General features: G+C 58.4%; 228 protein-coding genes, 2 tRNA genes and 1 pseudogene (2 of these 231 cut by a window edge). 113 read left to right on the forward strand and 118 right to left on the reverse strand.

The annotated features are described in order from the left end of the window. On the reverse strand, nt 1-479 hold the 5' portion of the coding sequence (locus AABB31_RS07845; RefSeq protein WP_342078668.1) for a riboflavin synthase. 121 nt of this gene lie to the left of the window's left edge; 479 of the gene's 600 nt are visible here — the first part of the coding sequence; the start codon lies at nt 477-479; its stop codon lies beyond the left edge, outside the window. 126 nt (nt 480-605) lie between these two features. Between AABB31_RS07845 and AABB31_RS07850 the strand changes: the two genes are divergently transcribed. Both AABB31_RS07850 and AABB31_RS07855 read left to right on the forward strand, forming a co-directional pair. Then, nucleotides 606-1,889, forward strand: coding sequence for a capsule biosynthesis protein (locus AABB31_RS07850; RefSeq protein ID WP_373635604.1), 1,284 nt, complete (start codon nt 606-608; stop codon nt 1,887-1,889). A gap of 38 nt (nt 1,890-1,927) precedes the next feature. Beyond that, a complete protein-coding gene (locus tag AABB31_RS07855) occupies nt 1,928-3,946 on the forward strand; it encodes a capsular polysaccharide biosynthesis protein (RefSeq protein WP_342078667.1) in 2,019 nt (672 codons plus the stop codon). Here AABB31_RS07855 and ribD read toward each other — a convergent pair. From ribD to AABB31_RS07895, 8 genes are all read right to left on the reverse strand, one after another. Next, nucleotides 3,913-5,040: a bifunctional diaminohydroxyphosphoribosylaminopyrimidine deaminase/5-amino-6-(5-phosphoribosylamino)uracil reductase RibD gene (gene ribD / locus AABB31_RS07860; protein ID WP_342078666.1), complete on the reverse strand. Its 1,128-nt coding sequence runs from the start codon at nt 5,038-5,040 to the stop codon at nt 3,913-3,915. The two genes, AABB31_RS07855 and ribD, sit on opposite strands and share 34 nt — an antisense overlap. After that, complete coding sequence (nrdR, locus tag AABB31_RS07865) at nt 5,037-5,504, reverse strand: transcriptional regulator NrdR (protein WP_342078665.1); 468 nt, start codon at nt 5,502-5,504, stop codon at nt 5,037-5,039. The genes ribD and nrdR overlap by 4 nt, the downstream gene beginning before the upstream one ends. 159 nt (nt 5,505-5,663) lie before the next feature. Beyond that, the gene (locus AABB31_RS07870; RefSeq protein ID WP_342078664.1) at nt 5,664-6,074 is read right to left on the reverse strand and encodes a secondary thiamine-phosphate synthase enzyme YjbQ; all 411 of its coding nucleotides are present in this window, start codon (nt 6,072-6,074) and stop codon (nt 5,664-5,666) included. A 19-nt stretch (nt 6,075-6,093) separates the two neighbouring features. Continuing rightward, the gene (locus AABB31_RS07875) at nt 6,094-6,315 is read right to left on the reverse strand and encodes a hypothetical protein (protein WP_342078663.1); all 222 of its coding nucleotides are present in this window, start codon (nt 6,313-6,315) and stop codon (nt 6,094-6,096) included. A gap of 167 nt (nt 6,316-6,482) precedes the next feature. Continuing rightward, nucleotides 6,483-6,722: a hypothetical protein gene (locus AABB31_RS07880; protein WP_342078662.1), complete on the reverse strand. Its 240-nt coding sequence runs from the start codon at nt 6,720-6,722 to the stop codon at nt 6,483-6,485. 142 nt (nt 6,723-6,864) lie between these two features. Beyond that, nucleotides 6,865-8,847 carry an RNA polymerase sigma factor RpoD gene (gene rpoD, locus AABB31_RS07885; RefSeq protein ID WP_373635605.1) on the reverse strand — a complete coding sequence of 661 codons (1,983 nt, stop codon included), beginning with the start codon at nt 8,845-8,847 and terminating at the stop codon, nt 6,865-6,867. Between the two features lie 132 nt (nt 8,848-8,979). Continuing rightward, nucleotides 8,980-10,950, reverse strand: coding sequence for a DNA primase (dnaG, locus tag AABB31_RS07890; protein WP_373635606.1), 1,971 nt, complete (start codon nt 10,948-10,950; stop codon nt 8,980-8,982). A gap of 72 nt (nt 10,951-11,022) precedes the next feature. Beyond that, a complete protein-coding gene (locus tag AABB31_RS07895; protein WP_342078661.1) occupies nt 11,023-12,462 on the reverse strand; it encodes a Glu/Leu/Phe/Val dehydrogenase in 1,440 nt (479 codons plus the stop codon). Nucleotides 12,463-12,876: 414 nt separating this feature from the next. Here AABB31_RS07895 and AABB31_RS07900 point away from each other — a divergent pair, with 414 nt between their 5' ends. The 3 genes from AABB31_RS07900 to AABB31_RS07910 are packed head-to-tail and all read left to right on the forward strand — an operon-like array spanning nt 12,877 to nt 15,621. Beyond that, nucleotides 12,877-14,448, forward strand: a complete 1,572-nt coding sequence (locus AABB31_RS07900) for a pilus assembly protein TadG-related protein (RefSeq protein ID WP_342078660.1) — start codon at nt 12,877-12,879, stop codon at nt 14,446-14,448. Next, the gene (locus AABB31_RS07905; RefSeq protein ID WP_342078659.1) at nt 14,448-15,020 is read left to right on the forward strand and encodes a TadE/TadG family type IV pilus assembly protein; all 573 of its coding nucleotides are present in this window, start codon (nt 14,448-14,450) and stop codon (nt 15,018-15,020) included. The genes AABB31_RS07900 and AABB31_RS07905 overlap by 1 nt, the downstream gene beginning before the upstream one ends. A 10-nt stretch (nt 15,021-15,030) precedes the next feature. Then, nucleotides 15,031-15,621 carry a hypothetical protein gene (locus AABB31_RS07910; protein WP_342078658.1) on the forward strand — a complete coding sequence of 197 codons (591 nt, stop codon included), beginning with the start codon at nt 15,031-15,033 and terminating at the stop codon, nt 15,619-15,621. On the opposite strand, the gene AABB31_RS07915 is transcribed toward AABB31_RS07910, so the two are convergent. Both AABB31_RS07915 and AABB31_RS07920 read right to left on the reverse strand, forming a co-directional pair. Next, nucleotides 15,608-16,087, reverse strand: coding sequence for a hypothetical protein (locus tag AABB31_RS07915; RefSeq protein ID WP_342078657.1), 480 nt, complete (start codon nt 16,085-16,087; stop codon nt 15,608-15,610). The two genes, AABB31_RS07910 and AABB31_RS07915, sit on opposite strands and share 14 nt — an antisense overlap. Nucleotides 16,088-16,106: 19 nt before the next feature. Beyond that, the gene (locus AABB31_RS07920) at nt 16,107-16,703 is read right to left on the reverse strand and encodes a TetR/AcrR family transcriptional regulator (protein ID WP_342078656.1); all 597 of its coding nucleotides are present in this window, start codon (nt 16,701-16,703) and stop codon (nt 16,107-16,109) included. An 88-nt stretch (nt 16,704-16,791) separates the two neighbouring features. Here AABB31_RS07920 and AABB31_RS07925 point away from each other — a divergent pair, with 88 nt between their 5' ends. The 5 genes from AABB31_RS07925 (at nt 16,792) to AABB31_RS07945 (ending at nt 21,399) form a co-directional block, all read left to right on the forward strand. Then, nucleotides 16,792-17,028, forward strand: a complete 237-nt coding sequence (locus AABB31_RS07925) for a hypothetical protein (RefSeq protein WP_342078655.1) — start codon at nt 16,792-16,794, stop codon at nt 17,026-17,028. Between the two features lie 56 nt (nt 17,029-17,084). Then, nucleotides 17,085-18,371, forward strand: coding sequence for a homoserine dehydrogenase (locus AABB31_RS07930; protein WP_373635607.1), 1,287 nt, complete (start codon nt 17,085-17,087; stop codon nt 18,369-18,371). Between the two features lie 84 nt (nt 18,372-18,455). Continuing rightward, nucleotides 18,456-19,421 (forward strand): class II fructose-bisphosphatase, encoded by a 966-nt coding sequence (gene glpX / locus AABB31_RS07935; protein WP_342078654.1) that lies wholly within the window; start codon nt 18,456-18,458, stop codon nt 19,419-19,421. Nucleotides 19,422-19,490: 69 nt separating this feature from the next. Continuing rightward, nucleotides 19,491-21,251, forward strand: a complete 1,761-nt coding sequence (gene recJ / locus AABB31_RS07940) for a single-stranded-DNA-specific exonuclease RecJ (RefSeq protein WP_342078653.1) — start codon at nt 19,491-19,493, stop codon at nt 21,249-21,251. A 73-nt stretch (nt 21,252-21,324) separates the two neighbouring features. Beyond that, nucleotides 21,325-21,399 (forward strand) — tRNA-Glu (locus tag AABB31_RS07945). A gap of 83 nt (nt 21,400-21,482) precedes the next feature. Here the strand turns inward: AABB31_RS07945 and AABB31_RS07950 are convergent. The 4 genes from AABB31_RS07950 to AABB31_RS07965 all read right to left on the reverse strand — a co-directional run bounded on the left by AABB31_RS07950 (nt 21,483) and on the right by AABB31_RS07965 (nt 24,667). Then, nucleotides 21,483-22,448: a DNA topoisomerase IB gene (locus AABB31_RS07950; RefSeq protein ID WP_342078652.1), complete on the reverse strand. Its 966-nt coding sequence runs from the start codon at nt 22,446-22,448 to the stop codon at nt 21,483-21,485. Then, nucleotides 22,445-22,657 (reverse strand): DUF2945 domain-containing protein, encoded by a 213-nt coding sequence (locus AABB31_RS07955; RefSeq protein WP_342078651.1) that lies wholly within the window; start codon nt 22,655-22,657, stop codon nt 22,445-22,447. The genes AABB31_RS07950 and AABB31_RS07955 overlap by 4 nt, the downstream gene beginning before the upstream one ends. 51 nt (nt 22,658-22,708) lie before the next feature. Beyond that, nucleotides 22,709-23,938, reverse strand: a complete 1,230-nt coding sequence (locus AABB31_RS07960; protein WP_342078650.1) for a DUF2254 domain-containing protein — start codon at nt 23,936-23,938, stop codon at nt 22,709-22,711. A 258-nt stretch (nt 23,939-24,196) separates the two neighbouring features. Beyond that, nucleotides 24,197-24,667 (reverse strand): MarR family winged helix-turn-helix transcriptional regulator, encoded by a 471-nt coding sequence (locus AABB31_RS07965; RefSeq protein WP_342078649.1) that lies wholly within the window; start codon nt 24,665-24,667, stop codon nt 24,197-24,199. A 114-nt stretch (nt 24,668-24,781) separates the two neighbouring features. Here AABB31_RS07965 and AABB31_RS07970 point away from each other — a divergent pair, with 114 nt between their 5' ends. From AABB31_RS07970 to AABB31_RS07985, 4 genes are read left to right on the forward strand one after another with little or no spacing between them, the layout of a single operon-like run. Beyond that, the gene (locus AABB31_RS07970; protein WP_342078648.1) at nt 24,782-25,759 is read left to right on the forward strand and encodes a TRAP transporter substrate-binding protein; all 978 of its coding nucleotides are present in this window, start codon (nt 24,782-24,784) and stop codon (nt 25,757-25,759) included. A 2-nt stretch (nt 25,760-25,761) separates the two neighbouring features. Continuing rightward, on the forward strand, nt 25,762-26,295 hold the full coding sequence (locus tag AABB31_RS07975; protein ID WP_342078647.1) for a TRAP transporter small permease: 534 nt from the start codon (nt 25,762-25,764) through the stop codon (nt 26,293-26,295). Continuing rightward, nucleotides 26,295-27,599 carry a TRAP transporter large permease gene (locus AABB31_RS07980; RefSeq protein ID WP_342078646.1) on the forward strand — a complete coding sequence of 435 codons (1,305 nt, stop codon included), beginning with the start codon at nt 26,295-26,297 and terminating at the stop codon, nt 27,597-27,599. The genes AABB31_RS07975 and AABB31_RS07980 overlap by 1 nt, the downstream gene beginning before the upstream one ends. Before the next feature lie 16 nt (nt 27,600-27,615). Continuing rightward, nucleotides 27,616-30,828, forward strand: a complete 3,213-nt coding sequence (locus AABB31_RS07985) for a 2Fe-2S iron-sulfur cluster-binding protein (RefSeq protein ID WP_373635609.1) — start codon at nt 27,616-27,618, stop codon at nt 30,826-30,828. Here AABB31_RS07985 and AABB31_RS07990 read toward each other — a convergent pair. Continuing rightward, entirely contained in the window at nt 30,825-31,775 is a 951-nt protein-coding gene (locus AABB31_RS07990) for a helix-turn-helix domain-containing protein (RefSeq protein WP_342078645.1), read from the reverse strand. The two genes, AABB31_RS07985 and AABB31_RS07990, sit on opposite strands and share 4 nt — an antisense overlap. 209 nt (nt 31,776-31,984) lie before the next feature. On the opposite strand from AABB31_RS07990, the gene AABB31_RS07995 reads away from it, so the two are divergent. The 3 genes from AABB31_RS07995 to AABB31_RS08005 are packed head-to-tail and all read left to right on the forward strand — an operon-like array spanning nt 31,985 to nt 34,389. Then, a complete protein-coding gene (locus AABB31_RS07995; protein WP_342078644.1) occupies nt 31,985-33,025 on the forward strand; it encodes a carbon-nitrogen hydrolase family protein in 1,041 nt (346 codons plus the stop codon). A gap of 48 nt (nt 33,026-33,073) precedes the next feature. After that, nucleotides 33,074-33,673, forward strand: coding sequence for a pyridoxamine 5'-phosphate oxidase family protein (locus AABB31_RS08000; protein ID WP_342078643.1), 600 nt, complete (start codon nt 33,074-33,076; stop codon nt 33,671-33,673). Beyond that, on the forward strand, nt 33,670-34,389 hold the full coding sequence (locus tag AABB31_RS08005; protein ID WP_342078642.1) for an antibiotic biosynthesis monooxygenase: 720 nt from the start codon (nt 33,670-33,672) through the stop codon (nt 34,387-34,389). The genes AABB31_RS08000 and AABB31_RS08005 overlap by 4 nt, the downstream gene beginning before the upstream one ends. 8 nt (nt 34,390-34,397) lie before the next feature. Here the strand turns inward: AABB31_RS08005 and AABB31_RS08010 are convergent, their stop codons facing one another. Next, complete coding sequence (locus AABB31_RS08010; protein ID WP_342078641.1) at nt 34,398-35,360, reverse strand: helix-turn-helix domain-containing protein; 963 nt, start codon at nt 35,358-35,360, stop codon at nt 34,398-34,400. A 131-nt stretch (nt 35,361-35,491) separates the two neighbouring features. On the opposite strand from AABB31_RS08010, the gene AABB31_RS08015 reads away from it, so the two are divergent. The 7 genes from AABB31_RS08015 to AABB31_RS08045 all read left to right on the forward strand — a co-directional run bounded on the left by AABB31_RS08015 (nt 35,492) and on the right by AABB31_RS08045 (nt 41,848). Then, complete coding sequence (locus AABB31_RS08015; protein ID WP_373635610.1) at nt 35,492-36,508, forward strand: carbon-nitrogen hydrolase family protein; 1,017 nt, start codon at nt 35,492-35,494, stop codon at nt 36,506-36,508. A 54-nt stretch (nt 36,509-36,562) separates the two neighbouring features. Continuing rightward, nucleotides 36,563-37,228 carry a pyridoxamine 5'-phosphate oxidase family protein gene (locus AABB31_RS08020; RefSeq protein WP_342078639.1) on the forward strand — a complete coding sequence of 222 codons (666 nt, stop codon included), beginning with the start codon at nt 36,563-36,565 and terminating at the stop codon, nt 37,226-37,228. Between the two features lie 33 nt (nt 37,229-37,261). After that, entirely contained in the window at nt 37,262-38,527 is a 1,266-nt protein-coding gene (locus AABB31_RS08025) for an ABC transporter substrate-binding protein (RefSeq protein WP_342078638.1), read from the forward strand. Between the two features lie 69 nt (nt 38,528-38,596). After that, complete coding sequence (locus AABB31_RS08030) at nt 38,597-39,472, forward strand: branched-chain amino acid ABC transporter permease (protein WP_342078637.1); 876 nt, start codon at nt 38,597-38,599, stop codon at nt 39,470-39,472. A gap of 1 nt (nt 39,473) precedes the next feature. Next, nucleotides 39,474-40,424: a branched-chain amino acid ABC transporter permease gene (locus tag AABB31_RS08035; RefSeq protein WP_373635611.1), complete on the forward strand. Its 951-nt coding sequence runs from the start codon at nt 39,474-39,476 to the stop codon at nt 40,422-40,424. Further along, nucleotides 40,421-41,125 (forward strand): ATP-binding cassette domain-containing protein, encoded by a 705-nt coding sequence (locus tag AABB31_RS08040; RefSeq protein ID WP_342078633.1) that lies wholly within the window; start codon nt 40,421-40,423, stop codon nt 41,123-41,125. The genes AABB31_RS08035 and AABB31_RS08040 overlap by 4 nt, the downstream gene beginning before the upstream one ends. A gap of 18 nt (nt 41,126-41,143) precedes the next feature. Then, nucleotides 41,144-41,848 carry an ATP-binding cassette domain-containing protein gene (locus AABB31_RS08045; RefSeq protein ID WP_342078632.1) on the forward strand — a complete coding sequence of 235 codons (705 nt, stop codon included), beginning with the start codon at nt 41,144-41,146 and terminating at the stop codon, nt 41,846-41,848. On the opposite strand, the gene AABB31_RS08050 is transcribed toward AABB31_RS08045, so the two are convergent. Continuing rightward, nucleotides 41,845-42,303 carry a MarR family winged helix-turn-helix transcriptional regulator gene (locus tag AABB31_RS08050; protein WP_373635612.1) on the reverse strand — a complete coding sequence of 153 codons (459 nt, stop codon included), beginning with the start codon at nt 42,301-42,303 and terminating at the stop codon, nt 41,845-41,847. The two genes, AABB31_RS08045 and AABB31_RS08050, sit on opposite strands and share 4 nt — an antisense overlap. A 52-nt stretch (nt 42,304-42,355) precedes the next feature. On the opposite strand from AABB31_RS08050, the gene hmgA reads away from it, so the two are divergent. Genes hmgA through maiA form a run of 6 tightly spaced genes read left to right on the forward strand, consistent with a single transcriptional unit; the run spans nt 42,356 to nt 48,396 of the window. Continuing rightward, nucleotides 42,356-43,717 carry a homogentisate 1,2-dioxygenase gene (hmgA, locus tag AABB31_RS08055; RefSeq protein ID WP_342078630.1) on the forward strand — a complete coding sequence of 454 codons (1,362 nt, stop codon included), beginning with the start codon at nt 42,356-42,358 and terminating at the stop codon, nt 43,715-43,717. A gap of 13 nt (nt 43,718-43,730) precedes the next feature. Then, nucleotides 43,731-45,005: a fumarylacetoacetase gene (gene fahA, locus AABB31_RS08060; protein WP_342078629.1), complete on the forward strand. Its 1,275-nt coding sequence runs from the start codon at nt 43,731-43,733 to the stop codon at nt 45,003-45,005. A gap of 6 nt (nt 45,006-45,011) precedes the next feature. Continuing rightward, a complete protein-coding gene (locus AABB31_RS08065) occupies nt 45,012-45,962 on the forward strand; it encodes an MBL fold metallo-hydrolase (RefSeq protein ID WP_342078628.1) in 951 nt (316 codons plus the stop codon). A gap of 23 nt (nt 45,963-45,985) precedes the next feature. Next, complete coding sequence (locus AABB31_RS08070) at nt 45,986-47,599, forward strand: FAD-dependent oxidoreductase (RefSeq protein WP_373635613.1); 1,614 nt, start codon at nt 45,986-45,988, stop codon at nt 47,597-47,599. A gap of 3 nt (nt 47,600-47,602) precedes the next feature. Next, nucleotides 47,603-47,785, forward strand: a complete 183-nt coding sequence (locus AABB31_RS08075) for a DUF2783 domain-containing protein (RefSeq protein ID WP_342078627.1) — start codon at nt 47,603-47,605, stop codon at nt 47,783-47,785. Beyond that, a complete protein-coding gene (maiA, locus tag AABB31_RS08080; protein ID WP_342078626.1) occupies nt 47,782-48,396 on the forward strand; it encodes a maleylacetoacetate isomerase in 615 nt (204 codons plus the stop codon). The genes AABB31_RS08075 and maiA overlap by 4 nt, the downstream gene beginning before the upstream one ends. A gap of 43 nt (nt 48,397-48,439) precedes the next feature. Here maiA and AABB31_RS08085 read toward each other — a convergent pair whose 3' ends face one another. Continuing rightward, nucleotides 48,440-49,336: a sugar kinase gene (locus AABB31_RS08085; RefSeq protein ID WP_342078625.1), complete on the reverse strand. Its 897-nt coding sequence runs from the start codon at nt 49,334-49,336 to the stop codon at nt 48,440-48,442. A gap of 154 nt (nt 49,337-49,490) precedes the next feature. Between AABB31_RS08085 and AABB31_RS08090 the strand changes: the two genes are divergently transcribed. Genes AABB31_RS08090 through AABB31_RS08100 form a run of 3 tightly spaced genes read left to right on the forward strand, consistent with a single transcriptional unit; the run spans nt 49,491 to nt 51,339 of the window. Then, complete coding sequence (locus AABB31_RS08090) at nt 49,491-49,919, forward strand: VOC family protein (RefSeq protein ID WP_342078868.1); 429 nt, start codon at nt 49,491-49,493, stop codon at nt 49,917-49,919. After that, entirely contained in the window at nt 49,913-50,617 is a 705-nt protein-coding gene (locus AABB31_RS08095) for a DUF1194 domain-containing protein (RefSeq protein WP_342078624.1), read from the forward strand. Before AABB31_RS08090 ends, AABB31_RS08095 begins: the two co-directional genes overlap by 7 nt. After that, nucleotides 50,614-51,339, forward strand: a complete 726-nt coding sequence (locus tag AABB31_RS08100) for a DUF1194 domain-containing protein (RefSeq protein WP_342078623.1) — start codon at nt 50,614-50,616, stop codon at nt 51,337-51,339. Before AABB31_RS08095 ends, AABB31_RS08100 begins: the two co-directional genes overlap by 4 nt. Before the next feature lie 589 nt (nt 51,340-51,928). On the opposite strand, the gene AABB31_RS08105 is transcribed toward AABB31_RS08100, so the two are convergent. The 3 genes from AABB31_RS08105 to AABB31_RS08115 form a co-directional block, all read right to left on the reverse strand. After that, nucleotides 51,929-52,450, reverse strand: a complete 522-nt coding sequence (locus tag AABB31_RS08105; protein WP_342078622.1) for a MarR family transcriptional regulator — start codon at nt 52,448-52,450, stop codon at nt 51,929-51,931. Between the two features lie 93 nt (nt 52,451-52,543). After that, nucleotides 52,544-52,816, reverse strand: coding sequence for a succinate dehydrogenase assembly factor 2 (locus AABB31_RS08110; protein ID WP_342078621.1), 273 nt, complete (start codon nt 52,814-52,816; stop codon nt 52,544-52,546). After that, complete coding sequence (locus AABB31_RS08115) at nt 52,813-53,205, reverse strand: helix-turn-helix domain-containing protein (protein WP_342078620.1); 393 nt, start codon at nt 53,203-53,205, stop codon at nt 52,813-52,815. Before AABB31_RS08115 ends, AABB31_RS08110 begins: the two co-directional genes overlap by 4 nt. A gap of 74 nt (nt 53,206-53,279) precedes the next feature. Between AABB31_RS08115 and AABB31_RS08120 the strand changes: the two genes are divergently transcribed. Beyond that, complete coding sequence (locus AABB31_RS08120; RefSeq protein ID WP_342078619.1) at nt 53,280-54,485, forward strand: pyridoxal phosphate-dependent aminotransferase; 1,206 nt, start codon at nt 53,280-53,282, stop codon at nt 54,483-54,485. A gap of 16 nt (nt 54,486-54,501) precedes the next feature. Then, nucleotides 54,502-54,903: a hypothetical protein gene (locus tag AABB31_RS08125; protein ID WP_342078618.1), complete on the forward strand. Its 402-nt coding sequence runs from the start codon at nt 54,502-54,504 to the stop codon at nt 54,901-54,903. Nucleotides 54,904-54,909: 6 nt separating this feature from the next. On the opposite strand, the gene AABB31_RS08130 is transcribed toward AABB31_RS08125, so the two are convergent. From AABB31_RS08130 to mgtE, 11 genes are all read right to left on the reverse strand, one after another. After that, the gene (locus tag AABB31_RS08130; RefSeq protein ID WP_373635614.1) at nt 54,910-55,650 is read right to left on the reverse strand and encodes a leishmanolysin-related zinc metalloendopeptidase; all 741 of its coding nucleotides are present in this window, start codon (nt 55,648-55,650) and stop codon (nt 54,910-54,912) included. A gap of 115 nt (nt 55,651-55,765) precedes the next feature. After that, the gene (locus AABB31_RS08135; protein WP_342078616.1) at nt 55,766-56,713 is read right to left on the reverse strand and encodes a D-glycerate dehydrogenase; all 948 of its coding nucleotides are present in this window, start codon (nt 56,711-56,713) and stop codon (nt 55,766-55,768) included. Beyond that, nucleotides 56,710-57,048: a tRNA-binding protein gene (locus tag AABB31_RS08140; protein ID WP_342078615.1), complete on the reverse strand. Its 339-nt coding sequence runs from the start codon at nt 57,046-57,048 to the stop codon at nt 56,710-56,712. Before AABB31_RS08140 ends, AABB31_RS08135 begins: the two co-directional genes overlap by 4 nt. Beyond that, on the reverse strand, nt 57,041-57,856 hold the full coding sequence (gene proC / locus AABB31_RS08145) for a pyrroline-5-carboxylate reductase (RefSeq protein WP_342078614.1): 816 nt from the start codon (nt 57,854-57,856) through the stop codon (nt 57,041-57,043). Before proC ends, AABB31_RS08140 begins: the two co-directional genes overlap by 8 nt. Before the next feature lie 72 nt (nt 57,857-57,928). Then, nucleotides 57,929-58,432, reverse strand: a complete 504-nt coding sequence (locus AABB31_RS08150) for a YbjN domain-containing protein (protein ID WP_342078866.1) — start codon at nt 58,430-58,432, stop codon at nt 57,929-57,931. A 207-nt stretch (nt 58,433-58,639) separates the two neighbouring features. Then, complete coding sequence (locus AABB31_RS08155) at nt 58,640-59,542, reverse strand: DMT family transporter (protein ID WP_342078613.1); 903 nt, start codon at nt 59,540-59,542, stop codon at nt 58,640-58,642. A gap of 36 nt (nt 59,543-59,578) precedes the next feature. Continuing rightward, nucleotides 59,579-60,328 carry a YebC/PmpR family DNA-binding transcriptional regulator gene (locus AABB31_RS08160; RefSeq protein ID WP_342078612.1) on the reverse strand — a complete coding sequence of 250 codons (750 nt, stop codon included), beginning with the start codon at nt 60,326-60,328 and terminating at the stop codon, nt 59,579-59,581. 139 nt (nt 60,329-60,467) lie between these two features. Then, the gene (locus AABB31_RS08165) at nt 60,468-62,249 is read right to left on the reverse strand and encodes an SLC13 family permease (protein WP_342078611.1); all 1,782 of its coding nucleotides are present in this window, start codon (nt 62,247-62,249) and stop codon (nt 60,468-60,470) included. 59 nt (nt 62,250-62,308) lie between these two features. Beyond that, nucleotides 62,309-63,121, reverse strand: a complete 813-nt coding sequence (locus tag AABB31_RS08170) for a TIGR00282 family metallophosphoesterase (RefSeq protein WP_342078610.1) — start codon at nt 63,119-63,121, stop codon at nt 62,309-62,311. A gap of 64 nt (nt 63,122-63,185) precedes the next feature. Next, nucleotides 63,186-63,731 (reverse strand): 5-formyltetrahydrofolate cyclo-ligase, encoded by a 546-nt coding sequence (locus tag AABB31_RS08175; protein ID WP_342078609.1) that lies wholly within the window; start codon nt 63,729-63,731, stop codon nt 63,186-63,188. Further along, nucleotides 63,731-65,104: a magnesium transporter gene (gene mgtE / locus AABB31_RS08180; protein WP_342078608.1), complete on the reverse strand. Its 1,374-nt coding sequence runs from the start codon at nt 65,102-65,104 to the stop codon at nt 63,731-63,733. Before mgtE ends, AABB31_RS08175 begins: the two co-directional genes overlap by 1 nt. A 109-nt stretch (nt 65,105-65,213) precedes the next feature. On the opposite strand from mgtE, the gene guaD reads away from it, so the two are divergent. Further along, the gene (gene guaD, locus AABB31_RS08185; RefSeq protein ID WP_342078607.1) at nt 65,214-66,506 is read left to right on the forward strand and encodes a guanine deaminase; all 1,293 of its coding nucleotides are present in this window, start codon (nt 65,214-65,216) and stop codon (nt 66,504-66,506) included. A 10-nt stretch (nt 66,507-66,516) separates the two neighbouring features. Here the strand turns inward: guaD and AABB31_RS08190 are convergent, their stop codons facing one another. From AABB31_RS08190 to AABB31_RS08205, 4 genes are all read right to left on the reverse strand, one after another. Further along, nucleotides 66,517-66,963, reverse strand: a complete 447-nt coding sequence (locus AABB31_RS08190) for a CAP domain-containing protein (protein WP_342078606.1) — start codon at nt 66,961-66,963, stop codon at nt 66,517-66,519. A gap of 89 nt (nt 66,964-67,052) precedes the next feature. Beyond that, entirely contained in the window at nt 67,053-68,348 is a 1,296-nt protein-coding gene (locus tag AABB31_RS08195; RefSeq protein WP_373635793.1) for an 8-oxoguanine deaminase, read from the reverse strand. A 34-nt stretch (nt 68,349-68,382) separates the two neighbouring features. Next, complete coding sequence (hisN, locus tag AABB31_RS08200; RefSeq protein ID WP_342078604.1) at nt 68,383-69,192, reverse strand: histidinol-phosphatase; 810 nt, start codon at nt 69,190-69,192, stop codon at nt 68,383-68,385. 73 nt (nt 69,193-69,265) lie between these two features. Beyond that, on the reverse strand, nt 69,266-69,637 hold the full coding sequence (locus AABB31_RS08205) for a helix-turn-helix transcriptional regulator (RefSeq protein ID WP_342078603.1): 372 nt from the start codon (nt 69,635-69,637) through the stop codon (nt 69,266-69,268). A gap of 275 nt (nt 69,638-69,912) precedes the next feature. Here AABB31_RS08205 and AABB31_RS08210 point away from each other — a divergent pair, with 275 nt between their 5' ends. Next, entirely contained in the window at nt 69,913-70,872 is a 960-nt protein-coding gene (locus AABB31_RS08210; protein WP_342078602.1) for an NADPH:quinone oxidoreductase family protein, read from the forward strand. Here the strand turns inward: AABB31_RS08210 and AABB31_RS08215 are convergent. Further along, nucleotides 70,862-71,731, reverse strand: coding sequence for a LysR substrate-binding domain-containing protein (locus AABB31_RS08215; protein ID WP_342078601.1), 870 nt, complete (start codon nt 71,729-71,731; stop codon nt 70,862-70,864). The genes AABB31_RS08210 and AABB31_RS08215 overlap by 11 nt on opposite strands. A gap of 118 nt (nt 71,732-71,849) precedes the next feature. Here AABB31_RS08215 and AABB31_RS08220 point away from each other — a divergent pair, with 118 nt between their 5' ends. The 3 genes from AABB31_RS08220 (at nt 71,850) to AABB31_RS08230 (ending at nt 74,454) form a co-directional block, all read left to right on the forward strand. Beyond that, nucleotides 71,850-72,068 (forward strand): DUF1127 domain-containing protein, encoded by a 219-nt coding sequence (locus AABB31_RS08220; RefSeq protein ID WP_342078600.1) that lies wholly within the window; start codon nt 71,850-71,852, stop codon nt 72,066-72,068. A gap of 152 nt (nt 72,069-72,220) precedes the next feature. After that, a complete protein-coding gene (locus AABB31_RS08225; RefSeq protein WP_342078599.1) occupies nt 72,221-72,958 on the forward strand; it encodes a Bax inhibitor-1/YccA family protein in 738 nt (245 codons plus the stop codon). 812 nt (nt 72,959-73,770) lie between these two features. Then, nucleotides 73,771-74,454 carry a response regulator transcription factor gene (locus AABB31_RS08230; RefSeq protein ID WP_342078598.1) on the forward strand — a complete coding sequence of 228 codons (684 nt, stop codon included), beginning with the start codon at nt 73,771-73,773 and terminating at the stop codon, nt 74,452-74,454. A 129-nt stretch (nt 74,455-74,583) separates the two neighbouring features. On the opposite strand, the gene AABB31_RS08235 is transcribed toward AABB31_RS08230, so the two are convergent. The 10 genes from AABB31_RS08235 to AABB31_RS08280 form a co-directional block, all read right to left on the reverse strand. After that, on the reverse strand, nt 74,584-75,666 hold the full coding sequence (locus AABB31_RS08235; protein ID WP_342074941.1) for an IS481 family transposase: 1,083 nt from the start codon (nt 75,664-75,666) through the stop codon (nt 74,584-74,586). Between the two features lie 85 nt (nt 75,667-75,751). Then, entirely contained in the window at nt 75,752-76,960 is a 1,209-nt protein-coding gene (locus AABB31_RS08240) for a hypothetical protein (RefSeq protein WP_342078597.1), read from the reverse strand. A gap of 268 nt (nt 76,961-77,228) precedes the next feature. Further along, the gene (locus AABB31_RS08245; RefSeq protein WP_342078596.1) at nt 77,229-77,996 is read right to left on the reverse strand and encodes a hypothetical protein; all 768 of its coding nucleotides are present in this window, start codon (nt 77,994-77,996) and stop codon (nt 77,229-77,231) included. 25 nt (nt 77,997-78,021) lie between these two features. Further along, nucleotides 78,022-78,339, reverse strand: coding sequence for a helix-turn-helix transcriptional regulator (locus tag AABB31_RS08250; protein WP_373635615.1), 318 nt, complete (start codon nt 78,337-78,339; stop codon nt 78,022-78,024). Next, nucleotides 78,255-78,653 carry a response regulator transcription factor gene (locus AABB31_RS08255; protein WP_342078595.1) on the reverse strand — a complete coding sequence of 133 codons (399 nt, stop codon included), beginning with the start codon at nt 78,651-78,653 and terminating at the stop codon, nt 78,255-78,257. Before AABB31_RS08255 ends, AABB31_RS08250 begins: the two co-directional genes overlap by 85 nt. A gap of 82 nt (nt 78,654-78,735) precedes the next feature. Further along, nucleotides 78,736-78,966, reverse strand: a complete 231-nt coding sequence (locus AABB31_RS08260) for a hypothetical protein (RefSeq protein WP_373635616.1) — start codon at nt 78,964-78,966, stop codon at nt 78,736-78,738. A gap of 167 nt (nt 78,967-79,133) precedes the next feature. Beyond that, nucleotides 79,134-79,580 (reverse strand): hypothetical protein, encoded by a 447-nt coding sequence (locus tag AABB31_RS08265; protein WP_373635617.1) that lies wholly within the window; start codon nt 79,578-79,580, stop codon nt 79,134-79,136. A gap of 17 nt (nt 79,581-79,597) precedes the next feature. After that, the gene (locus AABB31_RS08270) at nt 79,598-80,584 is read right to left on the reverse strand and encodes a hypothetical protein (protein ID WP_342078592.1); all 987 of its coding nucleotides are present in this window, start codon (nt 80,582-80,584) and stop codon (nt 79,598-79,600) included. A gap of 22 nt (nt 80,585-80,606) precedes the next feature. Next, on the reverse strand, nt 80,607-81,032 hold the full coding sequence (locus AABB31_RS08275) for a hypothetical protein (RefSeq protein WP_373635618.1): 426 nt from the start codon (nt 81,030-81,032) through the stop codon (nt 80,607-80,609). Nucleotides 81,033-81,066: 34 nt separating this feature from the next. Next, complete coding sequence (locus AABB31_RS08280; protein WP_373635619.1) at nt 81,067-81,255, reverse strand: hypothetical protein; 189 nt, start codon at nt 81,253-81,255, stop codon at nt 81,067-81,069. A gap of 208 nt (nt 81,256-81,463) precedes the next feature. Here AABB31_RS08280 and AABB31_RS08285 point away from each other — a divergent pair, with 208 nt between their 5' ends. The 4 genes from AABB31_RS08285 (at nt 81,464) to AABB31_RS08300 (ending at nt 85,585) form a co-directional block, all read left to right on the forward strand. After that, nucleotides 81,464-82,090: a hypothetical protein gene (locus AABB31_RS08285; protein ID WP_342078590.1), complete on the forward strand. Its 627-nt coding sequence runs from the start codon at nt 81,464-81,466 to the stop codon at nt 82,088-82,090. A gap of 269 nt (nt 82,091-82,359) precedes the next feature. Then, nucleotides 82,360-82,548 carry a hypothetical protein gene (locus AABB31_RS08290; RefSeq protein WP_342078589.1) on the forward strand — a complete coding sequence of 63 codons (189 nt, stop codon included), beginning with the start codon at nt 82,360-82,362 and terminating at the stop codon, nt 82,546-82,548. A gap of 165 nt (nt 82,549-82,713) precedes the next feature. Then, nucleotides 82,714-84,744, forward strand: a complete 2,031-nt coding sequence (locus tag AABB31_RS08295) for an FHIPEP family type III secretion protein (protein WP_373635794.1) — start codon at nt 82,714-82,716, stop codon at nt 84,742-84,744. Nucleotides 84,745-84,835: 91 nt separating this feature from the next. After that, on the forward strand, nt 84,836-85,585 hold the full coding sequence (locus AABB31_RS08300; RefSeq protein ID WP_342078586.1) for a class I SAM-dependent methyltransferase: 750 nt from the start codon (nt 84,836-84,838) through the stop codon (nt 85,583-85,585). A 137-nt stretch (nt 85,586-85,722) separates the two neighbouring features. On the opposite strand, the gene AABB31_RS08305 is transcribed toward AABB31_RS08300, so the two are convergent. Next, on the reverse strand, nt 85,723-86,394 hold the full coding sequence (locus tag AABB31_RS08305; RefSeq protein ID WP_342078585.1) for a response regulator transcription factor: 672 nt from the start codon (nt 86,392-86,394) through the stop codon (nt 85,723-85,725). Between the two features lie 593 nt (nt 86,395-86,987). Here AABB31_RS08305 and AABB31_RS08310 point away from each other — a divergent pair. The 3 genes from AABB31_RS08310 to AABB31_RS08320 all read left to right on the forward strand — a co-directional run bounded on the left by AABB31_RS08310 (nt 86,988) and on the right by AABB31_RS08320 (nt 90,298). Then, nucleotides 86,988-88,940 carry an SdrD B-like domain-containing protein gene (locus AABB31_RS08310; protein WP_342078584.1) on the forward strand — a complete coding sequence of 651 codons (1,953 nt, stop codon included), beginning with the start codon at nt 86,988-86,990 and terminating at the stop codon, nt 88,938-88,940. A gap of 249 nt (nt 88,941-89,189) precedes the next feature. Further along, nucleotides 89,190-89,669, forward strand: a complete 480-nt coding sequence (locus AABB31_RS08315) for a twin-arginine translocation pathway signal (protein WP_342078583.1) — start codon at nt 89,190-89,192, stop codon at nt 89,667-89,669. Between the two features lie 5 nt (nt 89,670-89,674). Next, complete coding sequence (locus AABB31_RS08320; RefSeq protein WP_373635620.1) at nt 89,675-90,298, forward strand: ferric reductase-like transmembrane domain-containing protein; 624 nt, start codon at nt 89,675-89,677, stop codon at nt 90,296-90,298. 26 nt (nt 90,299-90,324) lie between these two features. On the opposite strand, the gene AABB31_RS08325 is transcribed toward AABB31_RS08320, so the two are convergent. Next, on the reverse strand, nt 90,325-91,182 hold the full coding sequence (locus AABB31_RS08325; protein ID WP_373635621.1) for a LysR family transcriptional regulator: 858 nt from the start codon (nt 91,180-91,182) through the stop codon (nt 90,325-90,327). A 104-nt stretch (nt 91,183-91,286) separates the two neighbouring features. Here AABB31_RS08325 and AABB31_RS08330 point away from each other — a divergent pair, with 104 nt between their 5' ends. The 3 genes from AABB31_RS08330 (at nt 91,287) to AABB31_RS08340 (ending at nt 93,485) form a co-directional block, all read left to right on the forward strand. After that, complete coding sequence (locus tag AABB31_RS08330; protein WP_342078579.1) at nt 91,287-91,760, forward strand: ester cyclase; 474 nt, start codon at nt 91,287-91,289, stop codon at nt 91,758-91,760. A 211-nt stretch (nt 91,761-91,971) separates the two neighbouring features. Further along, a complete protein-coding gene (locus AABB31_RS08335; protein WP_373635622.1) occupies nt 91,972-92,946 on the forward strand; it encodes a CheB methylesterase domain-containing protein in 975 nt (324 codons plus the stop codon). Next, nucleotides 92,943-93,485 carry a chemotaxis protein CheD gene (locus AABB31_RS08340; RefSeq protein WP_342078576.1) on the forward strand — a complete coding sequence of 181 codons (543 nt, stop codon included), beginning with the start codon at nt 92,943-92,945 and terminating at the stop codon, nt 93,483-93,485. Before AABB31_RS08335 ends, AABB31_RS08340 begins: the two co-directional genes overlap by 4 nt. 146 nt (nt 93,486-93,631) lie before the next feature. Here the strand turns inward: AABB31_RS08340 and AABB31_RS08345 are convergent, their stop codons facing one another. From AABB31_RS08345 to AABB31_RS08365, 5 genes are all read right to left on the reverse strand, one after another. Continuing rightward, nucleotides 93,632-94,504: an NAD(P)-dependent oxidoreductase gene (locus tag AABB31_RS08345; RefSeq protein WP_373635624.1), complete on the reverse strand. Its 873-nt coding sequence runs from the start codon at nt 94,502-94,504 to the stop codon at nt 93,632-93,634. A 29-nt stretch (nt 94,505-94,533) separates the two neighbouring features. Continuing rightward, nucleotides 94,534-96,420, reverse strand: a complete 1,887-nt coding sequence (locus AABB31_RS08350; protein ID WP_342078575.1) for an acyl-CoA synthetase — start codon at nt 96,418-96,420, stop codon at nt 94,534-94,536. A 131-nt stretch (nt 96,421-96,551) separates the two neighbouring features. After that, a complete protein-coding gene (locus AABB31_RS08355; protein ID WP_373635625.1) occupies nt 96,552-98,342 on the reverse strand; it encodes an ABC transporter transmembrane domain-containing protein in 1,791 nt (596 codons plus the stop codon). Between the two features lie 101 nt (nt 98,343-98,443). Beyond that, nucleotides 98,444-98,517 (reverse strand) — tRNA-Gly (locus AABB31_RS08360). A gap of 106 nt (nt 98,518-98,623) precedes the next feature. Further along, complete coding sequence (locus AABB31_RS08365; protein WP_373635626.1) at nt 98,624-100,180, reverse strand: bifunctional UDP-sugar hydrolase/5'-nucleotidase; 1,557 nt, start codon at nt 100,178-100,180, stop codon at nt 98,624-98,626. 164 nt (nt 100,181-100,344) lie between these two features. Between AABB31_RS08365 and AABB31_RS08370 the strand changes: the two genes are divergently transcribed. Together AABB31_RS08370 and AABB31_RS08375 are read left to right on the forward strand one after the other, a co-directional pair. Then, nucleotides 100,345-100,677, forward strand: coding sequence for a DUF952 domain-containing protein (locus tag AABB31_RS08370; protein WP_342078573.1), 333 nt, complete (start codon nt 100,345-100,347; stop codon nt 100,675-100,677). Continuing rightward, nucleotides 100,674-101,726: a quinone-dependent dihydroorotate dehydrogenase gene (locus AABB31_RS08375; RefSeq protein WP_342078572.1), complete on the forward strand. Its 1,053-nt coding sequence runs from the start codon at nt 100,674-100,676 to the stop codon at nt 101,724-101,726. The genes AABB31_RS08370 and AABB31_RS08375 overlap by 4 nt, the downstream gene beginning before the upstream one ends. Here the strand turns inward: AABB31_RS08375 and AABB31_RS08380 are convergent. From AABB31_RS08380 to AABB31_RS08390, 3 genes are read right to left on the reverse strand one after another with little or no spacing between them, the layout of a single operon-like run. Continuing rightward, nucleotides 101,703-103,028 carry an MATE family efflux transporter gene (locus AABB31_RS08380; protein WP_342078571.1) on the reverse strand — a complete coding sequence of 442 codons (1,326 nt, stop codon included), beginning with the start codon at nt 103,026-103,028 and terminating at the stop codon, nt 101,703-101,705. The genes AABB31_RS08375 and AABB31_RS08380 overlap by 24 nt on opposite strands. Continuing rightward, complete coding sequence (locus AABB31_RS08385; RefSeq protein WP_342078570.1) at nt 103,021-103,515, reverse strand: PaaI family thioesterase; 495 nt, start codon at nt 103,513-103,515, stop codon at nt 103,021-103,023. The genes AABB31_RS08380 and AABB31_RS08385 overlap by 8 nt, the downstream gene beginning before the upstream one ends. Next, nucleotides 103,512-103,952, reverse strand: a complete 441-nt coding sequence (locus AABB31_RS08390) for a PaaI family thioesterase (protein ID WP_342078569.1) — start codon at nt 103,950-103,952, stop codon at nt 103,512-103,514. Before AABB31_RS08390 ends, AABB31_RS08385 begins: the two co-directional genes overlap by 4 nt. Before the next feature lie 155 nt (nt 103,953-104,107). Here AABB31_RS08390 and AABB31_RS08395 point away from each other — a divergent pair, with 155 nt between their 5' ends. From AABB31_RS08395 to AABB31_RS08430, 8 genes are all read left to right on the forward strand, one after another. Further along, nucleotides 104,108-104,476: a MerR family DNA-binding transcriptional regulator gene (locus AABB31_RS08395; RefSeq protein ID WP_342078568.1), complete on the forward strand. Its 369-nt coding sequence runs from the start codon at nt 104,108-104,110 to the stop codon at nt 104,474-104,476. A 321-nt stretch (nt 104,477-104,797) separates the two neighbouring features. Continuing rightward, the gene (locus AABB31_RS08400; RefSeq protein WP_342078567.1) at nt 104,798-105,199 is read left to right on the forward strand and encodes a MerR family DNA-binding transcriptional regulator; all 402 of its coding nucleotides are present in this window, start codon (nt 104,798-104,800) and stop codon (nt 105,197-105,199) included. 39 nt (nt 105,200-105,238) lie between these two features. After that, nucleotides 105,239-107,017 carry an acyl-CoA dehydrogenase C-terminal domain-containing protein gene (locus AABB31_RS08405; RefSeq protein WP_342078566.1) on the forward strand — a complete coding sequence of 593 codons (1,779 nt, stop codon included), beginning with the start codon at nt 105,239-105,241 and terminating at the stop codon, nt 107,015-107,017. A gap of 85 nt (nt 107,018-107,102) precedes the next feature. Continuing rightward, entirely contained in the window at nt 107,103-107,732 is a 630-nt protein-coding gene (locus AABB31_RS08410) for a glutathione S-transferase family protein (protein WP_342078565.1), read from the forward strand. A gap of 11 nt (nt 107,733-107,743) precedes the next feature. Beyond that, entirely contained in the window at nt 107,744-108,955 is a 1,212-nt protein-coding gene (locus tag AABB31_RS08415; RefSeq protein WP_342078564.1) for an acetyl-CoA C-acetyltransferase, read from the forward strand. Between the two features lie 6 nt (nt 108,956-108,961). Then, a complete protein-coding gene (locus tag AABB31_RS08420) occupies nt 108,962-109,471 on the forward strand; it encodes a hypothetical protein (RefSeq protein ID WP_342078563.1) in 510 nt (169 codons plus the stop codon). Continuing rightward, entirely contained in the window at nt 109,464-111,659 is a 2,196-nt protein-coding gene (locus tag AABB31_RS08425; protein WP_342078562.1) for a 3-hydroxyacyl-CoA dehydrogenase NAD-binding domain-containing protein, read from the forward strand. The genes AABB31_RS08420 and AABB31_RS08425 overlap by 8 nt, the downstream gene beginning before the upstream one ends. A gap of 124 nt (nt 111,660-111,783) precedes the next feature. Beyond that, nucleotides 111,784-113,397, forward strand: coding sequence for an AMP-binding protein (locus AABB31_RS08430; RefSeq protein ID WP_342078561.1), 1,614 nt, complete (start codon nt 111,784-111,786; stop codon nt 113,395-113,397). A 12-nt stretch (nt 113,398-113,409) separates the two neighbouring features. Here the strand turns inward: AABB31_RS08430 and AABB31_RS08435 are convergent, their stop codons facing one another. Continuing rightward, nucleotides 113,410-115,455, reverse strand: coding sequence for an NADH:flavin oxidoreductase (locus AABB31_RS08435; protein ID WP_342078865.1), 2,046 nt, complete (start codon nt 115,453-115,455; stop codon nt 113,410-113,412). Between the two features lie 70 nt (nt 115,456-115,525). Here AABB31_RS08435 and AABB31_RS08440 point away from each other — a divergent pair, with 70 nt between their 5' ends. Continuing rightward, complete coding sequence (locus AABB31_RS08440; protein WP_373635627.1) at nt 115,526-116,578, forward strand: hypothetical protein; 1,053 nt, start codon at nt 115,526-115,528, stop codon at nt 116,576-116,578. A 1-nt stretch (nt 116,579) separates the two neighbouring features. Here AABB31_RS08440 and upp read toward each other — a convergent pair whose 3' ends face one another. The 6 genes from upp to AABB31_RS08470 form a co-directional block, all read right to left on the reverse strand. Beyond that, nucleotides 116,580-117,212 carry a uracil phosphoribosyltransferase gene (gene upp, locus AABB31_RS08445; RefSeq protein WP_342078558.1) on the reverse strand — a complete coding sequence of 211 codons (633 nt, stop codon included), beginning with the start codon at nt 117,210-117,212 and terminating at the stop codon, nt 116,580-116,582. After that, complete coding sequence (locus AABB31_RS08450; RefSeq protein ID WP_342078557.1) at nt 117,209-118,198, reverse strand: adenosine deaminase; 990 nt, start codon at nt 118,196-118,198, stop codon at nt 117,209-117,211. The genes upp and AABB31_RS08450 overlap by 4 nt, the downstream gene beginning before the upstream one ends. Next, nucleotides 118,195-119,370, reverse strand: coding sequence for a phosphopentomutase (locus tag AABB31_RS08455; RefSeq protein ID WP_373635628.1), 1,176 nt, complete (start codon nt 119,368-119,370; stop codon nt 118,195-118,197). The genes AABB31_RS08450 and AABB31_RS08455 overlap by 4 nt, the downstream gene beginning before the upstream one ends. Further along, entirely contained in the window at nt 119,371-120,669 is a 1,299-nt protein-coding gene (locus AABB31_RS08460; protein WP_342078555.1) for a thymidine phosphorylase, read from the reverse strand. Between the two features lie 2 nt (nt 120,670-120,671). Beyond that, a complete protein-coding gene (locus tag AABB31_RS08465; RefSeq protein WP_373635629.1) occupies nt 120,672-121,076 on the reverse strand; it encodes a cytidine deaminase in 405 nt (134 codons plus the stop codon). Between the two features lie 69 nt (nt 121,077-121,145). Next, the gene (locus tag AABB31_RS08470) at nt 121,146-122,240 is read right to left on the reverse strand and encodes a cupin domain-containing protein (protein WP_342078554.1); all 1,095 of its coding nucleotides are present in this window, start codon (nt 122,238-122,240) and stop codon (nt 121,146-121,148) included. 120 nt (nt 122,241-122,360) lie between these two features. Here AABB31_RS08470 and AABB31_RS08475 point away from each other — a divergent pair, with 120 nt between their 5' ends. From AABB31_RS08475 to AABB31_RS08495, 5 genes are all read left to right on the forward strand, one after another. After that, entirely contained in the window at nt 122,361-124,640 is a 2,280-nt protein-coding gene (locus tag AABB31_RS08475; protein WP_342078553.1) for an NADP-dependent malic enzyme, read from the forward strand. A 156-nt stretch (nt 124,641-124,796) separates the two neighbouring features. Further along, nucleotides 124,797-125,597, forward strand: a complete 801-nt coding sequence (locus AABB31_RS08480) for a putative nucleotide-diphospho-sugar transferase (RefSeq protein WP_342078552.1) — start codon at nt 124,797-124,799, stop codon at nt 125,595-125,597. Nucleotides 125,598-125,700: 103 nt separating this feature from the next. After that, nucleotides 125,701-127,593: a propionyl-CoA synthetase gene (locus tag AABB31_RS08485; RefSeq protein WP_342078551.1), complete on the forward strand. Its 1,893-nt coding sequence runs from the start codon at nt 125,701-125,703 to the stop codon at nt 127,591-127,593. A gap of 158 nt (nt 127,594-127,751) precedes the next feature. Next, nucleotides 127,752-128,777: an HWE histidine kinase domain-containing protein gene (locus AABB31_RS08490; RefSeq protein WP_342078550.1), complete on the forward strand. Its 1,026-nt coding sequence runs from the start codon at nt 127,752-127,754 to the stop codon at nt 128,775-128,777. Continuing rightward, nucleotides 128,774-129,142, forward strand: a complete 369-nt coding sequence (locus AABB31_RS08495; protein WP_342078549.1) for a response regulator — start codon at nt 128,774-128,776, stop codon at nt 129,140-129,142. Before AABB31_RS08490 ends, AABB31_RS08495 begins: the two co-directional genes overlap by 4 nt. 9 nt (nt 129,143-129,151) lie before the next feature. Here AABB31_RS08495 and AABB31_RS08500 read toward each other — a convergent pair whose 3' ends face one another. Continuing rightward, nucleotides 129,152-129,916 carry an NAD kinase gene (locus tag AABB31_RS08500; RefSeq protein ID WP_373635630.1) on the reverse strand — a complete coding sequence of 255 codons (765 nt, stop codon included), beginning with the start codon at nt 129,914-129,916 and terminating at the stop codon, nt 129,152-129,154. A gap of 185 nt (nt 129,917-130,101) precedes the next feature. On the opposite strand from AABB31_RS08500, the gene glyA reads away from it, so the two are divergent. Further along, nucleotides 130,102-131,397 carry a serine hydroxymethyltransferase gene (gene glyA / locus AABB31_RS08505; protein ID WP_342078548.1) on the forward strand — a complete coding sequence of 432 codons (1,296 nt, stop codon included), beginning with the start codon at nt 130,102-130,104 and terminating at the stop codon, nt 131,395-131,397. A gap of 74 nt (nt 131,398-131,471) precedes the next feature. Here the strand turns inward: glyA and AABB31_RS08510 are convergent, their stop codons facing one another. Together AABB31_RS08510 and AABB31_RS08515 are read right to left on the reverse strand one after the other, a co-directional pair. Beyond that, entirely contained in the window at nt 131,472-132,605 is a 1,134-nt protein-coding gene (locus AABB31_RS08510; protein WP_342078547.1) for an MFS transporter, read from the reverse strand. An 11-nt stretch (nt 132,606-132,616) separates the two neighbouring features. Further along, nucleotides 132,617-133,393 carry a DeoR/GlpR family DNA-binding transcription regulator gene (locus AABB31_RS08515; protein WP_373635631.1) on the reverse strand — a complete coding sequence of 259 codons (777 nt, stop codon included), beginning with the start codon at nt 133,391-133,393 and terminating at the stop codon, nt 132,617-132,619. Between the two features lie 143 nt (nt 133,394-133,536). Here AABB31_RS08515 and AABB31_RS08520 point away from each other — a divergent pair, with 143 nt between their 5' ends. Next, nucleotides 133,537-134,394, forward strand: a complete 858-nt coding sequence (locus AABB31_RS08520) for a DUF817 domain-containing protein (protein ID WP_342078543.1) — start codon at nt 133,537-133,539, stop codon at nt 134,392-134,394. On the opposite strand, the gene AABB31_RS08525 is transcribed toward AABB31_RS08520, so the two are convergent. Then, nucleotides 134,362-134,730 (reverse strand): hypothetical protein, encoded by a 369-nt coding sequence (locus AABB31_RS08525; protein WP_342078542.1) that lies wholly within the window; start codon nt 134,728-134,730, stop codon nt 134,362-134,364. The genes AABB31_RS08520 and AABB31_RS08525 overlap by 33 nt on opposite strands. 78 nt (nt 134,731-134,808) lie before the next feature. Here AABB31_RS08525 and AABB31_RS08530 point away from each other — a divergent pair, with 78 nt between their 5' ends. The 3 genes from AABB31_RS08530 to AABB31_RS08540 are packed head-to-tail and all read left to right on the forward strand — an operon-like array spanning nt 134,809 to nt 137,440. Further along, entirely contained in the window at nt 134,809-135,549 is a 741-nt protein-coding gene (locus AABB31_RS08530; RefSeq protein WP_342078541.1) for an alpha/beta fold hydrolase, read from the forward strand. Nucleotides 135,550-135,566: 17 nt separating this feature from the next. Beyond that, complete coding sequence (locus AABB31_RS08535; protein WP_342078540.1) at nt 135,567-136,598, forward strand: M20/M25/M40 family metallo-hydrolase; 1,032 nt, start codon at nt 135,567-135,569, stop codon at nt 136,596-136,598. Beyond that, nucleotides 136,595-137,440, forward strand: a complete 846-nt coding sequence (locus AABB31_RS08540; protein WP_373635632.1) for an aminoglycoside phosphotransferase family protein — start codon at nt 136,595-136,597, stop codon at nt 137,438-137,440. The genes AABB31_RS08535 and AABB31_RS08540 overlap by 4 nt, the downstream gene beginning before the upstream one ends. Here the strand turns inward: AABB31_RS08540 and AABB31_RS08545 are convergent. Continuing rightward, nucleotides 137,437-137,682 carry an accessory factor UbiK family protein gene (locus tag AABB31_RS08545; protein ID WP_342078538.1) on the reverse strand — a complete coding sequence of 82 codons (246 nt, stop codon included), beginning with the start codon at nt 137,680-137,682 and terminating at the stop codon, nt 137,437-137,439. The two genes, AABB31_RS08540 and AABB31_RS08545, sit on opposite strands and share 4 nt — an antisense overlap. A gap of 105 nt (nt 137,683-137,787) precedes the next feature. On the opposite strand from AABB31_RS08545, the gene lgt reads away from it, so the two are divergent. The 5 genes from lgt to AABB31_RS08570 all read left to right on the forward strand — a co-directional run bounded on the left by lgt (nt 137,788) and on the right by AABB31_RS08570 (nt 141,881). Beyond that, the gene (gene lgt, locus AABB31_RS08550; protein WP_342078537.1) at nt 137,788-138,666 is read left to right on the forward strand and encodes a prolipoprotein diacylglyceryl transferase; all 879 of its coding nucleotides are present in this window, start codon (nt 137,788-137,790) and stop codon (nt 138,664-138,666) included. Continuing rightward, nucleotides 138,663-139,721: an SAM-dependent methyltransferase gene (locus AABB31_RS08555; protein WP_342078536.1), complete on the forward strand. Its 1,059-nt coding sequence runs from the start codon at nt 138,663-138,665 to the stop codon at nt 139,719-139,721. The genes lgt and AABB31_RS08555 overlap by 4 nt, the downstream gene beginning before the upstream one ends. Then, the gene (gene pgeF / locus AABB31_RS08560) at nt 139,718-140,473 is read left to right on the forward strand and encodes a peptidoglycan editing factor PgeF (RefSeq protein WP_342078535.1); all 756 of its coding nucleotides are present in this window, start codon (nt 139,718-139,720) and stop codon (nt 140,471-140,473) included. Before AABB31_RS08555 ends, pgeF begins: the two co-directional genes overlap by 4 nt. A gap of 236 nt (nt 140,474-140,709) precedes the next feature. After that, entirely contained in the window at nt 140,710-140,874 is a 165-nt protein-coding gene (locus AABB31_RS08565) for a hypothetical protein (RefSeq protein WP_342078534.1), read from the forward strand. Nucleotides 140,875-141,197: 323 nt separating this feature from the next. Further along, a complete protein-coding gene (locus AABB31_RS08570; RefSeq protein ID WP_342078533.1) occupies nt 141,198-141,881 on the forward strand; it encodes a Hint domain-containing protein in 684 nt (227 codons plus the stop codon). A gap of 33 nt (nt 141,882-141,914) precedes the next feature. Here the strand turns inward: AABB31_RS08570 and AABB31_RS08575 are convergent, their stop codons facing one another. Next, entirely contained in the window at nt 141,915-143,285 is a 1,371-nt protein-coding gene (locus AABB31_RS08575) for an MATE family efflux transporter (RefSeq protein WP_342078532.1), read from the reverse strand. A 70-nt stretch (nt 143,286-143,355) separates the two neighbouring features. On the opposite strand from AABB31_RS08575, the gene AABB31_RS08580 reads away from it, so the two are divergent. Continuing rightward, nucleotides 143,356-144,003 carry a TIGR02453 family protein gene (locus AABB31_RS08580; RefSeq protein ID WP_342078531.1) on the forward strand — a complete coding sequence of 216 codons (648 nt, stop codon included), beginning with the start codon at nt 143,356-143,358 and terminating at the stop codon, nt 144,001-144,003. A gap of 16 nt (nt 144,004-144,019) precedes the next feature. On the opposite strand, the gene AABB31_RS08585 is transcribed toward AABB31_RS08580, so the two are convergent. From AABB31_RS08585 to AABB31_RS08605, 5 genes are all read right to left on the reverse strand, one after another. Further along, nucleotides 144,020-145,645, reverse strand: coding sequence for a DUF4166 domain-containing protein (locus tag AABB31_RS08585; protein ID WP_342078530.1), 1,626 nt, complete (start codon nt 145,643-145,645; stop codon nt 144,020-144,022). Beyond that, nucleotides 145,642-146,049: a DCC1-like thiol-disulfide oxidoreductase family protein gene (locus AABB31_RS08590; RefSeq protein WP_342078529.1), complete on the reverse strand. Its 408-nt coding sequence runs from the start codon at nt 146,047-146,049 to the stop codon at nt 145,642-145,644. The genes AABB31_RS08585 and AABB31_RS08590 overlap by 4 nt, the downstream gene beginning before the upstream one ends. A gap of 54 nt (nt 146,050-146,103) precedes the next feature. Beyond that, nucleotides 146,104-147,039: a 2OG-Fe(II) oxygenase family protein gene (locus tag AABB31_RS08595; protein WP_342078528.1), complete on the reverse strand. Its 936-nt coding sequence runs from the start codon at nt 147,037-147,039 to the stop codon at nt 146,104-146,106. Continuing rightward, the gene (locus AABB31_RS08600) at nt 147,036-147,920 is read right to left on the reverse strand and encodes an NAD(P)-dependent oxidoreductase (protein WP_342078527.1); all 885 of its coding nucleotides are present in this window, start codon (nt 147,918-147,920) and stop codon (nt 147,036-147,038) included. The genes AABB31_RS08595 and AABB31_RS08600 overlap by 4 nt, the downstream gene beginning before the upstream one ends. Before the next feature lie 121 nt (nt 147,921-148,041). Continuing rightward, on the reverse strand, nt 148,042-149,535 hold the full coding sequence (locus AABB31_RS08605; RefSeq protein ID WP_342078526.1) for a malonyl-CoA synthase: 1,494 nt from the start codon (nt 149,533-149,535) through the stop codon (nt 148,042-148,044). 373 nt (nt 149,536-149,908) lie between these two features. On the opposite strand from AABB31_RS08605, the gene yghX reads away from it, so the two are divergent. Further along, nucleotides 149,909-150,796 carry a YghX family hydrolase gene (yghX, locus tag AABB31_RS08610; protein ID WP_342078525.1) on the forward strand — a complete coding sequence of 296 codons (888 nt, stop codon included), beginning with the start codon at nt 149,909-149,911 and terminating at the stop codon, nt 150,794-150,796. A 99-nt stretch (nt 150,797-150,895) separates the two neighbouring features. Then, a complete protein-coding gene (locus tag AABB31_RS08615) occupies nt 150,896-152,179 on the forward strand; it encodes an alpha/beta hydrolase family protein (RefSeq protein ID WP_373635633.1) in 1,284 nt (427 codons plus the stop codon). Nucleotides 152,180-152,531: 352 nt separating this feature from the next. On the opposite strand, the gene AABB31_RS08620 is transcribed toward AABB31_RS08615, so the two are convergent. Both AABB31_RS08620 and parE read right to left on the reverse strand, forming a co-directional pair. Beyond that, the gene (locus AABB31_RS08620) at nt 152,532-153,539 is read right to left on the reverse strand and encodes a P63C domain-containing protein (protein ID WP_342078523.1); all 1,008 of its coding nucleotides are present in this window, start codon (nt 153,537-153,539) and stop codon (nt 152,532-152,534) included. Between the two features lie 104 nt (nt 153,540-153,643). Further along, entirely contained in the window at nt 153,644-155,602 is a 1,959-nt protein-coding gene (gene parE / locus AABB31_RS08625; RefSeq protein ID WP_342078522.1) for a DNA topoisomerase IV subunit B, read from the reverse strand. A gap of 143 nt (nt 155,603-155,745) precedes the next feature. On the opposite strand from parE, the gene AABB31_RS08630 reads away from it, so the two are divergent. Continuing rightward, nucleotides 155,746-156,447: a DUF1194 domain-containing protein gene (locus AABB31_RS08630; RefSeq protein ID WP_342078521.1), complete on the forward strand. Its 702-nt coding sequence runs from the start codon at nt 155,746-155,748 to the stop codon at nt 156,445-156,447. A 3-nt stretch (nt 156,448-156,450) separates the two neighbouring features. On the opposite strand, the gene AABB31_RS08635 is transcribed toward AABB31_RS08630, so the two are convergent. Both AABB31_RS08635 and AABB31_RS08640 read right to left on the reverse strand, forming a co-directional pair. Next, nucleotides 156,451-157,092 carry a DUF3047 domain-containing protein gene (locus AABB31_RS08635; RefSeq protein WP_342078520.1) on the reverse strand — a complete coding sequence of 214 codons (642 nt, stop codon included), beginning with the start codon at nt 157,090-157,092 and terminating at the stop codon, nt 156,451-156,453. Nucleotides 157,093-157,189: 97 nt separating this feature from the next. Beyond that, on the reverse strand, nt 157,190-157,573 hold the full coding sequence (locus AABB31_RS08640) for a c-type cytochrome (protein WP_342078519.1): 384 nt from the start codon (nt 157,571-157,573) through the stop codon (nt 157,190-157,192). A 106-nt stretch (nt 157,574-157,679) separates the two neighbouring features. Here AABB31_RS08640 and AABB31_RS08645 point away from each other — a divergent pair, with 106 nt between their 5' ends. After that, nucleotides 157,680-158,114, forward strand: a complete 435-nt coding sequence (locus AABB31_RS08645) for a DMT family transporter (protein ID WP_342078518.1) — start codon at nt 157,680-157,682, stop codon at nt 158,112-158,114. Here the strand turns inward: AABB31_RS08645 and AABB31_RS08650 are convergent. The 4 genes from AABB31_RS08650 to AABB31_RS08665 form a co-directional block, all read right to left on the reverse strand. After that, a complete protein-coding gene (locus AABB31_RS08650) occupies nt 158,098-159,072 on the reverse strand; it encodes an Ldh family oxidoreductase (protein WP_342078517.1) in 975 nt (324 codons plus the stop codon). The two genes, AABB31_RS08645 and AABB31_RS08650, sit on opposite strands and share 17 nt — an antisense overlap. Further along, on the reverse strand, nt 159,069-159,752 hold the full coding sequence (locus tag AABB31_RS08655; RefSeq protein ID WP_373635634.1) for an ABC transporter ATP-binding protein: 684 nt from the start codon (nt 159,750-159,752) through the stop codon (nt 159,069-159,071). Before AABB31_RS08655 ends, AABB31_RS08650 begins: the two co-directional genes overlap by 4 nt. Further along, nucleotides 159,745-160,998 (reverse strand): ABC transporter permease, encoded by a 1,254-nt coding sequence (locus AABB31_RS08660; RefSeq protein WP_342078516.1) that lies wholly within the window; start codon nt 160,996-160,998, stop codon nt 159,745-159,747. Before AABB31_RS08660 ends, AABB31_RS08655 begins: the two co-directional genes overlap by 8 nt. Nucleotides 160,999-161,306: 308 nt before the next feature. Further along, nucleotides 161,307-161,672 (reverse strand): MerR family transcriptional regulator, encoded by a 366-nt coding sequence (locus AABB31_RS08665; protein WP_342078515.1) that lies wholly within the window; start codon nt 161,670-161,672, stop codon nt 161,307-161,309. A 74-nt stretch (nt 161,673-161,746) separates the two neighbouring features. On the opposite strand from AABB31_RS08665, the gene AABB31_RS08670 reads away from it, so the two are divergent. Beyond that, entirely contained in the window at nt 161,747-162,157 is a 411-nt protein-coding gene (locus AABB31_RS08670) for a hypothetical protein (RefSeq protein WP_342078514.1), read from the forward strand. On the opposite strand, the gene AABB31_RS08675 is transcribed toward AABB31_RS08670, so the two are convergent. Next, a complete protein-coding gene (locus tag AABB31_RS08675) occupies nt 162,134-162,844 on the reverse strand; it encodes a ThuA domain-containing protein (protein ID WP_342078513.1) in 711 nt (236 codons plus the stop codon). The two genes, AABB31_RS08670 and AABB31_RS08675, sit on opposite strands and share 24 nt — an antisense overlap. Continuing rightward, a complete protein-coding gene (locus AABB31_RS08680) occupies nt 162,841-163,449 on the reverse strand; it encodes a DUF2937 family protein (RefSeq protein WP_342078512.1) in 609 nt (202 codons plus the stop codon). Before AABB31_RS08680 ends, AABB31_RS08675 begins: the two co-directional genes overlap by 4 nt. A 210-nt stretch (nt 163,450-163,659) precedes the next feature. On the opposite strand from AABB31_RS08680, the gene AABB31_RS08685 reads away from it, so the two are divergent. Continuing rightward, entirely contained in the window at nt 163,660-164,436 is a 777-nt protein-coding gene (locus tag AABB31_RS08685; RefSeq protein ID WP_342078511.1) for a hypothetical protein, read from the forward strand. A 175-nt stretch (nt 164,437-164,611) separates the two neighbouring features. Here AABB31_RS08685 and proS read toward each other — a convergent pair whose 3' ends face one another. Together proS and AABB31_RS08695 are read right to left on the reverse strand one after the other, a co-directional pair. Beyond that, a complete protein-coding gene (gene proS / locus AABB31_RS08690; protein ID WP_342078863.1) occupies nt 164,612-165,952 on the reverse strand; it encodes a proline--tRNA ligase in 1,341 nt (446 codons plus the stop codon). 174 nt (nt 165,953-166,126) lie between these two features. Beyond that, nucleotides 166,127-167,239 carry a porin gene (locus tag AABB31_RS08695; protein WP_342078510.1) on the reverse strand — a complete coding sequence of 371 codons (1,113 nt, stop codon included), beginning with the start codon at nt 167,237-167,239 and terminating at the stop codon, nt 166,127-166,129. An 89-nt stretch (nt 167,240-167,328) separates the two neighbouring features. On the opposite strand from AABB31_RS08695, the gene AABB31_RS08700 reads away from it, so the two are divergent. The 6 genes from AABB31_RS08700 to AABB31_RS08725 all read left to right on the forward strand — a co-directional run bounded on the left by AABB31_RS08700 (nt 167,329) and on the right by AABB31_RS08725 (nt 174,559). Beyond that, complete coding sequence (locus tag AABB31_RS08700; RefSeq protein ID WP_342078509.1) at nt 167,329-167,682, forward strand: hypothetical protein; 354 nt, start codon at nt 167,329-167,331, stop codon at nt 167,680-167,682. A 137-nt stretch (nt 167,683-167,819) separates the two neighbouring features. Next, nucleotides 167,820-168,881, forward strand: a complete 1,062-nt coding sequence (locus tag AABB31_RS08705; RefSeq protein WP_342078508.1) for an AI-2E family transporter — start codon at nt 167,820-167,822, stop codon at nt 168,879-168,881. Further along, complete coding sequence (locus tag AABB31_RS08710; RefSeq protein WP_373635635.1) at nt 168,882-169,541, forward strand: chromosomal replication initiator DnaA; 660 nt, start codon at nt 168,882-168,884, stop codon at nt 169,539-169,541. Nucleotides 169,542-169,592: 51 nt separating this feature from the next. After that, the gene (locus tag AABB31_RS08715; RefSeq protein WP_342078505.1) at nt 169,593-171,761 is read left to right on the forward strand and encodes an RNA degradosome polyphosphate kinase; all 2,169 of its coding nucleotides are present in this window, start codon (nt 169,593-169,595) and stop codon (nt 171,759-171,761) included. 35 nt (nt 171,762-171,796) lie between these two features. Further along, on the forward strand, nt 171,797-173,344 hold the full coding sequence (locus AABB31_RS08720) for a Ppx/GppA family phosphatase (protein ID WP_373635636.1): 1,548 nt from the start codon (nt 171,797-171,799) through the stop codon (nt 173,342-173,344). 225 nt (nt 173,345-173,569) lie between these two features. After that, a complete protein-coding gene (locus AABB31_RS08725; RefSeq protein ID WP_342078504.1) occupies nt 173,570-174,559 on the forward strand; it encodes a protein phosphatase 2C domain-containing protein in 990 nt (329 codons plus the stop codon). A gap of 27 nt (nt 174,560-174,586) precedes the next feature. On the opposite strand, the gene AABB31_RS08730 is transcribed toward AABB31_RS08725, so the two are convergent. From AABB31_RS08730 to scpA, 5 genes are read right to left on the reverse strand one after another with little or no spacing between them, the layout of a single operon-like run. Next, nucleotides 174,587-175,585, reverse strand: coding sequence for an endonuclease/exonuclease/phosphatase family protein (locus AABB31_RS08730; RefSeq protein WP_373635637.1), 999 nt, complete (start codon nt 175,583-175,585; stop codon nt 174,587-174,589). Beyond that, on the reverse strand, nt 175,582-176,262 hold the full coding sequence (locus AABB31_RS08735; protein ID WP_342078503.1) for a TerB family tellurite resistance protein: 681 nt from the start codon (nt 176,260-176,262) through the stop codon (nt 175,582-175,584). The genes AABB31_RS08730 and AABB31_RS08735 overlap by 4 nt, the downstream gene beginning before the upstream one ends. A gap of 26 nt (nt 176,263-176,288) precedes the next feature. Further along, nucleotides 176,289-176,762 (reverse strand): N-acetyltransferase family protein, encoded by a 474-nt coding sequence (locus tag AABB31_RS08740; RefSeq protein WP_342078502.1) that lies wholly within the window; start codon nt 176,760-176,762, stop codon nt 176,289-176,291. Next, entirely contained in the window at nt 176,759-177,346 is a 588-nt protein-coding gene (locus tag AABB31_RS08745) for a VOC family protein (protein WP_373635638.1), read from the reverse strand. Before AABB31_RS08745 ends, AABB31_RS08740 begins: the two co-directional genes overlap by 4 nt. After that, complete coding sequence (gene scpA, locus AABB31_RS08750) at nt 177,343-179,469, reverse strand: methylmalonyl-CoA mutase (RefSeq protein ID WP_373635639.1); 2,127 nt, start codon at nt 179,467-179,469, stop codon at nt 177,343-177,345. Before scpA ends, AABB31_RS08745 begins: the two co-directional genes overlap by 4 nt. Before the next feature lie 98 nt (nt 179,470-179,567). Between scpA and AABB31_RS08755 the strand changes: the two genes are divergently transcribed. Beyond that, a complete protein-coding gene (locus AABB31_RS08755; RefSeq protein WP_342078499.1) occupies nt 179,568-180,038 on the forward strand; it encodes a DUF4174 domain-containing protein in 471 nt (156 codons plus the stop codon). A 96-nt stretch (nt 180,039-180,134) separates the two neighbouring features. Here AABB31_RS08755 and AABB31_RS08760 read toward each other — a convergent pair whose 3' ends face one another. From AABB31_RS08760 to AABB31_RS08780, 5 genes are all read right to left on the reverse strand, one after another. Then, nucleotides 180,135-182,132: an acetyl/propionyl/methylcrotonyl-CoA carboxylase subunit alpha gene (locus AABB31_RS08760; RefSeq protein ID WP_342078498.1), complete on the reverse strand. Its 1,998-nt coding sequence runs from the start codon at nt 182,130-182,132 to the stop codon at nt 180,135-180,137. A gap of 96 nt (nt 182,133-182,228) precedes the next feature. Then, the gene (locus AABB31_RS08765) at nt 182,229-182,435 is read right to left on the reverse strand and encodes a hypothetical protein (RefSeq protein ID WP_342078497.1); all 207 of its coding nucleotides are present in this window, start codon (nt 182,433-182,435) and stop codon (nt 182,229-182,231) included. A 331-nt stretch (nt 182,436-182,766) separates the two neighbouring features. Further along, complete coding sequence (locus AABB31_RS08770) at nt 182,767-183,114, reverse strand: hypothetical protein (protein WP_342078862.1); 348 nt, start codon at nt 183,112-183,114, stop codon at nt 182,767-182,769. 92 nt (nt 183,115-183,206) lie between these two features. Next, nucleotides 183,207-183,332, reverse strand: coding sequence for a hypothetical protein (locus AABB31_RS08775; protein WP_342078496.1), 126 nt, complete (start codon nt 183,330-183,332; stop codon nt 183,207-183,209). Nucleotides 183,333-183,642: 310 nt separating this feature from the next. After that, complete coding sequence (locus AABB31_RS08780; protein ID WP_373635640.1) at nt 183,643-185,172, reverse strand: acyl-CoA carboxylase subunit beta; 1,530 nt, start codon at nt 185,170-185,172, stop codon at nt 183,643-183,645. 191 nt (nt 185,173-185,363) lie between these two features. Here AABB31_RS08780 and AABB31_RS08785 point away from each other — a divergent pair, with 191 nt between their 5' ends. Together AABB31_RS08785 and AABB31_RS08790 are read left to right on the forward strand one after the other, a co-directional pair. After that, complete coding sequence (locus tag AABB31_RS08785) at nt 185,364-186,575, forward strand: multidrug effflux MFS transporter (protein WP_342078494.1); 1,212 nt, start codon at nt 185,364-185,366, stop codon at nt 186,573-186,575. A 51-nt stretch (nt 186,576-186,626) separates the two neighbouring features. Further along, nucleotides 186,627-188,027 (forward strand): short-chain fatty acyl-CoA regulator family protein, encoded by a 1,401-nt coding sequence (locus tag AABB31_RS08790; RefSeq protein WP_342078493.1) that lies wholly within the window; start codon nt 186,627-186,629, stop codon nt 188,025-188,027. 83 nt (nt 188,028-188,110) lie between these two features. Here AABB31_RS08790 and AABB31_RS08795 read toward each other — a convergent pair whose 3' ends face one another. From AABB31_RS08795 to AABB31_RS08805, 3 genes are all read right to left on the reverse strand, one after another. Then, complete coding sequence (locus tag AABB31_RS08795; RefSeq protein ID WP_373635641.1) at nt 188,111-189,616, reverse strand: UxaA family hydrolase; 1,506 nt, start codon at nt 189,614-189,616, stop codon at nt 188,111-188,113. 215 nt (nt 189,617-189,831) lie between these two features. After that, nucleotides 189,832-190,257, reverse strand: a complete 426-nt coding sequence (locus tag AABB31_RS08800; protein ID WP_342078491.1) for a hypothetical protein — start codon at nt 190,255-190,257, stop codon at nt 189,832-189,834. A gap of 75 nt (nt 190,258-190,332) precedes the next feature. Further along, nucleotides 190,333-190,662, reverse strand: coding sequence for a hypothetical protein (locus tag AABB31_RS08805; protein WP_342078490.1), 330 nt, complete (start codon nt 190,660-190,662; stop codon nt 190,333-190,335). Between the two features lie 290 nt (nt 190,663-190,952). On the opposite strand from AABB31_RS08805, the gene AABB31_RS08810 reads away from it, so the two are divergent. Further along, nucleotides 190,953-191,405: an HD domain-containing protein gene (locus tag AABB31_RS08810; RefSeq protein ID WP_342078489.1), complete on the forward strand. Its 453-nt coding sequence runs from the start codon at nt 190,953-190,955 to the stop codon at nt 191,403-191,405. Nucleotides 191,406-191,711: 306 nt separating this feature from the next. On the opposite strand, the gene AABB31_RS08815 is transcribed toward AABB31_RS08810, so the two are convergent. Further along, a complete protein-coding gene (locus AABB31_RS08815) occupies nt 191,712-193,004 on the reverse strand; it encodes a hypothetical protein (protein WP_373635642.1) in 1,293 nt (430 codons plus the stop codon). A 47-nt stretch (nt 193,005-193,051) separates the two neighbouring features. Between AABB31_RS08815 and lepA the strand changes: the two genes are divergently transcribed. From lepA to AABB31_RS08840, 5 genes are all read left to right on the forward strand, one after another. Continuing rightward, nucleotides 193,052-194,851, forward strand: coding sequence for a translation elongation factor 4 (lepA, locus tag AABB31_RS08820; RefSeq protein ID WP_342078487.1), 1,800 nt, complete (start codon nt 193,052-193,054; stop codon nt 194,849-194,851). Nucleotides 194,852-195,113: 262 nt separating this feature from the next. After that, a complete protein-coding gene (gene rimO / locus AABB31_RS08825; RefSeq protein ID WP_373635644.1) occupies nt 195,114-196,502 on the forward strand; it encodes a 30S ribosomal protein S12 methylthiotransferase RimO in 1,389 nt (462 codons plus the stop codon). After that, nucleotides 196,499-196,885, forward strand: coding sequence for a hypothetical protein (locus tag AABB31_RS08830; RefSeq protein WP_342078485.1), 387 nt, complete (start codon nt 196,499-196,501; stop codon nt 196,883-196,885). Before rimO ends, AABB31_RS08830 begins: the two co-directional genes overlap by 4 nt. A 46-nt stretch (nt 196,886-196,931) precedes the next feature. After that, nucleotides 196,932-198,014 (forward strand): IS481 family transposase, encoded by a 1,083-nt coding sequence (locus AABB31_RS08835; protein WP_342074941.1) that lies wholly within the window; start codon nt 196,932-196,934, stop codon nt 198,012-198,014. A gap of 88 nt (nt 198,015-198,102) precedes the next feature. Next, the gene (locus AABB31_RS08840; RefSeq protein WP_373635645.1) at nt 198,103-198,438 is read left to right on the forward strand and encodes an abortive infection family protein; all 336 of its coding nucleotides are present in this window, start codon (nt 198,103-198,105) and stop codon (nt 198,436-198,438) included. Between the two features lie 449 nt (nt 198,439-198,887). Here AABB31_RS08840 and AABB31_RS08845 read toward each other — a convergent pair whose 3' ends face one another. The 5 genes from AABB31_RS08845 to betI all read right to left on the reverse strand — a co-directional run bounded on the left by AABB31_RS08845 (nt 198,888) and on the right by betI (nt 204,644). Beyond that, nucleotides 198,888-199,373, reverse strand: coding sequence for a thermonuclease family protein (locus AABB31_RS08845; RefSeq protein WP_373635646.1), 486 nt, complete (start codon nt 199,371-199,373; stop codon nt 198,888-198,890). Nucleotides 199,374-199,436: 63 nt separating this feature from the next. Beyond that, nucleotides 199,437-201,095: a choline dehydrogenase gene (gene betA, locus AABB31_RS08850; RefSeq protein ID WP_342078483.1), complete on the reverse strand. Its 1,659-nt coding sequence runs from the start codon at nt 201,093-201,095 to the stop codon at nt 199,437-199,439. Then, nucleotides 201,096-202,553 (reverse strand): betaine-aldehyde dehydrogenase, encoded by a 1,458-nt coding sequence (gene betB / locus AABB31_RS08855; protein ID WP_342078482.1) that lies wholly within the window; start codon nt 202,551-202,553, stop codon nt 201,096-201,098. Nucleotide 202,554: 1 nt separating this feature from the next. Continuing rightward, complete coding sequence (betC, locus tag AABB31_RS08860; protein WP_373635647.1) at nt 202,555-204,063, reverse strand: choline-sulfatase; 1,509 nt, start codon at nt 204,061-204,063, stop codon at nt 202,555-202,557. Next, on the reverse strand, nt 204,060-204,644 hold the full coding sequence (gene betI, locus AABB31_RS08865) for a transcriptional regulator BetI (RefSeq protein WP_373635795.1): 585 nt from the start codon (nt 204,642-204,644) through the stop codon (nt 204,060-204,062). The genes betC and betI overlap by 4 nt, the downstream gene beginning before the upstream one ends. An 88-nt stretch (nt 204,645-204,732) precedes the next feature. Between betI and choX the strand changes: the two genes are divergently transcribed. The 5 genes from choX (at nt 204,733) to AABB31_RS08890 (ending at nt 208,858) form a co-directional block, all read left to right on the forward strand. Continuing rightward, nucleotides 204,733-205,656 (forward strand): choline ABC transporter substrate-binding protein, encoded by a 924-nt coding sequence (gene choX, locus AABB31_RS08870; protein ID WP_342078481.1) that lies wholly within the window; start codon nt 204,733-204,735, stop codon nt 205,654-205,656. Nucleotides 205,657-205,713: 57 nt separating this feature from the next. Further along, complete coding sequence (gene choW / locus AABB31_RS08875; RefSeq protein WP_373635648.1) at nt 205,714-206,547, forward strand: choline ABC transporter permease subunit; 834 nt, start codon at nt 205,714-205,716, stop codon at nt 206,545-206,547. Then, nucleotides 206,544-207,557, forward strand: coding sequence for a choline ABC transporter ATP-binding protein (choV, locus tag AABB31_RS08880; RefSeq protein ID WP_342078861.1), 1,014 nt, complete (start codon nt 206,544-206,546; stop codon nt 207,555-207,557). Before choW ends, choV begins: the two co-directional genes overlap by 4 nt. An 81-nt stretch (nt 207,558-207,638) precedes the next feature. Then, on the forward strand, nt 207,639-207,995 hold the full coding sequence (locus AABB31_RS08885) for a hypothetical protein (RefSeq protein WP_373635649.1): 357 nt from the start codon (nt 207,639-207,641) through the stop codon (nt 207,993-207,995). 404 nt (nt 207,996-208,399) lie between these two features. Beyond that, entirely contained in the window at nt 208,400-208,858 is a 459-nt protein-coding gene (locus AABB31_RS08890; protein ID WP_342078479.1) for a transposase, read from the forward strand. Between the two features lie 77 nt (nt 208,859-208,935). On the opposite strand, the gene AABB31_RS08895 is transcribed toward AABB31_RS08890, so the two are convergent. Both AABB31_RS08895 and AABB31_RS08900 read right to left on the reverse strand, forming a co-directional pair. After that, nucleotides 208,936-210,018 carry an IS481 family transposase gene (locus tag AABB31_RS08895; RefSeq protein ID WP_342074941.1) on the reverse strand — a complete coding sequence of 361 codons (1,083 nt, stop codon included), beginning with the start codon at nt 210,016-210,018 and terminating at the stop codon, nt 208,936-208,938. 81 nt (nt 210,019-210,099) lie between these two features. After that, a pseudogene (locus AABB31_RS08900) lies at nt 210,100-210,413 on the reverse strand (elongation factor 4); the annotation flags it as partial. Nucleotides 210,414-210,541: 128 nt separating this feature from the next. Between AABB31_RS08900 and AABB31_RS08905 the strand changes: the two are divergent. Then, nucleotides 210,542-210,781: a CDGSH iron-sulfur domain-containing protein gene (locus AABB31_RS08905; protein ID WP_373635650.1), complete on the forward strand. Its 240-nt coding sequence runs from the start codon at nt 210,542-210,544 to the stop codon at nt 210,779-210,781. On the opposite strand, the gene AABB31_RS08910 is transcribed toward AABB31_RS08905, so the two are convergent. The 4 genes from AABB31_RS08910 to AABB31_RS08925 form a co-directional block, all read right to left on the reverse strand. Further along, a complete protein-coding gene (locus tag AABB31_RS08910) occupies nt 210,769-211,131 on the reverse strand; it encodes a YigZ family protein (protein WP_373635796.1) in 363 nt (120 codons plus the stop codon). The genes AABB31_RS08905 and AABB31_RS08910 overlap by 13 nt on opposite strands. Before the next feature lie 12 nt (nt 211,132-211,143). Continuing rightward, complete coding sequence (locus AABB31_RS08915) at nt 211,144-211,380, reverse strand: hypothetical protein (RefSeq protein ID WP_342078478.1); 237 nt, start codon at nt 211,378-211,380, stop codon at nt 211,144-211,146. Nucleotides 211,381-211,434: 54 nt separating this feature from the next. Further along, nucleotides 211,435-211,734: a DUF6455 family protein gene (locus AABB31_RS08920; protein WP_342078477.1), complete on the reverse strand. Its 300-nt coding sequence runs from the start codon at nt 211,732-211,734 to the stop codon at nt 211,435-211,437. A gap of 77 nt (nt 211,735-211,811) precedes the next feature. Continuing rightward, entirely contained in the window at nt 211,812-212,342 is a 531-nt protein-coding gene (locus tag AABB31_RS08925) for a hypothetical protein (protein ID WP_373635651.1), read from the reverse strand. 103 nt (nt 212,343-212,445) lie between these two features. Between AABB31_RS08925 and AABB31_RS08930 the strand changes: the two genes are divergently transcribed. Together AABB31_RS08930 and AABB31_RS08935 are read left to right on the forward strand one after the other, a co-directional pair. Further along, a complete protein-coding gene (locus AABB31_RS08930) occupies nt 212,446-213,285 on the forward strand; it encodes a DUF1444 family protein (RefSeq protein ID WP_373635652.1) in 840 nt (279 codons plus the stop codon). 84 nt (nt 213,286-213,369) lie between these two features. Further along, nucleotides 213,370-214,026 (forward strand): hemolysin III family protein, encoded by a 657-nt coding sequence (locus AABB31_RS08935; protein ID WP_342078473.1) that lies wholly within the window; start codon nt 213,370-213,372, stop codon nt 214,024-214,026. Between the two features lie 2 nt (nt 214,027-214,028). Here the strand turns inward: AABB31_RS08935 and AABB31_RS08940 are convergent, their stop codons facing one another. After that, the gene (locus tag AABB31_RS08940) at nt 214,029-214,325 is read right to left on the reverse strand and encodes a hypothetical protein (protein WP_342078472.1); all 297 of its coding nucleotides are present in this window, start codon (nt 214,323-214,325) and stop codon (nt 214,029-214,031) included. 345 nt (nt 214,326-214,670) lie between these two features. Between AABB31_RS08940 and AABB31_RS08945 the strand changes: the two genes are divergently transcribed. After that, nucleotides 214,671-214,991, forward strand: coding sequence for a hypothetical protein (locus AABB31_RS08945; protein ID WP_373635653.1), 321 nt, complete (start codon nt 214,671-214,673; stop codon nt 214,989-214,991). A 3-nt stretch (nt 214,992-214,994) separates the two neighbouring features. Here the strand turns inward: AABB31_RS08945 and AABB31_RS08950 are convergent, their stop codons facing one another. Beyond that, nucleotides 214,995-215,723, reverse strand: a complete 729-nt coding sequence (locus AABB31_RS08950) for a M48 family metallopeptidase (protein ID WP_342078470.1) — start codon at nt 215,721-215,723, stop codon at nt 214,995-214,997. A 102-nt stretch (nt 215,724-215,825) separates the two neighbouring features. Between AABB31_RS08950 and AABB31_RS08955 the strand changes: the two genes are divergently transcribed. From AABB31_RS08955 to AABB31_RS08970, 4 genes are all read left to right on the forward strand, one after another. After that, nucleotides 215,826-216,074: a hypothetical protein gene (locus AABB31_RS08955; RefSeq protein WP_342078860.1), complete on the forward strand. Its 249-nt coding sequence runs from the start codon at nt 215,826-215,828 to the stop codon at nt 216,072-216,074. After that, nucleotides 216,071-217,183, forward strand: a complete 1,113-nt coding sequence (locus AABB31_RS08960) for a class II histone deacetylase (RefSeq protein WP_373635654.1) — start codon at nt 216,071-216,073, stop codon at nt 217,181-217,183. The genes AABB31_RS08955 and AABB31_RS08960 overlap by 4 nt, the downstream gene beginning before the upstream one ends. 63 nt (nt 217,184-217,246) lie before the next feature. Next, on the forward strand, nt 217,247-217,825 hold the full coding sequence (locus AABB31_RS08965; RefSeq protein ID WP_342078469.1) for a nitroreductase: 579 nt from the start codon (nt 217,247-217,249) through the stop codon (nt 217,823-217,825). Further along, the gene (locus AABB31_RS08970) at nt 217,822-218,511 is read left to right on the forward strand and encodes an EI24 domain-containing protein (protein WP_342078859.1); all 690 of its coding nucleotides are present in this window, start codon (nt 217,822-217,824) and stop codon (nt 218,509-218,511) included. The genes AABB31_RS08965 and AABB31_RS08970 overlap by 4 nt, the downstream gene beginning before the upstream one ends. Here the strand turns inward: AABB31_RS08970 and AABB31_RS08975 are convergent. Continuing rightward, the gene (locus AABB31_RS08975; RefSeq protein ID WP_342078468.1) at nt 218,477-218,785 is read right to left on the reverse strand and encodes a DUF1467 family protein; all 309 of its coding nucleotides are present in this window, start codon (nt 218,783-218,785) and stop codon (nt 218,477-218,479) included. The two genes, AABB31_RS08970 and AABB31_RS08975, sit on opposite strands and share 35 nt — an antisense overlap. Before the next feature lie 85 nt (nt 218,786-218,870). Further along, nucleotides 218,871-219,275, reverse strand: coding sequence for a methylmalonyl-CoA epimerase (mce, locus tag AABB31_RS08980; protein WP_342078858.1), 405 nt, complete (start codon nt 219,273-219,275; stop codon nt 218,871-218,873). 128 nt (nt 219,276-219,403) lie between these two features. On the opposite strand from mce, the gene AABB31_RS08985 reads away from it, so the two are divergent. Next, nucleotides 219,404-220,120, forward strand: a complete 717-nt coding sequence (locus tag AABB31_RS08985; protein WP_342078467.1) for a response regulator — start codon at nt 219,404-219,406, stop codon at nt 220,118-220,120. Between the two features lie 26 nt (nt 220,121-220,146). Here the strand turns inward: AABB31_RS08985 and aspS are convergent, their stop codons facing one another. After that, complete coding sequence (gene aspS, locus AABB31_RS08990; protein ID WP_342078466.1) at nt 220,147-222,000, reverse strand: aspartate--tRNA ligase; 1,854 nt, start codon at nt 221,998-222,000, stop codon at nt 220,147-220,149. 189 nt (nt 222,001-222,189) lie between these two features. Here aspS and carB point away from each other — a divergent pair, with 189 nt between their 5' ends. Next, nucleotides 222,190-224,250, forward strand: partial view of a carbamoyl-phosphate synthase large subunit gene (carB, locus tag AABB31_RS08995; protein WP_342078465.1) — the 5' portion only. 1,257 nt of this gene lie beyond the right edge of the window; only the first 2,061 of its 3,318 coding nucleotides appear in the window; its start codon is at nt 222,190-222,192; the stop codon falls past the right edge of the window.

Below are 224,250 nucleotides of genomic sequence, written 5' to 3' on the forward strand. Positions count from 1 at the left end.
TTGACGCCGAATTCTGCACCTGAAACGGCATTCACCGTCAGCGACGTTCCGTTCAGGGCAACAGACCCTTTGGGCGCAATGAACCGCGCCAGATGTGCCGGGGCACGAAAGACAACGCGTGTGCTGTCGCCCTCATCATGAAGACCTGTCACCTCGGCCACACCATCAACATGGCCTGACACAATATGCCCGCCCAATTCGTCGCCGACTTTCAAAGCACGTTCCAGATTGACCCGCCGACCCGCCTGCCAGTGACCCAAATTGGTTGCGCCAACCGTCTCTGCCGAAATTTCGACGTCAAACCAGCCCTCGGGGTCCGCACCTTTGGCAACGACCGTCAGGCAAACACCATCGCACGCGATTGAAGCGCCCAGATCAATCCCGGATACCGTATAGCTGGTTGCGATCCGCGCGCGCAGGTCACCGCGCTGTTCCAACACCACGATGCGGCCGATATCTGTTACAATTCCCGTAAACATACCCGTCCTTAACCCAAACAGTCTATTTCCGGCATGACCTAGCGGGTTGCAGATGGGCAAGCAAGCATGCCGACTTGCAAGATCAACCCGTTCGCGGCACAACAAGGCACCCTGAAAGCGCGGTCCATGCCCCACGATCAACGCATTTTTCTATTCCTGCAAGGCCCTCACGGACCGTTCTTCAAGCAATTGGCGCGGATGTTACGCCAATCCGGCGCACGCGTCTGGCGGGTTGGTTTCAACGCAGGTGACGCCGCTTTTTGGGGACGTGATCAGGGCTATGTCCCGTTTCAGGACCCGCCCGCGGATTGGGCCGCCACATTGCGCAAGCTTCTGTCGGACAAGGGGATCACCGATCTGGTGCTCTACGGCGACACCCGCCCGGTTCATGCCGAGGCCGTGGCGCAAGCCAAGGCCGCCGGCGTCACAATACACATCTTCGAAGAAGGCTATATGCGGCCCTATTGGGTCACTTACGAGCGCGGCGGCAGCAATGGGCATTCGCGGTTGATGGATTTCACCGTCGCCTCGATGGAGGCGCGGCTGGCCCGCTCCGAAAACGATATGCAGACACCGCCCGCCCATTGGGGCGATATGCGTCAACATATCTTCTACGGGGCTTTGTATCACTGGTTTGTCCTGTTCCGAAACAAGGCCTATCCGCATTTTCAGACACATCGGGCGCAATCGGTCCTGCGCGAGGCGCTGAATTATTCACGCCGGCTGGTGCTGATGCCGTTTCTGGCCCAGCACAGACGTTGGGCAACGCGCCGGATCAAGGCGGGGGGCTATCCCTACCATCTGGTTCTTTTGCAGCTGGAACATGATGCCAGTTTTCTGGCCCATTCGCCTTTTGCCGATAACGCCGAATTCTTGCGGGTCGTCATCGGCGGTTTTGCAAAAGGCGCGCCCCCCCATCACCATCTTGTCTTCAAGGCACATCCATTGGAAAGCGGGCAGTCGCCATTGCACCGATTGATCCGCGACGCCGCTGCAGATCACAAAATCGCGGACCGTGTGCATTATGTGCGGGGTGGCAAGCTGGCGGCGTTGCTTGATCACGCAAGCAGCGCCGTGACAGTAAATTCCACCGCAGGCCAGCAGGTGCTATGGCGCGGTCTGCCGCTCAAGGTATTTGGGGCCGCGGTTTATGACAAACCACCTTTCGTGTCTGATCAGTCATTGCCGGATTTTTTTGCGGCACCCAAGTTGCCCGATGCGCGCGCCTATCGCAGCTATCGGCGGTTCTTGCTGTCGACCAGTCAGGTTCCGGGCGGGTTTTATTCCAGCGCTGGCCGGCGGCAGCTGCGGCGGCATCTTGTGGATATGATGCTGGCTGAAAACGATCCCTACGACGCCTTGCCGCGTCATGGTGATGACCGCACCCCAAAGCTAAAAGTCGTATCCTGATACTGGCAAATGTGAATGGGCTGGCCTAGCTTGCGCGCATGACCAAGCCGCACCGTCAAAACCTTTTTGTCTATAACGGCGGGTTTCTTACCCAGACCCGGGTGCGGCGCATTCTTGATCTGGCGGGCTTTGACATCAAGCTTGGTGCGCCCTCGGGTGATGACGCCGTTGGTGTGTGGGGGCAAAGTCCAACCGCACCAAGGGGCGAGAAGGTCGCCGATCGCCGCAATGCGCCCGTCATAAGGGTTGAGGATGCATTTTTGCGATCCGTCGGCCTGGGACGTGATGGCGATTTGCCGCTTGGCTTGCAGATCGACAGGCACGGCGTGCATTTTGACCCCGCACAGCCATCTGATCTGGAACTGCTGCTGACCGAAGACCCGCTTGACGACACCGCGCTTCTCAATCGGGCGCGGCACGGGATATCCGCGCTGCGATCGCTACATCTGTCAAAATACAATGCTTTTGATCCAGATCTGCCCACCCCAAAGCCAGGCTATGTTCTGGTCATTGACCAGACGCGCAAAGACGCCTCTGTCAAGGCCAGCGGCGCTGACAGCAACAGCTTTCGCGAGATGCTATACTACGCACAAACCGAACATCCCGGCGCCCCAATCCTGATCAAGACCCATCCGGAAACCACAGCTGGTCACCGCGAGGGGTATTTTGGCCCCGATGACGCAACCGCCCGGATCAGCCTGTCGGACGCGCCCCTATCCCCTTGGGCCCTTTTTGAAGGGGCTATCGCGGTTTACACGGTCAGCTCTCAGATGGGTTTTGAGGCTATTCTGGCGGGTCACAAACCAGTGGTCTTTGGCCAGCCATTCTATATTGGCTGGGGGCTGACGGATGATCGCAAGCCCCTGCAACGCCGCCAACGTCGATTGACGCGCGCGCAGTTATTTGCGGCGGCGATGATCCTGTACCCCACCTGGTACGACCCATATCACGACAGGCTTTGCAGCTTTGAAGAGGTGGTGGCGACGCTGGGTGCAATGGCCCGCGCGGCCCGAGATGACTATCGTGGCTGGGTCGCGTCGGATATAAGCCTTTGGAAACGCAAAACATTCCAAAAGGCCTTTGGAAAACCACGGCCGGTCCTGTTCGCAAAACCGGACGATGCGCAAGCCAAGGCGCAATCGCTTGACCGGCGGATCATGCAATGGGCCAGCAAGGCGGGCGCGGCATCGGCGGCGGATGTGCTGGTCGAGGATGGGTTTTTGCGGTCAAAGGGGCTGGGGGCGGATTTGATCGCGCCACTTAGCCTCGTGCTGGATAGACAGGGCATCTACTATGATGCGACACGGCCCAGTGATCTGGAAACGATGATCAAGGCCCGCGCTGACCTGGATGAGGGCGCACATGCACGCGCAACCGCGCTGATCGACCGGATCAGGCACGCCCGGCTTTCAAAATACAACCCGTCAGATAAGCAGACGCAAATCTCGCTGCCCCAAGGGCGGCGTATTCTTGTGCCGGGACAGGTCGAGGATGATGCCTCCATCCGGTTAGGCACCACCGATGTGACGACCAATGCCGAACTGTTGCAAACCGTCAGAGAGGCGAACCCGGCCGCCGTGGTGGTCTACAAACCACACCCGGATGTCGAGGCAGGGCTGCGCCCCGGCGCCGTGACGGACCCGTCCGAATGGGCCGACCATGTTCTTAGCAACGCCGATCCCATCGCAGCGATCGCAGCGGTTGATGAAATCTGGACAATGACATCCCTGCTTGGGTTCGAGGCGTTGATCCACGGCAAGCGCGTGACCTGTCTTGGCACGCCGTTCTATGCCGGTTGGGGACTGACCGATGACCGAAGCATGCCAGTCACCCGGCGCGACGTCCGCGTTGATCTGGCCGCATTGGTCCATGCAACACTGATCGACTATCCGCGCTATTTTGATCCGGTCACGGGGCTGCCCTGCCCCGTCGAAGTGATTGCCGACAGGCTGGAACATGGCGATTTGCCCCACCCCGGCCCATTCAATCGCAGCCTTGCCAAACTGCAAGGCGCATTGGCAAGCTACGCCTGGCTTTGGCGCCAGTCCAAGACCTGATCCAGATCAGGCCGGGTCCAGACATGCATGATGTCCGGGCCCATTTGCTGCACCCGGTCCAGACGGAACCGCGGGCTTCGTGCCAGTTGGTCCACCCCCATGGCGCCAAGGCCGGGGATCCCTTCCGCACCGATGATCATCCCGGCGTTGAAAACGACCAGTTCATCAACCAGCTCCGCTGCCAGCAGGGCCGCCCCCAACATACCACCGCCTTCGCAAAAGACCCTTGTGATACCTTGGGCGGCCAACGCCGCCAGGGCCGATGCCGGGTCCACCTGCCCTGCAGCAACATCGCATGGCAGGCTGACAGCACCCCGGGCGGTCCAGGCGCTGACATCGGCGCCGGCCTGATGGCACAGATAGACTGGCGGGGTCGCCCCATCACGCAGCATTTTTGCATTTTCAGGCAACCGGCCCTCGCGTGAAATGACAACCCGCGCTGGTTGCCGTGTGATCCCCAGATCGCGGACGGTCAGCGATGGGTCATCCGCCCGGACAGTACCCGCCCCAACCATCACGGCATCGTGCCGGGCGCGCATCATGTGGACTGCGCGGCGGGCCTGCGGGCCGGTAATCCACTGGCTTTCGCCTGCTGCAGTGGCAATTCGCCCGTCCAGACTACAGGCCAGTTTCAGCGTCACGAAGGGACGATCACGGGTCACACGCAACAAAAACCCGGCAAGATCACGGCGGGCGACCCGGTCATGCACGCCCCGCTCAACAGCGACACCTGCGGCACGCAACATCGCCTCGCCCTTGCCCGCAACGCGCGGGTCAGGATCGGCGGTAGCAATGACAACGCGTTTGACGCCTGCGGCAATCAACGCCTCCGCGCAGGGCGGGGTCTGACCATGATGCGCGCAAGGTTCGAGTGTGACATAGGCTGTCGACCCGGCGGCCGTCGTCCCGGCCTGCGCCAATGCGACAGTTTCTGCATGTGGGCGGCCACCATCCGCCGTGTGTCCGCGACCGACAATCCGGTCGTCCTTCACAATAACACAGCCAACCTGTGGATTGGGCCAGACGCGCCCCTGACCGCGCCGGCCCAGCGCCAGCGCCAGCGCCATATATCGCGCGTCAGACTGCGCGGTCACTCGTCAGCCGGCTGATCCGGGCGCAATTCACTGACAAATTTGTCAAAATCATCAGCAGCCTGGAAATTTTTGTAAACACTGGCAAAGCGGACATAGGCAACAGTGTCGATCCGGGCCAGGCTTTCCATAACGATTTCACCAATCGTGCCCGACGGAATATCTGTTTCGCCCATGCTTTCCAGACGGCGGACAATCCCACTGATCATCTGGTCCATACGCTCGGGTTCGACAGGGCGTTTTTGCAGGGCAATCCGGATAGAGCGTTCCAGCTTTGGCCGGTCGAAATCTTCGCGGCGTCCGTTGGACTTGATCACAACCAAATCACGCAGCTGGACCCGTTCATAAGTGGTGAAACGGCCGCCACAGGCCGGGCAGAACCGACGGCGCCTGATCGCCACATGATCCTCTGCGGGGCGCGAATCTTTTACCTGTGTGTCAACATTTCCGCAAAAAGGGCAACGCATGTCCGGTCCTTCATGTCTAGTTATGGGGTCTACGCCCCATTTATCCACAGGCACTATAGGAACCCCGACAGGTTTTGGGTAGAGGGCAAATCACATCGCAAGATAAGGGACCGAAAGAGCTGCCATCACCCTGCTGATCTGCCGGGCGGATGCCGTGCTTCAATCCGGCCGCATATGAGCCACAACCGACCGACGATGTGGCCTGTCCCGGTGTTCAAAAAGGTAGATGCCTTGCCAGGTGCCCAGCATCAAAGCGCCGTCTTGAACCGGAATGCTTAAATGCGTGGGCAGCAAAGCGGCCTTGATATGCGCGGGCATATCATCTGGACCTTCATAGGTATGCGTCAGGTACGCCATCGACGGATCGGTCGTTGGGGGCACCAGCCGGGCAAAGAAGTTCTGCAAATCGGTCTGGACCTCTGGATCCGCATTCTCTTGGATCAAAAGACTTGCCGAACTGTGCTGCACAAATAGCGTCAGCAAACCCGACCCTGTCGCCCATTCGGCGACGTCACCGGTGAAGGAATATAGGCCCGGGCCGTTTGTGGAGATTTCAAACCGCGTCTGCATGGCGCGGTTTTGCGGTGTTTCAGTTGCCAGAGCAACCCTGCATTGATGGATGCATCACCGGCAATCCGAACGTTGCTGCCATTTGTGGGCTTAACCGCGGCAAGCAGGCCTCGGCCACGCGCATGTCGGATGCCTGATTGGTGGTCACACTTTCAACAGTCGTCACCGCATAAGCGCTGGCTGTCTGCGCGGTCACGAGTGCCGCAGAAAATATAGTAGCTGAAAAAATAATCTTAAACATATCACGACCCTGAACAATCTACCGGCAAAAGCCTAGAACAACCAATGCGGAACTGAACTAAAGAATAGTCAATTTGTTCAGAGTTGACCCGCAAAAAGTTAACTCAGGGTTAATCAATCATGAAGCTGCTGGGACGTTCTGTGCCAAATGGCACAGTTGTGGAATGTTTATTCGGCGCAGGCCAGTGCCATGGCAGCCGGCTGCGACGCCGTGGCGGGTAGCGCCAGGATCGCGACGAGTTCTGGCGCAATCGGGCCATCACAAACCTCGGCCGCGTCGGCAATCTGGTTACCGGTCAGCACGATATCCGTCAGTTTTACCGCAGGTTCGGTGCTGTAAGCCTGCGCAGCGGGGGCGAGTGCGATGCTCAAAACAACGGATGCGAAGCTCATTGATAGACGGGTCATGGGTTTGTCCTTTCTGATGTAGAAGGACTTAGCCCTGTTTATTCACGTTTCCAATCTGCTGAAACGCGATGTCACATGATCGTAAACGCACATGAGCACGGCGTGATAAGGGCCGATACGGCCCTCAACACATGAAACAGCTCTATTGATCGAGGAACGACCGTAGCTTGCGCGACCGGCTGGGGTGCTTGAGCTTGCGCAGCGCCTTGGCCTCAATCTGGCGAATACGCTCACGCGTTACGCTGAACTGCTGACCCACTTCTTCAAGCGTATGATCGGTATTCATCCCGATCCCGAACCGCATCCGCAAAACCCGTTCCTCGCGCGGGGTCAACGATGCCAAGACGCGGGTTGTGGTCTCTTTCAGGTTCTCCTGGATCGCGCTGTCCAGCGGCAGGATCGCATTCTTGTCCTCGATGAAATCGCCAAGCTGGCTGTCTTCCTCGTCCCCGATCGGGGTTTCGAGCGAGATCGGCTCTTTCGCGATCTTCATGACCTTGCGGACTTTCTCCAAAGGCATTTGCAGCTTTTCTGCCAATTCCTCGGGCGTCGGTTCACGGCCGATTTCATGCAGCATCTGCCGACCGGTGCGCACCAGCTTGTTGATCGTTTCGATCATATGGACAGGAATACGGATCGTCCGCGCCTGATCGGCAATCGACCGGGTGATCGCCTGACGGATCCACCATGTCGCATAGGTGCTGAACTTGTAGCCGCGACGATATTCAAATTTGTCCACGGCCTTCATCAAGCCGATATTCCCTTCCTGGATCAAGTCAAGGAATTGCAGGCCACGGTTGGTATATTTCTTGGCGATGGAGATCACGAGCCGCAGGTTCGCTTCGACCATTTCCTTCTTGGCCTGACGGGCCTCTTTCTCGCCCTTTTGAACCTGCTGGACGATGCGACGGAATTCGGTGATATCAACGCCCACATATTGGCCGACCTGCGCCATGTCGCCGCGTAAATCCTCGATCTTGTCCGTCGATTTCTCGATCAGCATCTGCCAACCACGACCGGACTTTTCTGACATTTCCTCCAGCCAGTTTGGATCAAGTTCGCGACCGCGATAGGCGTCGATGAATTCACGACGGTTGATGCGGGCCTGATCGGCAAGCTTCACCATGGCGCTATCAATCGACATGATGCGGCGGTTGATGCCGTAAAGCTGGTCAATCAACGCCTCGATACGATTGTTATGCAGGTGAAGCGAATTCACCAACTCCACGATTTCGGCGCGCAGTTTCTGATATTTGCCTTCCGCCTTGTCAGAGAATGACGAATCCTCGTTCAGCGTCGCGGACATCCGCGCATCTTGCATGTCAGACAGCGTGGCAAAGTCGCGCGCGATGATTTCCAGTGTTTCCAGAACGCGTGGCTTTAGCGCGGCTTCCATGGCGGCGAGCGACATGTTGGCCTGATCATCGTCGTCGTCGTCGTCATCCTTGGTGATCGGATTGCCGTCGGCGTCCAGCTCTTGTGTTTCTTCTTTTTTCTCGGGGGTCTCGGTGGCGACAGGGGCGACAACGGTTTCCTCTTCACCATCCTCGCCCATCTGGTTACCGAACGTCGTCTCAAGGTCGATAACATCGCGCAGCAAAATGTCTTCGGACAACAATTCATCGCGCCAGATGGTGATCGCCTGGAATGTCAGCGGGCTTTCGCAAAGCCCAAGGATCATCGTATTGCGGCCAGCCTCGATCCGTTTGGCGATCGCAATTTCACCTTCACGCGACAAAAGCTCGACCGAGCCCATTTCGCGCAGATACATCCGAACCGGATCATCCGTCCGGTCAAGCTTCTCAGCTTCGGCGCCGCCGATTGCCACATCGCGCGAGCCCGAGACAGTGGCCACCTGCGTGTTGCCCTGCGGCTCTTCGCTTTCTTCGCTTTCTTCTTCTTCGGTGACCTGAATGCCCATTTCGGACAGCATCGACATGACGTCTTCGATCTGGTCAGACGATACCTGATCAGGCGGCAGCACCGCGTTCAGCTGATCGTAGGTGATGTAGCCGCGCTCGCGCGCCTCGGCGATCATCTTTTTGACAGCGGCCTGGCTCATATCCAGGCTCATATCACCGTCCTGGTCGCCGTCTTTCCGATCGTCGTTGTCTTTCGCAGCCATCCAGAAGGTCCCCTTAAAAACGGTCGTGTCGTACCCAATGTGATTCGGGTGATTCGATTTCAGACGAATCAATCCTGCATCGGGCTGATTCGCAAGCAGGTCGCCTTTATTTTCTAAGCGATGTTGCTTGATTTAAGATTTAGGGCGCTGCGCCCCTTTACCAAAGTTTATCTGTTCCAGCAGCGAATCCAGCGCATTGCGTTCGTCTTTCTTCATGCGCGCGCCGTTTGCGCCCAATTCGTATTCCGCCTTGTCTTCGTTGTCGCCGCGCCCCGCCTGATCCAGCAGTGCCGCCGCTTGCCGCAGACGGTGGGTCAAACCCTCATCAGGCACGCCACCAAGGTCCTCGACCGCATCTTCGATTTCGCGCGCATGCCCTTGCCGCGCCGTCAGTTTCGCAAATTCTTCTGCCAGGCACATGCGCACGACATCTGGCTCGCTTGCGCGACGCACACCCGGACTGATGCTGACATGGTTGTGTCCCATCACCCTTTCAAGGGGGTCTGGTCCCAATTCCTGAACAACCGCCGCAGACAGGTCCGTTGCGCCAAGATGCCGCAGTAATGCGCGCTGTATGTCCTGATGCGCCGGATCGCGGCATTCCATCCGCTCCAGCGCGCTTTCAAATTCGGGGGCGACCTGCGGGGCCGCGATCAATATCGCCAAAATGACAGCCTCGCGCAGGTGATCTTCTGCCGATGCCCCTGCCCCGAGGGCTGACGCCTTGCTTGTTGCAACCGGGCTGATTTCGCGTTTCCACGCCTCCATCCGACTGTTGGGTGCCCAACCGCCACCGCCGGATTTACGCGGTGCGGGTTTGCGCCCGCTGAACAGTTGCCAGCGCAGATCCTTGATCGCCTGTCCGTAATGGGAACGAATTGACGGATCCGCGATCAGCTTGATCTTGTCGCGCAGCGCCTTGTCCAGCGCGGCCTTGCGTTCGGGACTGTCAAAGGATTTGCCATCTGTTTCGCGCTGCCAGAGCAGTTGAACCATGGGAATGGCCCGATCCAGCAGCTTTTGCATCGCGCCCACCCCTTGCGCCTTGAGAACATCATCGGGGTCCATCCCTTCGGGCATCAAGGCAAATCGCAATGACTGCCCGGCCTCCAGCAAGGGCAGCGCGATGTCGATGACCCGCATGGCCGCACGCAAGCCCGCAGTGTCACCGTCAAGTGCGATGATCGGTTCCGGCGCGATACGCCACAGCAGGCGCAACTGATCTTCGGTAATCGCCGTGCCCAGCGGTGCAACTGCGGCGCCAAAACCTGCCTCGGACATGGCAATGACGTCCATGTACCCCTCGGCCACGACCAAGGGGTAGCCTTTGCCAGCCGCCTCGCGCGCGGGGCCGTGATTGAAAAGGCTGCGGCCTTTATCGAAAAGCGGGGTTTCCGGCGAGTTGTAGTATTTGGCCGGGTGGTTGGGGTCCATGGCCCGGCCACCAAAACCGATGGCCCGACCGCGGGCGTCCCGGATGGGGAACATGATCCGCCCCCGGAACCGGTCATAGGGTGGGCCACCACGGTCGCTTTCGGCGGCGATGCCCGCATCCATCACCAGCTTTTGATCAATGCCCTTGCCCGTCAGATGCGCGAGCGCGCCCCCATTTGCCGGGGCAAAGCCGATTTCCCACCGCGCCTGCGCCGCAGGATCAAGGCCGCGCCGGGCCAGATAGTCCCGTGCCTCGGCGGCGGCGGCAGTTTGCAGCTGCAACCGGTGAAATTGCACGGCCTGTTCCATCACCTCAATCAGCTGCGCACGCCGATCTGCCTTTTGCTGGGCTTGCGGGTCGCGTTCAGGCACGGGCATGCCCGCCTCACCAGCCAGAATTTTGACCGCTTCCATGAAATCCACGTTTTCCGTCTCGCGGACAAAGGAAATGGCATCCCCTTTGGCGTGGCAGCCAAAGCAGTAATAATAGCCCTTCCGGTCATCGACGTGAAAGCTGGCGGTCTTTTCCTGATGGAAAGGGCATGGCGCCCAAAGGTCGCCCTTGCCCTGATTTGATTTGCGGGTATCCCAGATCACCTTGCGGCCAACCACCTGCCCCAGGGACAGGCGGCCGCGCAATTCATCTAAAAATCCGGGTGGCAGGCTCATAGCGCGATATCATCTGATAAAAGGCGGGCGCCCACAACCGGCCCCCGCCGCTTCTTTGCAGATTATCCGCCGCTACAGGCCCTTTGCGCGGTAGCTATCGGCAACTTTCCTGATGGACACCAGGTAAGCGGCGGTGCGCAGATCCTGAACATCCGCGCGGCTGTGCCAAACCTCGCGCATTGCCTGATAGGCAGCACGCATCGTGTCGTCCAACCCCGAGCGGACCAGTTCCAGCTCGCCCGCGCCACGCAGATAGCGCTCTTTGAAATTGGGGCTAAGTTCCCAGCCAAGCTGCTTGTCAGCCGATAACCGTTCCAGCTCATCAACAACAAGCTGGTGGCGGCTTTCCTCGGCCCGGCGCTGCATGCGGCCAAACCGGATATGGGACAGGTTCTTGACCCACTCAAAATAGGACACCGTGACGCCGCCAGCATTGGCATACATGTCAGGAATGATGATGCATCCCTTTGCCCGCAATATGTCATCTGCCCCGGCAGTGACCGGGCCGTTGGCCGCCTCGATGATAAGCTTGGCCTTGATCCGGTCGGCATTGGACAGGTTGATCACCCCCTCAAGTGCGGCCGGGATCATGATGTCGCACTCTGCCTCCAGCAAGGTGGCCCCGTCCGTGTGGTGATTGGCATCGGGAAAGCCTGTGACGCCGCCATGCTTGACGATCCAGGCGCGGACGGCCTCAACATCCAGACCGTCCTCGTTATGCAGGGCCCCATCACGTTCGATGATGCCGGTGATGATGGCGCCATCTTCCTCTGACAGGAACTTGGCTGCATGGTAGCCGACATTGCCAAGGCCCTGAACAATAATACGTTTTCCGGCCAACTTGCCGCTTAGCCCCGCCTTGGCGATATCCTCGGGATAGCGAAAGAACTCCTGCAGCGCATATTGCACACCACGCCCGGTTGCCTCGACCCGGCCGGCGATGCCACCGGCATTTGGGGGCTTTCCCGTGACGCAGGCCGCACCATTGATATCGGTGGTGTTCATGCGCTTGTACTGATCGGCAATCCACGCCATTTCGCGTTCCCCGGTTCCCATATCCGGGGCCGGCACGTTCTGGGCCGGGTTGATCAGGTCGCGCTTGATCAGCTCATAGGCAAAGCGGCGGGTGATCAGCTCCATCTCATGCTCGTCCCAATCGCGCGGATCAATGCAAAGCCCGCCCTTGGAGCCGCCGAAAGGGGCCTCAACCAAGGCGCATTTATATGTCATCAAGGCGGCCAGCGCCTCGACCTCGTCCTGATGCACGTTGGGCGCAAAGCGAATGCCGCCCTTGACCGGTTCCATATGTTCGGAATGGACAGATCGGTACCCGGTGAAGGTATGGATCGCGCCGCGCAGCCGGACACCAAACCGCACGGTATAGGTCGCGTTACAGACCCGGATTTTCTCCTCCAGGCCCGGGCTAAGATCCATCAAGGCCACGGCCCGGTTGAACATCATATCCACAGATTCGCGGAAACTTGGCTCTTTGATGCTTTCAAGTGCAGTCATTATTGGGTCCCTCCCGGACGGACATACGCTAAACGGTTGTCAGGGCGCGCGCGCCCCTGTCATCACTTTAGCGGCGATTCGGTTAAACAGGCGAAAAACAATCAAAATGTCGCAAAAACGCCCGAAAACCGGTCGATGATGCCACCAAGAACATGCCGCAAGGTCAGCCCGTTGTTTCGAATGAGGGAACAGTAAGAGGTGCTTACGCCGAATGTGCCGCAGGTAGGCCAAATTGTAGAGAATGGGCAGCAGTTTCGCCCCAATTTCGCCACAGCAAGGTGATTAATCTTTTCCTCGGGGATGTGTGTGTGCCAAATCTTTGGTGCCACTAATCGCGTAATGACGCCACCGGAGATGTGACGAATGCCAAAATTGAAGGCCCTTGCGAAGAATTTTCAAGCGCGGAAAGCTGCCATGCGTTCCGAAATTTTGCGAAAATTTGGCCGTGAAGAAGACGGGAGCGTTATCGTTCTGACGATCGTGCTTCTGATCATCATGCTGGTGCTTGGTGGCATGGCCGTCGACTTCATGCGTTTTGAATCGCGCCGCGCCCTGCTGCAAAGTGTGTCCGACCGCGCGGTTCTGGCCGCTGCCGAACTTGACCAGCAGCTTGATGCGAAAGAGGTCGTCAAAGACTATTTCAAGAAAGCCGGTTTCGAAAACACGATTGTTGGCGAGCCAACTGTTGGCGGCGATGGCGTAAATTCGCGGTCTGTCGGTGTCGAAGCCAAATTGGACATCGAAACATTCTACCTGCGCTTCCTTGGTATTGGCGAATTGGCAGCCCCTGCAGTCTCGGGCGCGACCGAAGGTGTGGGCAACGTTGAAATCTCGCTGATCGTCGATGTATCCGGTTCGATGTACAGTGTTGTGACTGGCGAGAGCGTCCGCAAAATCGACCGGCTGCAAGAGGCCGCGACATCGTTCATCGACCAGCTGCTTGTTGATGAATATGACGGCCAGGTCTCGGTCTCGCTTGTGCCCTATTCAGAACATGTGAGCGTCGGCCCTGAAATCTTCTCGGCCATTGGTGCGTCCAAGGTGACGTACACTGACGATCCCGATCCCGCCACTGGCACGTCCGATTATTACACAGCTAATGACGTGTATTGCGTTGAGATCCCAAAGGATGAGTACTCTACAACGACATTCAATCCGGCCGCGTCTTACACGCAAGTTCGCACCTGGCAGTCAAACCAGTTCGGCTTTGGCGGTTGGGAAGGCACCCCCGGGACACGTGATTACACGAATGGCGTCCTTGATCAGCCACTTTGCCCCAATGACGTCAACGAGCGTATCATCGCGATCAGCGACAACAAAACCGATCTGACAACTGCAATCGCGGGGCTGCGTCCGCGCGGTGGTACGTCGATCTTCCTGGGTATGAAATGGGGTGTTACCCTGCTTGATCCGTCGTTCCGTACGCAAGCTGCCGGTTTGACCTCGGTACCAAGCGAGTTCAAGAATACCCGTCCGTCCAATTATCCGCAGGACGATCCGAATAGCAGCGTTGCGAAATATGTTGTGCTGATGACAGACGGTCAGAACAGCTCCAGCAGCCGTATTGCATCCGAGCATTATGACAATGCTGAATATGCTGAATTGTGGAACACCTATAACTTCCCATTCATGTGGTACAACGCCAACTACCTGACCACAGATCTTGGGAACCAACTGCGCGCCCTGGAAGGGCAACCGTTTAACGGCGGCTATGGAACGGTGCGCGATGGTTTGATTGACCCGCTGGTTGAATATACCGAGGATGAAGGCGACCGCCTGCTGCAGAATATCTGCACAAAGGCCCGCGAACAGAACATCATCGTCTTCACGATTGCCATGGACGCGCAGCAGCACGGCCGGGACGAGATGAAGGAATGTGCATCCAAGCCTTCCGAACTCTACTACTTCGAGACAAGCGGCAAAGAGCTGGTAGCGATCTTTGACAAGATCGCCGAGCAGATCACAGACCTGAGGTTGAACCTGTAATGCGTAGCCTGAAAGTTTTTCAAAACCGGATCCGGGCGTTCTGCCGGGACGAATCCGGGGTTGCCAGTGTACAGTTTGTGATGGTCTTTCCGATTTTCATGCTGTTCTTCGGCATGACCTTCGAAAACGGTATCGTCTCCTTGCGGCATGTGATGCTGGAACGCGGTGTCGACATTGCGGTGCGCGACGTGCGGATCGGCCGGATGCCAAACCCGACACGGGAACTTCTCCGCTCCCGCATTTGTGATGTGGCACTGCTTATCCCAGATTGCGAAAACGCGCTGGAACTTGAGATGATCACCCGCGATCCGCGCAGCTGGCAGGCGATCCCCGCCAACGTTGCCTGCGTCGACCGCGGCGATCCAAGCAAGCCGAAGGCCCAGTTTACGCAAGGCGGCAACAACCAGTTGGTGTTCCTGCGCGCATGTGCCCGATTTGACCCGGTCATGCCGACCACCGGCCTTGGTAAAGTGATTGTGGAAGAAAATAATAGTTCAGCAGCCGGTGGATCCTATGCGCATGTCGCAACCTCGGCCTTTGTAGTGGAGCCATTCAGAAGAGATGATGACTAAACTTAGCACCATGCTTCGCCGCTTCCGCGATGATGAGAGCGGGAATGCCGCGATCGAAATCCTTTTCTGCGTGCCCATCATGGTATGGGCGCTTTTGTCGACGATGGTGTATTTTGACGCCTATCACGACGAAGCCATCAGCACCCGCGCCGGTTTGACCATCGCGGACATGGTCAGCCGCGAGGACGCGCCGATCACCCCCAGTTATCTGAACGCAACGCGTCAGTTGCTGCGCAGCTTGACGGAAACAGAAAACAACCCGGATTTCCGGATCACCGTTTTTGAATATCGCGAACCACAGGACGATTACCGCGTCGTTTGGTCCCGTAACCGCGGCTGGGGCCAGAACTACAACGACGCGCGTCTGGCTTTGGTCAAGGACCGGTTGCCCATGATGGCCGATGCGACCAATGCGATCCTTGTCGAGACACGGACAACATATAACGCGCCATTCTCAGTCACGGTCGCGCCATTCATGGTGCAGAACCTCGAAGGGGTAGAGTTCAACTCTTTCACCGTGATCAGCCCGCGCTTTGCAAGCAGTATTTGTTGGCAGCAATCCGACGATTCAGAACCGGACTGTAATCTCAGCGATTTGTAAGACGCAGGGCGATCTGTTCGGCCATGAACTTGGATTGGCCTGCAGACGTGACCCCGCCAACACCAACGCGGCGTCCAACACGCCACCAAAGCCCCGGCGCCCAGCCCCGGGGCTTTTTTGTGTTCAGGACAAGGGTAAATCCATTTGATGGCTTGAAAGCAAACGCGCCTCTGTCGACACCTTTTACCTCATCCATCGTCGCCAGGACGAGGCCGGTGCTGTCGCGAATGTCAGTTTCGGTCAGCAATATCTCTGTCATTGTGGCGCGCCGCATCCGCTCGGCCACCCAAAGCACAAGAATCCCAAACCCGATCATGAAGATGGCCCAGATTACGGATGGCGGCTGCACCAGGGGCAGATAGATCAGCAAGGCACCCAGTGACAGCAGCAACGCATAGGCAATCAATCTGCGCCCGGCAGATGCGCCGACACGCGCATAGACCCCATCCTGATCCGGTTCAAACATCCCTGCCCTCTTTCCAATTTTATTCTGGTATGGCCGAGACGGACTTCCTGACCAGATCCCAGTACATTGCCTCGACCTCGTCCATCGCCAACAACCCGCCCTCGCGATACCAATGGCTGAGCCCGGTCAGCATGGCAATAAGCGCGCGGGTCGTAACGCGCGTGTCGTCAACGACAAACACCCCCTCGGCGACACCGGCCTGCAAAATTTCGGCCAGGGCGGTCTCATACTCGCGCCGCAAGCCCTCGATCGCATGAAAGTTCTCTTCCGACAGGTTGCGCAACTCCATATAGGACACAAAGACAGCGTCCGGACGGGGCAGGTGAAACCGGATGTGAAAACGGGTAAAGCCTTCCAGTCTCTGCAGGGCTGGTCCCTGCAGATCAGCGTCGGCAAGCGCGCTGAGCACCTCTTCCATATGGACGCGCATCAGATCGAACAGCAGGCTTTGTTTGTCGGGCGTGTAATTGTAAAGCGCCCCGGCCTGTACACCAACTTCGGCGGCGATCTGGCGCATCGAAACGGCCGCGTACCCGTGCTGGGCGATCAACCGCAATGCCGCATCCAGCACCTTCGGGCCGGTGATATCAGAATGAGAGCCTTGCTTGCGCGCCATATGCGCCATCTAACTGAACAAATGTTCATTTGCAAAGACCCGTTTTCGGGGTGTTGGTCTTTCTTGGGCAGTCAGTTAGGAATTTGGTATGCGCTACGTCATCATCCTGTTATTCGGTTTTGCGGCATGCACCAATGCGCCGGTGCTGGATGACGCAATTTCCGACGCGGCCCGCGCAGCCCCCTACCCTGCATTGAAACCTTTGCCACCACTTTTGGCGGGCAAACCCAGCACAATTGCAGACGATCCACTCACTGCCCGGATTGCCGCATTAAACGCCCGCGCCGCACGTTTGCGCGCGGCAGAGATCGGCGCGTTGCAGTGACCGGTTCTATTCGCTAGTACGCAGGTGAAACGCATCACAGTAACGGAATCTGCCCCATGACCGAACCACTGCGCCTTGGAATTGCCGGGCTTGGCACTGTTGGTGTGGGCATTGTGCGGATCATCCAAAAGCATGCGGCCCTGCTGGAACAACGCGCCGGGCGCCCGGTTGTGATCACCGGTGTTTCGGCCCGTACCAAAACAAAGAACCGCGATGTGGATTTGTCCGACTACGCATGGGAAGACGACCCGGTCACGCTGGCCCAACGCCCCGATATTGATGTTTTTGTCGAGGTCATGGGGGGATCGGAAGGGCCCGCAAAAGATGCAACCGAGGCCGCGATTGCTGCGGGCAAGGATGTGGTCAGCGCCAACAAGGCCTTGCTGGCCATTCACGGACAAGCCCTTGCCGAAAGCGCCGAGGCCGCAGGCCGCGTGATCCGGTTCGAGGCCGCCGTTGCGGGCGGTATCCCGGTCGTCAAAGCCCTGACAGAAGGGTTGGCCGGCAATGACATCACCCGAATCATGGGTGTGATGAATGGCAGCTGCAATTACATCCTGACCCGGATGGAAGATGCCGGACTAAGCTATGATGCGGTGTTCGAAGAAGCCAATCAGCTTGGCTATCTGGAAGCCGATCCCGAACTTGACGTTGGCGGGATTGATGCTGGACACAAGCTGGCGCTGCTGTCCTCCATCGCGTTCGGCACGCAGGTCGATTTTGACGCGGTCGAACTTGAAGGCATCGGCGCTGTCAGTATCGACGACATTCGACATGCCGCCGATATGGGGTTCAAGATCAAACTGCTGGGTGTCGCGCAACTGACCGGGCGCGGACTAGAACAACGGATGTCACCCTGCCTTGTGCCGGACAGCTCGCCGCTGGGCCAGCTTCAAGGGGGCACCAATATGGTTGTGCTGGAAGGCGACGCCGCCAGCCAGATTGTTCTGCGCGGCCCAGGCGCGGGCGAAGGCCCGACCGCAAGTGCGATCATGGGTGATGTGATGGATATCGCACGTGGCCTGCGCATTTCCACATTCGGGCAGCCTGCCACAGGTCTGCGCAAGGCGCGGGCCGCGCGGGCCGCTGTCCCTGCGCCGTACTATTTGCGGATGAAGCTGCTCGATAAACCCGGCGCCCTTGCCAAAATCGCGCATGCCCTTGGCGAGGCTGGCATATCAATCGACCGGATGCGCCAATACGAGCATGGCGATGCATCCGCACCGGTTCTGATCGTGACACATAAAACGACACGCACCGCCCTGGACGAAGCACTTGCCGCCTTCCCGGCAACAGGCGTGGTGGACAGCACCCCTGTTGCCATCCGGATCGAGGCGGTGTGACGACCCCACCTTTAGCGCAAACAGTCTTGTTGCAACCCGGCAGGTCGGTTTAGCTAGAACACTATATATTAAAGGATCATTTTTATGCCCAAAGCTGCCGACTTCAATGACCGCACCCTATCGCTGGGCCTTGCCCGCGTTTCAGAGGCGGCCGCCATCGCATGCACGCCCCTAATTGGGCGGGGCGATGAAAAAGCTGCCGATCAGGCCGCCGTCGATGCGATGCGCACACAGCTGAACAAGCTCGACATTGCCGGCGTTGTTGTGATCGGCGAAGGGGAACGGGATGAAGCCCCGATGCTGTTCATCGGCGAAGAGGTCGGGACCGGCAACGGGCCGGGCGTTGATATCGCTCTTGATCCGCTGGAAGGGACCACCCTGACCGCAAAGGACATGCCCAATGCGTTGGCGGTGATTGCGATGGGGCCCCGCGGGTCCATGTTGCATGCGCCTGATGTCTATATGGAAAAGCTGGCCATTGGGCCGGGATTTCGCCCCGGCGTCGTAACGCTTGATATGTCCCCGGCGGAACGTGTGTCTGCACTGGCGGCGGCCAAGGGATGCTCGACCAATGACATCACGGTTTGCGTGCTTGAACGCCCCCGTCACGAAGACATGATCGCCGAGTTGCGCGGCACCGGGGCGGCCATCCGGCTGATCACCGATGGTGATGTGGCCGGTGTCATGCACACGGCAGAGCCTGCCCAGACCGGTATCGACATGTATATGGGTTCCGGCGGCGCCCCCGAGGGCGTGCTGGCCGCTGCCGCGCTGAAATGCATGGGCGGACAGATCTTTGGCCGGTTGCTGTTCCGCAACGACGACGAACGGGGCCGCGCCACGAAGGCTGGGATCACGAATTTCGACCGGGTCTATACCCGCGACGACATGGTGACAGGCGACGTGATCTTTGCGGCAACGGGGGTCACTGACGGCTCACTTGTCCCGGGGATCAAACGCGAGGTGGGTTTTGTGACCGCCGAAACCATCCTGATGCGGTCCAAAACCGGTTCCGTCCGGCGCATGGTCTATCGCAACCCGGTCAGCTGACCATATAATTTACATGACTTCCTGGCAGGGCGTGGCAATGGCTGCGCCCTTGCTATATTGTGGGATCCTATGACAGTGACACAAGATAGCGGCTTTCTGGGCGTCAAATCCTCTCTGACAGGGCGGCGCTGGATCGGTCCCACCGGTGAAGAAGACCGCCTGGCCGAGGCAATGGCGCAGCAAACCGGCCGGCCCGGCCCATTATGCAGGCTTTTGGTGCGCCGCGGTGTCAACGCACAGGAGGCCGATGCGTTTCTGGCCCCAACCCTGCGGGCGCTGATGCCTGATCCGCGCACGCTGCGCGATATGGAAGCCGCCGCCGCCCGATTTCTGCACGCAGTCGGTAATGGGCAGCGCATTGCGATCTTTGCCGATTATGACGTGGATGGTGGTACGTCGGCGGCGTTGCTGATCACCTGGCTTCGGGCCCTGAACCTGACAGCAACACTTTACGTGCCGGACCGCATCGACGAAGGGTATGGCCCGAATGACGCGGCCATGGCCGGGCTTGCGGCGGACCATGACCTGATTGTCTGCGTTGATTGTGGCACCCTCTCCCACGGACCCATTGCAGCGGCGCAGGGGGCGGATGTCATCGTCCTTGACCACCATCTTGGCGCCGAGACATTGCCCGCCGCATTGGCTGTCGTGAACCCAAACCGGCAGGATGAAAGCGGGGATTTGGGGCATTTATGTGCGGCTGCAGTCGTTTTCCTGATGCTGGTCGAGGCAAACCGGCAAATGCGGGCGGCCGGGCAAACTGGCCCCGATCTTATGGGGCTTCTGGACCTTGTCGCGCTTGCAACGGTTGCCGATGTCGCACCGCTGACGGGGGTCAACAGGGCTTTTGTCCGGCAGGGGCTCAAGGTGATGGCCCGCAGAGATCGGATTGGCCTGACGGCACTGGCTGACATTGCCGGGTTGGATCAGGCCCCCACAAGTTACCATCTGGGGTTTCTACTCGGGCCGCGTGTGAATGCAGGCGGGCGGATCGGCGCCGCCGACCTCGGCGCCCGCCTCCTTGCGACCGCAGATAGACACGAGGCCGACGGGCTGGCGGCGCGGCTTGATGCACTTAACAGCGAAAGACGCGAAATCGAAACGCAGGTCCGCGACGCCGCACTTGAACAGGCCACGGCGCGGGGATTGGACGGCCCCTTGGTCTGGGCAGCGGGTGAAGGATGGCATCCGGGCGTGGTCGGTATCGTCGCGGCCCGCCTGAAAGAGGCGACCAACCGGCCTGCCATTGTCATCGGGCTTGATGGCGATCTGGGCAAAGGGTCCGGCCGCTCTGTCGCCGGTATTGATCTGGGTGCAGCCATTCAGCGGTTGTCCAATGATGGGGCGTTGATCAAGGGGGGCGGTCACAAGATGGCCGCCGGCCTGACCCTGCATCGCGACCAGCTTGAACCGGCGATGGAGCGCTTGGGCGCGCTTTTGGCCAAGCAGGGGGCAGGCGATATCGGGCCCGCCGATCTGCGGGTCGACAGCGTGCTGATGCCGGGGGCTGCCAGCCTTGATCTGATCGCGCAGATCGAACAGGCTGGCCCTTTCGGGGCAGGCGCACCGGCCCCCCGTTTTGCCTTCCCCGATTGCCAGATTCACTTTGCAAAACAGGTCGGTGCCAATCACCTGAAAATCAGCTTTGGCGACGGGCTGGGCGGGCGCATTGACGCAATCAGCTTTGGCGCAATGGATGGCCCCCTTGGCCCCGCACTAATCCAGCATAATGGCAGCCGGTTCCATCTGGCAGGACGGTTGGAGGTCAACAGCTGGCAAGGCCGCCAATCTGTTCAGCTGCGGCTGGAGGATGCGGCCCCGGCCCACTAGACGGACCCAAAAAAACCGCAAAAACCCTCTTGCGCGCTGCCCGCGCTTTCCCTAAAAGCAGCGCACCAAGTGCGGTCCCTTCGTCTATCGGTTAGGACGCCAGGTTTTCAACCTGGAAAGAGGGGTTCGATTCCCCTAGGGACTGCCATTGGTGACCAGCCTCCCGAACGCTTTAACCAGTGGCTTTCCAAGCCATTGCCCGCGCTTTGGCTTTTCCGGGTCCTTGACCCACTACGATTTCTCCAAAAAACCAAGAAGATGCTGCTCGTTCACCTTCAGCCCGTGTCGGTCTGCGGGTGTGACGCGCGGTGCGTCATCGCCGGCCAACGCAATGACCGCCGGGTGAATGTAGCTATTGCGCGCAATCGCAGGCGTATTGTGCAGAACCTCGGCGGCCGCGGTGGCCATGTCCTTGATAGAGGCGCCGCCCTGTGCGGCGACCTCAAAGGCCGCGCATGTCCCTGCCCATGTCCGGAACGTTTTGGCCGTGATGCCCGCCTGCCCTGCCGCGTCCGCGATATAGGCGTTCAGCGCCTCTGAACTGAGCGATTGCGGTGCGCCACCCGCATCCACCCATGTCAAAAGGTTGGCACCCGGTAGATCGCTGATCTTGTCCAGGATGCGCGCAAGCTTGGCATCGGTGATCGTTGTCCGCACCTTTTGGCCGCCCTTCGCGCGATAGTTCAGCGCGATATCTTTCCCCGAGAGCGCAATTTGCCGGTTGCGCAAGGTCAGCGCGCCATAGCTGTTGTTTTCTTCCACATATTGCGGACTGCCCACGCGCAGTGCCGTACGGTCAATCAATGTCACCGCCGCCGCGAGCGCAAATTCCCTTTCGCCCGCGTCCTCTTGCAGGTCTGTCTGAACCCGCCGTCTGATGCGTGGCAGGGCATGCCCAAAGGCCGGCAGATCGTCAAACTTCGATTGCGCCCGAAAGGCCGTCCAGTCCGGATGATACACATACTGCTTGCGCCCGCGTTCATCGCGCCCGGTTGCCAAGAGATGGCCGTTCTCAACAGGGCACATCCAGACACTTTCATAAGCCGGCGGGACGGCAAGGGCCGCAAGACGCTGCCTGACGGTGCGATCAGTGATCAACCGACCATCCGTATCAAGATATGAAAACCCCCTGCCCCGGCGTTTGCGGGCAAAGCCGGGCTTTGTGTCAGGGAAATAGATCAGACCGGCGGGCTTCACCTTTTGCGGACTTCCGACGCAAGTTTCAGCACCTTGGTGCCGTCGTCCTGCTTGATCTCCAAAGCCGGGTCCTCATCCGACCCGTTGCGCGTCACTTCGGTCCCCTTGATGGTGCGCGTGATGGATTTGGTGTGAGTACCGGCAACCTGACCTTCCGCTGTTCCCTGTCCCCAGTCCCATTCAACTTTATCGCCTTCTTGAAAGCTCATTTGTCTCTCCTTTTGTGCGCTGACAAACGTTTGGGGGCGGTGTTTCGTTCCTCAACGCTTGCCGGTCAGTCGAGCAATCTCTTCTTTGACGCAGGCTCTTTCCGCCGGTTTGGCAGTGTCCACCAAGTTTTTGAGCAACTTATGCGCATGATCCAGCACCAGCGCATCCGGCTGAATATATTGTCGGCACAGTGGAAAGGTCGCGGCAAAGAGGCGCTCGAAGGTCAGATGCTTGAATAAGACCCGCGCTTGCCCCGGTTCCTGCAGCCCGTCCTTGTACTGGCTCGCAACAGTCAGTGCGGCGGCCATACGGTTCAGACAATCCATGGCCGTGTACGGATCATTGACCCCGGGGGATAAGGCGCGCGCAACCATTTCAACCAATTGTTCTGCCAGAAAAGTCGGATTTTGATTTTCGGTCCGGCTGATCCCAACTGCAAAGCACCCCCGCACAGCATCCAGATCATCGCTGCCTGGTTCATCCTTGGCCCAGATGTGGAACACCGCCGTGTCGGTTGTCAAAAAATCCCCAATCGACGCCTCCAGTGCGATGACCCAGTCACGCTGATCTGCCAATTTTGACAGTTGGGTGAAATTGACGGTCTGAATATAGCCCGATCCCATGGGCCGGATAATTGCATCAGGTGCGCGATCTGGTTGTGTTCCGCCGTTGCCATCGCAGGCGGCACTGTCGCGGTCATCAATCAGGTCACGGATTTGTTGTTCCAGCGACGCGCCGATATTTGCCGAGATACGCGATACATTGATCGTCTCCGGCACGTGGTGAATGAAGTAGATCAACGTGAACACGCACAAAAGCGCCAGCAACAACGCGACGATCAGCGAATATTGCGGCACGTATTCAGCGACCCCACCATCAATACCGTCCTGCACCGTGCGCAGGACAACCAACGCGTAGACAAAGGTGGCGATGAGGATCCCAAGGCTCCACTGATTGCCACGGTCCCGCATGAAGTTCCCGATCAATCGTGGCCCAAAGTTGCCCGATGCAAAGGACACGGCGACAAGGGTCATGGAAAACATCACGCCAGTCACCCCAATGATGGATTGGGCAATCACCGCGAGGGTCGAGCGCGCACCGTCGGCTTGCGTGTCGATGAAGGTTTCGGGCAATTGCCACGGCAATTGGGCCGCCGCGCGGTCGATCCAGCCCATCATGCCAGCCAGCGCCAGACCAACGAACACCAATATAGTGGGCAGAAACCAGTAACTGGCCCGCACATCCTGCAAGATTTTCAGCAAGTAGGCCCGTTTGCCCATTGATAACGACTGATGGTGCTTCAAAGCGGCCCTTTCGGTTGCAGATGTCCATCTGCGTCAGGGATTAACGCCAACGCAACCAAATAGGTTCCCCGATTTATGAAGCAGCAAGGGCCGGCGCGTGTGCTTGGCGGCGTTGGCGCTTTGTACCAGAGTTCATCGGGCTTTCGCAGCCCTTCGGAGACGTTATTGGTCCTTCTACACAGTCGATACGCATCAGCGCGCCAATATCCGGCCAGTCGCCAAGCGCCACGCTGCTTATAGCGTATCCAACCGGTCTGATTCCCCTGCGCCCAGCACATCCAGTATCTGGTCCAGTTGCCTGCGCTCATCATCCGACAGTTTGTCAAGAAAATGCGTCTGGTTGCGCTCGACCATTGGCCAGCACTTGCGCAACTTTTCCATCCCCAGCGGCGTCACGTCGATCTCGCGCCCGCGCCCGTCATGGGTACTCAGCTTGCGCGCGATCAACCCGTCATCAATCATCACCTTCAGCAGCCGCGAAACGACCGGCCGGGTGACCCCGATATGATCGGCAAGATCGGATGGTGCCGTGTGCCCTTCAAATGCGACGCCTGACAGAACGCACCATTTCAGACGGGTCAATCCATGTTCGGCCAGGCCCGATTCGAGCCGCGCCTGCATCAGTTTCGAGATACGACTCATCCGAAAACCGAGCCTCTCGCGGAGTTGGTAATCCTTGGGCATATCGTCAAATTCTTCCTTCATCCTTGGAGCTTAGCAAGAATTTACACCCTGTGACACGGCGCAAATTCGCAACATGCTTGACTTTTAATTAGCATCTATAACTATATACATAATCAATTATATAGGGAGTCAATCATGTTCACCAGAATTCTCGCATGTTCCGCCTTCGCGGCATTTGCCGCCCCGGCAGCCGCAGACACGTTATCGCTTGCGTATTTCATGGGGCCCAATCACCCGATGAACGCAGCCTTCTTCACCCCGATGGGCGACATGATTGCGGAAAAGACCGAAGGCGCGCTGACCGTTCAGCAATTCCCGGGCGGTGCGCTGAACCAAAGCCCGCCTGCGCAATATTCGCTGCTGTTGGATGGTGTTGCGGATATGGCATTCATGCTGCCCAGCTTTACAAACACGCTCTTTCCCAAAACCGCCGTGATCGGCCTGCCGAATATCTGTTCTGACGCGGTCGATTGCACAAATGCCATCACCCGCGCACGTGCCGAACTGGAAACTGAATATAACGCCAAGATTATCGGGCTCTGGGCCAATTCGCCGCCCGTCCTGATCACCAGGGACAAAGCAGTGCGCGAAGTTGCAGACCTGCAAGGCATGACCATTCGCGTGGCTGACCCGACGAATATTCCCTTTATCGAGGCGCTTGGCGCGTCCCCTGTTGCGATGCCGGTCAGCGAAATCAACCAGGCGCTGGCCAACGGCGTGGTCGATGGGGTCATGATTGATCCTGCAGGGATCGGGTCATTCAAACTGAATGATGTGGGCAAATACATCACCACAGATATCCCCGGCGGTGCTGCATCCTTTGCGGTGGCCATGTCGCAGTCGGTCTATGCCGGGCTGAACGACGCTGATCGCGCGGCGATTGATGCGGTTGCCAGCTCTGATCTGTCGGCACAGGCAGGCGCGACCTATGCAAAGATCTCGGATATGGGGATCGCCTTGGCACAGGAAAGCGGCCTGGAAATCATAGACCTCGGGGACGATGAGCGGGCCAAGATGCAGTCTGCAATCGACGCGGTCATGCCGGACATCCTGAGCGCCCCTGCGGGTGACAAGACCGCCGGTGAAATCCTGTCGCTGATGACAGGGCAGTAGACATGAGCGCGCCAGCAACACCGCCGCGCCCGCACGCACAGCGTCTGCTTGATCAATTTGGACATCTGTTCGTACTGGTCGGCGCGATTGGCATTCTGGTCCTGCTGGCGCTGACGGCGATCGGGGTATTCTGGCGCTACGTCCTGAATGACCCGATCTTTGGGCTGCAGGACCTGGTGTCGATGACATCGGCGGTGGTTGTTGCGTGCGCGGTTGCCTATGGCGCAATCAGCAACACCCATATCACCGTCAATATCATGCCCGCCCATTTCGGCAGGCCCGTCCGGCGCGTGACTGATGTCGTGGCGCGCGGCATCGGTGTGACGGTTTTGGGCCTGTCCGCATTTGCGTTGGTCAAGAAAGCCGGTTGCGGGCTGGCCTGCGGCCAGATCACCGGCAACCTGAACATTGCGCATGGGCCATTCTACCTCACGCTCGCGGCAGCCATGGGGTTCTTTGCGCTCTATCAGCTCGTGCAGCTTTGGGCCGGTCTGATGCACTGGCGCGACGAAGATCCAAACGAGGCTATTTCCTGATGGATATGACAACACTCGCCATTGCAGGCTTTGTGATCCTGCTTCTGCTTTTGTACATTCGCACGCCGGTGGGGATCGCGATGCTGGCCGTCGGGGCGGCCGGGATCTGGTGGATCAGACCGCCGGCAGCCCTGCCCAAACTGGCCAGCGAAATCTTCAACGAAGCCACCAGTGTCCCGCTGACCATCATCCCGCTCTTCGTGCTGATGGGAAACCTCGCCGGTGTCGCAGGGCTCAGCCGGGATCTTTATACGGCGGCTCATAATTGGCTGAGTAATTTCAAGGGTGGTCTGGCCTCTGCAGCGGTGGTGGGCTGTGCGGGATTTTCCGCACTGTCCGGATCATCACTGGCCTCTGCCATGACGATGGGGCGGGTATCGCTGCCGGAAATGCGGCGCTTTGGCTATCATGACGGGTTGGCAACCGGATCCATTGCGGCTGGCGGGACATTAGGTATTCTGATCCCGCCCTCTGCCGGATTTGTGGTCTACGCCATCCTGACCGAGGAAAGCATCGGGCGGCTCTTTATGGCCGGGGTCATTCCGGGCCTGATGCTGACCCTGTTCTTCATCATCGCGATCTGGATCGTTGTCTGGCTGGACCCGACAAAGGCCCCATCCGTGTCAGCAGATGTATCGCGGGCCGAAAAGTGGCACTCATTGGCGCGCGCCAGCGTCATGATCGGGATCATCGCTGTCACAGTTGGCGGTATCTATGCAGGTGTTTTCTCGGCAACCGAGGCTGCGGGCATCGGCGCATTGCTGACCCTTGTCGTCACGATCCTGCGGGGCAAGCTGACATGGGAGAACGCCAAACAGGTGTTCCAATCCACCTTGCGGGCGACAGGCTCGGTCTATCTGATCCTGTTTGGCGCCTTTGTTTTCAAGACTTTCGTCGGCTTCACAGCGGTCACCTACAGCCTGTCGGCATGGGTGGATGCGCAAGGGTTTACCGGCACGCAGGTCGTCATCGCCTTTCTGATCATGTTCATCATCATGGGTATGTTTCTGGACGGGTTTGCGATGCTGGTTCTGACAATACCCGTGGTTCAACCCATTCTGGAGCCACTTGGCGTGGATTTGATCCTGTTCGGCGTGCTGGCTGTGATCGCCCTTGAAATGGGTCTGATTTCGCCACCCGTCGGGGTGAACGTATTCATTGTCAAAGGCATCGCGCCGGATGTACCCATGCAGACAATCTTTCGCGGTATCTGGCCGTTCTGGTTCGCCATGCTCGCCGCGATCCTGGCAATCCTGATGCTGCCTGATATCGCACTATTGCTGCCAAGAACCATGTTTGGATGAACAGGAGAATACAAAGATGAATATGCGTTTTTTCTCCGACAAGGATCGTCCGGTTCATATGGGGCCATACCCATCTGAACTGCTGGGACGGGCGTCAACGATGCCCGACCTGCAGACCGTCCCCCCGATGCAGCAAGTGTCGTTCAATCGGGCGAACGACCCGTTTTCCATCGTCAACGCCATGCGCGAGCATCAGGCGATGCTGGATGCAATACGGGATGGGCTGATCAACAAGGCTGTGGCCGACGCCCCGACCGATCCGCAAGAGCGGGCGGACCACCTGAAGGCGTTCGCATATTTTGCCGATGCGGCGGTTGCCGGAACATGCCTTTTACCCGACAGCGCCCTGCTGACGGCGCCGTTCCAGAACCCCGATGTTGACCGGCTGGCCCAAGATCTGCGGACCCGTCAAACCAAAACACTGGCATCCGGCATCGACCTGATCATGGCCGACCTCAAGGAATCCATGGAGGCACCTCCAACCGGTATCGACGCGCACACGCATGCGATGGTGCTTCTTTACGAAAATCCGCGTGATCCGGACGCAGGCGAGGCCGGCACTGGCTGGATCGCAGACGCCCAGGCCCATCGGGCCGGGCTGCTGGCGGCCGAAACCGCTATTGTTCTGGCAAATTACCTGCGGCTGCTGGGATATGACGCGCGGGGGCATACTGTCTCAAGCACTGATGTTGACCTTGGCAAGCTGGCGGTTGCCGCTGGTCTGGCCACGGTCGAGGATGGGGCGCTGACGCATCCCTATATCGGGCAGCGTTTCGGCCTCGCCGCGATCACGACGAATTTTGCGCTGGCACCCGATCAGCCACTGGCCCCGAAGGCGGCACAGCCGCGCAGCGCCTTTGGCATCGCATGGAAATTCGGCAAGGGGTTCGCTAAGAATGCGATGAACGCTGTCCCATTTGCCAAGCGGCGATTTGTCGACGGGGCGCATCCGTTTGAAACCCTCAAACGGGTCGATGATCCCACCACTTATATTGACGAGGCGCGTGTCGCCCGGGTTCCCAAACGGGCCGACATGTTCGCCCGCGCGCAATTCGGCGATATGGGCAAACATGTTCAGGAGGGTGCCAAGAACGGCCACTATGTCCGGCAGGCGGCGCCCTCAATGGCACAGCGGCGCGCACTTGGCGCATTTGTCCTGCTGCAGGATGGCGAATCTGCGCCCGATAAAGTCACGCTTGATCCCAAAGATGCCGCGGAACTCGTAAAAGCCACGACCTATTTTCTGGGCGTGGATGCGGTGGGAATTTCGCGCTGTCCCGACTGGACCTGGTACAGCCATGACGCGCGGGGCGAGGTCATTGACCCGCCGCATGATCAGGCAATCAGCATGATCATCGACCAGGGTTATGAAACCATGGAAGGCTCTTCCGGCGATGACTGGATCGCGGTTGCCCAGTCCATGCGCGCCTATTTGCGTTTCTCGCTTCTAGGCGGGGTGATTGCCAAGCAAATCCGCAATCTTGGCTACAAGGCCAAGGCGCATAGCGTGATGGATGGCGAGGTGCTGCAACCGCCGCTGCTTTTGCTGTCCGGCATGGGCGAGGTCAGCCGTATTGGCGAGGTCATCCTGAACCCGTTTCTGGGCCCGCGCCTGAAATCAGGGGTGGTGACCACTGACCTGCCGATGGCCCATGACAAGCCCATCGACTTTGGGCTGCAGAAATTCTGCGATGCTTGCAACAAATGCGCGCGCGAATGCCCATCGGGGGCCATCACTGCCGGCCCCAAACTGATGTTCAATGGATACGAGATCTGGAAATCCGACAGTCAGAAATGCGCCACCTACCGGATCACAACGCCCGGCGGCGCGATGTGCGGTAGATGCATGAAAACATGCCCCTGGAACCTTGAAGGTATCTTCAAGGAAAAGCCGTTTCGCTGGGCAGCGATGAATATTCCCAAAGCCGCGCCGATATTGGCCAAGCTTGACGACACCGTCGATAACGGCACCCTGAACCCGGTGAAAAAGTGGTGGTGGGACCTCGAAATTCAGGAAGATGGCGGCTATCGCCCGACCACCCAACCAGTCAATGCCCGCGCGCTGCAAAAAAGCCTTGATCTGAAATATGACGATCAGACGCTGGCGGTCTATCCGGCACCCTTGGCCCCGCATCCCTACCCCTACCCGTTCCCGATGGACCGCGAGGCAGGCATCACCGCCTATCAGACTATGGTCACCGCAGATGAATACAAACTGCGCAAGGCCGAAGGGCGGCTTGACGAGGTTGCCCATGTTTATGCGGCAGATGGCGAAAGCCCTGTGATGCAAGTGGTGATCAGCAAGGTCGAAAAGATGGCTGATGGGGTTACGAAATACGAATTTCGGGCGCTGGATGGGGGGCTGTTGCCGCCCTGGCAGGCTGGCGCGCATCTCGATATCGTGGTCGCCCCGGACTATCTGCGCCAATATTCGATGTCCGGCGATCCGGCCGACCGCAGCAAATATCAGGTTGGTGTCCTGCGCGAAGACGAAGGGCGCGGTGGTTCCAAGCTGCTACACCGGATCTTCACCGAAGGGCGGCGCATCTTTATTTCCAATCCGATCAATCACTTCCCCCTTGATCCGCAGGCGACCAAGTCGATCTTGATGGGTGGTGGCATAGGGATTACACCGATGCTGGCCATGGCGCATGAACTGCATGCGCAGGGGCGCGATTTCGAGCTGCATTATTCCGGCCGGTCCCGGGACACGATGGGTTTTCTGGATGATCTGCGGCACGTGCCATGGATCAACCAGCTTCGCCTGCATATCACCGAAGAAGATACGCGGGCGAATATGGATGCCATTCTGGGACGATATCAACCGGGTTGGCATGTCTACACCTGTGGCGCCGACCGCTATATGAGCAGCGTCATGGACGCGGCCACGCAGGCGGGTTTCCCCGAAGAGGCACGGCACCTGGAATATTTCTCGGTGCCTGAACAGCCCGACTATGAAAACCACGACTTCACGCTGAAGCTGGCCAAATCCAATCGCGAGCTTCATGTCCCCGCCGACAAGACCGCAGCAGATGTGCTGCTGGAAAACGGTGTGCATGTCGACGTCAAATGTGCGGATGGGATTTGCGGCGTGTGCAAATGCGGGTTGGTGTCAGGCGAGGTTGAACATCGGGACTTTGTGCTGTCAAATGCCCAGCGCGAAACCGGCATGATCCTGTGCCAATCCCGGGCCGCAGAGAAAGACGGCGTCGTGACGGTTGACCTTTAATGCAGCCGATATCTGTTGCGGTAGTCCCGGGGCGACATGCCATAGGTCTGCTTGAACAGCTTTGACAGGTGCTGAAAATTGGTCATGCCCCATTTGACCGCAATCTCGGAAATCGACGCTTGCAGCATGCGCGGGTCAACCAGATCATCGGCGATCGCTTCCAGCCGGGCCTGCCGGATATAGCTGGCGATGGAAATTCCTTCCTTTTCGAAGCACCGGGCAAGGTTCCGGGGCGACATGCCCATCAATTCGCCAACGAAATTGCGATCAAGCCGCATGTCCCGCAGATTTGCTCGGATCGTCGATTTTGCCCGTGATAACAACAACAACTTGGGGCGGCTCAGCTCGACCTGCCCATCGGGCAAGGTCGACAGACCAGTGGCAACCAGATCAACCATCATATCAGTCAAATGCTGCCGCACGGTCGGGGCCTGGGCACCAACTGTGCGTGCGCATTGCTGCAATTGCTGTGAAATCATGCTGCCCAACACATCCTGTCCGTCAATCCGCTGGCCGGTCAAAAGTTCGACATGCGGTACACGGGCCAGCAAGGTATCATAGGGGATCTGAAAAATCAGCTGATCGACCCGATCATCACACTTGATTTCGTAAGGTTCGGTGGTGCTGTAGATCGCAAAATCACCGGGTTGCAACAACGCGGTGCGCCCGCATTGGCTGACCTGACTGGTATGATCGCGCTGCAGGCTGACCATGAAATAGGCCTCGGCATTGCGGGCAATATCATTGCGGCGCCGGGCGATATGCTGCGGGCTTCCCCATACCTGCGAAATATCAAGCCCTGACAACCGTTCCAGCGCGATACGTCCATCAAACCGGTCACGATCAGGTGTCTCGCAATGGATCGGCAGATAGGCGTCGCAAATCACGTCTCGCCAAAAGGCGAATGCGGTCGGTCCGTCATACTTGTCCGTACTGTATTCGATCATTTCGGGTTCTCTGGAAAGGGTATGTTCTGGCCTTTGCTGCGATGTTGTTTCGATTGTAACTGACTGACCCGCGCAAAACCAGCATTTACAGCGTTTTGGCGGCTTTGTTGTCCCGAAATGACAAGTTTTTTGGCCAGCAGACAAAAGCATCAGCCTTTGGCAACGGCCATCCTACGGGACAAGAATCATAACCAACAGGAGTGTGAAACATGTCTGGACCCGGTCCCATCGGCCCCGTCGTAAAGGTTGCAGTTGTTCAAGCTGCGCCATGTCTGCTTGATCTTGATGCTGGCGTCGAAAAAGCCATCGGCCTGATCGACGAGGCAGGCAAGGCAGGCGCAAAGCTGATCAACTTTCCCGAAACATGGCTGCCCGGCTATCCATGGTGGATCTGGCTGAACCCACCCGCCATCAACATGCAATATGTGGCACCTTACGCTAAAAACGCGATGGTTGCCGGTAGTCCGCAAGATGACGCTTTGCGCGCGGCAGCGCGGCGCAACAATATTCAGGTGGTCATTGGCGTATCCGAAAAGTCCGGCGGTAGTTTGTACATGGCGCAATGGCATTATGGCCCCGAAGGCGAAGTCATTTCGCGCCGCCGCAAGCTGAAGCCGACCCATGTCGAACGCAGTGTGTTCGGCGAAGGTGACGGCAGCGACATGATCGTCAGCAAGACCGAAATCGGCAATGTCGGCGCCCTATGCTGCTGGGAAAACCTGCAGCCGCTTAGCAAATACGCGATGTTCTCGCAGGATGAAGAGATCCATTGCGCCGCCTGGCCCGCCTATAGCCTCTATGCCAAACTGTCCAAGGCGTTCAGCCCCGAGGTTAGTGTGAACGTCAATCAGGTCTACGCGGTCGAAGGGCAGTGTTTCGTTCTGGCCGCCTGTTCGACGATTGACCAGGCGATCTATGACATGCTGGTCCAGAACGACATGCACGCAAAATTCATGGAAATGGGCGGTGGCTATTCGCGCATCTTCGGCCCAAATGGCCAGTCCTTTGGCGACGTGCTGGAACCCGATCAGGAAGGCCTGCTGATCGCGGATCTTGATCTTGGATTGATTTCTCACTCCAAAACGGCAGCCGACCCCGCAGGCCATTATGCCCGGCCGGACGCGCTTGCGCTGATGCATAACAAGAATCCACGCCGTCCTGTGATCGGATTTGGTGATGCCACACGTGCACCCGAAGCCACCGAAGCCAAAGGCAGCGAGCCTGCGCCAGAGCTGCGTGCCGCAGAATAACAACAACGCCCGGCGCCTCGCGTGCCGGGCCCACAAGCGGAGATTGTGATGGATATGTACGGACAAGGCAGCCGCGCGCTGCAAGATCGCTATAACGCCCGCAAGGTTGCCGATCTGATCGAAAAGGCAACCACGGTAACAAGCTTTGACGACGACCAGTTCGGCTATAAGGACTTTATCGCCAACGCGACCTATTTTTTCCTTGCGACCTCATCGGGTGAGAATACCGATTGTTCGTTCAAGGGCGGCCCACAGGGTTTTGTGCGGATCACCGGGCCAAATAGTCTGGTCTTTCCCGATTATGACGGAAACCGCATGTACAAATCCCTCGGTAATATTATCGACAACCCCAATATCGGGTTGCTGTTTCTGCGCTTTGACGGCGAAGAGGGCAATCGGTATCTGCGCGTCCGCATCAACGGCAAGGCGACGGTGCATGATGACCACCCGCTTAAGGCTGAATTTCCCGGCGCCAAGCGCATCGTCGCGGTCGAGACAAAATACATCTACCTCAATTGCCCGCGCTATATCCCCGAAATGACGCTTGTCGAACAATCTGCCCATATTCCGGTGGAAGGACAGGAACAGCCCGTGCCGGGATGGAAAATGAAGCCCGGCATCAAGGAAGCCCTGGAAGGGTCGGAATGATGAACGCCATTCCGCTCAAGACAACGCCGCATCCAAGCGATTGGCCGGCACATACGCCCCGCCCCGAGATGAAGGGCAAGCATCTGGGTGTTCTGGCCCATACCTGGTTTCAACCCGACAAGGTCGATCAGATGGGTCCGGTGTTCCGGACCATCACGGATATCGCCATCGAAGAACCCACGGGCCTTGCCCTGGATGCCAATGTATCGTTGCAGGACCCCTTGCATAACATGATGTATGAAGAGTGGGAGGACTACGACGAGTTCTTTGCGGTCCAGCTCACCCGCCCTTACCGCATGGCGTTCCTGCGTTGGCTGATCCCTGTCATGTCCGCGCCAATCTCGGCCGAGTTTTATGAAATCATCGGGCGGGCGGGAAGGTTTGCATCCGGTGACCAAGGTGGGACAGGAACGCTGGTTCTAAGCATCAAACTTGATGCGGCGGTTGACGCAAAGGCCCGCGATCAGGCGACTGACTATCTGTCGACGATCAATGCCGATCCCGATTGCTGTGCCGCAACCGCGATGGTGTCACTGAATGATCCGGCACATCTGGTTGTGGTCGAGCGCTGGAAAACCGCCGATGCATTTGCAGCCGGCCCATCGGCCAATGCAACACGCGACGCGTTTGCGTCAGGCTTTGGACCATCAAGTGCTATCAGTGCCGAAACGTATCAGGTGCATTACAATCCCGGACGTTTTGAAATGCCGTCCTGATCTGTTGCTTACTGCGGGCAGCCCGGCTGCTTGCGATAGGCCCGCGGGCTGATCCCGAAATGCGACCGGAACGTGGTCGAGAAATTCTGCATGTTCGAATATCCCCAGCGGAACGCAATCTCGCTGATCGACAGGCAGGCGCTACGCGGATCGGTCAGGTCGTCGGCGATGCGGCGCAATCGGGCCTGCCGGATGAAAGCCGCAATCGACAGATCCTCTTTGGCGAAGATGTCATTCAGGCGGCGGACAGACATGCCCATCTCGGCAGCAACCATATTGCGGTCAAGGTTCGGGTCTTCAAGGTGATTGCGGATGAAGGATTTGACCCGCAACATGACATGTTGCTCGGGTGAGGATAGTTCCAACTTGCCGCTTTGCTCTGACGCGAGCCCGGTTGCGATCAGATCAATCAGCGTATCCTGCACAAGCGACTGTACGGTTGGGTCGGCGCTGCTGGCGTGCTGTGCAAATGCCAGAATATTCTCGCGCACCAGTTTTCCAATCCCGGTTTGCCCATCAATTGTCTTGGCGGTCAGCATCTCGGCATTCGGCAAACGGCTGATCAACTTGTCGGTCGGCAACTGCACCACTGTCTGGCTGAACTCATCCGACAGTTCCAATGTGTAGGGGTCGGAACTTGTATAAAGCGCCATGTCGCCCGGGCGCAAAATGGCGGTTTTTCCAAACTGGGTGATCCGCGACGACTGCGCCGTCTGCAGGCTGAGCAGGAAAAAGGAATCACTGGCACTGCGGATGTCACGCGGGCGCCGATCCACCTTGTGCGCCCGCCCTGCGACTTGCGAGATCGACAGCACCGGATGCCGCGCGATATCAATCAAGCCCCAGAAACCACTTCGTTTTTCGGCGTCGCATCCCAACTTCACATAGGTATCGCACACCGATTCACGCCAATATGCAAAGCGGTCACGCTCGGGCACATCGCTGGTGTCGTATCGTGTGTGGATGTCCATAAGAAGTAGTCCCAAAGTTAACTAACTATCGACGAACTGCTCAAAAAAGCAAGTTTTTCCGCCCAAAAGCAAAAGCCGGCCCAAACCCAATCATGCAAGGCTTGATCCATCTTATTTCTGGGAGAAAGCTGATGAGCCAACAATTCAAAGTCGCCGCGGTGCAGGCCGCACCTTCATTCCTCGATGTTGACACCGGCGTGAAACGCGCAGTGGCCTTTATCGAACAGGCCGCAAAAGAAGGTGCCAAACTGGTTGTCTTCCCCGAAACCTGGCTGCCCGGCTATCCGAACCACATCTGGCTTGGCCCCGTTGCCTGGCAGATGCAGTTCGTCGGCCGTTACTTCGAAAACTCCATCGAGGCCGGTTCCGATCATGACAAGGCCATCGCAAAGGCCGCACGCGACAACAACATTCAGGTATCGCTTGGCCTGTCAGAGCGGGCCGGCGGCAGCCTTTATATTGCGCAATGGCATTACGGCGAAGACGGTGAGATCATCAAGCGCCGCCGCAAGCTGAAGCCGACACATGTCGAACGCACAGTTTACGGCGAAGGCGACGGATCCGACCTGCATGTTGCGGAAACCTCCATCGGCCGTGTCGGCCAGCTGTCTTGCTGGGAGCATCTGCAGCCGTTGTCAAAATACGCGATGTATTCGCAAGACGAACAGATCCATTGCGCGGCCTGGCCGAACCTCAAGCTTTATGAGGGGGGGGCCTATGCGCTGGGTCATCAGGTCAATAATGCGGCGTCCATGCTGTACGCGGTTGAAGGCAGCTGTTTTGTGGTCGCGGCCTGTGCGCTGGTCAGCAAGGAACAGCAGGACATGCTGTGCGAAGGTGATCCGCAGCGCGAGGCGCTCTGCCCGGTGGGCGGTGGCTATACCAAGATCTATGCGCCCGACGGGCAAAGCATCGGCACTGAACTGGCCGATACCGAGGAAGGCATTGTCTATGCGGATGTCGATCTGTCGATGATCGCCTATGCAAAAGCCGCCGCCGATCCGGCGGGCCATTATTCACGCCCCGATGTCACGCGCCTTTTGCTGAACAGCAAACCACAACGTCCGGTCATGCAGTTTGACGATACCAGCGGGATTGAAGTTGTCGCAGACACGCCTGCCGCCGAAATCGTCGAAGCCGCAGAATAACTGGCGCGGCCCCGCCTGTCACAGGCGGGGTCCATCCGCTGAACGGAGATAAACATGCCAACCCCAGATCAATTCTATACCGATGCCCAGCGCACGCTGCAAAAAGAAGGCAAGCATGAAAAGCTGGCAGAGGTTGTCGTCCACGCAATCGTGCGCGACGAACTTGAAGAAATACACACCGATTACATCAACAGCCGCGACTACTTTTTTCTGTCGACCGTCAACGCACAGGGCGAGCCGACAGTGTCGTACAAAGGGGGCGATGTCGGCTTTGTCAAAGTCATGTCACCCACGCGGCTGCTGTTTCCAAACTATGACGGCAACGGGATGTGGCTTTCGATGGGCAACATTGATGAGGCCGCAAAGATCGGCATGCTGTTCATGGATATGGTCACACCGTGGCGCATCCGGGTTCAAGGCACCGCCAAGCTAAGCCGCGACCCAGAACTGCTGGCGCAGTTCCCCGGCAGCAACCTGGTCGTCGATGTCCATGTCGACGTCGTCTTTCAGAATTGCGCCCGCTACATCCACAAACACACCCGGGTGGAAAACTCACCCTACGTGCCAGATGCGGAAGGCAAACAGCCTTTCCCGGCCTGGAAACGGATCGAGCCGCTGCAGCCATTCCTGCACCCCGACGATCAGGGCCGTGCGGATGCGGAAGGCGGAACAATTTCCGAGGAAGAGTATCTCGAAAAGGTCACGCAAGGCACGTCCTGAGGCGCGACACCTAAAATACATTGGGAGGATAACATGAAATTTTCAGCAACCCTGTTTGCGGGGGCAGCGACGCTGTGCCTTGCAACAACAATCGGCAGCAGCGCTGCCGCAGACGGACACGCCCCATCCTGCGGGCTGAACACAGGCGAGGCCGCGACAGGCGAACCGATCACCGTGGGCGGGATCAACGGCAACGCCCCACCCGGCGACTTTTCGGGCGGCACGGATGCGGCAGCCGCATATTTTGCCTGCGTCAACGCCAATGGCGGGATCAATGGTCGCCCCATCAACTATCTGGTCGAAAATGACCAGTGGAACCCTGAGTTGGCCGGACAAGTTGCCACCAAACTGGTCAAGGATGAAGGTGTCGTGGCCCTGGTCGGCAATGGATCGGTCGTTGAGATGGCCGTCAATGCCCGTCTTTATGCCGATGAAGGCGTGATGGCGATGGCATCCGGCTGTGCCATTTCGGAATGCTACGAAAGTGCCAATATCGTGTCGACGAACCAGGGCCCGCTGCCATCAGGCATCGGCGCCCTGAAATACGCGGTCGAGGAACTTGGCACCGAACATGCAATCTGCATCGGGTTCAACATCCCCAATAACGGCGGCTGGGCCTGCGGCTGGATGGAAAACTACATGGCCAGCAAGGGCAAGGTCGGAACCTCCATTCTGATGGACCCCACGGCGGTCGACCTCAATTCAGTCTACCTGCAGGCGCTGACCGAAGGCGCGGATACGATCCTGCTGATGTTGCCTGCGGCACCGGCCATCGGTCTGCTGAAGGTCGCCGAGGAACAAGGCGGCCGCGATCTGTTCAAGTGGGTGTCCCCGACCCCGCTTTATGATCCGGGTGTTGCCGATATTCTGGGCGATTACTGGGCCGACAATCTCTATATCAATATCGAGCTGGCCCAGTTCGACAGCGCGGGTGCCGACAATCAAAACTGGATCAAGGTCATGGATGCCTACGGGCAGGCTGATGACCGCCGCGACACGTTCAGCCAATCGGGCTATGTTTCGGCCAAGTTCTTTGTCGATGCACTGCTGGCGCTGGATCCATCCACCATCGACCGGGACAGTGTCACCGCTGCGATCAAGGGCATTGTGGGCGCGGAATCCGATCTGCTTTGTGATCCGTATTATGTGGGTGATGCAGATCGGCACATGCCAAACCATTCGGGCCGCATGGTGAAATTCACCGGCACCGGTTTTGAAATGGTGCGGGATTGCTACGACATCGACACCGAATACCTCGAACCCATCCTGGCGCAGGAAGCCGCGCTGGGGCTGCGTTAAGGCCACTCCCTGAACTGTCGGGTCGCTTGTTATGGCGGCCCGGCCCTTTCCCGGCTCACGAGGATCATCATGCTTACTGTCTACGGTCTTTTTCTGGTTTCCGGACTTGCGGTTGGATCGCTTTATGCGCTCGGCGGTGTTGGTCTGGTGATCCTGCGCCGCTCGACCGGCGTTCTGAACTTTGCTTACGGCGCGATTGCGGCAGCAAGTGCGATGGTTGCCTGGCAGGTCGCTGACTGGGGACTGGCTGGTCCGGTCGCCTGGATATCCGCAATCGTGACCGGTGTTGTGCTGTCCGTCGCATACGGACGCTTGATTGCGCCCTCGCTGGCATGGCGCGAACCGGCGGTCAAGGCGATCGCGACCTTGGGTTACATGCTCATCCTGCTGGGCCTGATCGGGTTGTTGTGGGAAGACGCATTGCGCAAGATCGAATTGCCGACCGACAAGGCCGCTGTCACCATCGCGGGCGTGCGGATCACGGTCACCCGGCTTTTGGCCTTTGGCGCCAGCATCGCCGCCGTGATCGGCATGATATTTTATCTCGACCGCACAAGGACCGGTCTGCATATGCGGGCCCTTGCCGATAATCGCGATCACGCAGCCCTTTTGGGTATTCCGGTCACGAAGGTCGAAAGCCTGGCATGGGGTATCTCTGGCGGGTTGGCCGGCTTTACCGGTCTGCTGTTTGGCAGCCTGGTGCGGCTGGAACCCGCAGTCATCACATTCATGGTCATCCCGGCCATCGCGGCTGCGATCTGCGGCAAATTAAGCTCGCTGCAACTGACATTGCTGGGCGGGCTGGCCATCGGGGTCATCGAAGCCATGATGACGCTGTACAAACCCCTCGCACCACTTCGCACCATGACCCCATTCATTGTTGCCGGTCTCGCCATCCTCTGGATGCAGCGCGGGCAGCGACTGACCTTCGCGACGGAGACCTGATATGAACCGCGTTCTCTTTCCACTCCTGACGCTTATTCTTGCGCTGGCCGTGCTGCCGATTGTTTTGTCGGCGCTTTGGGTCAAGGTTGTGACCTCGGCTGCGATTTTCGCGCTGGCCGCCGCAGGCGTGTCGGTTGTTTTTGCCCAGCTGGGGCTGATCAACCTGTCGCAAATCGCGCTGGTCGGCGTGGGCGGCTGGATCGGGCTGCGCCTGAACTACGCCACCGAGCTGCCATTCACCTTCAATCTGGCCATTGCAGGGATGATCACGGCTGCGATCGGCGCAATACTGGCGCTGCCGGCGCTGCGGATGCGGGGGCTTTATCTGGCGCTTGTCACCTTGATGGCGGCTGGTGCCTTTCAGATCCTGTTCAACGCCTTTCAATTCCCCAATGGCGGGACCGGTTTCTGGGGGGTTGCCCAGCAATCAGCCGGCGAAGTCCGGCGCCCTGCCCTTGCGGGATCGGATGTAGGCTATCTGCGCTACACCATTGTCGTGGTTGCGGCCTCCTTCGGTCTTGTTGCGCTGCACCGGATCACCGCACCCGGCCGGGCCTGGGCAATGATCCGGCAATCCGAGGCAAACGCCATGGCCGCAGGGATCAACGTGACGTTCTACAAGTTCTGGGCCTTTGCGCTGTCAGGACTGCTGGCGGGGATCGCTGGTGCGCTGCTTGCGGGGGCATTGGGGCAGCTGGATGCGCGAACCTTTCTGGCATCCGACGGCATCCTTCTTTTTGCGCTGGCCGTTGTCGGGGGTGCATATTCCTGGGTCGGGGCGGTGATTGCGGGGCTGTTGTTCAAACTTCTGCCCGCCCTGTTCAATGATTTCGGCCTTAGCGCAGATATCGCCCTGGTGATCTTTGGTGCGGCCTTGCTGCACGCCATCATGACCGCGCCACGCGGTATCGCCGGACAATTGCAAAGCGCGTTCAGCCGGAGGCAGGCATGATTACCATCGACAAATTGACCGTGAAATTCGGGGGGGTTGTGGCGCTGGATGATCTCAGCCTCACGCTCAAGGAAGACGTCGTCGGGCTGATCGGGCCAAATGGCGCGGGCAAAACGACCCTGACCAACGCCATGTCCGGATTTGTGGCCATCGCGGGCGGGGGCATTCATGTGGATGGCGTTGATCTGATGACCCTGCCACCCAATCAACGGGCGCGGTGGGGGCTGGGCCGGTCGTTTCAGAAAGTACAGATCGTCGATGATCTGACGGTGACCGAACATCTGTTGACGGTGATGGATGCGACCGGCGTCAAACGGGCCGACAGACCATCCAAGATCAACCACATTCTGGATTTCACCGGTATCTCGGATCAGGCAAAAACGCGCGGGGCCGACTTGAACGTCTTTCAGCGCCGGATGACCGAAATCGCCAAATGCCTTGCCGGTGATCCGAAAATTCTGCTGCTGGACGAACCGGGTGGTGGGCTGTCGGAATCCGAGATGCAGCATTTGCGCGTCGTCATCACCGAAGCGAAAGACCGGTTCGGAACACAGATCATTCTGGTCGACCACGACGTCGATCTGATCCGCGACGTCTGCGAGACCACAGCCGTTTTGGATTTCGGAAAGTTGATTGCCTTTGGGCCAACCGCAGAGGTCTTGCAGGACGAAATCGTCAAGACCGCCTATCTCGGGCGCTAGGGTTAAGGAAGAAACGGCATGTTGAAAATCAGCAATCTGACACTCAAAACCGCCACCCGGACGGTGATCAATGACGTCTCACTTGAGGTGCCAGAGGGCAAGATCGTGGCCCTGCTTGGACCCAATGGCGCAGGCAAGTCAGAACTTGTCGCCGGGATCGCGGGCGTGATGCCCCTGACATCCGGTGCGGTTGCGGTGGGCGATACCTTTGTAAACGGCAAAGGCGTTCAGGCCATCCGCGCCGCCGGGATTGCCGGCGTGCCGGAGGGCCATCAGGTGCTGACAGGGCTGAACGTCCATGACAATTTGCGTGCCGCGGGGCCAATGCTATCCGATGCCGATCTGGCCGACGAGGTCGCCGCCGTCTACGCGACATTCCCCGAGCTGAAAAAGATCTCTGGCCGGATGGCCGGGGCGCTTTCAGGTGGTCAACAGCAGATGGTCGCCCTCGGTCAGGCGCTGGTCGCCCGCCCGAAATATCTGATGATAGATGAAATGTCGCTGGGCCTCGCGCCGGTCATCATCGAGCGTCTTATCGGAGTTCTGCACACTTTGCGGGACCGGGGCATCGGGATTTTGCTGATCGAGCAGTTCACTCATCTGGCCCTTGATGTGGCTGATTTCTGCTACGTCCTGTCCGGCGGTCAGGTCAGATTCTCGGGACTGCCGGCAGAGCTAAAGCAGGATCGGCGCATTTTGGAAAACGCCTATCTGGGCACCTAATCAGTCAACCGGGCGATCCGGGTCAGGCATTTTCGCAGGATGTCACGCTGGTGCTGCGAAAATTCTTCGACCAGGGCGTCATCAAACCGTTGTGCGGCCACCAGCAGATCGCGAAACGCAACCATACCGGGCCGCGTCAGCGACAGCTTTTCATGGCGGCGGTCATCGCTTTCCTGCTCGCGTTTCAGGAATCGCTTCTTTTCCAAGGCGGCGACGGCCCGACTGACTTTGGTTTTGTGAATACGTGCGCGGTTGCAGATCTCCTTGGCGTGCATCGGACCGTATTGACCGAGGTGAAAAACCACGCGCCATTCGGTGCGGAGCATCCCGTATTTTTCTTTATAATGCTTCTGAAAACCAAGGCTGGAGGCCTCGGCTGCAAGGTTCAGCAGATAGGGTGTGAAGTCTTTAAGATCGAAGTCGGAAAAATTAGTCATAAACGTAACTTTATCCATTGTTAGTTACAAAATCAACTAATAATGTACCCTGAAACCGAAAGGAAGGGTCATGAATCAGCAAACGTCGATATCTGGTCTGAAACGCGCCGCCACATATGCCGGAACCCACGAGGGCTATATGCCTGGCTTTGGCAATGATTTCGAGACCGAAGCCCTTCCCGGGGCTCTCCCACAGGGTATGAATAGCCCGCAGAAATGCAACTATGGTTTGTACGGCGAGCAATTATCCGGCACCGCCTTTACCGCGCCCTCCCACCAGAATGAGCGCACATGGTGTTACCGGATCAGGCCATCGGTCAAGCATACCCACCGTTTCAAGCGGATTGATCTGCCCTATTGGAAGACGGCGCCGCATATCAACGAGGATGTCACCTCGCTTGGTCAGTACCGCTGGGATCCCGTCGCGCATACGGATGAAAAGCTGAATTGGCTGACCGGCATGCGCTCGGTTACGACAGCGGGCGATGTGAACACACAGGTGGGCATGGCCAGCCACATCTATCTGGTGACCGAAAGCATGGTGGATGAATATTTCTATTCCGCCGATTCAGAGTTGCTGGTGGTCCCGCAAGACGGTCGCCTGCGCTTTGCGACCGAACTGGGTGTGATTGATCTTGAACCGCAAGAGATTGCGGTGATCCCGCGTGGTCTTGTCTACCGCGTCGAGGTGCTGGAAGGTCCCGCACGGGGTTTTGTCTGCGAGAATTATGGCCAGAAATTCGAACTGCCCGGCCGGGGCCCGATTGGCGCCAATTGCATGGCCAACCCGCGCGATTTCAAGACCCCTGTCGCCGCCTATGAGGATCGGGATGCGCCATCAACTGTCACGGTCAAATGGTGCGGCCAGTTCCATGAAACCAAGATTGACCACAGCCCATTGGATGTTGTCGCATGGCATGGCAACTACGCGCCGTGCAAATATGATCTGCGGACATATTGCCCGGTTGGCGCGATCCTGTTTGACCATCCTGATCCGTCGATCTTTACCGTTCTGACCGCCCCTTCAGGGGTCGAGGGCACCGCCAATATCGACTTTGTCCTGTTCCGGGACCGGTGGATGGTAGCCGAGGACACGTTCCGCCCACCATGGTACCACAAGAATGTCATGTCCGAATTGATGGGCAATATTCATGGCATCTATGACGCCAAGCCCAAAGGGTTTGTTCCGGGTGGGATGAGCCTGCACAATATGATGCTGCCACATGGCCCCGACAAGAACGCGTTCGAGGGGGCGTCCAACGACACGCTTGCGCCCGAATACCTTGCGAACACCATGTCATTCATGTTCGAAACCCGGTTTCCGCAGCACCTGACGGCCTTTGCCGCAAATGAAGCACCGCTGCAGGACGACTACATCGACTGCTGGACGTCGCTCGAAAAGAAATTCGACGGCACACCCGGCAAGAAATAACGAAAGAGACACTATGCCTTTGATGAAAAGCTGGGTCGCGTCGGCCAACAGCGCCGACACCCCATTCCCTTTGAACAACCTGCCTTACGGTGTCTTTTCCACCGCGGAAAAGTCACGGTCGCTTGGGGTCGCGATTGGCGACCAAATCCTTGATCTGCGCGGCTTGGCGGATGCTGGTATCTCCGCATTCGACGCCCTGATCGCGGGGGACGGACCGAACCCGTTTCAACAGACCACGTGGAACGCGTTTATGGCGCTGGGATCAGATGTTTGGACGGCGTTTCGCACCACAATGCAGCAACTGCTGGCAGAAGGTGCAACAGATGCGGGTAAGGTAAGCCCACATCTTGTGCCGCAAGCGGATGCGCAACTGCACATGCCATTTGACGTGACCGAATACACCGACTTCTACGCGGGCAAGAACCACGCGATGAATGTGGGGACCATGTTCCGCGGGCCGGAAAACGCATTGCCGCCCAACTGGCTGCACATTCCGATCGGGTATAACGGGCGGGCCTCCTCGGTTGTTGTTTCGGGCACTGACGTGCAACGCCCCTGGGGGCAGCTGAAAGGGCCGAATGACGATGCCCCACGCTGGGCGCCATCAGCCCGCTTTGATATCGAGCTGGAAATGGGCGCAATCGTCGGCGCACCCTCGACAGGCCCGATCAGCGTTAATCAGGCGGATGCCAACATCTTTGGCTATGTGCTTTTGAATGACTGGTCTGCCCGGGACATTCAGGCATGGGAATATCAGCCCTTGGGGCCATTTCAGGCCAAGGCAACGGCAACCACAATCTCGCCCTGGATCGTGACAGCTGCGGCATTGGCACCATTCCGCTGCGCAACCCCTGCACGCGAAAAAGAACTGCTGCCACATCTGCGCGATACCGGCCCGATGCTGTTCGACATTGATCTAGAAGTCACGCTGACACCTGCTGGCAGCACCCCCAGCACCATTGCGCGCACCAACTACAACGAGATGTACTATTCCGCAGCACAGCAGCTTGCCCATCATACGACGTCGGGCTGCCCAATGCGGGTCGGTGATCTGCTGGGATCAGGCACGATCTCGGGACCCGAAAAGGAAAATCGGGGCTCGCTTCTGGAACTCAGCTGGGGCGGGAAGGAACCGCTGACGCTGGAAACTGGCGAGACCCGCAGCTTTATCGAAGACGGCGACACCCTGACACTGCATGGCGCTGCCAAGGGCGACGGATTTCAGGTGGGCTTTGGCCCCTGCACCGGCACCATTCTGCCCGCCGCTACTGACCCATTCAAAGGATAAGACACCATGGCAAAAGCATTTGCATCGCAGGGCGACCTGACCGAAAAGAAAATCACGTTTGACGAAATCGGCGAAGGCCTTTGGGCATTCACCGCCGAAGGCGACCCGAATTCCGGGGTGATCATCGGCGATGACAGCGTCATGATCGTCGAGGCGCAGGCCACCCCCCGTCTGGCGGGCAAGGTTATCGAAAAGGTCCGCGAGGTCACCGATAAGCCAATCAGCCACGTGGTCCTGACCCACTATCACGCGGTGCGGGTTCTGGGTGCCTCGGCCTTCAACGCAGACCAGATCATCATGTCACGCGTCGCCCGATCCATGGTGGCCGAACGCGGTCAGGAAGATTGGGATAGCGAATTCCAGCGCTTTCCCCGACTGTTCGAGGGCCACGAGAGCATTCCCGGCCTGACCTGGCCAACGACAACTTTTGACGATGGGATGACCGTCTATCTGGGAAACCGGCGGGTCGATATCAAACATATCGGTCGGGCGCACACGGCAGGTGATGCAGTCATTCATGTGCCGGATCAGAACGTCATGTTTACCGGCGACATCGTCGAGGATCATTCCGCATGTTATTGCGGGGACGGCTATTTCAACGATTGGGGCGGCACGCTTGACCGGATCAAGGCCTATCAGGTTGACGCGATTGCACCCGGCCGTGGCGGTGCCTTGCTGGGGCAGGACATGGTCAACAAGGCGATTGAAAGCACCCGGGATTTTGTCAACAGCACCTATGAGCCCGCCGCGCGGGTAGCGGCAAGGGGTGGCTCCCTCAAGGATGCGTGGGACGCCGTGCGCGAAAGCTGCGATCCAAAATTCAGCGATTACGCAATCTACGAGCATTGCCTGCCGTTCAATGTCAGCCGGGCCTATGACGAGGCACGTGGCATCGCCCATCCGCGCATCTGGACAGACAAGCGCGATATCGAAATGTGGGAAGCCTTGCAGGGCTGATCCATCTTACGGGAGGAAAGATCATGGTTGCCGTACGTTATGAGACCGCGTTCAAGCTGTACCCTTATGAGAAGGTGCCGGAACAACAATCGCAACCGGTCCGCCATCCGGTTGTGATCGTGGGTGGCGGGCCTGTCGGCCTCGCCCTGGCGCTTGATCTGGGCCAAAAGGGCACCCCGGCGCTTGTGCTGGACGACCATGATGGTGCGGGGCTTGGCTCTAAGGCGATCTGCTTTGCCAAGCGCACGCTGGATATCGCCCACCGTCTGGGGGCCAGCGCTGACATGGTTGACAAGGGGGTGGTCTGGAATGTGGGCAAAGTTTTCCACGGTGATGGAAATCTGTTCGAATTCAACCTGCTGCCCGAGAACGGGCATCGGCATCCGGCCTTCATCAATCTGCAGCAACCCTATTTCGAACGGTTCCTGGTAGAGCGGATCAATGCAGCCAAGGCCGAAGGCTGCGATATCGAGATCCGTGGTCGGAACCTTGTGACAGATGTCGTGCAACATGATGATCATGTGGTGGTCAGTGTCGATACACCCGACGGCCCCTACACGCTGGAAGCCGATTGGCTGGTCGCCTGTGATGGCGCGCGGTCGCCTGTGCGCGACATGATGGGGCTCGATTTTGCGGGACGGGTGTTCGAAGACAATTTCCTGATCGCCGACGTCAAGATGAAGGCGGATTTTCCAACCGAACGATGGTTCTGGTTTGAACCCCCCTTCAAGGATAGTGGCCAATCCGCTTTGCTGCACAAACAGCCCGACGATATCTGGCGGATCGACTTTCAGCTTGGCTGGGATATTGATCGCGAAAAGGAAATGAACCCTGAACGCATCCGGGCCCGCGTCGACGCCATGTTGTCCAGCCAGACCGGAACCGTGCCTGACTACGAACTATTCTGGACCTCGATTTACACGTTCCAGTGCCGGCGCATGGAAAAATTCCGCCATAACCGGATCTTCTTTGCGGGTGACAGCGCCCATCAGGTGTCGCCCTTTGGCGCGCGCGGCGCAAATTCCGGGGTGCAGGACGCCGAAAATCTGGCGTGGAAGCTGGATCTTGTGCTGAAAGGCGCCGCCCCAGAAAGCCTGCTGGACACTTATTCTACCGAACGGGGGTTCGGGGCAGACGAAAATATCCTCAATTCGTCCCGGGCCACCGATTTCATGACCCCAAAGTCAGAGATATCCAAGATCTTCCGCAACGCGGTGCTGGATCTTGCACGCGACCATGCCTTTGCCCGGCCAATGGTAAATTCGGGGCGTCTTTCGGTGCCTTGCGTGTATGATGGTTTCCCCAATTTTGCCAAGGATGGGTTGCAAGCGCCTGACGTTTCGCGCCCCGGCGCGCCCTGCCCCGATGCACCGGTCGAAAATGGCTTCCTGCTGGATCATCTGAGCCGCGGTTTTGTCCTGCTTAGCCTGGGTGACGTCGCGGTCGGGGACCTCGACACGCCGGTTCATCATTTGCATATCGCTGACCCGTCGCCGGAACTTCGTGCCCGCTATCTGGGCGATCAGGCGCAGGCCGTGTACCTGATCCGGCCGGATCAGCATGTTGTTGGCCGCTGGTCAGGTTTTGACGCGGCGGAAATTCAAGCGGCGATGCAGATCGCTTTGGGAAAGGCCTGATCCATGACACTGACGCTGACACCAAACCTGTCTGACCCTGACGGTTTCTATGACGAGTTGCTGGCCGCCCATGCGGGATTGGACAAGGATCAAAGCGATGCGTTGAATGCCCGTCTTATCCTGACCCTGGCCAATCATATCGGTGACCGGGACGTTCTGCGTGCCGCGCTTCAGGCCGCGAAATGACCGAGGTTGTCTTGTGGGACTATCCCAAGTCCTCGGCCAGCTACAGGGTGCGGATTGCGTTGAACCTTGCCGATGTCGCCTTCCGGATCGAACATGTCAATCTGCTGGAAAAGGCACATCGGTCGCCAGAACACCTTGCGCGGAACCCGCAAGGGTTTGTGCCGGTTCTTGATATTGATGGGCACAGGCTGACCCAGTCGCTTGCGATCCTCGACTATCTCAATACGACCCGCGACCTTGGCCTGCTGCCTGCGGATCCGCGTGAACGGGCCAAGGTTCAAGCCGCGGCCTACGCCATTGCGGTTGACCTGCACCCGGTCTGCAATCTGTCCGTGGCTGGGCACGCCACACAGGGGCAAGAGCCCGCGCGGACAGCGTGGATGCAGCATTTCATCAGACCCGGGCTTGTCGCGTTTGAGGCGCTTTTGGCCGGGTTCCCTGCGGCTGCATTCTGCACCGGTGCTGCGCCATCTTTGGCCGATATCTGCCTGATACCACAGCTATATAATGCGCGGCGTTGGGGTGTGGATTATGAAGATCTGGAACGGATCAATGCGGCAGAAGCATCCTGCAAAAACATCGCAGCCTTCCAGACGGCGGCACCGGACTAAAGTAAGCCGATCAACTTACTATCGCTTTACAAACCGCGACCGGTCACTTGATCGGCACCAGCGCGCCACGCCCCTTGATCACCCTGCGGGCGACATTGCTGGCAGCACGGATAGCCTCGGGGATGGCGGCGCCCTCGACATAGGCGGCAAGCAGGCCAGCATTAAAGCTATCGCCTGCAGCCGTTGTATCAACCACATCTGACACGATGGCAGGTTGAACGACGCCTTGCCGCCCCTCATGCTGATAGTGGATCGTCCGGGGGCCGTTCTTGACCACCACGGTCGTTGCACCGGCGGCCACATAGCGATCACGTGTGGCTTCGGGGTCGGCATCCCCGAAATGGACGGCTTCATCGTCGTGGGATGGCAGGATCATATCACTGACCTCGGCCGCTTTGCTGACCCAATCGCACATCTGTTCATTGTCGTCCCACAATGCGGGGCGCAGATTTGTGTCAAATACGATCTGGCACCCGGCAGATCGGGCAGCGGCAATGGCCGCCAGCAGGTTTTCACGACCGTCCCCTTCTTGCACGGCAAGGGTAATGCCCGAAAAGTAGATCAAATCGGCCTGCGCAAATGCCTCATCCAGACGAGCACGATCAGCTGCCAGTTGGCGGGCAGCCGATTGGCCACGCCAATAGGAGAAATGGCGCTCGCCCTTTTCCAGCGCAATCATGTAAAGCCCAATCGTGCGGTCATCGTGGCGCTGCACATGCGTGGTATCAATTCCGGCATCCGCAAGAAATGACACAAGCTGATCAGATGTCTTGTCCCGTCCGATGGCGGTCATGAATGACACGTTCCAGTTCGGCGACAGACGGATTGCGTACCATGCAGTATTCAGCGTGTCACCGGCAAACCCCATGTGGAAATGCCCCGGCAAAGATTGCGGGGACATCTCGACCATCGCCTCACCTACGGAAATGAGATTTTTCATGAATACGCCCTTCGCTATTAACCTGTCGCTTAGCACGATTGTTGCAAGTGCCTCAATCAGTTACGCACCAGAGGGATCATTTGGCCGATTGCCATTTGCCAATAGACGCGCAATCGCTAGGTTTTAGGCCAGCACGATGAAAAAGGATCGCATGATGTCATTGAAATACCTCCACACAATGGTTCGGGTTAAAGACCTGGACCAATCCATGGCCTTCTACGCCCTGCTGGGCCTGAAAGAAACGCGCAGGTTCGAAAATGAGGGCGGGCGTTTTACGCTGGTTTTCATGGCCCCTCCGGGACAGGAAGACTGCCCTGTAGAGCTGACTTATAACTGGGATGGCGATGATGCGCTGCCTTCCGACAGCCGCCATTTCGGCCATCTGGCCTATCGCGTGCCGAATATCTACGAGACCTGCCAGCACCTGATGGATAACGGCGTCACGATCAATCGCCCCCCGCGGGACGGCCATATGGCCTTTGTTCGGTCACCGGACAATATCTCGATCGAACTGCTTCAGGAGGGCGACAGTCTTGCCCCGGCAGAGCCCTGGGCAAGCATGGAGAATACTGGGCATTGGTAAAATGGGGGGTCCTTGCCGGGGCGGCGCTGTTTTCCACCCCGGTCGAGGCCTGCCGGCTGGCGCTTGTTCTAGCGATGGATGTCTCATCCTCGGTAGACGCGCAAGAAGACAGGCTTCAGCGCGGCGGACTTGCTGCCGCACTGCTGGCCGATGACGTCCAGGACGCATTTTTTATCAGCTCCGACCCGGTCGCACTTTTGGTCTTTGAATGGAGCGGGCGCTACAATCAGGCCAATATTGTCGACTGGACCCTGATCGAGACCCCCGCCGACCTGCAAGCGGTGTCCGAACAGATCGGACGCAGCAGCCGCAGCCACAACGACTTTGCTACGGCCATGGGATTTGCGTTGGGCCATGCTGCAAACCGGTTGCGCGATGCGCCTGCATGCCTGTTTCAGACAATTGATGTGGCCGGGGACGGCGAAAACAATGATGGGTTCGGCCCGTCCGAGGCTTATGCCGCCTTCCCGTTCGACAATGTCACCGTCAATGGCCTTGTGATCAACGGTGCAGAATTCGAAGGCGAAACGCAGTTGATCCCCTTCTATCGTGATCAGGTTATTCGTGGTCCGGGTGCCTTCATTGAAATTGCAAACGGATTTGCCGATTATGAGAACGCAATGCGGCGCAAATTGATCCGGGAACTGACTGCCATGGTGATTGGCCAAACCACAATCCGTCAGGACACACAGGGATGATCCGGCTGGCATGCCTTTGCCTGCTTCTTCTGCCCACCCTAAGCAATGCAGCATGCAGGCAGGCTTTGGCCCTGGGGTTGGATGTGTCAGGTTCCGTTGATGAATTCGAGTACAGATTGCAGATGGATGGCGTGGCAACGGCCTTGAACAGCGCCGCTGTTCAGGAGGTCTTGTTTGCCCAACCCGACGCCCCCATCAGGATCACCGTTTTCGAATGGAGCAGCCCAAACGATCTGAAAATCGTTCAACCCTGGATCACGCTGAACAGCCCTGCTGATCTGGCCATTGCAACCGCCGCGATGAACAATCATGGCCGGCGGATTAAGCAGGCAACCACGGCAATCGGATCGGCGCTAGAGGCCGGGTTTGCAATGCTGGCGACCCAGCAGGAGTGTTGGCGCCGCACGCTCGACCTATCCGGTGACGGCAAAAGCAATACGGGGCCACGGCCACAGGATATTTCCGATGCGGACATGCCCGATGGGACGGTAGTGAACGGGCTTGTCATCGGGTCCGGCGATGTGAATGCGGGCGACGACCGTTTTGTCGACGTCAAGGAACTGTCATCCTACTACGAAGCCTATGTGATCCGCGGCCCCGGCGCGTTTGTTGAGGTCGCCTTGGGTTTCGAGACATATGCGGCCGCGATGGAGCGCAAATTGCTGCGCGAATTGCAAAGCATCGCGATCGGGCAGAATATGCATGGGCCAGAGATGCCCTAAATATTCTTGGTAGGCCCAACGAAATCTTGATCGAGCATCGCCCGCCAAACGCCCAAAATACAAGGCTTGATACCCGCTGCCGGCAGGTTGGGTTGTGTTAAGTTGTGACCTCATCGCCCGCGGTCAGAGCCGCGCGAGGCCCATCAAAAACAGCATCGCAACTATAGATAGCAAGGGCCAAAACCCCACGCTTTCTTTGCCGTCTTCAGTGTCACCAACCGGTCGGTGATCATCTCGTTTCCATCGCTAAGCCTTGATTGATACCGGTCGCAGGTTTCACTGATGGTGAACGTCAGACCCGCAAGGGGGATTTGCAACCCATGGTCAAGGGGCCGCTTTTTGAGATGGCCGCACCATTCACACCAACCCTAGGCACCGCAAGCAAACGGCCAACGCAGGCGATATCAGCGAATGACCTTACCCCGCGCAGAAAATTGCGCAGACCAGCACCAAGAATGATGCTGGTCCGCGATAACAGGATCCTCGTTACCCAACCCCGAGCCCGCCAACATGGTCGTGGCTCGATCTCTTGTCGTTGTCCATTCCGGCCAACATGAACAGCCCGAAGGCTGCCCCCATTACCCGCTGCCTAGTAGATATATCGGATCTGCTGGGTCCAATAATGTTCGACCCGGCGCAGCGCACTTGTGATGTCTTCCAGACCTTCATGATCCAGAACCTGTCGTTCCACCAAACCGTCAGCATGGGTCTGGAACAGTTTGCGCACGACGGCACGGACACCCCGGCCCTTTTCCGTCAGCCGCACCCGGACTGAACGCCTGTCAACCTCGCTTCGCTCGTGGTGCATGTAGCCCATCTCGACCAGCTTCTTGAGGTTGTAGGACACGTTCGAGCCCTGGTAATAGCCGCGGCTTTTCAGCTCGCCCGCTGTCACCTCGTTGTCACCGACATTGAACAGCAACAACGCCTGCACCGCATTGATCTCAAGAACGCCGAGACGCTCGAATTCATCCTTAATGACATCAAGCAAAAGACGGTGAAGCCGTTCGACGAGCGTCAGCGCATTCAAATATGAAGCCATGAACGTCGCGCTACGCGCCTCCGCAACCCCATCTTTGCCCGGGTCTTCCAGACCGGTATGAATACTCATGTCTATTACTCCGTTTACTACCCGAACTGAGCAATAGAGCGAATTTAAGAATAATGGGTTAAATGATAAAATTGATGCAAATTTTTGCTGAATTTACTGCGGACGCGTGACGCCTTGGGCCATGTCTGCAATCCGGGCGATCAACGCCGTATACCGGGCGGGCGGCGGGAATTGCCCACCCACCCATCCATAGATGTCATGGTCATTTTCCGACAAGAGACGATCATACAAGGCAAGGTCCTCATCGGACATCAAAGACAATGACGCATCCGCAAAATTCGTCAGGATCAGGTCCATTTCCTTGATGCCGCGGCGCATGGATCGCATACGCAACCGCTTGATCGTGATGTCACGTGTTTCTGTCATGCGGAATCCCTAAGCGCCGTCCGCAGGCGTTTTTCCAGCTGCCCAATCCGTTCGCCCGTCTGAGTGACCTGTGCGCGCAGCAACCGCAATTCCGCCAGCAGGTCGCGGACATCGTTGGTCATTAATGCATCATCTGCCGGGGCTTCGGGGCCCTCGCCCTCGCCTGTCAGCAACCAGCTCAGCGAGACGCTTAGCAGACCCGACAGCATCTGCAGCCGGTTCGCACGCGGCTCTTTAAGGTCATTTTCCCAGCCCGCAATCACCGATGGCTTCACCCCGATCTTCTGAGCGAGCGCCTGCTGGGTCAATCCGGCATCCTCGCGGGCGCCGGCCAGCCTGTCGCCAAAAGTCGCAGCCTCTTCGCTGAACCAACCATCCGTGTTCGTCATCGTGCCACCCTTGCTTTTTTCGCGCTATGCGTCCTATGTCACGATCAACCCAACTATTCCACCGGAAGGCGACGATGACATTTCTTTCTGCGACACTCGACCGCGTCAAACCCTCGCCGACAATTGCTGTGACGACCAAGGCTGCCGAACTAAAGGCCGCTGGCCGAGATGTCATTGGCCTGGGCGCGGGCGAGCCGGATTTTGACACGCCACAAAACATCAAGGACGCCGCTGTCGCCGCGATCGCCGCAGGCCAGACAAAATATACGGCCGTCGACGGGATCCCGCAGCTAAAGGATGCGATCTGCGCGAAATTCAAACGCGATAACGGCCTGGACTACACACCCGCACAGGTCACCGTTGGAACAGGGGGCAAACAAGTCCTCTATAATGCGTTCATGGCCAGCCTGAACCCCGGCGACGAAGTGATCATCCCCGCGCCTTACTGGGTCAGCTATCCCGATATGGTGCTGCTTGCCGGTGGCACGCCGGTACCGGTTGCCGCGACGCTGGAAAATGACTTCAAGATCACCCCCGAACAGCTTGAGGCGGCGATCACCCCACACACAAAATGGTTCCTGTTCAATTCACCCTCAAACCCCACCGGGGCAGGCTATGCCTGGTCAGAGTTGCAGGCCCTGACAGACGTCTTGTTGCGGCACCCCCATGTGTGGATCATGACAGATGACATGTACGAGCATCTGGCCTACGGCAATTTCAAATTCTGCACCCCGGCGCAGGTCGAACCGCGCCTGTATGACCGCACGCTGACGGTGAACGGCGTCTCCAAGGCCTACGCCATGACCGGCTGGCGGATCGGCTATGCCGCAGGTCCCGAGATGCTGATCAAGGCGATGCGCAAGGTGCAATCGCAATCAACCTCGAACCCCTGTTCGGTCAGTCAGCACGCGGCGGTTGAGGCGCTCAATGGCCCGCAGGATTTTCTGGCCCCCAACAACGCCTTGTTCGCTCGCCGGCGCGATCTTGTTGTCGGCATGCTGAATAGCGCACCGGGGATTGTCTGCCCCAATCCGGACGGGGCGTTCTATGTCTACCCGTCCATTGCGGGCTGTATCGGGAAAACCACTGCGGCAGGTACCTTGATCGAGAATGATGAAATATTTGCAACTGCGCTGCTGGAGGAAACCGGCGTTGCGGTCGTATTCGGCGCCGCATTCGGGCTGTCGCCGAATTTTCGGGTCAGTTACGCAACCTCGGACGCGGCTTTGAAAGAGGCCTGCCAGCGGATCATCGGCTTTTGCGAAGGGCTGACGGCATGACGCAAGCGAGCCTGTCATGAGCGCCACGCTTCCAGATTACTACTTTCGGGTTCGCGAGAACGGTGCGGCAGTTTTTCGTTTGGACACGGAAAACCGCAATCGTCGGATCGAAATGGACCAGATTGCCATCATCAATACAAATCGGGGCGACTACAAAGCCCATGGTGACCGGGCCTTAAGCGACGCTGACAGGGCGGCAATCGAAACCTGGCTGACCGACCGGATGGAGATCCTGCGGATCCGGGCGCTGGACGACATTCATCGTGCGATTGATCATTTGAACCTGACAACGCAATGGGCGCAGTCCAGGGCAAGCGACGCGGATCTTGAGACGGTAACGGACCCGCTCTTGCTGGCGATGCATGATCTGCGGACGGTCCTTGTGCGCAAGAAGGGTGAGCGTTTGCCGAAAGACTAAGGGCGTTCAGACTTCAACCACAACGGATGCAGGGCGATCCACACGGCACAAGTCGCAGATGCGCACGGCCTCTGTGACACCCATCAGGGCAAGCTGGCGAAAACTGGGCAGGTTGAAAGGGTCCGCCGTGCTGTAATCCACCTCGTATCCAAGGTCCTCAAAAGCGGCAATCGACATGCGGCTTAGTGGCCGGTCCTGACCGGACAGAAAGCCGGTCAATAACTCGTCTCCAAAAATGAGTTCACGCCAATGGGCTTCGCGGGTCCCGCCGCCGCCGGTATTTGCAATCGGGACAGCCGCGCCCCCCTCTGGATCAAGGCGGGCATATTCGCGGGCCGCAGCGGGGCCGGTAAAGCGCGGATCCGCACTGCCCGCCCCGGCAATCAATCCAAGGCCCGGCCACAAGGTGCCAAATCCAAGGACATGGGCCATTTCATGCAGGATGACATCCTCGAAGGTGCCCTCGCTTTCCAGACGGGCCACATCTGCAGTATCAAACTGCATGATGCCGGTGATCGGCAGCCCGGTATCGGCGCGAAGTGCGGTTGGCCCGGCCTGCCCCAGAATACCGGCATCGCCATCTATCGGGGCGATGCCCGCGTCAATCTGCAATCCGCGCAAGGTCTCGCCATCCAGTGATACAGGCGCAAATGACGTATCAATCACGCGATCCCAACGGGCAGCCGCGCGTTCGAAAACGGCGCGGCGCGGTGCAGACATCTCACCAGAGAAAACGAGTGTGATCATTTCATCTCCCTTTTTGTGGCTCCGCTACACAAAACGGCATTCGGCCCGGCTTGGCCAGAGCACTGCAGGCGGCATCAGCAAGAAACGGCGTAGGATGGGTCTTGACCCATCCCGGTCAAACGGCCTGCGGCAAGGCGTTGCCGGCATCCCACGCAATCAGATTGTCCAGCGCCATCTGGCCCATGGCCTCGCGGACCTCAAGTGCGGCCGTCCCCAAATGTGGAAGAAGCACGACATTATCCAGCCCGCGCAATCCATCTGGCACAACAGGTTCATTGGCATAAACGTCAAGACCTGCGGCTGCAATTTTCTGTGCAGCCAGCGCAGCAATAAGCGCGTCTTCGTCGATGACATCGCCTCTGGCAATATTGATTAGGACGGATGTAGGGCGCATCGCCGCAATGGCGGCTGCGTCGATCAATTGGACATTCGGCCCTCCACCGGGAACCGTCACAACGACAATATCAGACTGCGCCATCAGATCGGACAGGTCGGGGATCTGCCGCGCGGGAAAGTCAACGGCCTTGGCCGAACGGTTGAAATAGAGCACCGGCATCCCGAACCCAAAGTGACAGCGACGTGCAACCGCCTGCCCAATGCGGCCCATGCCCACAATGCCCACCGTCTTACCTGTCACATGTTGGCCCAGCATCTGGGTCGGCGCCCAGCCGGTCCATTTGCCCGCACGGACCAGTCTTTCGCCCTCGCCCGCACGACGACAGGCAGACAGGATCAATGTCAGGCCAATATCCGCCGTGGCGTCCGTCACCACATCGGGCGTATTGGACACAAGAACCCCCGCCGCCTGCGCAGCCGCCACGTCAATATGGTTGTAACCAACACCAAAATTCGCAAGGACACCGCAGCGGATCTCTCCAGCGAAGGCATCCGCCGTAAATTGGTCCCCCAGCGTCGGTAAGATGGCGTCATAGTTTGCCATTGCCTCAGCAGCTTCGCGCGAGGTCAAACCAATGTCGGCATCCCGCGCGGTGACATCAAACCGGGCCTTGGCCGCGCGCAAAGTCGCCGCCGGCAGTGGTCGGGTGATCAGCAGACGTTTCAATGCAGTCGTCCTCCTGCTGGAATGGTTTGATCAGGGCCGACCAGCACCACGTCACCATTTTCATCCGGCAAACCCAGTACCAGGACCTCGGACATGAATTTGCCAATCTGGCGCGGTGGAAAATTCACCACGGCCAGTACCTGTCGGCCAATCAATGTACCCGGTGCATAATGCGCCGTGATTTGCGCGGATGTCTTGCGTTCGCCAATCTCAGGGCCAAAATCCAGCCAGAGCTTGATGGCGGGCTTACGGGCCTCTGGATATGGCTCGGCGCGCAGGATGGTGCCAACCCGAATATCAACGCGCAGGAAGTCATCAAAACTGATCTCAGCCATTTGCCAACTCCCGCGCGCGCTGCGCCGCAGCTGTGACCGCACGTTGCAACAGCTGGCCAAGACCGGTGTCGGGATGCATCAGAACGTCAAGCGCGGCCTGCGTGGTGCCGTTGGGAGAGGTCACATTGACCCGCAATTGTGACGGGTCTTCCACCGCCTCTTCGGCCAGAACGCCCGCACCACCAACTGTCGCCTTGGCCAATTGCATGGCCAGCGGCGCTGGCAGGCCTTCAGCCTCGCCTGCTGCGGCCAATGTCTCGATCAGATGAAAGACATAAGCCGGACCCGAACCGGACACTGCCGTGACCGCATCCATCTGCGCCTCGCTATCCAACCGAACAGTCTGACCCACCGACTGCAAAAGTGTCTCCGCAAGCGCCATATGGGCTGAAGTGGCATGATCATTGCCGATCAGGGCGGTGATGCCCCGCCCGACAGCGGCAGGCGTATTCGGCATGGCACGAATAATCGGCGCCTCTGGCCCAAATTCGGCACTGAAACGGGCAATCGGTGTCCCTGCGGCAACGGAAATAAACAGGGTGCGGCCTTGCCCTAATGCCTGCATTTGCGGCAGGGCCGCGCCCATCATCTGCGGTTTGACAGCGATCAATGCAATGGCCGGATCATCGGGCAGTGCCGCGTTAAGATGCACGCCTGTCTGCCCCACCCAATCAGAGATATGCGGATCAACAACCCAGACCGATCCCGCAGGCAAGCCACTTGCCAGCCAGCCAGCCAACATGGCCGATCCCATCTTGCCACAGCCAAGCAAAACCAGGCCGCGTTCGCCCACGTCATTCATATCCATATGTTTCCCCTTACTTTGGCCCAAGGGTACGCCCTCGTAAGATGGGTTTAAACCCATCCTACGAGCTCAATTTCAGGCGCGACCGTAAGCGCCACCAATCGCGACCTCGACCGCTTCCTGTGGCGTCCGGTCAGCCCAGGTCACCAGCTGGATTGCGGGGTAATATTGTTCACACGCACTGACGGCTGCATTGATCATCGTGTCAACCTGATCCGGCCCCGCGATCTGATCCCCGGCCAGCATCAAACCATAGCGATACACCATCAATTTTTGCTCTGCCCACCAGGTAAACGCACCTGCCCAGCACCGGTCATTGATTGTGTTCAACGTCTCGTAGAGCGCCGGCATCCGGTCGCTGGGCGGTTCCATGTCGAACGTGCAGATCAGGCGCAATGTCTCGTCATACGCCGACCAGGCCAGCGTGATGGAATAGGTGCGCCATTGCCCCTCCACAGCCATTGCAATCTGGTCGTCATGGATCCGGTCAAATTCCCATGCACGGTGTTCGGCGATGTATTCCACCAGATCAATGGGATGAAGATCATCTGCCTCAATATAGTTTTCGGACAATGCCATATGCTCGGCCTCACTGCTTTGGCGCAAGGGTCATGGCAGTGCCCAAGCGCTAGGTGCCTGCTCTAGGGACGGTGTTGTTCACCATTAGCCCCTACAAGATATCGTGGCGGCGAGGGGGCGATCTGTAAAGCGATTTCTGACAAAAAAGCGGAACATGCCGCATTTTGATGGGGATAAGTCTGCACCCAGCCGGACCAAGCCGCAGGTTCAGCTTTTCGTGGCGGGCAGCGCAGGGGTGACGGACCGGCGGGCCAAAGCCTCGCGCCAGGTGATAAAACTGACCGAGGCCATGATCAGCGCCCCGCCAAGGATGACCCAGCCGTCGACAGCCTCACCAAAGGCCAGCCAGCCCAGCAACACCGCCCAGACCAGCTGCAGAAAAGTCACCGGCTGCGTGACCGTCAAAGGGGCTGCGGCAAAGGCCAAGGTCATGGCGTAGTGACCCGCAGTCGCAAAGCAGGCCACCAGAAATAACCAGCCCAATTGCGCAATCGTTGGTGGCACCCAGACGGCATAGGCAAATGGCGCCAATCCGATTGTGACCGTCACCGACAGCATGCCGACAATCACTGCTGCCGATACTTCGCCCGACAATTGCTTGGCCAGCCGGTAACCGATGGCAAAAAACGCCGCCGTCCCCAACATCGCAATATGGCCCATATCAACCTCGCGAATGCCCGGGCGCAGAATAATCATGGCACCGGCCAGCGCGATCAATACGGCAATCCAGCGGCGCAGGGGGAGCTTTTCGCCCATGAAGAGAGCCGCGCCAAGGGTCACGTAGATCGGGTTGAGGTAATTCATCGCGGTCACTTCGGCGATGGGGATGCGGGTCATTGCGTAGAACCACAGAATAACCGCCAGCGTATGGCTGAGGCCCCGCCATCCAAACAGCTTCAATTGGCGCCTGGACAGGCGGGCCGCCAAAATTGGCCGGATCATCGGCAGCAGAAAGACCAGCCCCAGCACATAGCGTAAAAACGCAGCCTGCGCCGCGGGGACAGCATCCCCGACATGTTTTACAATCGCAGTCACCGCAACAAAATTAAGCCCGGTGACCGCCATCCAGAAGATGCCGCGCAGTGGCCTTGATGATGGGGGTCCGCTCATCCGTTACCGGTGGCAGGAAGCTGCCCCGATGACAAGTCAGCTTTCGGCAAACGCGGCCATCACCTCGTCCGAGGCTTCGAAATTGGCCGTGACGCGCTGGATATCATCGTCCTCTTCCAGCGTGTCGAGCAGCTTCATCAACTTGGTCAGGCCGTCAAGATCCAGTTCCGTTGTTATATTCGGCTGCCAGATCAGCTTGGTCGTTTCGCTTTCACCCAAATCGGCCTCCAGCGCGTTGGCCACTTCGTTCAGGTCGGTATCAGCGCAGATAATCACATGGTTTTCATCATCGCTTTGCACATCTTCGGCGCCAGCCTCGATAGCCGCCATCATGACCGTATCAGCGTCGCCGACCGCGGCCGGGTAGACCACCTGCCCCTTGCGGTCGAACATGAACCCGACAGAGCCGGTCTCGCCAAGATTGCCGCCATTCTTCGAAAATGTGGATCGGACGGTCGAGGCCGTCCGGTTCCGGTTATCCGTCATCGCCTCGACAATCACCGCAACACCATTGGGGCCATACCCCTCGTACCGGATCTCGTCGTAATTTTCGGCGTCCCCACCCTGAGACTTCTTGATCGCGCGCTCGATCACGTCTTTTGGAACGGATTGGGATTTGGCTTCCTTAACGGCCAGGCGCAGCCGCGGGTTCTTGTCCGGATCCGGGTCGCCCATTTTCGCGGCCACGGTGATTTCCTTCGCCAGCTTGGAAAACAGCTTTGACCGCAGCTTGTCCTGACGCCCCTTACGGTGCTGGATATTTGCCCATTTGGAATGGCCTGCCATAGGAAAACCTCGTGTTGTAGCGGATCAATCCGGGCTTCTATAAGGCATCCCTGACCTTCGCTGCAACCCTGCAGGGCCCCTCATTTCTTGGGTCGCGACAACGCTCTGACAAACGCGTGCGGTTTCATCCCCGACGGGCCTATAAGGGCCAGATCAATGGAATGACAAAGGACGCAATCGGCGCCAGGGACAGGTTAAGCGGGATCCCGAATTTGAGGAAGTCGACAAACTTGTATCCGCCGGGGCCGTATACCAGCGTGTTGGTCTGATAGCCGATCGGGGTGGCGAAACTGGCGCTGGCCGCAACCATGACCGCCACTACAAGCGGGCGCGCATCAACACCAAGGGCGCTGGCCAGACCAATGGCGATAGGGGTCATCACCACGGCCACCGCATTATTCGATACCAGCTCTGTCAGCACGCTGGACAGAAGGTACACCGCCAACACCACAAAAAAGCCCGGAAGCACCGCCATCAGCGGTGAAATTGCATCGGCGATCATACCCACTGCGCCCGAGGATTGCAGCGCGGACCCGACGACAAGCATGGCAAAGATCAGGGCCAGCAATCGCCCGTCGACGAAAGAAAACGCCTCTTCCGCGTCGATGCATCCGGTGATCATCACCAAGGTCACCCCGACGATGGCCAGCAGAAGGATCGGGGCAATCCCGATGGCCGCCAGCACGACCACGGACAACAGCACAGCAATGGCAATCGGGGCCTTGTTGCGGCGATAGGCGCGTTGCGATGGCTCTGACACGTCACCAAGGTTCATATCTTCGGCGAGACGCTGGATATCTTCCGGCGCCCCTTCCAACAGCAGCGTGTCACCGACGCGCACAACCACGTCTTCCATCTGCCGGGCGATATTGGTGTCCCGGCGATGCACGGCGAGCGTATAGACCGCATAGCGGCGGCGCAGGCGCAGGCTGCCCAGACGGCGCCCGACCATGCGGCAATTGGGCGTGATCAGCACCTCGACCGTTGTGGTTTCCACCGCCGATACCTGATCCACGCGGCGTAGTTCCTTATTGGCCTGCAATGACAAAAGCTCGGCCATCTTGGTGCGCAACACCACCCGGTCGCCCACCTGCAAAGTGACCCCCGTCAGATTGCGCCGCAGCGATGTATCGCCGCGCAGAACGTCAACCAGCCGGACCCCATCACGTTTGAACAATTGAACATCCGTGGCTTCACGCCCGATCAGGTTGCTTTCGGGTGGGATAATCGCCTCGGTAAAGAACTTCTTTTTGGATGGATCCGACAGCATCACTGACATGCTTTGACGATCCGGCAGCAGACGCGGCCCCATGAAATAGAGATAGGTGAACGTCCAGGCGACCACGACAAGGCCCACGGGCAGGATCTCCAGAATGCCGAACGGGGCCATGCCCGACGCGCGGGCCACGCCATCGACCAGCAGGTTGGTCGAGGTTCCAAGCAAGGTCATCGTGCCGCCGACGATTGCCGCGTAGCTGAGCGGGATCAGCAATTTCGAGGCCGAGGTTCCCAACGTGCGGGCCAGTTGCACGAAGACCGGGATCATCACAACAACAAGGGGCGTGTTGTTCATGATTGCACTGGCAAAGGCGACAAAAAGCAAACCACCCCCAATCGCGCGGGCCGGGCTGATCTGCGCCTGACGCTGGGCCAGTTGGGTCATCGCATTCAGCGCGCCGGTGCGCACCAAGGCGCCGACGATGATGAACATCGCCGCAATCGTCCAGGGGGCGGGATTGGCCAGCACTGCAACCGCCGCATCATAAGGCAGAACGCCGGTCACCAGCAGAACCGACATGCCCGTCATCGCAACAACCTCGGTCGGGAATACCTCGCGCAGGAACATCACGAACATGACGGCAACCACGCCCATGGTCAGCCAAGCGGCCTGCATTTCTGTAAGGGTGATCCAATCGGCCATAGGTTCCACTCTTAAGGAGCGCGTGACAATGAGCAAGCCAAAGCCTTAGGGTCCTGACCCTAGGGCGCCGCCTGCCCCAGACAACCGCCCTGCCGGACCATGGCAACCCGGTTTGCCTTGCCTGTGCGATCATCGGTCTCGATATACAGACCGGACAATGTGGCCTCTTGCGTTGCGGGGGTGAACCGCGCCTTTGGCATGCCGGTAATAAACCGGCGCATCGGTTCGGCTTTTTCCATCCCGATGACTGAATTGTAGTCGCCACACATGCCCGCATCGGTCTGATAGGCCGTGCCGCCGGGAAGAACCATCGCGTCTGCGGTGGGCACATGCGTGTGGGTGCCCACAACAATACTGGCCCGCCCGTCACAAAAATGCCCCACGGCCATCTTTTCGGATGTCGCCTCGCAATGGATGTCTACAAGGCTCGCCTGAATTTGCCCGCCCATAGGATATTGGCGCAAAACCGCATCGAGTGCCGAAAAAGGATCATCAAAGGGGCGTTTCATGAAAACCTGCCCCAAGGCCTGCGCGACCAGCACCTTGCGGCCATTTGTGGCATTGAACACACGTGCGCCAGCACCGGGGGCCGCTTTGGAGTAATTGAGAGGCCGGATAATACGCGGTTCCGCCTCGATATGGGTCAGCATGTCCTTTTGGTCAAAGGCATGATCGCCCAAGGTCACCACATCTGCCCCCGCCGCAAATAACAGCTTGGCGTGGTCACCCGACAAGCCCATGCCAGAGGTCGCGTTCTCGCCATTGACCACCACAAAATCCAGCCGCCAATCCTGCCGCAGTTGCGGCAATTGGGCCTGTACAGCCGCGCGGCCCGAACGGCCCATCACGTCACCAAGGAAAAGAATTCTCATCCGCTACCCTTACGAGGTCACCCCGGAAACCGCCACCCGATTATTGCCTGCAAGCACTGCTGTGTCAGCCGGGGGTGATCACCCCGGTTTCGGTCACGATCATGTCCAAGGGCTGGTCGGTTGGCTCCAGCGGAAGCTTGTCCGCCTCTTGCGCGGCAAAGGCAAAACCGATGGCCAGTGTCGCGCGGGATTTGCGCAACCCTTCCAATGTGCGGTCGTAAAACCCGCCGCCATAGCCCAATCGCCCGCCTTGCCGGTCGAATGCCACCAGCGGCACGATCACGATTTCAGGTGTCATCCAGTCACCATCCTGCGGGATAGCGGCGCCAAATTCGCCAGGCTGCATCGGACATCCCGGCGTCCATGTCCGAAACCGCAGCGGTTGCGCCGCGCCAATGATCACAGGGACACTGACGGGGCCATGGGCGGACGCCTCTTCCATCGCGGCCAGCGGATCAATTTCCGTGCGCATGGCCATATATCCGGCCAGCGGCACACCGCGATAGCCTGCCAGAACCTCGCTCAGGTAGCCGGCCGCATTGCCTGCACTTGCCACATGGGCCGCCTTTCGGCGGGCAAAGGCGGCTTGGCGGGCGGCAGATTTATCCATCACAACAGCCACAGCGCCGCCAGCCCCAGAAATGCAAAGAAACCCACAATGTCGGTGACCGTCGTTACAAAGGCGCCAGATGCCAGGGCCGGATCAACGCCCATACGTTCCAGCACAACCGGCACAATCGTCCCGGCAAGGCCCGCCACCACCAGATTGATCACCATCGCAACACCAATCACCACACCCAGCATCGGTGAGCCAAACCAGATCACGCCCACGATACCCATCACAATTGCAAAAATCACGCCGTTGATCAGGCCAACCAAGGCCTCGCGCCGAATGACCCGCCAGACATTTGCGCCGGTCAGGTCGCGCGTTGCAATGGCGCGCACGGCCACCGTCAAAGACTGCGTACCCGCATTGCCCCCCATGGATGCGACAATGGGCATCAGCACGGCCAATGCGACAAGCCCGGCAATGGTCTCCTCGAACAGCGCAATCACCAATGAGGCCAGAATAGCCGTCACCAGATTGACGGCCAGCCAGGGAAATCGCTGGCGGGTGGTATCAAGAACGCGGTCTGACAAGCTGCCTTCGCCAACGCCGGCCAGTCGCAGGATGTCTTCCTCGGCCTCTTCTTCGAGAAAAACCATCGCGTCATCAATGGTGATCACGCCGACGATGCGTTCGTCATCATCGACCACGGGGGCCGTGATCATGTGATAGTGGTTGATCGCCTGCGCGACCTCTTCCACGTCCTGGGCCACATGGAAGGTCCGGAAACTATCCTCGGCCAGATCCATCAGCGGCGTCGCGCGCGGATGGCTCAGGATCCGGCCCAGCGTCACATAGCCGACGGCCTTGAGCCGGGGATCAACCAGAATGATGTGGTAGAATTGTTCGGGCAGCACCACGTCGGAGCGCAGAAAATCAATTGCCTCACCCACCGTCCAATGCGACGGGGCGCGGACAAGTTCCGATTGCATGTGGCGACCGGCTGATTCCTCGGGGTAGGACAGCGCCTGTTCGACCACGACGCGGTCGCCTGCATCCAGCGCCTCGAGCACGGCCTCCTGCTGATCCTCGTCGAGGTATTCGACCAGATCGACAACATCGTCGCTTTCCAGATCGCGCACCGCATCGGCAAGCTCCGCTGGCGCAAGCTGTTCGATCACTTCTTCGCGCAGGTTTTCGGCCAGTTCCGACAGGATGTCGCCGTCCATGCCGGCATTCCAGATTGCAATCAGGTCCCGTCGCTGACGGCCATCAATCTGTTCCAGCAAATGCGCGATATCGGCGGGGTGCAGCGGGTCGAGCAGACCGTCGACCGCATCCGCATCGCCACGTTCCACAGCGTCGCGCACATCGCCGACCAGACGGTCAGTAATGCCAAAGGCTTCTTCGTCGATGTCTTGCTGTGGCTCTGCCATGGCGACCTGCTTTCTGCCTTGCAACATAGTGAAGTGGCGCAGGCAGACAACGGCAAATACAAGCTTTTCAGCGATTTACGCCAAGCGCTGGCGGCCCTAGACTGGCGCGATGACACAGCACCTTCTTTTGGGGCAGACCCTTGGTTTTTCGGGCAACCCGCTGACCCATGATTGGGCGGACATGGTCGCGTTTGACAGCGCCGGTGGCGTTTTGATTGAAGACGACCGGATTGCGGCGGTGGGCAATGGTGCGACGCTGGCAAAGGCCCATCCGGACGCGCAGGTCACCAATTACGGCGACCACCTGATCAGCGCGGGCTTTGTGGACGCGCATATGCATTATCCGCAAACCGGCATGATCGCGAGTTGGGGCAAGCAACTGATCGACTGGCTGAACAGTTACACCTTTCCAGAAGAGACCCGCTTTGCTGACGCCGCCTATGCAGATGACGTCGCCGCGCGCACCCTTGATCTGGCATTGTCCCACGGCACAACAACACTGACCAGCTTTTGCACAAGCCACCCGCAAAGCGTCGATGCCTTCTTCGCGGCGGCAGCAACGCGCAACATGGCTGTGGTTGCGGGCAAGACATGCATGGACCGCAACGCGCCCGCCAACCTGTGCGATACTGCCCAGACGGCTTATGACGACAGCAAGCGTCTGCTGCAGGCGTGGCATGGTCAGGGCCGGGCCGAATACGCGATCACGCCGCGATTTTCGCCCACATCAACCCCCGCGCAGCTTGAAGCACTCGGCGCGCTATGGGCTGAATATCCCGATGTGCTGATGCAAACGCACCTTAGCGAACAACACCCAGAGATCGCGTGGGTCGCAGAACTTTATCCCGATGCCCGCGACTATCTTGATACGTACGAGATGTTCGGCCTGCTGGGGGAAAGAGGGCTTTATGGGCATGCCATTCACCTGCAACAACGCGAGATTGACCGCCTGCGCGAGGTCGGCGGCGCCGTGGTGCATTGCCCGACGTCCAACACCTTTATCGGATCGGGCCTGTTCGATCTGATGGGCCTTGCCGCCGCAGGGCTCCGCATCGGTCTGGCCACGGATACCGGGGGCGGATCATCTTTTTCGATGCTGCGCACAATGGCGGCGGCCTATGAAATCGGGCAGTTGCGCGGAACGGTCCTGCATCCGGCACAGCTGATGTGGCTGGCGACAGAGGCTAGCGCCGCGGCCTTGCATCAATCCGGGCAAATCGGGTCCCTGCGCCCTGGTGCAATGGCCGATATTGCGGTGCTCGATCTTGCCTCGACACCTGTGATTGCGCAGCGCCATGCCCGTGCGACGGGTATTTGGGATGCGCTGTTTCCCACGATTATGATGGGCGATGATCGGGCGATTGCAGATGTCTGGATCGCGGGCAGTCGGTGGACCCACTAGGGACTTGACCCTAGCAGGGCCGCGCCAGAACCATCACCCAGATATTGCCGGATCGGGCCAGCCCATATTCTGTATATGCGCGTTGCAACATGTTGCGCCGGTGGCCGCGCGACCGCCGCCAGCCCTCAAACACCCCCGCCCGTGTCGGAATACCGTTGGCGATATTCTCGGCCCAGCCGCAGGCGCGATAGCCGGCTCTGGCAATGCGTTTACCCGCCCCGTCGCCATTGGGTGCACGATGCGCAAAATATCCCCGGCGCGCCATGTCATCCGCATGGGCCTGCGCAGCCCTGCGCAGTTGCGGTTGTTCGACAAGGACCTGCGCACCACTTGCCTGCCGCAAGCCATTGACCGCGGCATCAAAACTACCGGCGCGCGCGACCGACGACGCCCCGGGCATCGGGTCAGCGCAGCCAATCAGCAGCATCACACTGCAAAGAGCAAATAGCGTTCGCATTCTGTCGTCACCGTTGTGGTCCCCACCACACGGCGCAAAACAGCACAATCCGGCCAAACGCGCCAGCCTGTCGGGCAATTCCTGCGGTTTTAGGCGGAAAGACGACCGACAAGCCGATTTTGCGCTGCAATCGCGCGGGGCAGATCAAAGCTGACCACAGCGCCATCCGCAACGATCAGCCGCCCTTCGACGAAGAGGTCGCGCACCTTGGTCGGCCCGGCCAACACCAATGCAGCCGGGTCCCACGATCCGGCGTTTTCAATGGCCGCCGCATCCCAAACTGCGATATCCGCACGCTTGCCGGGGGCGAGTTGCCCGCAATCATCACGACCAAGCACAGCAGCCCCGCCACGGGTCGCGATTTCAAGGGCTTCGCGGGCGGCCATGGCGTCCGCCCCGTTTTGTACCCGCTGCAGCAACATCGTCTGACGCGCCTCTGCAACGAGGTTGCCGACATCATTGCTGGCCGATCCGTCAACGCCCAGCCCGACGCGAACGCCTGCGTCGCGCATCTGGCGGACCGGCGCAATCCCGGACCCCAGCCTGCAGTTCGAACAGGGGCAATGGGCCACGCCAGTGCGTGAGCGGGCAAATAAATCAATCTCTTGCCCGTCAAGCTTGACGCAATGGGCATGCCAGACATCGTCACCCACCCAGCCGAGGTCTTCTGCATATTGCCCCGGGCGACAGCCAAAACGTTCCAGCGAATAGCTGATATCCTCATCATTTTCGGCCAGATGCGTATGCATCATCACGCCCTTGTCACGGGCAAGCACCGCCGCCTCACGCATCAGATCGCGCGAGACAGAGAACGGACTGCAAGGGGCAACACCAACCCGCACCATCGCGCCGGGCCTCGGGTCGTGGAACTGATCAATCACGCGGATGCAATCGTTCAGAATATCCTCTTCCGCCTCAACCAGATCATCAGGCGGCAGCCCCCCTTCACTTTCACCGATACTCATCGCGCCGCGCGTGGCGTGGAACCGCAGACCCACCTCGGTCGCGGCCGCAATCGTGTCGTCAAGTCGAGAACCATTGGGAAAGATGTAGAGATGATCCGAAGTCAGTGTGCAGCCCGACAAAGCCAGTTCCGCCAAACCGATTTGCGTTGAAACAAACATCTCTTCCGGCCCGAACCTGGCCCAGATCGGATATAACTGCTGGAGCCAGCCAAACAGCAACGCATCCTGCGCCTTTGGCACTGCACGGGTCAGCGTCTGGTATAGGTGGTGGTGCGTGTTGATCAGCCCGGGGGTGACAATGCACCTGCGCACATCATGAATGGCCATACCATCGCCAGCCAGCCCCTGACCGATTTCAGCAATTGTCCCGTTACTGACGCGGATATCCGCGCCGTCCAACTCGCGGCGCGCATCGTCCATCGTGACGACACAGCGCGCCCCACGCAAAAGCAGATCAGTCACCTGCGGCCTCTTTCAGGATGGCCAATGCCTGCGCATGAATATCTGCATTGGCGGCGGCAAGCGCGCGACCGCCGTCATGCGCGGGGCCGCCCTGCCAATCGGTGACAATCCCGCCAGCTGCGGTAATCACGGCGATGGGGGCCTGAATGTCGTAAGCGTTCAGCCCGGCCTCGACGACAAGGTCAACCTGCCCTGCCGCCAATAGCGCATAGCCGTAACAATCCATCCCGTAACGGGTCAGGCGGGTCTGGCTGGCGACAGATTGAAACGCTGCCCGTTCGGTCGGTGTGCCCACCTCAGGAAATGTGGTGAGGATAGTTGCCTGACCCAGATCGCGTGCAGCGCGTGTCTGCAATATCTGGTGTCCCTGCGGGCCAGTCATTTCGGCCACGCCAAAACCACCGGCAAAACGTTCACCAATATAGGGTTGATCAATCAGACCAAAAAGCGGGCCGGTATCATCGGCGACCGAGATCAGAACACCCCAGGTGGGGGTGCCGCTGATATAACCGCGCGTGCCGTCAATCGGGTCCAGAACCCATGTCAGACCGGTCGTTCCGGCCTGATGGCCGAACTCTTCACCCAATATGGCGTCATCGGGGCGCTCGCGACGTAGGACAGCGCGCATCGCGTCCTCGGCTGCACGGTCCGCAATTGTGACCGGATCAAACCCATCTTCTGATTTATTGTCAGCTTCTAGACCCACAGACCGAAAAGCGCGCAGCGTTTCTGGCCGGGCCGCATCTGCGACAGCATGGGCGACCCTGATCAGGGCCGTCTGCGTCGCGATATCAATAGTCATAAAGATCGTCCTTGCCTGCGCCGCCTACGCGTTCTGCGGTAGCCCGGGGCAAGCAGGATGGTCAAGCCAAGGTTTACGCCGCTTCGCTTAGCACCCGGGCCAGATCAAAAAGACGGCGACGCTGATTTTCAGGGATCGCATAATAGGAACGCAATAGTTCCAATGCTTCTTTATCCGTCAGGATATCACCCGGCATATCGGTGTTTCCGTTATCAGCCGGAGGTTGAGTATCTAACCCTTCAAAGAAAAACGAAACCGGGACATTCAACACCTTGGCGATATCCCAAAGGCGGGACGCGCTGACGCGGTTCATGCCTGTTTCATATTTCTGGATCTGCTGAAACTTGATGCCAACATTCTCTGCCAGCTGCTGCTGGGTCGTACCGCTCATCCAACGGCGATGCCGAATTCTCTTGCCTACATGTACATCTACCGGATGCTTCATCTCTTCACTTCCTCAATTTGAAAGACCACGGCAAAAATATCGCCAGTGACCGTTGCGCCGATTCGTAGGTGACAAGATCACCCACGCTCTCAGTCACGAGGTTTGATTGCACCCTTAACATATAACACGCAACGGTTGCAGCAGCAGACCTGACCTTAAAGACAGGTTCGAGGCACAACTTTTTATACGCCCGGTCCCAAACCGGCGTTCTTTCATCAAACCCAGTCTGCCATGATAGTGATTAACAAAATCATACCAGAGAGGATTCGGTCCAGATGCGTGCAATGCAGGTTTCATCGTTCAATAACGCGCCAAAGATCGGGATTGTTCCCGAGCCCGCGCCAAAAAAGGGCGAAGTTCTGTTGCAGATATCAGCCTGCGGTCTGAATTTTGCAGATTTGCTGATGGCGCAGGGCACCTATCAGGACACGCCGACCCCGCCATTCACCCTTGGAATGGAGGTCTGCGGCACTGTTCTGGCCCATGGAGCGGGCGTAGACTCTCCCGCCATCGGAACGCGGGTTGCTGTTTTTGGCGGCGCGGGCGGGATGGCGGAAAAAGGCGTTTTCCCCGCCGCACTCTGCCAGCCGGTGCCTGATGAGATGCCCGCCGAAGTGGCGGCAGGCTTCATGGTGGCTTATGGGACGTCTCATTTGGCGTTGACGCGCCGCGCAAATTTGCAGACCGGGGAAACCTTGCTGGTGCTTGGTGCCGCCGGTGGTGTCGGCCTTACAGCGGTCGAAATCGGCAAGGCGATGGGCGCCACCGTGATTGCGGTCGCCCGTGGTGCAGACAAACTGGCGATTGCAAAAGCGGCTGGTGCCGATCACCTGATCGACAGCACGACAGAGGACATCAAATCGGTGGTCAAATCGCTGGGTGGCGCGGATGTTGTTTATGACCCTGTGGGCGGTGATGCGTTTAAGGCAGCACTTGGCGCCTGCAATCGTGAGGCCCGGATACTTGTCATCGGCTTTGCCAGCGGCGACGTCCCGCCCGTTCCAGCCAATATCATTCTGGTCAAGAATATTTCCGTCATCGGGTTCTATTGGGGTGGCTATCTGCATTTCAACCCCGGTGCGTTGCGCGAAAGCCTTGCGGAATTGATGAACTGGCATGCAGATGGACGGCTGAAACCGCATATCAGTCATGTCCTGCCATTGGACCAGGCTGCCGACGCGCTTGAACTGATGCGCAGCCGCAAATCAACCGGAAAGGTTGTGGTCAAACCATGACGGGCGCCCGCATCGTCAAAAAACCGTCCGAGATGAATTTTGCCAGATCGCGCACATAAGGCCGGTCCTGCAGGTCGGCTTGATACATGTTGATATTCAGCGTGCAGAGGCTTGGCAGGCTACCACTGTGCTGAATCCGCTCCAGATGTGGCGGTTCTGTGCCCTCAAGCATGGCATGGATCGCCAGATCTGCACTGACCGTGGCTTCGATGGTGCGTGACGATGTGGTCTCGACCGCCATATCCCATGGGATGCCGACCTGATCCAGGCGCCGCTGGACAAACTGGCGAAACAGGCAGCGCTGCTCGAACGCGAGCCGAAGCGGGCGTTGCTTCCAGATCTGCCCGCCAGGCGCACCGATCCAGACCAGCGGCACTTGCAGCAAGGTCCGCCCGCCCGGTCCAATCATGTCTTCTGTAGTCAGAATGACATCCAGCTCGCCACGATTAAACTCTTCCTGCAGCTTGCTGGTGAACGAGGAAATCAAACTGACCCGCACACGCGGATATGCCGCCGCAAATCGCTGCAACACCTTCGGGATCACCGGATAGACAATATCATGCGGCACACCCAGTCTGATCTCGCCCTCAAATTCGGTTGCGGTCAGTTTTGTGTAAATCTCGTCATTCAGCGCGAGCATCTTGCGGGCATAACTTAGTAATTGTTCGCCCTGCGGGGATAGTGCGATGGTCCGCGCCGACCGATCCAAAAGCGCTGTGTCCAGTGCCTCCTCAAGCCGTTTCAGCTGCATCGACACGGCGGACTGCGTCAGATTGAGCAAGCCTGCCGCCTTGGTCACGCCCCCGGTATCGGCAACAGCGACAAAAGACCGAAGCGCCGTTAGATCAATATTCCTCATACATCACACTTCCTGATACAAGGTATCTCAAACATTCGTTTTCATTATGTCTGATTGGCTTGCATATATCAAGCATCGTCATGCTTTACCGAAACACCATCACATTTGGAGACGTATAATGACCCATACTGACTGCATATCCGCAGCGCCTGCACAAAACCGACGGTCAGTCGGCCTGCTCAAAAGGCTGGGCCACTACTTTGCGGTCCGCGGGCAGCGCAATGGCCTTCGCAAATTGCCGCCCCACTTGCTGCGCGACATCGGCCTGACCGACGCAGAGGCCCGTCGCGAAGTCGCAAAGCCATTCTGGGACGTCCGTGAAACATGGCGCGACTAAGGCGAAAACTCCCCTGCCTGCGACATTCCTTCGCAAAATGATCGGATTTGATCTATTTCGCGCGCTGCGGCCTTGAAAATACGGCGTTACATGCCAATATCTCGGACAATGATGCCGCATGTGCGGCACTGCCGTTTAATCTGGAGGTATAGATGGCTCAATACGAGACAGTACGTACGGTCGGTGGCGTCCGCACCGCTGCCATTGACGAGGGTCTTCGCGCCCACATGAACAAGGTCTACGGCACGATGTCCGTGGGTATGTTGATCACTTTTGCTGTTGCATGGGCGGTTGGTACATCCGACGCATTGCTTGGTATATTCCGTGATCCGATCACATTGCAGCCGAATATTCTGGGCTGGATCGTCATGTTCGCGCCGCTTGCCATGGTTTTCGGCTTTGGCGCAATGATCAACCGCTTCTCGGCAGCTGCGGCGCAAACGTTCTTTTACGCGTTTGCTGCAGTCATGGGTCTGTCCATGGCCTGGATTTTTGTTGCCTTCACAGGTTTCTCGATCGCGCAGGTCTTTCTGATCACATCAATCGCCTTCGCGGGGCTTAGCCTGTACGGATACACGACTAAAAAAGACATTTCCGGTTGGGGTTCCTTCCTCATCATGGGTGTGATCGGCCTGGTAGTGGCGATGATCGTCAACATCTTCCTGCAGTCGCCTGCGATTATGTTCGCGATATCGATCCTGGGTGTTCTGATCTTCGCGGGGCTGACAGCCTACGACACGCAGAAAATCAAGAATGATTACATCGCCCATGCCGCACATGGCGATCAGGAATGGCTTGCGAAGTCTGCAATCATGGGTGCGCTGAACCTGTATCTGGATTTCATCAACATGTTCATGTTCCTGCTGCAGCTTCTGGGGAACAGAGAGTAACACTCTCCCAACGTCAAATTTCTTTAAAGCCCCGCTTAACTGTTCGTTAGGCGGGGCTTTTTCAATTTCCGCACCTGTCACGCGATTGGATGTGGTTGGTGGTGACCAAAGTCCATGCGCCAAACTGCCAACAGATCGCGGATATGACGTAGGCTGTCGCACAAGCGCACCTCGGGACATTCGTCCATCGCACGCAGGCGAGCGGTGTAGTTTGCGCAGAGCGCGTGTGCGTCGATTGTAGCACTCCACAAAGCCATCTTTCACGGGCTCGCGCGGCGCAATGCAATAACAGCAGACCTTGCGGTCTTCCAGGCATTTCTGGATGGCGTTTAGGGTCAGTTCGGTCGAAATGTCGCCGATGACCATGCGGGAGTGTGCCACATCGGTAAACGCATTGTTCACGGGTCAGCTATTGTTTCACTCCAAAAAATGGGAAATATTCCCATTGCATTGATTGGTGTAGAGGGCAGTAATTTAGCGATGGGAGTTCGCAAGAAAGGTCCAACACGACCGCCAGTTCCCAATACTGGATCGCCGGCGGGGTCACAGCGCACTGCCGCACTGATCGCCAGCTGCCCCGAGGACATCGACACAATAGCCCGCAATTGCGTCTGTGAGGCCGCAGAAACCGGCCTCAATAACGGCCTCAGGCATGCACGACAGCGACCGCGCGATTTATGGCAGCGACGCTCGGGCCGATGGCATGCACGCATTCATGCAAAAGCGAAACCCGGTGTTTCGGCCATAAGACAAGGGCACCAGCATAGCATCGGATCGGGGCGCGGAGCCCGAATGCAAGTTTGGAGCGACCATTGAAAAATACTGTTATCGTTGCTGATCGCTATGCGTTGATGCGTGATGGCATCACGCGCAAGATCGAGGAGTCTAAGCAACTCCAACTTGTCGGCGAGTGCGAGACGGCGTCAGAGGTTGTTGCCGCCTGCATGCGGGCGAAGCCGGACTTGCTCCTGTTGGACGCGGACCTCGACGGCGCGGATGGCGCCTGTCTTCTGGAGCGTGTTTGCCAGGCCAGCCCAACAACAAAAATTGTGATCATGACAATGGACAACTCAATGGTGACCATAATCGGCATGTTGACCAGAGGCGCAGTAGGTTTCGTGCCCAAGCAAGCGGCTGCACGCGACTTCATCTATGCACTATGCGGTGCGGTCGGCGGATTTGGCACTTTACCGGTCGGCGCCTTGAATGAAATCGTTGCGGCACAGCCAGGGTTCAACAAGAACGGTAATATCTTTGGCCTTTCTGGGCGGGAGGTTGAAGTATTGCAATGTGTTGTCCAGAAGACCCCTAATCAGAATATCGCGCGGCGGCTTGATATCAGCATTCGAACGGTCGAAACGCATCGCGCAAACATATTCAAAAAAACGAAATGTCGCGATCTGAACACGCTCAAAGATATCTTGGCGATGATCCCTGATGATGAGAGTATCGAACCGGGTAACCAGACGCGGACACAAGCCGCAACGCAACGGTAACTTGTGACAAAAAAAGGCCGGTTCCAGCGGGAGAACTGGAACCGGCAGCGACCAAAAATGGGACAGTCTTTGGTCGTAGGCGTCACGTAAACTTACGTGTAAAACTTCAGACTTGATCTGACGGACATCTCAGCTTGCGACGCTGAGAACGGGTTGCGCACTGTCCGATTGGTCGTGCGTTTTGATCGTCTTCTCGACAGCGATGTGTAGCGTTTCGCGGAAGGTCTGCATAGGTGTTTTGCCATAGCAGTGACGTCCCGAATGTGGCCGCTGTTCGTTGTACTTTGCCAGCCACGCATCCAGATCGGCCTGCAACTCTTCGACTGACCGATACAGTTTCTTGCGGAATGCGATGTCGTAGAACTCATCCTTGATGGTGCGATGGAACCGCTCGCAGATGCCGTTTGTTTGCGGAGAATTGGCCTTGGTTCGGGTGTGGTCCACGTCCTCGACGGCCAGATAAAGCTGGTAGGCGTGGTTCTCGACCTTGCCACAGTATTCCGTGCCCCGGTCTGTCAGGACGCGCAGCAGGCTGATCTCATGCTCTGCAAAGAACGGGATCACGCGGTCGTTCAGCAAGTCGGCCGCGGTGATTGCCGTCTTTTCAGTGTAGAGCTTGCAGATCGCCACGCGGGCATAGGTATCGACAAAGGTCTGTTGATAAATGCGTCCGACGCCCTTCATTGTGCCCACATAATAGGTGTCCTGGCTGCCCAGATAGCCAGGGTGGTGGCTCTCGATCTCGCCATGGGCTTCTTTCTTGGCCTTGGCTTTTTCCAGCGCGGCCAACTGATCCTCGGTGAGCAAGATACCCTCTTGGGCGGCACGGGCCTCCAGGGCCTTGAGGCGCTTTTTCATGGTTTCCAGATCATTACGCAGCCAGATCGACCGGACGCCCGACGATGACACCATGATGCCTTTCTGCTGCAGCTCCCACGACGCCCGTTTCTGACCCAGAGCCGGGTTGTCGATGGCCAGTTCGATGACCGCCTTCTCGACATGTTCTGGCACGCGGTTTTTCATCACCGGCTTGCGGCGGCTGAGATCCATCAGGGCTTCTTCGCCACCCTGATCGTAAAGTTCTCTGAACCGGTAAAAGCTGTCCCGCGAATAACCCATCACTTTGCAGGCCTGCGACACGCTTCCGAGCTGTTTGGCCAGTTCCAACAGCCCCAGCTTCGGCTTGATGATCTTCTCTTGAATACTTGTCATTGATCGACACTCCTTGATTGCGCTCCAGAAGAGCAGAAATGTCAGATCAAGTCGTGTGTTTTACAACTTACGTATTATTAATCGCTTATGCGTTCTCTTCCTCTTCTGGGGTGTCAACGTCATCTGCGGTCAGTTCAAGCTCTTGATACTCTTCATCAACTTCATCGGCTTGCTGCTGTACTTCGTCGGCGTCACCTTCAACAACCGCGTCAGTGAAATCAGAGACCTCATCAAGGAACTCTTCGGTCTGCAGATCTACGCCATCCTCACGAATATCCTCGATTGCGGCTTGCACGTTGTCGGCAGCTTCAGAAATGGCGTCTGGATCACCCGATTCCAGCGCGAGCCGAAGTTCTTCAAGCGCTTGCTCAAGAAGGTCAAACCCTTGGGGTTCTTCGCTGGCTTCATATTGGTCAAGCTCTTCAAGAACCTCGTTACCCGCATTTTCAATCGCGTCTTGATCACCTGATGCATAGGCCTCAGCGAAGTCGCCGAATTCCTCGATCACCTCCTGGCCTTGCGCCGAGAGTTCGTTGCCCTCAAGCTGATCAATTTCTTCGTTCAGCTCGTCACTTGCAAACTCGATCCGGTCTTGGTCGCCACTCTCAACCGCTTCGCCAAAATCAGCGATCTCATCAAGAACTTCGCCAACCTGGCCATTGAATTTCATGCCCTGATCTTCAAGTTCGTCGATCCGCTCTTCAAGCGCTTCAAGCGCGTCTTTGACCTTCTCTGGATCGCCGGACATGATCGCTTCGATCAGGTCGCCAAGCTGGGGCGCGATGGCGGATAGCTGTGCCTGCTGCGTATTTCCGCCGCTTTCAGCGCCACCGGACTTACCGCTTCGTCCACCGCGCTGACCCTTGCCAGCGCCATTTGACCTGTCAGCGTTACCACTGGCGTTGTCCTCGCCCCGCGGGGGCTGGGCGCGGGTTTTCTTGGGCGAAGGGACCGCCTGCTCTTCGCTGCCGTCAGGCTTGCGACGCATCGCGCCGTCATCCTCTGGCGTTTCGCGTGTTGGTGGCCGCCGGGTTTCATTGCGGGGATCTTCTTCTGGCAGATCAGAAGGTTTGCCGCTGGTCTCGGTGTCATCCTTGCCATTGGGCGCTTTGTCGCCCTCGCCACCATTCGGCGACTTCGCGTTTGGCTTAGACGGTGCATCCTTGGGTGGCTTGATCGGCAGATCGCGCAGCAGGTTCAAGCCTTCGCCCTCCGGGCCATTGCCTTTCTTCGCAAACATGTCGGCGATATTCATGATCGTATCACGTGCGCCCTCAAGTCCTTTGATGTCCATCTTTATTCTCCTGATCTACCAAATTTGTTTCGTTGATCTTTTTCTAACATCTGGTCTTTGCAAAAGATCGGGTGGGCATGGCGCAGTTTTCAAAGGCCCACCACGTAATTTGGTACGTACACAGATGCGTCTCTGGGGTGCGAAAAATTGGGGGTTGTTCGGTTCGATGCCAAAGGAAAACTGGCCAAGCAAACACGGTTGTCATCGCGCAACGGTCGATACCGCCCGCCATTCAGGCCATGATTGCAGCGGACTGACAACGTCGCGTTTATCGCGCTGCTTCACTATCAATCAAATAGCGGCTGGGGCGGATCTGATAAAGCTCACCGCTGAGCATTGCAGTAATATCAGGCTGCAAAAATCGGTCGGCCGGGGGTGTTTTAAGAACAAGCGGATCGCCATCGTTGAACAGGGCCGATAGCCGTTGCCACGCACCGGATGTGGACGGACCCACCCCGCGATTGATCGCCTTTTCTTCTATCGACATGAACAGTCCAGCGCGCGTCTGCAACAGCATATCCTTGAAACCCAGGCGACCGGAAAGAAGCAGCACCGGATCCGCATCGTTGACGTTCACAAATGCCATGCTGACGGGCAATGGCAGTGCACTCCCAGTTGTTTCCTGTACATCGTCAGAAGCGACTGCCGCACCCACACTGACGCTCGGCCAGTGTCTTGCCTGACTATCGCCAGTGTCGTTGCGATATTCCATCACCAAATCGTCAATGCGTTGCGTTTGCGGGTAAGCGCGCTCGCGCGCGGACACGCCATCAATGGCTTCGCCAAAGGGCACAGCATTCTCCGGTTGCTGGAGGAAAAAGTTGATCTCGTTGATCGCTTGTCGCCGCGCATCGCGCGAGTCTGAGATCGCGGCACGCGTCACCTCGGGCCCACGCATACCAAGCCGATCCGGAGGGCTATATGACGCGTCAAATACCAGGCCGTTCGAAGACAGGCGTTGCCCACGACGTTCACTTAAGGAAATGACGTTCGAAGCCCTGATAAACCGACGAGTGTTGGTTGTTGTTGTTTTCACTACCCGAACCAATCGGTTGGAAGCATCAACCTACCCCAATGAGCTCCGCAAGCTCTTTGTGGTCTCGGCAGGATGTCTTCTTGTAAATACTGTTGCGATGGGTCTCAACCGTGCGAACACTGATATTCAGCGTCTCCGCGACATTCTTTGTCGACATCCCACTGATTGTCGCCTCCAATATCTCTACCTCTCGCGGAGACAGGCCGAAAATATTCCCCGTACGCGTCAGATGTTTGCGCGACTTTACAAATTCACGCATCAATTCCAATGGGAGATATGCATAACCATACTGCGCCGCCGTAACTGCATTTGCAAAATCATCACCCCTCGCCTGCTTGGGCATGAAAGCCGCCGCCCCTTTCGAAAGAACAAAAAAGCATTGGTGACCGACGAGTCAGATGATAGGATAATGACCTTTATTTCTGGGTGCATTGACTGAATTCGGACGAGCACTTCTTTTCCGGATGGGCGGGTAAGGTTGATGTCCATGATAACAATATCAGATGACTCCTTCCGACAGAGTTTCAGTAGTGTATAACCATCCTCTGCACTTCCGACTATTTCACCGTCGCAGACCTCGCGAATTCGATCTGCAATTCCATCACGTACAATCTCATGGCTGTCCGCCACAATAACCTTTACCTTAGCATCATCCATTGTCTTTTCCTTTTCGTTCCACGCCAACGTTATTTTGCTGGCGATACAAGCATCCCAGGATTTTCCGTGTCATATGCGCGCATTACATGAGCTTTTGCTGGTCCTCGGCCCAATCGCGTGCCTCCGGTGTTGTGGACATCAGCACTTTCCGTGCAGCATCAATGTCACCGGAAAGCGCCAATGATCGGCCCAGAAGAAGATATTCGTCACTTGTGAGCGAAAACTTCGGATCTAATGCAAAAAGCTGATTGATTGTTTCGATGACAAGCTCCGGTTTGTTATGTGCAAAATAGGGCGCAATAAGCATGCGCATCGGCTTTACGTCGTTTGGCTCCATCCAGCATGCGAATTCGAGAAGATGAATTGCGGTTTCGTACATACCAAATACGGTATGACCCTGGGCAAGTTCGCATAGCAGTTCGATATCTTGCGAACTGCTTGACGACAGGTATCTTGGGATCCTGACCGTTTCTTGTGAAGTCATTTTTCAGGCTCGGGTGGGATGACATAACGCCCCGATTGTGCGCCATATAGGTGTTCAAACATGCGTAGCATCCTTTCCAGTGATACAATTCCAGCTTTTGCGCGCCTGTCGCCCGACTGTTCGGCATCCGGCATCATCCTGATGAGCATTTCGGCGATCTGATAAGCGATTTCGGTGGTTTCTCTGGACGCAAGCGGTGCAACAGCGTCCACCAAAACCGGTTCATCCAGCTCTTCGGTCGTCGACGCCTTTTTTTTGTTAGCCAGCCGAATATGCGGCGGCTGGCGTTTCACCCGACCGCCCGGTGTACTGCCCAGTAATTGTAGAAATTCCAGAGGTACGGAAACGGCTGTCTTGGGACTCAACCCGGTCGAAACCAATGGATCAGCCCGGTTTTGCGACGTCGGCTGCGTTACTCTTTTATTATCGACTCTACCCGCCATGTACCTTCCAACCCTTCCTAGTAGGAAATGACGGCGGTCTCGCCGTCCTTCTCGATGGTGATGCCCGCGACACTGACATCGGCAATGACCCACCCTCCCAAGACGACATCGCCGGTTGTGACCTTGTTGCCGTCCTCCATCGTAATTTGGGTCGGCGGTGTAAGTCGGATAGCAGCGATCGGAGGAAAGTTGTGGGGCTTGGGCTGCTTGGCAATGCTCACCTGTAGCAATTGCGGAAACTCGGCATCAAAGTCCTGGTGGATCCTTTGCCACCGCGACCAATTCGATTCTGGGACGGATCCCGAGATCGCTATCACCTCATCGGTGGCTATCGTTGCGGACACCACTTCACTCAGGCCCGCATCTGCCAGACGTTGTTCCAGGAATCCTATTGCATCCGTGTCAGTCTGCACCGGGTCGGCTTCGACCGGGGGATTGGTCAAAACCGTCAATCGGCGCAGCTGGGTATCCGAACTCATCGTTTCCATCGAAAAGAAGAGACCCAGACCAAGAAGCAACGTTGCGCAAAGACCAAGCCCGATCCAAAGCTGCGGACCCGTTGGCGGCGCATCGGTGCCAACAGATACGCCGTCGTTGCCAATAAGCGCGGGCAATGCGCTATTGTAACGCGAAATCCTGATCCGCGTCCCCGCAACATCCAAATCAACAGGCAACAAGTAAGGCTTTCCGGGCACATTCTTCTGCCCGATGACCTCGGTTGGCCCGACAACTTCTTTCAAACTAATTGCTGCGCCTAGCAGGGTACGGGTAACTTCCAGGCAGACATGATTTTCAAGAACACCTTCGTCAACCAGAAGGACCTCACATTCAGACGCCGAGCCAATCCAGATCTCTTGCGTCCGGATCGCACTTCCGGTGCCTTCCTGAATACCGGACATAAAATCGAAACTCAGTGCAACGGCCCCGTTTTCCGGACGCACCTTCGACTGCATTTCCTTGAAACGGTCGGCAAACACTTCTTTATTTGCTGCGATGACGTCCATCTGTGTAGTCCCCCTAACTTCCCTAACCCGCCTTCAACAGGTGAGAGATGTCCTTTTGCACCCGCATCGCGATCCCCCAAGCAACGTGATAAACTGTCATATCGCTGTAGAGTTGGCGCGCCCGATCAGTGAGCGCCTCGGCTTGGCGATCCACCTCGGCCTTTTTGCTGGCGCGCTCGGCACCGGGCCCAGTCGCATCCGAGATGAATTCCTTCTTCGCATCAGTGAGGGAGCCAGCCTCTTCGCTGCGAAAAACCCGAGATGGGCTCTCACTACCGTGCCCGTCTGGCCCGCCATGCGGCCCTGAAAACAGGGCGCTGGCGGATTCCTGAACCAAACCATCAAAGCTCGCGGAAGGATTCGGCGTTTCTTCCATTTGAAGTTGTAGCGGCTGGTTAGCCCCCTGTTGATCAAGGGGTAACGCCCCGCCGGCTGCTTCCACCCCCATTTAGCGGGTGCCCAACTGTGGGGATCTCTCGGAATTATTCGCCATCGTTAAATTCCTTCATCACCTCGCTCATTTCATCTTTGATGACGACAAACGATATCGCCTGAAGGGCGCCTTCAGTATCAAACCCTTCCTTGTTTGGGTCTGCGTCGTTGTTAGCGCCTGCAGGCGATGCCTTCGGCTGATTTCCGTTACCACCAATTTCCATTGTGTCGACCTCCATGTCGGTTGCTATGGAGCGATTAAAGTCACTCCGGCGTCATTCCGCACTCAGAGTCAGCGACAATGAACGTCAGCGCCGGTACCTAGATTATTACGTAGTTCGGATGAAAGCCCGTACCATCGCCTAGGATCTTGGAAGAGAATTTCATGGCTGAATGCGTGGCGCTACGGCAGCATGTTGGCAACGCAGCAATGGTAAAGCGCCGAAAATGAAAAGACCAAATTACAAATTATCAACTATATTGGGCGCAACTCTGCTGCACGCAATTACAGTAATGGCAGGTCCCGCAACGGCCGAAAGTATTGATGATTGCCAAGCACAGGCAGAAACTGAAGAACACTTTGGAAATTATATGGTGTTCAATCAACGCATGAGTCAATTCCTTGATGCGATGTCGCAGGATATGGGACTTCGCATTAAAAGATCGGACGCATTGAACCAGCGCCTGAGTGATCTTCATGTTTGCGGAACTATTGAAAAGATCCTTATGGATTTATCACGGCTTTATGACATAGATTGGTTTTCCTTTAATCAGGTCTATTTCGTATCAGGCCGCAGTGAGGCTGTAACGCGCATGATAAGACTGGGCGATATCCGCGGGGCACGCGCGATAGAGGCGCTCGAAAGCAGCGGCGTTGATATGACAAGGTATCCCTTGGCTCTGGCAAATAGAAGTACGGCAATTGTTGTAACAGCGCCGCCGCAATTCGTCGCAATCGTTGAGGGTATTGTCGATGATATGAAACCCGAGGTCGTCTCGGTAGGCCCTGAAGAGGAAAGCAAGATAATCAGAATTCGCAGGGGCACCGCCGTGTCCGAGCATCTTATTCCATAAAAACAAAGACCTATGCGTCGCAACGACGACGCGCACTACTTAGTAAATCACGTAGTAGCATCTACACACTTCGCAAAGAAAACGTATCGAACATCACAATCAAAGGATGCAGAGTGAAGTCATCGGATAGGCGGTTCAATAGAGCCGCAAATTCGCAAAGGCCTCGATATGGGGTTATAGTTTAGCCTGATCGTTTTTGATGGCTAAAGTCACGGGGCCTTGGGGCTCAAAACTAAAATGCCCGGCTGGGCACATTAAGGAGTACGAATATGAAAGCTGAAGGTAACAACGGTGGTGGAAACGGTGGTGGCGGCGTCATTGATGAGAAAGGTCTCGATGATACTGCCGGTCAGGCCAACGAGCTGTTCAACGCCGTGCGGAAAGCGGCAATCAACTATGAGAAGAAGACAGCTGGCGCCAAGTTGGCCCGAGACAAAGGTAAAGCAATCACTGGCTAATAGCTAATGTGATTTGGCCGGCCGAGATACCTCGGCCGGCCTTTTTTCTATGTCGGGGGGCAGGACATGATACGCAAGGACGTCATACTCATTGGATTGATTGTCGCCATTCTGGCGCTGATGATCATCCCCCTTCCATCTGACCTGATAGATGTTCTGATCACGATGAATATATCGCTGGCGATACTTTTGTTGATGGTCGCTATCTATATCAAACACCCGTCTGATTTTTCGACATTTCCATCCGTTATTCTTATTGGCACCGCGTTTCGATTGGCGCTTTCAGTTGGAACCACGCGATTAATTCTCGCCGATGCCGATGGTGGCAAGATTATCGAAACCTTCGGTGACTTTGTCGTTTCCGGCAGTGTTGTCATTGGTCTTGTTATTTTTCTAATCATAACAGTGGTACAGTTCCTCGTTGTAACCAAAGGGGCCGAGCGCGTCGCTGAAGTTGGCGCGCGTTTTGCACTTGATGCTTTGCCTGGAAAACAGATGAGCATCGACGCTGACGTTCGCGCAGGCAATCTTGACCCGGACGACGCGATCGTTAAGCGCAAGCAATTGGACCGCGACAGCCAGTTTTTCGGTGCCATGGATGGCGCGATGAAATTTGTCAAAGGCGATGCAATTGCCGGTCTGATCATCACGGTCATCAACCTTGTCGGTGGCATTGCCATTGGCGTCGGGGTGCATGGGCTTGATTTCGGGGACGCCGCAGCCACCTATTCGCTGCTGACCATCGGGGACGGGCTGGTCGCGCAGATCCCGGCGCTTATCATGTCCCTTGTCGCAGGTATGATCGTGACCCGCGCGGTCAATGCAGAGAACGTTGACCTTGGGTCTGACATTTTCCGGGAACTTGTCGCTGATGTCAGGGTCCCTGCCATGGCCGCCGGGGTCATCTTTGCCGTTGGACTGATACCCGGGTTTCCCGTGGTGGCGTTCACAGGGTCCGCCATATTGATGATCGTTGCGGCACTGGGGCTCCGACGACATTTGCGGCAACAGGAAGAAGACGCCGCACGTGAAGAGGAACTTGCAGCGGAAGAAACCGATGGCCCGGCGGCCTTCAGCAAGCGTATGCAGTGCCGGATTGGTACCAGCGTCGCAGGTCAGGTGGATATCGACCTCGTGAACACCGAAATCGCCGGCATGTTCGATCAACTTAACAGCGTCCGCGGCATTTCCTTCCTGCCGCCGCAAATCATCAGCGACGATGATGCCGCCCCCGATTCATTTGTTATCGAACTGGATGAAGTCCCGGTGCGGCAACTCACCGTTCCTGCCGATTCTCTTTTGGTTGTTGGTGAAGATGAAGTCATCGGGCTGATTAACGCCACGCCCCAAGATATCGTCAGCGTTGATATGCTGTCGGGCCCCAATCTGTGGATCCCGTCATTCTACGGGCCGCGCCTGAAAGCGCTCAACCTTGAAATCCGTCGTAAGGAATTGGCTTTGGCCGAGTTTGTCTTCCGGATTTATGAGCAGAATCTCGGCCTGCTCTTCGGCAAACCCGAGTTCGAGACAATACTTGCTGAATTAACCGAGGTTGATGAAACCACCAGTGGCGAAGTTGAGGAGTCTGTGACGCGACAAGGGTTGTTCCAGGTCTTCCGCTATCTGATCGAGGATGGCGTACCACTCCGCCCCGTCGCTCTCGTGGTTGATTCCCTATCTCACTGGTCGCAGGTCAATGAAGGGGCGGCGCCAGAGATGCTCGCCGAACTTATGCGCGGTTCGATGAAACGCCAGCTGTGCCGCATGATTGCAGGAAAGGGAAATCTGCTTGGACTTGCCATGATCGACCCAGACTTGGAGAAGCTTGCGCGCCAGGAGCTTTCAGACCTGAAACGTAGTGGCGCGATGGCCGGGGTTGATGGGTTGGTTTTTGATCCCGACATTACTGACGTCCTGATCGGCAAGTTCGAACGCTTGAACCAAGCGCAAAAGCACAGCGACGGCCAATTGGCGATTGTCGTGTCGTCAGACCTGCGCCGCCGGCTACAACATTTCCTCGCAGCCAACCGGATACATATTCCGGTACTCGCCCCGCATGAGCTATCGCCTGATGTCACCACCTTTCCTATCGAGCTGTTGTCGCTCGATGAGGTTGAGTCGCAAATTGACCCGCGCGTTCTTGGACGTCGTGAAGAAGCGAAACTGTTTGATGAAACGAACGCGCCGGTTCACTAGAGCTGCATCCATATTCGTTGATCGGGCGAACGGCAGCACGCGCCGCACAAGGGGCAGCAAACTAATACCAACTTAGATGGGAATGAATAGAATGCCGCTGGATTCACGAAAGACCTATTCAGAACTGACCGACCTATATGATCTTATGTGCAATGATCGTGGGCACGAGGCCAAATTCTATGCAAGCTACATCGACCACGGCCGCGATTTTCTAGAGGCTGGATGCGGTACAGGGCTGTTGACCGAGCAGCTGCAAATGCTCGGCTATCAGGTTTTTGGAATCGATAATTCGAAAGAAATGCTCTCTGTGTGCAAAACGCGGTGCCCGGATGTACCGACTGTGCAGGCCGATATGCGCGATTTCGATCTGGGGCGAAAATTTGATCTGGTGACTATTCCTTACAACACGCTTTCCCATATCATGACACAAGCGGACTTGCTCAAAACGTTTCAATGTATGCAGCAACATTGTAGGCCGGGGGGCCGGTTTATTTTTTCGCTTCATCACCACGCGCCTGACGTTCACCAATGCACTTGGGCGGGCGTTGGCGTTCCACGGTTTTATGACAAAGTATCCGGCGAAATCAGTACGATCATCCGAACCTATGAGGTGGTCGCGAAGGAACGACGCCTGACGATGACGTGGAACGTGACGTGCCCGGACACGTTGGAGATCCGGCGGCGACACACAATCGACACTAGGCTGCATAGCCGGGGTGACCTGACTGCGGCCTTACAAGAAGCTGGTTTCGAAATCGAAGATTTATTTGAGGATGAGAACAAGAAACCATTCTCTGACAGCAGTCGGAATCAAGTATTTGTCGCGAAATCGGTGCTTTGATAGCTGAATAGCCTCAAGTGCTATGAACGCCACATATCGCCAGTGTCGGCTTTCGCCGTCTTCAGCCGATATGTTTTACGGTGATCTGATCAGTTGCCACCAATTTGGTCGCTCTGGACCAAAGTTGACCGAACCTATTACGCAAACTTTCTGGTCGCAGCTGGCGTTTTTGGCGCTTTTGACGGGACGATGTTCCGCGCAATATCTTTGAGCGCTTCCATGTCACGGCATTTCGTTTTCTTGTAAATGTTGGCGCGATGTGTCTCAACCGTGCGAATGCTGATACGCAGTTCGTGTGCGACCAACTTATTTGATTTTCCGTCAACGCAATATTCTAGAACTTCCAACTCGCGAGAAGAAAGCCCAAAAATATTCCCTGTCTTGTTGAAGCACGGTTGCGCTGTCACAATCTCATTCAGCGCAACCACAGGGAGAAATCCAAAACCGTTGGCGACGCTGTACAGTGCGTGAACGAAATCTTTCGCACTGGCCTGACGTGGTACGATGCCACTGACACCCACATTAAGCATACTGACGACCGGAAGCATTGATGTATCCGACGCCATTGCCACCCCTCTTGTTTCGGGGCATTTGACTGCTAGCCTGTCAAGCAGACCTTGCCCATTCAATCCGTCAAGTTCGATGTCAACGAGCAGCAGATCTGGTTGCGGTTGACCACAAAGCTTAAGCGTTTCGTATCCCGTTCGGCATTCGCATATCAGATCGAGATGCGCGCTACCTTCAATATGATGAACGATCCCTGATCTCATCAGTTCGAAACTATCCGCGACGACGACTGTGCTTTGCATGTTTTCTTTTCCCTCCCTAGGTGGAGCCATTTGGCGACTATCGGGATCACTAAACGGTCGCAGTAATACGCAACGCAATCAGATTGCGTAATGTTTCGAACTATTTAGCGGAATCCCCACCCCACTACAGAAAGATTAACGCAAGATTAACGGATGCCTAGTATTTTTTTCTGTTTTTGGGAAAAAAAACCATTTTCTGCCCGGTTTGCTCATCTTTCGGGCGCAAACTTGCGCTCTCCGATGGATTGTTGCCGTTTGGGGTCCAATCAACCGCAGGATAGTGGGTTCGCGCAATCTCAATATACCAAAGAGAGCGAAAATTCCCCGGTTTGGGTTGTCTTTTGCGAATCATCTTGACGACATATGGACCCGTCGCAGGTTGGTGCCGCTGCTTTGCCCGCGTTTACGACGGCAAAGGCGACAGCAGGGCGGTGAGGTTTGCGCCTGATGCTGACGCAATTGGGCGTTGCATCATTCGGAACCTGCTTTGACGTGTGTGGTAAACACGCGCGGACCTGGCCATAAGCACATCTATCCAATACCTTGACCTTGTGTCATACTCCACTCGTATTATTATGACGAGGGAGGGCCGCATGCCCGCGCAACACATCGTGTTTTCCACGCACCTTGATGACGATATCATTTTTATGAACAACGACATCTACGACGCGATCGCGCGCGGCGAAGCTGTCACATCTGTCTATCTGGTCACAGGCGACCGCGTGCGCGAGGCCGGGATCAAGGCCGCATATGCCGTTATGGCAGACGCCGATGATTGGGTGGATGAAACCGTCACAATAGACGGAAACCAAATTGCCAGTTCTTATCTGGCCAGTGCGCCCGATGTCCGGCTCTATTTTCTGCGGTTTCCTGATCAGGGTTCGGGCAATGCGATTTCCGCCCAGCTATGGGACGAGGTGATCAATACGGCCACCACAGAAGACGGCGTTACCTACAGCCGCGACAGCCTGGTCGATATGTTGACCGCAATCATGACGGTGCATCAGCCCGACAATATCCTGACCCATGCGCGCGAAAGCGCCGTATTGGGTGGTGATCACGGCGAACACGCGCATTATGCAGAATTCGTCTGGGCTGCCCGCGAAAACTACACCACCAGCCACGACGTTGACGAATATGTCGGATACGGCGTTGCAGGCCTTCCTGTAAACGTGACCGACGAAGACTTGGCCCGCAAGACCGAGGTTTTCGAGGCATATGGTGCCTTTGACACCAATGCGCTGAACATCCCCGTCTTTCGCGACTGGTTGCAGCGCCAGTATTACGTAGGCCCTGACGGGACCCCCGTCGCGGATGACTGGGACATCCGCGACACCTTGCCTATGCCGGATGCGTCCGTTTCCGGCCGTTACTTTATTGATGAGAACGCAAACGGGCTGGAAGACGTCGGTGAAGCAGGTGTCGCAGGGGCCAATGTCTATCTATATGATGATACGACCTATCGGGTTGTCGCGACGACCATCACCGATGCCGATGGCCTTTATCAATTTGCGGATGTGGACCCGGCGCCGAGATATGCCGTCTTCTTCGAAAGGCCGCAGGATATTGCCTCGCTCAGCGGGTCCTATGCGTTTACCAACGGCAATTCCGGCGATGACGACAGGATCGACTCGGACGTGCGCAGTAGAATCGCCGATGGACGTGGCGAGGTTGATCGGTTCGCCCTTGCCGCCCATGAAGCGGTCACAGATGTTGACGCGGGTCTCGTGCAAACCGCGCCGCCCCCGCCGCCACCGCCACCCGTCGAGGATGGAACTTTCGCCGCCCAGTATTTTGACGTGGGTTCGGTCAGTAGCCTTGACCAGATCAATTTCGCCGCCACTCCCGTCCACAGCGAGCAGGTTGCCTATATTCAATACGCCAATAGCAGGGGCAGCTTTTGGGCCGGTGGCGAGGTCGACACCTTTGCCGCCCGCATCACCGGCACTGTCGACGTTCCGGAACAGGGTAGCTACACCTTTTATCTTCGTTCCGACGACGGCTCGCAGTTGTCAATCAATGGTCAGGTCGTGATTGGAAACGACGGTTTGCATGGGTTGCGCGAGCAATCGGCGACGCTCGACCTTGATGCAGGTCAGGCGACAATCGAGGTGCTCTATTTCGAGAATCGCGGCCATGCAGGGCTGGAACTGGATTGGGCAGGTCCGGGGCTTTCAGGGCGCACGGCGGTCACGGCCAGCGATGGCGACGCGCCCCCACCCCCACCGCCGCCGGTCAACCCGGACGCGATGAATGACACGTTCATCATTACCGACGACACTTGGAACGTGGCCGGCAACGTTCTGGACAACGATACCGGCGACGGCCTGGAATTGGTTGATGCGTTCCACGGTTTCATCAACGGGTCCTATGTCGCGCTCTTCGCCAATGGCGATATTCGGCTGTCGCAACGGGGTCAGTTCGATGATCTGGCACCGGGCGAAAGCCGGACCATATCGCTTGACTACACCATCCAGGATGCCAACGGGTCGCGCGATACCGCCACAATTGACCTCGTCATCACTGACGATTTCGGCTTCGTCTAAACCGGCCAGGGCGTTCGGCGGCCAACCTGTATTTTCGGGCTGGCACGGCCATGTCCGTGGAACGTAGGCCGATCTACCCAGTCTGTTGCTGGCTGCATAGGCGTTACATCACACGGATGTGACGCCTATTTTCGGCATATGCCGTTTCCTCTCGCTCGGAATTGGACGCCGGCACACTATGTTTTTATATAGAAGCGCATGTCACTGTCTGCAGCATGCCGGAAGACGATATATGATAGGAGTGTTGAAATGACGACCTTGATGTTCAATCGCCGCACCCTCCTCTCGGCCGGGGGTGCGATTGTCGGCGCAGGCCTTTTTGCGCCAGCGGTCGCGCAAGGTCTGGCACCCACCCCTTCGATGCGCGGTGGCTCTAACAACTATCGCCCGGGCGCGCCAATCGTTGACCGTATTGGCGGCGGCGGGTTCTGGATGACCGGCACCGTCCGCAGGGCCGGCGACGGCGCCCCGCTGGAAGGGCAACGGATCCAGATTTGGGCGCATACCACCGAAGGGCATGAGCGGGACCCCCAAAGCCATGGCGCGACATTGACCGACGCCAATGGCGCATTTCGTCTTGAAATGCCTCAGATCGTGCCGGCCTTCGGCCAACCCCATGGTCACCTCGCCTATGATGATCCGGAGTTCGAGACTGTATTCCTCCGCCCCGTGATGCAAAGTGCAGCTGATACCACCCTGAACGCCGATTTTGTGCTGAAGCCGGTCTGACGGAAATGCACATGCGCGGCAGTCATTGGGTCCGTACGATCCTGATCTGGGCCGCATTGACCGGTGTGGTTGCTGTGCCACTTGGGGCAGCGCTCAACAGCCCACTTCTGGCCTGGCGTGATCCGATCTATATCGCTGCCGGTTTTGCCGGGGTTCTGGCCATGGCACTGCTTTTGCTGCAACCGTTGTTGGTGGGTGGATACCTGCCCGGGCTTATCGGCCCGCGCGTCCGACAAATCCATCGCTGGATCGGTGCCGCCCTTGTTGTGTCTGTGATCGTCCACGTCGCGGGCTTATGGATCACCAGCCCGCCCGATGTGATCGACGCGCTGCTTTTTGTCTCGCCCACCCCTTTCTCCGCATGGGGTGTCATCGCCATGTGGGCCGTCTTTGCCGCGGCGCTCTTCGCTGCCCTGCGTCGTCGGCTCAAGGTGCGACCAATGATCTGGCGGCGCGCACATAGTTTTCTTGCCATCATCATCGTCGCGGGCAGTGTGATCCACGCGCTCTTGATCGAAGGCACGATGGAGATCATGTCAAAAACGCTCTTATGTGCGCTGGTCGGCATTGCCACCGCCAAAACCATCGCCGATCTGCGCATATGGCGGCGCAAGCCATCGTCGGACTAACACGCAAAAACGGGCACATGACCCTATCACTGATGGTCTGGGGTCAGGGACGCAGCGAACGCTTTTGCCGCGCGTCCGGGTAACCGATCCCGAAAATGGACATGCAGGTCAACGGCCCCGAACATGTGTTGGGGCAACAATTCGACCAACTGCCCTGTCGCGAGCTCTGCCGCGACAGACCCGCGCATCACCATAACGGCACCCAGCCCGGCCCGGGCCATGGCAAGTGCTGCACTGCGGTTTGTCACACGCATGGTATTGTCGAACTGCAGGGGGATGGGATCACCACTAACTTTCGGGGTCGCCACCAATGCCCGGTCCGCCCTGCTGTCAATCAAGGGGCACCGCACCGCCCCATCTGGCCCCACTGCGATGTCCTGACGGGTCACGACAACCAGTTGCAGGTCAGCAGGCATGCGGGCCTGCGCATCGGCTGCGATGTAATCCGTCCGTATCGCCAGCTCAATCGGGCCTGCATGCAGATCAAGCACCGTATCGGTCACGTCGATGTCGAACTGAATATCCGGATGCAGTTTGCCAAAAGTTCGGATCTTTGCTGGCAGCCAGAACCCTGCCAGCTCAACCGGCAACGTGATCCCCAAGGTCCCCGATAGGGGCTGATTATCGGACAGCGTATCCGTCAGGTCATACGCGGTTTGCAGGATTTTCTGCGCGGCTGCCTGTGTCCGCAAGCCCGCAGCGGTCAGTTCAAAACGCGGGGTCGTTCGTGTCGCAAGCGAAACATCCAGCTCCGCCTCAAGCTGCGAAAGCGCTTCGGAAACCACGGGAACGGACAATCCCAACTGGGCAGCCGCACCACGGATCGACCCGACATCGGCAATGGTCGCGAAATAGACGAGGCGGCGCAGAGTCTGATGTGACATCATTGTTCGATTAGACCGAGTAGATAATTTTTCTCTTTATATCTACCGAATATTAAGCCGGACGTCCACGTTGTGCAAAGTTCACAACAGGAAAGGAACCCATCATGAAATGGTCAAAAATGCTTGTCAGCGCTGTCGCGGCGATTGCGATCGCTGGCACGGCCCATGCCGACGATCTGCAAACCGTCAAAAGCTTCTATGAGAATCTGCTGACCACCCCTGCTGATGCAGATCTGGCTGCTGTGACGTCAGTTGTCGCGGATGACTGGAAATCAACACCAACCCCGCTGGGCGGTCCAGGGGCCGAAGGGTTTCTGACAACGCTCAACGCCTTTGGCGGTTTGATCCCGGACCTGAAATGGGAGGTTCAAGAGATATGGCAGGACGGTGACACCTATATTGTCAGGGGCCGTGCAACCGGCACACCGCAAGGCCCATTCCTTGGCATTGATCCTGCGACCGGCAAAAGCTTTGACATCATGTCGATTGATATCCACCGGGTCGAAGACGGCAAGTTGAAGGAATCGTATCATATTGAAGACTGGATGAGCGCGCTGGCGCAGTTGACCGCAGAATAGCCAATAAAGGCATCCAGGGGTGGCGCGACCCCTGGATGCCATTTCGTGCGACTTGCAAGTTTCAATCCCGCATTAACGGGTTCGTAGAACTTCGATGCAACAAGATAGCGGTGTAAGAGGTTCAGCATTGCGTCACTCTTGCCGCGGTCCGCGCATCGCCATGTCAAACTCGGTCGCGGCCCCAACATGGGAACCAGTAAGTGATTGCAGCATGCAGATATTGATAGCCCACGAATCCGCAGCAGAACGTGGGCGGATCAGCAACCGGTTAAGCCGGCATCCTGGCGTATCAATCCCCCGCGCCGTCCCGGACCTGACGCAGACCTATGACTTTGCAGAACATCAGCAGCCAGATTGTGTAATCCTGTCCGGCGGTCTTGCGGCCCATCCGGAGTTCGAGTTGCTGGCCTCACTCCTCAGCCTGCTTGGCATCGGTTGCATCGTGTTGGCGCCTGGCCCGGCGGCCCGCAATCTGCCAGCAACGGTTCTTCTGCTACGGCCCGACGGATTGGACAATGACCTCATCAACACCATCGCTGATGCCCGTTCCCGCTGCAAACAGCGTGCCCCGTCGGAACAACCTGCGCCACGCGCGCGGCAGTTTGGACCCGAACGCCTGATACTGATCGGCGCCTCTACGGGCGGTGTCGATGCCCTGCTGCAGATCATCGGACATTTTGGCGAGGATTGTCCGCCCACCCTGGTTGTCCAGCATACGGGTGGCAGTTTTGCGCAAAGCCTGATCCGATTGCTCAACGGTGCCACCGGCGCAACAGTCCTCAGTGCCACGCATGGTGCGCGTTTGGCGCCCGGACACATCTATATGGCACCGGATGATCGCAGGCATCTGCAACTGGCCCCCGGCAGAACACCACAGATCGTGCTATCAAATGACCCGCCGATCACCGGGCATCGTCCATCCGTGGATGCCTTGTTCTTTTCCGCCCTGCCCCATGCGCCCAACGTGGCCGCCGCCATCCTGACCGGGATGGGCCGCGACGGGGCAGAGGGCATCAAGGCCTTGCGATCCGCTGGTGCAAGAACAGCCGGCCAGGACGAGGCGACGAGTGTTGTTTACGGCATGCCGCGCGTGGCCAAACAATTGGGCGGGGTCGAAAAGCAATTTCCCATTCAAAAGATCGGACCGGCCCTTCTGCGTGCCTCTGAAGTAAGGACACATGTATGAAACCGCTGTCGCGCCCAGGTAATCATCAGAAAATCATCACTGTTGTTCAAGGTGACTATGCGGTTTCGGCTGATCCATCGGTTGTGATGTCCACGGTTCTGGGATCCTGCATTGCTGTGTGTCTTTACGATCAAACGGCCGGCGTGGGGGGGATGAACCATTTTCTGCTGGCCACGCAAGGCGGTCATTCCAGCCGCGATCTGAAATACGGCGTCAACGCTATGGAATTGCTGATCAACAAGGTTCTGCAAGCAGGTGGTGACCGCAGGCGTTTGGTGGCCAAGATGTTTGGGGGCGCGCGCATGACCGATCATGCGCGCGATATCGGACGGTCAAATGCGGAATTTGCAGCTGACTTTCTTGAACGCGAAGGTATTCCCTGTTTGTCGCAAAGTGTCGGCGGCGAACGCGCCCGCCGTGTCCAATTCACGCCGACGACCGGCGCCGCGCGCCAGATGCAAATCTCCGGCCCCGCACCCGAACCAATTGTTGTTGCCCCACCTGCAGCCGCCAAAGTCGATGACATCACGTTGTTTTAGAGCAATTGCGGGCGGGCTTCGCATCGACATATTGCGCGTAGCACCGTGCAATAGTTTTTATCCGCTGCCCTGCGCTCAAAGCCTCTCAGAAGAGACCGAAAGACATGCGCCCAGCCCGTTTATGCGGCATGCCGCGCAAACCGCGGCTAGCCCAGCGCTTGCAGACGCTTCAGCAGTGATGACGTATCCCAACGACCGCCGCCAAGCTTTTGCACATCCTTGTAAAACTGATCAACCAGCGCCGTCACCGGCAAGCTGGCACCGTTCTCATCGGCCGTGCTGAGGCAAATATCCAAATCCTTGCGCATCCAGTCCACCGCAAACCCGTGATCGAAATGATCATCAAGCATCGTCTTGTAGCGATTGGACATTTGCCAGCTGCCAGCAGCCCCCTGGCTGATCACCTCGACCACCGCTTCACCGTCAAGACCGGCTTTCTGCGCGAAATGAAGCGCCTCGGACAGGCCCTGCACAAGACCTGCTATCGCAATCTGGTTGCACATCTTGGTCATCTGGCCAGCGCCGCTATCGCCAATCCGACGGCAAATCCGCGCATAGGCCGCAATCACCTTTTCTGCCGCCGCATAGCTGTCGGGCGCCCCGCCACACATCACCGACAAGACACCGTTCTCGGCACCGGCCTGCCCGCCCGATACAGGCGCATCGACAAAGGCAACGCCAGCCTCGGCGGCGCGGTCATGCAACTCGCGGGTGACGGCGGCTGACACTGTGGTGTGATCAACAAAGATGCTGCCTGCCGTCATCGCAGGCAGGGCGCCGTCAGGTCCGGTGCAAACGGCGCGCAAATCGTCGTCATTCCCAACGCAGGCCATGACCATATCGGCCCCGTTGGCAGCTTGCGCAGGTGTGGGTGCCATCTGGCCGCCATGGGCTGCAACCCATGCTTCCGCCTTGGCAGAGGTCCGATTATAGACCGTGACGTCGTGCCCTGCCGCTTTCAGATGCCCGGCCATGGGGTAGCCCATCACACCAAGGCCCAGGAATGCTAGTTTTGCCATTGGCTGTTCCTTCGCACTGTATCAGCTGATTACGCGGCTTTTTCCCACGGGATCGTAAAGACACCAAGCGCCTTTTTCAGATCATCATCAGACACCTCGCCAGTGGTCGTCACATGCGCGACCAACCCCCGTTTCTTGTCTTCGGTGACGGCGCTGACCTCGGCGTCCATTCCGGACAGGGCGCTGTTCAGGACCCGTGTAATCGCGCTCTTGCGCAGGTCGGGCTTGAATATCTTGCCGACGGCAGTCTTTGGCAATTCACCCATGATCTCAAGATGTTTGGGATGGGCCGCGCGTTCGTGGATATGCGCCTTGGCATATTCCATCAACTCGTCCGAGGTCACCGTCGCGCCGTCAACCAGCTCAACAAAGGCGCAAGGCACCTCGCCCGCATGGGCGTCGGGTTGGCCAATCGCGCCGGCAAATGCCACGGCTTCATGCCCGGCAAGTGCTTCTTCGATCTCGGCGGGGTCGATGTTATGACCCCCGCGAATGATCAGATCCTTCGCGCGTCCGGTAATCCACAAATACCCATCAGGATCCTTCCGGCCCAGATCACCGGTGCGCAGATATTGCGCGTTCCCCAAGGGCCCCGCGTAAAACAGCCCTTCATTCTTGTCGTCTTCTGTATAGGTGTGCCCTTGATACACGCCGGGGTTCGAGATGCAGATTTCACCGATTTCGTCGGTGCCCACTTCTTCACCCGTCGCAACAGACATGATCTTGATGTCGGTATAAGGGAACGGCAGACCGATGGAACCGACCCGCTTTTCCCCTTCGGGCGGGTTGATTGTAACAAGGCATGTTGCCTCGGTCAGCCCGTACCCCTCGCAGATGGTCACACCTGCAGCAGCCTCGAACCGTTTATAGAGCTCCAGAGGCAAGGGGGCAGATCCGCAAAAGGCCAGTCGCAGGGTCGAGATATCCGCATCAACCTTGCGCTGCATCAGCGCAGACATGGCCGTTGGGACGGTGATCATGAAGGTGACTTTGTGCTTTTCGACGAGTTTCCAGAAATTGTCGAAGACCCCCTCGCCGCGATATCCTTGCGGTGTCGGAAAGACGATCTCTGCCCCCGAAGACAGCGACGCCCCCATACAGACCACCGTTGCGAACACATGGAACAGGGGTAGCGGGCAGATTTGCACATCTGTCGGCTCAAACAGCAGCTTGTCGCCCAACCATGCATTGTAGACGATGCCGGAATACCGGTGCTGCACCACTTTCGGCATGCCCGTCGTTCCGCCCGTGTGGAAATAGGCGGCAACCCGGTCGGCTGCACTGTCATCAAAGGCCAGCGACTTGGGCTGCTTGTTCAATTCTGCATTGAAATCCAGCACCTGCGCCTTGTGCCCCACAGGGTTCTTGGGCCGGATCAGCGGCACGATCAGTTTTTTCAGACCGGTCAAGTAGCGATGCAAATCCACCTCGAGTACGGTGCTGACATTGGGGGCAAGGCGCACGGCCTCTGCTGTTTTTTGTGCAACATCGGTTTTGGGAAAGGCCCGCAAGGTGACCACCACCTTGGCATTGGTCTCGCGCAGGATCGCACCGATCTGTTCTGCATCCAAAAGCGGATTGATTGGATTGACGATGCCCGCCACCTGCCCGCCCAGATAGGTCAGCACTGTCTCGGTCGCGTTGGGCAGCACGAAGGCCACAACATCCGTCTCGCCCACACCAAGCTGGCGGAACATATTCGCCGCTTGCGCGGTCTTTTCGCGCAATTGGGTCCAGCTGAGCGTTTCGCTGGCGCTGCCGGGGTCGGATAATAGCCGATATGTCATCGCATTGCGCGACCCGTGCGCGGCAGCGGTCCGACTTAACATCTCGAAAGTGGTTGTCGGCAGGTCACGTTCTTCCCACGGCTTTTCCGCCTCAATGGCGTTGCGATCCTCGACGTTCGCGTAACCCATGACGCTCTCTCCCTGTTGTGCTGTGTCGGCTGGGTATACCATGCCGATCTCCCCCAAGGGATAGCGTGGGCAATACGCGCGGAAATCGCAACCCTAACGCTACGAAATTTGGCGCAATCCCGGCGTTTGGATCACTCGGCGGCGACGCCAGCGGTGAACTGCAGGCGGGCCAGCCGGGCGTAAAGCCCCCCTTGCGCAACCAATGCGTCATGCGTGCCCTGCGCGACGATCTTGCCCGCATCAAAGACGACAATCCGGTCGGCCTGCTTCACCGTTGCCAGCCGGTGCGCCACAATCAGGGTTGTGCGATTGCGGGCCAGGTTTTCGACCGCCTGTTGCACGGCCTGCTCACTTTCGGCGTCCAATGCGCTTGTGGCCTCGTCCAGCAACAGGATCGGCGCATCGCGCAGGATCGCACGGGCAATGGCGATCCGTTGCTTTTGGCCGCCCGACAACATGACCCCACGCTCGCCTACATAGCTGTCATAGCCATCCGGCAGCGCCATCAGGAAATCATGCGCGGCGGCGGCCTTGGCTGCGGCCTCGACCTCGGCATCTGTGGCGGTTGGCCGACCAAACCGAATATTCTCGCGCGCGGTATCTGCAAAGATCACCGGGTCCTGCGGGACAAGTGCGATCTGCTCGCGAAATGCCGACCGGTTCAAGTCACGCAGATCAATACCGTCAAGCCGGACCGCCCCCTTTTGCGGATCGTAGAAACGCAACATCAATTGAATGATGGTTGTCTTGCCCGCCCCCGATGGACCAACAAGGGCAACCGTCTCGCCCGGTGCAATAGTCAGGTCAATATGGTCAAGCGCCGAAATGCCCGGACGCGACGGGTAGCTGAATTGAACATTGTCAAAGCTGATGGCCCCTTCGATTGTGGGCATGGCCCGCGCGGTTTCGGGATCCAGCACGGTGTCGCTGGCGGTCAGCAATTCGACCAATCGCTCTGTCGCGCCGGCGGCGCGCTGCAACTCGCCCCATATTTCCGTCAGTGCGGCCAGCGCCCCTGCCACCATGATCGTGTAGATCATGAACTGAACCAGTTCACCTTCGGTGATTTCGCCACCGCGCACGTCTGTCGCACCCATCCACAAGAACCCCACAACGCCCGAAAACGCCATGAAGATCACAATCGCCGTCAGCAGTGCCCGGGTGATGATCCGGCGATGCGCGGCAACAAAGCTCTGCTCGGTGACGTCGCCGAATTTCGCCCGGCTCAGTGTTTCGTGCGAAAAGGCCTGCACTGTCTGGGCGGCCAAAAGCTGTTCGGACGCGTCACCACTGGATTCCGCAATCAGATCCTGATTCTTCTTCGACAGGTTCCGCACCCGCCGCCCCAGCAGAATGATCGGCAAAACAACGACCGGGATCGGCCACAGGACCATCGCTGACATTTTCAACGAGGTGATCAGCATCAGGGCGATGCCCCCAAAAAAGATCAGGACATTGCGCAGCGCCACCGAAACCGAGCTGCCGATCACCGAAAGGATCAGGGTCGTGTCGGTTGTGATCCGGCTAAGCACCTCACCGGTCATGATCTTTTCATAAAAGGCCGGGCTCATCCCGATCATCCGGTCAAAAACCGCCTTGCGGATATCTGCGACAACCCGTTCGCCCAACCGCGTCACCAGATAATAGCGCATCGCCGTTCCAACGGCCAAGAGACCTGCAATCCCGATGGCCGCCAGAAAGTAGTTTTGCAGAATACTGCCATCGGCCGCATCAAAATTGTCGATCACCCGGCGCGCGGCCAGCGGCAGCACAAGCGACACCGCAGCCGTCAGCACAAGCGCGCTGAGCGCCGCGATCATGATGCCCCGATAGGGTCTGACAAAAGGCCAAAGCGCCTTCAGCGCGCCGATCTGCTTTGAGGCGGCCCGATCTTCGGGGGATTGTCGTTGTGGGTCAGCCATTGCCGTCTCGTCTGTTGTCTGTCGGTGACATAAAACCGGGGCGGCAGATTAACAAGGCGACCAATCGCCTATCACATATGCAAAAATGTATGGAAATCGGATGGAGCGGGCGACGGGAATCGAACCCGTATCATCAGCTTGGAAGGCTGAGGTCTTACCATTACACAACGCCCGCGCGCTGCCTTGGATTATGTCACACGCTTCTGGGCGTCAACAAGAGATAGACAAAAAGAAACGCGCCACAGTTGAACTGCGGCGCGCCTGCGATCTGTAGATCATGCTTACTTCATAGTGATCCGGCCATCCTTATAGGGTGTGAACGGGCTGTTTGCCGCGATGAATTCCGCCGTCACATCTGCAAGGTCCGGACCGAAATCATAGGCATTGGCCGCATCCTTGAACATGTCATAGCCGTCACCGCCGTTACGCACGTAGTTGTTTGACACAACGCCATATGTCGCGGCCAGATCAAGTGGCGCATCGCCGATCTTGATGTCCGAGACACGCGATCCGGCCTCGGCGGCGGGATCAACCGTAAAGGTCATGCCCGCAACTTGGGGGAAACGACCGGCGCCCTCTTCGATCTGGCTGACACCGTTTTCCAGCGCGGCAAGGATCTTGTCGCCGGTCACTTCGAATGTGGACAGGGTGTTCTGGAACGGAAGCACGGTCAGCACCTCGCCCATCGTCACCTCACCGGCATCAATGGATGCGCGAATACCGCCGCCATTCTGAATGGCGATCTGGATCCCCTGATCCTTGACCCGTTCAAGCATCGCATCCGCGATCAGGCTTCCCATCGCACATTCCTGACTGCGGCATTCTTCGCGCACGCCAACAATTTCCGTGGCTGTTTCGGCAACCACCTTGTTGCGGATTTCTTCCAGCGGTTGGGCCAGTTCGGCGATCCGCGATACCACGGCTTCGTCCTCGGTCACGCCGCCATCAATCAGGATCGGGGCGCCCGAGGCTTCGGTGATCACACCCTCATCGTCAAAGGTGATATTCAGCTCGCCCAGATATTTGCCATATGCATAGGCCTGAACGACAGCCGTATCACCAACCATGGTGGGATAGGGCCCTTCGGAGCCATCCATGTCGCCAAGCAGCGAGTTCGAGTGCCCGCCCACAATCACATCAACACCAGTGGTGTTTTCGGCAACCATCTTGTCGACCGCATAGCTGGAATGGGACAACACGACGATCTTGTTGACCCCTTCGGCCGTCAGCTTGTCAACTTCACCCTGCACGGCGGTTGACGGATCACTGAAGGTGATGTTGTCACCCGGCGCGGCCAGCTCATCCGTATCTTCCGGGGTTAGCCCGATCAGGCCGATTTTTTCGCCGCCCCGCTCGATGATTGTCGATTTCATCAGCACATCGGCCAGCAACGGTTCGGCGGACACATCCGCATTGGACATCAGAACCGGAAAATCGACCGCATCCATGAACCCGCGCAGAACCTCTGGCCCGTCATCGAATTCATGGTTCCCGACCGTCATGCCATCATAACCCAGCTGGTTCATGAATTCGGCCGCCATCGCACCTTTGTAATAGGTATAGAACAACGTGCCCTGAAACTGGTCGCCGCCATCAACAAGGATCGCGTTATTGGACCGGGCGCGCGCCTCATTCACGGCCGTGATCAGGCGGGCGGTACCGCCAAAACACTCACCCGCGTCATTGTCTTCAGCCGAGCAAGGGCCGTCAAAGCGGCTGATCGGCTCGAACCGCGCGTGAAAGTCATTCGTATGCAGAATCGTCAGCGTATAGTCCGCCGCCGCTGCACCAGCCGTCAGTGCCAATGCGCAAGTTGATGTAAGAATACGTGAAAGCATGGTTGATCCCCAAGGTTGTTATGGACCCAGCTTGGCGCTGCTTCAGGGCAGAGTCAAACCGCTTGCCAAGACCTGAATCGGTGCCAAAACCCCCGCCGCTGCCCGACTTCATTATTGCCGTCAAATACTTGACCCCACCCGCCCTTCGGGCCATGACCGCGGACATGTTGATTTACAAAATTTTCCGGTCCGCCGAATGGGCTGACATGCAGGCAAATGGTGAAACAAAAGGCGCCCCGATTGATGTCGCGGACGGCTATGTCCACTTTTCAACGGCGCAGACGGTCAGGGAAACCGCCGCCCTGCATTTCGCGGGCGAAGGCGATTTGATCTTGCTGGCGGTCGAGGCCGATGGCCTTGATGCGCTCAAATGGGAAGCATCGCGGGGTGGCACCCTCTTTCCGCATCTATATCGCAATCTGCGGATGGCCGATGTCGCATGGGACGCGCCCTTGCCCTTGGTTGATGGCACCCACCAGTTTCCGGACCTTGCATGAGACTGGTTGAGCAACTGGGGCTTCGCGCATTGCGGCAGCTTGACCCCGAACGCGCCCACGGCATCGCGCTATCGCTGCTGAATGCCGGGCTTGGTCCACGTGGCGGGCCAAAGACCAGTTCACGGCTATCAACGACAATTGCAGGCATTGCCATTCCCAATCCGGTCGGTCTTGCGGCAGGTTTTGACAAAAACGCAACTGCGCTGAATGCGCTTGCCAAAACAGGGTTCGGCTTTCTGGAAGTCGGCGCAGCGACCCCCTGGCCCCAACCGGGCAACCCCAAGCCGCGCTTGTTTCGACTGACGCAGGACCAGGCCGCAATCAACCGCTTTGGGTTCAACAATGATGGGATGGATGCAATTGCAGCCCGGCTGGCCGCGCGACCAAAAGGGCCGGTGATCGGGCTGAACCTTGGGGCCAACAAGGACAGTGCGGACAAGGCAGACGATTTTGCCCGCGTGCTGACCAGATGCGGCCCGCATGTTGATTTTGCGACGGTGAACGTCTCGTCCCCCAATACCGAAAAGCTGCGCGATCTGCAGGGCAAGGCGGCGCTTGGCGCGTTGCTGGACGGGGTGATGGATGCGCGCGCTGCCCTTGCACACCCTATCCCAGTCTTCCTGAAGATCGCGCCGGATCTTGAGGGGGATGCCCTAGCGGAAATCGCCGATGTCGCCAACAGTACCGGCGTTGCAGCGATTGTCGCAACCAATACGACACTGGATCGCACCGGCCTGCAGGCACCACAGGCCGCAGAGGTGGGCGGGCTGTCCGGGCAGCCGCTTTTTGAAAAATCAACGCGGGTGGTAGCCCAGCTTTCCACCCTAACAGAGCTGCCGATTATCGGGGTCGGCGGGGTCGGCAGTGCCGAACAGGCCTATGCCAAGATCCGGGCCGGCGCATCCGCTATCCAGCTTTATACAGCGCTGGTGTATGGTGGCATGTCCCTTGTCGATGACATCACACACGGTCTTGAGGAACGGCTGGCCGAGGATGGATTTGCCAATATTGCCGATGCTGTCGGATCAGGACGGGCTGACTGGCTTTGAGGCCGCCGCCTCCAGCCCCGGATACTGCCACGCCAATGTGGCCCCCCGCACCACAAAACTGACCAGCAATCCCAACCAAAGTCCGTGATTGCCAAAGACCGCCATCAGCGGCAGCACGGCGACAAAATAGATGATCGTCGAGACGATCATCATGTTGCGCATATCCCTGGTCCGGGTTGCCCCGATGAATATCCCGTCAAACATCCATGCGGCAACGCCCACGATTGGTGCCGCAACCATGTAAGGCAGATAGACCCCTGCGGCCTGCTGCACATCCGGGTTTTTTGCCATCAGCGCGACGATAGTCGGACCAAACAACGCAAAGCACAGCGCCAGCACCACACCGATGACCGCACCCCAGAAACTGGTCAACACCGATGCGCGGCGCAACGCCCGGACCGATTTTGCGCCCATGGCATTGCCGACCAGCGCCTCTGCCGCCACGGCAAAACCATCCATCGCGTAGGCCGTCACACTTAGAAACTGCAAAAGAATATGATTGGCAGCCAGTTGCACATCGCCAAATCTGGCCCCGAAGAACAAAAAGCTGACGAAGATGGCCTGCAGCAGGACCGAGCGGATCAGGATATCCGTGTTGACCAGCGCCATGTTGATCAGTCTTTCGCGATCAAAAACGCGCGCCCAGTCGCGCCAGGCCGAAACGCCAAACGCATCCCGACACAGCCAAAGCCCCAGGATCAGCCCCGACCACTCGGCGATGAATGTGGCCCAGGCCACACCGGGGACGCCCCAGCCAAGATGCAGGACAAAGACGATGTCCAGAACGATATTGGTCCCGTTCATCAATAGCTGTATCGCGAAAACCCCGCGGGTCCGCCCCTGCCCGATCAGCCAGCCGGTAATGCCGTAAAGCGCAATCATTGCAGGCGCAGACCACACCCGGATCGCCATATATTGTCGCGCAAGGCCCTCAACCTCCGGGCTGGCGGGCGACACCACAAAAGCCCCGGCAAACAGCAGGCCTTGCAAACCGATGATACAGATGCCCGCAACACTGCCGATCATCAGGGAACGGGTCAGTAATGCGGCAACTTCGGCCTCGCGCCCTGCCCCGCTTGCCTGCGCCGTCAGCCCCGACGTCCCCATCCGCAGAAAACCGAATATCCAGTAGATTGCCGTCAGGATGATCGCCCCGATCCCGACCGCACCAATTGGGGCGGCCTCGCCGATCTGTCCAACAACAGCTGTGTCCACGACCCCCAGGATCGGAACGGTTGCATTGGAAAGGACGATCGGCAGCGCGATGGCAAGGACCCGGCTGTGGGTCAGCGCGTCAGCCATCCCGTTGCGGCATCAGGAAATGTCCGGTGGCCTGCGCAAACAGCCGGTCGCGATTATCCTGCCAGGCTTCGACATGCACCGACCCATAGCGCCGGCCCGAGCGGTTGATCCGCGCCCGCGCATAGGCGTCACGCGGCAAACCGGACCTCAGATAGTCAACCGTGAAATCAATCGTCTTGGGAAAAACGACGCGCGGCAGATCATCCACAACCTTGCCGCTTTCCATATCTTCCCAGACCATGGCCCAGCTCAATTCGATGATCGCCGTGACTTCCAGAAAGGCCGCAGTGACGCCGCCATGCAGCGCGGGCAATAGCGGATTGCCGATAAGGTCGTCCTTGAATGGCAGGATCGCGGTCAATTCATCCCCGCGCCGGTCGATATGTATCCCCAGAAACTGAATATAGGGCACACCCGCGACAAGTTTGCCCAACATCGCGTCACGACGCTGTTTGACCACCTGCACGGGTTCGGGTTTGCGGCTCATGTGCGCGGCCTTTCAAGTGTGAACGCGCCAGTGGCCGCAGCCACGGGGCGATCAGTCTCGCTATCGGTTGCAACCGCCCGGACAAAAGCGACCGAACGGGTGACATGATAACATTCCGCCCGCGCGGTAATGGCATCACCGGGTTTGGCCGGTCGCATGTAGTCAATCCGCAGATCAAGGGTCGCCGTCCCCATCGGCGCAGAAGGATGCGACATCACAGCCGCCCCACCGCAAGTGTCCATCAGGGCCGAAACCGCGCCGCCATGAATGACACCGGTTTCAGGATCGCCAATCAATCGCGAATCGTAGGGCATGCCGATACAGGCCATGCCGTCGCCAATCTCGCTCAGTTTCATGCCCAGCGCACGCGCATGGGGGATGGCCTCTATGAACTGGCGCGCAATCTTTTCGCGCCTGGCTTTGTTATCGTCGGACATGTGGTCATCCTATCGGCCATTTCCGTTGCGCAATGTGTCATGTGGGGATGTAAGCGCAAGGTCTTTGTCGGGTTTTTGCGACCAACAAAAGCTTGAACCAGGCGCCGTTGCCCCGCCCAAAACTTGCCGCTAGGCTGTCGTCGAGGGAGAACGCAATGCCGGAAAAACGCCTGTCATTCAAAGAAATGTGCGCCGCCTATGACGTGACGCCACGCACATTGCGCTATTATGAATATATCGAGTTGCTGACGCCCGAAAAGGAAGGCCGTTCGCGGTTCTACGGCCCCAAGGAACTTGCACGCATGACCCTGATCTTGCGCGGGCGCCGTTTTGGTTTTGCGCTGGAAGATATTCGGCAATGGCTTTTGATCTACGAAAAGGAAGGGACCGAGGCGCAGATGCGCGAATGGGTGACCCTTGCGGACAAGCAAATGGCAGAGCTGGCCGAACAGAAAGTGCAGCTGGAAAACACCATGGAAGAATTGCAGCGGCTGCGCGATGAAACCGCAGCCACCCTTGGCTAGGGGTCACGCCGCATTCACCACCCGTCACAAGCCTGTGCGTCTGGCGCGAGATGTCGCCATATGTTGGGTGCCTCTCGGATGCGAGGTCCCGCCAGAAATGCCTTCCAATGATGCCCCATCATCCTATAAATAAGGGTTACGGGGAAAAATCCGGATTTCTTCCCTCTTAGAAAATTGCGTGTAACGCCCCCCGATCTTTGCTGACCTTTCGTCAACCTGCTTGTGACGCCACGTTACGTTTACGTTAACGTCAGCATTGCTTGTAAGGTGGGTCCTGACTTCGCAAGTGGGCGTCATTCGACACTCACAAGGATTAATGAAATGACAACGGACTTGATGAACATACGAGAGATGTGTGACGCCTTTAATGTCACGCCACGCACCCTGCGCTTTTACGAAGCCAAGGAGCTGATATTCCCGATCCGCGAAGGTCAAAAACGCCTGTTCACGAAACGGGATCGCGCCCGGTTAAAGCTGATCCTGCGCGGCAAGCGCTTTGGTTTCAGCCTCGAGGAAATTCGCCAGCTGCTTGATCTTTATCACATGGATGATGGTCAGGAAGCACAACTGTCGAAATCATACGAACTGGCGCAGAACCATCTGGCCGATATGGAAGCACAAAAAGCCGAGCTTGAGCAGGCCATCGCCGAGCTGAAAGAGCAAATGGCTTGGGGTGCAACCAAACTCGCCAATATGAGCAAACACAAATCTGTCGCGGCATAATCTGCCGCGACCCCCACTCACGCCCCGAGGAGACCGCCCATGCCGATCTACACCGCACCAACAAAAGACATCCAGTTCGTCCTGCATGACCTGCTGCGCGTCAGCGAGCAGGATATCGAGGGCTTTGAAGATCTGGATCGGGACTTCACAGGTGCGGTTATCGAAGAGGCCGGGCGGATCGCATCAGAGGTTCTGCATCCGCTGAACGTCGTTGGCGATACCGAAGGCTGCGTGATGGAAAACGGCGTCGTCCGGACCCCGACCGGTTTCAAGGACGCCTTTGCACAGATGAAAGACGGCGGCTGGACCGCGATGGATTGCGACCCGGAATATGGTGGTCAGGGTCTGCCCTACATCATGCACACGGCGGCGCAGGAACCGTTTGTGTCGTCGAACATGGCGTTCAACATGTATCAGGGCCTGACCCACGGCGCCTATTCGGCGATCTATGCGCACGGATCCGACGAACAAAAGCAGAAATACCTGCCCAAGATGGTCTCATGCGAATGGACCGGCACCATGAACCTGACCGAACCGCATTGCGGCACTGATCTGGGCCTGATGCGTACCAAGGCGGTGCCAAATGGCGACGGGTCTTACAAGATCTCGGGTCAGAAAATCTTTATCTCGGCCGGTGAACATGACATGGCCGACAACATCATCCACCTCGTTCTTGCCAAAATTCAGGGCGGCCCCGAGGGGATTAAAGGCGTGTCCTTGTTCATTGTCCCGAAATTCATGGTCAATGATGACGGCTCGCTTGGCGCCCGCAACGGTGTCGCCTGCGGCAAGATCGAAGAGAAAATGGGCATTCACGGCAACTCGACCTGCGTGATGAACTATGACGATGCCACCGGCTATCTGATTGGTGAAGAACACAAAGGCATGCGCGCCATGTTCACCATGATGAACGAGGCCCGTCTGGGCGTGGGTCTTCAGGGCTATGCGCAGGCGGAAAGCGCGTATCAGAACGCGGTGGCCTACGCCAATGACCGGCTGCAGGGCCGCGACGTGACCGGTGCAAAAAACCCCGATGGTCCCGCCGACCCGCTGATCGTGCATCCCGATATCCGCCGCAACCTGATGGATCAGAAATCCTTTGTCGAAGGTGCGCGCGCCTTTACCTATTGGGGCGCCTACCTGATCGACCGGGCGCACAAGAACAGCGATGAAGATGCGGACGGGCTGATTTCGCTGATGACCCCTGTCATCAAGGGCTTCCTCACCGACAAAGGCTTTGAATATGCCACGGCGGCCCAGCAGGTCTATGGCGGGCACGGCTATATCGAAGAATGGGGCATGTCCCAATATGCCCGCGACGCCCGGATCGCCATGATCTACGAAGGCGCCAACGGCATTCAGGCGCTTGATCTGGTAGGCCGCAAGCTTGCCCAGGATGGCGGCAAGCATGTCATGGCGTTCTTCGAGATGATCAAGACCTTCATCAAGGAAAACGAAGGCAACGAAGCCCTCAGGACCGATTTCCTCGACCCGCTGAAAGCGGCCTCAAAGGATCTGCAGGCCGCGGGCATGTATTTCATGCAGAACGGCATGAAGAACCCCAACAATGCTTTGTCCGGATCCTATGACTTCATGCATATGATGGGGCATGTCTGCCTTGGGCTGATGTGGGCACGCATGGCCAAGGCCGCGATGGAAGCGCTGGAAAGCGGTGCATCTGACACCGCATTCTACGAGACCAAGATTGCGACCGGCCGCTACTATATGGCCCGCCAATTGCCTGCCACATCCATGCATCTGTCCCGGATCAACACGGGTGCCGATACTGTGATGGCGCTGGACGCAGCAAACTTCTAAGCTGACCCCGGGGCGCGAGACTCGCGCCCCTTACCGACGCCGTACTGCGTCTCTGACCCGGGTTGGGAGGCCTGCACTCATGTCCATGAAATTACACTGTTTTGGCGAAAGCGGCCACTCTTACAAGGCGGCGCTCAGCCTGACCCTGGCCGATCAGGAATGGGAGCCGGTCTTCGTTGATTTTTTCAACGGCGGCACGCGGACGCCCGCCTATCTGGAACTGAATGTCATGGGCGAAGCCCCCGTTCTGGAAGACGGTGATACGGTACTGACCCAATCAGGTGTCATTCAGGACTATATCAGCTCGAAATCGGGTAAGCTGGGCGGCAAATCCGCAGCGGAACGGCGCGAGGTTCTGCGCTGGCTGTTCTATGACAACCACAAAGTGTCCAGTATCGCAGGGCCGCTGCGGTTCATCATGAACTTTCTGCCCGAAGAAAAGCGCAATGCGGATGTCATTGCCTTTCTGTCGGGGCGGCTGGCCGGTGCGTTGAAAGTCATGGATGCCCATCTGGACGGGCGCAACTGGCTTGCCGGTGAAGAGCTGACAATCGCTGACATCGCCTGCTGCAGCTATCTCTACTACCCCGAAGATTTCAATTTCGACCGCAAGGCCTATCCCAATATCGACCGTTGGCTGGATGCCATTGCCGCCCAACCCGGTTGGAAACACCCCTATGATTTGATGCCCGGCTCCCCAGCGGACCGGGCTTAACGGAGGACCCCATGACCGAAGCCTATATCTATGACACCGTGCGTACCCCGCGCGGCAAGGGCCGCAAGGACGGCAGCCTGCACGAGGTGACCTCTGCCCGCCTGTCCGCCGGCGTTCTGAACGCCTTGAAAGAGCGGAATAATCTGGAAGGGCATGCTGTCGAGGATGTGATCTGGGGCAACGTCACCCAGGTCGGCGAACAGGGTGGGTGCCTTGCGCGCACTGCGGTGCTCGCCTCTGACCTTGACGAAAGCATCCCCGGACTGGCAATCAACCGCTTTTGCGCCTCTGGGATGGAGGCGGTGAACCTTGCCGCAAATCAGGTCAAGGGCGGCGCCGGTTCGGCCTATATCGCCGGTGGGGTCGAAATGATGGGCCGGGTGCCGATGGGGTCAGACGGGGCTGCAATTGCGGTCGATCCGTCCATCGCGATGGATACTTATTTTGTGCCGCAAGGGATCTCGGCCGATATCATCGCCACCGAATACGGTTTCAGCCGCGATGCGGCCGACCAATTGGCGGTCAAAAGTCAGCAACGTGCGGCCACCGCATGGGAAGAAGGCAGATTTGCCAATTCCATCGTCGCTGTAAAGGATATCAACGGCCTGCCGATCCTTGCGCACGACGAATACATGCGCCCCCAGACCGATATGCAGTCGCTTGGCGCGCTGAACCCCGCGTTTCAGGCGATGGGCGAGGTCATGCCCGGCTTCGACAAGGTCGCATTAATGAAATACCCGCATCTGGAACGGATCAACCATATTCACCACGCCGGGAATTCATCCGGCATCGTGGATGGGGCCGCCGGGGTCCTGATTGCCAACAAGGCATGGGGCGAAGCGCACGGGATCAAACCGCGCGCGCGGATCAAGGCAACGGCCAAGATCGGCACCGACCCAACGATCATGCTGACCGGCCCAGTCCCCGTGACCGAAAAGATCATGGCCGACAGCGGCATGCAAATCAGCGATATCGACCTGTTCGAGGTGAATGAGGCCTTTGCATCCGTTGTGATGCGTTTCATGCAGGCCTTTGACGTTGACGACAGCGTGGTCAACGTCAATGGCGGTTCCATCGCGATGGGTCACCCGCTGGGTGCGACCGGCGCAATCATCATCGGAACCCTGCTGGACGAGTTGGAGCGCACCGGCAAGGGCACAGGTCTTGCCACGCTTTGTATCGCCTCGGGCATGGGTGCCGCGACGATCATCGAAAGGCTGTGACACGGCGTGACGGGACCCGACGATGCGGAAGCCAAGCGGATATATCAGGAACTGCTCGACAAGATCGGGCAATCCTATTTTGATGCAGATTTCGCATATTTCCGCGATGTCATCCACGTCCCGCACACGCTGCATTCGCAAGGCCAGACCGTGCATGTCGACACAGATGAAGACCTGCGCGCCGGGTTCAACAAGTTCCGCTCTTATCTGGCGGGCATCGGCGTGACCGAGTTCATCCGCACATGCGAGGATGCGATGTTTCTCAATGAGCAGCAGATCATTGGCGAACATACCTCGCACCTGCTGCGCAACGGCGTCTGGAGCCGCGAACCCTACAACGTCCGGTCAATGCTTCGCCGCACCGACGGGCGCTGGCAAGTCTGCTCGTCGGAAAACGCCCTGCCCGACAGCGCCTGGCAAATCATGGCCATGGCCCCGCGCAGTGCCAAAACAAAAATCGCCCGTGCTGCGGGCATACGCAAACAGAACTCCAAAACAGGAGAGTCAAATGACTGATTTCACCATGACCACGGACGCCGATGGCGTCGCAACCATCGTCTGGGACACCGTCGGAAAATCCATGAACGTGATGAGCCGCGATTCCATGGGGCTGCTCAGTGATCTGCTGGACAGCGCCCTGGCCGACGAGGCCGTCAAAGGCATTATCATCACCTCGGGCAAGGACAGCTTTGCAGGTGGGATGGACCTGAACGTTCTGGCCAGCATCCGTGACGAAAGCGGCGACAACCCGGCGCAGGGCCTGTTTGATTTCACCATGAACGGCCATCACATGCTGCGCAAACTGGAGCGCGCGGGCATGGACCCAAAGACCAACAAGGGTGGCAAGCCGATTGCCGCAGCCCTTCCCGGCACGGCCCTTGGTATCGGATTGGAGGTCCCGCTTGCCTGCCACCGCATCTTTGCCGCCGACAACCCCAAAGCCAAGATCGGCCTGCCAGAGATCATGGTCGGCATCTTCCCCGGTGCAGGCGGCACAACCCGTCTGGTCCGCAAACTGGGTGCCATGGCCGCCTCGCCCTTGCTGCTGGAAGGCAAGCTGAACAACCCGCAAAAAGCCAAGGCCGCGGGCGTGATTGACGAGGTCGTCCCCGCAGACGAATTGCTTGCAAAAGCCAAGGAATGGGTTCTGTCAGAGCCGAAAATCGTCAAGCCATGGGACGAAAAGGGCTACAAGATGCCCGGCGGCGCGCCCTACCATCCTGCGGGTTTCATGACCTATGTTGGGGCCTCGGCCATGGTGAATGGCAAGACCCAGGGCGTCTATCCGGCCGCCAAGGCCCTGCTTTCGGCGGTATATGAAGGTGCGCTTGTCCCGTTTGACCAGGCGCTCAAGATCGAGGCACGCTGGTTTACCCATATCCTGATGAACCCGTCCTCATCCGCGATGATCCGCAGTCTGTTCATCAACAAAGAAGCGCTTGAAAAAGGCGCGAACCGGCCAGAGGCGCCGGATCAGAAGGTCAAACAGGTCGGCGTGATCGGTGCAGGCATGATGGGGGCCGGTATCGCGCTGGTCTCTGCGCTTGCAGGGATCAAGGTTGTCTTGATCGACAGCACGCAAGAGGCGGCCGACAAGGGCAAATCCTACACCACCGCCTATATGGACAAGGGTATTTCCCGCAAGAAAGCGACCGAGGAAAAGAAAGCCGCAGTTCTGGACCTGATCAATGCAACGACAGACTATGATGCATTGAAGGGCTGCGACCTGATCATCGAGGCCGTGTTCGAAGATGTCGGCGTCAAGGCCGATGTCACAGCCAAGGTGCAAGCGGTCACCGGCCCGGACTGCATCTTTGCGACCAATACCTCGACCCTGCCGATCACCGAATTGGCCAAGGCCGCCGCGGATCCTGAGAAATTCATCGGCATTCACTTCTTCTCGCCCGTCGACAAGATGCTGCTGGTGGAAATCATCAAGGGCAAGCAGACCGGCCCGGTCGCTGTGGCGAAAGCGCTCGACTATGTGCGCCAGATTCGCAAGACGCCGATTGTGGTCAATGACGAACGTTTCTTCTACGCCAACCGCTGCATCATCCCCTATATCAACGAAGGGATCCGGATGGTGAAGGAAGGCGTCGCACCGGCATTGATCGAAAACGCGGCCAAGCTGGTGGGGATGCCATTGGGGCCGCTGCAACTGACCGACGAGACGTCGATTGATCTAGGCGTCAAGATTGCCAAAGCAACAAAGGCGGCGATGGGCGATGCCTACCCGAATGCCGAAGTTGACGACGTTCTGTTCTGGATGTTTGACGAGGGCCGCCTCGGGCGGAAATCAAACGCGGGCTTTTATGCCTATGATGACAAGGGCAAGCGGCAGGGTCTGTGGGATGCGTTGGGCGCCCGCTATCCCGTTGCTGGTGCGCAGCCGGATCTGATCACCGTGCAGCATCGCCTGCTATTTGCGCAGGTTCTCGAAGCGGTACGCGCTCTGGAAGAAGGTGTTCTGGAAGATATCCGCGAAGGTGACGTCGGCGCCATACTGGGATGGGGTTTCGCCCCATGGTCCGGCGGGCCGTTCAGCTGGCTGGATATCATCGGGGCGCCTTATGCCGCCGAACGGTGTGATCAGCTGACCGAACAGTTTGGCGAACGGTTCAAGACCCCCGATCTGCTGCGCGAGATGGCCGACAAGGGGCAGTCTTTCTACAAGCGTTTCGGCGCTGACGCGAAAGCGGCCTGATACACAACCCGGCGCATCCCGATCCTTCGGGATGCGTCCAGCGGGGGGCTGTCTTTCAAGCCCACTTGCCTTCTGCTGCCATTCTCCGCTCTTATGCATTTATTGCATCGGGGAGGATTGCATCATGGACGAAACGGGCTTGGACAAATGTGCGGCGAATTTCGTCCCGCTGACCCCACTTTCCCATCTTCAGCGTGCAGCAAGCATTTTCGCGACGCGCGAGGCGCTTGTCTATGGCAATCAGCGCCTGACTTATGCGGACTATCATAGGCGGGTGACGCAGCTGGCCTCGGCGCTTAACAAAGCCGGGGTTGGCAAGGGCGATGTTGTCGCCACGATCCTGCCTAATATCCCGGCCCAGTCCGAGGCCGCCTTTGCGGTGCCTGCCTGCGGTGCGATACTCAATACGATCAACACGCGACTTGACGTTGATACGGTGGCCTACATCCTTGCGCATGGCGAGGCGAAAGTCGTGTTGGTCGATAGTCAGTTTCTGCCAATGACCATGGACGCCATCGACCAGATGGATGCGCCCGCCCCGATGATTATCGAAGTGCCCGATGATGTGGCGGGCATCAAAGGCATCGGCACCCAGCAGGATTACGAGGATTTCCTGCAAACCGGCGACCCGCAATATCGCTGGGTGATGCCAGATGACGAGTGGGACAGCCTTGCGCTGAACTACACCTCTGGCACGACGGGGCGTCCGAAAGGTGTCGTCTACCATCACCGGGGCGCTTATCTGATGACAATGGGCACGCCGATCAGTTGGGAACTGCCGCTATTTCTGCGCTATCTGCAGATCGTTCCGCTGTTTCACTGCAATGGCTGGAACCACACGTGGATGCTGCCAGCGCTTGGCGGCACCGCAATTTGTTGCCGCGATATTTCGGCTGGCGCAATCTATGACGCGATTGCCGATAAGGGGGTGACCCATTTCGGCGGTGCACCCATTGTCCTGAACATGATCGTCAATGCCAAGGATGACATGCGCCGCGATTTCGACCACGTGGTCGAGGTTTTCACCGCCGGTGCGCCGCCTGCGCCTGCCACCCTTTCCGCAATCGGGAAACTGGGGTTCAACATCAAACAGGTCTACGGATTGACCGAAACATATGGCCATGTCACCGAATGCATCTGGCAGGCCGAATACGCCACCCTGCCCGAGCAGGATCAAGCCGCCATCAAGGCCCAGCAAGGTGTCGCCATGCCGATGATGGAGGACGTCACCGTCGTTGATGACCAGATGACGCAAGTCCCCCGCGATGGCACGACCCAGGGCGAAATCGTGATGCGTGGCAATTCGGTGATGAAAGGATATCTGAAAAACCCGGAAGCGACCGCAGAGGCCTTTGCCGGTGGTTATTTCCACTCGGAAGATTTGGCCATCCAGCACGAAAACGGCGCGATCCAGATTTCGGACCGGGCCAAGGATATCATCATCTCGGGGGGCGAAAACATCAGCTCGGTCGAGGTTGAGGGCGCGTTGATGCACCACCCTGCCGTCAATCTATGCGCCGTGGTCGCAAAACCCGATGACAAGTGGGGCGAGGTCCCCTGTGCCTTCATTGAACTCAAGGAAGGTGCGGCCGCAACCGAGCCCGAGATCATCAGCTTTACCCGCGAAAGGCTGGCCGGGTTCAAGACACCCAAGACAGTTGTGTTTCAAGAGCTGCCCAAAACCTCGACCGGCAAGATCCAGAAGTTCGAATTGCGCAGCCTGGCCAAAAAGATGTGACGCAGCAGGTGCTTACATAACGTGACACAGCCGCAACGCATCATAGATCGCCGCATGCGTGTTGCGCGATGCAACCGCGTCACCAATCCGGAAAAGCTGGAAACAACCGTCCGGATTGGTCACGATGGTCTGTGGCTGCCCGGCGATGAACGCCGCCTGATCCACCGCCCCGCCATTTGACGCCTGATCGCGCAAGGCAAAGTAAAGATCATCAAGCGGCATGGTCCCGTAATTGACCACGACCTGATCATAGGATTTCTCGGTCTGCAGATCACTGTAATCCGTGCCGATTATTGCCGTCAGCTTGTTGCCATCCTGCCGGACGGATAATAGCCGCCGCGCCACTGTGAAAAGGGCGTCATGCGCCTGAAGCGAGCGCATGTAAGGGACAAGGTTCATGGCCATGACCTCTGGCGCAAAGCTGCGATCTGGCGTCATGACCTCAACCTGTGCGCCGGCTGCGGCTGCGACGTCGGCCGCTTGCAAGGCAGGGTGGTCGCCGGCTTCGTCATAAATCAGGATACTGCCCGCCGGTTTCACATCGCCTGCGATGATATCCCACGCGCTGATCACATGCGCGGCCTCGTGGGGCTGTTCAAGCAATGTCAGGTTGGGCACACCGCCGGTGGCGATAATGACAATATCGGGGTTCAAGGCGGTGACATCACTGACCTCTGCATAGGTGTTGAAATGGAAGGTGACACCATGGGCCGCGCATTGTGCGACGCGCCAATCGACAATGCCGATCATTTCGCGGCGTCTGGGTGATTGTGCGGTCAGCCGTATTTGCCCGCCGGGTTGGTCGGCCGCCTCGAAAACCGTCACCTTATGACCACGCGCGGCACAGACCCTTGCGGCTTCCAGCCCGCCCGGCCCGGCACCGACAATCACAATTGCCTTGCCCCCGCTGCCCCGTTGCACGATCTGCGGCAATGACAGCTCGCGCCCTGTTGCCGGATTATGCAGGCACAGGGCCTCGCCGCCCTGATATATCCGATCAAGGCAGTAGTTCGCCCCGACACATGGCCGGATATCATCCTCGCGCCCTTCTGTGATCTTTTGCACGATATGGGGATCCGCGATATGCGCGCGCGTCATCCCGACCATATCCAGCAGCCCCGCGCTGATCGCATGACGGGCCGTCGCGACATCAGGAATGCGCGCGGCGTGAAATGTGGGCAAACCGGTTGCGGCCCGAACGGACCCCGCAAAATCCAGATGCGGTGCAGATGTCATGCCCTGAATAGGGATCACATCGGTCATATCCGGGTCGGTTGATACACGGCCCCGAATGACGTTGAGAAAATCAAGCTGCCCGCTTGCCTTGAAGATTTCCGCCATTTGCAAACCGGTCTGCGGGTCGATCCCGCCCGGCTTGGTTTCATCGGCCGTATAGCGCAGACCAACAATGAAATCCGGCCCCACACGTTTGCGTACGGCATCGATAATGGCCATCCCGAAACGCATCCGGTTTTCCAGTGATCCGGCCCCATATGGCCCGTCCAGCGTATTGGTCAGCGGCGACCAGAACTGATCAATCAGATGTCCGTACCCCTCGATCTCGACACCGTCCATGCCGCCCTCTTTCATCCGCTCGGCGGCATCCGCGAAATCCGCAATGACGCGGGTGATATCCCAATCCTCCATCACCTTGGGAAAGGCCCGATGGGCGGGTTCGCGGTGCGGTCCGGATGAGAGCGATGGCAGCCAATCCCCCTTGTTCCAGCCGGTCCGGCGGCCCAGATGTGTCAGCTGGATCATGGCCGCACATCCATGTTCGTGGCAGGCATCCGTCAATCGCGTGATCCACGGCACCACATCATCGCGGTAAGCCAGAATATTGTTGAACGATGGAGGACTGTCTTTTGATACGGATGCGGACCCGGCCGTCATTGTCAGGGCAACGCCCCCCTTGGCCCGCTCGGCGTGATAGGCGATGTAGCGATCCTTGGGCATACCGTCTTCGGGATAGGCTGGTTCGTGACTTGTGGTCATGATCCGATTGCGCAAGGTCAAATGCTTCAGCTGATAGGGTTCAAGCAGCGGGTCATTGGACATCGGCACGGCTCCATATCTGGTGATCTCATCTGGGACCGGCGTCGCGGGGCCGGTCAAGTCTGTTTCCGACATGACAAGCCCGCCCTGGCGCGATACGTTGCAGCAAAAAGGGCAGTACGGGGCAATGACAGCACTTGATCAATATGTTCGGCTGGAAAGCGGCGGCATTTGGCGTGCGGGCCCGGATGCGCAACGGCGCGACGTGGTGATTTCCTTCGGGGATGCCACATTGGTGATCTCTGACAAGGCGGGCCGCCCGCTGACCCATTGGTCATTGCCCGCAATCATCCGCCAGAACCCCGATGAGCTGCCTGCGATATACACCCCCGACTATGCCGCGCAGGAAGCCGTTGAGATTGCCGATGAAACGATGATTGCCGCCATCGCGCAGGTACACGAGGTTCTGGAAAAGGACCGGCCAAAACCGGGCAAGTTACGCCATTGGATGATCGGTGGGTCCGTGCTGGCGGCATTGCTGCTTGCGATCTTCTGGCTGCCCGGCGCCCTGATGCGCCAGACTTTGGCGGTCGTCCCCTTTCCACAAAGAACAGAGATCGGGGCTGCGATCCTGGGACATATGCAGGGCGAAACCGGGGCCGCCTGTCGGGACCCACGCGGCGCGGTCGCGGCCGAAGCCCTTGCAACCCGCCTTTTCGGCCCCGAGACCGTGACACGTATCGTGGTTGTCCCACAATTGGCGCAGGGTGCAGTGGCGCTACCCGGTGGGCTGATATTGCTGGATCACGGTGTCATCAGGGGAACCGACGATCCTGCCGTTGCGGCGGGCCACGTCCTTGCAGCCCATGCCGCAGCAATCCGGACGGACCCGTTGGAAACGGTTTTGCGTCAGGCCGGGCTGCGCACAACATTCCGCTTGCTGACCACCGGCGATATTCCGGCCGATGCATTACGCGCCAGTGCTGATGCCACGGTGGCCGCGGCGTGGTCTGACGACCTGCCCACACAGCTATCGGCATCCTTTGCGCAGGCAAATGTGCCAAGCGGACCTTATGCTGGCACCACAGGCGCCGACCTGATCGAGACCTCATCAGCAGATCAAAGCTTTCGCGAAATCCTCAGCGACGGTGACTGGGTCAGCCTGCAGAATATTTGTAACAGCTAGCTTATTTTGTGCCGAACATCCGGTCACCGGCGTCGCCAAGACCCGGCACGATATACCCGTTTTCGTTCAGGTGGCTGTCAATCGCAGCGGTGACAATCGGCACGTCGGGATGGGCCTCTTTCATCCGGGCGATGCCTTCGGGTGCTGCCAACAGGCACAAGAACCGAATATTGGTCGCACCCGCCTCCTTCAGCAGATCAATCGCGGCAACCGATGAATTGCCGGTCGCAAGCATCGGATCAACCGCAATCACCAACCGATCTGCAAGCTCGGTTGGTACTTTGAAGTAATATTGCACCGGCTTGAGCGTTTCTTCGTCGCGGTACAGACCAACAAAGCCCACACGCGCCGACGGGATCAGTTCCAGCACACCATCAAGCAAGCCGTTGCCCGCACGCAGGATCGACACAAGCGCCAGCTTTTTGCCGTCAATCACCGGCGCATCCATCGGCTCTAGCGGGGTATCAATGCGTTTGGTGGTCATCGGCAGACCGCCGGTGACCTCATAGGCCAGCAATTGACTGATCTCGCGCAGCAACTGGCGGAACACGGCGGTGGATGTATCCTTCTGTCGCATCAGGGTCAGTTTATGCTGCACCAGCGGGTGGGTGACGTGGGTGACGTGATCGGTCATGCGGGGGTCTCCAGACGTTTGGCAACGCGCGCTCTTGTTGCATCATCACAGAATGCGGCGGCGAGAGCGGTTTGATTGATTGCCGCAAAATCCGCTTCGCCCCAACCGAATGTGCGGGCAAGCATGTTGTATTCATCGCTCATGGTTGTGTGGAAAAATGGCGGATCATCGGTTGAGACTGTCACCGGAACGCCCGCGTCGCGCAGTTTGACGATGGGATGCTGCGCCCAGCCGGGGACGGCGTTCAAAACGACGTTCGAGCCGGGGCAAACCTCTAGCACGATCTCTTTCTCGGCGATTTCACTGACCAGCGCGGGGTCTTCGATTGCCCCAATCCCATGGCCGACACGCGCAACCTTGAGATGGGTCAGCGTTTCGGCAACCATCGACGGCCCGCCCCATTCGCCCGCATGGCAGGTCAGCGGCATGCCAGCCTCGCGGGCCATGTCAAAACTGTAGGTGTAGTCAGCGGGGCGGCCCACCATCTCGCCCCCGGCCATGCCGTATCCGGTGATGAAATCGCCAAAGGTCTCAATCGCGCATTTGGCGGCCGGTGTGCAGGCCTCGGGGCCGAAATGACGAATGCCCGTCACAATCCCGCGCAGGGTGATGCCAAACTTTGCCTCGGCCTCGGTTGCGGCGTCCTGCATGGCGGCCACATAGTCGCGCCAGGCGGCCAGATCACCACCGCCGCAAAAATCCGGGGATACAAACGTTTCCATGTAAACGACGCCATGGCGTGCGGTTTCCTCTAACACGGCGAGAGTCAGCCTGCGGAAATCCTCGGGCGTTTGCAAAACTGTACAGGCGGCTTCGTAGACCTGCAGGAAATGGTCAAAATCGCGGAAGGCGTACCCGCCGTCAGCGGTGAAAATACCGCTGATGTCGATCTTCTTTTCCTGTGACAGGCCACGGATGAAACTGGGCGGCGCGCAGCCTTCCAGATGGGTATGCAGTTCGATTTTGGGAACTGATTGAAAGCTCATATGAAACTGTGTCCTTCGCCAGAATATGGCACGTTCAAATGGTCGGCGACCGATGCCGCCACATCCGCAAAGGCCAGATGGCCCAGCGCCCGCGAACCCAGCCCATGCACCAGGACGGGAACCCGTTCTCTGGTATGGTCCGTGCCGGGCCATGTGGGGTCATTGCCATGATCCGCCGTGATGATCAACAGATCATCAGCGCGCAACCGGGTCAGGATCGAGGCCAACGCCTGATCAAACCAGTGCAGATGGCCCGCATAACCCGCCGGGTCGCGGCGATGGCCAAATTCACTGTCAAACTCCACCAGATTGGCAAAGACAAACGCGCCGTCCACCGCCTCGTCCACCAGATCGCTGATGTGGTCCATCAACACCGCATCGCCGCCCTTGCGCAGGTCATCAATCCCGCGCATCGAGAAGATGTCGCCTATTTTGCCAACGGCATAGACGCGGCGCCCCGCCCGCTGCACCTGATCGCAGAGTGTCGGCTTTGGCGGGGCAATCGCAAAATCGCGGCGGTTGCCGGTGCGTTGAAAGCTGCCCGGCTCGCCGACAAAGGGCCGTGCGATGACGCGCCCGACTTTCATGCCGTGCAAAAGCGGCGCGACCTCGGCGCACATGTCATGCAGCCTGTTCAGGCCAAAATGCGTCTCATGGGCCGCAATCTGCACCACGGAATCCGCTGATGTGTAGCAGATTGGCCAGCCGGTTTTCAGATGGGCGGCCCCGTATTCGGCGATCACCGCCGTGCCGGAGGCATGGCAATTGGCAAGCGTATCGTCTGTTTTTGCAGCTGCGCGCAGCGCCTGCATCACCGCTGCCGGAAAGGCCGGGACCTCTTCGGGGAACACATGCCAGTCCCACGGCACCGGCACGCCAGCCAGTTCCCAATGCCCCGATGGGGTGTCTTTGCCCGGCGATACCTCTGTTGCGGCACCCCAGGCGCCGCGTGGTTGCGCGCCAAGGCCACGTGGCATTGCACCGGCCGCAAGCTGCGCTGCCGCCCCCAGGCCAAGCCCGTCAAGCGTCGGCAGCTTCAGGTCGACGGTGCCGGCGATATGTCCCAATGTGTTGGCGCCGGTATCCGGCAAATCCCCGTTGAAGAACTGATCGGCATCCGGCGCACCGCCGATCCCAACGCTGTCAATCACGATCAGAAAAGCGCGCGGCATTCAGGTGATCCTTTCAACGATAAGCGGGGTTTCAGGCGCTCCGGCATCCGACAACGTAACGGCGGCCTGAACCGCCACTGCGGCGGCTTCGGCGGTATCCTCGCTGCGGGCATGGATTGTGCATAGGGGATCGCCCTTTTGCAGCACGGCGCCAAGGGGCTGCATATCTGTCAGCCCGACAGCCGGATCAACGCGGTCGGTCTCGACCCGGCGACCACCGCCCAGACGGACAACAACCATACCCAAAGCCTCGCCATCAATGCCGGTGATCGTACCCGATGCGGGGGCTGTGACAGCGCCAATCACAGGGGCAGTTGGCAGATGCGTGCGCCAATCCTCGGCCATGTCTGGGGGGCCACCAAGCGCCGCAACCATCGCGGCAAATGCCGCCAACGCCCGGCCGGATGTCAGCGCCGCGTCCAGCTTGGCCGCCCCGTCCGGCACACCATGCACGTCTAATAGCTGGGCGCCAAGGGCGATGCTGAGATCGGCGAGACGCGGCGCGGCGGCGCGATTGCCGCAAAGCACCTCCATGCAGATGGCGACCTCAACCGCATTGCCCAGCGCGGGGGCCAGCGGTTGGTTCATATCCGTGATCAGCGCAGCCGTCTTGCAACCCGCCCCGTTGGCGGCATCAACAAGCGCCTTGGCGAGGGCTGTCGCCTCTGCGCGCGTTTTCATAAACGCACCAGAGCCGAGTTTGACATCCAGTATCAGCCCTTCAAGACCGGCGGCGAGTTTCTTGGACAAAATTGATGCGGTGATAAGGTCAACACTATCAACCGTCGCGGTGACATCACGAATGGCATAAAGCCGTTTGTCGGCGGGGGCAATCAGGCCCGTCGCACCGACGATGGCGCAGCCATGCGCAGCCACGATCTGCCGCATCTTAGTGATGGGGACGTCCGTGCGCAGGCCGGGGATCGCCTCAAGCTTGTCCAGCGTACCGCCCGTATGCCCCAGGCCGCGCCCTGAAATCATCGGCACATAGACCCCGCAAGCGGCCAGCATCGGCGCAAGCAGCAGCGATACGCAATCGCCGACCCCGCCTGTGGAATGCTTGTCCAGCACCGGACCCGGCAAATCCCATTCCAGCACATCGCCACTGTCACGCATACCCGTGGTCAGCGCCACACGCCCCGCATCATCCAGCCCTTTCAGACAAACAGCCATGGCAAAGGCACCGGCCTGCGCATCACTGACCCGCCCGTCCGCCAGGCCTGCGGCAAACCAACGAAGCGCTTCGGGTGTGGGCGCGCGTCCGCGCCGGACATCGGCAATGATGCTATGGGCGTCCAAGCTCAGACCTTGCTCATGTGATCGCTATCAAAACTGCCGGGCAATAATGCCCCGACGGTGGTGCGTTCCTCGGTCCCCGTCGTCGTCGCCATGGTCAGCGGGACGTCGCCGGCCGCAAATTCCGCAAGCTTCTGGCGGCAGCCACCGCAGGGCGTGACGGGTTTGGGGCTGTCGGCAATCACCGCCACTTCGACGATTTCCGTTTCACCCGCAGCAATCATAGCGGCAATGGCGCCTGCCTCGGCGCAGGTGCCCTCGGGGTAGGCCACGTTTTCAACGTTACACCCGACATAGACCTTGCCCGAGGCTGTGCGCAGTGCAGCGCCAACCTTGAACTTTGAATAGGGTGCGTAGGCATTTTCGCGAACCGTTCTGGCCGCCTTGATCAACGACATTCCCATCTCCATCTTGTTCTGCCAAGACTGTGCCGCCGACCCGTTGGATGCAAGACCTGATCGGGCCCCGTGGGTCAGATCCTAGTGCAGCGCCGTCGCGAACTTGCCGGGTAGCGCGACTTCCAAAAGTGACAGATCGGCGCTGGGATCAGCATAGCAGGTCCGCATGCCCGGTGGGATGACAAAGGCATCGCCTGCGGTCAGCAATTGGGCGGACCCGTCATCGCCCTGCAAGGTCATGCGCCCCTCCATCACGAATGTGAAATGGATATCGGCGTCATGTGCGGCCCAGACAGGCGCACCGGCACCGGTATCGGGCCGCAATACCTGCACACCGGCCACAAATTGCGTGTTCTGGCCAATGGTTGTGTCCCGACAGGTGTATCCGGGCAATCGGGCAGGCACCCAAACCGCATCCTTGGCGCAGTTATGCACAAATTTCTGCCCCTGCCATTCCCGATCGGGGCGCAAATGCGCGGTTGGCAGCACCATGTCATGATCAATCTCGGTGACATGCTCGGCCGGCACGCCGATCTCGATCACCTCAATCCCGTCAGAGGCTTCCAAGACACGGTGCCTGATCTCGGGCGGCTGGATAAAACAATCACCCGCCGTCAGCCGAATAGGTGGGCCCTGATCTTCGTAAACCACGTCGACCCAGCCGCGATAACAGAAAATCAGTTGAAACCCGACCTTGTGAAAATGGACCATATCCGGCACCGGTCCGCCATCGGGGATCCGGATATGGCTGGCGATAATCGACCCGCCCAGCCGGTTGGGGATCAGATCGCGATATTCCATCCCCGCGCGCCCGATCACCCAAGGCGCCTGATCGGCCAAACGGCGCACCACAAACGCATGCTCGGTCTGTGGCAGAACAAGTGGTGGGTTCAGTGGTGCAACCGTGACACGGGTGCCGCCCGGGGCCGTCATTGTGGTCCGCCCTTCAGCAAAATCCGCATCATCGGTCAGAATACGCAAATGGCCGGGCGTGGCTGTTCCCTGTTCCAGCCGGACCCGCACGCCATGGCCGGAATAGACCGCAACGCTGGGATCATCTGCGGGGTAAATCATGTCCAGCCGCATGCCCAATGTGTTACCAAAGAACGCAAGATCCGCGCGAAGATCGCTGGTTGGCATGCAGATTTCGGCCAGGATTTTGTCAGTGTTTTTCATGGATCGCACAGTGTTCACAGCAAGAAGGATTTGCAAGCCTGCGAAAACCATGCTTTTGAACAGGCGCAAATCCCAAGCACGGCCAATAGTTTAATATTAAACCATCTTAGAGGATATCCAATGTCAGATGATGCAAAATCAACCCTGCGACAGGCTGCATTGGATTATCACCGCTTCCCCAAACCCGGCAAACTGGAAATTCGCGCGACCAAGCCGCTGGCCAATGGGCGCGATCTGGCAAGGGCCTATTCCCCCGGCGTGGCAGAGGCATGTCTTGAGATCAAGGCAGATCCAGCGACGGCGCGTGCATATACCTCGCGCGGAAACCTCGTTGGCGTGGTGACCAACGGGACCGCCGTTCTGGGGCTGGGCAATATTGGCGGACTGGCCTCAAAGCCGGTGATGGAAGGCAAAGCCGTCCTTTTCAAGAAGTTCGCCAATATCGACTGTTTTGATGTGGAACTGGATGAACCCGATCCCTACAAGCTCGCCGATATCATTTGTGCGATGGAACCGACCTTCGGGGCCATCAACCTTGAGGATATCAAGGCGCCCGAGGCGTTTATCGTCGAGGCCGAATGCCGCAAGCGGATGAACATCCCGGTCTTTCACGACGATCAGCACGGCACGGCTATCGTCGTCGGTGCAGCCGCCACAAACGCGCTGCATCTTGCAGGCAAATCATTCGAAGACATCAAGGTTGTCAGTACCGGTGGCGGGGCTGCCGGGATTGCCTGCCTCAACATGCTTCTCAAGCTGGGCGTGAAGCGCGAGAATGTCTGGCTCGCTGATCTGGCGGGGTTGGTCTATGAAGGCCGCACCGACGACATGACCGACCAAAAGGCCGCCTACGCGCACGGCACGAGCGCCAAGACCCTTGATGAGATTATTGAAGGCGCTGATCTGTTCCTTGGGCTGTCAGGCCCCGGGGTTCTAAAGCCTGAAATGGTGGCGAAGATGGCCAAGACGCCGATTATTCTGGCCCTCGCAAATCCGAACCCCGAAATTGATCCTGCCGCGGCCCGCGCAGTGGCACCGGATGCAATCATTGCGACCGGGCGCAGCGATTACCCCAATCAGGTCAACAACGTCCTGTGTTTCCCGTTCATCTTTCGTGGGGCGCTGGATGTTGCCGCGACAGATATCAATGATGAAATGAAGCTGGCCTGCATTGCAGGTATCGCAGCCCTCGCCCGGGCCACAACCTCGGCCGAGGCAGCCGCGGCCTATAGCGGCGAACAACTGACCTTTGGGCCCGAATATCTGATCCCGAAACCATTTGACCCCCGGCTGATGGGCGTTGTGGCCAGCGCGGTCGCGGGTGCCGCAATGGAAACAGGCGTCGCACAGCATCCGATTGATGACATGCAGGCGTATAAGGCGAACCTGGATGCGTCCGTCTTCAGATCCTCCCTGATCATGCGCCCGGTCTTTGATGCCGCCCGCACCTCTGCCCGCAATATCGTATTTGCCGAAGGTGAAGACGAACGGGTTCTGCGCGCGAGCCAAGCCATGATGGAGGAAACAACCGACAAGCCAATCCTGATCGGACGGCCCGAGGTGATCGAACAACGCTGCGAACGGGCCGGTCTGAAAATCAGGCCGGGGGCCGATTTCAGCGTGGTGAACCCCGAGAACGATCCCCGCTACCGCGATTATTGGGGCACCTATCACGATCTGATGGCCCGGCGCGGTGTGACCCCCGACCTTGCCAAGGCAATCATGCGCACAAATACAACCGCAATTGGTGCCGTCATGGTCCATCGGGGCGAGGCCGACAGCCTTATCTGCGGTACCTTTGGCCAATTCCGCTGGCATCTGAACTATGTGACCCAGATATTGGGGACAGATGTGCTGCACCCCGTGGCGGCGCTGTCGCTGATGATCCACGAAGAAGGGCCGTTATTTATTGCCGACACGCAGGTGCATACCGAACCAACGCCGGCACAGATTGCCGAAACCGTCGTCGGCGCGGCCCGGCATGTGCGGCGTTTCGGGGTTGAGCCGATCATCGCGCTTTGCACGCACAGCCAGTTCGGCAATCTGGTCTGCGACACCGGTGACAGGATGCGCGCGGCCATGGCGATCCTTGACCAATCCCCCCGCGACTTTGCCTATGAGGGCGAAATGAATGTCGACACCGCCCTTGATGTCGAATTGCGTGGCAGGGTGTTCCCGCAGGCCCATCTACCGGGCGCCGCCAATACCCTGATCTTTGCCAATACCGACGCGGCATCCGGCGTGCGCAATATCCTCAAGATGAAGGGCGGTGGCCTTGAAGTTGGGCCAATCCTGATGGGCATGGCCAATCGCTGCCATATCGTCACCCCCTCTATCACGGCCCGAGGATTGTTGAACATGTCGGCGCTGGCAGGCACGCCAGTGGCGCATTACGGCTGACAACATGATGGCATTCCGCAGTTTCCACCATTTGCCGCGACGGTCCGGGCGTTTCGACAGGGCGTTGCGCCGTAACGGGACACCACCAGCGCATCAATTCGAACCCAATCAGATCATACCGCCCGCAGCCCCAGCAACAGCAGGCAACGCAGCCCCATGACCGACACGCCCTTACCCGTATTTCTGTGTTTCAAATGGGGCGAAGGTTACCCGTGCAAATACACCAATATCCTCTTTCGCGCGCTGACCGATGTGATGCAAACCCCGTTCCGACTGGTCTGCGTCACGGACGATCCGACCGGGCTGGCCGAGGGTATTGAGACCCGGCAATTCCCAAAATTCGCGATGGACAAAGGTGATTGGCACAAGGGCATGTGGCCCAAGCTAACGGCCTTTGCGCCGGGTCTGATCGAAGACGGCACGCCCGTGATCATGATGGATGTCGACGTTGTCATATTGCGCGATCTGACACCACTTTTTGATCATCTGCGTGCAAATCCGGGCCTGCATATCATTCGCGAAATACCCGACACCCTGCCGCGCCTGTTTCCCAAGATCTTCGCGAAGGAACTGCTGTCCAATTCCTCGGTTGTCGGATTTGTCGCTGGAACCCAGACCCACCTTTATACGCAGAGTTGTGACAAAACCCGGTCGGCGTTGAAGGAATGGCGCAACGATCAGAACTACATCCATTATCACGCCAATGATCGGCACAGTTGGCCCATAGGGTGGATGCTGAGCTTCAAGAAGGATCTGGCCTATCATTTTCCGGTGGGGCTTGTGCGCCCGATCCCACGGCCCGACGGCTATGTGGTGATCTTTCACGGCAAGCCCGATCCCGAAGAAATGACCAAAGGACCATTTCAGCGCTGGGGATCACCGGAAAAGTTCGGGTATTTCCCGGTGCGCTGGATCAAGGACTACTGGAACAAGCATAGTCGCCCGACAGACCGTTAGCGCGGCTGTAAAAAACTTTACCCATCTTCCGGCACCGGCCCACATCATGCTTGTTCCGTGGATCACCGGTGCTTACCACTTTGGTCAATAAGGGAGGTGCGCAATGGGATATGCAGACGTTTACGCCACATGGCAGGCGGATCCGGAAAAGTTCTGGTTGGAACAGGCCAAGGCCATCGACTGGGATACCCCGCCCTCGCGCGCGCTGGATGACAGCAAGGCCCCGCTTTATCGGTGGTTCGCCGATGCAAAGGTCAACACCTGCTATAATGCGGTTGATCGCCATGTTGAAAACGGGCGGGCAGATCAGGTTGCGATTATCTATGACAGCCCGATCACAGGCACCAAATCCAAAATCACCTATGCCGAACTGAAAACGAAGGTTGCGACGCTGGCTGGGGCGTTGCGGGACAAGGGGGTCGTGACCGGGGACCGCGTTATCATTTATATGCCCATGGTGGCGGACGCACTCGTGGCGATGCTGGCTTGCGCCCGGATTGGGGCAATTCACTCGGTGGTCTTTGGCGGGTTTGCCGCCAATGAACTTGCAGTGCGTATTGACGATGCCACCCCCAAAGCCATTATCGCCGCCTCATGCGGGTTAGAGCCTGGGCGCGTTGTCGCCTACAAACCACTGCTGGACGAGGCCATCAGCCTTGCGGCGCACAAACCGGACTTCACCATCATCCTGCAGCGCGAACATGGCCCCTGTGACCTGATAGCCGGGCGCGACCACGATTGGGACGCTGTTCAGGCTGGCGTGACCCCGGCCGATTGCGTGCCGGTCGCGGGTGATCATCCGGCCTATATCCTTTATACATCCGGCACGACCGGCGCGCCCAAAGGCGTTGTGCGCCCAACCGCGGGTCATCTTGTTGCGCTGAACTGGACGATGAAGGCAATCTACAATGTCGACCCCGGTGATGTATTCTGGGCGGCATCCGATGTGGGTTGGGTCGTCGGGCATTCCTATATCTGCTACGCCCCGCTGATCCACGGCAACACCACCGTAGTGTTTGAAGGCAAGCCCATCGGAACCCCGGATGCAGGCACCTTCTGGCGTGTCATTGAGGAGCATCAGGTGCGGTCGTTCTTTACCGCACCAACCGCGTTTCGGGCGATCAAGCGCGAAGACCCGGCTGGCGAGATGATCACCAATTACGATATTTCCTGTCTCCGCGCGCTGTATCTGGCGGGCGAGCGCGCCGACCCTGATACGATTGAATGGGCGCAACGGGTCATGGGTGTGCCGGTCTATGACCATTGGTGGCAAACTGAAACAGGCTACACAATTGCGGGCAACCCCGCAGGAATCGAGGCACTGCCAGTCAAAATCGGCTCGCCCACGGTCGCGATGCCCGGCTATGACGTGCAAATCCTTGATGAGGGCGGCAATCCGATGCAACCGGGCGAACTGGGTGCAATTGCGGTCAAACTGCCCTTGCCGCCCGGGACATTGCCGACCCTTTGGAATGCCGAGGATCGGTTTGTGAAATCCTACCTGACCACCTTCCCCGGCTATTACGAGACCGGTGATGCGGGGATGATCGACACGGACGGCTACCTCTATATCATGGCGCGCACCGACGACGTGATCAACGTGGCCGGACACAGGTTATCGACCGGCGCGATGGAGGAAGTCCTTGCCGCCCATCCCGATGTGGGCGAATGCGCGGTGATTGGTGTGACCGACAGCCTGAAAGGGCAGCTTCCGCTGGGTTTCGTGTGTCTGAACAAGGGATGTGACAGGCCCCACCCGGATATCGCCGCCGAAGTCATCAAATCGGTCCGCGAGACGATTGGCCCGGTCGCTGCGTTTAAACTGGTCGCGGTGGTTGAACGACTCCCCAAGACCCGGTCGGGGAAAATCCTGCGCGCGACCATGGTCAAGATCGCCGACGGCGCGGCGTTCAAGATGCCCGCCACGATCGACGATCCCGCAATCCTGGACGAAATCGCCGACGCGTTGCGGCCGCTGGGCTACGCGGGCGGCTGAGCGCTCAACACACGAAAGGCATGACGTTGACCTAACGGCTTTCGCGGGTCCGTGATCCATGTTATGCGCACAACCATTGCTTGAAGGACGACAAAACCAGTAACCCTGCAGCGCGACACGATTGCGCATGTCAAACATGCGGCGCCGAGGAGAGGTTTGTGATTTCGAAATACGACAACCGCTTTGCCAATATCAGTCGCATCGAGGATCCGTTAGAGCGGCGCAGAGCTGTTGCACTCCAAGCCGCGCAAATCGGTGTGTTTGAATATGAACCCGAAACTGACATCGCCTTTTGGGATAGCCGGGTGCGGGAATTATGGGGCATTCCGGCAGGCGAAGTGATCACCTACGACAAAGTGGTGCGGCAGGTTCACCCGGATGATCTGGAACTCCACGATGACGCAACCGCCCGCGCGCTTGATCCAACCGGCGACGGGCGACTTGATATCACCTACCGTCTTTTTCCGCGCAAAGGCCCAAGGATGCGTTGGATACACGCGGTGGGCTATTGCTTTTTTGATGGCGACAGGCCCGTGCGTCTTGTGGGGACAGTGCAGGACGTGACCGCCCAGAAACGCGCCGACGACAAGAACAAGATGCTGGTTTACGAGCTGGAACACAGGGTCAAAAATACCCTCGCCACCGCAATCGCGGTTCTCAGCCTGTCGCGCGGTGCCCATGCGGATGTCGACCAATATTTCAACGCCGTGCACGAGCGGCTGCGGTCACTGGCCTCATCGCATGACCTTTTGCGCAAAAGCCAATGGACTGCCGTCGACTTCGCCGACCTGCTGAACCGCGAGGCTGACGGATTTATCGGCCAGCAAAGCAATCGGTTGCTGCTGAAAGGCGCACCAATTGCCATCCCGCCGGGCCATGTGATGACATTAAGCATGGCCATCCACGAATTGATGACCAACTCGGCCAAATTCGGCGCCTTGGCATCTGATGATGGCACCATCGAAGTCACGACGTTTGTGACGGGAAAAACACGCAAGATCGTCTGGAAAGAAACCGAGTGTGCCAAGCCGCCCGACACGGCAGAGACCCGCACGGGCCTTGGTAGCGTATTGATCCAGAACATCATGCCAACAGAACTTGGCGGGACGGTCAGCCGTCGTTTCGAAGGGCGGACCATGATACTGGAAATTGCATTCTCAACAAAAAAGGCACGACAGACATGACCACAAAACCACGCGTGCTTTTGCTCGAAGATCAGATGATGATTGCCTTTGACCTCAAGGCCACGATGGAACGCAACGGGTTGGAGGTTGTCGGCCCGTTCGCAAATGCCAATCAGGCGCTTTCCAGCACTGACATGTCCGACATTGACGTGGCTGTGCTTGATTTCAATCTGGGCGATGACGCCACCAGCGAAGTCGTGGCCGAAGCGTTGCTGGCGCATCAGAAACCGTTCATGTTTCTGACCGGCTATGGCAGCGTCGGGGCGCTGCCCAAGAAATTTGATAAGGTTGACAGGCTGCTCAAGCCGATCCGCGATTCCGACCTTGTTGAAACGGTCAAGCGGCTGGCCGCATCCGCAGGGTAGGCCCCGCCATCAGGCAAATTGTTCGCGGATCAATCGTTCTTCCAGACCATGCCCGGGATCAAACAGGATCCGGTGCCGAATTGTCGGCTCCGAACTGATTTCGGCGCTGACGACATTACGCACAGATGTCCCGTCCGCATCGGCCATCACCGGGCGCTTGGTCGGGTCAATCACGTCAAAGCGGACAACGGCCCGTTTTGGCAACAGCGCCCCCCGCCATCGCCGTGGCCGGAATGCGGCCATCGCCGTCAGCGCCAGCACATCAGACCCGATCGGCAGGATCGGCCCGTGGGCAGAATAGTTGTAGGCGGTTGATCCCGCAGGGGTCGCAACAAGGGCGCCATCGCAGACCAGTTCCTGCATCCGCAACTTGCCATCAACGGTGATGCGCAGCTTGGCCGCTTGGGGACCAGCGCGAAGTAAGCTGACCTCGTTAATCGCAAGCGCCTGATGCATCTGCCCATCAGCCGTCAAGGCCGTCATCGACAAAGGGTTGATCACCTCTTCCTCGGCCGCATCCAGCCGCGCGGGCAGGTCATCGGGCTGAAACTCGTTCATCAGAAAGCCAACCGTCCCCCGGTTCATGCCATAAACGGGCGCGTCCAGTTCTTGGGTCGCGTGCAGGGTCTGCAGCATGAAACCGTCCCCGCCAAGTGCGACAATCACGTCGGCTTCGGGTTGGGGAACATCACCATGCGCTGCGGCCAATTCGCGCAATGCGGTTTGCGCAATTGGAACCGGGCTTGCCACAAAGGCGATTTTGGGGCGTGGCATCAGACAATTATCCTTTTGTTCCGATAAGTTCTGCGTGCATCGCAGGCGAAACGCAAGCCGCGGATGCGAAACGCCTATGCCTGCCTCATGAACATCTTGGTCGTTTTGATGCTTTAGAACGGCCCGTTCTTGCGGTATTGGGGCGCAATCTGTTTGCCAATGCCCATACGAAGGGGGAAACACCCATGAACGTCACTGTCCGCGATAACGGTTTTTTCACTGAGACGCTTGCAACCCGTGATCCCGAAATTCACGCAGCCATGCAGGCCGAACTTGGCCGGCAGCGCAAGGAGATCGAGCTGATCGCCTCCGAAAACATCGTCTCGGCTGCCGTGATGGAAGCTCAGGGCGGCGTGATGACAAACAAATACGCCGAAGGTTACCCCGGACGCCGCTACTATGGTGGCTGTCAGCATGTGGATGTGGCCGAAAACCTTGCCATCGCCCGGGCAAAGCAACTTTTTGGCTGTGAATTTGCAAATGTGCAGCCAAATTCGGGCAGCCAGGCAAACCAGGGTGTGTTTCAAGCATTGTTGCAGCCCGGTGATACTATCCTTGGCATGTCGCTTGATGCAGGCGGTCACCTGACCCATGGAGCCAAGCCGAACCAGTCGGGGAAATGGTTCAATGCAATCCAATATGGTGTGCGCCGCGAAGACAGCCTGCTGGACTATGACGAAGTGGCCCGGCTGACTGCTGAACACAAACCCAAGATGATCATTGCCGGCGGCTCTGCCATTCCGCGGATCATTGATTTCGCCAAAATGCGCGAAATTGCGGACACAGTTGGGGCGGTTCTGCTGGTCGACATGGCCCATTTCGCGGGTCTTGTCGCGGCGGGTCTGTATCCATCCCCCTTCCCCTATGCCCATGTGGCCACAACGACAACCCACAAGACATTGCGCGGCCCGCGCGGCGGCATGATCCTGACCAATGACGAGGCGATTGCCAAGAAATGCAATTCCGCCATCTTCCCCGGCATTCAGGGCGGGCCCTTGATGCATGTCATCGCCGGCAAGGCCGTTGCATTCGGCGAAGCATTGCGCCCCGAATTCAAGACCTATCAGGAACAGGTGGTCAAGAACTCCCAGGCCCTGGCAGACCAGTTGATGAAAGGCGGGCTTGATATCGTGTCGGGCGGGACTGACAGCCACCTGATGTTGGTTGATCTGCGCCCCAAAGGCGTCAAGGGCAACGCGACCGAGGTCTCGCTTGGCCATGCGCATATCACCTGCAACAAAAACGGCATTCCGTTCGATCCGGAAAAGCCGATGGTGACCTCGGGCATTCGGCTTGGCTCACCGGCTGGGACAACGCGCGGCTTTGGTGAACCTGAATTCCGGCAGGTCGCCGATTGGATCGTGGAAGTGACCGAAGGGCTGGCAGCAAACGGCGCGGACGGCAATGGCGCGGTCGAAGCCAAGGTCCGCGCCGAGGTCGAGGCACTTTGCGACAAGTTCCCGATCTATCCTGGGCTCTGAAAAAACCCATTTTTCCAAGATCAAAGAACGGCCCCGGCGGCCGTTCTTTTTCGTTCGCTCCTAGGGTCAGGACCCTAAGCGCGCGCCACATATCGGGCGGTCAATGGGATCGCGGCCATCAACGCAGCCAGCAACCAGAATGCCGTTGGCAAGCTGGCACCTTGCGCCACAAATCCGATGATCGCGGGCCCCATGAGAATACCCGCATACCCCGTCGTCGTCACGGATGCGACGGCCAAGCCCGCCGGCATGATTTTCTGTCGTCCTGCGGCACTGAAAACGATCGGCACCAGATTAGCCGCCCCCAGCCCGATCAGGACAAACCCGCCCAACGCAAGCCCCGGCCAAGGCGCGGTCAGGATCATGGCGAAACCCAGCATTGCCGCGATGCCACCGGCGACCAGAACCGTCCATTCACCCAGCAACGACACGATCCGGTCCCCGGTTAGCCGTGCCGCAACCATCGCAACCGAAAACAGGATATAGCCCACGCCCGCGCTTTCAGCAGGCCGCAAATCCAGCTCAATCACCAATAGCGCACCCCAATCCAGAACGGCGCCTTCGACAAGAAATGTGACCCCCGCCAGCACGGCCAGAAGCAGCACGGTACCACGTGGCAAGGCGAAGGGTTCCGGCTCTCGCCCGCTGACCGACAATAGACGCGGACGCATCACGACGATGGCGCATAGCGATATGACCGCCCCTACGGCGGCAGCCGCAGTGAAAGACACCCCCGCCGAGAGCAGCACTGTCATCAGCCCCGCGCCAAAGAAGCCCCCAATGCTGAACTGTGCGTGAAAGTTGGACATCAACGGGCGTTTTTCGATCCCCTCGATTTCCGCGCCGTGCACGTTCATCGCCACATCAATTGTCCCAAGCGATGCCCCAAAGAAAAACAGCCCCACGCCCAACATCGCGGGTGTCGGGGCAATGGCCAGAACCGGCAGAAACGCAACCAGGCCAAAGCCACCCAAAACGATCATTGGCCTTGCCCCATGGCGGGCCGCGATAACACCGGTGGCGGGCATCGCGATGATTGACCCAAGGCCAAGACACAGCAGAAGCAAACCAAACTGGACTTCATCCGCGCCGACATTGGCCTTGATGAACGGAAAAAGCGGCGCGCAGCACGCAATCGCAAAGCCCGCTGCAAAAAACGCAAGACGAGTGGCAAGCCGTGCCGGCGCCGTGTGGGTATGATCGTTCAAGATGTCACCTTTCAAGATGCGCCTGATCCAGGTCGGGCCAATGCAAATTGCAGCCCTGCCTGTGCCAGTGGCGCAACCTGCGCGGGCGATGCATCGGTGACCAGCAGATCAATCTGTGCCAGCGACAAGGTGTGATGGCGCGCGCGCCGGCCGAGTTTTTCATGATCGGTGACAACAATTGTCCGCGCAGCCGCGGCCTGCATCGCCTGCTTCATGCGGGCTTCTGCATCGTCATCCGAACTCAGGCCAAATTCACAATCCAGCCCACACGCCCCCAAAACGGCCACATCGGCCGCGACGGCGCTGATTTTTTCGCGCGCGAATTCACCCGTCGTGATCCCCCCGCTTGTGCTGAGTTTTCCACCCAGCACGAAAACCGGGATGTCACATTCCTGACAGGCAATCGCAATCCAGGGCGACGGCGTCATGATCAATCGGCCATCGCGCGGTGGAAGTTGGGAAATCAACGACAGGGTTGTTGTCCCGCCATCCAGCAGCAGCGTTGACGCGTCTGCAATCTGCGCGACCGCCAAGGCGGTCAAGCCCGGGTTGATCCCACCCCCCTTTGCCAGCCGCATATGCAAGGGCGGCGCCGGTCGTGCGATGGGAACAGCCCCACCGCGCACCCGCTGCGCATGCCCGTCCGCCTCCAGCGCCAGAATGTCGCGCCTTATTGTATCAAGCGAGACGCCGAACTCGCCCGCCACGTCGCTGGCCACGATCTGTTGGCCGCGCGCAAGTCGTTCCGCCAGGACCTGTTGGCGCGTATCGGGGATATTCAAATTCATGCAACTTCCTGCATATTATTGCATAAACCTGCATAGGAGGCATTGGCTATCCCGTCAATAGCGCGGCCCGATAATCCGCATCTGCACAGGAACTGCACAATCGCATGCAGAACGCTGCGCGTTTGCGCGGCACAACCAGACCCATGAAACACACAAGACATATTGAACGGCTGTTGGGGGATCGCGCCCGGGCCCTTTTGCCCGGCCCCGTCGCCGAATTGGTGATGTTCGTGCTGAAACAAGGCTGGGCCTGCCTGTTTGGCGCCACGCTGCTGGGTGCCATCATCGGCACCCGCCTGATCTGGGATGAAAGCTGGGCCATTGCCCGTTATGATGCGCTGTTTGTGATCGCCGTCAGCCTGCAGGTCCTGTTTCTGGCGTTCAAACTGGAAACATGGGCAGAAGCCCGGGTCATCTTGCTGTTTCACATCACAGGCACGGCGATGGAGTTGTTCAAGGTCAATGCCGGATCATGGAGCTATCCCGAATACGGTCTGTTCAAGCTTTACGGCGTTCCGCTATTTTCGGGCTTCATGTATGCGGCGGTGGGCAGCTATATCGCGCGGGTCATCCGCCTTTTTGATATGAAATTCGCGCCCTTCCCCCCGGCCTATCTGCATTTCGCCCTCGCGGTTGCGATTTATCTGAATTTCTTCACGCATCACTTTGGCCCCGATATCCGCTACATTCTTTTTGGGCTGACCATCGTGATCTATTGGCGCACACGGATCTGGTTTCAGATCGGGCGCAACTGGTACTGGATGCCGCTGCCGCTTGCGGCCTTTCTGGCCAGTTGTTTCCTCTGGCTTGCAGAAAACATCGGGACCCTGACAGGCACCTGGATCTATAGCGGGCAGAACCCGCTAGAGCTTGTCAGTTTTGCAAAACTCGGGTCGTGGTATCTGCTGCTTTATGTTGCATTTGCGACGGTCACGATCGTGGTCCGCGCGCCGCTTAGGGTCAGGACCCTAGACAAAGCCGCGTTGCACCAGGACATATAGAACTAGGACAAACACCACAATCAACGCAAGCGCCACAGAGGCCGCGATATTGAGTATCCGGGTCCACATGGCTTCGCGCGGGTCCAGCCGTTCCAGATAGGCGACCACATTGGCATGCGCCTTCTTGATCTGATCATCATTCACCATCCGTGCAAGTTTGGGGTTGGCGTCCAACCGGCTTGCGTCGATCAGATGGCGCATATCACGACGGATCTTGCGCGGCAGGCGGCGCCCGGCCTTGCGGACCTGATGGCGCAGATCACAGCCCTTGATCCACATCTTGGATTCCATCAAGCCCCTGACTTCGGCGATATATGTGGGCAATTGCGCGCTCATGTGGCGGGGCGTAGTCGGGAAATGGCATCCGCTCAATCCTTCTGGTGTTACGCGCCGGCAAAGGGTTAAAACAGATGCATGTTGAACACGGTTTCTTATGACGGTCCGGACAGCACCCCATTGCTGATTGCGCATGGGCTGTTCGGCTCTGCCCGCAACTGGGGTGTGCTGGCCAAACGCCTGTCCCAGACCCGGCCTGTCCTTGTCGTTGATATGCGCAATCATGGGGCAAGCCCCTGGTTTGACACGCAATCCTATCACGATATGGCCGATGACCTGGCCGAGGTGATTGACCAGCCGATGGATGTGCTTGGACATTCCATGGGTGGCAAGGCCGCAATGGTGCTTGCACTGCAACATGCGGACAAGGTGAATAGGCTGGTCGTGGCCGATATCGCACCCGTTACCTATGCCCATTCGCAGCAAGGCCCGATTGACGCCATGCGTGCTGTCGCGTTGGACAGCATCACATCGCGCGCCGATGCCAAGGCGCAGCTGGGTCAGCTGGAACCGGGTGTTCCGGATTTCCTGTTGCAAAGCCTCGACATGAAAGCGCGCCGCTGGACGCTGAACCTTGATGTTTTGGCCGCTGACATGGACAAGATCATAGGATTTCCGGAAATTTCAGGCACATATGACAAACCAACACTCTTTTTGTCTGGCGCCCAGTCCGACTACGTCAAGCCAGAACATCGACCCCAGATCAAGACGCTATTCCCAAGCGCAAAGTTCGCCAAGATCCCCGGGGCGGGCCATTGGCTGCATGCGGAAAAACCGCGAGAATTCGAAGCCGCGGTTGCGGCATTCCTGACCCACTGACACGAACGGAGCCATACATGAACACCGATCTGCTGAAACGTCTTTGCGAAACGCCCGGCGTCCCCGGCCATGAACATCGCGTGCGCGATCTGATCACCGCAGAGATCGACGGCATGTTTGACGCTGTGTCCACAGATCCGATGGGGTCGCTCTTATGCCGGCGCGACGCCAGCAAGAAAGACGCCCCAAAGGTCATGTTGCTGTGCCACATGGACGAGATAGGGTTTCTGGTCAGTCACATCACCAAGGAAGGGTTTCTGTATCTGCAGGCCGTTGGCGGCTTTGATCCGCGCAACCTTTTCTCGCGCCGGGTGCTGGTGTGCACCGATGCGGGCGATTTCAAAGGGGTGATGAACCCCGGTGGCAAGCCCATCCACATTTCCGCCCCCGAAGACCGCAAGAAAGTTCCGCCCGTGGGTGATTTCTTTGTTGATCTGGGCATGGGCAAGGCCGCGCATGATGTGGTCAAGGTCGGCGATTTTGTCGTTATGGATGAACCCTTTCTCGAGATGGGGAACAAATTCGTGTCCAAGGCGCTGGATAACCGGATTGCCTGCTGGCTGGGGATCGAAGCGATCCGCCAGTTGGGCGACAAGGGGCGCGGTGCCGAGATTCACGTGGCCTTTACCTCGCAGGAAGAGGTCGGATTGCGGGGCGCGCGTACCTCGTCCTTTGCCATCAGGCCCGATATCGGGCTGGGGATTGATGTGACATTGTCCTGCGATACGCCGGGCATCCCCGAAAAGGACGCCACAACCAAGCAGGGCAAAGGTTTTGGCCTGCATGTGCGTGACAGCTCTTTCATTGCGGATAAGGCACTGGTGGCCGAGATCGAGGCGCTGGCCATCGCAAATGACATCCCCTACCAGCGCACGATGCTGGCAGCCGGTGGTCAGGACGGGGCCGCAGCACAGCAAGCCGCTGCCGGTGCCCGCGCGGTCGGGATCACGGTCGGCACCCGCTATATCCATACGGTGACCGAGATGATCGAGACATCCGACCTTCAGGCGGCCCTCGATATCCTTGTGGCCTATCTGTCGGAATATTGACCGATCCGGTCGTGACCACGGAATTGGTCGGCAGGCTGATTGCTGACCAATTCCCACAATGGGCCGCGCTGCCGATCCAACCGGTCGCACAATCAGGCTGGGACAATCGCACTTTTCATCTGGGCCCTGCCATGTCCGTGCGCCTGCCCAGTGCAGCGCGCTACGCCGCACAAGTCGCAAAAGAGCAGCGATGGTTGCCCCATATCGCGCGCCATGTCCCACTGCCGATCACCAGCCCTGTCGCGGCTGGCCGACCCGGCTGCGGGTATCCTTTTGGATGGAGCGTGATGACATGGCTGCCGGGCAAGACGCTGACCGATGAACCGGTCGCGGCCGATCTTGCGGATTTTCTGCGTGCCTTGCACCGGGTTCCCACCAAAGGTGGCCCATTGCCCGGCGCACATAATTTCCACCGCGGCGGTGATCTGCGGATATATGATCAGGAATTACGTCATAGCCTTGATCAACTGGGCGCAAATGTTGACGCGGAGGCGGTCATGCGGATCTGGTCGCGGGCCTGCACCAGCACGTGGCACCACACCCCTGTCTGGCTGCATGGTGATGTGGCGCCGGGCAATCTGCTGACTGACGGACGAAAGCTGTCGGCTGTGATCGACTTTGGCAGTTGCGGCATTGGCGATCCGGCCTGCGACCTGACCATCGCCTGGACCAGCTTTCGCGGGGCCGAACGTGCAACGTTCAAAGACAGACTGGCGCTGGATCCAGATACATGGACACGCGCCAAAGGCTGGGCCTTGTGGAAAGCCGCATTAGAGGCGTGCAAGGGCAGCCCGGACGGCTATCGTGTGATCACCGAAGTTATCGGCGATAACGGGCGTTAGGACTGCTTGGCCTCAAGTGCTGCGATACGGGCAGACAGGGCCTCGTTTTCCTCGCGGGCCTTCTGGGCCATCGCACGGACAGCATCGAACTCCTCGCGTGTGACAAAATCACGATCAGCCAGCCAGCGATCCATCAAGGATTTCATGGCTGTATTCGCCTCGTCCTTGGCGCCCTGGGCCACGCCCATCGCATTTGTCATCAACTGGCTGAGGTCATCAAACATCTTGTTCTTGGTCTGCATTCTCGTCTCCAATCCGCGTTATCTGATATATGGGTGTTCGCGCGGGTGTTCGCAAGCCGACAAGGCTGGTTGACTTCGCCGCAGGGGCGCGAAAAACAGTCAGCCATGATAGCTGCATTGCAATTCCCCAATATCTCGCCCGAGATCGTGTCCTTCAGCATTCTGGGGTTTGAACTGGCTCTTCGCTGGTATGCGATGGCCTATATCGTGGGCATCGCAATCGGATGGCAGATCATCAAGGCCGCGTTGCGCCGGCCGGCCCTGTGGCGCAACGGCCCGCCCATGCAGGTCAGCCAGCTTGAGGATTTGCTGACCTATATCGTCATCGGCGTCATTGGCGGTGGGCGGTTGGGTTACGTCTTTTTCTACAAGCCCGGCGATTTTCTGAGCAATCCGATTGATATCATCAAGATCTGGGAAGGTGGGTTGTCATTCCATGGCGGGTTTCTGGGGGTCGTCCTGGCAGTCTATCTGTTCAGCCGGCGCAAGGCCGTGCCCTTGCCCGATCTGGCCGATATTATCGCTGTGGCGGCCACACCTGCGATACTGCTTGTCCGCTGCGCGAATTTCATCAATGCCGAACTTTGGGGCCGACAGACTGAACTGCCTTGGGGGGTCATCTTTCCCGGCGCTGCCGCTCAATCATGCGCGACAGCGGCTGCCCCCTGCGTGCGCCATCCATCGCAACTCTACGAGGCGGGGCTGGAAGGTCTGCTATTGGGTACGGTCCTGTTGCTGCTTGCCTTCCGGTTTGGCGGGCTGAAAAAGCCATGGCTGTTATCGGGCGTGTTCTTTGCGGGCTACGGGATGGCCCGCTTTCTGGTCGAATTTGTCCGCCAGCCGGATGCGCAATTTGTCAGTGCGGGAAATGAACTTGGCTGGGCGCTGCATGCCGGTGGATACGGGCTGACAATGGGGCAGCTTCTGACCCTGCCAATGATCATTGCGGGCATGACGGTGATCCTGCGCGCCCGGCGGGCATGACGACACTGCTGGAAACGCTATGCGCCCGGATCGGACGGACCGGGCCAATGACTGTGGCAGACTATATGCAGGATTGCCTGATGCATCCGCAATACGGCTATTACAGCACGCGGGACCCGTTGGGCAGCGCTGGTGATTTCACAACCGCGCCGGAAATCAGCCAGATGTTTGGCGAACTAATGGGCCTGTGCCTTGCGCAGGCCTGGCTGGATCAGGGCGCGCCGCCCAGTTTCACATTGGCCGAGCTGGGACCCGGCCGGGGCACATTGATGGCCGATATGCTACGTGCGACGGTCAAGGTCCCCGGATTTCACGACGCCGCAAAAGTGCATTTTGTCGAAACCTCTGCCGCACTAAAGACCAAGCAGGCAGAAGCCGTGCCTGATGCCGTTTGGCATGACACCGCAGCCCAATTGCCGGACGCGCCGCTTTTTCTGGTTGCAAACGAGTTCCTTGACGCGCTGCCCGTACGGCAGTTTATCCGCGATGCGGGCGGCTGGCGGGAACGCATGATCGGGGCGCGGGATGGGGCGCTATATTTCGGGCTTTCCGATCCGACGCCGCTGAGCCTGCTGGATCACAGATTGGCCGATACCAAACCCGGTGATCTGGTAGAGCATTGCCCGGCGCTGTCCGGCATCACGACCGCCATCAGCAACCGCATCGCGGAACAGGGCGGTGCGGCCGTGATCATCGACTATGGCGATTGGCAATCACTGGGGGATACGTTGCAGGCCATGGCCAACCACGCTTACGTTGATCCGCTTGCAGCGCCCGGCGATGCGGACCTGACCACCCATGTTGATTTCGCGGCCATTGCCCGGCACGCGGCCCCTGCCCGCCATACACGATTGACAACGCAGGGCATGTTCCTCGAGCGGCTTGGCATCACCCAACGCGCCCAGACACTTGCCGCGGGGTTAGAGGGTGCCGCACTTGATGCGCATATTAAGGCACATCGGCGCTTGACCCATCCGGGTGAAATGGGTGACCTTTTCAAGGTGATCGGACTCTATCCCGCAACAGGCAATGCGCCACCCGGACTGGAACCATGACACTGGATATCATTACCGACCCCGCCCTTGAGGGCGTCCAGCACGGCTTTTTCAGCCGCGTCGGCGGTGCCTCGTCCGGTGTGTTTCAGGGATTGAACTGCGGTTATGGCAGTTCCGACCAGCATGATATTGTCACGATCAACCGGCAACGCGTTGCAAAAGCCATGGGGGTCGAGGCCGATCATCTGGTAGGGGTCCATCAGATCCATTCCGCCAACGCGATTACGGTTGAGGCCCCGCTTGATCAGGCCGTCAAGGCCGATGCGCTTGTCACGGCAACGCCCGGGCTGGTGCTGTCGGTGCTGACCGCGGATTGCCAGCCGGTCCTTTTTGCAGACAGGAAGGCCGGTGTCATCGGTGCGGCGCATGCAGGCTGGCAGGGGGCCCTGAACGGGATCCTCGATGCAACCGTCACGCAGATGGAAGCTATCGGCGCAGACCGGCAGAACATCACAGCCGTGATCGGGCCATCCATCAGCCAGCGCAACTACGAGGTCGGGCCAGAGTTTCAGGCCCGCTTTCACGAGGCGGATCCCAAATATGACCGGTTCTTTGCAAAAGGGCGTGATGGCAAATATCAATTTGATTTGCCGGGTTTCGGTTTGCACAGATTGGCCGCAATCGGGGTGCAGACAGCCGCCTGGACGCATCACTGCACCTATGCAGATCAGGCGCGGTTTTTCAGCTACAGACGGTCGGTGCATCAAAAAGAGGCGGACTATGGACGCCTGATCGCTGCAATCCGGCTTTAAACCGGGCGGGAATAGGGCGGCCAGATGAACAGGATAGACCAAACCTGTCCAGCAACGCGAAAATGCCAGAGCGCCCAATAATATAATTATATTATATCAGATACTTAGACGAAAAACAGATTGTTCACAGGGCGTCTACAGTTTTTCACGCATCCGCCCTAGTCTTGCCCGGTTGCCCCTGCAGATTGCTTGTCATCGGGGGATAGATACGGAACGACAAGAAAAGGGCGAAGACTATGAAAGATCGCTGGCAACAATCCCTCGAAGCAGCCGTTGCTGCATATGATACGCCCTCTGTTTGGAAGCGTGGCACACAGCGGCAGGCCCTGATTGCACGGCGCAAGCTGGAAAAAGCCGCCAAGGTCGCGCAGCGCAGCATCCCGCAACAGCGGCACGCGTAGCACCCGACCTCTCATTGATCGTGGCAGGCAATTTTGTCCAACGGCGCAACAGTTCGCTTTGCGTAACGTCATTGGCCGATTTTCCTGCCGCAATTGCAGAAACTTTTTGACACGAAGGGGCCACATCAGGCATTGTGAAGAGGATAGCAACCTCCTCAGATGTTGTCCGTGGGATACACGGCTGGTGTGATGACCTATTAAGGACACACATGCGGATGTACCCCACAACTGCTGCCGGAAAGGCCGCAGAAATTCAGACAAGTCCGAACCTTCTGGATCGGACCGCTAGACAAAGTGGGCGACCTCAGCGCAACAAGCCTCAAATGCGCAAATATGAGGTCGCCTACCTTACTCATACAGGTGACATTGCTGAACTGGCGCTGATGGCGCCCGCCACCCCGGCATTCGAGGATTCCTTTGGCGCCTTGGGGCATGGGGCGATTTTGCAGACCCGCAACGGGCCCATGGCCGTCGAAGACCTGCTGCCGGGTGATGATGTCAGGTTGTCCAATGGACAATTTGATCGGCTTTTGTGGCGCGGCCGCATGACGGTATTGCCAGCACTGTCCGGTCCGGACCGGCATAACATGTCCCTGACCCGTGTTACGGCCGATGCCCTTGGGCCCCAGCGCCCCGCACCAGATGTCGTCCTGGGCCCAACCGCCCGTTTATTCCACAAGGCGCCCGGCATCCGCATGCTGACCGGCAGCGCTGCGGCCTATATCCCGGCGCAGGATTTTGTGGATGGTAGCAGCTTTATCGCGCTCAGCCCTGCGGCCCCCGTCAATGTGTATCAGTTGGGATTTGCCGCACATCAGCGCCTGTCCGTCAACGGGATTGAAATTGAAAGCCTGCACCCCGGAACAGCCTTTGCGTTGGGTCTGCGCGGCGAGATGCTGGCGCAATATCTGTCGCTGTTTCCGCATAAACAGAACCTGTCCGATTTCGGCACGTTGCAATATCCGCGCATCCGGCTGCGGGATTTGGACTTGCTGGATAGCCGGTAGGCACCTTTCAGGATCTGGCGGGTGTCCCAGCAATCAAGCAGGCGTTCTCGCCGTCTGAATATGGGCCGACCGGCCCCAGAACCGCCACATCAACAAGATCGCGGCAAGCGCAAGCCCGACGACCAGCCCCAGCCAAAGGCCGACCGCCCCCAGGCCAAGGACAAATGCAAACACATAGCTCGCTGGCAGACCAACGACCCAATAGCTAAGCGTGGCCATCAACATCGGCATCGTCGTGTCCTGCACGCCGCGCAGCAAACCCAGCGCCATCACTTGCGCTGCATCAACAATCTGAAAGAGCGCTGCGACCATGACGAGGGCCGCACCAATCCCCAGTAGCCGCAGCCGCTCGGGCTCTGCCGGGTCGATGAAAAGGGATACCAGAAATTCCGGCATCAGCACGAAAACCCCCGAGGTCAGCAGCGCAAACAGGGCAGACATGCCGATTGCGGCAATACCGCCCCGGCGCAGGGATACGGCATCCCTGCGCCCCAAGGCGCGACCTGCGCGCACGGTTGCGGCCTGCGAAAAGCCGATATGAACCATGAAGGCCATGCTGGCCAGCTGGATTGCAATACCATGGGCCGCAAGCTCGACCGCGCCGATCCAGCCCATCATGACCGCGCTGGCGCTGAACAGCCCGCCTTCGGCAAGCGACGTCAGCCCGATCGGCCAACCCAGCCGGAACACCCGTGCCATGATTTCCGTATCTGACCGCCAGAAATTCTTGAACAGCTGGTATTGTGGCAGCACCCGCAGCGTGTAGATGACCAGCACCGCCGCCGAAAAGATGGTCACGCAAAGCGACGCGATGGCGGCCCCGCGAATGCCCATTTCGGGCGCGCCCCAGTTCCCAAAGATCAGCACGTGGTTGACAATCGCATTTAACACCGCCGCCCCAACCGTCGCCCAGAGAATAATGGCCGTATGCTCCAATGCGGCCAAAAAGGACTTCATCGACATCACGATCAGGGCCGGGATCATCTGCCAGATGATGATCTGGAGATAGATTTGCGCCAGCGCCGCAACGGCGGGATCCTGGCCGATGGCCAACAGGATCTCTTCGGCCCAGAAAAACGGGATGGTCACCGCAAGCCCGTAGAAGATCGACAACCACAGGCCCATCCGTGTCACCCGGCGCACTTGTGTATCGTCGCCTTCTTCCGCAGCTGCCGCAACCAGCGGCGTCAGTGCCTGCGCAAAACCCGCACCCACGATGAAGATGACAAAAAACATCGTCCCCGCGATGGTTGAGGCCGCCAGCGCCGTCACATCGTACCAGCCCAGCATCACCGTATCCGTCATGGTGATCGCAAATTGCGCCAAATTGCTTAGGATCAGCGGCATGCCCAAAACCCAGATCGACCGCATGTGGTCCCTATATGTCTGGGTCTGGTGTTGCATGTGTCATGCCATAGGCCGGATGGATGGCCGGGTCCATAGACATGATTAGGCCGCCATGCCAGATTGAGGCATGACCGACTTTGCATCATTACTGCCGCAGGCCCGCGCCTTTCTTACCGCTCTGGCTGCGAACAACAACCGCGACTGGTGGCAAGACAACAAGACCGACTATGACACCCGGCTGAAGGCCCCGGCGCTGGCCTTGCTTGAAGCGATCACCCCCGATCTGCGCAGGCTGACGGGCGCGCCAATCACCACAAAGCTGTTTCGTCCGCATCGCGATGTCCGGTTCTCGAAGGACAAGACACCCTATAACACGCATCTGCACATGATGTGGCAAGTCGCAAGTGATGCCCCGCAAAACCCGGTTTTCTTTTTTGGCATCGGTCTGGACTATGTCACCACAGGTGCTGGCATGATGGGCTTTGACAAGCCGGTTCTGACAAACTGGCGCAAGATGGTCGATCTTGATACGGCCCGCATCAAGGGGACTGTCGATGCGCTGGTTGCGGATGGGTTCAAATTTCGCGAGCCCGCGTTGAAACGGGTCCCGCCCCCATTCGACAAGGACCATCCGGCGGCGGATCTGTTGCGCATGAAAGGATGTGTTGCCAGCCGCGAATGCCCCGGGACGGGCGAGCTTGCAGATGAAATCCGGGCGGCATTTACGGCGCTTTGGCCGCTCAACGCCTTGTTGATATCAATTGCCGAGGCATGATGGATCAAGACCCATCCTACGCCGTTGCGCGATCTGCAGCCCGTTCCAGCCAGCCCTGATAGTGCACCATCAACGCCCCCGTGACCGGCGCGTGTAGGGCCACGTCAAAGTGGAACTTCCCATCCTGTGCGAATTCACGCGCTGTACTGATGGGCAGCAACGCCCGCGGGATCGCCAGCGGCCCCAGTCGCCCGCGTTTGACCGGGAAATGCAATGCGCCGTCTTTGACATGCAGATCCAGCGTGAAGGTAAATGGCCCGAAACGTTCGGTCATCTCTCCCGCTGCTTGCCGCAGATGGGACCGAAACCGCCGATCCCCGAACCGTCTTTCCCACGTCTCGCCATCACCGGATGGCACCATGAGAACCTCAACCGCGATGTTGTCTGCTGCGGGCGGGAACCCGAAGAGCCGGGCCAGCAACCGCGACCACAGCCCCCTGCCCCGCTTGACCTGCCCACGCCCTGCCCACACCCGCGGGCCGATGACATCATGAACCGATGCCACAGTTGCAGGAAGTTCATCCATTGCGGCCCCCAGAAAGCCTGCGAACACCGGCACGCAGGGCCCGGTCACCATTTCCGTCACGACCGACAGATCGGCCATGGCCGTGCTGATATCATCCAGCGGCACAACACAAAGCGCAGCCCGCGCCCCGCTGCTGATCTGCGTAGGCTTGCGAAGCACCGCCCGCGCCGCCACCGCAGGAATAAACGGGCCATCCCCGTTCAACACACGCATGCGCCAATTGCGGGTTTCCCAACCATCGGCACTGCGCAGTTTGACCGTTACCGACATCCCCCCGCGGTCCGACCCGAATGGCCCCAGCAGCGCGGCCAGCCGCAGAATTGCAGACACAAACCACGGTCTGATCGCAAAATGCCGCCACCCGCGCATCCATGAGAGGACCGCCAAAGCGTGGTTCATCACGCCCAACTCCAGCCCGGCCCGGAAATCCACGCTGCGCGCGCCGAAATACGCGGCGAAGAGCGTTTGGTCCGGAACGACGATCATCCAGCCGCGCCGCCGCATGCCAGCCCCAAGATCAAAGGTTTCCGGCTGCGACCAACTTCGGATCGGGCGCGGCAGCCCATCTACCGGGGCCTCAAATGCGGTGCCAGATTGATGCAGGATGCTTTCAACAACGGCCCTTCCCCGTGGCGCCCGATTGCCGGGCAGAATGGCGCTGCTGATCTCGTCAATTTCGATCGCATCCTTGGCAAGTGCGGCCACCGCTGCGGATGAAATCGCCGGGACGCTGGACAGGCCCGACAGGACAAAGACACCCGCCGCGCGGGCCGCATCATCAAGCGTGGCAATACCGGCGCAGAAATCTGCATCATCGGCCAGATCAAGATAATGCACTCCATGGTCAATACAGGCCTTTGGCAGCGCATAGGGGTCGGCACCATAGGCGTGAAACGGGCCAGCCGCGTCAACCACAACATCCGGCCCCTGGGCCCAAAGCGGTGCGTGATCCCCCGCGCGATCAAATGACATGGCCGACGCCCCCATTTCGCGGGCAAGCGCCTGGGCCGCCGAAAATGTCCGCGCGGCGATGATCACCTCATGCCCATCGCGAACCAGCAATTGCACCAACCGGCTTCCGAAGGTGCCAGTCCCACCGATCACAGCGACCTTCATCGCAGCAAACGCGCCCGAAATGCCGGATCAGGCAGCCCGCACATGTCACCGCGCCCGAACATCGCATAGCGATTGCGGGCGATGCGCTGATAGAGCCAGTCACGCAGGACAGGGGGCAGAAGCCGCAGAACGGCGCAAAGCCGTCCCCATCCGCCTGTGCGCACCCCAAGACGGATCACAGCGTCAAAATCCCGCCAGACAATGCCGTTTTCGATGAAAAGCCAGCTATCGGGATCAAGCGGGTCAAGACCGTGCTGTACCATCAGTGCAGCGCCGGTTTCGGACTGGATCGGGGCGATACGGATATCGCCCGTCCGGTCAAGCCGGTGGATCATCCGCGCGCCCCAGCTGCACAGGGCGCAGGTGGCATCCATCACGGCAATAGGGTGATCCGTCGTGTTCATGGCTATTGACCTACGCCCAAACCGGGGCGGCGGCAAAGACCATTTCGCCGCAGATCACACACCCGTCGCCTTGAATTTTTCCATCAGATAGGGCCCCGATTGGACCGGCGGATAGGCATCGGACCCGTCCAGTGGCACGATCTGCGCGTTCCAGTCCGGTTGATGAAAAAACGCAAGCGACTGGCGTGCCGCCTGCCCCGGTGTGGCCACAACACGGTGCAATGTGCTGACCCAACGATCTGCCGTCCACCGGGCCATCAAATCCCCTATGTTGATCACAAAGGCATCCTTGGGCGCAGGGACATCAACCCAGATCTGTCCCTGTTTGACTTGTAACCCCTTTCGCCCCGGTTGCGGCAGAAGGATGGTCAAGGACCCGTAATCCGTATGCGCGCCTGCGCGCTGCTGTTTGGCCAAGGGGGCTGTGGTTGTGGCTGGATAGTGCAAGGCCCGCAATGCCGAGATCGGGTTGGCGATGAACGGATCAAAATGATCCTCTGGCAATTGAAGGGCAGCGGCAAAGGCCCGCATGATACGCGCGGCCAGATCCTCCATCGCGGCGTAGTAAGCCGCCCACGCCGTACGGAACCCCGGCAGATCGGGCCAGAGCGTTGGTTGATAGCAAAAGGCCAGCGCGTCGCGATTGGCATCTGCGGGCACCGATAACGGTCCGCCATTGAAGCTTTCTTTCAGATCCGGTGGGGTGTCCTCGCCCTTGGACCGGGCCAGCGCCTCGGCATCCGGGCCCAGATAGCCGTAGGGATAACCTTGATAGGGCGGGGACAGGCGCCGTTTGGCCGTGCTGTCCTGCGCAAAAAAGCCACTTGCCGCATGCCAGACCCCGTCGATCAACGCAGCATCAACCCCATGCCCGCGCAGCACCAAAAAGCCGGTATCCCGGCAAATCCGGTCAAGGCGGACGGCCAGAACCCCGCGCCTGTCCGGCGGCGCCGTTTCAAAAGCGCCCAGATCGAATTCTGCGAAACTCACCCCAGAACCTCGCGCCATGAATGTTGCGGGGCAAATCCGACAAGGCGCTTGGCTTTGTCATTGGCATAAAAGGTTTCATCCGGGCGCATCGGGCGTTGCAATGGCACATCAGGGTAGAACCGGGCGCGCACCTCGTCGGTGCTTATGGATACGGACATGTCGTCATTGGCCACGTTGAAAACCTGATAGCCCAGCCCATCTGTCCGCAGGCAGCAATCGACCATATGGCCCAGATCGCGCGCATCTATATAGGCAAAAATATTGCGGCGCCGCGTTGCCGGATCGTCCAGAAAGGCGGGGAAATTGGTGGCGTACTCGTCTGGTTCGATCACGTTATTGATCCGAAGCCCGTAAATATCCGCCCCTGACCGGGCCTGAAATGACCGGCCCGTGACCTCGTTACAGACCTTGGACATGGCGTAGCTGTCATGCGGAACGGTCGGGTGATCCTCGTCAACCGGGACATAATCCGGGAGGACCTCGCCATCGGCAAAACAGACGCCATAGGTGGTCTCGGAACTGGCAAAGATGATCTTGGGGATACCCAGCTTGGTCGCGGCCTCAATCACATTATAGGTGCTCTGGGTGTTCTGGCGAAAACACTCACCATCGGTGCCAATCATGACCCGTGGGACGGCTGCAAAATGCACAACCGCATCATAGCGCGGCACGCCAGTGCCTTCGTCCAACTCATGAAAATCTGCGAACTGGGACATCGCACCGATGACCTGGCCGGGATCACACAGATCAACCAGCAGTTCAGAACAGTCCAGCCCGGAGGCCACGCGGTCCACATTCAGGACCCGGTGCCCCTGCTGTTGCAAGTGGCGGATTGCCCATTTGCCCGCCTTGCCGCTGCCACCTGTAAAGAAAACACGCATTGACCGCCTCCCGTTTGCGGCACCTTATCCTGAGGTTGGATGATGAAACAACGCATCATGTGGCCAGCGCATGAGGGTTTGTCCGTGCGTCTGCAGCAGCCCTGTGCCGCACGGCCAAGCGTCAGCCCGGCCCATATGCCGCGCGCAGAACATTCTTTTGAACCTTGCCCATCGTGTTGCGCGGCAACGCATCGGCAATGATATAACGTTGCGGATGCTTGAAGCGGGCAAGCTGGGCCTGCACATGGGCCGCAATCGGCGCGGTGGACATGGCCATGTCCGCCGGCACGATGACAGCAACGACAGTTTCGCCAAAATCGGGATGCGGAATGCCAAACACCGCGCTTTCGACGACCCCATCAATGTCGTTGATGACTTCCTCCACTTCCTTTGGATAAATATTGTAGCCGCCGGAAATGATCAGGTCCTTCTGTCGTCCCACAATCGAGATACGGCCGTCATCGGTGCTGACGCCCAGATCGCCGGTGATGAAAAACCCGGTATCGCGCAATTCTTCGGCAGTCTTTTCAGGCATGTTCCAATAGCCCTGAAAAACATTGTCGCCGCGCACCTCAATCATCCCGATCTGGCCGGCGGGGACAGGTTGACCGTCATCGGTGATGACAACCTCGGTGCCGGGCAATGCGTAACCAACCGTTCCCGCCAGCCGTTCGCCATCATAAGGGTTGGATGTGATCATGTTGGTTTCGGTCATGCCGTACCGTTCCAGAATGCGGTGGCCGGTGCGGGTTTCAAAGGCGGTATGGGTCTCGGCCAGCAGCGGCGCAGACCCCGATATGAACAGGCGCATCTTTCGGACCAGATCGCTGTTCAACCGGGCATCCGCCAGCAGGCGGGTGTAGAAGGTCGGCACCCCCATCAACAGGGTGCCGTGCGTCAATTCCGCGATGATCGTCTCCACGTCAAACGCAGCCATGAACCTGACCTGCGCACCCGCCAGAAGTGACGTGTTCAACGCCACAAAAAGCCCATGGGTGTGAAAAATAGGCAGCGCATGGATCAACCGGTCATCGGCTGTGATCTGCCATAAATCTGTCAGGCTCTGGGCGTTGGATAACAGGTTCTTGTGCGACATCATCGCGCCTTTGGATCGGCCGGTCGTCCCCGAGGTATAAAGCAGCGCGGCCAGATCGTCCGGGCCTCGGGGCACGGTTGTAAATGCTGTCGGTTTGGTATCCGCTTGGAGGGAGAGTGATCCATCGCCCGCAGCCGACAATGTCAAAACCTGCGCGCCATCCGCACAAAGCCCGCGGACCTCTTCGGCGCTGCTGGCATCACAAACGACCAGCGCAGGGGCCGCATCATTGATGAAATAGCGCAATTCACTTTGCGTATAGGCGGTGTTCAGCGGCAGGTAGACGGCGCCCGTTTGTACCGCCGCACCGTATAGTGCGATCGTGTCCAACAATTTGGGGGCCTGCACCACAACCCGATCACCGGGCTTCACACCCGCATCTGCCAGCACATGCGCCAGCTGCGCGACCCGGGCCACAAAATCCGCATAGCTGACCTGCGATCCGTCATCGCGGGTCAGAAAGACGGCGTCATTCTGTGCGTGGGGTGCAAAGAGTGCATCATAGAGAATATTGGTCACAAGTCGGGTCCCTGAACTTTGTCGCAAACAGCATTATGCGGCCAGCGTTCTGATCGCGTCTGCATGATTTCAACAGGACCCAAATAGAACGCATCATTGTCGGAAATTAATACCGCATTGCGGTCTTGTCAGTAAGCCCCAGCTGATCCGGCATTTCCGCGAATACGTACCAAACCGTCTGATCAAACAGGACCTGGTCAGACGGCAATCGTCGGACAAGGCCGCTGGCCCACCGCCGCCCGCAGCGCTTGACGTCTTACCTGTCTTTGGGCGTCAAGACATATGCCAGCCGGAAGACACGCGAAATTCACAACAAGCGTCGGCTTTGGCGCTATACTCAAGACAGGATCATCAACAAAGGGAGCATCAAGACATGACACGCATGACGGCGAAAGACTTTGATCAGGGATTGCTTGACCTCTACGATTTCTACGCACACGGAAAGATCACGAAACGCGAATTTCTGGACAAGGCCGGACGGTACGCTGTTGGCGGCGTGACCACACTTGCCTTGCTGAACATGCTTAGCCCCAATTACGCCTATGCAGAGCAGGTTTCGTTCAATGACCCCGATATTCATGCCGATTACATCACCTACCCGTCACCAAACGGAACCGGCGATGTGCGGGGCTACCTCGTCCGCCCGGCAGAGGTCGAAACACCCCTGCCCGCTGTCCTGGTGATCCACGAAAACCGGGGCTTGAACCCCTATATCGAGGATGTGGCACGCCGGGTTGCTAAGGCCGGGTTCATGGCGCTGGCCCCGGACGGGTTGACCTCTGTTGGCGGCTATCCGGGCAATGATGCGGACGGGCGCGAGCTGCAGCGCAGCGTTGACGGTGAAAAGCTGATGAATGACTTTTTTGCAGGGTTCGAACACCTGATGAGACGGGATGACAGCACCGGCAAGGTTGGGGCGGTCGGGTTCTGCTATGGCGGCGGCGTGGTCAATGCACTGGCCGTGGCCTACCCTGAAATGGCGGCGGGCGTTCCGTTTTACGGCAGGCAGGCCGCGGTCGCAGATGTGCCCAAGATCGAGGCGCCATTGATGTTTCAGTTCGGCGAACTTGACGAACGTATCAACGCCTCCTGGCCCGATGTCGAGGCTGCCTTGCAGGCAAATAACAAAACCTACGAGGCGCATATCTACCCCGACGCCAATCACGGTTTTCACAATGACAGCACCCCGCGCTACGACGCGGAAATGGCTGCATTGGCGTGGGACCGCACCATCGGCTGGTTCAACACCTATCTCAGCTAGGCGTCCGCCGGGCAGGGCGGGTGACCGACAACTTTAGCGGTATTCATTCTGCTGCGGCCGGACTACGCTTGGCCCTGTCCCAATCACGGAGAACTGAGAATGCGCGCCCTACCCACCGCCTTGACCATGCTGGCTGCAACAGCCGCCCATGCCGAAAACCGGATCGACATCGTGCGCCCGGACGCACCCGAACTTGCGGCTTACGGCGATCACAAGATCGGGGTCACGACGATGACCTTTACCAATCCGGACCAGATCGACGTGGTCGATACAGGGGCCGCAGGCGCGGTTGCGCGCTATGACCGGGTGCTGACGGTCGAGATCTGGTATCCCGCCGACCCCGGCACCACCCCCGGTGGGACGCTGACAGCATTGCTGCGCGACGGGGCGACAGAGGCCACGCTGACAGGTCAGGCCGCACGGGACGCAACACCCGATACCAGCCAGACCTTTCCGCTTGTCATCGTGTCGCATGGATATCCGGGTAACCGGTTCCTGATGTCGCCACTGGCCGAAAACCTGGCCTCCAAGGGCTATGTCGTGGCCTCCATCGACCATCCGGACAGCACCTATGACGACCAGACTGCCTTTGGGTCCACCTTGGTCAACCGCCCCTGGGACCAGCGGTTTGTGATTGATCAGATGGGCGCGCTACCCGGTGCGCTTGGGCAGGCCATCCAAGGTGATAACGTGGCCATCATCGGTTATTCCATGGGCGGCTATGGCGCGCTGATCTACGCGGGTGCGGGGGTGACGCAGGCCAGCACAGCCTATGAATGGGGGGCGCCGCAGGGGCTGTTGGAACGGAACATGATGGGCACCGATACGCATGCCGAGCTGCAGGACCCGCGGGTCAAGGCGTTTGTGGCTTTTGGCCCATGGGGCAACAATACGGGCTTTTGGGATGCAGATGGCTGGGCCGGGATCACCAAGCCGCTGATGCTGATCGCGGGCAGCGTGGATGATGTCTCTATCTACGATGATATCCGGGGCATCTTTGACGACAGCATCAACACCACCCGGCATCTTTTGACCTTTGAGAATGCCAATCACAATGCGGGCGCGCCCATGCCCGCCCCTGTGGAAAGCTACGGCCTGCCTGCCGCCGATGGCTGGTTCCCGTTCGGGCATTACGCCGATGCGGTGTGGGACACGACCCGGATGAACAATATCAGCCAGCATTTCATCACGGCCTATCTGGACCTGCACCTGAAAGGGGATGCGGACAAACAGAGCTATTTCGATCTGGTCCCGGCCGGAAACGAGGCGGTCTGGGCCATGGATGACGCAGGCGCCCCCACGGATGAGCATACCTACTGGAAGGGTTTCCGCCCGCGCAGCGCATTCGGGCTGATGTTCGAGACCAAACCCACAGGGGAGTAAGGCCACGACGCTACCCGGAAGAACGGCCGCAGTTTGCAAGGCGTTCAATGGGTATGACAGGAAACACCAACCCCGGATGGGGGTTGGTGCCGTGAAAATAAGGCTGTGCGAAGCGGCGACTGTCTGAGCGGCACTCCCTATGTTTCACCCTCCAAGTGCGACTCGCGTGACCTTCCGCCCGGCTTGCCGGGCAGCGTCCGGTCCAGAGCTACCCCCGTTGTCCGATGAAAAGGTCCCAAGAACCTTTTCCGAGACGCCTCCAACCCTCCCCCATCGGGAGGGCGCTGCGTATTCTTGCTGCTTACCGTTTGTGCCGTAAGAACGATTGGTTGGGTGCCCCCCGAAGCGATCTTTAGTCGAATAAATCTGGTTGGTATGACGTCTTGAAGCGCTTTGCGAAGAGTTTCTTAAATTGTGTAGTGGTATCGGAAACTTTCATCAGAGTGAGTACTTCTTGGACCTGCTGCTTCAACTTTTGTATGCCATAACCTTCTGTTAAATGCTGATGGAATCTGCTTCGCCTGTTGCCATTGCTTCCTAGTTTTGGGTTGATCCGGTCTAACTCTTCCAACACCGTTCCGTTTTCCAGTGGATGGTAAATGTATGTTCGGGTAAATTTTGCAAAATGTTGCGGACGGTTCTGAATGACCTTTCCAGTCTTTGTTTGAGTAAGCCGTTTGCTGCCAAACATTCGGTTGAGTTCATCATAGTATTCGTCCGGAAATTCTTTTGCCCATTCGCGCTTTTCTTGTTCGATATATTGCTCGACCAAAAGTCTAAGCGCATCCGGTCCGCGAACCTCTTGAAAGCCTGTGGCTTCGTCAATTACTGCCGCCACACCTACTTTCGCGAAGGCGTTTAGGATAGCGGAAGCCTGTTGTGCCAAAGGTTCTTGAGCTTGCGAGAGCTTTCCCTGGTCGGCTGCCCTCTTTACGGCTTTGCAAACCTCGACAAGTACCTCGGCGTCATAACCGTGGGCGACATCACCATTGATTGCACGGAAATAGAACGGATTGTCGATACGAGAGGCTAAGTCCTCGTCAATCTGTGTGGCAACACTCTTGCCTTGAACAGTTTTAAGAAATGCATTTCCACCTGCCGACTTAAGCCCTAACGCCTTCGCCATACCACGTTTGTGGAATGCACGAGTGCCATCTTCTAAGACGTAGCAATCTAGAGATAAGCCTCCGACGTAGATGTTTCCTTGATGCGTTGCAAAGGGCACTTCTTCGCTCTCGGCTAACTGCTTGCGCTTGTTCCAACGCGCCTCTGCGGCTGACTTTGCTATTTGCCGACGTTCCTCTCGAGATAAGCTTTCAGCTCTAGCCTCACCGCCGGCTTTTTGTGGGCTTTCTGACATCGCAAGCATGCTCCATGAAAAAATCTATCGAACAGAGACGATATTGGTTGCCATATTGCAAGCATAAATACTAATTTATCGTCATAATTTATGGAAAATGCTTGCTAAAAGTCTAGTTCCTCTACAAAACGCGCGTTCTCCTGAATATACTGGAACCGTAGTTCGGGTTTTTTGCCCATCAGGCGCTCGACCAAGTCCGCCGTATCCCCCGGCTCGTCGTCATGCACCGTGACCCGGATCAGCTTGCGGGTGGCCGGGTCCATTGTCGTCTCTTTCAGGTCCTTGGCGTCCATTTCGCCAAGCCCTTTGAACCGCTGCACGTCGATTTTACCTTTGCCGCCCAGCCCTTTGGCCATGACCGCGTCTTTTTCGGCGTCGTCGGCCACATAGACCCGTTTTGCCCCTTGTGTCAGCCGGTAGAGCGGCGGGCAGGCGAGGTAGAGGTGCCCTTGGTCAATGAGCGGCCGCATTTGCGTGAAGAAGAAGGTCATCAGCAGCGACGCGATATGCGCCCCGTCCACATCCGCGTCGGTCATGATGATGATCTTGTCGTAGCGCAGGTCATCGACGTTGAAGCGCGTGCCCATGCCGACGCCAAGCGCTTCGCAAAGATCGTTGATCTCCGCGTTGGAGGACAGTTTGTTGGACGCGGCCCCCAGCACGTTGAGGATCTTGCCCTTCAGCGGCAAGAGCGCTTGGGTCTTGCGGTCACGCGCGCCTTTGCCGGATCCGCCCGCAGAGTCGCCCTCTACGATGAAGAGTTCGGTGCCGATCCGGTCTTTGGAGGTACAATCGGTCAGCTTGCCGGGCAGCCGCAGTTTCTTGGTCGCCGATTTGCGCGCGGTTTCCTTTTCCTGACGCCGCCGCAGCCGTTCTTCGGCCCGCAGCACAAGGAAATCGAGGATCGCGCCTGCGGATTTCGTATCCGCCGCCAGCCAGTTGTCGAAATGGTCGCGCACGGCCCCTTCGGTCATTTTGGCAGCGGCTTCAGTTGACAGCCGGTCCTTGGTCTGCCCCACAAAGGCCGGGTCGCGGATGAAGCAGGACACCAGCGCGCAGCCGCCTGACATCAGGTCGTCGCGGGTAATCTGTGCGGCTTTCTTATTGCCCGAAAGCTCACCATAGCCTTTGATCCCCTTCAGGATCGCGGCCCAGAAACCGGTGACATGGGTGCCGCCCTCGGGCGTGGGCACGGTGTTACAGTAGGACTGGATGAAGCCATCGCGCACGGGCGTCCAGTTGATCGCCCATTCGACCTTGCCCGGTTCGCCGTATTTTTCGGTGAAATCCACGGTGCCTGCAAAGGGTTTGTCAGCATAGGTGGTCGCCGTCCCCAAGGTTTCCTTAAGGTAGTCCGACAGCCCACCCGGGAAGTGGAATGTGGCCTCTGTCGGCGTTTCGCCATCGTCGATTTCGGACTTCCAGCGGATTTCAACGCCCGAGAACAGATAGGCCTTGGACCGGATGGATTTAAACAGGCGGGCGGGTTTGAACCTGTGCGAGCCGAATATCTCTGCATCCGCGTGGAAGGTGAACGTGGTGCCGCGCCGGTTGGTCGCCGCACCCACCTTTTCGACCGGACCAAGCGGAATGCCGCGCGAGAACCGCTGTTCGTAGATTTCCTTGTTCCGTGCGACCTGCACCACCAGACTGTCAGACAGCGCGTTGACCACGGATGCCCCGACCCCGTGCAAACCGCCAGAGGTCTGATAGGCTTTGCCAGAAAACTTCCCGCCAGCATGCAGGGTGCACAGGATCACCTCAAGCGCGGATTTATCGGGGAATTTGGGATGCGGATCAATGGGGATGCCCCGCCCGTTATCCTTGATGGTGATGGAATAGTCGGCGTGCAGCTCAACCTCGATCCGGTTGGCGTGACCCGCCACGGCCTCGTCCATGGAGTTGTCCAGAACCTCGGCTACAAGGTGATGCAGCGCCCGTTCATCCGTGCCGCCGATATACATGCCCGGGCGTTTGCGGACAGGTTCGAGCCCTTCCAGCACCTCGATGCTGTCAGCGTTATAGTCATCGGGGGTGGCCCCGGAAAGGAGGTCATCGGCCATGGGTGCTGCTCATTCTTGTGTTTGACTTATAATGGCAGGCAGGCGGGTGTGGAGCAATGCAGTATTGGCCCGCAACCGCACAAGCCTGGCCCCGAGATACCCCGAAATCGTGGACATTTCCTGTCGCGCGCTAGTTTTAGGTCATGCGTTATCTTCTTGTCTGTCTTTGCATGGCCATGCCAGCGGCAGCCCAGACCGTTGAGACGGATCTGGAACTGGTTCTGCTGGCTGATGCCTCCGGCTCGATTGATGCTGATGAGCTTGCGTTCCAGCGCCAATCCTACGCCACGGCGATCACTGATCCCGCTGTTGTCGCGGCCATCGAAAACACGCTCTATGGATCAATCGCGGTGACTTATGTGGAATGGGCCAGCAATCAGGCGGTTGTGGTTGACTGGACGATCATTGCAGACGCCAACAGTGCGACGCAATTTGCAGAGGCACTGATCGGCCCACCCCGCGCCGCATTCGGGCGTAATGCCATCGGGTCAGCCCTGCTGGAAGGAATGCGGCTGATCGAGGAAAACGACATTCGTGGCTTTCGCCGGGTCATCGACTTTTCGGGCGATAGCATGGGCAACAGTTATGGCCCGCCCATTACCACCGCCCGTGACACTGTTGTGGCCGCCAATATCACTATCAACGCCTTGCCGATCCTGCGTGATGGCCGGTTCATCGGGCAGAACCTTGAACAGGCCTATACCGACAACATCATCGGCGGCCCCGGCGCCTTTGTCATTGGTGCCAAAGAAGGCCCCGCATTTGTCGAAGCGATCCGGCGCAAGCTGATCCTCGAGATCGCAGGCAAGACCCCTCACCAGGATATCGCCCGCCTTGATCAATAGGGCCTAGCGCAGGTTCAGATTGCCGATCGCGGCGCGGATGACACTGCTGGTGTCGTCGCTGTCACCCGAGACAGCAAGACCAACAAGCGCCCCTTTCTGCCCGCCAAACGCCCGTGCGTAATCCGCAGCCAGATCAACATTTTCGGAATGAGAGCCCGTACCGGCCTGACGCAGCGGGATTGTCACCCCCTGCCCCGCAGGCCCGTATGGCGACGCGATCACCTGCCCGCGCCCATGGTTCCCACCCCAGGCATATTGAATGATGCGCACATCGCCGTTGCCCAGAAGGCTGCGGATATTCGCACCTTGCAGGCTGGGTGCAATCGCTTCGGGGACAAAGACGAAATACAGCGACAGATTGCGGTCATCACCACCCTTTTGCGCAAGGCTTGTGGCTGGGACGGATTGTTCGACCGTCCAGCTCCACGAGGCGCCATTGGCCCCCCAGTTTGCCTGCCCCACGCGGGTCCACGCGATAGAGACGGAGCCATCAGACACCATGCTGAGGTTATTTCCAAAGCTGTAGTCGTTTGAGCTGAACAGCGACAGGCGTTGTTCCTGCCAGCCATTTGCAAAGCTGATCGGCCCGGCGGAGGCTGCGAGTGTGGTGGCCGCAAGCACGGCTGCTGACATCATAAGACGCATGAGTGGTTCCTTTCGGTATCTGTCCCTGCACAGGTAACCCAGACACGTATGACAAGAACCAAAAAGTCTCGTGCTTCACAGGATTGTCAGGCGCGTGTCATCGCTGGATGTCTTCCAGATACTCCGTCAAGGCCAGCAAACGGGCTGGCACAGGGGTGCCGATCCCGTCCTGCTCAACGATCACCGTATCCCCCATATCGCCTGCACCAAACTCGGGCATGGCCGCGCTGAAATGGGCGCCCCGGTTCAGCCCGTCAATTGTGCTCATCACTGCATTTCGCGGGAAAACCCCGCCATTGCGGGCCGCAATTGTCGTCAGATCCGGGGGTGCGGTTGTCAGATCGCGCGCCAATGGGCCGCCCCCCATCGCGTCATTGCCATGACAGCCCGCGCAATCGGCTGCAAAGGCTGTCCGCCCGTCAACCGGTTCCTCGACGCATGCGCCAAGGGCCACCAGCGCCACCAACCAGATTTTCTGCATCTCAAACCTCCTTCATTTTTGGAATTTGTAACATACGGTGCGGCGGCGGCTTTGATCTGGATCATGCCGCGCGTAATGTTCGGGCAATCACAGCAAAGGATTGCCGATGCCCCACCAGATATTGATCATGCTCGCCGCCGGAATAGGCATACCCATCCTTGCGGCGCTGAATGCAGCCCTGGGGCGCGTCATCGGATCACCCGCTGTCGCGGCGGCGGTCCTTTTTGTGGTCGCCTTCACTGTGGCCGCGATTGTGGCGCTGATCACCGCGCCGCAGGCGGTGGGCAAACTGGCAGCGGCGCCCAGACACCTGTTTCTGGCCGGTGTGCTGATCGCGTTTTATGTTCTGTCGATCACGTGGATTGCGCCGACGATGGGCGTGGGAAATGCTGTGTTCTTTGTGCTGCTGGGGCAGTTGATCTCTGCCGCAGCCATCGACCATTTCGGATTATTCAGCGCGCAAGCCGCCCCACTGACATGGACACGAAGTGCCGGCATCGCGCTGATGGCCGCGGGCGTGTTTGTTACGCAGAAAGCTTAAGCACCAGATCCCACAGGCTGTCAGGGACCTCGATCACGTCTTTAACCTGTCGGTCGCTGCCCGGAATACGCGCCCCGTCCTGGGCCGCCACCGCATCGGCGACACGGGCAAAGCGGGCCGCAAAATCCGCGTGATACGTGCCCGGGTCCAGCAGGAAATAGAACTGACCCAACCCGTGTGGCGGCCCATCGGCAAGCTTCAGCCCGCCCACATCAAGCGAATTGACCGATCCTGTCATGCCGGCGGCCAGCAATTCCGCCATCAGGCCAAAACCCCATCCCTTATAGTCGCCCGCGCTGACCAGTGCGCCGCCCAGCGCGGCCGCTGGATCGGTCGTCGGCTGTCCGTCTGCGTCTACGGCCCATCCCAGCGGGATCTGCTTACCGGCCGCCTTTGCCATGGTGATCTTGCCCAAGGCCACAGCAGAGGTCGAGAAATCAAAATGCATGGATGGCCCATGATCGCCCGGCACTGTCATTGCAATCGGATTGGTGCCGATCACCCGGGCATTCCCGCCCGGTGGCGCAACAACGGGGGAGGCGTTGGTAAAGCCGATCCCGATCAATCCGGCAGCCGCAATCTGTTCGGTGAAATACCCCAAGGAGGTGCATGTATGCGCATGCGCCACGGCCAGACTGGCCACCCCATTTTCGCGCGCGAGGTCAAGCGCTGTTGGTAAAGCCGCCTCAAATGCGTATTGCGCAAATCCGAACCGCGCATCCGCCAGAACGGCACCACCGCGCGGACGGCTGACAACTGGATCGACATCGCCCTTGACCCGGCCAGAGGTAAGCTGGGTGCAATAGCTTTCCAGATAATAAAGCCCGCAGATCACGTTGCCCAATGCTTCGGCGCGCGCCACCGCCTTGGCGACCGACCGGGCCTGCGGTTCCGCCGCACCGTGGTTGCGCAGGGCATCAAAGCTGCGATCCTCGATCTCTGAAACACTGATCCTCATAGGTCCTCCACCACGCCAGCGTGCAACCGCACTTGCCGGTCCATCCGGGCGGCCAGTTCCAGATTATGGGTGGCGATAACGGCGGCCAATCCGGTATCGCGCACCAGGCTCATCAGCGCATCAAAGACCTTGTCAGAGGTATCGGGGTCAAGATTGCCGGTTGGTTCATCGGCCAGCAAAAGCGAAGGTTCATTCGCCAGCGCCCGGCAAAACGCCACCCGTTGTTGTTCGCCGCCCGACAGGGCCGCCGGACGATGCCCAGCCCGGGGGGCGATACCAACCCGATCAAGCAGGGTCATGGCGCGTTCCTCGGCCGGTTTGGTCGCGGCCCCGTTTGCCAGTTGCGGCAAGACGATATTCTCAAGCGCGGTAAATTCAGGCAGCAGATGATGGAACTGATAGATAAACCCAACCGTCGCCCGGCGCACCGCTGTGCGGCGGCGGTCGGACAGACGGGTCATATCCGTCCCTTCGATGGCGACCGTCCCGCTATCTGCGGTATCCAACAGGCCCGCGATATGCAAAAGGGTTGATTTGCCTGCACCTGAAGGGGCGACAAGGGCCACAACCTCGCCCCGTTTCACGGTCAGAGAGGCGCCTTGCAGCACGCGCACTTCGTTGGGTTTGCCGTGGTTATAGGCCTTGGTCAGGTCGGCGACCATCAGTGTCGGATCACTCATAACGCAATGCCTCAACCGGGTTCATGCGCGCGGCACGGCGGGCAGGAAAGATCGTGATGATCCATGACAGGCCCAGCGATAGCGACATCGCCTTGATCACGTCGGACAAATGCAGCTCGGCCGGGACGTTATAGATCCCCCGGATGGATGGGTCCCAGACCCCGCCACCGGCGACATAGTTCACAAGGCTGAAAATCTGGTCGATATAAATCGCAAACAGGCAGCCCAGAACCACCCCAAAGAAGGTGCCAATCGTGCCGATACCGGCCCCACAGATAAAGAATATGCGCAGGATCGACCCCTCGGTCAGGCCCATGGTGCGCAGAATACCGACATCGCGGCCCTTGTTCTTGACCAGCATGATCAAGCCGCTGATGATGTTCATCGAGGCCACGAGGACCAGAATGGACAGAATGATGAACATCACATTGTCCTCGATTGTCAGCGCCCGCAAAAACCGCCCGACCCTGTCCTGCCAGCTATAGGCCCACATTCCGGCGCCCGCCGCATCTGTGATGGGCTGCTTTAGCTCTTCGGACATGTTGATGTCGTCCAGCCTGACCTCCAGCTCATCTGCAACCCCGTCACGGTTGAAGATAAACTGCGCCTGATCAAAGGGCAGATAGGCGCGGACCTCGTCGATCTGATAGCGGCCGGTCGAAAAGACAAAGACCACATCATACGCATTGCGCCGGGTCGACTGACCAAATGGGGTGGCCGCCCCCGATCTGATGGTGATTTCGATCTTGTCACCCACCGTCAGCCCCAGGTTATTCGCCAGCGCCGACCCCAGGGCGATCCCGTTTGGCAAATCGTCGATATTTCCGAATGTGCGCTCGCTTTGTACGATGGCGTCGGACTGCTTAAGGTCCTCCAACCTGATCCCGTAGATGTCGGCCAAGGCGATCTGGCCATTGGCCGCAGCCATGGATTGGCCGCGGATCAATGGGGCCACGGTCGCAACCCCTTCGACAGCGCGAATGCGGTCGGCCATGTCCTCGAAATCGGTGATCACCTCGCGCGGGCGAACGACCGACACATGCGCATTGGCCCCCGCGATCGTGTCGATGAACTCCGCCCGAAAGCCAGAGCGCACGGCCAGTGTTGCGATCAATGCAAAAACCGCCAGTGTCACCCCGATCAGGCTGATCCAGGTCATCACGCTGACACCCCCTTCGGCGCGCTTGGCGCGGATGTATCGCCACGCAATCATCCATTCAAATTTCGCAAAAGGTGCGGTGGCCATGACGGTTCCTGCTGAAAGTTTCAGCGCAACGTGGGGCGATACCGCAGGATGGTCAAGCGTTAGGGTCACGACCCATTCATTCCACGCCTCCAGTTTGACTGATTTTGATCGTGACGAGGCGCAGCCCCGCCGTAATAGTGGTTCTATTTCAAGGGGATGCAACGCTGATCACGGGCAAAACCAGCCAAACCCTTCGGGCGCGGGTTTCACCTCATCTCAGCGGCGCGGGCCGCTTGTCCGTAGAACAACTATGGCCTACGCGTCCCAAACCGCTGATATTTCGTGAAATCTGCGCTGGCGGCGTGGAATTACTGGGTCCTGACCCCAAGGCCCAAAGGGCAAACATCAGCCAACCGGGCCTGCAGCAGATCACGCAAACGCAACATATCCGCAGCTTTCGTTTCAAGCTCGGCGATCTTGGCGCGCAGCAGCTGGGCAACCGCGTCAGCATCGAGGGTCGCATCGGTCAGACTATGCGTGATTTGCGCGATTTCGGCCAAGGTAAACCCCAGCCCCTGCGCCAAACGGATCAGGCGCAGCAATTCCACCGCAGCAGGCGGAAAGTCACGATATCCGTTTGCCCGCCGGTCTGATCTGACCAATCCGCGCTTTTCGTAAAACCGGATGGTATCTGTGCTGACCCCCAGCTGCGTCGCCACGTCGCCGATCTGCATGATATCCCCTTGACCTTGGACTATACTCTAACCCTTATAGCGGACCGCATCTGAGAAACATAAGGAGAATCCAGATGCTATCTGCCCAAACCTACAGGCGCATTTATCGGGCGTCGGCCTGGTACGACATCATAGTGACATGGCCCTATGCCCTACCCATCACATTCACGCTGATTTGGGGCGGTTTTGGCGGGTTACATGACATGGCCGGCCTGACACCCCTGCCCCAGCTGAACCCAATGATGGTGCTGTTTGCCAATTTCTTTGGGACCGTTGTGCTGATCTGGTCAGTGGTGCGCTTGCGGTTCGATAACCCGCTGCTCGGGCGCTATGACGCCGCGGGGCGGATGTTGTTTTCAGCGTGGATGATCAATGCCTTACTGCATGGCGGATCACCCGTCATCTGGGTGTTTCTGATCACCGAGATTTGCTGGGGGATCGCACAGGCCCTGCCCGTCAGATCACCAGTGGTTGCCCGCGTTTAACAAAGGGGTCAGGTCCCGGCCTGCGGCGGCGGTCTTGCTCTCCGCCGCCCAAAGCAACCCGCGCCGCAGCATCTCATGCGCGGGACCATCGGCGATCACCGCCGCCTGATGACCCAGTGAGTTGTAATAGACCCGCCCAAGCCCCCAGGCCCGCGTCCAGGCCACGGGCATATCTACCGGGCCGTTGGGGGTGTGATACCATGTGACAACATCCGTTCGCGTCGTGGCCAACACCTTGTTGGCGGGATCGACATGCAGGTAGTACTGCTCTGTCTGCACATCGAAATCGTCGATGCCCGCAACCAGCGGGTCATCGGACCTGATCGTCACGCGATGTTTCACACCATCGCCACCCGGATGCGCGACCCAATTGGCCCCGGTGATAAACTGCCACAGGGGGCTGTCGCGGAACGCATCACACATGCCGCCATGACACCCGGCCAGACCGGTCCCATGGGCAATCGCCTCTGCTGCGTTATTTGCGGCCTCGCGCGACAGGCTACTCATGGTCCAGACGGGGACCAGCAGATCATAGGTTTTCAACTCTGCCAGATCGTCAAAACAGGCCAGGCTGTCGGTGACCGTGACGTCTATTCCGGCCTCTGTCAGCATGTCGCGAAAGATCGCGGCAACCTGATCAGGCTGGTGCCCGTCCCAGCCACCCCAGGTGATCAGCGCAGAGGTCATCGGCGGACCCCGGCCAGTTTCGGCAACCTATTCGCAGGATCTGCCAACAATGTGGGGCGTGTAACGGGGGGATCGGCCCGCAGAACGGGGGATTTGCGTGACGGGTGGGTGCGCTCTTGGCGCTTGAGGCGTCGGAAGGGCATCACAAGCAAGGCCCATAGCCCGGCCAATCCAGCCCAACCACCCAGAAAGCCAACCCCGGCAGATGCGCCGCCTGCCACACTTAGCGGCAAGGCGGGCTGGAAATCCTGCCAAACCGCCTGCAAGGTCGCGGGATCGTTGAACCGCTGCGGTTGCGCAATCCGCGCAAGCGGCGTGGCATCGCGTAGGGCAGTCAAATCAAGCTGCAATCTTGCATGGCGGGCGATCTTTTCGCGCCAATAAGTCTCCTCGACCTCAAAAGACGGGGTCTGCGCCATCTGTTCCAACCGGTCCTCGCGGCCCATGCCCAGTGACAACGCCATGGCGTCCAGTTCTTTCAGATCGCGGGTCAGTTCATCCATCTGCCCGGCGACACGTTGCAGATATTGCTGTGAAAATTCAGGAAATTGGGACAGGCCTGCCGCACCGGCCAGCCCGCCAACAAGACAAAGCGCACGGATCATGCCCGCACCCATCGGAAGGAATTTCGTGTCATCTGCTGCCTCGGTTGCATTTTTTTATTAGGATAGCAAAGAAACCCGGCGACGTTAACGATGAATGCAAGGATGCAGTGAAACAAGGGGATTGGTGACGTATCGTCAACACGGTGTTGCCTTGCTTTGGCACCCGAAAATCGCTTAATTGCGCGCCTCAATACCGACAGGACCACCACCATGTTTTCAATCTATGCGACAGCCTGGTCTTTTGCGAAAGCAAATCTGGCTGTGCTGGTGGTCTATGGCGCGCTGTTGCAGGCACTGGATATGTTTGTCGAGTCCACCGGATCAAGTGCCACCTACACGCTGGCACCATGGGTCATCATTTTCTACGCGCTGCACCGGGCCTTTCTCTTTGGTGAGACCCAGCTGCTCCGCAAGGAAAAATCGCCCAAACGGCCGCATGCGATGGGCCGTTTTTTTCTGGCGAGCGGGGCGATGATTGTACCGGCCGCAGCCATGCTTGTCGCTATTGCGATGGGTATTCTTGACCTCGGCTGGTTCCCGAGCGATCCAAACGTGATGGTGATCAGTATAATGGGGCTTATCCTTGGGGCGTTTGTTCTGACATTGCTGTTCTTTGGCACGGCACTGCCCGCAGCCGCATCTGCCGATCAGTGGGGGCCGCCAACAAGCCTCAGCCGGGGCATCAAGACCTGGAAATACGTGCTGGGCGGGCTGCTTGTCGGTCAGGTGCTTTTTACCGCCTGTTTGGTTCTGATCATCTTTGGCCTTGCAAGTTTCGGCCTCCAGATCGGCAGTGGGCTGACCGGCACGGGCGGGATCAATTTTGTGGACGCAGCCCTAGGGCTCGTATTCTCGACCGCCATTGTCTTTGGCAATGTGCTAACGGTTGTTGTGCTGTGCCGCGCCTATGAACGTGTCGCACCCCCTGAAATTCAGGCTTTGCTGGAACATCGCGAAGGCAAGTTTGACGCGTCAGTTTTTGCCTGACCTCTGCAACCAGTCGCGGATATGGGCGGCGTCCTGAGCTAGCGGGAACATAAGGTAGAACACCGCCTTCACCATCCGTCCCAGTCCGATCAATATCCGCGAACCTGGCCCCCTTCAGGTGATCCGCAGACCCGTCATCGGCAGAGGCCGAAAGCCACGTCCAGACTGGTCCGGCTCATACGAGCCCTTCGTAGATCTTGGCGATCTTCGCAACCGCATCTTCGGGCGGCAGTTCTTCGCTTTCGCCGGTCCTGCGGCTGGTCAATTCGACAACGCCATTTTTCAAGCCGCGCGGGCCGACGGTAATGCGCCACGGCAGACCGATCATATCCATGGTGCCGAATTTGGCCCCCGCCCGTTCATCGCGATCATCATAGAGCGGTTCCAGCCCCAGCGCCGTCAAACCGTCATAAAGTGCATCACAGGCTGCGTCGGCTTGGGCGTCGCCTGATTTCATATTCAGAATACCGCAATGGAACGGGGTCACGCCTTCGGGCCAGATAATGCCCTTGTCATCATGATTGGCTTCGATGATCGCGCCAATCAGTCGCGAGACGCCAATCCCGTGAGACCCCATATGCACAGGCACCTTATTGCCTTTGCCATCATCCACCGTGGCGTTCATCGTCTCGGAATATTTGGTTCCGAAATAGAATATTTGCCCCACTTCGATACCACGTGCGGTGCGACGGCGGTCCTCGGGCACGTCTACGAACACACCATCATCATGGGTTTCGTCGGTCCGGGCGTAGGGGGCTGTCCATTCATCAAAGATCGCCTGACATTGCGCCACGTCATCATAGTCGATGACCCGGTCACCCAGATGCAGGTCCGTGACCGCGCTGTCATAAAACACCTCTGACTCGCCGGTTTCAGCCAGCACGAGGAACTCGTGCGTGTCCTCACCACCAATCGGGCCGCTATCGGCGCGCATCGGGATGGCCTTCAGCCCCATGCGTTCATAGGTGCGCAGATAACTGACCAGATGACGGTTATACGCGTGCAGCGCGTCTTCCTTTGTCAGGTCGAAATTATAGCCGTCTTTCATGAAAAACTCGCGGCCACGCATCACGCCAAAACGGGGGCGGACCTCGTCGCGGAATTTCCACTGAATGTGGTAGAGCGTCAGCGGCAGTTCCTTGTAGCTGCCCACATGACTGCGGAAGATATCGGTGATCAGTTCTTCATTGGTCGGACCATACAGCATGTCGCGGCCGTGCCGGTCTTCGATCCGCAGCATCTCACGGCCGTAGTCGTTGTAGCGGCCGCTTTCCTGCCACAACTCGGCCGGTTGCAGCGTTGGCATCAGCATTGGCAGGTGACCGGCGCGCTGCTGTTCCTCATGCACAATATTTTCCAGCTTGCGCAAAACCTTGAAGCCCAGCGGCAGCCATGAATAGATCCCCGCGGTTGCCTGCTTGATCATGCCAGCCTGCAACATGTAGCGGTGGCTGATGATCTGCGCCTCGCGCGGCGTTTCTTTCAGAACGGGCAGAAAATAGCGGCTCATGCGCATCGGATCGGGTTCCTCAATCAATTGCTGAAACCCGGTTTAGGCGGGCATATCCGGACTGGCAAGCACGAGCGGCCTTAGACGCACAAAAACCTCTGGCCGGTCAGGAGGGCGACCAGCCAGAGGCTCTCTGTGGGCGCGCGCCCTCTCACCAGCGCGCGCCCGGACAAGCGGCGATCAGAATCTGACCCGCGCGCCTGCCAGGATCACAGTGACGTCTTCGACATCACCGATACCTTCGACTTCGTAATTGCGGATACCGGCATAGAGCTCGGTGCCCACTGAATCGATGTTCTGGACAGCCAGCACGCCATAAGATGTGCTTTCATCGTCAAGGCCCAGAACGTTTTCGTTGACCGCGTAATCCACAGCAAAGGCGGTTTTGCCAAGCGATGTGAAATCAGCCTGATAGCCGGCCTTGACGTAGCCGAATGTGACATCGTCAGCGACACCATCGGTTTCCTGATTGCCACCGGCCAATGTCAGGCTGAACCCGCTGTCATGCAACGCAGAGAATGAACCATTGATGATTTCCTGATCTGCACCGCCAACAGTTTGTGCGGCATATGCCAGCGCGCCGGCAACCTGAACGCCACCAAAATCGCCCTTATAGGCCGCAGCAACGTCGTAGAAGGTTTCGTCAGCATCTTCTGCATCCGCCCCGACAGAGGCAGACAGGGTCAGCCCACCAAAGGATGGCGTATCGTAACGCAGGCGGTCCCTGCGGCTCAAACCGTCAAGGTTTGTGAACGCGTCGCCCACTGTGGTGCCGATGAAGGCGCCATCGCTGTCGCGGAATTGGACGCCGCCAGCCGTGTCTTCAACACCGGAATAGCCAACGACAGTGGTGCCGGACAGATCGACCTCGGATGTATTGTTGGATGCGGTATCGCCCTGCCCGAATGTCAGACGGCCAAAGCTGTCACTTTCGATATAGGCTTCCAGCTTGCGTTCGGACAGAAAATCGCTGCTGCTGGGGTTTGGATCTGTCTGGCTGACATTCGCGGTTGAATTCGACTCGGCCTGAATTTCGATATTGAAACCTGCGCGCCAGTCTTCGTTGATATCGGCGTCGCCGGTCAGCCGAAAACGGGTGGATGAGTTGTCATTGTCAACAAAAAGGGTGCTGTTGTCGGTGCCGTCATCAACGAACAGGACGCCACGGTTCACCTGACCGGACAGCTTGAGGTTAATGCCGGTGCCGCCACTTGCGACAGTATCGTCTTGGGCGAATGCGGGGGCGGTGCCGAGCGCCAGAAGGCTGGCGGTGATCAGTAGAGTGGTTTTCATGATATTGCTCCTGGGAGGTTGAGAGTTTGTCACTTCGGGGAAAGAAGCTGTCCCTTGACTAGAGCGTCATCACCCCCTCACGAAAGCCCTTGGCCGGGCACAAAGACGTGCAATTCAACACACTGTTTTTGAACGATTTTATTTTCAAAATCCGCACCGAATGTCCTTTTGCTCACCGCAACGCACAAGCCTTGGCAATGCGCGTGTTTATCCGTGATAGATGCGTGAACGACGCCCCGGAAAAGGGCGCTGCGCTGACGCAAGGCGAGGCCGACAAGCCTTGCGCGCAACGCCCGTTTGGGGTGCAAGATGCGCTCACGCAAAAATGGGGCGATGGTGATCAGGGCTGCCCTGAACACAGCCTGTGCGCGGATGATGTATTAGACCTCAATAAACCGCAGCTTTTGCACAAGGACGCACCATTTCGGATAGCTCGGCAATGAGTCGCGTAGCGCTATGCCAAGGGGCACTGTAACAATTGCCGCACGGGCCCATTCGGCATTTGCCGGGTGGTGATCCCCTTGCGCTGGCCCGATCCATGCCGCATCTATCATCTGAATGCAGAAATGGATGAAAACACATGGCACTGCCTGTTTCGCAACAAGCTAAATACTGGGGGATCGTCACCGCGGTCTTCCTGATCATCCTGTGGTTTCTGGGCGACGTGATCCTGCCCTTTGTTCTGGGCGGGGCAATTGCATATTGCCTGGATCCGATTGCGGACCGGCTGGAAAAGGCCGGGTTCAGCCGCACCGTGTCCGTGACGATCATCACGGTCATCGCCGCATTGATCTTTATTCTGCTGATCCTGCTTGTCATCCCGACACTTGTTCAACAAACCATCGCGTTGATTGACACAGCCCCGCAGCTGTTTGATCGGTTGCAGGCCGGCCTGACCGAGCGTTTCCCCGCCCTTGTCGATGCCGACAGCACTATTCGGCAGCAATTGCTCAAAATCGGAGAGGCGATCCAGTCCAAAGGCGCTGAACTGGTCAACGGGGTGCTGACATCGGCCCTTGGATTGATCAACGTGCTGGTTTTGCTGGTCGTTGTTCCGGTTGTTGCATTCTATCTGCTGCTGGATTGGGACAATATGACCGCCCGGATTGATGATCTGCTGCCGCGCGATCACGCGGAAACGGTGCGCCAACTGGCACGGGATGTTGATGCGACGCTGGCGTCATTCATCCGGGGGCAAGGGACTGTTTGCCTTGTTCTGGGTACCTACTATGCCATCGCCCTGATGGTGGCGGGGCTGAATTTCGGGCTTGTCGTGGGCTTTGTGGCCGGGCTGATTTCCTTCATTCCCTATGTGGGTGCGCTGGTCGGGGGGCTGCTGGCCATTGGTCTGGCGATCTTTCAATTCTGGGGAGAATGGACCTCGATCGGCATCGTGGTGATAATTTTCATGATCGGGCAGTTTTTCGAAGGCAACATCCTGACACCAAAACTTGTCGGTGGGTCCATCGGATTGCACCCGGTCTGGCTGATCTTTGCGCTGTCGGTCTTCGGGTCGCTCTTTGGGTTCGTCGGCATGCTGGTGGCCGTACCCGTTGCGGCGATCCTTGGCGTTTTCATCCGCTACGCCCTGACCCAGTACAAGGACAGCTTGCTCTATCGCGGGCAGCACAAGGACGAATGAATGACCCGGCAGCTTTCTTTTGACTGGCCAACAGGGGTTGCGCTGGGTCCGTCGGACTTTTTTGTCAGCGCCGCGAACGAGCAGGCATTTGCAATGCTCAACGCGCCAGACAGCTGGCCCGACCGCAAGCTGGTGGTGACCGGGCAGACCGGATGCGGCAAAAGTCACCTCGCGCGTATCTTTGCGGACGGAGAGCAGGCGCGCATCATCAATGCCGCCGCATTGGCACCTGACTTTCAGCCCAAGGATCAAAATATCGTCGTTGAGGACATGGAAACCCTGCCCCCCACATCGGAAGAGGCGATGTTCCATCTGCACAACCATTTGCGCAACACCGGTGGCCTGCTGCTGATGACGGCGCAGACCGCCCCCGGTCGCTGGCCCATCAAACTGCCTGATCTGGCCAGTCGCATGCAGGCCGCGACCGTTTGCACCATCAGCGACCCGGATGACGCGCTATTGCAGGCCCTGATCATGAAACTGTTCGCAGACCGTCAGATCAGCCCCCGCCCCGAGCTTGTCAGCTATCTGGCCCCGCGTATCGAACGGTCTTTTGCCGCTGCCGCCGCAATCGTGGATCGGCTGGATCATGCCGCGCTGGACCAGCGACGCAAAATCAACATAGCCCTTGCCCGCGAGTTGCTGGACAACCCGGACTAACCCCGCGATACTTGTCACAAGCCTGCAACAAACGCGGGACATTTAGGTCTCATGACAACAGCAAATTTTCTCGAAGGGGACTATCAGGCCCCGACGACACTCGACATTGATCTCGCCAGCCCGGCACGTTTCGTGAACCGGGAGCTAAGTTGGCTTGGGTTCAACTGGCGGGTTCTGGAAGAGGCGGAAAACGAAAGGGTTCCGCTGCTTGAACGGCTGCGCTTTCTGTCGATTTCCGCGACCAATCTTGATGAATTCTACACCGTGCGCGTGGCCGGCCTGCGGGAACTGGCCAATGAGGGCAACACAACCCCCGGTCTGGACGGGCTGAGCCCCGCCGAACAGTTGGTGGTCATTGATGCCGGCGCGCGCCAGTTGATGGCCCGGCAGCAAACCGTCTTTACCACGCTGCAGGCCGCCATGGCCGAAAACGGTATTTTTCTGCTGAACCGGCAGGAACTGAACGATGATGATATCGTCTATCTGGAAGACGTCTTTCTTGAACAGGTCTTCCCGGTGCTGTCCCCGCTTGCGATTGATCCAGCGCACCCGTTTCCGTTCTTGCCCAATGAGGGCTTTGCATTGGCCCTGCAACTGGAACGCCGGTCGGACAAACGTCAATTACGCGCACTTCTGCCCGTTCCCGCCCAGATCAAGCGGTTCGTCCCGCTGCCATCAGTGGATGGCCAGCGCTTTCTGCCGCTCGAAGACCTCTTGCTTCTTTATATTGGCCGGCTGTTTCCGGGCTATGCGATTAAGGGCAGTTGCGCGTTCAAAGTATTGCGCGACAGCGATCTGGAGGTCGAGGACGAAGCCGAAGACCTCGTACGCGAATTCGAAACCGCGCTGAAACGGCGCAGACGCGGTGAAGTTGTCCGGCTGAAAATGTCAGCCGGATCACCTGCTGCTTTGAAAACCCTGATCATGTCGGAACTGCATGTTACTGACGAATCCGTGGTCGAGGTTGATGGCATGATCGGCATCGCTGATCTGGGCGAGCTGGTATTGGAGAACCGCCCTGATCTGCTATGGCCACCCTTCACCCCCCGCGTGCCGGAACGTGTGCAGGACCATGACGGCGACATGTTTGCCGCGATCCGTCAAAAGGACATGCTGCTGCATCATCCTTACGAGACATTCGACATGGTCGTGCGCTTTCTGGCGCAGGCCGCGCGCGATCCGGATGTGGTCGCGATCAAGCAAACCCTGTATCGCACCTCCAAGCGCTCACCCATCGTAAGCGCCCTTTGCGAAGCTGCCGAAGACGGTAAATCGGTCACGGCACTTGTCGAATTGAAGGCCCGTTTTGACGAGGCCGCGAATATCCGGCAATCGCGCAGGCTGGAACGTTCCGGCGCGCACGTGGTCTACGGTTTCCTGAACTACAAGACCCACGCGAAAATCAGCACGGTCGTGCGGCGCGAAGGGGATAGGCTGGTTACCTATACCCATTTTGGCACCGGGAATTACCACCCCATTACTGCCCGGATCTATACCGATCTCAGCCTTTTTACATGTGATGCAAAGCTGGGCCGCGATGCCACGAAGGTGTTCAACTATCTGTCCGGCTACGCCCAGCCCGACGGGTTGCAAAATCTTGCGATTTCGCCCCTGAACCTCAAGCAAACCCTGCTTGACCGGATCGCAGCCGAGGCCGAGAACGCAAAGGCAGGCAAGCCGGCGATGATCTGGGCCAAGATGAACTCGCTCATCGAATCCGATGTCATTGATGCGCTTTATGCAGCCTCGCAGGATGGGGTAAAGATCAGCCTGGTCATTCGCGGGATTTGCGGGCTGCGCCCCGGGGTAGCGGGGCTGTCCGAGAATATCCGGGTCAAATCCATCGTTGGTCGGTTTTTGGAACATTCCCGCATTGTCTGTTTCGGCAATGGCAACGCGCTGCCGTCGAAGAAAGCAAAGGTCTATATGAGCTCGGCCGATTGGATGGGGCGCAATTTGAACCGGCGGGTCGAGACACTGGTGGAAATCAAGAACGCCACAGTTAAAGCACAGATTGTCAGTCAGATCATGGCCGCAAATATGGCTGACGTGACGCAAAGCTGGGTGATGGCGGCCGATGGGTCATTCACCCGGGCAACCGTCCCCGATGACGCATTCCCCTTCAATTGCCACCGTTTCTTCATGGAAAACCCCTCGCTGTCCGGGCGCGGTTCGGCGGGCGCAAGCGACGTTCCCCAATTGACCCACACCGACGATTGACCGATACCTGTTGCCGGGACAGCGGCAGGGATCACATGACACAGCAAACAGACCCGGACGTCATTGATTGGGGTCCCTTTGGGCGGCCATTGTTTGAAGATGCCGCGGCACAGGGGCTTAGCCGGGTTGGGGTTTTGGATGTCGGGTCAAACTCTGTCCGCCTTGTGGTGTTTGATGGGGCGGCACGCTCGCCTGCCTATTTCTACAATGAAAAGGTGATGTGCGCCTTGGGCGCTGGTCTGTCAGAGACCGGGCATCTGAACCCGCAAGGACGGGTGCGCGCCCTGTCAGCGATCCGCCGGTTTGCCGCATTGGCCGAGGGAATGGGCATCCCCCCCCTCACCGCAGTTGCGACAGCCGCCGTGCGCGAGGCGTCGGATGGCCAGGATTTTCGCGCCGAGATTTTGCGCGAAACAGGGATCAAGCTGTGGATCATCGACGGCAAGGAAGAGGCACGTTTATCAGCGCAGGGGGTTCTGCTGGGCTGGCCGGGCAGCTACGGGCTGGTCTGCGATATCGGTGGGTCATCCCTTGAACTGGCAGATCTGGCTGACGGGCGGGTTGGACGGCGCGTGACCTCGGCGCTCGGGCCGCTGAAGCTGCGCGAAATCAAGGGCGGGCGCAAACAGGTCAAGGCCTATGTCCGCGAAACCATGGAACAGCTGCACGAAGAGATGGGCAGCGCAACCGGTGCACGGCTGTTTCTTGTGGGCGGGTCCTGGCGGGCCATCGCCCGTGTTGACATGGAACGCCGGGATTACCCGCTGACGGTGCTGCACGAATATCGAATGACCTCGCGCCAGATCAGCAAAACGGCGGAATATATCCGCAAATCTGACCTGCAGGACCTGCGGGCGCGCTGCAATATCTCGGACAGCCGGATGTCGCTTGTTCCGTTGGCCTCAATCGTGCTGAAGGAACTGATGCGCACCTTCAAACCCAAGGATGTTGCCGTGTCGTCCTACGGTATCCGCGAGGGGATGTTGTTTGAACAAATGCCGCGCGAGTTGCGTGATCGCGACCCCCTGATCGAGGCGTGCCGCTTTGCCGAAGCCAAGGATGCGCGTCTGCCGGGGTTCGGGCGAATCCTCTATGATTTTGTCAAACCTTTGTTCCCGCGCGCAAATTGGCAGCGCAAGCGGATCATCAAGGCCGCCTGCCTGCTGCACGATGTCAGCTGGCGCGCGCATCCTGACTATCGGGGCGAAGTGACTTTTGACAACGCGACGCGGGCCAATCTGGGTGGGCTGAAACACTACGAACGGGTGTTTCTGGGACTTGCGTTGATGAACCGCTACACAAGCAAGACCAACAACACACGGTTTGCGCCGCTCTTTGCCATGTTGGACGATGGGCAGATCAAAGAAGCCGAGATACTGGGCCGTGCGATGCGGCTGGGTGCCATGCTGTGGCTGACCGCAGACGAAGAACCCGGCAGCCTGAAATGGCGCCGTAAGTCAGGCGAATTGACCCTGACGCTGACAAAACATGCCCTCCCGCTTTTTGGCGAGGTTGCCCAAAGCCGGTTCTTGGCGCTTGCCGCCGCGCTGAACGCCAAGGGGCACGTCAAGTTCAAGCGCTGACAGGGTCTGCATTCTGATGCTTTTATCAGCAGATACCCGCCCAATTGATCGCATTTTAGGCAAGCGCGAAACAGGGTGCTGACACTGCCAAGGTGACACCCATTTTTCGCCACAGTTTTTATCCAAAATCTAAGCAATGTGTCGATGGACACATAGGTTTTGACTGATTTGTATTTTGTAGGTGGCGGGGGCTTACAGCGCGAGCGAACGTACGAGGTAGGTGACATGTTGGACGATAAGACCCATTCGGCTTCTAAGCTAAAGATGGATGCAGCGGCGGCAGCGACGCAAGGAAAGCGTAGCTATCAGGAAGACACCATCATCTCGCATTTTCCACTTGGTCAATCATATGGCTATGCGATTGTTGCAGATGGCGTGGGTGGGCATGCGGCAGGCGCAGTTGCCAGCGCAATCGCCACCAGCGAAACATTCAATACCATCAAGATGAACGAAGATCAGGTGACCAACCCGATGTCGGCACCGTTGGTCCTGCGCGAGGCGGCCGAGGCCGCCAATAGTCGCATTCAGACCCATGCGAAAGTGAACCAGGACAGCTTTGGCATGAGCACGACATTGCTTGTTCCGGTGATCACCGGCGACAAGCTTCTGTGGTTGTCCATCGGCGATTCCCCCCTTCTGCTGTTCCGTGCGGGCGCGTTGCGTCAGTTGAATAAAGATCACTCGATGGCCCCTCAGATCGACATGATGGTCAAGGTCGGCTCTATGGATGCTGAGACGGGAAAGAACCATCCGGACCGGAACGCCCTGACCTCGGCGCTGAACGGTGACGAGATCGCGATGATTGATTGCCCGTCGGTCCCGGTGTCCTTGCTGCCCGGCGATATTGTCGTGGCGACAACTGACGGGCTGCAATCGCTTTCCAACGCGGCCATTGCCAACACGTTGATGCAGAATATGCACAAAAGCAGCCGTGAAATTGCGGAATGCTTTCTGACCGCGATCGAGGACAAGGATGCAGAGCATCAGGACAATGCCAGCTTTGTGGTGATCAAGATCGCCTTGGTCGATGATGGCAGCACCGCAACCAACGCAGATGACCTACCGGTTCTCGCGATGGCCGATGCTGTGGACGAGGCGGCGGAAGCAACCGCAGCGCCCGAACCCCAAGCCGCGCCAGAGGCGCCCGCGGCCGAACCGGTCGCCGAAAAGAAGCCTGAAACCTACTGGTATCGCGGTCGGCAATATACCAAGTAGCCCTGCCGCCCCGGGGGCGAACCTCCGTCAATTCGGGATGGTCAGAACAACCGGAAAGTGATCTGATGCCGTGACCAGCGCCTCGCGCAGGTCACGGTCCTCATAGCAGTCTGGATGGTCAAACGGGTGCCAGATCTGCCATGCGGCACCCTGGTTCCGGACACCGGGTGACACCATGATATAATCCAGCAAGGCCTGCAAATAGGGCTGCCCCCGTCGCCGGAACCGGGCCGTCACCGGCATGGCACCGATCCGGCGTCCCAGTGCCATGCGCGCATGCGGGTCAAACAACTCTCTATCCGCCCCTTTGCCCAGCACAATTTCCACGCCGGACTGGCCGAACAGTTTTTCATAGGTGTCCAGCCCCGGACCGTCATTGAAATCACCCAGGACGATCAGATCATCACCGGCGACAAAATGCGCATCCACCCGCCCACGCAGCCAGATGCATTGCGCCAGCTGCTTGCGCCGGTTTTCGATTGATATCCGGATCGCATCCGCATCATCCCGCGCGCCATGCGGGGCCTTTGATTTGGCGTGGACACCGATCAGGCGATACTGCCCGCTGGCCGTCGTCAACGCCACTTCCAGCGGGGGTTTGGACCAGATCACCGGGTCAGGTGCCGCGTCGATGTTCAGATCCATCTGAAAGTGCTGATCAAAGGCAGGAAAGCCGGGATCAGCCCCCGGATCATGCTGGGCCTGCACCACCTTTGGATCATAAAGCAGCGCGATTTCCTGTTGGGTATCATTGCGAAACCCGGTCAGGGCGGTGTTTGCACGCAGCCCGAAACGGGCCGCAAAATTGGCCAACGCCATGGCGCCGTCGCGCTTGCGGCTGCTGTCCGGGGCTTCGATCACCATGACCGCATCAGCATCCAGCGCCTGAAACACATGGCCCAGTGCTGCCGTCTGCTGCGCCCGGGTCACGTTCCAGCGCGACGACCAGCCGTCATCGTCAATCAATTGGCCGTCATCGTCAAAAAGGGCGTTGAACCATTCGACGTTATAGGTGGCGATTTTCATGCGCGCGCATCCTGTATCTGCTCCCAGGCCCGGTTGATCGCAACCATACGCTTTTCGGCGAGCTTGATTGCTTCCTCGGGAACACCCCGCGCCAGCATCTGGTCGGGATGGGTTTCGCGCACCAGCTTGCGCCAGGCGGCGCGAACCTCGTCCATCGGCGCATCGGGATCCACCCGCAGCACATCATATGGATCGCCCTCTGCATCGGTGACGAATTGCGCGCGCACCCCGCGAAAGCGCCGTTCATCAAAGCCGAATATGCCCGCAACATCGCGCAGAAACGCATCTTCCTTTGGGTGGTAATTGCCATCCGCCATGGCGATATGAAACAACCCTTCAAGCAGATCGCATAAGGGGCCATCGTCGCTGCCATACATTGCCTTGATGCGGCGGGCATAGGTATCAAAGCCGGCTACGTCCTGACGGGCCAGATTGAACACGCGGGCTGCGTTCGCCTCCTCTGCGGCGGGGATGACAAAAACCTCGCGAAAGGCGATGACCTCGTCACGCGTCACGATGCCGTCGGCCTTGGCCATCTTTGCGCCCAAGGCGATGACCGCGATTGTAAAGCCAACCGTGCGGTCGGGCGCGGTGCGCAATTTGTCAAAGACAGCCGATAGCGCCTCTCCCTTGGCGAGGGCGGCGATTGCATCGGCAATGCGGGACCAAATGGACATGGGCGGGCCTTTCTAAGCGGCACCTGTCATAGCATTTTCTGCATCAATACCAAATCAATGCGTCGCCCGAACTTGAAACCCACCTGCGAAAGAACTGCAACCTTTTCAAAGCCGATTGCACGGTGAAACGCGATTGCGCCCAGATTTTCACCGCTGATCGCACCGATCAGGGTCTGCAAGCCCTGCTGCCGTGCCAGGTCACACAGCCCGCGCATCAATTCCCGTCCCTGCCCATCACCTTGCGCAGTTTCGGACAGGATAATGCTGTGCTCTGCGGTGAACCGATAGCCCGGCCCGGGCCGAAAAGGGCCAAACCGGGCAAATCCCCCGACATGCCCGGCTTGTTCCAGAACAAGACAGGTCTGTTGCGCGCTGATCAGATTTGCCACTTCCGGAACGGATCGCTCCACCGTCGTGAAGGTATGGCTGGTCTCGCGGATCATATGGTTCCACAGCGCCGCAATGGCGGGCACGTCCTGATCGGTGGCGGGCCGGATCATGACAGCCGGACGGGTCCGTCAGGCCTATCAAAAACGGCCTGGAACCCGGCGGGGCCTGCCGTGACATGAACGCGCGGATCAGGTGTAACGGCGATATCGGCCGCATCCGGATGGAACACCCGGAACCGACGCAAACGGCAGCCACTGTCTGGCAGCGTCGTTGTCGGGTGCGGGACCCCTGCCCCCCATCGCATCAATGTCGGCAAAGCCCCCCCAAAGGGAAGGCCACCATCAGCAGGAACCGTGATTTGCCATGACAGATCGCCACGCTGCAGCGTCATGGGCGGGCCGCAAACCGGAGGCGCCCAACTCAGGTCATCGACACGGCAAATCCAGTTTGCCAGACGTGGCGCACCCACAAACTGATCAAGCCCGAACCAACGCGGCCCCTCAAACGGGGCGGCATCCGGATCGGGCGCAATCACTTCGAGATAGATATCGCCAAGACCAAGCAGCATATTATGGGTGCCGTACCGGGCATGCTTGCCGCCGGGGGCCATTTTGACCCCAAGCGTGTCTTCGACATAAGCCACCCCATCTTCCAGGCGCGTCGCAGCGACTGCAAGATGGTCGAGCGCCATCATCCGCGCGCCTCGCGGATCAGGCTAAGAATGTCCTGGGCGGCTTTGGGAATATTGGTTCCCGGTCCAAAGATCGCCTTGACCCCGTTGTCATACAGGAACTTGTAATCTTGCTGCGGGATGACCCCGCCACAAATGACGATGATATCATCGGCGTCCGCATCCTTGAGCGCCTGCACCAGTTTCGGGGCCAGGGTCTTGTGCCCGGCTGCCTGACTGCTGATCCCGATCACATGCACATCATTGTCGATTGCATCCTGTGCGGCCTCTGCCGGCGTCTGGAACAATGGGCCGACATCCACGTCAAAACCGATATCGGCAAATGCGGTGGCGATGACCTTGGCCCCGCGGTCATGCCCATCCTGGCCCATCTTGACGACCAGCATCCGGGGCCTGCGGCCTTCTTCTGCAGCGAAATTTTCGACGCTTTCCTGAATGGCGGCAAAGCCCTCGTCCCCTTCATAGGCGGCCCCATAGACCCCTGCGAGCGTTTTGACTTCTGCGCGGTGGCGACCGAATGCCTTTTCCATGGCCATGCTGATCTCTCCTACTGTGGCGCGCGCGCGGGCGGCCTCAACTGCGGCTTCGAGCAGATTGCCGCCCTCATTGGCGCAGTGCGTCAGCGCTGCAAGTGCGGCATCGCATGCTGTCTGGTCGCGGGCGGCCTTGGTTGTATCAAGCCGCTTGATCTGCGCCTCGCGGACGGCGGCATTGTCGATATCAAGGATATCAATCGGATCTTCCTTGTCTTTGCGGTATTTGTTGACGCCAACAATGACCTCGATCCCCCGGTCAATCTCGGCCTGACGGCGGGCGGCGGTTTCCTCGATCCGTAGCTTGGGCATGCCGGACGCGACCGCCTCGGTCATGCCGCCCATCTCTTCAACCTCTTCGATCAACTTCCACGCAGCTTCGGCCAGTTCATGCGTCAGATTTTCGACGTAGTAGGAACCGGCAAGCGGGTCGACCACATTGGTCACACCGGTTTCTTCCTGCAAAATCAGCTGGGTATTGCGGGCAATCCGCGCGCTGAACTCGGTGGGCAGGGCAATGGCTTCATCCAGGGCATTCGTGTGCAGCGACTGTGTGCCGCCCAATACCGCGCTCATCGCCTCATAGGCGGTGCGGATCACGTTGTTATAGGGATCTTGTTCCTGCAACGACACGCCGGAGGTCTGGCAGTGGGTGCGCAGCATCGAGGATTTGGGGTTTTTCGGCGCAAACTCTGCCATGATCCGCGACCAGAGCAGTCGGGCGGCCCGCAGTTTTGCGGCCTCCATGAAAAAGTTCATACCGATGGCAAAAAAGAAACTTAGCCTGCCAGCAAACTGATCAACATCCATACCCCGCGCGATGGCCGTGCGCACATATTCGCGCCCATCGGCCAGCGTATAGGCCAGTTCCTGCACCAGGTTCGCGCCCGCCTCTTGCATGTGGTAGCCGCTGATCGAGATCGAATTGAACTTTGGCATCTCACTGGTCGTGTATTCGATGATATCCGCGATGATCCGCATCGACGGCTCGGGCGGATAGACATACGTGTTCCGCACCATGAATTCCTTCAGAATGTCGTTCTGAATGGTGCCGGACAGAACATTGCGCGGATGCCCCTGCTCTTCCCCCGCCACGATGAAATTGGCGAGGATCGGGATCACCGCGCCATTCATTGTCATCGACACGCTGACCTTGTCCAAAGGAATACCATCAAACAGGATCTTCATATCCTCGACACTGTCGATGGCGACACCGGCTTTGCCAACGTCCCCCTCTACGCGCGGATGATCACTGTCATAGCCTCGGTGCGTAGCCAGATCGAAGGCGACAGACACCCCCTGCTGGCCCGCATCCAACGCCTTGCGGTAAAAGGCATTCGATTCCTCTGCCGTAGAAAACCCTGCATATTGCCGGATCGTCCAGGGGCGGCCTGCATACATCGTGGCTTTGACGCCACGGGTGAACGGGGCGGCCCCCGGGATGCCCCCCATATGGGGCAGGTCGGCAGTATCATCGGCCGTGTAAAGCGGGCGCACCTTGATGCCTTCCAACGTGTCCCAGTCCAGCGCATCAAGCGGTTTGCCACGCAACTCTTGCGTTGCGATATCTTCCCAGGTCTTCTTGTCAGTCATGTTGCTCTCCCAAAGGCCGCGCGGCCATCGCGAAATTGTTTGCATTGATTTGCGCAAGGGACTTAGCTTTTGCCAACGCCGCCTCTATATCTAAATTTATGAAAGCATTGACGAACATCCGCTGGGCAGCCCTTGCCATCATCCTGAGTGCGACCACCGCGTCAGCCCAGGACAAGACAATCCTTGAACGCTGGGAAGAGGATCGCAGCCAAATCTTTGACGGCGCCGATATTGCGCTGTCAGAACTGCAATGGGTTGCGCGGCCCCTGGTCGTGTTTGCAGACACGCCCAACGACCCGCGTTTCCAGCAGCAAATGGAAAAACTGGCCGCTGGTCTTGACGATCTGGCCGAACGCGACGTGATCATCATCCGCGATACGGACCCGGCTGCGGCGACAGAGTTGCGTACGACGCTGCGCCCGCGCGGGTACATGATGGCGCTGCTGGGCAAGGACGGGCGCGTGGCCCTGCGCAAGCCCAGCCCATGGAGCGTGCGCGAGCTTTCGCGATCCATCGACAAGATGCCGCTGCGCCAGCAGGAAATCCAGGATCGCAGGTTGGGCAACTGATCAAGCATTCTGTGCTCTGTCAGTAAGCTGGTCGGTTCGCGGCATTGCCCCCCGCAGAGGCAGGACTGTGCGCGTGATGATCCGCTTATGCCGCACCTATTCGAACTCCATAATCACGTCATCCACCGCAAGGCTGTCGCCGGCGCCGGCATTGACTTTCTTGACGACCCCTTTGCGTTCCGCCCGCAGGATATTTTCCATCTTCATCGCCTCAACGGTGCAAAGCGCCTGCCCTTCCTGCACCTCGTCACCGGCGGCGACATCCACTTTCACAATCAAGCCAGGCATTGGGCATAGCAGGAATTTCGATGTATCCGGCGGCAGTTTCTCGGGCATCAGGGCCGCCAATTCGGCCTGACGGGGCGTGCGCACATGGACTTTCAGGTCAGCCCCCCGATAACGCACCCGGAACCCGCCAGAGATTTTGCCGATTTTCAAAACCAAAGGAAGACCATCGACCATGAGCCTGGCCAGCGGTTGCCCCGGTGTCCAATCGCTTTCGACCCGGTGTGTTGTGCCGTTGATCGCGACGTCCGATCCGGCCTTATCGGCAGTGATCGCCACCTCATGTGACTGACCTTGCAGGCTGACGACCCAGTCTTCGCCCACATGCCTTTCGTGATTATCCATCCGGCCTGAAATGCGTGTGCGGCGAATTTCGGCCACGCGATGCATGGCGGCCGCAGCGGCCGCAATACGGGTACAGGCCGCGTCGGGCAATGTGACCCCCTCGAACCCATCGGGGTATTCTTCTTCGATAAAGGCCGTGGTCATGTTGCCCGAGGTGAATTTCGGGTGATCGTAGACGGCCGCAAGGAAGGGCAGGTTATGTCCGATCCCCTCAAGCTCGAACCCGTCAAGCGCCAGCCGCATTTCTTCGATTGCGGTGGCCCGGTCCGGGGCCCAGGTACAGAGCTTGGCGATCATCGGGTCGTAATACATGCTGATCTCGCCGCCTTCGAACACGCCGGTATCGTTGCGGACGGCCCGGGTTGCCTCAGCCTCTTCGACCGGTGGGCGGTAACGGGTCAGCCGCCCGATAGAGGGCAAAAAGTTGCGATAGGGATCTTCGGCATAAAGCCGGCTTTCCATCGCCCAGCCGTTGATTTTCAGATCCTTCTGTTCAAAGGGCAGCTTTTCGCCAGCGGCAACGCGGATCATCTGTTCGACCAGATCGACACCGGTGATCAATTCGGTCACCGGGTGTTCGACCTGCAGACGGGTGTTCATTTCCAGGAAGTAGAAGTTGCGGTCGCCATCAACGATGAATTCAACCGTACCCGCGCTGGCATAGCCCACCGCCTGGGCCAATGCGGTTGATTGCTCGCCCATGGCTTTGCGGGTGGCCTCGTCCAGAAAGGGGCTTGGGGCCTCTTCGATGACCTTTTGGTTGCGGCGCTGGATGGAACACTCGCGTTCATGCAGATAGACCGCATTACCGTGACTGTCACACAGCACCTGAATTTCGATGTGGCGCGGCTGGGTCACGAATTTTTCGATGAAGATCCGGTCATCACCAAAGCTGTTGGCAGCCTCGTTCTTGGACGATTGGAACCCCTCGCGGGCCTCATCATCGTTCCAGGCAATCCGCATCCCCTTGCCGCCACCGCCGGCAGAAGCCTTGATCATCACCGGGTAGCCAACCTCGTTAGAGATTTTGACCGCCTCGTCTGCATCCGCGATCAACCCCATATATCCCGGCACCGTCGAGACATTGGCGTCCTGCGCGATCTTTTTAGAGGTAATCTTGTCCCCCATGGCCTCGATCGCGCCTTTGGGTGGTCCGATAAAGGCAACGCCGGCGGCCTCTAATGCCTCGGCGAATTTGGGGTTTTCGGACAGAAAGCCATAGCCCGGATGCACAGCCTCTGCACCGGTTTGCCGGATCGCATCCATCACCTTGTCAATCACAATATAAGACTGGTTTGCCGGGGGCGGGCCGATATGCACGGCCTCATCGGCCATTTTGACATGCAGCGCATTGCGATCAGCATCGGAATAGATCGCAACCGTCTGGATGCCCATCTTGCGGGCTGTCTTGATCACGCGGCAGGCGATTTCGCCGCGATTGGCGATGAGTATTTTCTTGAACATTAGATTCCGTCCCCAAAACGCAGAACCGCCGCCGGGGTTAGCCCCCGACGACGGTTCCATTGATGCAATCGCGCGTCAGACGCGCGTGTATTCAGACTAGCGGCAGCCGTTGATGCCCGCGTCGTCGCAAAGTACGCCAGCTGCGGCGCCTGCAAGGATTGTCCCTGTGCGATCTGTGCCCAGAACCTCGGACGCGACAAGACCAGCGCCTGCACCCGCAACGCCACGTTCCACGTCGCCTTCAAGGCAGCCAGCCAGACCGAAAATGGCCACAGTGGCAAGGATAAGTGATGATTTCTGCATTGTCTTCTGCCTAACTTTTGTTTCGGATCCACGCCGGAATTAGCGCGGGCCTGCGATACTTCCATAGCGTTTTGCGGCTGATATCCAATATCAGTCGTAAATTTATGGTAAAATCGGCGGAAAACGGAAACCGGTCTGCTCTGGGACAGAGCAGACCGGTAAGGGGAAGGGTAACGGTGTTGACAAGTTGCAGCCAAACACTTGCTGTTGTCTCCGGCTACAAGACCAACACTGGACCATTGCGGCGCACCGGCCAAGCGTCTGTTGTGACCCCGCGTCAAATGGGCGGTTTCCCGCTTAGATTGTATCGTCGCAGCCAACCTCCCGCGCATCATCGGTCAATCACCTCGGGAAAGCTTTGCCGTGCGACGGCAACGTCGATCTGCAACAACGCATCATAACTTGCGGGATCAAACGGGTCTTCGGCGGGGATGACCTCGCGGCCGAACAACCAGCTCAGGCGGCCGGCATCAAGATTGCCGCGCACAAAAGGCGCATCGCCGAAATGTTCCCACAGCGCCTGCATGAAACCCGCATCGGCCCGCTTGTCGGGTGGCCGGCGGTCTGCGTAACGCGGGCGCTCTGTCAACGGCGTGGCACCGCCCTTGTTGGCGCGGCGGATCGTGAACTGAAAATCAGTGCCCGGCAGTCGGCCCGGGAAGCCCCGGTGTTTTTCCATATCAGGCAGCATCGCACACCCCGCCCCATGATGGTCGCGCCGCGGACAAATCTGATGATCTGCCCGCAGCACTTAGCGATGGTTTTGTCGACTTAACGGGTGGTCTGGATGACCGCCATATCCGAAGAGTATCGTAAAGGTCCCCGGTCATGGCTTCCCGACACAGCCACAAGCGCCATAAGCGCTGCAACCACGAAAGCCATAAGTCCCTGTACCATTTTTGTTGCCTGCCTCTGATTGTGCAAATTGCCCGGCACAGACGGTGCTGAGCAACCCACGAGGGCACGATCATGGGATCGCGTGCCGTCAGAGTAGCAAGAAATGCCGTATTTTCATACGGCTCGCCGGTAAAGTTCGCGTCAAGCTGCGCGGTTTCGGCAAAAAGGTGACATCCGGCGCGCCGGTCCACCAGATACTGTGGCGAACACACCAAAGGATCGAGATGTTGCGCATCCCGCCCAGCGCTCTTTTGCCGAAGCGGGCCGCCTGACGGCTCAAACCGCGGGTCATATGGCCACAAACCAGTCATTACAGCGGAATATTGTCGTGCTTTTTCCAGGGGTGCTCGCGGGTCTTGCCACGCATGGACGCAAAGGCCCGGCATATCCTTTTGCGGGTCGAATGCGGCATGATCACTTCGTCGATAAACCCCTTTTCGGCGGCCACAAAGGGGTTGGCAAAGCGGTCTTCATATTCCTTGGTATGGGCGGCGATCTTGTCAGCATCACCCAGATCAGCCCGATGAATAATCTCTGTCGCCCCTTTTGCCCCCATCACTGCAACCTCCGCCGTGGGCCAGGCGTAGTTGAAATCGCCATTGAGGTGTTTGGACGCCATCACAACATAAGCGCCGCCATAGGCCTTGCGGGTGATGACCGTAACCTTGGGCACCGTGGCCTCGCCATATGCAAAGAGCAGCTTGGCCCCATGCTTGATCACCCCGCCATATTCCTGACTGGTCCCGGGCAAAAAGCCCGGCACATCCACCAGCGTCAGGATCGGTATCTCAAACGCATCACAGAAGCGGACAAAGCGGGCAGCCTTTCTGGCGCTGTCGATGTCGATACAGCCCGCCAGCACCATCGGCTGGTTGGCGACAACACCAACGGTCGCGCCCTCCAGCCGGATGAAACCGGTCAGGATGTTCTTGGCGAACTCGGCCTGAATTTCGTAGAAATCCCCCTCATCGGCAAGTTTCAGGATCAGTTCCTTCATGTCATAGGGGGTGTTGGGATTGTCGGGGATCAAGGTATCAAGACTGTCCTCGACCCGGTTCACATCATCAAAGAACGGGCGGACGGGGGGCTTTTCGCGGTTATGCAGCGGCAGGAAATCCACAAGCCGGCGCACTTCGGCAAGGGCCTCAACATCGTTGTCAAAGGCCGCATCAGCGACCGAGGATTTCTTGGTATGGGTTCCAGCGCCGCCCAGCTCCTCGGCGGTCACCATTTCGTTCGTGACCGTCTTGACCACATCGGGCCCGGTCACAAACATGTAAGAGCTGTCTTTGACCATAAAAATAAAGTCCGTCATCGCCGGACTGTAGACAGCCCCCCCCGCCGTTGGGCCCATGATCACGCTGATCTGCGGCACCACCCCCGACGCCGAGATGTTGCGTTGAAATACCTCACCATAAGCGGCCAGGCTGGCCACACCTTCCTGAATGCGCGCGCCGCCTGAGTCGTTGATCCCGATCACCGGGGCGCCGTTGCGCACAGCCATATCCATGATCTTGCAGATTTTCTGCGCATGGGTCTCGGAAACCGATCCACCCATGACGGTGAAATCCTGACTGAACACATAGACCATGCGGCCATTGATGGTGCCCCAACCGGTGACCACGCCATCACCGGCGGGACGATCAGCCTCCATCCCGAAATCGGTACAGCGATGGGCCACGAACATGTCAAACTCTTCAAAGGACTCTGCATCAAGCAGCAGTTCGATCCGCTCGCGGGCCGTCAGCTTGCCTTTGGCATGCTGGGCCTCCACACGGCGCGGGCCGCCGCCAAGACGTGCCGCCGCGCGGCGATCTTCAAGCTCTTGCAAAACGTCCATGAAACCATCTCCCCGATTTTTGCTGGGTCAATACAGGCAAATACCGGATGACAGAAGGAGAAATGAGAAAATTTGCAAACTATACGATTTGCAGATTTATAATTTTGCAAATCTGCAAACAATGCGGCCGCATAGCGGCCTTGCGCCGCGCCCTTATGGACAGTCCGAAATTGGCGGCATAGGTCTGACAGATGACCTCATTGCCGCTTATCCGTTTTCTGGACCGGTCCACGCCGCCCCATATCATGACGCTGATCCTGATCACGGGCATGTCGGCGCTGAACATGTCGATCTTTCTGCCCTCACTGGCCACAATGACCGACTATTTCCAGACCGATTATGCGATCATGCAAATCGCCCTGTCCGGATATCTGGCCGCAACAGCCGTCCTGCAAATATTCATTGGTCCGATTTCAGATCGCTTCGGACGGCGCAAAATGGTGATCGGGTCACTGGTTGTCTTTGTTCTGGCCACGATCGGCACCTATCTTGCCGAAAGCGTCGAGGCTTTCCTGTTCTTTCGGATCATGCAGGCCGCCGTTGCCACATCCATGGCGCTAAGCCGGGCGATTGTGCGCGATATGGTCCCGCAGGCCGAGGCCGCGTCGATGATTGGCTATGTCACGATGGGTATGGCGATTGTGCCAATGATCGGCCCGATGATCGGCGGCGCCCTGGACGAGGCCTTTGGCTGGCACGCCACATTCATCTTTCTTGGGGCGGCCGGTCTGGCCGTATTGGTGCTTTGCATCTTCGACCTGGGTGAAACCGTCAAGGAAGGCGGGGTCAGTTTTTCCGATCAGATCAAAGGCTATCCCGAACTTTTGCGGTCGCCACGATTTTGGGGATATGTCCTTTGCTCGGCCTTCAGCTCGGGCGCGTTTTTCGCGCTGCTTGGGGGCGCGTCTTTTGTTGCCAGCGGCCTTTTCAACCTGTCCCCATTATGGAGCGGTGTTGCGCTTGGCGCACCCGCCATCGGCTATGCGGCGGGCAACTTTCTGTCGGGGCGGTTTTCGGTCCAGATGGGCATCAACATGATGGCCCTGATCGGGACAGCAGTGACCATTCTGGGGCTGGGCATTTCGGTTATTCTGACGCTTGCCGGCGTGGTACACCCGCTGAACTTCTTTGGGTTCTGTGTCTTTCTGGGGATCGGCAATGGCATGACCTTGCCCAATGTCATGGCAGGGTCGATTTCCGTCCGGCCACATCTGGCGGGAACAGCCAGCGGATTGGGCGGCGCGATCATGATCGGCGGCGGCGCGGCACTGTCGCAAATTGCAGGCGGCTTGCTGACGACCGAAACAGGCACCTTGCCGCTGCAACTGGTGATGCTGGGGGTCTCGGTCCTTGCAATGCTGTCGGTCATTTTTGTGGTGTGGCGCGAAAAACAGATCGCTTGACCGCCAATTTGCAGCAGCTAAACCTAGTTAGCAAAGTTGCAAAGGTGCGTGATGGCGATCCAGAAACTCTATGCCGGTGCCAAGCTGCGTGAATTGCGCGGACGGCTTGGCCTGACCCAAAAGGCGTTTGCGGCAAAGCTGGGGGTATCGCTGCCCTATCTGAACCAAATGGAAAACAACGTGCGACCGGTCTCAACCTCGGTCGTGCTGGGATTGGCGCAGGAATTCGGCTTTGACGTGACCGAATTGCAATCGGGGGATGAGGCCCGGCTGGTGGGCGATATGCGCGAGGCGCTTGCAGACCCGGTCTTTACCGGCCCCGCACCTGCCTTGGCCGATCTGCGCCTGGCGGCGTCCAATGCGCCGACACTTGCGCGCGCCTTTCTTGATCTGCATGCCGCCTACCGTCAGAACCACGAGCGGTTGGCCTCGCTGGATGAGGCATTGGGCCGCGAGGATGCCCGGCTACGCCCCAGCCCATGGGAAGAGGTCCGCGACTTTTTTCATTATTGCGACAACTATATTGATGCGATTGATCGCAGCGCCGAACGCTTCGCAAGTCGCTGCAAAACCGGCGAAACGCAGGCAACTGCCGCGATCCGGCTGCTGCAGGCCCGCGATATGCAAGTCATCTATGGCGATGTCGATGACGTCCGCCACTATGATGCAGAGAGCAAGACCCTGACCGTTTCGCGGCAGGCCTCACCCGCAACGCAGAGCTTTCAGATCCTGCTGCAATTGGCCCTGCTCACGCAGACCAAGTTGCTGGATGCCACCCTTGATCTTGCGCGGTTTCAATCGGCCGAGGCCCGCAGCATCGCAAAAGTAGGTCTGGCGAATTACTTTGCCGGGGCCGCGTTGATGCCTTACGGCGCGTTTCTGGCCGCGGCCCAGGCCACCCGTCATGATCTGGAGCTGCTGGCCGCCCAATTCGGCGCATCGCTTGAACAGGTGGCGCACCGTCTGTCAACGCTGCAACGGCCCGGCGCAAAGGGGATCCCGTTTTTCTTCGTGCGGGTCGATCAGGCCGGCACCATCACCAAGCGTCACTCTGCAACAACGCTGCAATTTGCGCGTTATGGCGGGGCCTGCCCGCTGTGGAATGTTCATCAGGCCTTTGAAGTGCCGGGCCGGTTCCTGCGCCAGCTTGCCGAGACGCCCGACGGCGCCCGCTATTTCTGCCTGGCACGTGATGTCAGCAAATCCGGCGGGGCCTATGCCAAGCCGACGCGCCGCTATGCTATCGGTCTGGGTTGCGAGGTCCAGCATGCCCCCGCCATCGTCTATGCCGATCATATGGATGTCGGTGCTGCGGATGCTTACGCGCCCATCGGCATTTCCTGCCGGATCTGCGAGCGCCGCAATTGCCACCAGCGATCCGTCCCGCCCCTGGAAAGACAATTGCGGGTCGACCCCGACAGGCGCGGCGTGCTGCCTTACCAGCTGGACTGAGGCCGCGATATTTGAAGGTTTTTGACCTGCGCGTGTCACCGGTCAAACATCACGGCGGATGGGTTAAAACCCATCCTACGACGTCAAAGCACAGCACCGATTTGCCATGGCACGAACTCGACCCCGCCAAAGCCCAGCGCTTCGCTTTTGCTGTGCTGCCCGCTGGCCACCGCGATCAGCCGTTCAAAAACCGCATCCCCGACGGATTGCACGCTCACCCCGTCGGCGATGACCCCGCAATTGATGTCCATATCCTCTTCCATCCGTTCATAGAGCGCTGTGTTGGAGGCAAGCTTGATGCAGGGCGTGGGCATGAACCCCGAAACAGAGCCCCGCCCGGTTGTGAAGGCGATCAGATTGGCACCTGATGCGATTTGCCCGGTGACCGAACAGGGGTCGTAGCCAGGGCTATCCATAAAGACAAAGCCGGGCTGCGTGATCGGGGCGGCGTAGTCGTACACCCCCGCAAGCGGCGCCTGGCCGCTTTTCGAGACAGCCCCCAAGGACTTTTCCAGGATCGTCGTCAGCCCGCCCCGCTTGTTTCCCGGACTTGGGTTGTTGTCGAGCGAGGCCCCGTGACTGTCGCAATAGTTTTCCCACCACCGGACCTTGTCCAACAGCGCCTGCCCGACGGCTGGCGTCATCGCCCGATCTGTCAGTAGATGCTCGGCCCCGTAGATCTCGGGCGTTTCAGAGAGGATTGATGTCCCCCCATATCGCACAAGCAGATCGGACGCAGCGCCCAAGGCCGGGTTTGCGGTGAAACCTGAATACCCATCCGATCCCCCACACTGCATCCCCAGCACCAGCTTGGAGACCGGTGCGGGTGCCCGTTCTGCCCGGTTCGCGATCGCGGCCAGATCGCGCAGTTCAGCCACGCCCTTTTCAATCGTCTTGCGGGTGCCCCCGGTTTGCTGGATCGTCATATAGCGCATATCGCCATGTGCACTGATCCGGCGGTCGCCGACCAAACTGGCCAATTGCATCATCTCGCAGCCCAGCCCGACAAGCAGCACGCCCCCGAAATTCGGATGCTGGGCGTAGCCCGCCAATGTGCGCAGCAAAAGCGCATAGCCCGCGCCATCTGATGCCATGCCGCAGCCCGTTCCGTGTACAATCGGCACGATCCCATCAACATTCGGGAAATCTGCCAGCATGCCTGATTTCTCGGCAGCCTCGGCGATAAACCGTGCAACCGAGCCTGCGCAATTGACCGATGTCAGCACCCCAAGATAGTTTCGCGTCCCCACCCGCCCGGTGTCGCGATGGAACCCGTTGAACTGACGTGCGGTTTCGGCAGCATCCAGGGGCACTGCGTTCTGCCCAAAGTCATGGTGGTCCTGCCGCGTGCTCATTTTCAGATTGTGGCTATGCACATGCGCGCCCTTGGCAATGGGTGCGGCCGCCTGCCCGATCACCTGCCCGTAGCGGTAGATCAGCGCCCCATCTACAATGTCATCCAACGCCATTTTATGTGCCTGGGGGATGGTCTCTTTTGCGGAACTATCCGATGGCGTCAGTTTGCGCAGTGCGATGCCCACATTGTCCTTTTCATGAAGGCAAAGCAGATCATTTTCAGGCACGTTCATTTGTCTCATCCCCTCCGACTGGCACACAGGACCGAACTGCCAAACCTATTCGTCCCCGTCAGGCGTTGCTGCGAAAAGATAAGCGGTCGACGAATCCGGTCCCACACAGCGATAGCGGTGATGGTTGGTTTCGCAAAGGGTTGTGTCAGTCGGGGCGGCGATACATGCGCCCACCCAATCTGCTGATGCGCGCGGGCCACCACGTCGCCGGCCAGTTACGGCGGGGGCGGTCCGGCCGGGGCGATGACCGCGTAATTGCAGCGCAATGTGTGATCATCAATCGTGCTGATCTGGCCATCAAGACGGCGCAGCACAACGGCGTTTTCCGCGATCCGGACAGCCGCGTCGCCCGGTTTCAGGACGACATCTGCAGAATGATCAAGTCGCAGCATTTGCAGTGGTTCGTATTTCGGGCGCAGAATTGTGACATTCTCGATGATCTCGTAATCCTGCGCGGCGCGGGCGCGGGGAATTTCGAACACCTCGCCATTCTGGCGACGCAGGCGCAACGTATCGCGCGGGTCGGCATGGTCAGCAGCGGCATCGACGGTATCTTCTAACAAAAGAAACGCCGTCAACTGAACCCAGACGGCATCCTTTTCCCAATCCAGTGCGACTGGTGCGCTGTCTTGCTCTGCCATCCAATACCCCAATTCTGCGTCAGGTCGAGGGTGCAGGGGCAGGTCTTAAGAATTGGTTAACAATGGCACAGGACGTTAACGATTTGCCGCGCCGACACCGCTGATATCCAGGTGCAATACGGCTTTGCCCCTGTGCACTGACAAGGTATTGCCGGTGATGAATAACGGGCGGCGGACCAACATCGCCCCTACCATCTTCTCTATATCGCGGACCCGCACAGCGGTTTGTCGGGCGTCGGGGTCGCCCAGAGCGGCAAAAACCAGCTTTGCCGGTAGCGCTGCGGCCAGTTGATCCAGCGCACCTGAGAAGAGCATCGCAACATCGTAGATGTCCTGACTGCCAAAGTTAAGGTCAGTGACCCGCACCACAGACAAGATCGGCCGCTCTATGCGGATCCAGAACATTGGATCCTCCGGCAGGGAAAATTGATGCGACAACCCGTCATCCCGCCGACAAAGGCGGCCTGCATGAACCTTGGTATGCGTGTGGAAGATGGACACAGGGCGCCCCCGAAAAGTTAAGGCCAGATATCAGGACGGCTCCTGTTAACCATTTGTTAACTTTTGCGAAAGCCCTGTTTTGCGATAGTGCATCGCGGCAAAGGACGCGGGTTCTCATCCAATTGACCCGCAGCGATCAGAGCGTACCCTGTCAAAAACCGCAATTAACCACCTGACCTGGACGGAGAATCCCATTGCCCCCGCTGACACCTGACGACCGCGCCGCGGCGCTTGCATTGGCAACGAAAGCACATGCCGGGCAGACTGATAAGACGGGGGTGGACTATATGGTCCATGTCCGGGCGGTCGCCGCCGGGGTGCAGGACAGGGCGCTGGTCTATCAGATCACCGCGCTTTTGCATGACACGGTCGAGGATTGCGATGACCCGGAGCTGGTCAGTCTTGCGATCATCGGGGCGCGGTTTGGCGACACGGTCAGGGACGCGGTTGATGCGATCACCAAACGCAAGGGGGAACGCTACAAAGAAGAATACCTCGCCCGGGTGCGGGCCAACCCGGTGGCGCGGGCGGTCAAGCTGGCGGATATCGCGCATAACAAATCGCGGTTGCGAAACCTGCAGGCGGCGGACCGAGAGAGGTTGTCGGCCAAATATGACATGGCGCTGCACTATCTTGCGGATGACTAAGGTAGAGGCCTGCGCAGCTCAGAGAATACCAAAAAAGCGAAGGGAATTTATAGGGTGGCAGTAATTGGGCTCGCTTGTTCGATTTGGTCGAACTCACGTACCCCGTGGCCCTTATAGAAGCCGAGTGGTTTCATGGATGAGACGACCACCTGGCATGTTTTCGAGCATGCCTTAAAAGCCTGTTTTAGAGAGCTAAGGTATAGCTTGGCATCCGGCAGGTCACATGGCCTTTGGAAAATGTGCGGGCTGCAACACACTTGAGCATCATGATTGTCATCAAAGTTTAGTGCCCGCTTCGAGCAGAATTCAGGTCTTTGGAGGCGTGTGCCAAACAATTGCAGACCCGCTATCCGCGGGTGTTTCCGGCGCGATCACGGAATTATAGCACTGCGACAGCGTTTCTATCAGCGCGTCGCCTGAACCGCCTAGAACAAAGCCAACACCACTTGCGATGCCACCCCATAGAACCTTGGATGTGACCAATTCTGCAACCCGCTCTCCAGATTTTTGATAAAAGGCGTCAGCAAATATCTTGCGCCCCGTCGGACCATTCTCCGAAGGCGGCACGCGCTTCAACCGGGCATTAAGCTCCGCAATCACGCCAGCCATCAATTGGATTTGCTCGCCCAATAAAGCCTCTCTATCAGACAAAGGTAAATCGCGAGCGGCAATAAAAGCGATTTCACGTGCGATGGTTGGGATAGTTTCTAAGGGTTCGATGCAATCAGGCAACGCATTTGATATTTCGCGGCGATAAGCATCGACAGCCATCTGCGTCAGTTGCTGCAAGCCTATCGCGCTTGTTTCAAGAACCAACGGACGTTCGAGAAGCTTAGTTACATGCTGTGTGACCTCTTCCATAGGGATGGGCGCTTGGATGTTACGCTGATGCTTGGCTTCTATCTCAGCAATCTTCCCCGCAATCCATTCTGGCCCCTTTTCCCAATCTTCATCGGGTAACATAGCGATACTACGTTGAAGATCCCAGTCAACTGGTTCGCCCACAACGAAGGCTTCATACCACCTTAACCAAAATTCAAAGTGAGGCTCGGTTAAGTCATGTTTTCTTGGTTGGCTTTCGTGGAATGGTTTCGCTGGCTGACCATGATCTATCGTTTGATATAGGCGCGCTGCGAACGCAGTGTCGAGCAGATCTCTGCCTCGGAGCGGCTTTAGCACGTCAGAGTTGATGTCATCCTGGATTAAATCGGGTGTCAGTTGCCATTTCTCACTCAAATCCAAAATTAACTGAATTGATGTCAGGTCGTTTTCTTGCAAAATGCTATGCGAAAAGGAAAAGAGGACTTCCGAATGCCATCGCCCGAGCGGAAGTGCGTGAGATGCGTCGTCAATCACGATGTCCGGCTCGGTCGCACGGCAAAGGGCGTCGGCGCAATTATCATCTTGAAAAACCAAATAGGTCAGTCCGCATAGTAACAGCCGTGCGTGTGCCAGTCTAAAATCCGACAACCAGCCACTACTCATCGCTCCCGATACCTCAAAAGTCCCAGGTAAACATCTAATGGCAGCACGTGCCGTTACAGCGACCATCCGAAAATCGTTTTGTGTTAGCGCGTCAGTTCGTAACATGTCAGCCATGCCGATGCCCCATTGACCAACCCCCAAAACCCCTACATATCCCTGTCATGACAGACCTTTCGCATATCCGCAATTTCTCGATCGTTGCCCATATCGACCACGGGAAATCGACGCTGGCTGACCGCCTGATCCAGTCCACCAACACCGTGGCTGACCGGGATATGAAGGCGCAGCTGCTCGATAGTATGGACATCGAACGCGAGCGTGGCATCACCATCAAGGCCAACACCGTGCGCATCGACTACAAGGCCGACAATGGGGAACACTATGTCCTCAACCTGATCGACACCCCCGGCCACGTTGATTTCGCCTACGAGGTCTCGCGGTCCATGCGCGCCGTCGAAGGCTCGCTATTGGTGGTGGACAGCACACAAGGGGTCGAGGCGCAGACACTGGCCAATGTCTACCAAGCCATTGATGCCGATCATGAAATCGTGCCTGTACTGAACAAGATCGACCTGCCCGCGTCCGAATGCGACCGGGTGGCCGAACAGATCGAGGATGTGATCGGGATCGACGCCTCCGGCGCCATTCAGGTCAGCGCCAAGACCGGCATCGGCATCCACGAAACACTGGAAGCCATCGTCAACCTGCTCCCCGCCCCGCAAGGCAACCGCGACGCGCCGCTCAAGGCGATGCTGGTGGATAGCTGGTATGACAGCTACCTCGGCGTCATTGTTCTGGTCCGCATCATCGACGGGGTGATGAAGAAAAACGACCGGGTCAAATTCATGTCCAACGGGACGGTGCACGGGATCGACAAGATCGGGGTGTTCCGGCCGCAGATGCAGGATGTGGCAGAGCTTGGGCCGGGTGAGATCGGATTTATCACCGCCTCAATCAAGCAGGTCCGCGACACGCGCGTTGGCGACACGATCACCTCCGAAAAGAAGGGGACGGAAACGCCCCTCGCGGGTTTCAAACCCTCGCAGCCGGTGGTCTTCTGCGGGCTGTTCCCCGTGGACAGTTCCGAATTCGAAGACCTGCGCGATGCCATCGAAAAACTGGCCCTGAATGACGCGAGTTTCAGTCACGAGATGGAGACATCCGCCGCCCTCGGCTTTGGCTTCCGCTGCGGGTTTCTGGGGCTGTTGCACCTTGAGGTCATTCGCGACCGGATCGAGCGGGAATACAATATCGAGCTGATCACCACGGCCCCCTCGGTCGTCTACCACGTCTATATGCGGGATGGGGAAATGATCGAACTACACAACCCCGCCGACATGCCCGACCTGACCCATGTGGACCATCTGGAGGAGCCACGGATCAAGGCCACGATCCTTGTGCCCGATGACTATCTGGGCGACGTGCTGAAACTCTGCCAGGACCGGCGCGGGGTGCAGCTGGACCTGACCTATGCGGGGTCGCGGGCGATGGTTGTTTACGACTTGCCGCTTAACGAGGTCGTGTTCGACTTCTACGACCGGCTGAAATCCGTGACCAAGGGCTATGCGTCCTTTGACTACCAGATGACCGGCTACCAGACAGACAACCTGGTCAAAATGTCCGTGCTGGTGAATGACGAACCGGTTGATGCGCTGTCGATGATGGTCCACCGGGACCGGGCCGAGATGCGCGGACGCGCGATGGTTGAAAAGCTCAAGGACCTGATCCCGCGCCACATGTTCAAAATCCCAATCCAGGCGGCCATTGGCGGCAAAGTCATCGCCCGCGAGACGCTCTCCGCCCTGCGTAAGGACGTGACGGCCAAATGCTATGGCGGGGACGCCACGCGGAAACGCAAACTGCTGGACAAGCAGAAGGCGGGGAAGAAAAAGATGCGGCAGTTCGGGAAAGTGGATATCCCGCAAGAGGCTTTCATCAGCGCCTTGAAGATGGACGGGTAGCGCCGCTAGAGCCAGCGACGTCGCGATGCGGTCTGTTACCGATATGCACCGATCCATTCTAACCCTAGCAGGCAGATGGGGCCACCGGGAACGCGATCTCTCAAATTTGCATGTCGTGACCTGCGATCAGGTTGCGACGCGGCATGCCTCTATTTCATGACCGCGCGATTTCAAGCTTCCGCCCTATGCCGTCCTGCAGCGCGATCAACTTAACAACCCGTCACCCATTCCCAACGGCCCCGTCGCGCGCTATGTGCCGCCCATGACCCAGAACCCACCCAATCTCCGCCCCGACCTCGCAAACGCGCAGATCACCGAGCAACGTCGCGATGGCCAGCCGACCATCGGCATGGTCTCCCTCGGCTGTCCCAAGGCGCTGGTCGATAGTGAACGCATCCTCACGCGTCTCCGGGCCGAGGGCTATGCAATCTCACCCGACTATGCGGGCGCCGAGGCCGTGATCGTCAACACCTGCGGATTTTTGGACTCAGCCAAGGCTGAAAGCCTCGATGCGATTGGCGAGGCGCTGCAGGAAAACGGCAAGGTCATCGTGACGGGCTGTCTGGGGGCCGAACCGGACTATATCCGCGAACACCACCCGCAAATCCTCGCCGTGACAGGCCCGCATCAATATGAACAGGTGCTCGACGCGGTACACGCCAATGTGCCGCCCGCCCCGGACCCGTTCATCGACCTGCTGCCCGCCAGCGGCGTGTCCCTGACCCCGCGCCACTACAGCTATCTGAAGATTTCCGAAGGCTGTAACCACAAATGCAAGTTCTGCATCATCCCCGACATGCGCGGCAAACTGGCCAGCCGCCCGGCCCATGCGGTGCTGCGCGAGGCTGAAAAACTGGTCGAGGCCGGGGTCAAGGAACTGCTGGTCATCAGTCAGGATACCTCTGCCTACGGGCTGGACCGGAAATACGATGTGAACCCTTGGCGCGACGGCGAGGTGCGCAGCCACATCACCGACCTGACCCGCGAGTTGGGCAGCCTCGGCGCCTGGGTGCGCCTGCACTACGTCTACCCCTACCCCCATGTGCGCGATCTAATCCCGCTCATGGCGGACCCGTCTAACGGCGTGCTGCCCTATCTGGACATCCCATTCCAGCATAGCCACCCCGACGTGCTGCGGCGGATGGCCCGGCCCGCTGCCGGTGCGAAAACCCTGGACGAAATCGCCCGCTGGCGCAGCGATTGCCCCGATATCACCCTGCGATCGACTTTCATCGTCGGCTACCCGGGCGAGACCGAGGCCGAATTCCAGCACCTGCTGGACTGGCTGGACGAAGCCCAACTCGACCGGGTCGGCTGCTTCCAATACGAAAACGTGGACGGGGCACGCAGCAACGCCCTGCCCGATCATGTGGCCGCTGAGGTCAAACAGGACCGGTGGGAGCGTTTCATGGCCAAGGCGCAAGCCATCTCCGAGGCGAAACTGCAGGCCAAAGTAGGCCGGACGCTAGAGGTCATCGTGGACGACATCGACGAAGACGGCATCGCAACCTGCCGGACATGGGCGGACGCTCCTGAGATTGATGGGAATTTGTTCATTGATGAAGGGGCTGAGAGGTTGTCCGTCGGGGATGTGGTGGAGGTCGAGGTTGAGGAAGCGGGAGAGTATGATTTGTGGGGAAGTATGGTTTGATAGAAAATGGTGACGACAGCCTTTTGGACCGCATTCATCGTCTACAGAATGGACTTGTTGCGGAAGCAACTGGTGAAAGCTTTGATGGTGGGGACTCAGAGTACAAGAAGCTCCGTCACGAAGTCGCAAGTTCTTCTTTGGTGAAAGATCTTGCTCCAGATTTCGTTAGAAGATGTAGTGGTTTGGAACAGTTTTGGGGCTGGATTAAGTACGAAAAACCGACCTACGCAGAAAGAAGAAATTTGATCTGGCAGGCGTTTGCTCCCATGATTGAGAGATTAGAATTCGATCAAGTAAGCCCTATCGGACGGGTAACGACCAAAAAATTGAGAATTCACGGCGGAGCCGACGTTCACGCATATTGTGTAAAACACACGACTTGATCTGACATTTCTGCTCTTCTGGAGCGCAATCAAGGAGTGTCGATCAATGACAAGTATTCAAGAGAAGATCATCAAGCCGAAGCTGGGGCTGTTGGAACTGGCCAAACAGCTCGGAAGCGTGTCGCAGGCCTGCAAAGTGATGGGTTATTCGCGGGACAGCTTTTACCGGTTCAGAGAACTTTACGATCAGGGTGGCGAAGAAGCCCTGATGGATCTCAGCCGCCGCAAGCCGGTGATGAAAAACCGCGTGCCAGAACATGTCGAGAAGGCGGTCATCGAACTGGCCATCGACAACCCGGCTCTGGGTCAGAAACGGGCGTCGTGGGAGCTGCAGCAGAAAGGCATCATGGTGTCATCGTCGGGCGTCCGGTCGATCTGGCTGCGTAATGATCTGGAAACCATGAAAAAGCGCCTCAAGGCCCTGGAGGCCCGTGCCGCCCAAGAGGGTATCTTGCTCACCGAGGATCAGTTGGCCGCGCTGGAAAAAGCCAAGGCCAAGAAAGAAGCCCATGGCGAGATCGAGAGCCACCACCCTGGCTATCTGGGCAGCCAGGACACCTATTATGTGGGCACAATGAAGGGCGTCGGACGCATTTATCAACAGACCTTTGTCGATACCTATGCCCGCGTGGCGATCTGCAAGCTCTACACTGAAAAGACGGCAATCACCGCGGCCGACTTGCTGAACGACCGCGTGATCCCGTTCTTTGCAGAGCATGAGATCAGCCTGCTGCGCGTCCTGACAGACCGGGGCACGGAATACTGTGGCAAGGTCGAGAACCACGCCTACCAGCTTTATCTGGCCGTCGAGGACGTGGACCACACCCGAACCAAGGCCAATTCTCCGCAAACAAACGGCATCTGCGAGCGGTTCCATCGCACCATCAAGGATGAGTTCTACGACATCGCATTCCGCAAGAAACTGTATCGGTCAGTCGAAGAGTTGCAGGCCGATCTGGATGCGTGGCTGGCAAAGTACAACGAACAGCGGCCACATTCGGGACGTCACTGCTATGGCAAAACACCTATGCAGACCTTCCGCGAAACGCTACACATCGCTGTCGAGAAGACGATCAAAACGCACGACCAATCGGACAGTGCGCAACCCGTTCTCAGCGTCGCAAGCTGAGATGTCCGTCAGATCAAGTCTGAAGTTTTACACATATTGGGACAAAGCAATCACCCGAGTCCCAAATGATCCTGAAGGTGCGATTACCATGGCAAGGACGCTTTTGGAGGCCACCTGCAAAGCAATTCTGAACGACCTGAAAATTGATTACTCGAACAAAGAAGACATACCTAAGTTGTGGGCGAGGTGTAGCGAAGCTCTAAATCTAAGTCCGAGCCAGCACCACGAAACAGTCTTCAAAACGATACTTGGCAATTGCACTTCCATTGTCGCAAATATCTCTTCGCTCCGAAATAAGCTCGGTGATGCACATGTCGATCAACCAAAGCCAGTACGGCCCAAGCCACGTCACGCTTCTCTTGCGGTAAATCTTGCAGGCACAATGGCGGCTTTTGTCACCGAAACGTGGCAAGCACACAAATAAAGTATTTCTCAGTCCCTATTTGATGGATTCACTCAAGCTCTTGTCCCGCCCGGCATCGCCGGGCAGCGCCCGGACCTCCCCCATGGGGAGGGCGCTTCGCACCCGCCCCGAGGTCCAGACGCTCCCCTCATGTTGCGCGAAACATCAGCCACAGCGATCTTGGAAATTTAGAAAGGCCATTCTGTGACAAGAGCACCCGGGCCAGGTCTCCGACCGTTTTTGGCTGAAAAGGTCCACTGGACCTATTCCGAGACGCCTCAAACCCTCCCCCATGGGGGGGCATGTTGCGGGTAACATCGGCACCCCCTGGGCTCCGCCCGTGAGAACCTGAATTGATCCCCCGGACCAATTCCGAGACGGTTCTCACCCGCGACGTCCAGACGCTCCCCCCATGTGCCGCGCTACACTGGCGATAGTTGACGCGGTGCTGAGTTCGGCCGTTGCACACATCATCTCCCAGGCTGGATCTGACCGGACCGACGCGCAGCGCGGTGGCTTTCGGGCGACATGATCTCGAATGCCCAAAGGCCCTGCCCGGCAAGGGCAGCTGCCTTTTCGGCCAGGGCATATCGGTCGGAATAGCGCAGATAGGCCCGCGCAAGGCCCTGATCGACCAGCACCATGCCAATATCGGCGCCGCCCGTGGCACAGGACGCAACGACCCGGCCATATCGGTCCCGATCATGTGCGGTACACTGGGCATGTTGCCCCTCATACAGCGCCTGCACCGCCGCTTTGGCCCATCGACCACAATCCATCTGCTGCGTTCCCGTGTTACAGGGCTGACCCAGCTCGGGCGCGTCAATACCGTGCAGGCGCACCCTGACCTGCCCGACATCAAATGTGTCCGCATCAATCACATGGATAGGCCCTTCAAGGGCTGCCGAAGCCGCCGGGCTGAACGAGGCAAGCAAGAGAGCCAGAATAAATCGCATACCCCCATCTAGGGTGCGAAGAGGGTCCAGTGCAACAAAATCGTAAGACTTGGTTAAGCTTTTTTAACGTTGGCTGTTCTGCCAGTCAGGGTGGATCCACGGGGCATCATTGGCCCGCGGCAAGGGATGTCGCTGCAACACGTGATCGGCCACTTTTTCGCCCACCATGATGGATGGGGCGTTGAGGTTCCCGTTGGTGATACGCGGAAAGATCGAGCTATCCGCAACCCGCAGCCCATCGACGCCAATGACCCGTGCCTGCGCATCGACAACGGCAAGCGGGTCGTCGGTGGCCCCCATCTTGCAGGTCCCGCAAGGATGATACGCGCTTTCGACATGTTCCCTTATGAACGCATCCAACGCCTCGTCACTTTGGGCGGCCTCACCTGGCTGGATCTCGTGACCGCGAAACGCATCAAATGCGGGCTGGGCAAAGATTTCGCGCGTCAGGCGAATACAGGTGCGGAACTCTTCCCAATCCTGCGGGTGCGACATGTAGTTGAATTCAATACGTGGATCATCCAGCGGATCGGCAGACCGCAACGTGACCTGCCCGCGTGACAAGGATCGCATCGGCCCGACATGCGCCTGAAATCCGTGCCCTTCAGGGGCCACCTTGCCATCATAGCTGACCGCGATGGGCAGAAAATGAAACTGGATATCCGGATAGTCGATCCCAGCCCGAGAGCGGATGAACCCCGCGCTTTCAAACTGGTTGGAGCTGCCAAGGCCGGTTTTCCACAGCAGCCATTCCAGCCCGATCTTGGCCTTGCCACGCAGGTTCCAATAGGAAAACAGCGAAACCGGCTTGGTCGCGGCCTGCTGGATATACAGTTCCAGATGATCCTGCAGATTTTGCCCGACCCCGGGCCGGTCTGCCACGACGTCAATCCCGTGTTCGGCCAGATGCGTCGCAGGACCGATGCCAGACAACATCAACAGCTTGGGCGAATTCAGCGATGAGGCCGCAACGATCACCTCGACATTGGCCCTGATGAACTCGATCTTGCTGCCGCGGCTGACCTCAACCCCGACGGCGCGCCCGTCCTCAATAACGATCCGTCGTGCCAGCGCGCGGGTGATCCGGCAGTTTGGGCGCTTGAGGGCGGGACGCATATAGGCATTTGCCGCCGACCAACGGCGCCCTTTGTAGATTGTCGCATCAAACGGGCCAAAACCCTCTTGCTGCGCGCCGTTATAGTCGCCGGTCACCGGATACCCCGCTTGCGCGCCGGCCTCGACAAAGGCACGGGTCAACGGGTTCTTGCGCGGGCCGCGAGTGACATGCAGCGGGCCGTCTGTTCCGCGCCATGCCGGATCGCCGCCATGGCCACCATCGTGCCAATGCTCCATCCGCTTGAAATAGGGCAACACATCCGCATAGGCCCAGCCATCGGCACCGCTTTCAGCCCAATGGTCAAAGTCCCTGGCATGGCCACGCACATAGATCATCCCGTTGATTGACGATGATCCGCCAATCACCTTGCCGCGCGGCGTGACCAATTGGCGCCCGCCCAGATGCGGTTCGGGTTCCGACTTCAGCCCCCAATCATACATCTTCATGTTCATTGGATAGGACAGTGCGGCAGGCATCTGGATGAAAGGCCCGGCATCACTGCCACCATATTCGATGACCAGCACCTGTTTGCCTGCCTCGGCAAGTCTGTACGCCATGGCGCACCCTGCCGAACCGGCACCGATAATGACATAATCTGCCTGCATTTAGAAAGGCGCCTCGACATCGCCCATGGCGACATAGACGCCCTTGAGCTGGCTGTAATGTTCGATCGCCGCCTTGGAATTCTCGCGCCCGACCCCTGATTTCTTGGATCCACCAAACGGGGCCTCGACGGGGGCCAGATTATAGGTGTTGATGTAACAAGTGCCCGCTTCGAACCCCGCAACCATGCGGTGCGCCCGGGTCAGGTCGGCCGTAAACACACCGGCGGCAAGGCCAAATTCCGTGGCATTGGCGCGGGCCAGCACCTCGTCTTCCGTGTCGAAATCCAGCACCGACATGACCGGGCCAAAGATTTCGTCACGCGCAATCGTCATGTCGTCGGTGACATCTGCAAAAACGGTCGGTTCCAGAAAGAAGCCCGTGTCACCGGCCCGTTTGCCCCCGGTGACAAGTGTGGCGCCTTCAGCGATGCCTTTTTCAATGAAACCTTCCACGATGTCGCGCTGCCGCGCTGATACCATTGGGCCGAAATTCACGGTTTCATCCAGTGGGTCACCCATTTTGACGCCAGCGAGCCGCTCGGTCAGGCGCTTCAGAAACGCGGCCTTGATGCCCTTTTGCACAAAAACCCGCGTCCCGTTGGAACAGACCTGCCCCGAGGAATAAAAGTTCCCCAAGATCGCGCCGGATACGGCGTTTTCAACATCCGCATCGTCAAAAATCACAAGCGGTGATTTCCCGCCAAGTTCCATCGTCACGTGCCGGATACCGGCGGCGGCGGCGGCATAGACTTTTTGGCCGGTCGGCACTGACCCGGTCAATGACACCTTGTCCACACGTGGATCGGTGATCAATGCATTCCCGACCTCGCCCATGCCTTGCACCACATTGTAAATCCCTGCAGGCCCGCCGGCCTCGTGCAGGATTTCGGCAACTTTCAACGCGCAAAGCGGGGTTGTCTCGGATGGTTTGAAAATCATGGCATTGCCGCAGGCAAGCGCCGGGGCGCCTTTCCAGCAGGCAATCTGGGTCGGGTAATTCCACGCACCGATGCCGACGCAAACGCCCAGCGGCTCGCGCCGGGTATAGACGAAATCATCCCCCAGCTGAATATGTTCACCGGTCAGGCTGGCGGCCAGACCGCCAAAATATTCCAACGCATCCGCACCCGAGGTCGCATCGGCCACCAGCGTTTCCTGCAGCGGTTTGCCTGTGTCCTCAGTCTCAAGCACGCTGAGTTCGTGGTTGCGCGCGCGCATGATGTCGGCGGCCCGGCGCAAGACGCGGCCGCGTTCTGTTCCGGTCATCGCAGCCCATTCCACCTGGGCGCGCTTTGCGGATGCAATCGCCATTTCGACAATCGCAGGCGTGGCCGCATGAACGGTTGCAATCACCTTTTCGGACATCTGGCAGATGACCGGGATCGGCGTGCCGTCCGTGTCGTCGACATATTGACCGTCGATAAAGTGGCTGGCGGTTGGTTGAACGGGATAGCGCATATTATTCCCCTCTTGGGAAGCGTTGGTTTTCTTCGAGAACATTCAGGTCCATGTGATTGCGCATGTAGCGCTCGGATGCTTTTTGCAGCGGCTGATAGTCCCACGGGTAATAGCTGCCATTGCGCAGCGCCTCGTAGACCACCCAACGGCAGGCCTGTGACTGGCGCACCGCGGCGTCGAACGCGTCAAGATCCCAGCGGGCCTCGGATTTTGCGCGCAGTTGGGTAACGGTTCCCTGATGGGCCGGCACCTCTGCAAGGTTGGTCAATTCGTGGGGGTCAGCCTCAAGATCGTAAAGCTGGTCAGGATCAAGCGCGCAGCGCGTGTATTTCCATTTGCCGTATCGCAGGCAAACCAGCGGCGCAAAGCTCGCCTCGGCTGCGTATTCCATCGCAACAGGCGCCGTGCGCGTCCCGCCTTGGCCCAGATGTACAAGGCTTTCACCGGTGGTCCAGAGCGTCACCGCGGTCATATCAACACCTGCCAGTTCACATAGCGTGGGTGTCACGTCGATATTACTGACGGGGGTTGTGTTCAGGCCGGGTTCCATCTGGGGCGAGGCGATCATCAGCGGCACCCGCGCCGATCCTTCATAGAAGGACATCTTGAACCAGAGACCCCGCTCACCCAGCATGTCCCCATGATCCGAGACAAAAAGGATCGTGGCCTCTTGTCTGGTATCGTCAAGCGTCTGCAGCACTTCGCCGATCTTGTCGTCAAGATAGGATATGTTGGCGAAATAGGCGCGCCGCGCCCGTTTGATATGATCGTCGGTAATATTGAAATTATCGCGATCATTGGCGTCAAGGATCCGCTGGGAATGCGCATCATGGTCGGCATAGGGGATCGGCCCCACCGCAGGCATCAGATGGTCACAATCGGCGTAGAGGTCCCAGTATTTCTTGCGCGCCACGTATGGATCATGCGGATGGGTGAAGCTGACGGTCAGGCACCAGGGCCGATCATCATGGCCACGGGACAGATCATAAAGCTTGCGGACAGCGTTATAGGCAACCTCGTCATCATATTCCATCTGGTTGGAAATCTCGGCGATGCCCGCGCCGGTCACTGATCCCATATTGTGATACCACCAGTCGATCCGTTCGCCGGGTTTGCGGTAATCCGGGGTCCAGCCGAAATCCGCGGGATAGATATCGGTTGTCAGCCGTTCTTCGAACCCGTGCATCTGATCGGGGCCGACAAAATGCATCTTGCCTGACAGGCAGGTCTGATAGCCCGCCCGACGCAGATGGTGCGCGTAGGTCGGGATGGATGAGGTAAATTCGGCCGCGTTGTCGTAAACCCCGGTCCGCGACGGCAAGAGGCCGGACATGAACGACGCCCGACCGGGCGCGCAAAGCGGCGATGCGGTATAACTGTTTGCAAACCGGGTGGATCGTGCGGCCAGCTTTTTCAGGTTTGGCGCATGCAGCCAATCTGCCGGGCCATCTGGAAAGAAGGTCCCATTCAGTTGATCGACCATGATGATCAGAATATTCGGGGCCGTCATTGGGCACCCCCCCTTAATTCGGCGCGCAGCAATGTGATGGCGTGTTCGGTCGCATCGCCGCTTGCATTTGCATCACGCGCAAGGCCTTGCCGCAGATAGAGACCGTCGATCAGCCCCGCGATCCGGTGCGCGGCGCCGACCGCCCTTGCACCGATCAAGGGGCGCAGGTCAAAGACAAGGTTGCTGTGCAAACGTCGCTGATAGACCGATAGCAATCGCTGCGCGTCCGGCGATGATTGGGCGAGGACATAAAAATTCAACCACGCCGCGATCACCTCGCGCCGAAAGTTCGAACTGGTAAAGCTGGCGCGGATCACCGCCTCTAGCCGGGATTGCGGCCCATCCGCCATCGCCAGCGCGCCGCGGACCTCTGCCCCATATAGCGTCAATGTATGACGCATGGCTGCCAGAAAAATCTGATCTTTCCCGCCAAAATAGTGATGTGCCAGCGCCGAAGACATCCCGGCCCGCTTGGCAATTTTGCTGACAGTCACGTCCAACGACCCAACTGCCCCGATTTCGTCAATCGTGGCTTTCACTAAGGCGGCGCGGCGGATAGGTTCCATCCCAAGCTTTGGCATCATGTCCTCACACGAGACTTGCAAAAGCAAAGTAGATGTTTCTTTATTGACTCGTCAATCAAGAAAAAATGACAAACGGGAGACGATTATGAACTTGAGAAATACCCTTTCCGCGCTGGCAATTTGTGCGGCAGCGCCCGCATTGGCCGACTGCGACACTGTTACATTCTCTGACGTGGGCTGGACGGACATCACTGCGACAACCGCCGCCACATCCGTTGTGCTTGAGGCACTCGGATACGAGACCGATATCAAGGTCCTGTCCGTGCCGGTGACATATATTTCCCTTGCCGAAGGTGATGTGGATGTCTTTCTGGGCAACTGGATGCCCACAATGGAAGGCGATATTGCCCCCTACCGTGAAGCCGGCACTGTCGATACGGTTCGCGCCAATCTGGAAGGCGCAAAATATACGCTGGCCGTGAACAAGGCCGCCGCTGATATGGGCATCGCGGATTTCGCCGATCTGGCGGCAAATGCTGATGCGCTTGAAGGCAAGATCTACGGGATCGAGCCCGGCAATGACGGTAACCGCCTGATCATGGATATGATTGCGGCAAATGCATTTGACCTGGAAGGCTTTGAAGTTGTCGAAAGCTCTGAACAGGGCATGCTGGCGCAGGTTGACCGCGCCTCTGGCCGGGACGAGCCGATTGTGTTCCTCGGCTGGGAACCACATCCGATGAACGCCAATTTCGAGATGTCCTACCTGACCGGTGGCGACGACTGGTTTGGCCCGAACCTGGGCGGTGCGACCGTTTACACCAACACAACCGCGGGCTACGCAGACAGCTGCCCGAATGTGGGTAAGCTTTTGAATAACCTTGAATTCTCGCTTGCGATGGAAAACGAGATCATGGGCGCCATCCTCAATGACGGTGAAGAGCCTTCGGATGCGGCCAAGGCATGGCTTGCGGCAAATACCGACGCCATGATGCCATGGCTTGACGGTGTGACGACCAAGGATGGCGGCGACGCGGTCGAAGCTGTCAAAGCCGTTCTGGCCGAATAATCTGACTTTGGCAGGTCCCCGTCTAACGGGGGCTTGCCACGACGACGGGGGGCGCCGATGAATTGGCTGACTGACAACAAAATACCAATCGGCAAATGGGCGAAATCCGTCTTCGACTGGATGAACAACAATCTGGCTTTCTTTTTCGACTGGCTGTCGGACATGATGGAGGCCCTGATCGACGGGATCCTCTGGGTTCTGGAAACCCCCCACCCCTTCATTGTCATCGGTGTTTTCGCCGCCCTGACATGGGCGCTGCAACGCAGCTGGAAGACCCCGCTATTTATTGTCTTGGGTTTCCTGTTCATTCTCAATCAGGACTATTGGGAAGAAACCATGCAGTCCCTGACCCTGGTTCTGTCCGCCTGTGTGGTGTGCATGGGCGTTGGCGTCCCAATCGGGATCGCGGCGGCGCACAGACCCCGGCTGTATCGCGCAATGGTGCCGGTGCTTGACCTGATGCAGACCTTGCCAACATTTGTCTACCTGATCCCTGCGATCGTGTTTTTCGGGATCGGCATGGTGCCGGGACTGATTGCGACGGTGATTTTTGTCCTGCCCGCCCCGATCCGGCTGACCTATCTGGGGGTCTCGTCAACGCCAACGCCCCTGCTCGAGGCCGCGCAAGCCTTTGGGGCCACCAAGCGGCAGGTGCTGTTCAAGGTCGAACTGCCCTCGGCCTTGCCACAGATCATGGCCGGGCTGAACCAGACCATCATGCTATCACTGTCGATGGTCGTGATCGCGGCACTTGTCGGGGCCAGCGGGCTTGGGGTGCCGGTGATCCGGGCGCTCAATACAGTCAACACATCGCTTGGTTTTGAAAGCGGTTTTGTCATCGTGGTCGTGGCGATCATGCTTGACCGGATGCTGCGGGTGAAATCAAAATGAGTGCTGTTGAATTTGACAACGTGTCCATCGTGTTCGGGGCCCGGCCGCAAAGCGCGCTGCCCCTGATGGATGAGGGGCTGGAAAGGCCGGAAATCCGCGAACGGACAGACCAGATCCTTGGGGTGCATGACTGCAAGCTGACCGTCGAGGAAGGCGAAATTCTGGTGCTGATGGGGCTCTCGGGCTCGGGCAAATCCACGCTTTTGCGGGCGGTGAACGGGTTGAACCCGGTCGTGCGCGGCGACGTGCGGATCAAGACCAGCGCGGGCATGACATCGGTGACCCATGCAGACGCAAAGACCCTGCGCAATCTGCGCCTGCGCGATGTGGCCATGGTGTTTCAGCAATTCGGCCTGCTGCCCTGGCGCAGCGTGCGGGACAATGTGGGCCTTGGGCTGGAACTGGGCGGTATGGAAAAATCCGCGCGGCTCAAACGGGTCGATGAGGAACTGGCGCTGGTGGGGCTGGCCGACCGGGCCGATGCGCTGGTGGGCGAGCTTTCGGGGGGCATGCAGCAACGTGTGGGCCTGGCCCGGGCCTTTGCTACCGATGCGCCGATCCTTTTGATGGACGAACCGTTTTCTGCCCTGGACCCGCTGATCCGGACCAAGTTGCAGGATGAATTGCTGGACCTGCAGGCCGAACGAAACCGGACCATCATCTTTGTCAGCCACGATCTGGACGAGGCATTCAAGATCGGCAACCGCATCGCCATCATGGAGGGTGGGCGCATCGTGCAATGCGGCACCCCGCGCGATATCTTTACCAACCCGGCCAATGAATATGTGGCGGATTTTGTGGCCCATATGAACCCGCTGGGGGTTTTGACCGCACATGACGTGATGATCCCGGGGCAAACCGATGGGCCGGCGATTGATGTGAACACACCCGTGCAGGACATCATCGAACAGATTGAGACAACGCCTCTGCAGGTCACTGATAACGGCGCGCCGGTCGGACAGATCACGCAAAGCTCGCTTCTGGCCCGACTGGCCCCGCCGACCGACTAGGGCCCAGGTCTGGAAATCCGGATATTGACGGTGATGCTGCATTGCAGCGACATTGCCGGCATTTATATCAGGAGAATTTTCATGCTTGGCCCATTTGACATCTGGTCTCCTATCATCCGCGCCCCGTTTTCAGGCGACGTAACACAAGAGATCACCCCCCGGGTGTTTTCCCCCGAAATCAAAGGCAACGCCCGGATCGAACACCGGATCCAGACCGAGGTTGCCAGCTACGGCGCGCAGCTAGGCAAAGTGCTTGAGGCGCTGCAGGTACTGGCCGCACAATCAGGCACCGCCCTGCCCGACATCGACGCGCTGGTAGCTGACGTCGAAGCGGTCAAACATGACGCGCGGGATGCGCTGCGCGAAGAGGCCGAAACCGCCCTCGCGCGGCTCAAATCGGCGGACCCTGACGGCTGGGCCGAAGTGATCAGACAATAGGCGAGGTCAGAAACGTCGCAAGGCACAGCCCGCCCATAACGATCAGAAAGCAATGTGGAAGAAAACGCATGTGATGCCCCATCGGTGTGTGATGGGGGTGATACGGGCGGGGCGGCGGTTTCCGTCGCTATTGCTTTTCCAAAAGGATTTGGATGGCGGGACCCTCTGACAACGCGGGGGACGCAGGACCGCGGAAATGATCGCCCTCTGGCGCGTTCGAGGCCTGCGATCCAGGTGGTGCACGTGGCGGAGGCATCCGCCGCTCCACCGGGACGAAATAGGAGGAGTGGGGGACGTCAGGCGTGGTGCACAGACGGCATCTCATGGGGTGCGATCCATCTAATACGTAGGGTGGGTGAAACCCACGCAACGAACGGTTAACCATCTTTTGACACCAATGGGACATGTCACGTTACCGCCGACTCTACGTACCGGGAGGTACATATTTCTTCACGGTCACATTGGCCGACCGAACAGCCACAACGCTGGTGGATGAAATTGGTCTGCTGCGTTCGGTCTACGCGTCAGTGATCCGAGAACATCCCATCAAATGCGAAGCGATGGTGATCCTGCCCGATCACATACATGCCGTCTGGACCTGGCCCGAAGGCGACGCCGATTTTTCTATCCGCTGGAAAAAGATCAAGGGGCGGTTCTCGCAACATTGTCGCGCCAAAGGCACGCCATCACGCAGCAAGGCGGCAAAGGGAGAAAAAGGCATTTGGCAACGACGGTTTTGGGAACACGCAATCCGTGGGCCGGAAGATTTACAGGCGCACATGCATTATTGTTGTTGGAACCCAGTCAAACACGGGTTAGTCGAAAGGCCCGAAGAGTGGCCCTATTCGTCATTCCGTAGGTGAAACCCACGCGAGGGGAGAAATGGATGGGGTGGTGATGATTTGAGGTGTAAAACTTCAGACTTGATCTGACGGACATCTCAGCTTGCGACGCTGAGAACGGGTTGCGCACTGTCCGATTGGTCGTGCGTTTTGATCGTCTTCTCGACAGCGATGTGTAGCGTTTCGCGGAAGGTCTGCATAGGTGTTTTGCCATAGCAGTGACGTCCCGAATGTGGCCGCTGTTCGTTGTACTTTGCCAGCCACGCATCCAGATCGGCCTGCAACTCTTCGACTGACCGATACAGTTTCTTGCGGAATGCGATGTCGTAGAACTCATCCTTGATGGTGCGATGGAACCGCTCGCAGATGCCGTTTGTTTGCGGAGAATTGGCCTTGGTTCGGGTGTGGTCCACGTCCTCGACGGCCAGATAAAGCTGGTAGGCGTGGTTCTCGACCTTGCCACAGTATTCCGTGCCCCGGTCTGTCAGGACGCGCAGCAGGCTGATCTCATGCTCTGCAAAGAACGGGATCACGCGGTCGTTCAGCAAGTCGGCCGCGGTGATTGCCGTCTTTTCAGTGTAGAGCTTGCAGATCGCCACGCGGGCATAGGTATCGACAAAGGTCTGTTGATAAATGCGTCCGACGCCCTTCATTGTGCCCACATAATAGGTGTCCTGGCTGCCCAGATAGCCAGGGTGGTGGCTCTCGATCTCGCCATGGGCTTCTTTCTTGGCCTTGGCTTTTTCCAGCGCGGCCAACTGATCCTCGGTGAGCAAGATACCCTCTTGGGCGGCACGGGCCTCCAGGGCCTTGAGGCGCTTTTTCATGGTTTCCAGATCATTACGCAGCCAGATCGACCGGACGCCCGACGATGACACCATGATGCCTTTCTGCTGCAGCTCCCACGACGCCCGTTTCTGACCCAGAGCCGGGTTGTCGATGGCCAGTTCGATGACCGCCTTCTCGACATGTTCTGGCACGCGGTTTTTCATCACCGGCTTGCGGCGGCTGAGATCCATCAGGGCTTCTTCGCCACCCTGATCGTAAAGTTCTCTGAACCGGTAAAAGCTGTCCCGCGAATAACCCATCACTTTGCAGGCCTGCGACACGCTTCCGAGCTGTTTGGCCAGTTCCAACAGCCCCAGCTTCGGCTTGATGATCTTCTCTTGAATACTTGTCATTGATCGACACTCCTTGATTGCGCTCCAGAAGAGCAGAAATGTCAGATCAAGTCGTGTGTTTTACATATCATCGTTCATAAATCAATCGTCCACTTTCAACGCAGGGGTGAATGCCTCCTGCGGGATATCAACTCTCCCGAACTGCCGCATCTTTTTATTCCCCGCCTTCTGCTTGTCCAGCAGTTTGCGTTTCCGCGTGGCGTCCCCGCCGTAGCATTTCGCCGTCACGTCTTTGCGCAGCGCTGAAAGCGTTTCGCGCGCGATGACTTTGCCGCCATCCGCTGCATAGATCGGGGTTTTGAACATGTGGCGCGGGGTGAGGTCTCTGCGCCTTTCGACCACACTCCGCCCCACATCTCGGCCCGTTTCCGGTGCGCCATCATCGACGGTGCCTCGCCTATTCTCGATAGCGGTGAAGCGTTCTGCCCAACGGTCTGGAACACCGGCCCCGAAAAGAGGCTCACAGCAACACTGTGTTTTGTGCTATCGCTGACCCACCACAATCCAGCGAAAGGTTTCCCCTATGCCAGACCCCAAAATTGCCCAAAAGGCGCCGTTTCCTGTCGATGTCGAAGAGGGCAAAGCCTATTTCTGGTGTTCTTGCGGGCAATCGGCGAACCAGCCCTTTTGTGATGGCTCTCACAAAGGCACGGATTTCGCCCCGGTAAAGTTTGAGGCCACGGAAACCAAGACCGTGTTTTTTTGCGGCTGCAAGCATTCAGACGCGCCCGTGACCTGCGACGGGACGCATCACAAGCTCTGACAATCCGCGGCATCAAGATAGACCCGCACCGCATCCTGCACCCGCCGGAACCGGTCGCCGCCCAGTTTGGTTCCTCCAAACCAGCGCGTGACCACGATGATGTGCCCGGTTATATCCTCGCGTTCCAGCATACGCAGGATCACCATGCCTGCGCCGCTTTCGCCATCGTCGTTCTTTACAGGCCCGTCGGGCAAGATGACGGCCCAACTGTTGTGGGTCGCCCGGGCGAATTTCTTTTTGCGGCATAAGCTTTTGACAAAGGCCTTCGCCTCGTCAACAGATCCAACCGGCCCGCCGGAGACCGCGTATTTCGACCCCCGATCGGTCAGCGCATTTTCGATGATCTTCAGCCTATGGCGCCTTTATGAGGTAACCTGCTGATGGGCCCGCCCGCCACAATTGCTGCGATCCGGAAGCCCGTAGAGCGGCGACGCCGTTTGATCGGACCCCGCAGCGCATGATTGGCGCGCCCCGTCCCAGACTGTCCCGACAGGGCAGCTTTGGCTTTGTTGGACCGGTTCGGTTGGTGTAATTTCGGCTGCTGTCTGCGCATTGGCCGCAAAAGGCAGCACGGCGCAGGCGAGAATTGTCAGACCCATCGTAATCTCCTCTGTTCAGCTATGCTTGCAAAGGTAACCCGGAACCGTCTGAAATCAAATGCCGCTGCCGCTTTGTTCCGCCCGCAAGGTGATGAACAGCTGCCGGTTTGCACAATAATCAGGCGGCGCATCGAGGTTGATCGTAGGCCGTGAGGTCAGATGCGTCTGGTCAAGGCATTTGGCGCATCTGTCGGGTGCTGCACAGCGTCGGCAATCCTCGATCATCTGCGCGTAAGCCTGCGCATCCACCGACCCATCCGCGAGGGCCCGCCGCAAGGACACCCCCGTCGCCCGCGCCATGGCGAGTGTTTTCCAGTAATGCGGCCGTGCCGCGCCGATGCGATGCATTGCCATGCCCTCCTCCTGATCCGGTTGCCCGAATGAGGTAGCCCGCCGCATCGCGCCTGTCCTTGCGCCAGATCAAACTGAGTCTAGTAGGTGGCCCCGTGCCCGGTGGCAATCGCGTCTGCCAGCGACGTTTCCGCCCATGTGCCACGCCCACCGCGCATGCGGATCTGGGTCAGTTGTGCTTGCGCCAGCACCAGGTTTCCTGACGCTACATGTCCTTGGCCCATATAAGACCGGGCCAGCAGGTTGCCTGGATCCGCCACCAGCGCGGCCCTGTAATAGTCCATCCCGGTCTCAACCCGACCGGCCATCCGATGCGTAAACCCGTAATAGGTCAATGCCAGCGGTGCCTGTGGATTTTGCAAACTGTCCAGGATGTTCAGCGCGGCGGCGTACTGACCGGCATGGGCCAACTCGCGCACATCGCGCAGCCGCGCACTGTCGTCATTGGTGCTTTCCTCTGGTGTCAGGCAGGATTTGGTGGCGAGATCCCAAACCAGCCCTTCCGCGCAGGTTTCTGTCGTTTCGGTAGGCTGGGGCGGCGTTGGCGTCTCGCTGCCTGCTGCAAACGCAACCATGGGGGACAGGGCAAGAACAAGGGCAGTCAGGCGCATATGGAAACTCCGGCTAAGCGAACTGCAGCAAAGATAGCACGACCTGCCTGAAAAGCCAGTTTGCGCCCCTTCACAGACCTCGCCCACTGTGAGAAGAGAGGACATGCGTTTTTTGTTTCTCTGTTATCTTTGTTTTGTCGCCCCACTGGTCCATGCGGATGCGTCGCGTCCGCAGACGGTCTCGGATACGATACAGACATTGTTGACCGCCGTGCGCGATGCCGGTTTCCCGAATGCGGCGATCAATTTCCCCGAGATGACACTGACCCCGGTGGCAAGCGATCCCGATACGGTTGTCAGCTACCCATCCAATCTGCATGTGCAAATGCAGACCGCCGGTTCAAGCCGCGACAGGGCCCGAATCGTCGACAATATCGTGCTGCCCCTGACACTACAGGCCACCGATGCCGCTGACCCGTTCCAGACCAGCCAGGTCTTTCCGGTGATCCGCAATATCAACTACATTGATCGCTTTTCCGATGATGTGGAACTGATCACGGCCCCGCTCGCCGGTGATCTGGTCATCACCTACGAGATCACATATCCGACACATACCGTCCCCCTGGTCGCGCCAAAGGCCGCTGATGCGGGTTTGACCCATCTCAGCGTCCATCAGGCCGCGATGACGAATTTGCTGGGCCGTGCGAATGATGCATTTGTGTCGGGCAGTGAAGAAGGGCTCTATTTCATCGCCTTTGACGGTTACCACGAAAATGCGTTGTTGCTGGACAATCAGATGTGGGCCTCGATCACCGCCGAGGTGGGGCCTATCATCATGGCCGTTCCAGCCCGGGATACGGTATTGTTTGTCCCCCAGTATAATGAAGCAGCGCTGGATATTCTTTTGGGCCTGCGTGCCGACATCTTTGGTGAGCGCACATACGGGTTAAGCGACCTGCTGTTTACCTGGGATAACGGCAACTGGGTCGTGCTGCCGGAATAACCCGGCCACCTGACGCCGGAACCGGGCGATCCGTGACCCAACGGAACAATTGACCTGGTGCGATGTACTCATAGGCTTTGGTGTATGAAAAACATCCCCGACCAGTATCCCGCCTATGCGCTGTCCGAGAAAATCGCAGATGGCACAATGCATGTGATCGGCGTCATTGGGGCCATCACCGGCGCCGTCATTCTTGTGCTCTGGGCCGCGGATATGGCAGCGCCTGCGCAACTTCTGGCAATCGCCATCTATGGCGGAACCCTGATCGCGACCTTCGTCGCCTCGGCCTGCTATCACATGACCCCGTGGGAGCCGATCCGCCCTGCCTTGCGCCGGTTTGATCATGCGGCAATCTACCTCAAGATCGCCGGAACCTACACGCCGCTGGTCGTGATGATCGGAACCGGATTTGCCTATGCGGTGCTGGGCATTGTCTGGGGGCTTGCGGTGATCGGGGTTGTGCTCAAACTTTTCTTCTGGCGCAGCCCGGGGCGGTTTGGGCCTGCGCTTTACCTGATCATGGGGTGGCTTAGCGTTGCCTTGATCTGGTCGCTCTGGCCGATCCTGCCGACCATTGCGCTGGGGCTGATGGCCATTGGTGGTCTGATCTATACCGGTGGCGTGCCATTCTATGCGGCTGAGAACATGAAATATTCCAATGCCATCTGGCACGGCATGGTTGTCGCAGCTTCGGCCTGCTTTTTTGCTGCCATCAGTATTTCAGCGGTTCAGATGGGCTGAACTTAGGTATCCGCCTGATAGGCCTGTTGCTGTGCATGCCCGGCAAGCGGTGCGTCAACAAAGCGCCAGCTATCCGCCCCGTCAAAATAGCGCACCGGGACCGAGGCCATCACATCCGGGTCGGCAAGGCGCAGGTTGACTGCCATGCGCGCATCGGGGCCTTCGAGGGCCAGATTCTCCCAATGGGTGATGCATCCACAGATCTTGCAGCTGTGAAAGGCCAGTTCCCGGTCCCCATGGGTGTAGGTATCTGTCGGGCCAGTGATCGTGACTTGCGGGATCCGCGCATAGATCCACAAGGTCCCATACCGACGACAGACAGAACAATTACAGCATGTTGTCCATCGCGGCGCGTGATCGAAATCGTATGCGACAGCGCCGCAATGGCACGTACCTTTGATTGCCATGGGTGCAGGGCCCTCCACACCCAATAGATGCAGGAAGGCTGGCATCATGCATTGCAGATTGCAAGCGACCCGCCCAATGCGCAATTTTCGAACTGACCCAAGGTAAGGAATGCCTGACCTGACGATGTGTCAATCCGCACATACAGTGTCTGTATTGAAGTTTACAAGTACCGCCATGGGCAGCGTTCTTTTAAAGCCCTACGGCTCAGTTACCGAGTTGTTTTTCGAGTAAGTATAATGAGTGGTTTTTTTGAGATTTTTCCGCCTAGCGTCCTGGATGCGATCGGAGTTGCGGGTTTTGGACTTTATGTCCTGAACTATGCGCTACTGACGTTTGAAAGGGTTCGGTCGGATCATGTCGCATATTTCGCGACGAATGGCGCCGCTGCCGCGATGGTTTTGATTGGACTTTTGTCCTCGTTCAATCTGGCCTCCGCAATGATCCAGATCTTCTGGATTGGCATTTCGGCATTGGCCATATTCATCCGCCTGCGTCGTCCCGCGCAGGCGGATGAAGTGGCCACCAGACCACATCCAACAACACCCTTGCTAAGATAGACCCTATAGGCTTGCCGCGACCTGTTGCACCGTGCGCAGCCGGTCCGCATTGGCGGGGTGTGTCCCCAGAAACTTGTCGCCCGGATCAGGGATGCGGAAAAAGAACTGTGCACCACGCAGCGGATCGTACCCGGCGGCGGCCGCAATCCTTGTGCCAAGTGCGTCTGCCTCTAGTTCGAAATTCTTGGAATAGCTGCGCGCGCCCACTGTGGCACCAACCTGCTGTGCGGTGTTGATTGCGTCGGGGCTTGTTGTCCCCAACGCCCCGGCCAATCCGCCCAGCAGAACCGCCCCTAATGCAGCGTTCTGACGTTGCCGCGCGATATGTCCTTCGATGTGATGCGCCGCCTCATGGGCCATGACAAAGGCGATCTCGTCGCGGCTGCGCGCCTCGGCAATCAGAGGAACGGTAAACGCAATGATCGGGCGCCCGTTCCGGTCCAGCGTCTGATAGGCATTGACGGGCTGTCCGGGGCGATCATCCACCACAATTCGAAAATCGCAATTCAACCGTGGCGCGCGCTGGCGACAGAATTGTTCGGCAACCGGTTCAATCCGGCGAACAACCGATCTGTAGTTGGACAGCGCAGCCCGCGTGGACAGTTTAGGGCCTGCCGCGGTGGGCTGAATGGCCGGTACTGCGGGGCCCGGACTTGGCGCGGGACCCGTTGAGACGGGCACAGTATCACAGGCCGCAAAAGCCAGAAGGAAAGCAAGTGGGAACAAACGCATCCATGGTCTCCAGATTTGTCGATCAGCGCATACAATAACATGCCTACCGCAAGCCACCAGTCCCGATTGCACCCCGCCAAAGGGGCGGCTACTGTCCTGTTTATGTTTACCATAGAACATGAATATGACGCGACGGTTGTCACCTTGGTTGATGAAGGCAAGGCCCCGCTGCAAGAGGATGTCACCATCAATGCGTTCGAGGATTGTGTGACCATCACACAGGCCGACCCGCGCACCGACGCACTCGTCCAGATCACGCTTTCCATGACCCAATTGCGCGATCTGCGCGCGGCACTTGATCTGCCGGAAGGTGTGTATCAATTGCGTCCAGCCAGGGATGGCAGCCTGTGACAACAGGGTTTTTCTGGGATGAACGTTGCTTTTGGCACCATGGCGGCAACTATGCGGGCATGATGCCGGTTGGCGGGTGGGTGCAGCCAACCCATGGCGGATTGCCGGAAGATCCTGAAACCAAAAGGCGGCTCAAGAACCTGATTACGGTGACCGGGCTTGCCGAGGGCCTGCGAATGCGTGGCGCGGCACCTGCGACCCGGGCCGATCTGTTACGCGTGCATCCGGCGCATTATCTCGATGCATTCAAGGCGCTCTCGGATGAAGCAGGCGGCGAGTTGGGGCTGCGCGCCCCGTTTGGCCCCGGAGGGTTCGAGATTGCCGCGCTGAGTACGGGATTGGTCAAGGGCGCGCTGTCGGCTGTCCTCACCGGTGATCTGGATAACGCATATGCCCTGTCGCGCCCGCCTGGGCATCATTGCCTGCCGGACCAGCCAAACGGGTTTTGTCTTTTCAACAACATCGCTGTCGCGATCGAGGCCGCAAAGGCCGCTGGTCAGGCCACCCGATTTGCCGTGCTGGACTGGGATGTGCATCACGGCAACGGGACCGAGGCGGTCTTCTACGACCGCGCAGATGTGTTCACCATATCCCTGCATCAGGACCGGAACTATCCGCTGAATACCGGGCATTTCGCTGATCAGGGACAGCGGGATGGCACCGGTTTCAACCTGAATATCCCGCTTCCTGCCGGGACCGGCCATAACGGCTATCTCAAAGCGATGGAACGATTGGCGCTGCCTGCAATCCGCGCCTTTCGGCCTGACGTGCTGATTATTGCCTGCGGTTTTGATGCAGCCGCCAATGATCCGCTGGGCCGCATGCTTGCCACAGCCGACACATTCGGGACGATGACCGGGCGGGTTATGGAACTCGCCGCCGACATCTGTGAAGGGCGGTTGGTGATAGCCCATGAAGGAGGGTATTCGGAAACCTATGTTCCGTTCTGCGGCCACCGGGTGCTAGAAGTTATGGCAGATAGTGACGTTCACGCCCCCGATCCAATGGCTGACGCATTCGCGCAACGCCAGCCCGATGCCCGGTTTGAGGCGTATTTTGATACCCTCCTTGACGAGATGGTCGCGCAATTTCAGCTACCCGGTCAGTAGGACCCGCCGCTTGTCACCGGGCCGCGCAGTTCATATCTGACACCAAACAATAACGGATCAAAAATGCCTGCACCCAACCCCGCCGCCCTTGATTTTCTGCTGACCCGGCGGTCTCGTCCGGCTAAGACCCTGACAACGCCGGTGCCGGATCGGGCCACGGTCGCGAAGATACTGACCGCTGCGGCGCGCACGCCGGATCATGGAAAACTGGAACCATGGCGTTTCATTGTTTTGCAAAAACAAGCTCTTGGGCGACTGGCCACATTGGTTGAAACGCGCGGCCGCGACCTGGGATTGCCCGATGATCAGGTTGCCAAGGCCGTGGCCCAATATCAAAATGCCGATCTTGCGGTGGCGGTCGTCAGCAGCCCCCGCCCATCGGAAAAAATCCCACGCATCGAACAGGTCTATTCAGCGGGCGCTGTTTGTCTGGCCCTGCTGAACGCCGCGCTCGCGGCCGGTTGGGGGGCGAACTGGCTGTCCGGATGGGCCAGCCATGATCCCACATTCATCCGCACTGGCCTTGGGCTGGCAGAGCATGAACAGGTTGCCGGGCTCATTCACCTAGGCACTGAAACCAGCGTACCACCCGAACGCCCCCGCCCCGATCTTGCTGCCATCACAACATGGGTGGACCAATGATATTCACGGCGTTTTTCAAGGCCGTGGCGCAGTTGCCAGACGGTCGTTTTCAAAGCGTTCTCTGGCGCGGGATCGGCCTGACCATCGCGTTGCTGGTGGCATGCTATGCGGGCCTGCTTCAGCTGATCGCGTGGTTGACGGCGGAGCCGATTACCCTGCCAGGTGTGGGCGAGGTCACGTGGGTCGGCGATCTGCTGGGCTGGGGGTCGCTTGGGCTGATGCTGCTTTTGTCGATCTTCCTGATGGTGCCGGTTGCATCAGCGATCACCTCGCTTTTTCTGGATGAAGTTGCGCAAGCTGTTGAGGAAAAACACTTTCCACGGCTCAAACCGGTGGCCCCAATCGGGTTTGGCGAGGCGCTAAAAGATACCGTGAACTTTTTGGGGGTTCTGGTCGGGGCCAACTGCCTGGCCTTCATCCTTTATCTGATCTTTCCCTTTGCAGCCTTCCTCATCTTCTATGCGCTGAACGGGTTTCTGTTGGGCCGGGAATATTTTCAACTCGCCGCCATGCGCCGGTTAGGCAGGGACGGCGCAAAGCAGTTGCGCAAGAAGCATCGGGGCACAATCTGGCTGGCAGGATGCCTGATGGCAGTCCCGCTGACCTTTCCGCTGATCAATCTGATCATCCCTATTCTGGGTGCGGCAACCTTCACCCATCTTTATCACCAGCTGAGTTCTCGCTGACGGCAGGGGTGGCCATCCGGTCAAACCAGTCAAGATCCCGCACCGTGATCGCACCTGACAGGATCGTGCCAGCAATAATCGCCCAGATCGGCAGGGCCCATAGCGTGGTGATCTTTGCCTTGCGCTTCATCTGCGGGTTGGCGGGGGCAGACGCATGGGTGCCGGGGACAATTTCACCGGTATCGCCCTGACTGGTCATGCGCAGCGGCAACACAATGAAAAAGACCATCGACCAGACGACAGCAAACAGAACAATTGCAGAAACGGGACCCATTGGTGCACCTCCTTGGCTTGCTTCAGCAGATACGGCTTTACGAGGCGCCGACAAGGGGTATCGGACACATTTGGCGGTATATCGTTCAGACCTGCTCAAGCTCCACAAGGCAGCCGTTAAAATCCTTTGGGTGCAGAAAAAGCACCGGCTTGCCATGTGCGCCGATTTTCGGCTCGCCCCCGCCCAGTACGCGGGCGCCCTCGGTCAGAAGGTGATCGCGGGCGGCAAGGATATCGTCCACCTCGTAGCACACATGGTGGATGCCCCCTGACGGATTTTTATCAAGAAACCCCTGAATGGGGGAATCGTCGCCCAGCGGATATAAAAGCTCGATCTTGGTGTTGGGCAACGTGATGAAAACAACTGTCACACCGTGGTCTGGTTCATCCTGCGGCGCACCGACATCGGCACCCAGCATGGTGGCATATTGCGCGCGCGCGGCTTCCAGATCGGGGACAGCGATAGCGACGTGGTTCAGGCGACCAATCATGAGAAACTCCATTTTTCGGCAATATGGCTTGGCCCGACACCGGGTGCAACCGACAGCGAAGTTAATGAACTCTTCACCTTGTACTGCTTTGTCTAGTGATCGAAACGCTGCCAAAGGGAAGAATCGCTATGGATACGCTCGATGATATCATGATGACCCAGTCCCCGACCGCACGGCGCCCGCTGCTGGGCCTGACCGTGCTGATGGTCGAAGATAGCCGATACGCGTGCGAGGCTGTGCGATTGCTGTGTTTGCGATCCGGCGCACGGATCAGGCGGGCGGATAGTCTGGAAAACGCGCGCCGTCATCTGGCCGTATACCGGCCGTCGGTTTTGCTGGTGGATGTGGGCCTGCCTGACGGGTCCGGCGTTGCGCTGATCGAAACGCTCGCGGCCGCGAAACCGCGCATTGACGTGATCCTGGGGATCAGCGGTGACCCCAATGCCAACGACGCCGTGATGCAGGCGGGCGCCGATGGTTTTGTCGAGAAACCGATTTCCAATCTGGCCAGTTTTCAGGCCGCCATTCTAGCACATCTGCCCGCTGATCGGCAGCCCCCCGGACCGCGCCAGATCAATGACGAGGCCGTCAAGCCGGACCCGATCGCCTATCAGGACGATCTGGCCCATATCGCGCAAATCCTTGATGAGGCAGCCGATGGCACGAACCTCGCCTATGTCACCCAGTTTCTGGGCGGCGTGGCCCGCAGCGCCCAAGATCATGATCTTGATCGCGCAGTCACCGATCTGGCCAATATGCAGCGCAGTGGCACGGATTTTCGCAAAGGCGTCATCAACCTGTCCGCCATGGTGCAATCGCGCCTGTCGGCCGCCGGGATGGTCTAGCGCGGGCGAACCGCGCCAGACGCATATCAGCTTTCGGGCGGCAAGACGCGCAGGCGCAATTCGCGCAACTGCTCGTTCTGCGGCTCGGAGGGGGCGTCCATCATCAGATCTTCGGCACGTTGGTTCATCGGGAACATGATGACCTCGCGGATGTTGGACGCATCGGCAAGCAACATCACGATCCGGTCGATACCTGCAGCACAGCCACCATGGGGCGGCGCGCCATATTGAAACGCATTGACCATACCACCAAAACGTTTCTCAACCTCATCCTTGCCGTAGCCGGCAAGCTCAAAGGCTTTGAACATGATCTCGGGGCGGTGGTTCCGAATGGCGCCTGAAACCAGTTCATAGCCGTTGCAGGCCAGATCATACTGATAGCCCAGCACTTTCAGCGGATCACCTTGCAGTGCCTCCATCCCGCCCTGCGGCATTGAGAACGGGTTATGTTCGAAATCAATCTTGCCGGTCTCTTCATCCTGCTCGTAGATCGGGAAATCCACGATCCAGGCAAAAGCAAAGCGGTTCTGATCGGTCAGGCCAAGTTCCTCGCCGATGACATTACGGGCGCGGCCCGCAACCGCCTCGAACGCTTTCGGCTTACCACCAAGGAAGAAGGCGGCATCTCCCAGACCCAGACCCAATTGCTGGCGAATGGCCTCGGTGCGTTCGGGTCCGATGTTCTTGGCCAATGGCCCCGCGGCTTCCATGCCACCCTCAACCTCGCCTGATTTCAGCTTGGCCTGCGCCTCTTTCACCGAAATACCCAGTTCTTGCGCCACAGCATCCGCCGTCTTTTCGCGCCAGAAGATATAGCCCATGCCAGGCAGCCCCTCTTTCTGGGCAAAGGCATTCATGCGGTCACAGAACTTGCGGGATCCACCGGTCGGGGCCGGGATCGCGCGAACTTCGGTCCCCTCCTGCTCCAGCAGCTTGGCAAAGATCGCAAAGCCAGAGCCTGCAAAATGCTCTGACACAACCTGCATCTTGATCGGGTTGCGCAGGTCGGGTTTGTCGGAACCATACCAGAGCGCGGCATCACGATAGGAAATCTGCTCCCATGTCTGGTCTACCTGACGGCCGCCGCCAAATTCCTCGAATATCCCGGTGATCACTGGCTGGATCGTGTCGAACACATCCTGCTGCTCGACAAAGGACATCTCCAGATCCAACTGATAGAAATCGGTCGGTGACCGATCAGCGCGCGGATCTTCATCGCGGAAACAGGGGGCAATCTGAAAATACTTGTCGTATCCGCTGACCATGATCAGCTGCTTGAACTGCTGTGGGGCTTGCGGCAGGGCGTAGAACTTGCCCGGATGCAGACGGGACGGCACAAGGAAATCCCGGGCACCTTCAGGCGACGACGCCGTGATAATCGGCGTCTGATATTCACGAAAGCCACTGTCCCACATGCGACGGCGCATAGAGGCCACAACATCTGATCGCAGCTTCATATTCTCCTGCATCGCCTCGCGGCGCAGATCCAGATAGCGATATTTCAGGCGGGTTTCTTCCGGATATTCCTGATCGCCAAAGACCATCAGCGGTAGCTCTTTGGCCGCACCCAGCACTTCAATCGCGCGCACAAACACCTCAACCTCGCCCGTCGGCAGTTTGGGGTTGACCAGTTCAGGGTCGCGCGCTTTCACCTCACCATCAATGCGGATACACCATTCGCTGCGCACCTTTTCCACATCGGCAAAGGCTGCCGAATCCGGATCACAAAGTACCTGCGTGATACCGTAATGATCGCGCAAGTCGATGAACAGGATGCCGCCATGATCGCGCACCCGATTGACCCAACCCGACAAACGAACAGTATCACCCACATTGGCGGCGGTCAGATCGGCACAGGTATGGCTGCGATAAGCATGCATTTTAGGGTCCTCAACGGTCAATGGTCGGCCCGATACACCCGTTTGGCCCAGATAAGTCAACCGCCCGCATCATCTTGCCGAAAATACTCCCGCCGGAGGCATCAAATTTCCAGAAATTTGATCCACCCCTTGCACATGTCTGCACCATCCCTATAACCCCCAACAATTTGCATATTGAGGGGCACTGCCATGCCAAAGCGCACCGACATCCAGTCGATCATGATCATTGGCGCGGGCCCTATTATTATTGGACAGGCCTGCGAGTTTGACTACTCCGGCGCGCAAGCCTGCAAGGCCCTGCGCGAGGAAGGCTACCGCGTCATCCTCGTCAACTCCAACCCGGCCACGATCATGACCGATCCGGGGCTGGCGGATGCCACCTATATCGAACCGATCACACCCGAAGTTGTGGCAAAAATCATCGAAAAAGAACGTCCCGACGCATTGCTGCCCACCATGGGCGGGCAAACCGGGCTGAACACTTCGCTTGCGCTGGCCGACATGGGCGTGCTCGATAAGTTCAACGTCGAAATGATCGGGGCCAAGCGCGAAGCCATCGAAATGGCCGAAGATCGCAAGCTGTTCCGCGAAGCCATGGACCGGCTCGGCATTGAAAACCCCAAAGCGACCATCGTCACCGCCCCCGACGGCGATCTTGATGCGGGTGTGAAAATCGCGCTTGAAGCGTTGGAAGAGATCGGGTTGCCCGCCATCATCCGCCCTGCCTTTACCCTTGGCGGCACCGGTGGTGGCGTGGCTTATAACCGCGAAGAATACGAACATTTCTGCCGGTCGGGGATGGATGCATCCCCTGTCGGTCAGATCCTTGTCGACCAGTCGCTCTTGGGCTGGAAAGAGTTCGAAATGGAGGTCGTGCGCGACAAGGCCGACAACGCCATCATCGTCTGCGCCATTGAAAACGTCGACCCGATGGGCGTCCACACCGGCGACAGCATCACCGTGGCCCCTGCCCTGACGCTGACCGACAAAGAATACCAGATCATGCGGACGCACAGCATCAATGTGCTGCGCGAAATCGGGGTCGAAACCGGCGGGTCCAATGTGCAATGGGCCGTGAACCCCGCCGATGGCCGCATGGTCGTGATCGAAATGAACCCACGCGTGTCGCGGTCATCAGCACTGGCGTCCAAGGCCACCGGTTTCCCCATCGCCAAGATCGCGGCGAAACTGGCGGTCGGCTACACGCTGGATGAGTTGGACAATGACATCACCGGCGTGACCCCCGCGTCGTTTGAGCCAACGATTGACTATGTGGTCACCAAAATCCCGCGCTTCGCGTTTGAGAAATTCGCAGGCTCCGAACCCTATCTGACCACCGCCATGAAATCCGTGGGCGAGGCGATGGCCATCGGCCGCACCTTTCACGAAAGCATGCAAAAGGCGCTGGCCTCGATGGAAACCGGCCTGACCGGATTCGACGATATCGACATCCCCGGCGCACCGGAACGGGCGGCGATCACCAAGGCGCTCGCCAAGCAAACTCCCGACCGGCTGCGGGTCATCGCGCAGGCCATGCGGCACGGGCTGTCAGATGATGACATCCACGCTGTCACGAAATTCGACCCGTGGTTCCTCGCGCGGATCCGCGAGATCGTGCAGGCCGAAGCTGAAATCGCGGTCAATGGGCTGCCTGTCACCGAAGACGGGCTGCGCGCTGTCAAAATGCTCGGCTTTACCGATGCGCGGCTGGCCAAACTGACGGGCCGGGACGAAGACCAGATCCGCCGCGCCCGCCACAACCTCGGCGTCACGGCTGTGTTCAAACGGATCGACACCTGTGCGGCGGAATTCGAGGCGCAGACGCCCTACATGTATTCCACCTATGAGACCCCCGTGATGGGGGATGCGGAATGCGAGGCCCGGCCAAGCGACCGGAAAAAGGTCGTCATCCTCGGTGGCGGTCCCAACCGGATCGGGCAAGGGATCGAGTTCGATTATTGCTGCTGCCACGCCTGTTTCGCCCTGACCGATCAGGGGTACGAGACGATCATGATCAACTGCAACCCCGAAACGGTCAGCACCGATTATGACACGTCAGACCGGCTCTATTTCGAACCGCTGACCTTTGAGCATGTGATGGAGATCCTGCGGGTAGAACAGGACAATGGCACCCTGCACGGGGTCATCGTGCAATTCGGCGGACAGACCCCGTTGAAACTGGCCAACGCACTGCATGACGCGGGCATCCCGATCTTGGGCACCTCCCCCGACAGCATCGACCTGGCGGAA

The organism is Yoonia sp. SS1-5 (assembly GCF_038443705.2).
Lineage (GTDB): Bacteria > Pseudomonadota > Alphaproteobacteria > Rhodobacterales > Rhodobacteraceae > Yoonia > Yoonia rhodophyticola.

Excerpts from the sequence above, each read along its gene's own strand:
- AABB31_RS07850 (WP_373635604.1), top strand. The coding sequence starts at position 606 with ATGCCCCACGATCAACGCATTTTTCTATTCCTGCAAGGCCCTCACGGA.
- AABB31_RS07855 (WP_342078667.1), top strand. The coding sequence starts at position 1,928 with ATGACCAAGCCGCACCGTCAAAACCTTTTTGTCTATAACGGCGGGTTT.
- nrdR (WP_342078665.1), bottom strand. The coding sequence starts at position 5,504 with ATGCGTTGCCCTTTTTGCGGAAATGTTGACACACAGGTAAAAGATTCG.
- AABB31_RS07870 (WP_342078664.1), bottom strand. The coding sequence starts at position 6,074 with ATGCAGACGCGGTTTGAAATCTCCACAAACGGCCCGGGCCTATATTCC.
- AABB31_RS07875 (WP_342078663.1), bottom strand. The coding sequence starts at position 6,315 with ATGTTTAAGATTATTTTTTCAGCTACTATATTTTCTGCGGCACTCGTG.
- AABB31_RS07880 (WP_342078662.1), bottom strand. The coding sequence starts at position 6,722 with ATGACCCGTCTATCAATGAGCTTCGCATCCGTTGTTTTGAGCATCGCA.
- rpoD (WP_373635605.1), bottom strand. The coding sequence starts at position 8,847 with ATGGCTGCGAAAGACAACGACGATCGGAAAGACGGCGACCAGGACGGT.
- dnaG (WP_373635606.1), bottom strand. The coding sequence starts at position 10,950 with ATGAGCCTGCCACCCGGATTTTTAGATGAATTGCGCGGCCGCCTGTCC.
- AABB31_RS07895 (WP_342078661.1), bottom strand. The coding sequence starts at position 12,462 with ATGACTGCACTTGAAAGCATCAAAGAGCCAAGTTTCCGCGAATCTGTG.
- AABB31_RS07900 (WP_342078660.1), top strand. The coding sequence starts at position 12,877 with ATGCGTTCCGAAATTTTGCGAAAATTTGGCCGTGAAGAAGACGGGAGC.
- AABB31_RS07905 (WP_342078659.1), top strand. The coding sequence starts at position 14,448 with ATGCGTAGCCTGAAAGTTTTTCAAAACCGGATCCGGGCGTTCTGCCGG.
- AABB31_RS07910 (WP_342078658.1), top strand. The coding sequence starts at position 15,031 with ATGCTTCGCCGCTTCCGCGATGATGAGAGCGGGAATGCCGCGATCGAA.
- AABB31_RS07915 (WP_342078657.1), bottom strand. The coding sequence starts at position 16,087 with ATGTTTGAACCGGATCAGGATGGGGTCTATGCGCGTGTCGGCGCATCT.
- AABB31_RS07920 (WP_342078656.1), bottom strand. The coding sequence starts at position 16,703 with ATGGCGCGCAAGCAAGGCTCTCATTCTGATATCACCGGCCCGAAGGTG.
- AABB31_RS07925 (WP_342078655.1), top strand. The coding sequence starts at position 16,792 with ATGCGCTACGTCATCATCCTGTTATTCGGTTTTGCGGCATGCACCAAT.
- AABB31_RS07930 (WP_373635607.1), top strand. The coding sequence starts at position 17,085 with ATGACCGAACCACTGCGCCTTGGAATTGCCGGGCTTGGCACTGTTGGT.
- glpX (WP_342078654.1), top strand. The coding sequence starts at position 18,456 with ATGCCCAAAGCTGCCGACTTCAATGACCGCACCCTATCGCTGGGCCTT.
- recJ (WP_342078653.1), top strand. The coding sequence starts at position 19,491 with ATGACAGTGACACAAGATAGCGGCTTTCTGGGCGTCAAATCCTCTCTG.
- AABB31_RS07955 (WP_342078651.1), bottom strand. The coding sequence starts at position 22,657 with ATGAGCTTTCAAGAAGGCGATAAAGTTGAATGGGACTGGGGACAGGGA.
- AABB31_RS07960 (WP_342078650.1), bottom strand. The coding sequence starts at position 23,938 with ATGGGCAAACGGGCCTACTTGCTGAAAATCTTGCAGGATGTGCGGGCC.
- AABB31_RS07965 (WP_342078649.1), bottom strand. The coding sequence starts at position 24,667 with ATGAAGGAAGAATTTGACGATATGCCCAAGGATTACCAACTCCGCGAG.
- AABB31_RS07970 (WP_342078648.1), top strand. The coding sequence starts at position 24,782 with ATGTTCACCAGAATTCTCGCATGTTCCGCCTTCGCGGCATTTGCCGCC.
- AABB31_RS07975 (WP_342078647.1), top strand. The coding sequence starts at position 25,762 with ATGAGCGCGCCAGCAACACCGCCGCGCCCGCACGCACAGCGTCTGCTT.
- AABB31_RS07980 (WP_342078646.1), top strand. The coding sequence starts at position 26,295 with ATGGATATGACAACACTCGCCATTGCAGGCTTTGTGATCCTGCTTCTG.
- AABB31_RS07985 (WP_373635609.1), top strand. The coding sequence starts at position 27,616 with ATGAATATGCGTTTTTTCTCCGACAAGGATCGTCCGGTTCATATGGGG.
- AABB31_RS07990 (WP_342078645.1), bottom strand. The coding sequence starts at position 31,775 with ATGATCGAATACAGTACGGACAAGTATGACGGACCGACCGCATTCGCC.
- AABB31_RS07995 (WP_342078644.1), top strand. The coding sequence starts at position 31,985 with ATGTCTGGACCCGGTCCCATCGGCCCCGTCGTAAAGGTTGCAGTTGTT.
- AABB31_RS08000 (WP_342078643.1), top strand. The coding sequence starts at position 33,074 with ATGGATATGTACGGACAAGGCAGCCGCGCGCTGCAAGATCGCTATAAC.
- AABB31_RS08005 (WP_342078642.1), top strand. The coding sequence starts at position 33,670 with ATGATGAACGCCATTCCGCTCAAGACAACGCCGCATCCAAGCGATTGG.
- AABB31_RS08010 (WP_342078641.1), bottom strand. The coding sequence starts at position 35,360 with ATGGACATCCACACACGATACGACACCAGCGATGTGCCCGAGCGTGAC.
- AABB31_RS08015 (WP_373635610.1), top strand. The coding sequence starts at position 35,492 with ATGAGCCAACAATTCAAAGTCGCCGCGGTGCAGGCCGCACCTTCATTC.
- AABB31_RS08020 (WP_342078639.1), top strand. The coding sequence starts at position 36,563 with ATGCCAACCCCAGATCAATTCTATACCGATGCCCAGCGCACGCTGCAA.
- AABB31_RS08025 (WP_342078638.1), top strand. The coding sequence starts at position 37,262 with ATGAAATTTTCAGCAACCCTGTTTGCGGGGGCAGCGACGCTGTGCCTT.
- AABB31_RS08030 (WP_342078637.1), top strand. The coding sequence starts at position 38,597 with ATGCTTACTGTCTACGGTCTTTTTCTGGTTTCCGGACTTGCGGTTGGA.
- AABB31_RS08035 (WP_373635611.1), top strand. The coding sequence starts at position 39,474 with ATGAACCGCGTTCTCTTTCCACTCCTGACGCTTATTCTTGCGCTGGCC.
- AABB31_RS08040 (WP_342078633.1), top strand. The coding sequence starts at position 40,421 with ATGATTACCATCGACAAATTGACCGTGAAATTCGGGGGGGTTGTGGCG.
- AABB31_RS08045 (WP_342078632.1), top strand. The coding sequence starts at position 41,144 with ATGTTGAAAATCAGCAATCTGACACTCAAAACCGCCACCCGGACGGTG.
- AABB31_RS08050 (WP_373635612.1), bottom strand. The coding sequence starts at position 42,303 with ATGGATAAAGTTACGTTTATGACTAATTTTTCCGACTTCGATCTTAAA.
- hmgA (WP_342078630.1), top strand. The coding sequence starts at position 42,356 with ATGAATCAGCAAACGTCGATATCTGGTCTGAAACGCGCCGCCACATAT.
- fahA (WP_342078629.1), top strand. The coding sequence starts at position 43,731 with ATGCCTTTGATGAAAAGCTGGGTCGCGTCGGCCAACAGCGCCGACACC.
- AABB31_RS08065 (WP_342078628.1), top strand. The coding sequence starts at position 45,012 with ATGGCAAAAGCATTTGCATCGCAGGGCGACCTGACCGAAAAGAAAATC.
- AABB31_RS08070 (WP_373635613.1), top strand. The coding sequence starts at position 45,986 with ATGGTTGCCGTACGTTATGAGACCGCGTTCAAGCTGTACCCTTATGAG.
- AABB31_RS08075 (WP_342078627.1), top strand. The coding sequence starts at position 47,603 with ATGACACTGACGCTGACACCAAACCTGTCTGACCCTGACGGTTTCTAT.
- maiA (WP_342078626.1), top strand. The coding sequence starts at position 47,782 with ATGACCGAGGTTGTCTTGTGGGACTATCCCAAGTCCTCGGCCAGCTAC.
- AABB31_RS08085 (WP_342078625.1), bottom strand. The coding sequence starts at position 49,336 with ATGAAAAATCTCATTTCCGTAGGTGAGGCGATGGTCGAGATGTCCCCG.
- AABB31_RS08090 (WP_342078868.1), top strand. The coding sequence starts at position 49,491 with ATGTCATTGAAATACCTCCACACAATGGTTCGGGTTAAAGACCTGGAC.
- AABB31_RS08100 (WP_342078623.1), top strand. The coding sequence starts at position 50,614 with ATGATCCGGCTGGCATGCCTTTGCCTGCTTCTTCTGCCCACCCTAAGC.
- AABB31_RS08105 (WP_342078622.1), bottom strand. The coding sequence starts at position 52,450 with ATGAGTATTCATACCGGTCTGGAAGACCCGGGCAAAGATGGGGTTGCG.
- AABB31_RS08110 (WP_342078621.1), bottom strand. The coding sequence starts at position 52,816 with ATGACAGAAACACGTGACATCACGATCAAGCGGTTGCGTATGCGATCC.
- AABB31_RS08115 (WP_342078620.1), bottom strand. The coding sequence starts at position 53,205 with ATGACGAACACGGATGGTTGGTTCAGCGAAGAGGCTGCGACTTTTGGC.
- AABB31_RS08120 (WP_342078619.1), top strand. The coding sequence starts at position 53,280 with ATGACATTTCTTTCTGCGACACTCGACCGCGTCAAACCCTCGCCGACA.
- AABB31_RS08125 (WP_342078618.1), top strand. The coding sequence starts at position 54,502 with ATGAGCGCCACGCTTCCAGATTACTACTTTCGGGTTCGCGAGAACGGT.
- AABB31_RS08130 (WP_373635614.1), bottom strand. The coding sequence starts at position 55,650 with ATGATCACACTCGTTTTCTCTGGTGAGATGTCTGCACCGCGCCGCGCC.
- AABB31_RS08140 (WP_342078615.1), bottom strand. The coding sequence starts at position 57,048 with ATGGCTGAGATCAGTTTTGATGACTTCCTGCGCGTTGATATTCGGGTT.
- proC (WP_342078614.1), bottom strand. The coding sequence starts at position 57,856 with ATGGATATGAATGACGTGGGCGAACGCGGCCTGGTTTTGCTTGGCTGT.
- AABB31_RS08150 (WP_342078866.1), bottom strand. The coding sequence starts at position 58,432 with ATGGCATTGTCCGAAAACTATATTGAGGCAGATGATCTTCATCCCATT.
- AABB31_RS08155 (WP_342078613.1), bottom strand. The coding sequence starts at position 59,542 with ATGAGCGGACCCCCATCATCAAGGCCACTGCGCGGCATCTTCTGGATG.
- AABB31_RS08160 (WP_342078612.1), bottom strand. The coding sequence starts at position 60,328 with ATGGCAGGCCATTCCAAATGGGCAAATATCCAGCACCGTAAGGGGCGT.
- AABB31_RS08165 (WP_342078611.1), bottom strand. The coding sequence starts at position 62,249 with ATGGCCGATTGGATCACCCTTACAGAAATGCAGGCCGCTTGGCTGACC.
- AABB31_RS08170 (WP_342078610.1), bottom strand. The coding sequence starts at position 63,121 with ATGAGAATTCTTTTCCTTGGTGACGTGATGGGCCGTTCGGGCCGCGCG.
- AABB31_RS08175 (WP_342078609.1), bottom strand. The coding sequence starts at position 63,731 with ATGGATAAATCTGCCGCCCGCCAAGCCGCCTTTGCCCGCCGAAAGGCG.
- mgtE (WP_342078608.1), bottom strand. The coding sequence starts at position 65,104 with ATGGCAGAGCCACAGCAAGACATCGACGAAGAAGCCTTTGGCATTACT.
- guaD (WP_342078607.1), top strand. The coding sequence starts at position 65,214 with ATGACACAGCACCTTCTTTTGGGGCAGACCCTTGGTTTTTCGGGCAAC.
- AABB31_RS08190 (WP_342078606.1), bottom strand. The coding sequence starts at position 66,963 with ATGCGAACGCTATTTGCTCTTTGCAGTGTGATGCTGCTGATTGGCTGC.
- AABB31_RS08195 (WP_373635793.1), bottom strand. The coding sequence starts at position 68,348 with ATGGACGATGCGCGCCGCGAGTTGGACGGCGCGGATATCCGCGTCAGT.
- hisN (WP_342078604.1), bottom strand. The coding sequence starts at position 69,192 with ATGACTATTGATATCGCGACGCAGACGGCCCTGATCAGGGTCGCCCAT.
- AABB31_RS08205 (WP_342078603.1), bottom strand. The coding sequence starts at position 69,637 with ATGAAGCATCCGGTAGATGTACATGTAGGCAAGAGAATTCGGCATCGC.
- AABB31_RS08210 (WP_342078602.1), top strand. The coding sequence starts at position 69,913 with ATGCGTGCAATGCAGGTTTCATCGTTCAATAACGCGCCAAAGATCGGG.
- AABB31_RS08215 (WP_342078601.1), bottom strand. The coding sequence starts at position 71,731 with ATGAGGAATATTGATCTAACGGCGCTTCGGTCTTTTGTCGCTGTTGCC.
- AABB31_RS08220 (WP_342078600.1), top strand. The coding sequence starts at position 71,850 with ATGACCCATACTGACTGCATATCCGCAGCGCCTGCACAAAACCGACGG.
- AABB31_RS08225 (WP_342078599.1), top strand. The coding sequence starts at position 72,221 with ATGGCTCAATACGAGACAGTACGTACGGTCGGTGGCGTCCGCACCGCT.
- AABB31_RS08235 (WP_342074941.1), bottom strand. The coding sequence starts at position 75,666 with ATGACAAGTATTCAAGAGAAGATCATCAAGCCGAAGCTGGGGCTGTTG.
- AABB31_RS08240 (WP_342078597.1), bottom strand. The coding sequence starts at position 76,960 with ATGGACATCAAAGGACTTGAGGGCGCACGTGATACGATCATGAATATC.
- AABB31_RS08250 (WP_373635615.1), bottom strand. The coding sequence starts at position 78,339 with ATGCCCAAGCAGGCGAGGGGTGATGATTTTGCAAATGCAGTTACGGCG.
- AABB31_RS08255 (WP_342078595.1), bottom strand. The coding sequence starts at position 78,653 with ATGGATGATGCTAAGGTAAAGGTTATTGTGGCGGACAGCCATGAGATT.
- AABB31_RS08260 (WP_373635616.1), bottom strand. The coding sequence starts at position 78,966 with ATGCGCATGCTTATTGCGCCCTATTTTGCACATAACAAACCGGAGCTT.
- AABB31_RS08265 (WP_373635617.1), bottom strand. The coding sequence starts at position 79,580 with ATGGCGGGTAGAGTCGATAATAAAAGAGTAACGCAGCCGACGTCGCAA.
- AABB31_RS08270 (WP_342078592.1), bottom strand. The coding sequence starts at position 80,584 with ATGGACGTCATCGCAGCAAATAAAGAAGTGTTTGCCGACCGTTTCAAG.
- AABB31_RS08275 (WP_373635618.1), bottom strand. The coding sequence starts at position 81,032 with ATGGGGGTGGAAGCAGCCGGCGGGGCGTTACCCCTTGATCAACAGGGG.
- AABB31_RS08280 (WP_373635619.1), bottom strand. The coding sequence starts at position 81,255 with ATGGAGGTCGACACAATGGAAATTGGTGGTAACGGAAATCAGCCGAAG.
- AABB31_RS08285 (WP_342078590.1), top strand. The coding sequence starts at position 81,464 with ATGAAAAGACCAAATTACAAATTATCAACTATATTGGGCGCAACTCTG.
- AABB31_RS08290 (WP_342078589.1), top strand. The coding sequence starts at position 82,360 with ATGAAAGCTGAAGGTAACAACGGTGGTGGAAACGGTGGTGGCGGCGTC.
- AABB31_RS08295 (WP_373635794.1), top strand. The coding sequence starts at position 82,714 with ATGAATATATCGCTGGCGATACTTTTGTTGATGGTCGCTATCTATATC.
- AABB31_RS08300 (WP_342078586.1), top strand. The coding sequence starts at position 84,836 with ATGCCGCTGGATTCACGAAAGACCTATTCAGAACTGACCGACCTATAT.
- AABB31_RS08305 (WP_342078585.1), bottom strand. The coding sequence starts at position 86,394 with ATGCAAAGCACAGTCGTCGTCGCGGATAGTTTCGAACTGATGAGATCA.
- AABB31_RS08310 (WP_342078584.1), top strand. The coding sequence starts at position 86,988 with ATGCCCGCGCAACACATCGTGTTTTCCACGCACCTTGATGACGATATC.
- AABB31_RS08315 (WP_342078583.1), top strand. The coding sequence starts at position 89,190 with ATGACGACCTTGATGTTCAATCGCCGCACCCTCCTCTCGGCCGGGGGT.
- AABB31_RS08320 (WP_373635620.1), top strand. The coding sequence starts at position 89,675 with ATGCACATGCGCGGCAGTCATTGGGTCCGTACGATCCTGATCTGGGCC.
- AABB31_RS08325 (WP_373635621.1), bottom strand. The coding sequence starts at position 91,182 with ATGTCACATCAGACTCTGCGCCGCCTCGTCTATTTCGCGACCATTGCC.
- AABB31_RS08330 (WP_342078579.1), top strand. The coding sequence starts at position 91,287 with ATGAAATGGTCAAAAATGCTTGTCAGCGCTGTCGCGGCGATTGCGATC.
- AABB31_RS08335 (WP_373635622.1), top strand. The coding sequence starts at position 91,972 with ATGCAGATATTGATAGCCCACGAATCCGCAGCAGAACGTGGGCGGATC.
- AABB31_RS08340 (WP_342078576.1), top strand. The coding sequence starts at position 92,943 with ATGAAACCGCTGTCGCGCCCAGGTAATCATCAGAAAATCATCACTGTT.
- AABB31_RS08345 (WP_373635624.1), bottom strand. The coding sequence starts at position 94,504 with ATGGCAAAACTAGCATTCCTGGGCCTTGGTGTGATGGGCTACCCCATG.
- AABB31_RS08350 (WP_342078575.1), bottom strand. The coding sequence starts at position 96,420 with ATGGGTTACGCGAACGTCGAGGATCGCAACGCCATTGAGGCGGAAAAG.
- AABB31_RS08355 (WP_373635625.1), bottom strand. The coding sequence starts at position 98,342 with ATGGCTGACCCACAACGACAATCCCCCGAAGATCGGGCCGCCTCAAAG.
- AABB31_RS08365 (WP_373635626.1), bottom strand. The coding sequence starts at position 100,180 with ATGCTTTCACGTATTCTTACATCAACTTGCGCATTGGCACTGACGGCT.
- AABB31_RS08370 (WP_342078573.1), top strand. The coding sequence starts at position 100,345 with ATGTTGATTTACAAAATTTTCCGGTCCGCCGAATGGGCTGACATGCAG.
- AABB31_RS08375 (WP_342078572.1), top strand. The coding sequence starts at position 100,674 with ATGAGACTGGTTGAGCAACTGGGGCTTCGCGCATTGCGGCAGCTTGAC.
- AABB31_RS08380 (WP_342078571.1), bottom strand. The coding sequence starts at position 103,028 with ATGGCTGACGCGCTGACCCACAGCCGGGTCCTTGCCATCGCGCTGCCG.
- AABB31_RS08385 (WP_342078570.1), bottom strand. The coding sequence starts at position 103,515 with ATGAGCCGCAAACCCGAACCCGTGCAGGTGGTCAAACAGCGTCGTGAC.
- AABB31_RS08390 (WP_342078569.1), bottom strand. The coding sequence starts at position 103,952 with ATGTCCGACGATAACAAAGCCAGGCGCGAAAAGATTGCGCGCCAGTTC.
- AABB31_RS08395 (WP_342078568.1), top strand. The coding sequence starts at position 104,108 with ATGCCGGAAAAACGCCTGTCATTCAAAGAAATGTGCGCCGCCTATGAC.
- AABB31_RS08400 (WP_342078567.1), top strand. The coding sequence starts at position 104,798 with ATGACAACGGACTTGATGAACATACGAGAGATGTGTGACGCCTTTAAT.
- AABB31_RS08405 (WP_342078566.1), top strand. The coding sequence starts at position 105,239 with ATGCCGATCTACACCGCACCAACAAAAGACATCCAGTTCGTCCTGCAT.
- AABB31_RS08410 (WP_342078565.1), top strand. The coding sequence starts at position 107,103 with ATGAAATTACACTGTTTTGGCGAAAGCGGCCACTCTTACAAGGCGGCG.
- AABB31_RS08415 (WP_342078564.1), top strand. The coding sequence starts at position 107,744 with ATGACCGAAGCCTATATCTATGACACCGTGCGTACCCCGCGCGGCAAG.
- AABB31_RS08425 (WP_342078562.1), top strand. The coding sequence starts at position 109,464 with ATGACTGATTTCACCATGACCACGGACGCCGATGGCGTCGCAACCATC.
- AABB31_RS08430 (WP_342078561.1), top strand. The coding sequence starts at position 111,784 with ATGGACGAAACGGGCTTGGACAAATGTGCGGCGAATTTCGTCCCGCTG.
- AABB31_RS08435 (WP_342078865.1), bottom strand. The coding sequence starts at position 115,455 with ATGTCCAATGACCCGCTGCTTGAACCCTATCAGCTGAAGCATTTGACC.
- AABB31_RS08440 (WP_373635627.1), top strand. The coding sequence starts at position 115,526 with ATGACAAGCCCGCCCTGGCGCGATACGTTGCAGCAAAAAGGGCAGTAC.
- upp (WP_342078558.1), bottom strand. The coding sequence starts at position 117,212 with ATGACCGATCACGTCACCCACGTCACCCACCCGCTGGTGCAGCATAAA.
- AABB31_RS08450 (WP_342078557.1), bottom strand. The coding sequence starts at position 118,198 with ATGAGCTTTCAATCAGTTCCCAAAATCGAACTGCATACCCATCTGGAA.
- AABB31_RS08455 (WP_373635628.1), bottom strand. The coding sequence starts at position 119,370 with ATGCCGCGCGCTTTTCTGATCGTGATTGACAGCGTTGGGATCGGCGGT.
- AABB31_RS08465 (WP_373635629.1), bottom strand. The coding sequence starts at position 121,076 with ATGGAGATGGGAATGTCGTTGATCAAGGCGGCCAGAACGGTTCGCGAA.
- AABB31_RS08470 (WP_342078554.1), bottom strand. The coding sequence starts at position 122,240 with ATGAAAAACACTGACAAAATCCTGGCCGAAATCTGCATGCCAACCAGC.
- AABB31_RS08475 (WP_342078553.1), top strand. The coding sequence starts at position 122,361 with ATGTCAGATGATGCAAAATCAACCCTGCGACAGGCTGCATTGGATTAT.
- AABB31_RS08480 (WP_342078552.1), top strand. The coding sequence starts at position 124,797 with ATGACCGACACGCCCTTACCCGTATTTCTGTGTTTCAAATGGGGCGAA.
- AABB31_RS08485 (WP_342078551.1), top strand. The coding sequence starts at position 125,701 with ATGGGATATGCAGACGTTTACGCCACATGGCAGGCGGATCCGGAAAAG.
- AABB31_RS08495 (WP_342078549.1), top strand. The coding sequence starts at position 128,774 with ATGACCACAAAACCACGCGTGCTTTTGCTCGAAGATCAGATGATGATT.
- AABB31_RS08500 (WP_373635630.1), bottom strand. The coding sequence starts at position 129,916 with ATGCCACGCCCCAAAATCGCCTTTGTGGCAAGCCCGGTTCCAATTGCG.
- glyA (WP_342078548.1), top strand. The coding sequence starts at position 130,102 with ATGAACGTCACTGTCCGCGATAACGGTTTTTTCACTGAGACGCTTGCA.
- AABB31_RS08515 (WP_373635631.1), bottom strand. The coding sequence starts at position 133,393 with ATGAATTTGAATATCCCCGATACGCGCCAACAGGTCCTGGCGGAACGA.
- AABB31_RS08520 (WP_342078543.1), top strand. The coding sequence starts at position 133,537 with ATGAAACACACAAGACATATTGAACGGCTGTTGGGGGATCGCGCCCGG.
- AABB31_RS08525 (WP_342078542.1), bottom strand. The coding sequence starts at position 134,730 with ATGAGCGCGCAATTGCCCACATATATCGCCGAAGTCAGGGGCTTGATG.
- AABB31_RS08530 (WP_342078541.1), top strand. The coding sequence starts at position 134,809 with ATGTTGAACACGGTTTCTTATGACGGTCCGGACAGCACCCCATTGCTG.
- AABB31_RS08535 (WP_342078540.1), top strand. The coding sequence starts at position 135,567 with ATGAACACCGATCTGCTGAAACGTCTTTGCGAAACGCCCGGCGTCCCC.
- AABB31_RS08545 (WP_342078538.1), bottom strand. The coding sequence starts at position 137,682 with ATGCAGACCAAGAACAAGATGTTTGATGACCTCAGCCAGTTGATGACA.
- lgt (WP_342078537.1), top strand. The coding sequence starts at position 137,788 with ATGATAGCTGCATTGCAATTCCCCAATATCTCGCCCGAGATCGTGTCC.
- AABB31_RS08555 (WP_342078536.1), top strand. The coding sequence starts at position 138,663 with ATGACGACACTGCTGGAAACGCTATGCGCCCGGATCGGACGGACCGGG.
- pgeF (WP_342078535.1), top strand. The coding sequence starts at position 139,718 with ATGACACTGGATATCATTACCGACCCCGCCCTTGAGGGCGTCCAGCAC.
- AABB31_RS08565 (WP_342078534.1), top strand. The coding sequence starts at position 140,710 with ATGAAAGATCGCTGGCAACAATCCCTCGAAGCAGCCGTTGCTGCATAT.
- AABB31_RS08570 (WP_342078533.1), top strand. The coding sequence starts at position 141,198 with ATGCGCAAATATGAGGTCGCCTACCTTACTCATACAGGTGACATTGCT.
- AABB31_RS08575 (WP_342078532.1), bottom strand. The coding sequence starts at position 143,285 with ATGCAACACCAGACCCAGACATATAGGGACCACATGCGGTCGATCTGG.
- AABB31_RS08580 (WP_342078531.1), top strand. The coding sequence starts at position 143,356 with ATGACCGACTTTGCATCATTACTGCCGCAGGCCCGCGCCTTTCTTACC.
- AABB31_RS08585 (WP_342078530.1), bottom strand. The coding sequence starts at position 145,645 with ATGAAGGTCGCTGTGATCGGTGGGACTGGCACCTTCGGAAGCCGGTTG.
- AABB31_RS08590 (WP_342078529.1), bottom strand. The coding sequence starts at position 146,049 with ATGAACACGACGGATCACCCTATTGCCGTGATGGATGCCACCTGCGCC.
- AABB31_RS08600 (WP_342078527.1), bottom strand. The coding sequence starts at position 147,920 with ATGCGTGTTTTCTTTACAGGTGGCAGCGGCAAGGCGGGCAAATGGGCA.
- yghX (WP_342078525.1), top strand. The coding sequence starts at position 149,909 with ATGACACGCATGACGGCGAAAGACTTTGATCAGGGATTGCTTGACCTC.
- AABB31_RS08615 (WP_373635633.1), top strand. The coding sequence starts at position 150,896 with ATGCGCGCCCTACCCACCGCCTTGACCATGCTGGCTGCAACAGCCGCC.
- AABB31_RS08620 (WP_342078523.1), bottom strand. The coding sequence starts at position 153,539 with ATGTCAGAAAGCCCACAAAAAGCCGGCGGTGAGGCTAGAGCTGAAAGC.
- parE (WP_342078522.1), bottom strand. The coding sequence starts at position 155,602 with ATGGCCGATGACCTCCTTTCCGGGGCCACCCCCGATGACTATAACGCT.
- AABB31_RS08630 (WP_342078521.1), top strand. The coding sequence starts at position 155,746 with ATGCGTTATCTTCTTGTCTGTCTTTGCATGGCCATGCCAGCGGCAGCC.
- AABB31_RS08635 (WP_342078520.1), bottom strand. The coding sequence starts at position 157,092 with ATGCGTCTTATGATGTCAGCAGCCGTGCTTGCGGCCACCACACTCGCA.
- AABB31_RS08640 (WP_342078519.1), bottom strand. The coding sequence starts at position 157,573 with ATGCAGAAAATCTGGTTGGTGGCGCTGGTGGCCCTTGGCGCATGCGTC.
- AABB31_RS08645 (WP_342078518.1), top strand. The coding sequence starts at position 157,680 with ATGCCCCACCAGATATTGATCATGCTCGCCGCCGGAATAGGCATACCC.
- AABB31_RS08650 (WP_342078517.1), bottom strand. The coding sequence starts at position 159,072 with ATGAGGATCAGTGTTTCAGAGATCGAGGATCGCAGCTTTGATGCCCTG.
- AABB31_RS08655 (WP_373635634.1), bottom strand. The coding sequence starts at position 159,752 with ATGAGTGATCCGACACTGATGGTCGCCGACCTGACCAAGGCCTATAAC.
- AABB31_RS08660 (WP_342078516.1), bottom strand. The coding sequence starts at position 160,998 with ATGGCCACCGCACCTTTTGCGAAATTTGAATGGATGATTGCGTGGCGA.
- AABB31_RS08665 (WP_342078515.1), bottom strand. The coding sequence starts at position 161,672 with ATGCAGATCGGCGACGTGGCGACGCAGCTGGGGGTCAGCACAGATACC.
- AABB31_RS08670 (WP_342078514.1), top strand. The coding sequence starts at position 161,747 with ATGCTATCTGCCCAAACCTACAGGCGCATTTATCGGGCGTCGGCCTGG.
- AABB31_RS08675 (WP_342078513.1), bottom strand. The coding sequence starts at position 162,844 with ATGACCTCTGCGCTGATCACCTGGGGTGGCTGGGACGGGCACCAGCCT.
- AABB31_RS08680 (WP_342078512.1), bottom strand. The coding sequence starts at position 163,449 with ATGATCCGTGCGCTTTGTCTTGTTGGCGGGCTGGCCGGTGCGGCAGGC.
- AABB31_RS08685 (WP_342078511.1), top strand. The coding sequence starts at position 163,660 with ATGTTTTCAATCTATGCGACAGCCTGGTCTTTTGCGAAAGCAAATCTG.
- proS (WP_342078863.1), bottom strand. The coding sequence starts at position 165,952 with ATGCGCATGAGCCGCTATTTTCTGCCCGTTCTGAAAGAAACGCCGCGC.
- AABB31_RS08695 (WP_342078510.1), bottom strand. The coding sequence starts at position 167,239 with ATGAAAACCACTCTACTGATCACCGCCAGCCTTCTGGCGCTCGGCACC.
- AABB31_RS08705 (WP_342078508.1), top strand. The coding sequence starts at position 167,820 with ATGGCACTGCCTGTTTCGCAACAAGCTAAATACTGGGGGATCGTCACC.
- AABB31_RS08710 (WP_373635635.1), top strand. The coding sequence starts at position 168,882 with ATGACCCGGCAGCTTTCTTTTGACTGGCCAACAGGGGTTGCGCTGGGT.
- AABB31_RS08715 (WP_342078505.1), top strand. The coding sequence starts at position 169,593 with ATGACAACAGCAAATTTTCTCGAAGGGGACTATCAGGCCCCGACGACA.
- AABB31_RS08720 (WP_373635636.1), top strand. The coding sequence starts at position 171,797 with ATGACACAGCAAACAGACCCGGACGTCATTGATTGGGGTCCCTTTGGG.
- AABB31_RS08725 (WP_342078504.1), top strand. The coding sequence starts at position 173,570 with ATGTTGGACGATAAGACCCATTCGGCTTCTAAGCTAAAGATGGATGCA.
- AABB31_RS08730 (WP_373635637.1), bottom strand. The coding sequence starts at position 175,585 with ATGAAAATCGCCACCTATAACGTCGAATGGTTCAACGCCCTTTTTGAC.
- AABB31_RS08735 (WP_342078503.1), bottom strand. The coding sequence starts at position 176,262 with ATGTCCATTTGGTCCCGCATTGCCGATGCAATCGCCGCCCTCGCCAAG.
- AABB31_RS08740 (WP_342078502.1), bottom strand. The coding sequence starts at position 176,762 with ATGATCCGGCCCGCCACCGATCAGGACGTGCCCGCCATTGCGGCGCTG.
- AABB31_RS08745 (WP_373635638.1), bottom strand. The coding sequence starts at position 177,346 with ATGATGGCGCTCGACCATCTTGCAGTCGCTGCGACGCGCCTGGAAGAT.
- scpA (WP_373635639.1), bottom strand. The coding sequence starts at position 179,469 with ATGACTGACAAGAAGACCTGGGAAGATATCGCAACGCAAGAGTTGCGT.
- AABB31_RS08755 (WP_342078499.1), top strand. The coding sequence starts at position 179,568 with ATGAAAGCATTGACGAACATCCGCTGGGCAGCCCTTGCCATCATCCTG.
- AABB31_RS08760 (WP_342078498.1), bottom strand. The coding sequence starts at position 182,132 with ATGTTCAAGAAAATACTCATCGCCAATCGCGGCGAAATCGCCTGCCGC.
- AABB31_RS08765 (WP_342078497.1), bottom strand. The coding sequence starts at position 182,435 with ATGCAGAAATCATCACTTATCCTTGCCACTGTGGCCATTTTCGGTCTG.
- AABB31_RS08770 (WP_342078862.1), bottom strand. The coding sequence starts at position 183,114 with ATGGAAAAACACCGGGGCTTCCCGGGCCGACTGCCGGGCACTGATTTT.
- AABB31_RS08775 (WP_342078496.1), bottom strand. The coding sequence starts at position 183,332 with ATGGTACAGGGACTTATGGCTTTCGTGGTTGCAGCGCTTATGGCGCTT.
- AABB31_RS08780 (WP_373635640.1), bottom strand. The coding sequence starts at position 185,172 with ATGGACGTTTTGCAAGAGCTTGAAGATCGCCGCGCGGCGGCACGTCTT.
- AABB31_RS08785 (WP_342078494.1), top strand. The coding sequence starts at position 185,364 with ATGACCTCATTGCCGCTTATCCGTTTTCTGGACCGGTCCACGCCGCCC.
- AABB31_RS08790 (WP_342078493.1), top strand. The coding sequence starts at position 186,627 with ATGGCGATCCAGAAACTCTATGCCGGTGCCAAGCTGCGTGAATTGCGC.
- AABB31_RS08795 (WP_373635641.1), bottom strand. The coding sequence starts at position 189,616 with ATGAACGTGCCTGAAAATGATCTGCTTTGCCTTCATGAAAAGGACAAT.
- AABB31_RS08800 (WP_342078491.1), bottom strand. The coding sequence starts at position 190,257 with ATGGCAGAGCAAGACAGCGCACCAGTCGCACTGGATTGGGAAAAGGAT.
- AABB31_RS08805 (WP_342078490.1), bottom strand. The coding sequence starts at position 190,662 with ATGTTCTGGATCCGCATAGAGCGGCCGATCTTGTCTGTGGTGCGGGTC.
- AABB31_RS08815 (WP_373635642.1), bottom strand. The coding sequence starts at position 193,004 with ATGGCTGACATGTTACGAACTGACGCGCTAACACAAAACGATTTTCGG.
- lepA (WP_342078487.1), top strand. The coding sequence starts at position 193,052 with ATGACAGACCTTTCGCATATCCGCAATTTCTCGATCGTTGCCCATATC.
- rimO (WP_373635644.1), top strand. The coding sequence starts at position 195,114 with ATGACCCAGAACCCACCCAATCTCCGCCCCGACCTCGCAAACGCGCAG.
- AABB31_RS08835 (WP_342074941.1), top strand. The coding sequence starts at position 196,932 with ATGACAAGTATTCAAGAGAAGATCATCAAGCCGAAGCTGGGGCTGTTG.
- AABB31_RS08840 (WP_373635645.1), top strand. The coding sequence starts at position 198,103 with ATGGCAAGGACGCTTTTGGAGGCCACCTGCAAAGCAATTCTGAACGAC.
- AABB31_RS08845 (WP_373635646.1), bottom strand. The coding sequence starts at position 199,373 with ATGCGATTTATTCTGGCTCTCTTGCTTGCCTCGTTCAGCCCGGCGGCT.
- betA (WP_342078483.1), bottom strand. The coding sequence starts at position 201,095 with ATGCAGGCAGATTATGTCATTATCGGTGCCGGTTCGGCAGGGTGCGCC.
- betB (WP_342078482.1), bottom strand. The coding sequence starts at position 202,553 with ATGCGCTATCCCGTTCAACCAACCGCCAGCCACTTTATCGACGGTCAA.
- betC (WP_373635647.1), bottom strand. The coding sequence starts at position 204,063 with ATGACGGCCCCGAATATTCTGATCATCATGGTCGATCAACTGAATGGG.
- betI (WP_373635795.1), bottom strand. The coding sequence starts at position 204,644 with ATGCCAAAGCTTGGGATGGAACCTATCCGCCGCGCCGCCTTAGTGAAA.
- choX (WP_342078481.1), top strand. The coding sequence starts at position 204,733 with ATGAACTTGAGAAATACCCTTTCCGCGCTGGCAATTTGTGCGGCAGCG.
- choW (WP_373635648.1), top strand. The coding sequence starts at position 205,714 with ATGAATTGGCTGACTGACAACAAAATACCAATCGGCAAATGGGCGAAA.
- choV (WP_342078861.1), top strand. The coding sequence starts at position 206,544 with ATGAGTGCTGTTGAATTTGACAACGTGTCCATCGTGTTCGGGGCCCGG.
- AABB31_RS08885 (WP_373635649.1), top strand. The coding sequence starts at position 207,639 with ATGCTTGGCCCATTTGACATCTGGTCTCCTATCATCCGCGCCCCGTTT.
- AABB31_RS08890 (WP_342078479.1), top strand. The coding sequence starts at position 208,400 with ATGTCACGTTACCGCCGACTCTACGTACCGGGAGGTACATATTTCTTC.
- AABB31_RS08895 (WP_342074941.1), bottom strand. The coding sequence starts at position 210,018 with ATGACAAGTATTCAAGAGAAGATCATCAAGCCGAAGCTGGGGCTGTTG.
- AABB31_RS08905 (WP_373635650.1), top strand. The coding sequence starts at position 210,542 with ATGCCAGACCCCAAAATTGCCCAAAAGGCGCCGTTTCCTGTCGATGTC.
- AABB31_RS08915 (WP_342078478.1), bottom strand. The coding sequence starts at position 211,380 with ATGGGTCTGACAATTCTCGCCTGCGCCGTGCTGCCTTTTGCGGCCAAT.
- AABB31_RS08920 (WP_342078477.1), bottom strand. The coding sequence starts at position 211,734 with ATGGCAATGCATCGCATCGGCGCGGCACGGCCGCATTACTGGAAAACA.
- AABB31_RS08925 (WP_373635651.1), bottom strand. The coding sequence starts at position 212,342 with ATGCGCCTGACTGCCCTTGTTCTTGCCCTGTCCCCCATGGTTGCGTTT.
- AABB31_RS08930 (WP_373635652.1), top strand. The coding sequence starts at position 212,446 with ATGCGTTTTTTGTTTCTCTGTTATCTTTGTTTTGTCGCCCCACTGGTC.
- AABB31_RS08935 (WP_342078473.1), top strand. The coding sequence starts at position 213,370 with ATGAAAAACATCCCCGACCAGTATCCCGCCTATGCGCTGTCCGAGAAA.
- AABB31_RS08945 (WP_373635653.1), top strand. The coding sequence starts at position 214,671 with ATGAGTGGTTTTTTTGAGATTTTTCCGCCTAGCGTCCTGGATGCGATC.
- AABB31_RS08950 (WP_342078470.1), bottom strand. The coding sequence starts at position 215,723 with ATGCGTTTGTTCCCACTTGCTTTCCTTCTGGCTTTTGCGGCCTGTGAT.
- AABB31_RS08955 (WP_342078860.1), top strand. The coding sequence starts at position 215,826 with ATGTTTACCATAGAACATGAATATGACGCGACGGTTGTCACCTTGGTT.
- AABB31_RS08965 (WP_342078469.1), top strand. The coding sequence starts at position 217,247 with ATGCCTGCACCCAACCCCGCCGCCCTTGATTTTCTGCTGACCCGGCGG.
- AABB31_RS08970 (WP_342078859.1), top strand. The coding sequence starts at position 217,822 with ATGATATTCACGGCGTTTTTCAAGGCCGTGGCGCAGTTGCCAGACGGT.
- AABB31_RS08975 (WP_342078468.1), bottom strand. The coding sequence starts at position 218,785 with ATGGGTCCCGTTTCTGCAATTGTTCTGTTTGCTGTCGTCTGGTCGATG.
- mce (WP_342078858.1), bottom strand. The coding sequence starts at position 219,275 with ATGATTGGTCGCCTGAACCACGTCGCTATCGCTGTCCCCGATCTGGAA.
- AABB31_RS08985 (WP_342078467.1), top strand. The coding sequence starts at position 219,404 with ATGGATACGCTCGATGATATCATGATGACCCAGTCCCCGACCGCACGG.
- aspS (WP_342078466.1), bottom strand. The coding sequence starts at position 222,000 with ATGCATGCTTATCGCAGCCATACCTGTGCCGATCTGACCGCCGCCAAT.